Genomic DNA, 179,197 nt, shown 5'->3' with positions numbered 1-179,197 from the left:
GGACACCGAAGCCGCCCCCGAGACCGGCATCGCGCCCGGCGCGGATGCCGCGCCGGAGACCGGCATGGCGCCGGGCACGGACGCTGCGCCGGAGACCGGTGCTGCGCCCGAGACGGGCGCAGCGCCGGAGAAGGAGGCCGGGCCTGAGACGGGTACGCCTGAATACGGGACGCCGGAAGCGGGCGTGCCGGAGGTGGGGGTGGGGTCCACGGTGGGCCATTCGGCGGTGCGTTCGCCGCGGGTGGCGTCGGCACCGGACCAGTTGCCCGGCACCCCGGAAACCTGGATCGGCTCGGTGGAGTGGTTCGCCCAGGCGCCTGCGGGCGGCGGCGCGCCCCAGGCCGCAGTGGGCTCGTTCCCGGGCATCTGGTTGGCGACCGTCGTCTCCGACAGCGCGTTCGGCACCCGCATCGGCATCGTGGGCATGATCGACTCGGCCGCCACCAGGTCGGGCAGGTCCCGCCCGCCCCCGGGCCCACCCGGACCGTCGGGGTCCTTGTCGTTGCGCTTGTAGACCCACCACCCCAGCGCCCCGAGCCCACCGAGCGCCACCACGATGCCGAGCACGAGGATCACGGTGTCCCACGGGAACCCGTCGTCCTTCTTGATGGCCTGCGGCGGCGCACTGGGCGCGGGCGCCGCGCTGCTCGGCGCGACCGACGGCGTCGGGCTCGCGCTGGCCACCGACGGGTTGAGCGCGAGCTGCACGTTGCTGATCGTGCCGTTCTGCGGCTGCACGGTGGTGCGGCTGACCTGGTAGCCGGCCATCGTCGCTTCGATGGTGACCTGGCCTCCGGCCAGCGGCTGCGTGGGCGTGCAGTTGAACGCGCCGGCCGAGTCGGTGGTGGAGACGCACGTCGCGCCGTTGACGTCACGGGCGACAACGCTGGCCCCGACGATCGGCTGCGTGGACGAGCCGTCCGCGACCGTGCCGGTGATGTTCGTGACGGCCGGCGGCGCCCCGGTGAGGTTCAGCGTGAACTGGCTGCTGTCGTTGGCGCCGTTCGGGTCGTCGCCCCCGGCGTCGATGGTGATCGAACCGGGAGCGCTGATCGCCTCGGTCGGCTGCAGGGAACCGACCGGCGGGGCGCCGATCACGAGCGTGAACACCGTGGTCTGGCCGACTTCGAGCTCGTCGACCGGACAGGACAGCACGGTGGGCCCACCCGCCTGGTTGCACCCCGGGCTACTGCTCGCGAGAAAGACACCCCGGTCACCGAACGGAATGACGACGTTCGCGTTGAACGCGTCGGCGGTGGACGGACCGTCGTTGGTGACCGCGAACACGAGAGTCGCCGGCTGACCACCGGACTGGCTGGCCAGGTTGCCCTGCCGGACCTCGAGGCGGAGGTCGGCGGGGTCGCCGGCGAGGGCCGGTGCCGCGGGGAGGAACACCAGGCTCGCCATCGCTGTAGCAGCTAACAGCCTTGCGTACCGCACCACTGTCTCCCGCTGTTCGGGTTCTTCGACGGACCACTATGCCTTGCTGACGTATCCGATACCTAACGTCTCGCCGTTTTGCCCGACTCCGGCGCGTAACGTTCGACCGCTCGGACCTGGCTACCTCGGCCGTCCGGGCCGTGAGCCGATACCGTTCTGACGTGGCGAAGGTGGTCGAGGATCCGGACGCCGTGGCAGCAGCCGCCGCGTCGCTGGACGCGGGTGAGAAGGTGGCGCCGCTGGTGCTCCGCAACGCGGTGCGTCATCTGCTGGGGGTACTGGTGAAACGGGCCCCCGGCCGGACGGTGGAGGTCCGCGTACCACCGTACGGGGCCGTGCAGGTCATCGAAGGGCCCCGTCACACCCGGGGGACGCCGCCGAATGTCGTCGAGACCGACCCGGAGACGTGGGTCGCGCTCGGCACCGGCCGCAAGACGTGGGACGAAGTGGTCGCAGAAGGAAAGGTGTCGGCGAGCGGCTCCCGCGCGGACCTCAGCGCACTGCTGCCACTGGTGTAGCGGCCACGATCCGCGGCGCGGACCGCTTCGGCGGCGACGCCAGGTAGACAGCCACTGCACCGTCGCCCTCGACGGTCAGGCGGTGCGTGTCACCGGGCCGGGTCGCGACCATCTCACCCGCGGTGACCACGCGCTCGTCGAGCCCGTCGGCCGTGGCCCGGGTCTCCCGCAGCGCCCCGGTCACGACGGCCACCACGCCGAACCCGCTCTCGTGCGCGTGCAGGTCGCTGGCAGCGTCCGAGCCGAGCCGGACCAGCCAGGCGTCGTACAGGAAGTTGCCGCGCAACTCGACCGCATCACCGGGAGCGAGAACTGTGGGAGACGTAACAGCAAGTAGCGCTTCGGCCCGCTCCTGCAGTGCGGTCGGGGTCAGCGACGAGGGTGCGAGCAGGTAGGGCTCAGGGAAGTCGAGCATGACGAGTCCGTCTCAAGAAGAGTTGAGATGCCTCGCGGCGTCCTACAGCGGACTGCGCGCGGGCCGGGCGGTCGTCAGCGACAACACTCGTCGTACACGTGACCACGCGAGGACACACCGCAGCGACCGGCGGTCGCCGGCAGCGGAGCGGGGTACGAGTTCGCGGTCACGACAGAGAGTGAACCACATCGCGCAACCCCACCAACCCCACAGGTCGCCCAGCGGCGGCGGGCGTTTCGGTGAACAGGGCCTAGACTGGGCTCCGTGCTCCGTGGTGACGGCAAACTGACGCACGAACTCGATCCCTCAGATTCCGGCCCCCAGGACGCCTGCGGGGTCTTCGGTGTGTGGGCTCCCGGAGAGGACGTCGCGAAGCTGACGTACTACGGGCTCTACGCACTGCAACACCGTGGCCAGGAGGCCGCCGGTATCGCGGTGAGCGCCGGAACCGGCGTCGTCGTCTACAAGGAACTGGGGCTCGTCTCCCAGGTCTTCGACGAGTCGACGCTGGCCAGCCTCCAGGGCCACCTCGCGATCGGGCATGCCCGCTACTCGACGACCGGCGGATCGACCTGGGAGAACGCCCAGCCGACGCTGCGCTCGACGAGTGCCGGCACGTCGGTGGCGCTGGCCCACAACGGCAACCTCGTGAACACGGGTGAGCTGGCCAGGGCGGTCGCCGCGAGCGGTATCGGCGCGCAGGGCCCGGTGAGCACGAACGACACCTCGCTGGTGACGTCGCTGCTCGCGTCGGACCCCGACCGGTCGCTGATGCAGGCTGCGCTGGAGGTCCTGCCGACGCTGCGCGGCGCGTTCAGCTTCGTCTTCATGGACGAGCACACGCTCTACGCCGCTCGTGACCCGCAGGGCGTCCGGCCGCTGGTGCTGGGCCGGCTCGAGCGGGGCTGGGTCGTGGCCAGCGAGACCGCCGCGCTGGACATCTGCGGCGCCAGCATGGTCCGCGAGGTCGAGCCCGGTGAGCTGATCGCGATCGACGAGGACGGCCTGCGCTCCGAGCGGTTCGCGATGCCGGAGCCGAAGGGCTGCATCTTCGAGTACGTCTACCTGGCCCGGCCCGACACGACGATCTCCGGCCGCGGCGTACACGCCACCCGCGTCGAGATCGGTCGCCGGCTGGCCGCCCAGAGCCCGGTGGACGCCGACCTGGTGATCCCGGTGCCCGAGTCCGGCACCCCGGCCGCTGTCGGTTACGCCCAGGCCAGCGGTATCCCGTACGGGATCGGCCTGGTCAAGAACTCCTACGTCGGACGCACGTTCATCCAGCCGTCCCAGACGATCCGTCAGCTCGGTATCCGGCTGAAGCTCAACCCGCTGCGTGACGTCATCCGCGGCAAGCGTCTGGTCGTGGTCGACGACTCGATCGTGCGGGGCAACACCCAGCGTGCGCTGGTCCGGATGCTGCGCGAGGCCGGTGCGGTGGAGGTGCACGTGCGCATCTCGTCGCCGCCGGTGAAGTGGCCTTGTTTCTACGGTATCGACTTCGCGAGCAAGGCCGAGCTCATCGCCAACGGTCTCGACACCGAAGGTGTCCGGGCCTCGATCGGCGCCGACTCGCTCGGGTACGTGTCGCTGGACGAGCTCGTGGCCGCGACCGAGCAGCCCCGCAAGCGCCTGTGCATGGCATGTTTCGATGGGAAGTACCCGATCCCATTGCCTGCGGACGACGTGATCGGTAAGCACATGCTCGAGGGCATCGAGCGTGGCGTCGGCGCGCCGCTGCCCTTGGTGGCTTCGCCAGGCGGTGCCGGCGCTCTCAGCCGGCCCTAACTTCAGCACGGGGCCGAAAAACATGGAGGCAGAGTGAAGGACGTGGTGACGTCCGGGGCGCCGACGCAGAGTGGTGCCCGAGTGACGCGTACGTCACGCGATGCCACGGAGGGCGGCGGTTCCTCCTACCGAGCGGCTGGCGTCGACATCGAAGCCGGTGACCGCGCGGTCGAGCTGATGCGCTCGAAGGTCAAGAAGACGTTCCGGCCGGAGGTCGTCGGCAACATCGGCGGGTTCGCCGGGCTGTTCGCGTTCGATACCGCGAAGTACTCGAAGCCGGTGCTCGCCTCGTCCACGGACGGGGTGGGGACGAAGCTCGCGATCGCGCAGGCGATGGACATCCACGACACGGTGGGGGTCGACCTGGTCGCGATGGTCGTGGACGACCTGGTCGTCTGTGGCGCCGAGCCGCTGTTCCTGCAGGACTACATCGCGATCGGCAAGGTCGTGCCGGAGAAGGTCGCCGACATCGTCGGTGGCATCGCCGACGGGTGCCGATGGGCGGGCTGTGCGCTGCTCGGCGGCGAGACCGCGGAGCACCCCGGGCTGCTCTCGCCGGGTGAGTACGACATCGCGGGCACCGGGATCGGCGTCGTGGACGCGGACAAGATCCTCGGGGTCGAGCGGATCAAGGCCGGTGACCAGATCATCGCGCTGCCGTCGTCGGGTCTGCACTCCAACGGGTACTCGCTGGTGCGGCACGCGCTGCTGACCGACGGGAAGATGCGGCTGGACCAGGTCGTGCCGGAGCTGGGCAACCAGCGGACGCTCGGCGAGGACCTGCTGACGCCCACCACGATCTACGCGCAGGCCTGCCTCGCGGTGATCGAGGAGTGCGAGGTTCACGCGCTCGCGCACATCACCGGTGGTGGGCTACCGGGCAACGTGGTCCGCGTGATCGGCGAGGACGTCGACGCGATGATCGACCGGGCCACCTGGAAGCCGCAGCCGATCTTCGACCTGGTCAGCGCCATTGGGCGGGTCACTCGGCCGGAGATGGAGCGGACGTTCAACATGGGCGTCGGCATGGTCGTCGTGGTGCCGCCCTCGGACGTCGACCGCGCGATCGCGTCGTTCGACACCCGCGGCGTCAGCGCCTGGGTCGCCGGCGAGATCGTCACCGGCACCGGCATGGTTCGCCTGGTCGACGAGCATCCGGCCTGAGGCGTGAACGGTTTGGGGGGCTATAACCCCCCGAACCGTTCAGTCCCCGGTCAGCGCCCCGGCGATCGCCGCGCAGATCGGGAGGCCGGTTTCGTGTTCGATCCAGGCCCACTGGCCGTTCGGGTTGAGGTCGAGGAAGTACCACTCGCCGGCAGGGGTCACCGCGAAGTCCGCGGCGGCGAACCGCAGGCTGAGCATGCGCATCATGCGCAGCAGCCCCGTGCGCACGAACTCGGGCACTGTCGTGACCGTGTACTCGATCGCGTCGTAGTCGCTGCGCCAGTCGATCTGCCCGGCCGCTGAGCGGGCCGTCAGGGCAGCCGCGAAGAACTGCTCGTCGACGACGGTCAGCCGTACCTCGTACTCCTTCTCCAGATGCTCCTGGAACAGGTGTGCGGTGTGCCGGATCGACTCGTCGGCCAGCTCCCTGGCGTCCACCGGAGAGGTGTAGACGAACATCCGGCGCCCGTCGCGCTCCACCGGCGACGAGAACGGCTTGTAGACGACGGGGCCGACCTCCCGCGCGAAGCGCTGGGCGTCGTCCGGATCGTTGGTGATCAACGTGCGGGGGACCGAGAGGCCCGCCTTACCGGCCGTCGCCAGCTGGACGGGCTTGTATTCGGCGTAGCCGATCCGGCTGGGATGGTTGAGCCAGTTCGGCACCACGGCCAGCAGCCCGCCGAAGCCGACCCGCGCCTCCAGCTCGGCCCACTGCCGGTCGGCGGAGTTCATCGTCGGGAACGCGAACGCCGACGGACGCCGGTAGTAGGCCCCGCAGACGTCGGCGATGCCGAGCGACCGGAACGGCGAGCGCAGCTCCGTCCGCCAGCCGCCGCCGCCCAGTTCGGCGGTGACGGTGAGCAGGGCGGGGAAGTCCGCGGTGTCGGCGCGGAAGACCGCCACGCCGCGGTCGGCGAGTGCGGTCACGACCAGGTCGGCGGTGGGATCGAGCCGTTCGGTGAGGATCAGAACGGTTGGCCGCACGATCAGGAAGACTTGTCGTGGATCTCGTCCTCGCGCGGGATCTGGCCGGTGGTGCGCAGCGTCAGCCCCATCGAGTGGTTGGCCAGCGGCGCCCAGCCGGCACCGTCTCTGGCCAGTGCCACCTGGGAGTCGTCGTCGTAGGCGATCGTGTCCAGCGGCAGGTCGACGGCTCGCTCCGGCGGCGTGGCGAAACGCAATCCGAACGGGCGTACGCCGCCCAGCTCCGGACCCGTCGGATGCTCGTCGGGATCGTGCCCGGTTTTCACGCCGTCGCTGCCGAGCACCTCGCCCGACCGCAGCGCCATGCTCGCGAGATCGGCGGTGATCCGACCCAGCGGAAGCTGGTCGCTGATCGGGAAAACCGCTCCGTACGCCGCGTGCTGGCTGGTCACGACTGTCTCCTTCTCGGGTGCCGCGCGTGTGCGCGGACTCGCGTCAAGCGCGATGAAACGGCGCAAACCAGGCTTGCGCCGTTCATAGCTCCGCGGTTCAGCATCCCAGAAGCAGGCGGGTGGGCTCCCGAAGATCCCGCACTCAGTCACCGCGAGGTGACTCTCCCCACCCTGTCGGGCCCATGCTTGCGCATGAGTCCAGCACGCGTGAGCACTTGCTCCCGCGACCTTCGCTCTCGTTCGGCCCGGACCTGCCCCACAGAAAGCCGCGCCGAAAAGATCCGGCGCGGCGACGGAGCAGGCGACGTCGCGACTAGGAGTTCCCCGGCTCAGCGCCGGGGTGCCCAGTCGTCTTCGTCGTAACGATCGGAGTACTCGTCTTCGTACTCGTCGTCATCCGTGGAGGCGGAACTAGGGGAACTCGAAAGCTCCCGTTGTAGAGCGCTCAGGTCGGTGTTGGGAGAGCTGTACTTCAGCTCACGCGCGACCTTTGTCTGCTTAGCCTTAGCACGGCCGCGCCCCATTGGCTCGACCCCCTCGCACAGGTGTATCGGGGCGTCATGCGAGAGGCCCCGGATGATGGCATGTCTCGTAGTGACACCGTACCGTCCCCGCCCAACGTTCGGCACCTCGCGGGTCGGGCCGATCGTCTCCCGGATGACGCGACAGGACGATAGCCCCACTGCGACGGCCGTCGTCGACTCCGCACGCCGGTCGGCGCGGCGCGTTTTCGTGACGCGTATCACACAGCAGAATCGCAACGGTTGCACGCTTGACCGGAAAGAGGAACAAGCCTCGACCGATCGACAGGTGCTTCCGGCAAAGGGACCGTTACTCAATGAAGGGTGGACAGCCGGACCAGTCGGGACAGCGGTATCCGTATTGGCCGAACGGTTGAGAAGCCCTAAAACCACCGTCGAATGCGGGCCTACCTGCGGATACAGTGCCCCTACCGACCCTTCGGACTACCGTCAGTAAACGGCCGGTATGCGCACTGTTCCCCTATTAGGCCGGATCGGTACGCAGGATCATCCTTTCGGACCATGTCGGGCAAGGCGGACACCCGGGAGTATGGAGGGCAATGCGACGCCCTCCCCGTCGCATACCCCTCTGAAGGAGAAATCGATGGCTACGCGTACCCCCGAATCGGAGCCGCTGCTCACGCCGGCCGAGGTGGCGACCATGTTCCGGGTCGACCCGAAGACCGTCACCCGCTGGGCGAAGGCCGGCAAGCTGAGCGCGATCCGGACGCTCGGCGGCCACCGTCGCTACCGCGAGTCGGAGGTTCGGGCTCTCCTGGCCGGCATCCCGCAGCAGCGGACCGGCGACTGAAACTTCGGGTGCGCGACCTGCTGCCCCCACAGCCCTTCCGGTCGCAACAGACACCGAGAGCGCGGCTCACGACACCTCCGTCGTGGGTCGCGCTTCGTCGTCTGCGGATATGGACCGGCGAACGGGCGTTGACGGTATACGCGAGGCTATAGTCCGAGCACGAGCGTGACCGCCACCGCCGCTCGTCCCGGCGGTGGTCCGACGATGGCCGCGCCCGGGAGGCGCAAGAACAGCGGAGGTCGCGCAGTGGGCAGCCCCGGCCCCAACGGGCCGACCGGCCCTCTCGCCCCTGACGGTGACCACCACGCGCTCCTCGGTTTGGACCGCGACGCCGACGAGGCCACGATTCGCCAGCGCATCACCGCTGAACGCCGTAAGTGGCGGCGACGCACGACCGCGCCCGACATCGACGCCCGCCAGGAGGCGGAGCGCTGGATGCAGGCGCTGGACGCCGCCGAGCGCGTGCTGCTCTCCGGTCTGCCGTCCAAGACCGCGCACGGAGCCTCCAGCGCCCCGCACGCGGCCGAGGCCACCGAGCCGCCCGAGACACCCCCGCCCGGCGACCGGCCGGGTCCGCCGCCGGTCGCACCGGCCGCGCGCGAATGGCTCGTCCGGGCCGTCGAGCAGCTCAAGAGCGGCCAGTCCGATCTGGCCATCTTCACCGCCCGGCGTGCCGTCGACGAGGACCCGCAGAACGCGTACGCCTGGTCGGTGCTCGCGGACGCTGCGGCTCGCTCCGACGACAACGAGGGGGCCCAGGCCGCGATCGAGCGGGCGCTGGCGCTCGAGCCCGAGTCGGCCCACCTGCACGCGGAGCGTGGCTGGATCCTCGACCGTGGTGGCCGGCCCGACCGCGCCGTCGCCGCCTACCGCACCGCCGCCGAACTCGACCCGACCCGGATCGACTACCGGGTCCGGATCGTCACCGCGCTCCTGCGTGCCGGCCGCGTCGACGAGGCCGTCCGGGAGGCCGAGGAGGCCTACCGGGCACGCCCCGACGACGGTGACGTCCGCACCGCGCTGGGTACCTCGCTCGCCGAGCGCGCGGTCGCCGCACAGCACGAGCTCGACGACGGGCGCCTGGTCATCGCCAGCGAGGCCCAGGCGAACTACGTCCTCGCGCTGGCCAACCGGGGAATCTCGGTGCGCCCCGCAGACCCGGCCGTGCTCGAGGACCTGGAGCAGCAGAAGGAGTACGCCCGCCGCGCACAGCGTCGCCGGTTCTCGCGCAACGCGTTCCGGCGCAACTGGCGGTGGCCGATCGGGCTGGGCCTGCTGCTCGTCGCGGGCTGCTGCTGTGCCCCCAACATCTACCGCGCGAGCCAGGGCGGGGATCTGGTCCAGCGGTCGTTCGCTGTCGGTGTCCTGATCGTCCTGCTGACGTTTGTCGGTGCGCTGCTGTACACCTGCTATGAGCCGGTCTACAAGCGCAACGCCGCGCTGATCGCCGAAACGGTGCCGCGTCGCGTGGGTCGCGGCCCCGGCGATCGTGGCAGCGGTGGCAAAGCGGACGGTCGGGCCGGTGGCGGTTCCTTCGCGCTGGAGCCGGGCAATCCGTCCTCCGGGACCGACGAGGACGCCGAGCCCGGACGTCGGCGTGGGCCGCGACGCAAGAGGAACGGGGGTTCTGCATGACCGCTATCGGCATCGACTTGGGCACCACGTTCTCCGCGGCGGCGAGCGTCGCGAAGAACGGCGAGCCGTACATCCTGCACAACCGGGAGGGGCACTCCACGACGCCGTCCGTCGTCTGCTTCCGCGACAACAAGCCGGTCGTGGGCATGGCGGCGCGTCGATCGGTCACCGCGGCGCCCACGGACTGCGTCGAGTTCGTCAAGCGCTACATGGGCGATCCCACCTGGCGCTTCCCGACGTCCACCGGCGAGGAGTTCAGCGCCGAGCAGATCAGCGCGATGATCCTCAAGCGAGTCGCCGAGGACGCGTCCGCGGCGCTCGGCGAGCCGGCGTCGGAAGCCGTGATCACCGTTCCCGCCTACTTCGACGACGCCCGCCGCAAGGCCACGGCCGACGCCGGGGAGATCGCGGGGCTGGACGTCCTGCGGGTGCTCAACGAGCCCACCGCGGCGGCGCTGGCGTTCGGCTACAACGCCGACCGCGAGGAGACGCTGCTCGTCTACGACCTCGGCGGCGGAACGTTCGACTGCACGGTCATGCGGATGGGCCACGGCCGGTTCGACGTGTTGGCCACCGCCGGTGACCGCAATCTCGGCGGGTTCGACTTCGACAACGCGCTGATGATCCACGTCTCCGAGCTGATCCAGAAGGCCACCGGACTGTGGCTGCTCTCGCCGGGCCTCGACGACGGCGAGACCGAGGCGATCCTGCGTGAACACTGCGAACAGGCCAAGCGGCAGCTCTCCACGCTGCCGGAGGCCCGGATCAGCATGGAGGTCGACGGCGGCGACCACATGGTGACTGTCACCAGGCCCACGTTCGAGGCCCTCACGCGGCCGCTGCTGCGCCGCACGGAGGAGATCGTCCAGGAGGTCATGGAGGAGGCCGGGGTCGGCTTCGGCCGGCTCGGCAGCGTCCTCATGGTGGGCGGGTCGACGCGGATGCCGATGGTCACCGCGATGGTCGAGAAGGTCACCGGCGTGCGGGCCGACCGGTCGGTGCACCCCGACGAGGCCGTCGCGCTCGGCGCCGCAGTGCTGGCCGACGTGCTGTCCAACGCCCGGCGGCACCCGGAAAGCCGTCCCCGCCGGACCGTGACCGTCAACGACGTCACGTCGCAGGGCGTCGGTGTGGTGGCCCGGGCCCGCGACAGCGGCGAGCAGGTGAACTCGATCGTCATCCCACGCAACACACCGATCCCTTGTCAGGGCCGACGCCGGTTCCGCACGCTCGCGGAAAATCAGCGCGAAGTGTTACTCGTGGTTACCGAGGGCGACGACACGGATCTTCGCTTCGCGACCGTCGTCGGTTCGGCGCGGCTGGGGATCCCGCAGGCGCTCGGCGCGGTCGAGTTCGACATCGTCATCTCGTACGACGAAGACGGCATCATCCACGTTTCCCTGACCCAACCGGACGACGACGACAGGCAGATCGCCGAGTTCGAAATCGACCGGCAGGCCAATCTGGACGCTGCGGACATCCATCGGATGCGGGCGGCGCTCCGGAGCCTGGAGGTCGGCTGAGGACCCGCGACGACCGGTCGTTACTCTCGGTCGTCGTCGTGACGCGTCCCACCGTGCGGAACGCGGAGCACGCAGGGTTGGCGCCCCGAAGGAGCGGCTACCCTACTTCACGGGGGGTTCGCCCCAGGACACTGAAAGTGAGGATCGAGTTCGGTGTCGAGCCAGTCGAGTCTCGTCCAGTTGCGACAGCGGCTCTCCGCGTTGTCCGATCGGTCCACGCGGACGGCCCAGCAACTGTTGGCGATGAAGCAGAGCTTCTCGGACGTCATTCCCGCGGTTCAGGGAGCGATCGGTGGCTCGGCGAGGCGTACCGACCAGAACATGGTGGCTGCCCTCCAAGCCGCGGAGAAGAGGTTGGAGGAGGCTTCGGCCGCCCTCCAGCACGCGGCCAACGAGGGAAAAAAGTTCGCGAACACCCTGTAGGGCCGAGGCGACCAGGAGACGACGCGTCGGATGATGCCTCCTCGCACGAACCAATCCGGTGGCGGCCCGGGTACGCGCCGGGCCGGTGGACGTTGGTCCAAGACACGCCGGGAAGCCAGCGAGAACACCCGCGTCCGGCCGCCCGGCGCATCTCCGCTCGGTGAACCCGATAACGGCGCCGAGGTACTGCCCGACGAAGAACGGCAGATCCGGACGACGTTCCTGCGCCTGCGCGGGACGGTGGACGCGGTCCTCGCCGCTGCCGACGCCGGGCGCAGCGCCGCCACGGGCGCCTACGACATCGCCGAACGCGATGCGGCCCGCCGCACCCACCGGGCCATCCAGAGCGCCGGTGCCGACGCCGAGGCCGCCTACGAGCACGCCCGCGACACGCTGCTCAACCGCGCCGGGCGGGTCGCGCCGTTCGCCGCCGCGGCCGAGTGGAACGACCCCGGCTGGCGCTCGGACGACTGGCTGGGCAGCAAGCCCGCCCGCTACATCCGGATCGGCTCCCTGTCGGTGCCGGGCGCGTCGCCCAGCAGCGGCAACGCCAACCCCGAGCACCTGCCCGCGCTGATCCCGCTGCTCGACGTCGCCTCGATCGGGTTGCTCGCCGAGGGCGACGACAAGGAGTGGCCGCTCCAGACGATCAACACGCTGCTGTTGCGTGCGCTGGCGTCCGCGCCGCCCGGTCGCCTCGAGATCGTCACGTACGACCCGCGCATCCGGGGCGTCACGAGCCCGTTCGCCGCGCTGCGCAAGGCCGGCAACGACCTGCTCGCCGACCCGCTCGCGACGCCCACCGAGCTGATCACCCGGCTGACGCTGCTGCGCTCGGCGGTCATGCGGGTGGCGGAGCTGGCCGGCGCGCACGGCGTCCCGGACCTGGCCGCGTTGACCGAGGCCACCGGCGTGCAGCCCGAGCCCTACCGGCTGCTGGTGATCTGCGACTACCCGTACGGCATCGACAGCCGCGCCCAGACCGAGCTCATCCGGCTCGCCGAGGGCGGCCCGCGCCGGGGTGTGTCGCTGATCGTCCACCACGACAAGGCCGCGGAGGCCGACGACGGCGTCAACCCGCAGGACCTGCTGCGGCACCTGAACATGGCCCGCGGCCAGAACTCGGCGATCACGGTGAGCGCGCTGCCTGCGGTCACGGTGCGGCCGGACGCGCCGCCGCCGCGCGAGCTGATCGAGAACGTGTCGGCCCGGGTCGCGGAGGGCGCCCGCCGCGGCGCCGCGCCCGTCGTCGATTTCGAAGCGTTGTTGCCTGAACGGGACAAGATCTGGACGGAGGACGCGATCCGCGGGATGACCGCGAAGATCGGGCGCGCCGGCCTGGACACCGTCGAACTCGAGCTGCGCGGCTCCGACCCGTCGCTGCCGAACGTCCTGATCGGGGGCGCATCCGGGCAGGGCAAGTCGAACCTGCTGCTGGTGCTGCTCCACTCGATCGCGGCGTCGTACTCGCCCGACGAGGTCGCGATGTACCTGCTGGACTTCAAGGACGGGCTGGAGTTCGACCGGCTCGGCCCGCGTCCCGGGCGTCCGTGGCACCTCCCGCACGCGCGGGTGCTGGGGCTCGAGGGCGACCGTGCGTTCGGGCTGGCCACCCTGCGGTTCCTGGATGGCGAGTTCCGTCGACGCGCCGAGCAGTTCCGGTTGGCCGGCGCGAACGACCTGGCGACCTACCGCACGTTGCGTCCGAACGAGACCGTGCCGCGGCTGCTGCTGGTCATCGACGAGTTCCAGGTGCTGGTCGCGGAGGACGACGACATCGCCCGCGCGTCGATCGTCATCCTGGAGACGCTCGCCCGGCGCGGCCGGGCCGTCGGTGTCCACCTGGTGCTGGCGTCGCAGACGCTGAGTGGCATCGAGACGCTGGTGACCAAGGAGCGGTCGATCTTCGGCCAGTTCCCGTGGCGGCTGTCGCTCAAGACCGAGGCGAGTGAGTCCGAGGCGGTGCTGGGCCGGCAGAACACCGAGGCCGCCCAGCTGCGCTTCCGCGGCGAGATCGTGTTCAACCGCGAGTACGGCGACCCGACGCACAACCGCCGGGGTGTCGTCGCGTACGCCGACGAGCACGTGCTCGACGACCTGCGCCGCGACCTCTTCGAGAAGGCCGGACGCCCGGCGCCGCCGCGGGTGTTCTACGCCGCGCGCCCGTCCGACCCGAAACTGCTCACCCAGGCGCTGCAGCGGGTGCTCAGTGACGCCCCGCCCGGCGACGACACGAAGTTCGCGCTGCTCGGGCTGCCGGTCGACGTCGATCCCGCGCCGGTCGCGTTCGGCCTGACCGCCGACCCGGGGCGCACGCTCGCGGTCGTCGGCGACGGCCGGGACGACGCGTTCGGCACGCTCGGTGCGGTGGTGTGGTCGCTGGCCGCCCAGCACGTGCGCGGTGGCGCCGAGTTCGTGCTGCTCGACGCGTTGGGCGGTGACGCGGGGTCGCCGGAGACCGCGTTGCTCGCCGAAGCCGCCGGGGCGTACGACCACGGGGTGACGGTGCACACCGGCGCCTCGGTGGGTGCGGGCCTGTCGGAGCTGGCCGACATCGTCGACGAGCGCATCGCCATCGGCGGCAAGCACTCCGCCGGGCTGCTGGCCGAGCGCCGGCCGATCTACGTGCTCGGCATCGGGCTGCACCGCGCGGCGCGGCTGGAGCACTTCGACGAGGAGGGCCGCGCGCCCACCGACGCGCTGCGGACGCTCGTGCGGGAGGGTCCGCTGGTCGACGTCCACCTGATCGGCTGGTGGAACAGCCTGCGCGTGTTCAGCGAGCACGTGGGGTACGAGTTCGCGCCGCTGGTCGGCGGTTACGTGTTCCTGCGGGCACCGGAGTCCGACGTGCAGGGCGTCTTGGGGCCGTACCTGCGGTACCAGCCGCAGCTGCACCGCGGGTTGTTCTGCGACCTCTCGCACGGTGGCCGGCCGGTGCCGGTGGTTCCGTTCGGGCTTCCCGCGGGAGGGGGACGATGACGCGGCCGTCGCCGGATCCGGAGTGGATCGACTACCTGGAGTCCGTGAAGGGGCTGGCCGGGTTGCCGAACCTGGTCGACGAGCGCCGTCGCAGCGCGAAGGGCGACGAGGAAGCGGCGATCGCGCGGGCGAAGGCCGCTCAGGAGTTGGCGCTCGCGCGGTGCGAGGAGTGGCAGGTCTACGCGAAGCGGACGCTCGCGAACTCGGAGGCGCGGCTGGTCGCGGCGCACATCCTGGTGCCGGATCCGTCCGCGGCGCCGACGGTCTCCTACGACGCGCCCGAGCCGCTGCTGGAGGGGTTGGCCGAGCTCGACAAGAAGTTGTCGACCGAGGTGTCCGGGTTGCACGAGGCCCGCCGCGCCGGGCGGGCGCGGGCGATGGAGCGCGCTGCGGAGGCGGCTCGCAAAGCTGCCATGCGCCGCGAATTGATGCGCATCGGCGCCCTGATCGCGCTGATCATCGCGGGAGCATTGCTGCTGCGGGTGATCTTCTAGCGCGGCGTGGCGGGACGACGAGGCCACTGTGGCCCGTGGGAAGATCGTTCGATGCCGCGCCCCCCGAAGTTTCACGCGGATCTGCACATCCACTCGAAGTACAGCCGCGCCTGTAGCCGTGACTGCGACCTCGAACACCTCACCTGGTTCGCCAAGCGCAAGGGCCTGACGCTGGTCGGGACCGGCGACTTCACCCACCCGGCGTGGAACGCGCACCTGCATGAGACGCTGGTCGAGGCCGAGCCGGGCCTGTACCGCCTGAACGACGACCTCGCGAAGTCGGTCGACCGCACGCTGCCGGGGATCGTGGCGGCGAGCACTGTGCGGTTCATGCTCAGCGTCGAGATCTCGACGATCTACAAGCGCGACGACAAGACGCGCAAGGTGCATCACCTGGTTTATCTGCCCGATCTGGAAGCGGTGGGGCGCTTCAACGCGAAGCTCGCGCGGATCGGGAACATCGCGTCCGACGGGCGGCCGATTCTCGGGCTCGACTCGCGCGATCTGCTCGAGATCACGCTCGAGGCCAGCCCGGACGGATACCTGGTGCCCGCGCACATCTGGACGCCGTGGTTCGCCGCGTTGGGCTCGAAGTCGGGGTTCGACGCGATCGCCGACTGTTACGCCGACCTCGCCGATCACATTTTCGCGGTCGAGACCGGGCTGAGTTCCGATCCCGCGATGAACTGGCGGGTGTCGTCATTGGACCGGTACACGCTGGTCAGCAACTCCGACGCGCACTCGCCGCCGGCGCTGGCGAGGGAGGCGCACAGTTACGACTGCGAGTTGGACTACTTCGCCGTTCGCGACGCGTTGCGTACCGGTGACGGGTACGCCGGGTCGATCGAGTTCTTTCCCGAAGAGGGCAAGTACCACGCCGACGGGCACCGGGCCTGTGACCTGAGTTGGCAGCCCGCGGAGACGATCGCGCACGCCGGGAAGTGCGAGGTCTGTGGCAAACCGGTGACGGTTGGTGTGTTGTCGCGCATCGAGGCGCTGGCCGACCGCGCTGACGGTGACCGGCCGTCCGGGGCGGCCGACTTCCGTAACCTCGTTCCGCTGCCCGAAATCGTCGGGGAGATCCACTCGGTGGGGCCGCGTAGCAAGACCGTGACCCGTGAGGTGGATGGTCTCGTCGCCGCGCTCGGGCCCGAGCTCGACATTCTCACCGAGGTGCCGGTCGACCAGGTCACCGCTGTCGGTGGCGAGCTCCTCGGCGAGGCGATCGCCCGCCTGCGCCGCGGCGAGGTCATCCGCCAGCCCGGCTACGACGGTGAGTACGGCGTGATCCGGCTCTTCGAGCCGTCCGAACTCAAGGCGTCTACCGGTACGTCCGCGCTCTTCGACCTGCCGTCCCAAGAGGACTACGCCACCCGGCGAACCACCGCAGGCCGGTCATCCGCCCCCGCTGGCGCCGAAACCCCCAGAACGGCCGGCACCGCCGCAGCCGCGAACAGCGGCGCGGCCGCCGCGCTGGCCGGCGCCACCGCGGGGGCGCCCTCGGGGTCGGCCGCCGCTCGCGGTCGTACCACCGCACGGGGTAGGCGCGGCGGTTCTGCGGTGGGGCGGACCGCGGATCCCGCGGCGCTGCTCGAAACGGCGGCCATCCCGACACCGCGAGGCGTTTCGCCCGATGGCGGCCCGGCCGCCGCCCGGGGCGGGACCACCGCACGGGGGGAGCAGGATGTGGCGGGGCCCGCCACGCACGAGCGTGCCTCGTACGGCGGGGCAGCGGAGGACCGCGCTGACGAGTCAGCGGCGGCGAGCCATGCAGGCGTCGACATCTTGCCTTTTGAAGTGCCGGACTGGGGTGTGCTCGAGGGGCTCGACCCCGAGCAGCGCGCGGCTGCGGGGGCGGATGACGGCCCGCTGATCGTGGTCGCGGGGCCGGGCACGGGGAAGACGCGGACGCTGACGCATCGGGTGGCTTATCTGGTCGCGGAACGGGGTGTGGCGGCGGAGTCGTGCCTCGCCATCACGTTCACGCGGCGGGCGGCGGGGGAGCTGGGGTCGCGGCTGGAGGAACTGCTGCCGGCGGGGTCCGGGACACCGTTCGTGGCGACGTTCCACGCGCTGGCGCTGCACATCTGCCGCGAGCGGTTCGCCGAGCTGGGCTTCGACGCGCCGCCGTCGGTGGCGGACGAGGCGGACCGGTCCGCGGTGCTGCTCGAACTGGACCTGGCGCCGGGGTCTGTCGTGCCGGACTCCCTGCTGGAGGGTTACCGCAAACGGCTGCACGCCCGAGGGCTACTCGAGCTGGACGAACTCGTACCGCTGGCGGTGCCGTTCGCTGCGTCGTACCGGTCGCGGTGGTCCCACGTGCTGGTGGACGAGTACCAGGACGTGGACGTTGATCAGTACTCGCTGCTCCGGGAGTTGGTGCCGTCCGGCGGGAACCTGTTCGCGATCGGCGACCCGGACCAGTCGATCTACTCGTTCCGCGGTGCGGAGGTCGGGTTCTTCCTGCGGTTCGCATCGGACTACCCGACCGCGACGACAGTGACGCTGACCCGCAACTACCGGTCCGCGCCGCCGATCGTGGCGACAGCGGTGCAGGTGGTGCGCCCGGGAACGCTGGTGCCGGGGCGGGGACTGTCGGCGGAACGGCGGGACCTGGGTGCGGCGCGAATCGCGGTGCACGAGGTGTCCACCGAGGCTTCCGAGGCCGGTTGGGTCGCGGCGACGATCGACTCGCTGGTGGGCGGGGCGTCGTTCCACTCGCTGGATTCGGGGCGGGTGGACGGGGCCGAGGTCGAAGAGCACTACGACTTCGGGGACGTGGCGGTGCTGTACCGATCTGCCGGGCAGGCGCGGGCGTTGCAGTCGGCGTTCACGTCGGCGGGGCTGCCGTTCCAGAAGCGCGGTATCGACCGGCTCGCGGATCGACCGGCGGTGCCGGAGGTTTTGCGTGAGATGGCGCTGGTGCCCGGTGCCGTTGTCGACCGGCTGGTGGCGGCCGGGGCGGCGCTGGCTTCGCGGGCCACGGCACCGGATCTGTTCGCAGCGGAGGAGTTGACGCTGCGGTCGTCCGACGTGTGGGCGGCGGTGGAGTTGTTGCGACCGGTCGCTGCTGGGTTCGGTGGCGATTTGGACGGCTTCCTCGCGTACGTCGCCACCGGCGCCGAGGTGGACGCGTTGGACCCGCGGGCGGACGCGGTGTCGCTGTTGACGCTGCACGCGGCGAAGGGGCTGGAGTTTCCGGTGGTGTTCATCGTGGGGTGCGCGGACGGTGTGGTGCCCCTGCGGTTTCCGGGGGAGGACGATCCGGAGGAGCGGCTCGCCGAGGAGCGGCGGCTGTTCTTCGTCGGGGTGACGCGGGCGCAGCGCCGACTGTTCCTGTCGGCGCCCCGAACGGTGACGCGACGGGGGTCCACGTCCGCAGCAGCGTTGACGCCGTTCCTGGAGCCGGTCGACGAGGGCCTCCTGGATCGCACCGGCACCTCCGACGAACCCCGCCGCCCCGCCGCCCGCCAGATGCGCCTGATCTAACGTTTCGGCTGCAGTGCTGGCGGGGGTCGGGGGTGGGTGGCCTAAGCTCGACGCGATGAGCGTGACGACTGAAGCCGGGGCCCCGACGTGGGTCGTCATCGACGCCGAGACCACCGGGTTGAGCCCGAAAGAACACCGTGTCGTCGAGCTGGCCGTCGTGGTGCTCGACGAACGTGGCAACCCGATGGGTGAAGCGGCAACGCTGGTCAACCCCGGCGTGGACGTGGGACCGGCCGACGGGCACGGCATCCGCAACGAGGACGTGCTCGACGCTCCCCGCTTCGAGGAGCTCGCCGGCTGGCTGGTCGAGTGGTTGCGGGGCAAGGTGCTCGTCGGGCACAACCTGCTGTTCACGTCGGCCTTCCTCGACGAGGAGTTCCGGCGCGCCGGATTCGAGATGCCGCACGTCCCGGCGATCTGCACGATGACCAACGCGCCGCGCTACCTGCCGTCCCTGCCCGGGCGCACGCTCGAGCAGTGCTGTGCGGCGGCGGGCATCCCGCTCGACGGGCCACGCGCCGCGCTGACCAATGCGCGCGCCGCCGGGGGCCTGTTCGGCACGTTCCTCGCTCAGCGTCCGACCCTGCCCTCGCCGTGGGTGCAGTACATCGAGCGGGCGCGCCGGATGTCCTGGCCGCGCATCCCCATGCAGGACTTCCAGATGGCGCCGCGCGCCGAGGAGGACTGGGAAGCGCCCGATCCGGAGATGACGGCGATCGTCAGCCCCGAGATGGCGAAGATGGCGGCGGCGTACGCGGGCATGGCGGCCGACGTCGACGTGAAGGCCCCCAACCCCGAGGTCGACAGCGAGTTCGTCGCCGAGGTCGTCGAGGAGGCGCCGCGGTCGCCGGAGGAGTCCGGGCCGGTCAGCGCCTACCTGGGCGCGCTCGACAACGCGGTGAGCGACCGGGTGCTCTCGTTCACCGAGGCGATCCACCTCAAGGACCTCGCGGGTGCGCTCGCGATCTTCGAGGCCGAGCAGAACGATGCACACCGCCAGTACGTCCGCACGCTCGCCGCGACTGCGTGGGCCGACAAGCAGGTCACCGACGAGGAGCGCGACGACCTGGTGGCCGTCGGCAAGCTGCTCGACCTGACGGAGACCGAGGTCGACGTGCTCATCGAGGACACGAAGCCCGACGCGGTCGGCGGCTCGGCGCCGGCGGCCGGCACGTCGTCGTCCTCGTCCGAGTCGACGGAGTACGAGGCCGGTTGGTACCCCGATCCGTACGGTCAGCCGGGCCTGCGCTGGTTCGACGGGGAGAACTGGACGCACCACACCCACGCGTCCTAGAGCGCCTGCAACCGGGACAGGGCCCGGGAACCACGGGCCAGGCGCTGGGTGGTTCTCCGGCGTAGCCGGTCGTAGTTCTCCAGACCGTGGGTCGCCAGGCAGTCGGCGTCGACGAGGGCCTGGCACGCGCCCTGGCCCAACGACGGCGCCATCGCGTGGGCAGCGTCGCCGACCAGAACGACGTTGCCGTGGACGTAGGAGCGCGGTTTCGGCGCGAGATCGTGGACGTCGTGCCGGAGGAGGTCGTCGGCTTTATCCAGCAGTGCGGGGATCGGATCCGGGTAACCGGCGAACTTCTCGCGCAGGTCGGCGATGGTGAGCCGCGTGTGCGCGGGTGCCCGCAGCGCCGTGTACCAGTTCGTCCGACCGCGTTCGACCGGCGTGACCCCGACCAGCGCGCCCCGGCCCCATACCTCGCCGGTCGGCCCGAATTCGCCGTCGACCACACCGCGGATCGCGGTGATGCCCAGGTAGCGGGTGCGGACCTCGGGGAAGTATGCGGCGCGAACGGCGCTGCGGTACCCGTCGGCGCCGACGACCAGGTCGTACTCCCGGCGGAGGGCCTCCGGGTCGTCGACGGTGACGCCGGTGCGGACGATGTCCGCCGGGACGGCGTCGGCCAGGGTTCGGATCAGTGTCGTGCGCGGCACCATCAGCACCGGCGCACCACCGCGCTTCTCGATGCGCCGCAGGGGTAGTGCGGCGATCATGCGGCCGGACTTCGTTCGGACGAGGCCGCTCGTGTAGGGGATGCCTACGGCGCGGATCCGGTCGCCGACGCCCAGCCGGTCGAGCGCGCGCTGGGCGTCCGGCCAGAGGCCGATCGCGGTGCCCAGGTCGACGATCCGCGGCCAGCGTTCCAGCACCGTGACGTCCCAGCCCTCCCGGCGGAGGGCGATCGTGGTGGCGAGTCCGCCGATTCCGGCGCCTACTACAGCTGCAGTGCCCATGGATCGAAGGCTACTACGCTTGTAGTGTTACGGTCTGCGGATGGCTGGTCGTCGTTCGCAAGTTCTGGACGCTGCGGTGCGGGTGCTGGGGGAGCAGGGGGCCCGGGCGCTGACGCACCGGGCGGTGGACTCCGAGGGGGATCTGCCGGCCGGAACGACGTCGAACTACTTCCGGACGCGGGACGCCCTGCTCGCCGGGATCCTCGGCTGCCTGTTCGAGCGGGAGACCGCGGCGTTCTCGTCGCTGGCCGGTGAGCCTCGCCCGGTGTCCGTCGAGGAGTTGGCCGGTCGGTTCGGGGTGATGCTGCGACAGCTCGCCGGCCCGGCCCGGTCCCTGACGTTGGCGCGGCACGCGATCTTTCTGGAGGCAGCGCACTCCGACGCACTGCGGGCCGCCTTGCTCGAGTGGAGCCAGAAGATGTGGGCGTTCTCGGCAGACTGGCTGGGCGCCGTCGGGTCGCCGGAGCCGGTGCTGCACGCCCGGCAGCTGCTCGCGTTCGGGGACGGGCTGCTGATCGATCGGCTGGCGCGGGGTGGTGACGACGAGTTCGCTCCCGAGGCGGCCTTGGTCGCGCTGCTCCGCTCCTGGGTGGGCGTCGAAAAATCTGTGGAAGAAGCTGTGGATAACTAACCGCCTGTGCTCCGATGAATGCAGCGTGTTCGTTCGGGGAGGCTGGTTCATGAACTACGAGCAGGAGGCGATCGCGCTCTACGCGCTGCCGCCGGCGCAGTTCACGACCGCCCGCGACGTCCGGATCGCGGAGCTCAAAGGGGAGAAGCGGGCGGCGCTCGCCGGGCGCCTGAAGCTGTTACGCCGGCCGACGGTCGCGGCGTGGTGCGTGAACCTGCTGGCCGGGGCGCACCGGGGTGAGCTCCAGGCGCTGGCGGACCTCGGGGCACAGCTCGCCGACGCTCAGCGGCAGGGTGACGCGGGGGCAATCCGGTCTCTATCAGCCGAAAGGCGACGCCGGGTGGCCGCTCTGATCGGGGCGGCAGCGCGGTTGGCGGCGCAGTCGGTGCCGCCCCGCGCGGAGCCGGTGGGATTGGAGCCGACGGTTGTCGCCGACCTCGAAGCGACGTTGAACGCCGCGGTGGCGGATGCGGCCGTGGCTCGGCGGGTGTTGTCCGGGCGGTTGGTTCGGGGTGAGTCGTACGTGGGGTTTGGTCCGCTGCCGGAAGAGGATGGTGCGGGCTCGTCCACACGTGGGTCGGCGAGCGGCGCGTCGTCCACAGGCTTGTCGTCCACAGGTGGTTCGTCGTCCACAGGCGGCGGGCACACAGAGGCGGTCGCGGCTCGTGCGGGTGGCGCTTCGGACGGCAGCGCTCGGCAGCGGGAGGCGGCTGTGGCTGCACATGCGGTGGCTGATCAGGCGGTGGCGGGGGCGCGGGTCGAGCGTGACGGTGCGCGGCGTCGGCGGGACGTCGCCAGGCACGCCCGCGAGGAGGCCGCAGCGGTGCTGGCCGAGGCCGAACGGCGCCTGGTCGACGCGGAGCGCACGCTCGCCGGGTCGGAACGGACGCTCGAGCGTGCCGAGCGGCACCGGGCCGACACCGCGGCCCGGCTCGACGCGCTCACCGCGGAAGGCGAACCGTCCGCCCGTAGAACGTCTCGATCTGCTGCACGATCGACATGAACTGGTCGAGATCGACCGGCTTGGTGACGAACGCGTTGGCCCGCAGCTCGTAGCTGCGAATGACGTCCTCGTCGAGCGCCGACGTCGTCAGCACGACGACCGGGATCGATCGGAGCGCCTCGTCGGCCTTGACCTCGGCCAGCACCTCGCGGCCGTCCATGCGCGGCATGTTCAGGTCGAGCAGGATCAGCTGCGGCCGCGGCGCGTCGGTGTGCGGCGGCTCCTTCCGGAGAAACGCCACCGCTTCGACGCCGTCGGACACCACGTGCAGGTTGCTCGGCAGGTCGTTGGCGCTCAGCGCCTCTTCGATCATCAGGACGTCGCCTGCGTCGTCGTCGACAACCAGGACCTCGAGTGGGGTGGTGGGCATCGAGCTACTCTCCGGTGCTGGCGACATCGTCGGCGAACTTTACCGCTGGGGGCCGACCGGACCTGGCGTCCGGGCAGCGGCAGTGCGTCCGGTGGTCGCTCTGTGGCGCTGAGTGCTTTTTCAGTGAGGTGCGGGGGCCAGGGCGCGCCCCGCGGTACCGGCGAACGGCACGTCGACCTGCGTGAAGTCGAGCGCGGCGGCGTCGGGGTGCTCCCAGAGACCACGCCGGCGCAGGAGCGGAAGGACGCCCTCGGCGAACCAGTACGCCTCCTCCAGGTGCGGATACCCGGAGAGCACGAACTCGTCGATGCCGAGCTCGTTGAGCTCGACGAGCCGGTCGGCGACCTCGGAGTGGCTGCCGACCAGCGCCGTGCCCGCTCCGCCCCGGACCAGGCCGACGCCCGCCCAGAGGTTCGGCGAGATCTCCAGGTCACGCAGCGCGGTGCTGGCCCGGCCCCGGTCGTGCAGCTCGGCCATCCGACGCTGACCTTCGGACTCGCTCTGCGCCAGCCCCTGCTGAACGCGCTGGATCATCTCTGGGTCGAGGCCGGTGAGCAGCCGGTTGGCCTCGGCCCAGGCCTCCTCCGACGTGTCCCGGCTGATGACGTGCAGCCGGATGCCGTAGCGCAGCGCGCGGTTCCGGGCGGCTGCCAGCTCCTTGACCCAGTTGATCTTCGCCGCGACCTGCTCGGGCTTCTCGCCCCAGGTGAGGTAGACGTCGGCGTGCTTGGCGGCGACCAGGCCGGCCGCCGGCGACGAGCCGCCGAAGTACACGTCGGGTACCGGGTCGGGAAGCCGGTTGAGCCTCGAGTCCTCGACCTGGATGTGCTTGCCGTCCAGCGTCAGCGTCTCGCCGCGCCAGAGCCGGGTCACGACCTCGAGGAACTCGTCGGTGCGCTCGTAGCGGCCCTCCTTGTCGAGGAAGTCGCCGTAGAGCCGCTGCTCCTTGCTCTCACCGCCGGTGACGACGTTGAGCAGGAGGCGGTTGCCGGAGTGCCGCTGGAACGTCGCCGCCATCTGGGCCGCGAGCGTGGGGGAGAGCAGGCCCGGCCGGAACGCGACGAGGAACTTCAGCCGCTCGGACGTGCCGGCCAGCATCGCCGTGGTGAGCCAGGCGTCGTCGCACCAGGCACCGGTGGGGGTGAGCGCGCCGACGAACCCGAGCTGTTCGGCCGCCCGGGCGATCTGCGTCAGGTAGCCCAGCGACGCCGGTCGGTCGCCGGCCGCACGCCCGAGATCGACGCCGTGACCGCCGGCGACGAGATTCCGGCTGTCGCCCATCGTCGGGAGGAACCAGTGGAAGGTCAGGCTCATCGGGGTCCTTCCGGTGTCTGCGGGGGCACCGGCTAATCCTAGTTTTTAGATAGGAAAGGGCAACGGGTGAATGACGGTACTCACTGCCGCTCCACTCACTGCCGCTCGGCAAGGGCGGACGTGATCGCGCCGAGCACGTCGCTCCAGTGGGTGCGTTGACGTTCGCGCTCGTCGGCGTCGACGAGGTGCTCCTGGTGGAAGCGGACGGACGTGCCGGTGGCCGCCGGGCGGACGACGAGCTGGACGATGCTGTCGTGCGTCCAGACCGCTGGCCGCCAGGTGATGCGGATCCGGTCGCCGGGCCGGAAGCTGCGGACCTCGCCGGCCGTGCCGTCGTCGGCGGTGTACCGGGCACCCTTGGTGGGCTCGAGCAGCGCGCCCGGCCCGACCCACAGCGCCACGCCCTCCGGCGAGGTGAGGAAGCTCCACACCTCGGCCGAGCCATGGGACACAGTGCGCGAGACGCCGATCTCCCATCCGACGTCTCTCGTCTGACCTACCGGTCTCTCCATGGCTCCAGTCTCCCGGGTGGGTCCGACACTTCCGCTCGGAGCGGAACCGGACTCTTCCACCGCCCGGTGAATGATTGCGTGGGGCCATGAGGCTGATCTACGTGCACGGAGCATGCGTGCGTGACGGGGACTGGTGGTGGGAGCGGATGGTGACGCCGCTCGCCGCCGCAGGGGTGCGGAGCCGGGCGGTGGCGCTCCCCAGTTGCGTCGACGACGTGGGGGCCGGGCTCGAGCTCGGTGACCTGTACGACGACGCAGCCGCGGTGCGGGCGGTGCTCGACGAGGACGACGAGCCGGCGGTGCTGCTCGGTCACTCGTACGGGGGCACCGTGATCACCGACGCCGGCCACGATCACCCGGCCGTGCGGGGACTCGTGTACGTGGCTTCGCTGCTGCCGGACGTCGGTGACTCGCAGGCGAGCGTGACCGGCTCGGATCCGGCACCCTGGCTGGCCCCCGGCGCTGGCGGCACGATCGGCGTGCTGCCCGACGTCGTCCGTGAATTGTTCGTGCAGGACTGCGACGGCGCAGTGCAGGACGCGGCCGTAGGCCGCCTGACCAGGCAGGCGATGACCCCGTTCGGCCAGCCCGTGCGGGGTGCGGCCTGGCGGGAGGTGCCCGCGACCTACGTCGTCTGTACGGACGACCGCGCGATCCCGGCCGCCGTGCAGCGCGAGCGGGCAGCTCACGCGGAGAAGATCGTCGAATTCGAGGCGGGGCACCATCCGTTCCTGGCCCGCCCGGAGGACTTCGCGACCTTGCTGCTCGACGTGTTGCCGCCCGCCCGCTGACTGCTATCTCGGTTCGGCGGTCTCGATGGTGGCCCACTCCTCCAGGTAGGTCAGTACGTCGTGGACGGGGCGGTCGGTGGCCTGGGCCAACCGCTTCAGCAGTTCGTTCTCGATCTTCACGTGGGCGGCCAGCTGCTGGCTGACCAAGTCGGACGTCGGCGCGCTGATCGCATCGCCCATGGCCACCGCACCGGCCATGAACGCGTCCGGGATCGTGCGGGGCCGCCGCACCCGGAACTCACGCTGCAGATCGTCGAGGTCGGGCTCCACGGTCGCGGTGCCGTACACCGCGGACCACGACGCGACCGCCCCAGGCATCGACGCCTCGTCGGCGTGCAAGGACTGGAGCAGGGCTACCGCACCGTGGAGTGCGGAAGCCACCCCCTCGGTGTTCTCGTACATCCGTCGCCTCCCCTGGCTTCGTCGGTGGCACCGTAGCGGCGACCACCGACGGTTTTGGGTCCGCGATCAGCCGCGCTCGGCGGCGCTGCGTTCGACGCAGAATTCGTTGCCCTCCGGGTCGGCCAGGGTCACCCAGCCGGTGCCGTCGGGGCGCCGATGATCGGCGACGAGCGTGGCGCCCAGCGCCAGCACCCGAACGACCTCTTCGTCGCGGGTTCGCTCGACCGGCTGCAGGTCGAGGTGGATCCGGTTCTTTCCCGACTTGGTTTCGGGCACCGGGACGAACAGCAGGGCCGGGCCGCCGTCCGGGGCCACGAGCAGCGCCTCCGGGTCGTCGGGGTGGTTGCCGTCCTCCGGGTGCTCGCCGTAGCCGGTGACCGCGGCCCAGAACTGGGCCAGTTCGTAGGGGTTGGAACAGTCGATGGTGATGTTCCGAACACGGACGCTCATGCGATGTCCTTCGCAGGCGCGCGCCGCCGTGGCCGCAAGGGCGTCGGTCAGCTGACCCCGGGAGGCGCGGAAACAATGGATGTGATCATCGCCGCACCTCCTCCCGTGCCGTGGACGCCGCAGTCAGTGTCCCAGACGGGGCAAACAAAAAAGACGCCCTGATGAAGGGCGCCTCGAGGATTGTGGCCAGGGGCGGGGTCGAACCGCCGACCTTCCGCTTTTCAGGCGGACGCTCGTACCAACTGAGCTACCTGGCCGAGTGCGGCGACTGATGACGCCACTCTGCTGCCGCGCCGTAGCGCGGCAGCAAGAGCGGTCCCGACGGGATTTGAACCCGCGACCTCCGCCTTGACAGGGCGGCGAGCACTCCGAACTGCTCCACGGGACCTGGTCCGGGTAAGACCGGGTCTTGCCGTGCCCCCAACGGGATTCGAACCCGTGCTACCGCCTTGAAAGGGCGGCGTCCTGGGCCACTAGACGATGAGGGCGTGATCCCGAACGGCGTTCATGTTGTCACACATGATCGCCGGGCGGTGCACCCACCCCGTCCGCGTCGGGAGCGTCATCAGCATAAGCGACAACGAGGCCGGGTTGCAAAAGCGCCCCCGGCGCTGAACGAAATCCCAGGTCAGAGCCGGGCGAGACGGTACTTGGACTTGAGTTCGGGCAGCAGAACCTTGCACGCGGCCACGGTTCGGGACCGGTCTCCGCCGCCGTCGTGCATCAGCACGATCGTTCCGGGGCCCACGCCGGCCCGTACCCGCGTCACGATCGTGGAGCTCGGCGGCTTCGCCCAGTCACGCGGATCCACGACCCACCCGAGCAACGCCATGCCCTGCTGGCGCGCCACCGACACGATCGTGGCGGACCAGTTGCCGCCCGGCGCCCGGAAGTACGTCGGCCTCACGCCGCCGCTCGCTCGGGTGATCAGCCTGCTCGTCGCGCGCAGGTCGGCGTCGATCACGGAACGGGATTTGGTCTTGAGGTTCAGGTCGTGGCGCATCGTGTGGTTGCACAGGGTGTGACCGTCAACAGCGATCTTCCGGACGAGGTCCGGGTGGGCCTTCACGTTGACGCCGATCAGGCAGAACGTCGCCTTAATGTGGTTCTTGCGTAACAGGGCGAGCACCTGTGGTGTCCAGTGCGGGTCGGGGCCGTCGTCGAACGTGAGCGCGACGGCGGAGTTGCCCGTGTGGCGGTACGGCGCCGACGTCGGCCGGAGCAACGGCTTCGGTGTCGGTCGCGTGGTCGTCACCGCCACGGTGCGGATCGCGGCCCCGTCGCTGCCTAACGCAGCCTGCGACGGTCCCGGGCTCACACCGAGCGCCGCGACCAGCGCGACGATCGCGCTGACGCCGAGCAGCGTGCTCCTCATGGGTTCCTGCCTGTCGTTAAGTGCCGTATGTCTAGATGAGCACTGTGAACGACGGAGGGCTGCGACGCTCGTTTGTGTCGGAAACTCGGCACCTTGGGGGCGTTTGAGGCGGTCGCTCGTCCAAATCGGGCTCTACGGTTGATCTGGTTCGGGGGATGTTCTGTCGCTGTCGGCGTTCGGGTCTGAGACACTTACTCGGGGCGCGACGGAGGATGGTCGCGTCCTGTGTCGGGCCGTTAGCTCAACTGGCAGAGCAGCGGACTTTTAATCCGCGGGTTCTGGGTTCGATCCCCAGGCGGCCCACCCGCTGACCTGCGAGAACGTCCGATCCTGAGTGGTCGGTCGGGGAGTCGCAGGACACTTTACTGACATCTTTCGCTGCGGGCCGGGTTCAGCTCCGCTGCTGCGGGCGTCGCCGGCAACGCCCGCAGCCCGTCGCTCCTCAGGCTGCAGGCGGACGCTGGGCGCCCACAGCCAGCTGGGCCTTCGGCATGGCGAACTCCACGATCCAGCCCATGCCCTTCAGGGTGCGCACCGTCTTGTAGAGGGAGACGCGGGACAGCAGCGGCAGGGTGCGCGGCGACGGCACACCAGTCCAGCGTCCGAGGATCAGCAGGCACGCGGTCATGACCTCACGCTCTCGGTTTTCCACGCGGGCCAGCCGGGCGCACAGGGCCTCCGCGATGTCGGAGGTGGGGTGATGGGTGGTGGCGGTCATGACGCGGTCCAGCAAGGCGTCTCGGGCTCCGGCGAAGTTCTCGTACAACGTCGCGGCGGTGATGGCCTGAGTGCTCAGGTGACTGAACGACGAGGACGCGCCTTTGGGCTTGACGAAGACCAGGGTTCCGTCGTCGGTGACCAAATCGCATGGCTCAACAGCCGTCTGACCCGGCAGAACGATGTTGGTGCGGTCAAGCTTGGCCAGACGATGGCCGCTGACGTCGGGTGCGGTGTCGTTGTAGGTGCCTTCGGTGCCGCCCCGGTAGGGCGGGAACGGGAACTCCGAGATGTGGACGGCGGCAAGTGCCTGGTCGACGCGGTCGAGGTAGTCCCGGTCAACCCGGAACAGCGTTCCGTCGCTGAGCAGGTAGTGGTGGCCGGCGTGGCCGAACTCGGTGACCAGGCAGTCGAGAACGGCGACCTTGTGGATGGCCTCGGGCTTTCCTTCGAGCATGTAGCGGAGATTGATCCGCTGGAGGTCGAGGCTGGGCACGGATGTGGCCCGTGAGTGGAGCCACCGGCTGAGATCTTCCCAGCGCGGGTAAACACGGTAGGGGCTCGTGCGCTCGCCCGGAAAACTGACCAAGATGCGGCCGTCTCCGTCGCCGGAGATAGATGGCAGCACGAGATCGGTCTGCGGTTCGTCGCCGATCAGGGCCCGCCGGATGTACTCGCCGATCACGTCGTTGAACTCCGGGCCTTCCTCCACCGGGACGATGTAGTCCAGCCACTCCCACTTGGCCTTGTAGTCGTCACGTTGGCGGATTGCGACAAGGTACTCGGCCAGCTGCTCGAAGTTGTCGAGGCTATCGATCGGCGTCTCGAAGCGCAGGCTGCGACCGCCGTGGATATCCAGCATCAGATCGTCGTCGGTGCGGACGTGGATCCCGCGGAGGAGATCGACCTCGGTGTCCAGACGCAGTCCAGCGACCGGCGTCGGGCCGCTCGCGACCGCGTGAAGCCGGTGCCGGTAACCGCCCCGCGCGTCGGCGCTGACGCTTCGCACGGCGTGGGAAGGGTCCCCCGATGCTCGCGTGCGGCGCCGTGGGGCACTGTTCAGCTGACGCCACGGGGGAATCTCGTCGCCGGCGCAGTGCTTGTTCAACGCCACGACCATCCCGAATCGCGAGTCGGTGAGGCGGGACGGTACCGACCGGGAAAGGCCACTGAAACAGAACAGCACGTAGCGGCGGTCGTCATCGTCGAGGGCTACCCGTGCGATCACGACCGCGGTCGCGGCCGTCTCGTCAGCGTCTCCGGGCAGGGGTAAACCGAACGCCCGGAGCAGCGGCTTCCACGGCGCGCCCGGCCTGGGCGCGGTGCGCAGGCCGGCCTGGAGCCGCACTTCGGTGTCGACCTCGCCCGGGACGAAGAGCATGGAGCCGTCGGCCCGGACGTACCAGTCGAGCTCGTGCTCTTCGGCCAGCACGTCGTATACGGCCGAAGGTCCGACTCCCGGCGCCAGCAGTAGCGCGGTCAGCGACACGAACGCGTACGGGGTATCCGACAGATTCGACATCCCGATGGCAACCTCCCTATCTGCCCCTTTAGTAGATGGGGGCATGCCGAGTTCCTTACCGGTCACAACGACACCTTTCATCAATTCGATCGATGGCCTGAATCCCCACTCGGCACATCTGCAACATCCGAGCGTGAGTCGAGTGTGGCGGGGGACTGCCAGTTCTCCTCGCCGATCACTGATAAGTGGGCTTCTCATCAATGGATGCGGGATCACGATCGATCGATCGTTACGTTGCGATAGCTTCAGCAAATCACCAAAGTCCACAAGGGAGGTGTAAGTGATGCCCGACACCGGGCCGACGCTTACCCTCCGCGGTATCGCTCAACTGGCCGGCGTACAGCGCGCGGTGGTGAGCACGTGGCGCAGTCGTCCGCGGGCGCGCGGCCTCGACCTGCCGTTTCCCGCGCCGGTTTCGACAGCCGACTCCGTCGAGCGATTTCGTACGGATCAGATCGTTGATTGGCTAGAACGCACCGGACGCGGCAATCGTACGGACATCAGACTTGAAGCCCTGTCCCTGAGCGTCCCGATTGGTGCCGACCTGGAGGAATTAGTCACGCTACTTTGCCTGCGCGCCTACGCCGAGCACGGAATCGCCACCTTATCGCCGACAGGTCGCGCGGAACTAGCCGAACAGGCCGATCCGGATGATCGATTCCTCCGGACCGAAATCGGACGTGTTGCCGCAGCCGAGGGAACGCTCCGTTTCATTGATGATCTCTTCGACGCGTCATTCGGACTCCCCGATGCACTCGCGCGGCTGGAATCCGGACCGGCCGGTCACGCCGCACCGCGCAGAGAGCTGACCACCGACGCGGTCGCCGTGCTCACCGCTCTCGTGCAGAGCGCCGGCCTGCACCTCGATCCGGAAGGCGTCCCGATCGCCCCCGCCGGCATCCCGCCAAGGCTGGTGCTCGTCCTCGCCGAGGCCAGCGGCGCTCCGCACCTGCTGATTAACGGCGACGAACCACTGGAACGGGAGCTGCGTCGCTGGGCGGTCCTCGGCGGCCGGGACACGGCCACCGATGGGGGCGACGACGCATTGATCCGCGTCCTTTCGGTACTCGGGCTGCCGGACGGGGAAGCCCTGGATCGAGTCGATCGGCTGGTCCTCGATCTCCGTCCCCACGATGTGGCAGTAGTCGTCGGTGCCAGCAGCGTGCTCTGCGACGCTCTGCGGCCGGCAGCTGAACGACTGCGCGCAGGCACACTGCGGTTGGGTCGACTCAGCGTTGCTCTACGACTGCCCCGAGGGCTGTGGCGACATGCCCACCGCCAGGCCCTCGGCGTCTGGGTGTGCGAGGGCGGGCGCAACTTCCTCCATCCGCTGATCGCCGATCTCAGCGCGGACGCACCAGCCGAGATCGCCGTCGGTGACCTCGCCGCCGATGTCTCTGCGGCGTTGGTCGACGGTCGGGGCCGGGCATTCCGCTACCTCCGGCCCGTCGAGCTGGCGACCGTGCTCGCCGGTGGCCCGCTGGTCCCCGAGGGAGCGCGAGCACCCCGCCCACGGGAAGCGGTCGGGCATGACTACCTCGATCGTGCCCAGTCCGCAGCGCTGGTCGTTGCCGAGCCGCTTCCCGCGCTCCACGTATTCGTGACTGCGTCGCCCGGGGCGGTACTGCAACGGCGGCGATCCCTGGGGGAACTCCACGAAGGACCCGGGGTGACGGTGATCAACGGCCGGGTGATCGGGCCAGAGCACACGATGCCGGGCGGATCGGTCCGGGTGCTGAGCGCCGACGGCCCGGTCGACGGCCTCACGCTGGATCCGCTCGACGTCGACCGGCTCTATCCACGGGCATCGCGAACCGAGCCCAACGACGTCGTCTTCGTCGACGGCGCCCGGCCCCGTGCCTGGGTCGACGCGGACGGCGGAGCTCTGGTCGCCTCACCCGCTCGCATCCTGCGCCTTCGCCCACCCGTCAGCTGTGGACCCCACACCCTCGCCGCGATCATCAACACCCGGTCACGGCCAGGCGAGTGGCGAACCTGGGAGATCCCGCTGCTCGACTCCGGAGCCGCCGCTGCCCTGGATGCGGCCGTCGCCGAGATAGCCGTCCATGACATCCGCCTCCGGACCCGGCAGACAGCACTCCGCGAGCTGACCATCGCCCTCCTGGATGGCGTCACCGCAGGCGCGATCGACGTCGTCCCTCGTATTGCAGACCAGGAAGGACCCGCGACATGATCCCCCGTCCGAGGCAGGAGGCGCTGCTGCCTTCGACCATGAAGGAACTGAAGGACACCCTCTGGAAGGCCGCCGACCGGCTCCGTGGATCGCTGTCGGCCAGCCAGTACAAGGACGTCATTCTCGGTCTGGTCTTCCTCAAGTACGTATCGGACGCCTACGACGAACGGCGCGAACAGATCCGGGCTGAGTTGGCTGCCGACGGAATGGACGAGAGCCAGATCGAAGACCTGATCGACGACCCCGAGGAGTACCAGGGGTACGGCGTGTTCGTCGTTCCCCCGGCCGCGCAGTGGGATTACCTCGCCGAGAACGCCAAAGGCAAGCCGGCGATCGGAAGCGAGCCGGCTAAGACCATCGGTCAACTCGTCGATGAGGCGATGAGCGCGGTCATGAACACCAACCCCGCACTGATAGGCACGCTTCCGAGGCTTTTCAACAAAGACAACATTGACCAGCGACGCCTCGGTGAACTGATCGACCTGTTCAACAGCGCCAAGTTCAGCCGCCAAGGCGAGCACCAGGCCCGCGACCTGATGGGCGAGGTCTACGAGTACTTCCTCGGCAACTTCGCCCGCGCCGAGGGCAAACGGGGCGGGGAGTTCTTCACCCCACCGAGCGTGGTCAAGGTGATCGTCGAGGTCCTGGAACCCTCGCACGGCCGGGTCTACGACCCCTGCTGCGGTTCGGGGGGCATGTTCGTCCAGACTGAGAAGTTCATCTACGAGCACGAAGGCGACCCGAAAGACATCGCCGTATACGGCCAGGAAAGCATCGAGGAGACCTGGCGAATCGCGAAGATGAACCTCGCGATCCACGGCATCGACAACGCCGGCCTCGGGGCGCGCTGGGGTGACACCTTCGCCCGCGACCAGCATGCCGATGTCCAGATGGACTACGTGATGGCCAACCCGCCCTTCAACATCAAGCACTGGACGCGCCGGGAGGACGACCCGCGCTGGGTCTACGGAGTGCCGCCGGCCAACAACGCGAACTACGCCTGGATCCAACACATCCTCTCCAAGCTCAAGCACAACGGCAGTGCCGGTGTGGTGATGGCCAACGGCTCCATGTCGTCGAACACCAACGGTGAGGGGCAGATCCGGGCCCGGATCGTCGAAGCCGACCTGGTCTCGTGCATGGTGGCGTTGCCGACCCAGTTGTTCCGTAGTACCGGGATCCCGGTCTGCGTGTGGTTCTTCGCCAAGGACAAGAAGGCCGGCGAGTACGGCGCGATCGACCGTCGTGGCGAGGTGTTGTTCATCGATGCCCGCGAGATGGGCTACATGGTGGATCGGGCGGAGCGCGCTTTGTCCAACGACGACATCGTGAAGATCGGCGATGCGTTCCACGCCTGGCGCGGGACCTACTCCGCCGCGCGGAAGCAACTCACCTACGGGGACGTTCCGGGTTTCTGTAAGTCCGCCGGTTTAGCCGACATCAAAGACGCCGATTATGCGCTGACGCCGGGTCGTTACGTCGGTTCCGTTGCCGCCGCAGACGACGGGGAGCCGATTGACGAAAAGATTGCTCGACTTTCGAAAGACCTGCTTGCATCCTTTGAGGATTCTGCACGTATAGAGAGCCTGGTTCGCGATCAACTGGAGCGACTCAGTGACTGAGTGGCGGTTTACGCGTCTGGAAGACATAGCCTCGAACGAGAAAAGTGCAATTTCTAAACCCTACGGTTCTGCCATATTGAAGGATGACTATCGTTCGACTGGAGTGCCGGTCGTGCGAGGAGTTAACCTCGCCCGCGGACTGTTCCATGATGACGACTTCGTCTTCGTCTCCCCGAAGTTGGCGGATAAGATGCCAGGGGCGAATCTTGCCGCTGGAGATCTCGTCTTCACGCATCGTGGAACTATAGGCCAAGTATCGATGATTCCGCGATCTCCTCGATACGACCGTTACGTCGCGTCTACGAGCCACGTCAAAGTGCGCCTAGATCCAGCTCGGACTGCAGCCGAGTTTTACTACTACTGGTTTCAGTCTACGGCTGGTCGGGAATCCATACTCGTCCACTCATCCTCGGTAGGCGTCCCCGGGATTGCTCAACCCGTGTCCGCCATTAAGTCATTGTTGGTTCCCCTGCCTCCCCTTTCGGTTCAGCGTTCTGTTGCGCAAATTCTCGGTGCAATTGACAGCAAGATTGACGCCAACAATCGCTCAGTGGACCTGCTTGTAGAGCTAGCCGACAGTCGATTTACTCAGGCTTCGATACTCGCGCTTCGTGATGGACCGGTCATTTTCGACGAGGTAGCGTCGGTTGGTGGTGGCGGTACGCCGAAGACGTCTGTTCCGGATTACTGGGGAGGGCGGATTCAATGGGCAACACCCACAGATGTCACTAATCTTCGGGCGCCTTACCTATCTCGCACCGCACGTAACATTACCGACGGTGGACTTGTCGCGTGTTCCTCGCCGCTCTATCCGACGGGCTCGATCCTGATGACATCCCGTGCGACTATCGGCGCCTTTGCGATTAACCAGGTTCCGGTTGCAGTCAATCAAGGCTTTATCGTCGTCAATGCAAGGAATCCGGCTAATCAGTGGTGGCTATATCACGAGATGCGCGCGCGCGTCGATGAGTTTTTAAATCATGCAAACGGTGCAACATTCTTAGAGCTTCCGCGACGAAAGTTTAGATCAATGACCATGCAGACGCCGACAGGTGAGCACGCTAGGTCTTTCGCCGCGAGAGTAGGGCCACTTCATGAGATGGCGGCCCAGTTGATGAAAGAGTCTGAGATTTTGGCTAGCACGCGGGATGAACTGTTGCCGGCTCTGCTGTCGGGGCAAATTCGTGTGCGGGACGCGGAATTGGTCGTGGAGGAGGTGGTGTAGGTGTCCGAGCCGTCGGGGTTAAGTGAGGCGGACTGGGAGTCAATCGCGCTGGAAGCACTTGCCGGTCAAGAGTGGATGCCCATCCCGGGCGCGGAGATCGCCCCAGGCGCCGACCGTGGCCGTCCGTCGTGGGCGGACATCGTTCTGCCGGAACGCGCCTTGGCGAAGATGCGTGAGCTGAACCCGCTCGTGCCGGGTGACTACCTAGCCCAGGCGTTGGCCGAGATCATCCAGCCGAAATCCCAGGACGCGATCGCGGAGAACTTCCGGTTGCACCAGATCCTCACGCAAGGTTACCGAGGCATCAGCTATACCGACTCCGACGGCGTCGAGCAGAACCCGACGATCCGGTTGGTCAGCCACCGGCCGTGGGAGAACGAGCAGTTGGCCGTCAACCAGGTGACGGTCCGCTCGGCTGAGGTGGAGCGCCGGTTCGACATCGTGCTCTACCTCAATGGTCTGCCAGTCGCGATCATCGAGTTGAAGAACGCTGCCACCAAGAAAGCAGACCTGCCCGCAGCCCACGCGCAGCTCGCCACCTACCTCCGCGAGTTCCCGATGGCGTTCCGATTCACCGTCGTCACGGTGATCAGCGACGGGATCACCGCCCGGTATGGCACCCCGTTCACGCCGCTCAACCACTACTCGCCGTGGAACGTCGATGACGACGGCAAGCCGCTGAAGCCGGGCGAGATCGTGGACGATCTGAGTCTCGGCATCGAGCTCGAGTATCTCGTCGATGGCGTCTTCAACCCTGAGCGGTTCCTCCAGCTTCAGCGCAACTTCGTCGCGTTCGACGGCGGCGCCGACGGATATGCCAAGCGCATCGCCAAGCCGCACCAGTACTTCGCCGTCACCAAGGCCGTCGGCACGACCATCACCGCGGTGAACAAGGACGGCCGGGCCGGGGTGGTCTGGCATACCCAGGGCTCTGGCAAGTCGATGGAGATGGAGCTCTACGTCCATCTGGCTGCCCAGCGGCCCGAATTGCGCAACCCGACGTTCGTCGTCGTCACCGACCGCAAGGAACTCGACGGGCAGTTGTTCGAGGGTTTCGCTCGGTCCCTGCTGTTGGCTGAGCGGCCGATCGCGGTGACCCGCCGGGCTCAGCTGCGGGAACAGCTGACCAACCGCATCACTGGCGGAATCATCTTCACGACGCTGCAAAAGTTCAGCCGCACGCAGGAAGAACGGGAGGCCGGCGCCGACCATCCCCAATTGTCGGATCGACGGAACATCATCGTCATCGCCGATGAGGCGCACCGCAGTCACTACGACGACCTCGATGGCTACGCCGCCTGGCTCCGCGAGGCGCTGCCGAACGCCTCCTTCCTCGCCTTCACCGGCACGCCGTTGTCCTTCGCCGAACGCAACACCGAGGAGGTCTTCGGGAAGGTCATCGACACCTACGACCTGACCCGAGCGGTGCGGGACGGCGCGACGGTGCCGGTGTACTTCGAGGCACGCCTGGTGAAGGTCGGGCTCAAGGGCACTGTCAGCGACGAAGACCTCGACCAGGCCGCCGACGAGGCCACTGCCGGCCTCGACGACGTCGAACGAGCCCGGGTAGAGAGCTCGGTCGCCGTCATCAATGAGGTGTACGGCGCTCCGGAACGCCTACGCGCGCTCGCGGCGGACCTCGTCGACCACTGGGAAGCCCGATCGGCGCAGATGATCAAGTTCATCGAAGGCCCCGGCAAGGCGATGATCGTCGGCGGTACCCGCGAGATCTGCGCCAACTTGTACACCGAGATCACGGCACTCCGGCCGGAGTGGCACAACGATGCTCTCGACCGGGGAAAGATCAAGGTCGTCTACTCCGGTTCGGCACAGGACCAGCCTCCCGTCTCCCTTCACGTCCGGCGGTCCGGGGACAACAAGGTGATCCAGCAGCGGCTGCGCGATCCCGACGACGAACTGCAGCTGGTCATCGTCAAGGACATGATGCTGACCGGCTACGACTCGCCGCCGCTCCACACGCTCTACCTGGACCGGCCGCTGAAGGGTGCGTTGCTCATGCAGACGCTGGCCCGGGTCAACCGAACCTTCCGCGGCAAGCCTGACGGTCTTCTCGTCGCCTACGCGCCGCTGGTCGACAACCTGGCGAAGGCACTGGCGGAGTACACCATCGATGATCGAGCAAACAAGCCTGTCGGCAAGGACATCGACGAGGCCGTTGCCCTGACGGCGACACTGATGGCCGCGCTTGATCGCACCTGCGCGGGCTACGAGTGGCGGTCCCAGCTCACCGGAGGGCCGAAGAGCTGGGTCAAAGCCGCCGTCGGCCTGACCAATTACCTGCGTTCCCCGCTGACTCCCGGCAACAAGGTGGTCGACGGCGAGGAGAGCCTCGGCGATCGATACCGCAGGCTGGCCAATCAGCTCGCCCGCGCCTGGGCGCTCTGTTCCGGCAGCGACACCTTCGACGCTCTGCGGCGGCGGGACGCGAAGTTCTACGAAGAAGTCCGGGGCTGGATGGCCAAGTTCGACGCCCAGGAGCGTCAAGCGTCCGGCAAGCCGGTACCGGAGGAAATCCAGCGGATGCTCTCCGCGCTTGTAGCCTCGTCGACGGAATCCGGCGAAATTCTCGACATCTATCAAGCCGCCGGCATCCCGCGGCCGAGCCTTGCCGATCTCAGTACGGATTTCCAGGCCAAGGCGCGGGCCGCGAACAACCCGCACCTGGCGATCGAGGCGCTGCGGTCACTGCTGGTCGCGGAATCCGCGCAGGTGGCACGGCACAACCTGATCCGCCAGCGGGCCTTCTCCGAGCGCATCGCGGAGCTGATGCGGAAGTACACCAACCAGCAACTGACCTCGGCCGAGGTGATCGCCGAGCTGGTCGCGTTCGCCAGGGACATCGCTGCCGAAGGTAACCGAGGCGCGAACTTCGAGCCGCCGCTCTCGACTGACGAACTGGCCTTCTACGACGCGGTCCATACAAATGAATCGGCCGTGGAACTCCAAGGCGAGGACGTACTGGCGCAGATCGCTCGTGACCTGGTCGGGATCATGCAGCGGGACGTGAAGACCGACTGGACAGTGCGCGACGACGTCCGGGCCAAGCTCCGGTCGTCGATCAAGCGCCTCCTGGTGCGGCACCGGTATCCACCGGACAAGCAACCCGAGGCGATCCGCTTGGTGATTGAGCAGATGGAGGCCATGGCGCCCTACTACGCGGCGCAGCGAGCCTCGGCTTAGGGCGGTCCGTTCTGGAACAGATGGTCCCGGTTAGCCGTCCAAGACGGTGTTGCGGGCAGCGGCGGTGAGCAGTGCTTGCTTGCGAGCGGTTAGCCCGAGCCGGTTCCAGTGAAAGATGAACTGGTGGCCGAGGACGCGTCGTAGTCCGCGGGTGAGCTCGGCACGTTGGGAATGTCGTGTGAAGGCCTGACCCGCATCGGTGAAGGCGGCTAGCCAGGATGCGGTGTGCATGATCGATCCGGCGATTGTCTCGGCGAGCATGAGCTGTCGCATCTGCCTGACCAGGTGGTCTAGATGTTCCGGAGTCGGCGCCGGATCTAACGGACGGTCCTCATCAGCGACTCGTGCCCAGACGTCGCCCTGCTCGTACCAGTCGAGGCCCGCAGCCCGCAGCATGGCGGAGAGCAGCAGGATGGAGATCTCTCGACGTCGGTCGGGTTGTCCATCGGCGTTCAGGCCGGCCAGGTAGTTCACGATGTGGTGGCTGTCGGCGTGCCACAACCGATGGGTGTTCTCCATGCCGACCGGCCCGCCGAAGGCGTAGGTCTCTGGTTCGTAGGCGACGCCGCGAGCGTCGGCTACGTCGCCGGGACGCCGGAGGTCGGCCAATTCTCCGAGGACTGCAGCATGAGCCTGCTCGGCAACGCTCGGGGCGGTCGGCCGGAAGCGCACTCGCCACTGACCCTTGCGGATGAAGAACCAGGCATTGATCAAACCGTTGGCCCGGGCCTCCCCCATCACTGCGGCAAGGCGTGCGGCGCCGGTCTGCTCATCGGGAACGCGCACGTTGATCTGGTGCCACGGGGACGGCGGAGCGGGATGGATCGTCAGGTCGTCGAGATCTCGCATTGGGGTCAGCTCACCAGCAGGCAGGCGTCCCAGTCGGTGATCGGCCGACCTTGGGTAGCGGTCCGGGCAGCGAGAGCTTGGCCGGTGTCTCCGTCGAGGAAGCCACGGTCAGTGGCAGGTGAAAGGGCCGCGATACCGGCCGCGAGGGCGGGCAGTTGCGCGGCCAATTCGGGGGTCTCCGCGTTGAGGACCATGCGCCAAGTGGTTTGGACGAGGCCGGCGACGCCGTGGCAGAGTCCGCCGGTCGTCAGCTGATGACCATCCTTGATGCAGCGAAGAAGTGCATCTTCCGCTCGGTGACCTCGTTCATGGTCGGGAATGGCGAGTGCCGCGAGTTGCTGAGCGCGAGCGATTCCGGGCGTGCCGTAGCACCATGACGGCAGCAGAGGCCTCTGCTGGGCTGGTGCTCCGCGATCGAGGTCAGCGCGGCTGAGCGTCTGTGGCCACCAGATGGCGCCGTTGCTTTCCTGCTGCCAGTCGTCCAGCCATTGGCAGATCCGGGTGATTGCGCCAGTGTGCCCCTCGACGGTGGTGCCGTCGCGGTGGGTGAGGGCGAGCAGAGCGAGCGGACCGGTGACGCCGTGGGCCATGCCGTGGTTTGCGTGGCCGTCGGCTGGTGGCTGGGTGCGTTCGGGTTCGTTTCGGCACCACCAGCCGGGGAGATCGTCCAGCGGCTCGGTGAGGCGGACGAGGTAGTCGAGAACCAGGCGAAGTACGTCTTGGTCGCCGGTTCGGCGCAGGACGACCCCGAGGCCGGTGAGGCCGCAGATGAGGTCATACTCGGCGTAGTGCGGGTGCTGGCCCTGGTCGATGCGGCGGTGTGCGGCGTCGAGTCGATGGCGGGTGATCGTGGCAGTGGCTTCGGCGGTGAGCGCTCGTGCTGGTGCGAGGCCTGGGTGGTCGGTACTGGCGAGGACGAATGCAATGGCGGGCGCGCCGTAGAAGAGGCTCGCGCCGGGGCCGGTGCTGAGTCCGCTGGCGGTGGCGCGGCGTAAGGCGTCGAAGGCCGCTGGCATGTCGCCGGTTTCTAGGTGCAGGAGGGCGATGCCGGCGGCGCCGTCGGCGAGTGACTGTTCGTCAGTCATGGGGTGCGCCTGGCGGTGGCGGTGCGGGCGATGGTTCGCGCCAGTCGGAGACAGTGCTGTTCGGAGGTGGTGTCAACGCCGATCATGCGGGCGTGGTGCAGGTGCAGCAGGTCGGCGAGGACCTGGTCGAGATCGAGGCCTGCACGCTCGGCCAGTGATCGGTACGTCGTCAGCGCTGCGGCGAGCAGTTCGTCGCTAAAGGGCGTTCTGGCGAGGTCGAGTTGTGCCGGGTCGAGGCGAGGACCGGTGCGGCGCGGGACGTGGGCGGATAGCCAGTTCAGGCCGTCGCCGGTGAAGGCGCTGCAGATGGCGATCATGCTGGCCGCGGTGGCGGCCTGACGGTCGCCGGTCATCCGGTGCAGGCATGCGCGGGAGTCGGCCGCGAAGACTGCTTCGGCGGCGGCGAGCACCTCTCCGGTGTCGTGTCGGGTTTCGGGCCGGTAGGGGTGCAGGCTGTAGTCGTACGCGATGGCGTCGTCGTGGAGTTGTTGGATCCAGAGCGCGAGTTCGTGAGTGGTCGCCGCGAATTCGCCTGGATGCGGGAGGGGGATGCGGAGCCGCAGGTGAGGCTCCGGGTCGGGATAGCGGACGAACCACCAGCCTGTGGGTAGATAGTCGGCGAGGTCGGTCAGGATGTCGTCGACTCGGCCGTAGATGCGTGCTTCGATCCACCGCGACTGTCCCGGTAAGTGCTGGACCGTGCGCGCGGTTCGAGCTGGTCGGGGTGGCTGGACGTCGAGCTTTGCGCGAGTGAGGGTGAGCACGAGTTCGGCGGGGCGATCGTCGATCCATCCAGCCGGGCCGGGCCCTTCCGTGATGACGGTTCGGGCGTGGCGATTGGCCAGGTCGCGCAGCATTGCCAGGTTGGTGTTGTTGTCCAGGTCGAGTTGGAGTTGGACGTCGTCGGCGCCGACCTGGACCTGTTGCGGCAGCTGGCGTTGGTGGCGGAGCCGCTGCCAGGCGTCGCGCCAGTCCGACCATGCCGCGGTACGGGCGGGCAGCGCGGTGCGGTCGATGAGCCAGCGTGCGGGGTGCAGGATGGCGCGTCCTCGTCGGACGCGGGGCAGGAATGGCAGGTTGCTGGCGTGGCCCCAGTCGAATCGAGTGCATGGTGCTGACCAGGCGGTCCAGATCTCGGTCAGGAAGCGCACCACCGGTTGTTGCAGCGTCGGGAGCAGGACGCTGTTGAAGAGCAACGGTTCGATGGGCCGGCCGGTCGCGGTCGAGACCAGCCAGAGCCGCTCGCCGTCGCCTGTCACCGCGAGGTCGTCGAGCGAACATGGCGGCGCGCTGTGGAACTCTCCAAGGGGGAGTACGGGCAGCAGTTTGGGTACTCGGGCGACCGATGCGAGGCGCGCGTCGAGCGGTGGACCGGAGATCTGGACGGTGTCCGCGCCGGGCAGAGCGGTCGGGAGGTTCCCGTATACCTGCCGGAACGCGACAAGCTCGGCAGGGGTAAGTAGGTGCAGGAATCGAGCGGCGGAGACTCCGGCGTGGCGGGCGCCGCTGAGCACCGTGAGGGTGAACTGGCCGCGGTCGAGGTCCTGCACGGTCTCGGCAGCGAGAGAGAACCGCAGCTCGGTGTGCGGGATGGGCTTCCGGTTGTCATCGCCGCGGAGCTGGTTGATCAGGTCGTCGTCCAGGAGCACTTCGGTGCCGCCGTCGAGCGCGGACTGCTGCGCGAGTTCTCCGAGTAGGCGGTCCCTATCGGTGAACGATGTCGGGGCGCGACGGGTCGATCCTCGGTAGCCGGCCGGGAAATCAAGGACGTTCAGAACGTTTTGGATGGGGACGGCAGCTCCTGGGCCCCAACGTTCGATGTACGCATGGTGGTACTCAGCCCACCCAGTTAGCTGCGGTGATACGGCGGTTAGAACCGAGGCAGCGCGGCTGGCCTCGTGAAGCACCGCCGGAGGAAGCGTCACAGCGACGTCGGCGCGCAGATCGACCGCCACGTGGCTGTCGGCCTTTGCCGAGACGCCATGTCGTTCCAGATGCGCAGCGGGATCGGTGATCGTCAGCGCCGGGCGGATGTCGGACAGCAGCGCTCCGAGTTCGACCAACCCGGCCAGCAGCCGCTCCGCTGCGGCCTGGGCGGTGGAGGGGGCGATCTTGGCGGTGAGCTCGGTGAATCCGACGGGGCAACGGGCGACTTGGAGTGCCGTCTGGACCTGGGCGGTCAGGCCGACCTCGACGTCCCAGCGGCGGTCGCCGTCTTGGCGCGCGCACGGCAGCACCCACTTGCGGCCTCGCTGAAATCCGAGCGAGTTCGTCACCACCACGGCGGAGCGGAGCCTGGCGAGGTCCTGTTCCGCGCTCGCGGCGCGTTCGGCGATGAATTGGCCGTCGGGGCGAGCGATCGCACGGTGGTCGTCCCCGACGCGGACGGCGGCGTGCGGACCGAACTGCACGGGAGCGACGCCGGCGAACGTGCCGAACGGGGTCGCGCGCGTGGTCCACCTCAGCAGAAACCGGACTGCGGCTTCCACCAGGCGGCGCAGCCGATCCGTAGGGACGGGCTCGGCTTTCACGGCTCGGGCGATCTGTTCGGCCAACTCCGGCGATGCCGTGGTGACCGCTGGGGCGAAGTCGCGCAGAGCCCACACCTCGGTCAGCCAGGTCTTCCACGGGTCGGGCTGCTCGGAGGTCAGGTCGGGCCACGCCGGTAGGGCCAGGTTGGTCGGGTAGGCCGCGATGCGGATCAGCGCCGCGCCGGGTGCGGGAATCATCGTCACCGCCAGGGGCTCGGTGGGCCCGGCGTGCTCGACGCCGGGCCCAGTGCGCAGGTCAGTAGCCGCTGTCGGGCTTGGTGGTGCAGGCGTTCGAGCCGGTGTTGCCCGAGCCGCAGTTGTCGCTGGTGTTGGTGGCGTAGCCGCTGGCGGCGGGGCCGGCGTCGACGAGGGTGACGTCGAGGGTGAAGTCGTCGAGGTCGATGTCGTTCACGGGGTGGGTCCTTCCTGTTCGGGGGTGAAGGTGAGGACGACGCGGGTGTGCCGCTTGTCCAGCACCGTCCCGGTCGGCAGGTCGCCGTCGGGAGTTTCAGCGGGCGCGAGGTGCAGCGCCGGTGAGGGCTGGCCGGCGTTTAGCCACGCGCGCATGCGCTCGACCATCAGCCCTGCTGCGGAGCCAGCACTGGGTCCGTGTGCGCGGGCGCCCAGGTCGAACCGGTCGTCGGTCCAGCGCAGGGCCGAGCGGTAGGTGAACGTGCCGTCGTGGAGGACGGCGGGGGTGCCGAAGCGCCAGGCCGGGGCGATGGTCCCGGCGTCAACGGCTTCCTGCTGGGCGGTGAGGACGACGAACTGCTCCCCGGCCTCGGTGGCGCGGGCTGCGAGCCAAAGGTCGAGGTCGGCCAACTGCGTGATTGGAGGCAGGCTGACGTCGGCCCACGCCTCCGCTGGCGGTTGGGACAGCAGCGCTGCCACGGCATCCGCGTCGACCTGGTGGTCTTCGTCAAGCCGGAGATGGACGCCGTCGGCGATGTCGGTGTATCGGACTTGGTGGGCACCGTCGCCGCGCATGGACACGAAGCCGCACAAGCGCTGGCTGTGGCTGACCAGACGGTCGCCGGCGCGACGGAGCGCCCACGAGCGGGTCATCCCGAACGTGCGTAGCGGCACGACGAGCGCGCCGGTGTCGGTGAGCTGGGCGAGCCAGGCCGGGGCGATGTCCCAGGCGCCGACGGTCACGAGGATCAGGTCGTAGGGGCGTCCGTCAGCGATGGGATGGTCGGCGTCGGTGCAGACCACGCGGACGTCGCCGTAGCCTGCGGCGGCCAGGCAGGCGGTGGCCCGGTCGGTGACGTCGGAGTCGATGTCGACGGTCGTGACTGAGCCTTCCAGCCCGACCAGCTCGCGGAGCAGAGCGGCGTTGTAGCCGCCGGAGCCGATCTCCAGCACGTGCCGGCCGCGCAGACTGTCGTCGAGGGCGTCAGCGGCCTGGCCGAGCATCTCGGCGATCAACCAGGCGGCGGAGACCGAGCTGACAGCTTCGTCGTCGATCCGTTTGGTGACGACGGCGTGGTCGGACCGGTAGGCCTCCTCCAGCGGGGCGCCGGGCGTGAACAGGTGCCGTGGAACGGTCCGCAGCGCAGCTTCGATTTCGGGCCGCATCGTCAGGCCCTTGTCGGTGTGCTCAGCGATCAGCCGATCGACCATTGCAGCGCGCAGATCGACGCTGTTCACCGTCTCGACACTCATGGAGTGCGTTCTCCCTCGTTGTAGGAGTCGCCCGGCTGGACGACCTGCCGCTGGTGCGAAGTTTGCGGCGATCCGGTTGGCGGTTCGGTGCTCACGGTGACCTCTCGCCGGATGACACGCCAAGCGCGGCTAGCAGCGATTCGGCGTGCGATTCCGCCGTGCCGAACGACTCCGGCGTGATCGTCATCGACCGACCGGAGACTTCGAGTTGCTGGGCGACCGCCGCGACGACATCCGCGGCTGTCAGGTCCAGGTGCGGGTCTGTGGGCTCAGGATCCGGAATCGAGAGGTAACCGCGGTAAGTCATGGCCGGTCCTCCGGCTCGGTGACGACCCTGGCGAGCGCGTCGACCGCCTGGGTGTCACGGCCCAGGTGAAGGGCGTACTCGGCGCCGTAATAGATGGCCGTCCAGTAGGGGCTCTGCTCGTCGCTGGTGTCTCGGGCGCGGGCGATGACTGCTTCGCGCGGATCGGAATGCTCAGCCATGCGCGACCCCCGCGCCGATCGTCGTGATCTCGCCTCGTTCGTCGGCAGCGAGTACGGCCTCCGCCCACAGGTACCGGGAACACGGCCAGAGCGGCTCCTGAATCTGGTGGGCGCCCGATGCGCACCGCGGCGGATCGTTCCCGATTGCCGGGCCGGGCTGGTGGAGCTCGATGAGCAGCTGTGCGGTCTCGACGTCCTCTGCCGCGAGCGGCCGGCCGAGTACCAGGTTGCGCATCTCCACCTCCCTTGGCCTGAGCGGAGGTCCGGCGGCTTGCCGGGTGTTTGCCGCCGGACCTCCATGCCAGTCCACGGTGCTGGACTGTCCAGCCTGCGAGAACTCCGGTTTGCCGGGAGGGATGGGGAGAGTTTGGGGGAGACAAGCCTCTGACGTCAGCTGATCAGCCGTTGCTGCTCTTCAATGAGAGTTGTCCGCAACAGCGTGACAGTCCAGGTGATCGAGCGGAGGTGCACGTCGTGATCAGTCCGTACGTGCGCCGACGCAGGTTGGCGGCCGAGCTGATCGCACTGCGCGAGGAGTACGGGTACTCCTCCGCGAAGTTGGCCGCCACGATCGGCGTCGCCCGGCAACGCATCAGCCGCCTGGAGAACGGCCACGTGCGCCCGGACTTGGACGAGGTGATGCGGATCCTCGGCGCCCTGGGCGTCGGCGAGCGGCGTTGGAACCAGATCATGACGATCGCCAGGGAGGCGCAGGAGCGCGGCTGGTGGGAGAAGTACGCCACCGAGATGGGTCCGCGCCAGGCGCTCTACGCCAACCTCGAAGCCGGCGCCTGCAAGGTCCGCGAGTACCAGATGACGTTCCTGCCCGGCCTCCTGCAGATGCCCGCCTTCACCGAAGCACGGGCACAGGCCGACCAGCGAACCTACGCCGAGCACTACGACCCGATCCGGGCCCTGGAAGCGCGTGCCGCACGGCAACGCGTGATGCGCCGCCCGGGAGGACCGACGTATGCGGTGTTGCTCGATGAGCTGGCCATCCGCCGACACGCTGCGCCCCTTGATGTAGTAACGGCGCAATTGCGCCACCTCGTCGAGCTGATCGACACCAACGCGCGGGTCGACCTGCGGGTGCTGCCGATCGCGGCGGAGATCTTCGGGCACGCGATGCCCCGGTCCGCGTTCTCGATCTACGAGTACCCCGACCCGGACGACCCGATGGTGGTCGCGGTCGACACCGTTACCTCCGACCTAGTGCTCACCGACGGCGATGCCGTGAGCAAGTACCTGACCCTCTATCAGCGGCTCAAGGATGCGGCGCTCTCCGCGCAGGACAGCGCCGAGCTGATTCGAGCCGCAGCAGACCTGGCACTACCGAGATAGGAACCAATGATGGACATGGTGTTCGAGGGCTGGCGGAAGTCCAGCTACAGCAGCGGCTACGACAACTGCGTCGAATGGGTAGTCGCCGGCTCAGACGTGGTGGGCGTTCGTGATTCGAAGAACCCGGACGGACCGGTACTCGTGCTGACCCGGCGACAGTGGCAGTCGTTTATCGACGGGCTCAAGATCGGCATTGACGACGAGTGACCCGAGGCCCGGGAGCTGCGCGTGCGGCCTCGATTCCGGGCTCTACGCGGCTAGCATCTGACGCGACACGCAGCCGCAGCACGGTGAGCGGTGGGTCTCGAACCCGGCAACCGATCGAGAGGTGATTGCCGTGCGACAGCGCGGGCAGGCACCCAACGATCGGCTGCGCCAGGCACGCCTGCGGCGGTGCTCACCGACCGGATCCGGCCGCCCGATGTCTCGGCAGGAACTCGCCGACCAGGCGAACGAGTTCATCTTCGGTGAGATCGGCCGCGAAGTCGGCCTCGACGCCAACTACATCGGCAAGCTCGAACGCGGCGAACACCGCTGGCCCAATGATCTCTACCGGCGGGCCTTCCGGGCGGTCTTGACGGCCGAAGCCGATGCGGACCTGGGCTTCTTCATCGTCCGCGGGTCCGGCGCACTGGAACGTCAAGAGCCTGCGGCAGGCAACCAGGCGGGTGCCGTTGCGACTGGCACTGGCGCATGCTTGGACTATGGCTACCCGCCCGACGGACTCGCAGGAGCCGAGCACCGCGACGACGACGCGATGAAGCGCCGCGAGCTGCTGGGACTGCTGAGCGCGACCGCACCGGCGGTGTTCGCCTCCCGGGTGGAAGCCATCCGTGCAGTGGTTGCGACCGCCGCCGGGGATGACGTCACGGATCTCGATCGCGACGGCTGGGAGCGAGTGGCGTTCGACTACGCCCACGAGGTCGGATTCCAACCTGGTCAGCGCGTCCTCCCCAACCTGTTGAGCGACATCGAGGAACTCGCCCCTCTGATCGAGACGGCCACCGGCACCGCTGCCGTGCAGCTCCGCCACATCACCGCGAGGCTGTCAGCGCTGGCCGCGATCGCCTTCACCGGAGCGGGCGACGTCCCAAGCGCGCGCCGCTGGTGGCGGACTACCGCGCGACTCGCCGACCGCACCGGAGACGCCCCGCTGTCCTCGCTCGTGCGCGGTCGCCAGGCTGTCTACGGGCTCTACGAGGGACGGCCGCCGTCCTCCGTGCTCGGAGTCGCAGAGGAGGCCATCCGAATCGGTGGCGGCCGCCCCCATGCCGGGGTCGTCTCCGGGTACGCCGCGAAAGCGCAGGCCCTCGCCCATCTGGGCCACCAGCAGGCCGCCGAAGCCGCGCTCCGCCAACTTGAAGTCCTGTTCGAGCAACTGCCGGACGACGTCCGTGACGACCGTTCCTCGCAGTGGGGATGGTCGATCCAGCGCTATCACCACGTGGGCCGGCTTCGTTCACACCTTCAGCGGCGACGTCGACCGCGCGAATCGCGCGCACGAAGCTGCCTTGGCCAGCTACCCCGCTGCGAACTATCAGGGGCGAGGCCAGGTCGAGCTGTACCGGGCGGGCAGCCTGATCCGATCCGGTGACCTCCAGGAAGGCACCCGTCACCTGGTCACCGTGCTCACAGCCCTACCCGCAGAACGCCGCCACGATGGCATCCTGCACCGGACCGCGCTCACGGCACTCTCCCTCGCGCCCGCTGGCGCCGACCGGCATCCCGGCCTGATCGAAGCCCAGGACCTGCTCGCGCGACCTTCGGAAGGCCCATGATCGAATCCACCGCGATCACCTTTACCCGACACGACGGTGACGCCGCCACCGCGCTACTCGACGACCTTCTCGTCAGGATCTACGTCGAGACCCACGCCGACGTCAGCGACAAAGCCTTCTACAGCGAAGAACGCGCCGCCGAGCGCATCCGGGGCTATCTGCGCTCCCCGGGATTCGAGATCGTCATCGCCTACGCCGAGGGCCGACCGATCGGCCAAGCCTTCGGCTACGCCCTCCCGGCGACCTCGCGATGGTGGACGGGCCTGACGGGCGATGATCTGCCGGAGGGGTTCACGACCGAGACCGGGAGCCGCACGTTCGCTTTCAACGAGTTGATGGTGCTCCCGGAGTGGCAAGGCCGGCACATCGCGCACGCGCTCCACGACGAACTTCTCCGCGGACGCGCCGAAGAGCGCGCAACGATCCTCGTCCGCGAGGACAACGTGCCCGCCCGCACGGCGTACTTCCGCTGGGGCTGGCGGAAGGTCGGCAAGCTCCAGCCCTTCCCGGACTCTCCTCATTTCGATGCGCTGATCCTGCCGCTCCCGATCGAGGCCGAGAGCACCCGCTAACGGCGATGCTGAAGTTGATCGGCGGTAACGCTCGTGCGCTGAGCGCTCTTGCGGCCTACAGGCGAGGGCGTGGGCCGGAACCGGGCTGCGGCTGGTGGCGAGGTGGTTCGACCAGCGGCGTCGGGGCGCGACGCGTCTCCCGCTCGGTGGACTGCCGACGCACGGCCGGACGGCGCTCCGGTTCGTGCGAGCTCTGGCGGCGTCCTTGTCCTCTGGCGGTTCGATTCTGACGGCTGGGCCGTTCGAGGTGTCCGGCGTCAGTAAGCGTGCGTCGAAGGTGGGCGGCGTAGGCGGGCTGCGTGACGCCTTCGTCGAGAGCATTCAGGTGGCCATGCCAGAGATTTCCGAGGCGAGCGACCATGCCGGTGGCGATCTCCAGGCGCTGCTGGTCGGGCAGCGCGTTGTAGACGTCGACAGCGAGCTGATGCGTCTCCTCGGCGTCGGCGGGGCCTCGCGGCCGGAGACTTTGGTGGCGTTCGGCGAGTTGGCGGGCGCGAACCAGGGCATGGGCCGCTTCCCAGTAGGCGCGGTGATGCGGCTGCTCGGAGCGGGCATAGGGCCCGAGCGGGTGGGCAGGGTCGTCGTCTAGGACACGGTGCCGATCGCGGTATGCGGCGACTACGGCGAGCTGATTTCGCCACTGTAGGCGGTCGGCGCTGGCCATCGGGGCTTCGCCGAGCACAGTGGTCCACGCGGGCCGGGAATGGAGTGCGTCGTCGACGAGGGATGCGATGCGGCCCGCGATCTGTCGGCGCAGCTGGGCCATGTATTCGCGTACATGGCCGCCGTCGTCGGCGGCGCGCTCCGCGTACGCGAGGCGAGGAGCGAGGACGGCGAGCGATTCGGCCGTGTCATGGTTGCGGCGGATCGTCTCAGTGGCGGATAGCTCGGCATTTTCCCTTCCGAGGATGGTGTCGAGTACCTCGCGAGCGGCCCGCGCGTCGGGGTCGGTGACAGCACGGTCGACGCGGTCATCTTCGTCGAAGGGGAGCAGTACGTGTGTGGTGACGTAGAGATGGGTGCGGTGGCGGGCCCGGGTCGCGGCGACGTAGAGGTGTTCGAGGGCGAGGGAGTCGTCGGCGAGGACGTGGGCGGTGTCGACGGTGGAGCCTTGGGCGCGGTGCGCGGTGGTGGCGTAGAGAAGCTGGACGTGTTCGGCGACGTAGGCGGCGGGTAACCGGAGGACGCCGTGATGGCCGTGATGACCAACGGTCAGTGACCCGTCGGCGTGACTTTCGGTGACGGTCCACGCGTCGCCGTTGCGGACGAAGTCCCGGCCCCGGTGGGTGGAGAGACGCCGCTGGTTGCGGCGGGTGACGATCCAGTCTCCAACGCCCGCGCGGTTGCCATCCGCGAGTTGGGCGCCGTCGCGTTCGACGTGGCCGGCGCTGACCCGGTCGGCGCGGGCACGGGCGGCCAACGCGGTGACATCGCGGTTGGTGGCGGCGATCATGAGGCTCACGCGTCCGGCGGTCATGTCGGTGTGCCAGGCGGCGTAGGCGGCTTCGGTCATGGCGCTGCGGGAGCCGCCGGTGATGCGGCCACGGTCGGTGTAGTAGTCGAGGGCGTTGGTGTCGCCGGTGCGGAGGCCGAGGGTGGCGGTGGCTTCGGCGGCGTCTGCGAAGCGGTGCAGGGTGTCGAGTTCGACGGCTCCGGCGTCGGCGGCGATCAGCCGGAGTGCTCCGCCGGATTCGACGGCTGCGAGTTGCCGGTAGTCCCCGAGCAGCCGGACCGTCGCGCCGTGAGCGGTGGCGAGGGCGATGAGCCGGTCGAGATTGCCGGTGCCGGCCATCCCGGCCTCGTCGACGAGCACGACGTCGCCCGGCGCGATGGCGAAGACGGCATGGCTGGCCGGAACCGGGGCGCCTGCGGCGAGCCGGGCAGCGTGCGGGCCGTAGGTGTGCTCGTAGAGGAACTTGTGAATGTTCTCCCCCGGAATGCCGAGCTCGCCCGCGAGCACGGCGGCCGAGGCAGCGGACGTCGCCAGCGGCACCAGGCGGCGCCCGGCGGTGTGCAGGACGTGGAGGTAGGCGCGGGTGGCGGTGGTCTTCCCGGTTCCGGCCGCGCCGATGCCGACGGCCAGAAGGCGGGGGTCCGTGGCGAACGCGGTCACCAGTGCCCGCTGCCCGTCGTCCAACGGGTGCAGCGCTCGGGTCTCGAAGGCGGCGAGCGCGGCGGCGACGAGGCTAGGCGCGACGGCGCGGTCGGTGAGGGCGTGGGCGGCGGTGACGAGGCGTTCTTCGGCGTCGAGAACCGCGGTGCTGGTGTAGCGGGCGGCGGCGTGCTCGGTGAACACCGACTCCCCGTCTGCCCGGCGCAGGTCGGCTGGCTCGTCGCTGACGGCTGGGGCCTCCACCAGCACGGAATACGCCGGGGACACAGCCAACTTGACGACAGCGTCCGCCAGTTCGCGGACCTGATCAGGGCCGACGGCCAGGCGGTCGACGCGCAGCAGTCGCTCAGTCTCAGCGCGGAGATTCCACACCGTCCACGTCGACCGCTGCTCACCGACCGCGGCGACGACCCGTCGGGTCAGGTCCTCCACCAGCGGTTCGGTCGCGTCCCGAACCGCAACCGGATCGGACGGGGCGTCGGCCTCAGCCACCGGCGGCCGGTCAGGAACTGCGGCGGCGAGCCGCCGCACGCCCTCGGTGCCAAAGACCTCAGCCAGCTCGTGCCGCCACTGGTCGCGCATGCCGGTCAGCGACCGGGGCGGCTTCTTGCCCTGCCGGGTCTCGAGGTTGGCTTGCCGAGCCAGTTTGTATGCCGCACCTGCCGGCGGGTCGTGCCCGTGGGCAGCCCGGTATCCGGCGAGCAGCTGGGCGTACCGGGCTTCGATGGCGGCGCGGCGGCGGGAGAAGTGCTCGACGAACTCGGCCGGGACACCCGCGATCTCGTGGACGGGTTCTTTGCCGCCGGGCGGGGTGCGAGCCGACCAGGTGACGCCGAGCCGTTGAGTGAGGGCAGCTTGGAAGATCGTGTTGTAGTGCTCGGAGACCGCGACGGTCATCCGGTAGAGGGCGCGAGCGTCGAGGGATCGCCAGGCCCCGTCGACGCCGCAGACCTTGTTCGCGATCGCGACGTGGGTGTGCAGGTTCGGGTCGCCGTCGCGGGAGTCGTAGTGATCGAATGCGACAGCCACCAGGCCGTGCGTGTCGATCTGCGCGACGCTGCCGGCGCCGACCCGGGTGAACGCCGCGTGTTCTTCCAGCAGTTCCAGGGCTGAGTCTCGGGCTTGCTCGTGTGCTGCTCGGACGGCGTCGCGGACCCAGGCGCGGTCGTCGAGCGCCCAGAGCAGTGCCGCCGATTTCACCGGTGCGAACACCAGGTCGTATCCGGCAACCGCGGCACGCTGCCTGCATGCCTCCTTGGCCCGGATCCCGGAAACCTCGGCGCTGGTGGGCGCGCGGCCGGTCTCGGCGTGCAGGGCGGCTAACCGGTCGCGGACGCGTTCGTCGTAGGGCGTCAGCGCGGCAAACTCCGGGAACGGGCGACCGAGCGTCGCGGCACGCCGAGCGCGCTCTCCTACCCGGGAGACCTGTGCCTCGCTCATCCCGGGTTGGAGATGCGTGGCAAGGTACGCGGCGGTGATCCGGTCGGCGTCAGGGTGCATCCCGAGACCGAACAGGGCGCGCATCTGGGCTTCGGTCACCGGCTGCCCGGTCAGCCCGAGTAGCGGTGCTCCGTGGCCGATCCAGCGGCCCGGTGGGTTGCCCTCGGCGGTGTAGTACTCCGCGGCGGATTGCCCGCGCTGCTGGTCGACGTCGCCGCCCGCGACGTGGCGGGTGAGGTAGGTGTACCCGTCTCCGGCGGTCAGCTTGTGAATAGTCATCACCATCGACAGATCACCACCCCTATTGCGCACCGTCGACAAATATTGCGAGTTCGATTTCCGTTACTCGCTCGGCCGTAGCTTCACGGCCGCCGAATCCATAGTGGGTGGGGGTGTCGAATAGAGCAAGAGGTGTCTCGTTCTATCGGCTGAGTTAATGGGGATGGCGGTTACTTCTCGGGGTTGCCTTGGAATTCGAGGGATCTATTTAATGGGGGTTGGTGATTATTGAATGTCGTATTTGGGTGGAGGTCCGTGTCGTTGGCGGAATCAGCCGTCGTGGGGATCGCGGACGCCTGTGCCCGCAGGTTCACGACGAATGTGGGCGGGCGGGACCGCGGCGGCACTAGGCGATGCGGTCGAGTCATCTGCGGTCACGGCACCGGCGATGCCCGGTTGGCTCGCCGATTTCGGAGCCGGTGGGTTCCGCGAGGGCGGGCCGGGGCTGGGCGGTCCGGCGACATGGAGTCCGGCGCGGTGTCTGCCGGATCGGGTGTGGCATAGCTGGCGATCGGCTGACGCCGAAGTCGCGGCCGCCCACGTGCCGGAATCGGCAAACTCGAACGTTGCGCGGCATGCCACGTCGGCAAAAGCAGGCACACGCAGCGGGTATCTCCGTCGCGTTCGCGGTCTATACCGGGTTCGGCGTGTGCTGGGAACACGCGGCGGTGGGAGCAGCGCGCAGGGGCTTGCCGGTTGGACACTCAACGGCCAGAAGCAAATCCGCTCGCATCGCCGGAGCGGCGCACGGGACTACTTGCCGCGCTGGCGTGGACCCCACCAGGGCAGGAGCGGCGGTAGCGCGGCCAGCGGTCGTGCAGGTCGCTTCGGCGGCTCGGATCCGCCGTCGTCCTCGTCCCAGCGTCGCCCGTACTGATCGGGGAGGTCTCCCCAGCCGAAGTACGGCATCGGGACGGGCGGCACGGCTCCGATCTGGTCGAGCGGGTCGATCTTCGTGGTGTCGACGGTGCATAGGTGCGCCCAGTCGTCGCCGAAGTCGAACAGATAGGCGAACTGCTCGCCGGGTGTGAGCCGGCTCACCTTCGTCGTGGCGCTGTCCAGGCTGCCCTCGGGTTCGTCGCCGTCCCAGAGATCGAGCGTGGTGATCTCGGTGCTGTCGGCGAGGGTGAACGTGTGCATGTGGGCCAGGTCCCAGCGGGCGAACGCGGTGTCGATCGCATCAGCGAGCTGCTCAAAGGTGTGCGACCTGGCTGCTGCGAAGATCCGGCCGGGCCGCGGCCACGGCTCGACGCCGCGGCCGGAGACCAGCTCCACCCGGATCGACAACCAGGTACGGGCCACCGGCGCTCGCCTTTCGCTCAACCGTCAGCGACGGCTGAGAGCCTACAGACGACGGCCGGAACCCGGGGCCGACGGTATCGGGCCCGACTTCGCCGTTGAGATGGCCCCGAATTCAGCGACCTGCATTGTCGATCTTTCCCTGTCTTGCCCTATCTTTGCCTGTCTTCTTGATAGTTCTATGCTTGGCGATTCTCGCGAGTTACCGTCAACGGACCACCTCTTCACGACCGGAGGGAGGTGATTCCGTAATGCCAGAACGGGAACCGCTCTGGAACATCGATACCCTTTCCCAATTCCTCGATGTCCCAGTAGCGACGATCTACAAATGGCGGAAGACCGGTGACGGTCCAGCCGCCTTCCGCGTAGGACGCCACCTCCGCTGGCGAGACAGCGAGGTCCAGGCGTGGCTAGCCCGACAGCGCGACGAAGTGCTCGACGACCGCTGGCAGGTCCCGACCTCGGATTAGTGACGACCGAGCGCCGACGTGGCGGGCTCCTCTGAAAGAAGCCCGCCGCCCGGGCGCCAGTTCAAACCGACCGAAAACCGGCGGCGGTGTCGATCCGCACCGGCCCGGCACGTCGAGGTGTTGGCTCGGGGCCGCCCGGCTCGGCTGAAGGCTGGGTGGACCAGAGGACACCCCGACCAGGCTTCTTGGCAATCCGCCGATCGAGGATCTCGTACCTACCGTCGGACCTCGGCGCAGCGAACTAAGATGAGACAACTGGCGACAAGGGGGACGGAACATATGGCGCCGAGCGGCGGCCTGCCCCACTTGGCGGGCGCCAGTGAGCTTGAGCGCTGGGCTGATACGCGATCCGCGCAAGCTGACCTCCCCATCCTCGTGCGCCGGCTCGTGCGGGCTGAGAATGATCAGGTTCAGCGCGTCGAGATGCGCGGCGGGGAGGGCGTCGGGCTGCCCGGTTACGACGGGTTCGTTGAAGCCACACGATCAACTCCGTTCGTACCGGACGGGTTGAGCGTGTGGGAGATGGGCGTCGGCGGCGACCCTGAGAAAAAGGCCCAGAGCGACTACCGCGCGCGGACGGACAACCCGAGCGGCATCGACAGGGCCACCACGACCTTTGTATTTGTTACCCCCAGGCGCTGGGATAAGAAGAAGGACTGGGAGCAGCGGCGGCGCGATGAGCAGGTGTGGCGCGACGTCCGGGTACTCGACGCCGACGACCTTGAGCAAGCTCTGGAGGTCTCCCCGGCGGTTCAGATCTGGGTTTCCGAGTTGCTCGGCATGGATCCGCTCGGTGCAACCTCGATCGAGGACTGGTGGGATCGGTTCTCGCAGGGCTTCAGGCCGAAACTGACCAGCTCGGTCGTGCTTGCGGGACGTGAGGACCAAGCTGCAGCGCTCACACGTAGGCTGGCCGACGAGGTCGGACAAACCTTCATCCGCGCAGCTAGCGTCGACGACGGGCTCGCGTTCGCGGCGTGCTCAATGATGATGATGGGGCCGGAAAATTCCGAGCAGATGCTGGCGAAGTCGCTCCTCGTTCATGATGGCCTCACGTTCAGGCGATTGGAACGCACGTCAAGCCTGCTAATTCTCCTGCCGTATGAGGAACACCTCCAAAGAGACGCCCATCTAATCGGAAATCACCATGTCGTATTCGTGATCACCGATGGTGATGGGGACGTCGACGTCGATCTTCCGTCGCTGGATCACCTGGTTCTTCGCTCGGCCCTGAAAGATGCAGGAGTACCTGACACCGATCTTGACCGCTACATGAGAGCGGGGAACAAGAGTCTGGTCGCGTTGCGAAGGGTTTCTACTCAATCACGCGACCCCAAGGCGTGGAGCACCGACCTTGCGCGCCGGCCGATCCGCCGTGCTTGGCTCGCTGGAGCGTGGAGTGGGACGCGCAGCGGCGATGCCGAGACGATGCAAACTCTCACGGAGACTGACGGAGATGACTTTGAAGAGAGCCTGACGGCCGCAGTCCGGCAACCCGATCCTCTCTTCACGAAGGTTGGGGCCACCTGGGCCGTTGCATCGCCGGAAGATTCGTGGCGGGTGGCTCGGCAGTTCATCTCGGACCGCGACCTCCACGCGCTTGAGCGCGCGGTGCAGACAGTCTTGGGTGCGGTCGATCCTCGTCTGGAACTCCCGGCCGAGGATCGTTGGCTCGCGAACATACACGGCAAAAGTCGAATTCACTCCAGTGATCTCCGGAAGGGACTTGGCCGTTCGTTGGCGCTGCTAGGAGCCTACGGGGATGAGCTATGGCTGTCCTCCGGCAGAAGCGCTCGCCAATGGACTGAGCGTGTCGCGTGGAACCTGTTTGAGCGTGCAGTTAAGGACGACTCGGCCCAGCTATGGACGTCCATGGAGGATGTCCTGCCGCTGTTGGCCGAGGCTGCGCCCGATCACTTTTTGCGCGCTTTGTCGCAGAGCGCCACGGGCGCCGATCCACTTGCGGGAAAGCTCTTCCAGGACGGCGATGAGCATTGGAATTCGGGAAGTCCGCACACTGGATTCCTTTGGGCTCTAGAGGGCCTTGCATGGTCTGAGCAGTACATGGGCTATGCCGCGGAGGTGCTGGCTCAGCTCGCGGAAATCGACCCGGGGGGGAGGCTCAGTAATCGCCCTTCGGCCAGTCTCGAAGCGATTTTTAGGCCCTGGTATCCACAGACCTCAGCCCCGCTAGCAACACGCGTACAGACGCTTGACGCCCTCGCCCGGCGTCATACCGACGTCGCTTGGGATCTGTTGCTTGAGTTGATTCCTGATCATTCGGGAATCGCCCTTCAAAGCCATCGCCCTGAGTTTCGCGCATGGGGCGGCCCAAGCGAGCCGAGCGTCCCTCGCGCGGAATTTGTTGAAATGGTCAGGTCGGTTTGTGATCGGGTGTTTAGCCTTGCGATGGATCAGCCGAGTCGTTGGGTTTCTGTCCTGCCGAAGCTGGGCCGTATGCCGCCAGAGGCCCGGCAGGCGGCTCTGGACAACCTCCAGACTCTGGATCCTGCGAGCCTGGATAACGATGTCAGACTGGCTCTTTGGGCAGAGATCGATCGTCTCGTACGGCGGTACCGAGAGCATCCAGGGGCGGGAGGGCCCTTGGATGACCATGAACTCGCTGCTCTTGCTAACTTCCGGGAGCAGGTGAAGCCCGACCGGCCGAGCGACGTTCATCGGTGGCTGTTCGACGATTGGCGACCGAGCATAGGAGTTTCTCTTTCGAATAACCCAGAGGCGTATGAAGCCTCGCTGGAGGCTGCCCGCCGGCAGGCCATCCGGGAGGTTTACGACGCAGAAGGCTGGGATGCAGTCGTTGCATTGGCAGGAACCGTGGAACTGCCCTGGGCAGTGGGGTTCTCGCTAGCACACGTCAATGATGCCAACGATACTCTCGCGCTCAGTCTTCTTGAGAGTCCGGATCGATCACAGGCGCAGTTCGCTGAGGGATACGCTCGGGCTCGCCTTAGTGGTGATCTCGACCGAATTCGTGGGTGGGTCGAGCGATTCGCGGATCATCCGGTTCTTCAAGCTCGGCTCCTTCAATTGAGCGATGACGTTGAAGGGGCATGGCGTGAGCTGACGGAGTATGGACCTGAAGTCGACTCGGTTTACTGGTCGGAATTCGTACCTTATGGGCGAGGGTCGGATTTTCCGTTGGTCAATGAGGTCTCGCGTCGGTTGATAGAGCACGGTCGAGTTGCGATGGCTCTTCATGCGCTGAGCATGTATGTGGCAAACCGCGATGACGTTGATGTCGATCTGATCGTCGATGCCTTGGAAAAGTTCGCTTCAATCGATGAACCAGAATCTGCGCGCGTCTCTGACTACGAGATCTCGCAGCTCCTAGAATACCTAAAGGAAAGGGGTATGGAAGACGAAAGAATTGCGCTGTTGGAATGGAGATATCTTTCCCTGCTACGCGACGACTCTCGAACGTTGGCGCTTGAGCGCCTCCTTGCTCGGAGTCCAGCAACCTTTGTGGAGATGGTAAAACTCGTCTTCAGAGGCCGTAACGATGATGCAGACCGTGAACCACGGGACGCCGATCGGACACTCGCGTCGAACGCGTATCGGCTTCTTAGCAATTGGAGGATTGTCCCCGGCAGGCGCGAAGACGGGATTGTGGACGGCGACTTCCTCAGTGGATGGATCGAGGAGGCTCGACGACTGCTTGCTGACGCTGATCGCGTTGAGGTCGGAGAACTCCAAATCGGCGAAGTCTTGGCGCATGCGCCAGAGGATCCAGATGGGACCTTTCCCGCTCTTCCAGTCCGCGACGTTCTCGAATCAGCTCCGAGCGACCGCCTGGAGCGCGGTTTCAGTATCGGCCTCTTCAACCGGCGGGGCGTCACCTCGCGAGGTTTGACTGAAGGTGGCCAGCAGGAATACGACTTGGCCGCCAAGTACGAATCGTGGGCAAGCGCTGTGCAAGCCACGCATCCTCGGACCGCATCGGCGCTCCGGGACGTGGGCGAGCAGTATCAAGAAGAAGGTCGCCGCAACGATGACGAGGTGAGGCGCTACCTAGAGGGCCTCGACCTCTAGCGCGGCACCTATGCCCGTGAGTGCAAGGAAGATGCCGTCCTAGCGTTGGTAACCGTAGGGGAGGAAGGTCGCTAGCCCCATCGGCAGCCCTCGTTAGCACCGTCCAGATCGACCGACCGGGCAGGAAGCCGTCTCGCTTGTAACTTTTCCGCTTTGGGAGTCCGCCGACGCAATGCAGCGCCCTTACCCGCCCATATAGCGGTCCTGGGTCATGCTCGGGTTCTGCTGTCCTAGCTGATCGGCTGCGGCTCGCGCCGACAGCCCAGCCTTGTCCATCTCGGTCGCCACGGTCTTCCGCCCAACGAGGTGCGACGTTAGCCAGTCGAACCCCGCATCATCAAACGCCTGCCGCAGGTCTGCCTGCGTGTTCGACGGATCCCTTAGCCCACCCTTCGGTGCCGTGAACACCGGCCTCTGACCAGTCGGATCATCTGCATCCCGGTACCGGCGCTTGAGCATCTCCAGCGCCCAGCTCGGCAACGTCAGCGTCCGGTACCCAGCCTTGGTCTTCGGCTTCGGCTGGATCACCAGCCCTTGCCCCTTGACCCGGATCACCGTCCCGCGGACCTCGATCGTGCCGGCCGTCAGGTCCACCGCGTCCCACACGATCGCCGACGCCTCGCCGATCCGCAGGCCGGTCGCTAACAGGATGTCGATGACGTCCAGCAGGTCCCGCCGAATCGCCTTGTCGTCGTAGGTCAACCACGCCCGAAGCTGCCGCCCCTCGGCAACCGTTAGCGCCCGAGGCAACCGCTCCGGCTTGGTCGAGATCGCTGCAGCGTCCCGCACCGGGTTGCGATCAATCGCATCGTGTCGGGCCGCGAACCCGCACATCCCCGACAACACGGAGCGGCACATCTTCGCCGTCGATGCCCCGTGCTTGGACTCGATCGTGGTCAGGAACCGGTCGATGGTCGAGAGCCGGCCGAGTTCACGGATCGCCAGCCCACCCAGCCCGGGAATCACCTGGATGTCGAGCCGATCGCGGTAGGCGCGCTTGGTGTTCAGCGCCTTGTCGCTCTTCTCCACCACGGCGTACCAGCGCTCAGCGAGCACGGACACCTTCGTCTCGGCGGTCAGCTCCTCGTCCGAAGCGACGAACCGACCACGGTCCCGTAGAGCCTTGCCAAGGGCCTGCTCTGCGGCGCCCTTCGTCTTACCCTTCCGCGCCACCGACCGGGTCCGCCCGTCGTAATCCCGGTACAGCGTCCGGGCCTGCCAGCCGCCCTCGACCCGATACCAGCGGAACTTCCCGTGCGTCCCGACCTCTAACGACGGCCGCCCCATGACCACACCCCGGAATCGGCGGACACTTTAGTGACATCTTACGATGCCAAATCGTTCCCGACAGCGACTTAACACAACAATGTGGATAGAGTATCGGTGCAGCTAGAGGCCATCAACGCCCAACAATGACGAACCATGAATTCAGCGGACGACCTAATCCGCGGGTTCTGGGTTCGATCCCCAGGCGGCCCACCCGCTAGCAGGTCAGAGGGGTGTAGATCCCCGGACGACCTTGCCCCCTGGTTGTACCTCCTACTTACCCCCCGGAGAACTCGGTATCCAGGGGGTAGCCGCTCCCAAGGGCAAGGGGCTGATGATCATGCCTGAGCCGAAGTCAGAGGCCGGGTACCGGACGCGCTGGTTCTGCCTGGTTGGGCAGTCGCGATGCTAAAAGGCCGGCTGCGCGACGCAACGGACGCGGCTGGGAATGACGTGGCGTTCCCGGCGGTCATGGGCGGGCTCCGCGATCCGTCGAACACGGCGGCGGATCTGCGGGACGCGTTGAATGACGTGGGCTTCGACTGGGTGCCGTCGCACGTCTTCCGCAAGACGGTGGCGACGCTGATGGACCGTACGGGCCTCGGTGCGCGGGCGGCGGCTGATCAGCTCGGGCACGCGAAGGTGTCGATGACGCAGGACAACTACTACGGCCGGAACGTGGCGGACACGGATGCGGCTGCGGTGCTCGAAGCGCTGGCTCCTACGGCGGCGGCTGGCGCCCCGTCAACAGCGTAACGCCCTAATCGCGGTGGTCGGATTGAGCTCGGACCTGGGACAGTGAACCTTCACCGGTCGGCGTCCGTGCTTCTTCCGTTGCGGCATTGATCGCCGCTCGGGGTTGACGATCCCCCGACACTGAATAGCATTGTTGCTTCCGCGCTGGTCGCGTGCTCACACACCTTTCTTCGCTTTTGTGTGGTGGTCGCGGCCTGGTCGTGATCGCCGATTCGGCATCCGACTTCAGCGGGAGGTAAGTATCAAGGCAAATACGGAATGGCTCACGGTCGAGGATCGCGCGGCGGAATTGCGAGTCCCGAAAGCAACGGTATACAAGTGGCGGTCGATCAAGTACGGTCTGCGTGCTGCGCGGGTCGGAAAGTATCTGCGCTATCTGCGCTATCTGCGCTATCTACGCTATCGGCGTGACGACGTCGACACGTGGTTGGCGACCTGCCTAGACGACGCTGCCTGAGTCCGGCGGGGTACTCCTCGCGCGACGCCTACTCGTCGCCGGGCCTCATGGGCGCCGATGGTTGGGGCGGAGAAGGACTGTCAAGGCGCAGCGCAACGCCAACACGGCAAGCTCGTAGCACTTCGGCTACGAGCTTGCCGTGTTGGCGTTGTGACCGGCTTGACCGGCCTTCGGAGCCCCAGACACCCGGTCCCATGAGGTGCCTGGCGACCGGTCAGCCGACCTACGCGGCCACCCCTGACACCTCGTCACGTCGAAGTGGTGCCACGACAGTCCGCGTTGCGACGGTGCCGCCAGTACAGCCGATCTGCTGTAGATAATGCCCTTTGCAGTCTCGACTAATCGTCCGGGCTGCGTCTGCGTCGCCGCTTCGCACGCGCCGCCCGATTAATCGAACGGCTCGGACTGCCACCACGATCGTTCTCTACGAGATCAGCGAAGCCTGGAAGAAGCGCCTTCCGCTGAGCAGGCGTGGCGCCCTTGAAGACCATTTCCGCAATGCGTAGATCCCGACGACACTCGATCCATCTGATGAGGACGTGGCGGAGTCCAAGAGCCGCTAGCCCAGAGCCGAGCGCAGCGATAATGGGAACGCACGTCTGCGCTATTACAGCTATTCGATCCACCGGTCCGGAGCCCTTCTTGCTCTCGGACTGATCGAGCCGGGCACACGGAGCTCAGCTAGACCAGTCCAATTTCGACTGACCAAGCTGAGCCGGTCCAGCATCCGAACTCAGTTACTACCAATACTGCGATCCTGCAGTGCCTAGCCGGGGGCGAACCGGATCGGTTCCCTCAACCCGTATAAAGCGGGCACGACTCTTCGGTGGGCTCCGGCAGCCTGTCGCTCCCTCTGGTGCTGGCCAGAAGCTGACTGACGGTTGCTCAGAGCATATCGAATGCCTGCAAGGTTGATGGGCTTCTCGGCGGCAAAGGCGAAGCGGTGCGCGCCGCTGGCCGGGCCGAGGGTGCGGCGGCGGGACAGCCACGGCGGCCGTAGGGCGCCCTTGAGAGAACTGTAAGGAACGTTTCATCAATCCTCCGATTCCGGCGCTGGCCGGTCCGGGTGGCTGGTCGCGCGCTGCGCGGAAGGGACGCGGGTAGGAGATGAACGACGGTGAGGTAAGGGACTGGGCCGCGGAACTAGCGGCGGGTGGGTTGTCGTGGGACGTCCTCTCGTCCATCGTCGCCTGGGGCCGGTCCGGTGGTCTGCCGGACCTGATGGACCAGGTGTCTGCGGTCGGGGGCTGCGCGCGGCCGATCCGGCTGGCTGGAACAGTGCGGTCGTACTCGGCAGCGACCGGCGAACTGGTGAGCGAGTACGAGACGAGCGCTCGACCGGTCGGCGGTCTGCTGGCGGCGTGCGGGTCGCGGCACGCGAGCGTGTGTCCTCCGTGCGCCCGGCGGTGGCGCGGGGATACGTGGTGACTGGTGTACGCCGGAATGGCCGGCGGCAAGGGTCGGCCGGCGTCGGTGCGGACGCACCCTCGGGTGTTCCTGACGCTGACTGCTCCGTCCTTTGGTCCCGTGCACACTCAGCGGGTCGACGCGAGTGGACGGCCGCGTGCGTGTCGTCCTCGCCGGAGCTGGCCGGTCTGCAGTCACGGTGAACCGGCGCGGTGCGGTCTGCGGCACCCGGAGGGCGACCCGGCGCTCGGTGCGCCGCTCTGCGCGGGTTGCTACGACTGGCCGGGACTGGTCGTGTGGAACGCGCACGCGGGTGCGCTGTGGACGCGGTGGAGCGTTCAGGTCGGGCGGGAACTGGGACGGCTGACCGGTCTTCCGGCGTCGGCGGTGCGGGCGGCAGTCAAGGTGGAGTCCACGCGGGTGGCGGAGATGCAAGCGCGGGGCGCGGTCCATCTGCACGCGATCGTGGGTGCGGACTCCGGACGTGATCCGGACGCCTTACCCCCGGAGTGGCTGACGTCCGAGCTGCTGGCATTAGCCGTCACGGGTGCAGCACGGCGAATCGCGCTCGACGTCGACGTCTCCGGGGTTGGTGAATGGACGCTGCGGTTCGGTGAGCAACTCGACGCGCACCCGATCCCGGCCGGGGCCGGCGATGCCGAGGAACGGCGGCTGGCCTCGTATCTGGCCAAGTACGTCACGAAGTCCACGGCGCCTGGGCTGGACCGTCCGATCGGCGGACGGGGCGAGATTCGGCTTCTCGGGCTCCCAATGTATCTGCGGGCGCTCGTCGGGACGGCCTGGCGAATGGGCGGCATGCCGGAACCGGCGGACTGGAGGCTGCGGCGGTGGGCACACCAGTTCGGCTATCGGGGTCCGGTGGCGACTCGGTCACGGAGATACTCGGCGAGTCTGGCGGCGTTGCACGCTGACAGGGTGGAGTACCGGCGGGAGTATGCGCGGCGGCTGGGCCGTGAGGAGCAGGAGCACCACGAGTCGGACGGCGAGGGGTTCGACGCCGCGTGACGGGTGGAGGGCTGCCAGCGTCCGGGAGCGTTGATTCACGAACGCTGGCAGCCTCACGAGCGGACCGCCGTGCTGGGGGTACTGAGGGCGTCCGGGAACCTTCAGCCGGTAGGCGGTCCACCTTCCTGACGCCTCAGCGGGCGGTGGCGGCAGGAAGTTGGATGCGGGTCATTTGATCTCGCCTCGCTCGTGAGCGTCGTACTCGGCCGCGCCTGCTCTGTAGTAGGCGATTTGTTCGGCGAGGAGAGCCTTGTCGTTCATCTGTGTTCCTTGTCGGCGCTCGGTCGGCGGCGAGCTTTCGGCTCGTCGGCCCCGGTTGACGGGAACGATGCTCGCCCTTCACCGTAGGAGAGGGTCAAGCGCGCGTTGCTTCGTCGAGAAGAAGTCTGACCAGCGAGGAACGGTCGACCCCGAGTGGCCGATCGAGAGCTCGCCGGACGCTTCGCTCGTCCGAGGCCTACTTGGAGTCGAGGCGGCCGAGCGGGTGCGCGTCGCCGACTAGCGACTTCCGCACGGCGGCCCAGTCGTCCTCCGTTACCTCGAGCGCGTGCCGCAGATAGGCCAGCGTCACCCGCTGGACGAGGGCGACTCGCTCGGGGTTCTCGTCAGTCGTCTCGGTGACCTCGTACCCGGAGATCCCGCCCAGGAAGTGCTCGGCCCCGAACAGCGTCAGCAGGCTCTTGGGGCCAGGGCTTAGGTGGTACGGCTCGGTGGTCCACTCGGGGCCGAGCACGGTGAGCGGCGACTGGTCCTTGTCCCCGGCGACGACGAGCGCCGGGGCGCGCAGGTGCGCGAAGTCGGCGTCCAGGTACGGAAGGTGTTCGCGGGCGAAATCGCTCAGCGCGTCGCCGCCGCGCCCGGCGGTCGCGAGCAGCACTCCGGCGCTGATGCGTGGATCCGAGAGGTCGGCGTCCTCGCCGGCCGGGGGGCGCACCCGCAGCCCCAACAGGCTGCCGGACGTCTGGCCGCCGAACGAGTGCCCGGCCGCGGCGATCCGGCTGCGGTCCACGCGTCCGGGCAGGCCGGGTACGGCGTTCTCAAGCTCGTCGAGGTGGTCGAGCACGCGCTTCACGTCGTCGATCCGCTGTCGCCAGATCGTCGGCGTACGCGGGTCGTCGTGGGCCAGCCCGAGCGTCTTCGAGTCCAGGTACGTCGGTTGGACGACCACGAAGCCGCGCGCGGCCCAGTAGTCGGTCAGCGGGCCGTAGCCCTCCAGCGAGGAGCCGAAACCGTGTGAGAACACAACGATCGGCAGTTCGGTTCCCGCTGCGGGCGCGGAGATCTTCACCTGGAGGTCGTCGCCGCGCTCGGGAGCGGCCAGCACGACCGGCTTGACGGAGAGAACGGGTTCCATCAGGGGGTCTCCTTCGAGAGCTTGAGCAACCGCTCGGCGTTGGTGTGGCCGAGTTTCGTGCGGTCCGCGGCGGACAACGGAGCCGTCTCGACGAACTCCCGGGCGCCGCCCGCGCCGCCGAAGTGCCCCTTCATGCCGCGGTAGGGGTCGTCGTCGCCGAACATGACCCGGTCCGGCCCGAGGACGTCGACGGCGGCGGTGAGCATCCGATGGCTGAGCACGCCGCCCGCGGTTACGTGGACGTTGTTCGTGAGGTACTCGATCACCCGTCGCTGCAGCGTCGGGTTGTCCTCGCTGAGCAGGTCGGCGCGGTCGGCGAACGGCACGAGGAGCTCGCCCCACCGCCCCAGCACGATCTGCAGGGTGGGGTGCCGGTCGAACGTTCCGGCGATGATGAGGCGGAGCGCAGCCAGCCCGGCGTCAACGTGCCAGCCCCAGCCTCCGGTGCCGAGGTTCAGGTTCGTCCAGTCGTCGAAACCGCTGTAGGACGCGCGCCGAACCGCCTCGGGCGGCTGGCCGGGGTGGAGGTACAGCGGCACGCCGAGCTCCGAGGCGGCCTCGAACACCGGCCGGAACGACTCGTGGTCGAGGTACCGGACGTCCTGAGTCAGCGGTACGAGTTGGGCGCCGACCATCCCGAGCTGCCGGACGCAGCGCTCGAGTTCGGAAGCCGCGGCCTCCGGGTCGGGTGTGGGCAGCGTCGCGAAGGCCGCGAACCGGTCCGGGTGCCGGCGGACGGCGTCGGCGAGGAAGTCGTTCGCGTCGCGGGCCAGCGGCACGGCTTCCGCGGCGGCCAGCGGCTGGGTGCCGGGCGTGGTGATCGAGAGGATTTCCATGTCGACGCCGGCCGCGTCCATGCGCGCGAGCCGCTCGTCGCCGACTTCGCGCAGTTTGGAGTCGGTCTGCGGCCGGCTGCTGAGCAGGTTCACGGTGTCGTCGCCGCCGTACCGCAGGAGGGCGTCGCGCAGCTCAGCGGTCCAGGCGTGTTCTTCGACGCCGATGATTCGGGAAACGGTCATGCGCCGAGGCACTCCTCGACGGCTCTCGCCAGCACCGCCGGCGCGGTGCGGTAACCGAAATGGCCTTGCCCGGCCAGCACGACTCTGCGCAGCTCCGGAAGGACGCCACGCAGGGCGCCCTCCCGGTCGGCCGGGAGAACCGGACTCCGGTCTCCGACCAGCAGCCAGGTCGGGCCGGTGGTTCCGGCCAGGTCGCCGGGCCGCCAGGTGAGCTGATCCAAAAGCCGCAGTTCGTCGGGGAACGCGTCGACGGTCTGGATCATCCGCGTCCACAGCGGCGACTCCGCGAACGCGGTGACGGCGTCGTCGGGGAGGCCGATGACCTTCTCGAGGATCGTCCGCACCGCGGCCTCCCGATCGTCGGTCGCGAGCAGCCGCCGGATCTCGGGGATGTGGCCCCCGCTGACCGGCCCGTCGACCGAGTGCCGCGGTTCGTAGACGAGGATCGGGCCGGGGAAGCGGTCGCGCGCCGCGAAACTCAGGACGCAGCCACCGCCGAAGCTGTGCCCCAGGAGCGCTGCTCCCGGGCCCGCCAGTGCCACCACGGCGGCAAGGTCGTCGACCTCGGCGTCGATCGCGAACCCGGTCGACGCGTACGGGCTCGACGCGCGACCGCGCCGGTCGTAGACGTAGACGGTGCGAGTGCCGGCGAGTTCGTGAGCGACCGGCAGCCAGTCCACCGCCGCGGCGAACGAGCCGTGGCAGATGACGAGCGGCGGTCCGACGCCCACCCGCGTGTAGCCGATCGCCGTGCCGTCGAGTGACTCGACCGTTCCGGACTCGCTCACCTGACCGCTCCTTCGCTCTCGAATACGAGTTAAGAGAAGCACCCGCGACGCCGAGGTGTCAACGGTCGTGGCCGGTACGCGCTCGCTAGACTCCGGGGGCCATCTGGCCGAGTGAAGAGGGACCCGACGTTGCCGAGGAACCGCGCCCAGATCCCACGCGAGGAGCGCCGGGCCGATCTCATCGCCTCAGCTACCGAGGTACTGATCACCCGTGGTTACGAAGGCGCCACGATGGATGACATCAGCAAGGCCGCCGGGGTCACGCGGGCGAGCGTCTACTGGTACTTCAAGTCCAAGGACGACGTCTTCGCGGTGGTCATGCGTCAGCTGCTGGGCCGGCAATTCCGGGCCCTGGCCGAGGAGAATGCCGACCTCGACCCGCTCGACCGGCTGACCCGCGGCTTGGTCAACATGCGTTCCTACCGGTCGTTGCACCAGGCCATGCACGACCGGCTCATGCACCACGACGGTGTGCGCGAAGCCCACGACCTGTGGCTGGACTGGCTGCGTGACCAGGTACGTCAGGTGCTTGACGACCGCGGTGCCGACACGGACCGCGACCTGATCGCGCACCTGATCGAGGCGGTCTTCGAGGCGGTGCATCTCCCGATGGAACACCGCCGGCCGCCGCACGAAATGATCCGCTTCATCCTGGCTCTGCCGACCGAGCGGTCGTAGCTTTCTCAACCCTGGTTCTTGACGTCGATCTCTTGCGGTCTTTATCTTGACTGTGGTTTAAGAGCTTCCCCCGCTCGGTGTTCCCGAGTCGGACGTGCCGCCGCAGCAGTGATCGCCCTCGGCGATCCGCTCGTGCCCAGGAAGGCCATCGATGTCCACCAACGCAGCACGCACCGCCGCCGTCTCCGGCTTCTTCGGGACGACGCTGGAGTACTACGACTTCCTCATCTACGGAACGGCCGCGGCCCTGTACTTCGGCCCCGTCTTCTTCCCCGACAACTCCTACGACACCCTGTTAGCCCTCGGCAGCATCGGAGTCGCGTACGCCGCCCGCCCGTTCGGGGCCGTGATCTGGGGCCACCTCGGCGACCGGATCGGCCGCAAGAAGGTCTTGCTGGCGATCCTGCTGACGATGGGCGTCGCCACGTTCCTGGTGGGGTGCCTTCCCGGCGCCGACGTACTCGGCGCGGCGGCTCCGGTGCTGCTCATCGCGTTGCGGCTGGTGCAGGGCATCTCGGCGGGCGGCGAGCAGGCCGGGTCGGCGCTGCTCGCCCTGGAGCACTCCCCGGACGACCGCCGAGGGTTTTACACCAGCTGGACGCAGGCCGGTTCGCAGTTCGGCAACTTCCTGGCGTTCGTGATCTTCGTGCCGCTGGCCGGAGTTCTGAGCGACGACGCGATGACGAGCTGGGGGTGGCGGATCCCGTTCTGGGCGAGCGCGGTCGTCGTCCTGCTCACGTTCGTCCTGCGCCGCAGACTCACCGAACCGGAGACCTACCGGCAGCTGGAGCGCGAAGGGCTGGCCCGCAAAGCGCCGCTAGCGATCGTGCTGCGTGACCACCGCGCCGCGGTCGTGAGGATCGTCCTGGCGTCGATCTGCATCGCCCCGGCCGGTCTCGTCTACATCTTCGGTCTCGCCTACGGCACCAAGCAGGTCGGGCTGGACAAGTCCGGGCTGCTCAACCTGGTCGCGCTCGCGAGTCTGGCGATGATGGTGACCCAGCCGCTGTTCGGCCTTCTCTCGGACCGGATCGGTCGCAAACCGGTGTTCATCGCCGGCGTGATCGGGTCGGCGGTGACCGTCCCGGCCTATCTCCACGCGCTGCACGACGGCGACTGGGTGCAGATCTATCTGTTCGGCCTGCTGCTGATGGGCGTGTTCGCGTCGATGAGCGCGGGCGTCCTACTGGTCACGTTCCTGGAGATGTTCCCGGCTGAGATCCGGTTCAGCGGGATGGCCGTCAGCTTCACCACCGGCATCGTGGTGACCGGCTTCATCCCGGCGATCACCCAGTCGATGGTGCAGGGCGACGCCGACGCCTGGCCGTCGATCGCGTGGCTCTTCGCCGGGTTCATGCTGATCGCGGCGCTGGCCATGCTCACCGCCCAGGAGACATTCCGGACACCTACCGAGGAACTGGGCCGCGTGCGGACCGCCGAGTCGCTCCCGGCGATGGCCCGATGAACTCCGACTCCGACCTGGCGGCGCTCTACGCCGGGCTCGAGGCCGCCGACCTGCAGCCACTCTGGACGATCACCGACGAGTTGTTGACGCCCGAACCCCGGCCGGCGGCGGTGCCGTGGTTGTGGCCAGCGTCGACGATGAAGCCGTTGGCCCGCGAGGCGATCCGGCTCGTCCCGGTGGAACGCGGCGGCGAGCGACGGGTGCTGGCGCTCGCCAACCCGGGCCTCGGCGGCCGGCCGTACGCGGTCGGCACGCTGTGGGGTGCGCTCCAGTGCCTCGGGCCGCGTGAGGTCGCCCCGGCCCACCGGCACACCCCGAGCGCGATCCGCTTCGTACTCGAGGGCGCGGGCGTCTGGACCACGGTCGACGGCGACGCCTGCGACATGGGGCCGGGCGACCTGGTGCTCACGCCGTCGATGCAGTGGCACGACCACACCAACGCCGGGGACTCCGAGATGTTCTGGTTCGACGGCCTGGACCTGCCGATCGTGCAGGCGCTGGACGGCGTGTTCTTCGAGCCCTGGCCGGGGCCGGGTTCGTCGCAGTCGCCGGCCACCGAGCACAACCGCTCCGAAACGCGCTACCGCGCCCGCTACACCGACGGGTCGGTCACCGACGCGTTGAGCGCGCAGCCGTCCGACCTGCTGATCTACCGCTGGGCCGAGACCGACGCGCAACTGGAGCGCCTCGCCCGCGCGAGCGACGACGCACTGATCGCGGTCGAGTACACCGACCCGCGCACCGGGGCGAGCGTCCTTCCGACGCTGGGCTGCGCCGTGCATCGCGTCCGCGGTCGCAGCGCACCGGTGCGGCGGGCCGGCAACGCGGTCTACGTCGTCTTCCGCGGTGCGGGGGAGAGCGTCGTCGGCGGGCGGCGCTTCGCCTGGGAGCCGGGCGACATGTTCGCGGTCCCGTCGTGGGCCGCTGTCGAGCACGCCTCCGACGGTGCCGACCTGTTCGTGCTGTCCGACGAACCGGTGCTCCGTGCGCTGGGCCTGAACCGTCGGCAGATCGTCGTCGAAGGAGCCCTCCCGTGAAACTCGCCCTGTTCGACGACAACCGGCTCGGCGTGGTCGTTCCCGGGGACGCGATCATCGACGTGACCGGCGCGCTGCCGTGGCCGCACGACCCCGATCCGCTGACCGCCGGCTGGTGGCGGGCACTGTGCCGGGACTTCGCGCGCGTCCGGCCGGCGCTGGAGCGGGCTGCCCGGGACGGGGTCGGCCGGCCGCTGGGCGACGTCATGCTCCGCGCACCGGTGCTCGGGCCGTCGAAGATCCTGGCCGCCGCCTCCAACTACCGCGAGCACGTGACCGAGATGCACACCGTGCAGGAGCGGACGCTCGGCCGGGTCGAACCCTGGATGTTGGAGTTCGACGTGTTCCTCAAGGCGCCGTCGTCCGTCGTCGGGCCGGGTGCCGACGTCGTCCTGCCTCCCGCAGTCGTGACCGCCGGGCAGGAGATCCACCACGAGTCCGAGCTCGTGATCGTAATCGGGTCGGGCGGCAAAGACATTCCGGCCGACGCGGCGCTGGAGCACGTCCTCGGCTTCACCGCGGGCCTGGACGTCACCGTGCGGAGCCCCGCCGACCGCTCGCGCCGCAAAAGCTACGACTCGTTCAGCCCGGTCGGCCCCTGGATCGCCACCCGCGACGAGGTCGGCGACGGATCCGGTCTCGACATCGTGCTGACGTGCGACGGCGATGTACGGCAGTCGGTCTGCACTGATGACCTGCTGGTACCGGTCGCGGGGATCGTCGCGTACGCGTCGTCGGTGATGACGCTCGAGCCCGGTGACCTTCTGTTCACCGGCGCTCCGCCCGGTGTGGGGCCGGTCCGGAGCGGCGAAAAGCTCCACCTGGAGATCAGCCGGATCGGAGGCATGGATGTCGGCGTCGTCTGAAGCTACGAACACCGCGCGGAGGAGATCGACATGAAGCTCGCGAACGTCGCCGGCCGGGCCACCGTGCTCGTGTCGGACGTCGAGGGAATCGATGTGGAGAAGGCGAGCGACGGGGTGTTCGGGCCCGACCTGCCGTCGATCTACGCGGACTGGGAGGCGTTCCGCTCCTGGGCTAGCTCGGCGTCCACTCGTTCGACCGTGCCGGTGCCGCGCGACGAGCTGGCCGCTCCCTCGCCGGAACCGCGGCAGATCCTCGCGATCGGGTTGAACTACGCAGAGCACGCCGCCGAGTCCGGCTTCGACGTGCCCGACACGCTGCCGCCGACGTTCACGAAGTTCGTCAGCGCGCTGAGCGGCCCCGACACGACCGTCGCGCTTCCCGACGGCGGCCGGACCGACTGGGAGGTCGAGCTCGTCGTCGTGATCGGGCGCACCGCGCGCCGCATTCCGTCGGCCGACGCCTGGGCGCACGTCGCCGGAGTGACCGTGGGCCAGGACCTGTCGGAGCGGATCACGCAGACCTCCGGTCCGGCCGCCCAGTTCAGCCTCGGCAAGTCGTTCGCCGGCTTCGCTCCGACCGGGCCGTGGCTGGTGACGCCGGACGAACTGCCGAACCGCGACGACCTGGCGCTCGGCGGCCGTGTCAACGGGGAGACCGTGCAGGACGGGCGGACGCGCGACCTGATCTTCCCGGTGCCCGCGCTGATCTCGGCGCTGTCGCACGTCGTGACGTTGTACCCGGGCGACCTGATCTTCACCGGCACACCCGCCGGCGTCGGACACGGCCGGACGCCACCGCGCTACCTCGCGCTGGGCGACCGGCTCGACAGCTGGATCGAGGGCGTCGGCGAGCTGCACCAGAAGTTCACCGGGGCGGCCTGACATGGCGTTGCACGGACTGACGGGCGTCACGATCGGGGTGCCGAACGTGAACGCGACGGTCGGCTATTACGCCGAGTTCGGCCTGGAGCACCTCGGCGGCGGCGCGTTCGCGACCCGGGACGGCGGCGAGCAATTGCGGATCGTGGCCGCCCGCACCCGCCGTCTGGTGGAGCTGGGGATCGGCTGCGACGACGCGGACGACGTGGCGCGCATCGGGTCGCGGCTCGACCGGCTGGGCACGCCCTGGACCGTTGCCGGGACGGTGGTCTCGGCGGTCGAGCCGGTCACCGGCGTTCTTGCGCGGATCTCGGTCGCGCCCCGACTCGCGCCGGAGCGGGTGCCCGCGACGCCGTACAACGGACCCGGGCGAATCGACCGGCACGGCCGGGCGCCCGGTATCCGACGCGTGACACCGGTGCGGCCGAAGAAGCTCGGCCACGCGGTCGTGGGCACGGTCGATCTCCGGGCGACGACGGCGTTCTTCGTCGACGGGCTCGGCTTCCAGGTGAGCGACTACATCGGCGACAAGGGTGCGTTCCTGCGCTGCTCGAACGACCACCACAACGTGCTGGCGCTCGCCGCACCGGTCAACTTCCTGCACCACACTAGCTGGCAGGTCGACGACGTCGACGACGTCGGCCGCGGCGCGAAAGCGATGCTGGAGGCCGATCCGGCCCGCCACGTCTGGGGCCTCGGACGCCACCACGCCGGGTCCAACTTCTTTTGGTACCTGAAGGATCCGGCCGGAAATTTTTCCGAGTACTACGCCGACATGGACTGCATCCCCGAGGGCGAACTGTGGACCCCGGAGGTGTTCGAAGGAGCCCAGGGGCTCTTCAACTGGGGGCCGCCCCCTCCGCCGTCCTTCCTCGCGCCGGACGACCTCGCCGAACTCATGACCGGTCAGCACGCCTGACCGCTATTTCCGCTGGGAGAACACCATGAGCACTACCGTCAGCGACGTCTACCAGTCGATGGCCGTCGGCAGCGACGTACCGTCGACGCTCGACCCCGACCCGTTCGTTTTCGGCCTGCCGGCCCGCCCGGAAAGCTCGTCGGAGCGGGACCGGCTCGTCGCCGTCGCGGCCTCGTTGCGGCCGCTGCTCGCCGAGAACGCCGCGGTGGCCGACCGCGACCGGCGGGTACCCGAGCCCGTCATCACCGCGTTGGCCGACGCCGGCCTCTTCCGACTGACCGTGCCGAAACGCTACGGCGGCCACCAGGCCGACGTCCGGACGATCATCGACGTCGCCGCGACGCTGGCCGAGAGCTGCGGGTCGACGGCCTGGGTCGTCACCTTGATCAACACGGTCGGTATCGCCGTCGGGATGCTGCCCGAGCAGGCGCAGGACGAGGTGTTCGGGACGAACCCCGAGGCGCGCGTCGCCGGGGTCTTCGCTCCCCGGGGCCAATCGCGCCGCGAAGAGGGGGGCTTCCGGGTGAGCGGGGAGTGGTACTACGGCTCCGGATCGCTGCACGCGGACTGGGTGATGGTCGGGTTCCCCCTGGTCGACGACGCGGGTGAGACGGTCGACTTCGGACTCGGGCTGATTCCCCGGGCCGACTACGAGATCAAGGACACCTGGTTCGTCGTCGGTATGCGGGGGTCGGGGAGCAACGCGATCGTCGTCGACGACGTCTTCGTTCCCGATCACCGCATCCTGCCGGTCGGCGCGGCGATCGACGGCCGGTTCCCGACCGAGTTCGCGGACGAGGCGCTCTACCATTCGGCCTTCCACCCGGCCTTCACGCTCGTGCTGACCGGTGCGCAGCTGGGGATGGGCCGCGCCGCCCTCAAACTCGTGGCCGCGCTCGCCGACAAACGCACGATCGCCAACACGGTCTACACGCGGCAGCGCGACTCGGTCGGCTTCCAACTGCAGATCGCCGACGCGGCGGCGCTGATCGACACCGCGCACCTGCACGTCTACCGGGCCGCGCAGGACATCGACGACGCCGCGCGACGCGGCGAGAACCCGAGCTACCGCCTGCGGGCGCGCCTCCGCTCGGATGCCGCGCGGGCGGCGACGTGCATCAAAGACGCGCTGGACCTCCTGATCACCGCGCACGGCGCCGGGAGCTTCGCCGAGTCCAGCCCGATCCAGCGGATGTGGCGGGACTCGAACATCGCGCTGCGGCACGGCACGCTCGTCCCGCCCGCGACCCGGGAGATCTACGGCAAGGCGTTGCTCGGATTCTCGCTCGACGAGAACATCACGAAGCTGCTGTGATGGCTTCCCCAACCGTGCTGCCGAACGCCGGCCACTTCCGCCGCGTACTCGGCCACCACCCGACCGGAGTCTGCGTCGTCGCCGCGCTCGGTGCGGACGGGACGCCGCTCGGCATGACGGCGGGCTCGTTCACCTCGGTCTCGCTCGACCCACCGCTGGTGGCCTTCTTCCCGCAGGCCGGGTCGCGGGTCCTCGCGGCGATCACCGAGGTCGGCCGGTTCGCGGTGAACTTCCTGGCCGGCGATCAGCTGGAGTTGTGCCGCCGGTTCGCCTCGCGGGACGACGACAAGTTCCGCGCGGTCGAGTGGCGCACCTCGCCACTGGGATCGCCGGTGCTGGCCGACGCACCGGCCTGGATCGACTGCCGGCTCGACCGGGTGCTGGAGATCGGCGATCATCTGATGGTGGTCGGAGCGGTCGACACGCTCGACGTCGAGCGCTCGGTCGCGCCGCTGATTTTTCTGCAGGGCGCCTTCGGGAGTTTCACGGCGTTGTCGATGGTCGCCGAAGCCGACGACGATTTGGGCGTTCATCTGCGGCTGGCGGATCTCGCCCGGCCGAGACTGGAGGAGATCGCCGCGCGCTTCGGCGTGCACACGGCCGCGGGTGCGCTTGTCGACCAGCAGGTCATTCAGCTCGCCTGGGCCGGTGCCGAGCTCGACACCAATCTGGTCGGTCTGCGACTCCCGTTCATGGCACCGTTCGGGCCGGTGTTCGCCGCCTGGGGAACCGAGGAGGTCCGCGACGAATGGCTGCGGGTTCCAGGGGTGCAGGAGGTGCTTCGCCGGGAACTGGCCGCCGCGCGCGAGCGGGGGTGGGCGGCCGTTCCGGACCACCCCGCGGTCCGGGAGATCGAGGCGAGCATCGCCCGGGTCGCGGCGGACGGGCGTCGGTCCGCGTCGGTCCGCGAGCTCGAGACCCGGATCGCCGGGTTCGTCCGGCAGTACGCCGCCCTCTCCCGGGACCGCCCCCGCGGTGTCTCGGTACCGGTGTTCGACCGCGCCGGGCGGGTGGTGCTCGCATTGACCGCCCAGCGTCTGCCGGCGATGGAACCCGGGCGGCTGCACGACTGTCTGCACACGCTCGTCGCCGCCGGCGAGCAGCTCACCGGCGCCCTCCAAGCATCGGCCCGCTAGGCGTCACGATGACGTTGTCCGGCGATGTCTCTTCACGTCCGACTACGGGATCGCTCGCGTCGATCCGACGGGGCGGAAGGTCAGATCGTCCAGAGGGTCGGTTCTACCCCGCCCGCTGGCTGCTGCGCGATGTCCACGTCGAGGGGCAACAGATCGCTTGACGGCACGCCGCGAGTAAAAACCACACTGTCGGGTGTACTTTTGGCGCCATGTCATCGGAAAGGTGCGTGGGATGAACAGGACGGTGGACGCCGTCGTCGTCGGTGCCGGAATCGCCGGCCTGTACGCCTTGCACAAGCTTCGCGGAGCGGGCTTGGCCGTCCGAGTGTTCGAGACCGGTGATGGTGTCGGCGGCACCTGGTATTGGAACCGCTACCCCGGCGCCCGGTGCGACGTGCAGAGCATGGATTACAGCTTTTCCTTCGACCGGGACCTGGAGCAGGACTGGGAGTGGACCGAGAAGTACCCGACGCAGGAGGAACTTCGACGCTATCTCGACCACGTCGCCGACCGTTTCGACTTACGTCGCGACGTCCAGCTCGGAAGTCGCGTGACCGAGGCCGTCTACGTGGAGGATGCGCAGCGCTGGCTGGTGCGAACCGATCGTGGCGACGAGGTGACCGCGCAGTACGTCATCATGGCGACCGGCTGCCTTTCGGCGTCGAAGCTTCCCGAGGTGCCCGGCCTGGAGAGCTACACCGGCCGCTGGTACCACACGGCGCACTGGCCCGAGGAGGGCGTGGACTTCACCGGGCAGCGCGTCGGGGTGATCGGCACCGGCTCGTCCGGCGTACACGTGATTCCGCTGATCGCGCAGCAAGCCGCCGAGCTGACCGTCTTCCAGCGCACACCGAATTTCGTGATCCCGGCCAACAACCACCCGATCGATCCGGAGCACCAGCGGTCGGTGAAGGCAGACTACGAGCGTTTCCGCCAGGCCAACCGCGAGTCGGGATTCGGAGTCGTGTTTCCCCCGGCGACGAAGTCAGCGCTGGAGGTCGACGCGAAGGAACGCACCGCGCACTTCGATCGCAACTGGTACGGCCCCGACAATCATCCGGTCGGCCTGGTCGCCGGCTACACGGACCTGATGACGAACGAAGAAGCCAACGACACGGTGGCTCAATACGTGCGGGACCGAATCGCCGAGATCGTCGAAGATCCGGAGGTGGCCGCCACGCTGCAGCCCGTGGACCATCCGCTCGGCACCAAGCGGCCGTGCGTGGGCACCGGCTACTACGACACCTTCAATCTGCCGCACGTCAGTCTCGTCGACGTACGTAAGACCCCGATCGCCGCGATCACGACGTCCGGGGTACGCACGTCGGAACGGGAACACGCGTTCGACTCGATCGTCTTCGCCACCGGCTTCGATGCGATGACCGGTGCGCTGTCACGCATCGACATCCGCGGACGGGGTGGCCTGGCACTGACCGACAAGTGGGCCGACGGCCCGCGTACGTACCTCGGTGTCGCGGTTGCCGGCTTCCCGAATCTGTTCACGATCACCGGGCCCGGCAGCCCCTCGGTGCTGTCCAACATGGTTGTCTCGATCGAACAGCACGTCGAGTGGGTCGCCGACGTCATCACGGCGCTACTCGAGCGCGGCGCGTCGACGTTCGAGGCCACTCTGGAGGCCGAGGACGCCTGGACACAGCACGTCGCCGACGTCGGCCGCATGACGCTCTATCCCACCGCCGACTCCTACTACATGGGCTCGAACGTGCCCGGCAAGCCCCGCGTCTTCCTTCCCTACGCGGGCGGTGTCGGGCCATTCCGGAAAAAGTGTGAGGAGGTGGCCGCGAACGGCTACGAAGGATTCGCTATCTCCACGTAGAACCCCGAGCCGGTGATCACATCATCGGCGGCCAAGGCGTCGCGTAGTGCGCGCCGGAACGGCCAATCGTGCGGATTTCTTCGCGGTGCCGCCGGCGCTGGTTGCGGTGCTCAGGACCTGGAGCAAGAATTCGGCGCCCTGCCCGGCGCTGACCTTGACGTGAACGGCGTCGTGAACAACACCGGATAGATTCGATCCAGCGGTCTTTGAGAGCAGTCGGTCATCTCCCTGCGGAGTGGGCTTCGCGACATGGTGCTGTGGCGGCAGAGCGGTTGCTGCTACTTTCGATACGAAACGGCATCGTATCGAAACTAGCGGGATGGTGAGAGCCTTGGATTCTCCGAAGCCCGAAGGCACGAGTCGGTCCCCGGCCGTGGGACGGCCGCGAGACTCCAGCCGTGATCGGGTCATCCTTGATGCGACGCTGTCGTTGCTGATCGAGGCGGGGTACGACCAGCTCTCGATCGAGGAGGTTGCGAGCCGATCCGGCGCAGCTAAGACGACGATCTACCGCCGGTATCCCCACAAGGCTGCGCTGGTCGCCGCCGCGGTCGAGCACCGCGTGCCCGCCACACCCCCGCGACCCAGCGGAAGGAATCTCCGAGAGAGCCTGCTTTCCCAGGTGACGTGGCTCGCGCGGAGCATCGCAGAGCAGGAGACGGGGCTGCTCGGAGCCCTGTTCTCCGGCATGCGCAACGACGCGCGGCTCGCCCACGAGATGCGACGGATATTGCGGCGCGACCAAGCCGCAATGACGGACGGGTTCGTTCGCCACGCGGACGAGCAACTGGCGCCCGGCGCAGCGACGCTCTTCTCCGAGGTCGCCCCAGCGGTAATCGTGCACCGCATCGTGGTCGCGGGCGAGCCGTGCGACGCCGCCTTCATAGCGCACCTCGTCGACGACATCCTGATCCCGCTCCTGCGCCCGGCCTGACCACTTACAACACCGGAGAAGATCATGAAAGCAGTGCGCTACGACCGTTTCACGGGCATCAGCGGGATCTACCTCGCCGAGCTACCCGAACCCATGCCCGGCTCTGGCGAAGTAGTCGTGCGAGTCGAGGCCAGCGCGCTCAACCCTGGAGCGCTCTCGGCGCTGCACGGCAGCTCGTACACGCCGGGCCGCGACCTCGCCGGCGAAGTCGTCGCGATCGGCGCCGACGTGGACAGCTTCGCCGTCGGTGACGCAGTTCTCGGCTGGTTGCAGAGCTGGGACGCCCACGCCCAGCTCGTCGCCGTCCCCGCAGTTCAGCTCGTCAGCAAGCCCCGTGCCCTCCCCTGGGACGTGGCCGGCTCGCTTTATACGACGCCGATGGCCGGCCTCGGTGCCATCCGGGCGGTCGAACCCCAGCCGGGGGAGACTCTCGTAATCTCCGGCGCATCCGGTGGCGTCGGATTCACTGCCGCCCAGCTCGCCCTCCGTGCGGGCGCGAGGGTGATCGGCCTGACCAGCGCCACGCATTTCCCGCTACTGCAGCACCATGGCATCGAACCCGTCCAGTACGGCGACGGTGAGCGGGACCGGATTCGCGCCGCGGCCGACCGAGTCGATGCGTTCATCGATGCGGTCGGCGGTGGCTACCTCGACCTGGCCCTCGACCTCGGCGTTCCGACTGGCCGCATCGATACCGTCGTCGACTATCGCGGAGCGAAGGAGAAGGGCGTCAAAGCCCTCGGGACGACCGACGCCGGTGGCACCCCGGCGCTGGCCGAGCTGGCCTCCCTCGCTGCTGCCGGCGACCTGCACATCCCTATCGCCGCGGCCTACCCCTTGACCGCTGTACAAGACGCCTACCAGGCCTTGACCGACCGCAAAGCCCACGGGCGCATCGTGCTGCACCCCCAAGACCTCGATTGACCCACCCACCGCACACCCAGCTTTGGCTCGGCTGGGCGTGCATCTGATGGCATTCAGGACCGGCCGGCTTCCCGGTCGACCGGTGCCGGCGCGCTGGCCGGTCGGCGCGCCGCGGCCAGAGACCGTGTCGATCAGCAGCGCGGCGCCACCACGGCAGCACCGAGGACCGCGCTGGCCGGCACGTCGTGCGAGTAGTGGACGCTGGCCACGACGCGCGGCACCGCAGCGAGGGCGCTCAGCGGCAACATCACCGCCGCGAGCCGGGGCCGCGAGATCACCAGGCCGACCGCGAGCCGGGACAGAACCCGGCCCGATGGCCGTTGCCGGCATTCGGACGCTCGAACCGGCCTCGGAATCAGTTCTCCGGGCGGTCGAGGGGAGACGGGTCCGCACCTGAAGTGACCAGCCGGATGAGAGTCCGTGCGGCCGTCGTCGCCGCCCCGACGATCTCGTCGTCTGCGATGTCGGTGTCGGCGGCGGCCGCGACGGCGGCGTTGATGCTCAGGATCGACATGCGCACCAGCAGTGTGTCGGCGGGCGTCGGGGACGGCAGCAGGGCGACCAGCTCGTCGGCGAGCGCCGTCAGATTGGAGCCGACACTATCCTCCTCGGCGCCTTCCATCGTGCGCGCGATGAGGGGGTTGGCCGCCATGAAACGGATCCCGTGCAGCTTGTCGGTGGAGAGGGATTCCACCCAGCGCAGGACCGCAGTCTCGAGCAGCCGAGGGCTCCTCGGCTGTTCGCGAACCCACGCCACCAGGGCCTCCGCCTCCGTGGCGCGGTCGGAGAACAGCGACCGCAGGATCGCCTCTTTACTCGGGAAGTGGTAGTACAGCGACGATTTCGTGATGCCCAGTTCCTCCGCGATCTGGCGCAGAGAGGTCGCCTCGTACCCCTGCTTGGTGAACAACTCCAGGGCGACGCGCTGGGCTTGCCGCCGTGTGTGGTCGCCACCTCGTCGAACGATCACTCGCTCCTGGTTGTCCGTACCCATGCTCGTTAGCCTACCGGCCGGCCGGGTGGCTTGACGCTAACCGGCCGGCCGGTAGGCTAACGGCGGCAGACAGCGGGAGGAGCCGTCGTGAGCATGTACGAAATCGTCCGCGAGTACCCGTACCCGATCGAGGAGGTGTGGCAGGTACTGACCGATCCCGCCTACGTCGCGCGGTGGACCACTACCGGGCAGGGGGGACGTCCCGAGGGATTCGCCGCGGTGCCGGGCACCAAATTCCGGTTCGTCGGCAAGCCCGTGATGGGCTGGTCCGGCGTCGTCTACTGCGAGGTGATCGAGGTCGACGCGCCCCGATCCCTGCGCTACACCTGGAAAGGCGACGAGGACACCGACGACGTCACCGACGTCACCTACCGGCTGGAACCGACCGCCGCAGGCACGCGTTTCACCTGGACGCATACCGGCTTCACTGGCGTGGGCGGCTTCGCCATGTCCAGGCTGCTCGGAAGCGTGCGCCGGAAGATGCTCGACGACGGCGTGCCGGCAGTCCTGGCCGCGCACCACGCGGAACTCGCCCCGTGATCGATGTAGGGCCGGGCTCCAGCCGTCGGCGCGGCGTCAAGTGTTGGGCCGCCTCGTGGGGGCGTCCGGTATCACGACGAGGTTGACGACGCGGCGGGTCCGTCCGCCGTCGCGGATGTTGCCGGTCCGGCTGACCACCGCGTGTTCGATCTCGTCCACCATGGCGGTGAACTCTTCGTCGGTGAGCCATACGGCTGCTTGCCGGTAGACCACGCCGTCCCGGTTGGGGTCGGCGTCGTCAGAGGCGAGGTAACGGTCGAAGTCGCCGATCAGTGATGCCGCGAACGTGGTGTACGCACGCCGATGATCGTCGCGGGTCATCGTCGCCCGGGCGGTGGCGTCGACCACGGCCTGCTCCTTGCGCACCCGGTAGCTGCGTTCGATCGTGCCGCGTACGCGCCGTTCGTCGACGACCTCCAGCACGCCCGCGTCGACCAGTACGGCGACGTGCCGGTACATCGTCGCCGGCGGGATGTCCGGGAGGCGATCCCGCAGCTGGCCGGTGGTCAGCGGATCGGCGTCGAACAGCGCTTGCAGGATGCGCATCCGGACCGGGTGGAGGAGGACGTCCGCGGTTGCCACCACCCCAGGATCCCACATACGATAATGTTCTCAGAGTTGATAATGTTCTTAGGGATGAGAACGATGCGTGTGGTCGAGATGACTGCGGTGGCGGACGACGGCCTGCTCCTGGCCGGTGCACTGGCACTGCCCGACGGGACCGGCCCGCATCCGGCGGTCCTGCTGCTGCCCGGCTCCGGCCCGCTGGATCGAGACGCCAACACGCGTCGGCACCGCATGCAGCTCGGCCCGCCGCTCGCTGCCGCACTCGCCGCCAACGGGATCGCTTCGCTGCGGTACGACCGACGCGGCGTCGGTGCCACCCCGGGCAACTGGCGCGCCAGCGGCTTCACCGCCACCCGCCGAGACGCCGAGGCGGCCCTGTGCGCGCTGGCAGATCGACCCGAGGTCCGCGCCGACGCGATCGGCGTCATCGGACACAGCGAAGGCGCGGTGCACGCCATGGCGCTCGCCGCGCGCACCTCGGACGTACGGCCGACGGCGGTGGTGTTGCTGGCCGGGTTCGCCCGGCCGGGCGAGGACGCGCTGCGCCGGCAGGCCGAGATGATCGCCGACAGTCTTCCCGCTCCCGTGCGACCGCTGCTGCGCACAGTGGCCGACCGCTACCTGGCCCGAGCCACCGCGACCAGTAGTGACGTGGCACGTATCGCCGGGATACCGGTCAACGCCCGGTGGATGCGCGAACTGCTGGCCCATGACCCTCGGCCGGACCTGGCCAACGTCCGGGTACCTGTCCTGGCCATCACCGGTGACAGCGACATCCAGGTCGATCCCGCCGACCTCGACGAGATCCGCCGGTTGGTACCGGGCGAAACCGAGATCCACCGCATGCCCGGCCTCACCCACCTGCTGCGCCGTCTCGACGGTCGGCCGTCGCTACGCACCTACCCCCGGCAGCTCCGCGAACCGATCGACTCCGAGCTGCTCACTCGCATCACCGGCTGGCTCACCGCCCGACTTGCTGTAGGCACGAAAGGGACAACGCCGTGAAACTCGGCCTCTTCTTCACCGTCGCGTTCGGTACGACCTGGGCCTGCTGGCTCACGGCCATCGCGCTCGGCGGATCGCCGACGAGCCTTCCCACCGCCATCCCGTACCTGCTGGGCGGCTTCGGCCCGGTGTACGGCGCGATCGCGGTCCGGATACGCCGGGGGCGGCGGGGGGAACCGGTGCCCGCGCACACCGTGCCGTGGCGGCAAGGCCGGCGACTGCTGTGGGCGCTTCCGCTGCTCGTGTTGGCGTCGGGGACGGTGCTGGTCGCCGCGGTGCTGGCCGATCTGCTCGGCGGCCCTGCGGTCGACCTCACCGAGGGCCGCGAGCTGATCGCCACCGCCGGAGGCGTCGCGCCCTTCCTCGTCAGCATGATCGTTGCCGGTCCGTTGGCCGAGGAGCCCGGCTGGCGCGGAACCGCCTACCCGCGGTTACTCGACTCGATGAGTCGTCTCCGGGCCGGCCTGCTGCTCGGTGCCGTCTGGGCCGTGTGGCACCTGCCGCTGTTCTTCATCTCCGGCACGGTGCAGGCCGATCTCGGGCTGCTCAGCTGGAGCGGGCTGATGTTCACCCTCAGCGTGTTCCCGATGGCGCTGCTCACCGGGTACGCCTATGAGCGGGCCGGTGTCGTCGCGGCGATGGCGGTCCATTTCGGAGTGAATACCACGATCGCGGTGCTGACCCTCGCGTCGCCGGTCGCCCTGGCCGCTGTACTGACCGTCCAGATCGTCGCGGTGATCGCTCTCCTCGCCCGGCGAAAGGCGCGTCCGGTCTGCGGAGCACCCCGAACAACCCCCGTCGCTGCGGGCCAGCTCTGAGCCACGGGTGCCTCCGTCGACTGAAGGTGTACGATACTGTCTCGTACACTTACGGAAGAGGGTCTTCGTGAAACTGCCCGACGAGCTGATCACCCTGCTGGAAGCGCCCAGCATCTGCCTGATCGCTACGACGAACCCCGACGGCTCGCCCCAGCTCACCCAGACCTGGGTGGCCACCGACGGCGAGCACGTCCTCATCAACACGGTCGAGGGTTATCGCAAGACGCGAAACATCGAACGCGACCCGCGGGTCGCCGTCAGCATCCTGGATCGGGACGACCCCTCCTCGTACTACTCGGTCACGGGCGTCGTCGTCGACGCCGATACCGACCGTGGCGCAGAGAGCATCGAGGCGCTCTCGCAGAAGTACACCGGCGGTCCGTACCGCAACTACGCCGGACAGGAAGCGGTCCGGGTGCTCCTCACGATCGAGGTGGACCGCATCGTCCACCAGCCCTGGCGCTGATCGCGACGGCAGCTGGGAGGCGGGCATGGAGCGGGGACGGGCGCGGACCGACGCGATCCTGGCAGCGGCGCTGGAGCTGGTCGAGGAGGTCGGCTACAGCCGCGCGTCGGTGGACGCGATCGCCGCGCGGGCCAAGGCCTCGAAGATGACGCTGTACCGCCGGTGGCCCAACAAGGCCGAGCTCGTCGCCGAGGCGCTGCGCCGGCAGTCCGAGGGGCCGGCGGCCGAGGTGCCCGACACCGGCAGCCTGCGCGCTGATCTGGTGATAGCGGTCGAGGGGATCGTCGAGGCGCTGCGGGGCGGTACCCGTGCCTCGCTGCTGAGCCTCACCGAAGCGGTGCGCGAAGACGCGGTTCTGCGCGACTTGATCCGCGCGCAGATCGAGGATCGTTGTGCCGCCGATGCGGCAGTGATCTCCGGTAACGCGGCGGCCCGCGGTGAGCCGGTCGACGTCTCGCGCGGCGCGATGGCGCTGCGGGTGGCGGTGTCGCACCTGTTCACGAGCATGTTGCTGCACGGCCGTGAGCCGTCCGCCGCCGAGCGAACGGCACTGATCGACGGGGTGCTGCTGCCGGTGGTCGGCCACCCCGCGCAGTGATCCGCCTCACGACACTTGCCTCTGACGTCAACGTCAGGTTTTAGCGTCGTCGGTATGCAGATCAACGGCACAAAAGTTCTCGTCACCGGCGCCAACCGCGGACTCGGCAAGGCCTTCGCGGAGGCACTCCTCGCCCGCGGCGCCACCACCGTCTACGCCTCCGCGCGTCGCCCCGAGTCGATCGACATCCCCGGCGTCGTCCCGCTCCGACTCGACCTCACCGACCCGGCGTCGATCGACGCCGCGGCGGCCGAGATCGGCGACCTCGACATCCTCATCAACAACGCCGGCATCTCGACGGACGCCCCCTTGCTCGGCGCCTCCACGGACAACATCCGCCGCGAGTTCGAGACCAATTTCTGGGGCACGCTCGACGTCACCCGGGCGTTCGCGCCCCGCCTCGCCGGCGGCGCGATCCTCAACGTCATCTCGGCGCTGAGCTGGTACGCCTTCGCACCGACCAGCAACGGTTACGCCGCGTCGAAGGCGGCGGAATGGTCGCTCACCAACGGCGTCAGGCTCGAGCTGGCCGACCAGAAGACCCAGGTCACCGCGCTGGCCCTGGCGATCGCCGACACCGACATGATGGCCGGCTACGACATCCCGAAGCTTTCACCGCACGAGGTGGTCACCCAGGCGCTGGACGGTCTGGAAGCGGGCAAGCTCGAGGTGATCGCCGACGCTCCGACCGCGAACGTCAAGGCCTCCCTCTCGCGCGACCCCGCCCTCTTCTACGCCGACATCCACGCCGCGCTCTTCGGGTGACACTCGGCTTGAGTGTGTGGCCACAATGGCCGCCAGCCGCGGCCGCGGCTCGAGGCGTGCCGCGCCCTGGACTGCGGCTGGCTGTTCCTCGACAACTCGCGGAACGCGTCCCGTCGGTGGTGCGAGATGGATGACTGCGGCAACCGGGCAAGGGGGCGGCGTTCCGGGCTCGCGCCAAGCCGCACTAGTTGCACGAATGCGGAACGCTGACCGCCATGATGCAGCGCTTGGACAACATCGCCATCGTCGTCGACGACCTCGAAGCAGCGAAGGCGTTCTTCACCGAGCTCGGCCTCGAACTGGAGGGCGAGGCCACGGTCGAGGGCAGCGAAGTCGATCGGCTCGTCGGGCTCGAGGGGGTTCGGTCGGACATCGCGATGATGCGTACCCCGGACGGCCACGGGCGGCTCGAGCTGACCAAGTACCAGTCGCCGTCGATCCGGGCCAGCGACCCGCAGGCGCCGGCGAACACGCTGGGTGCGCATCGCGTCATGTTCGCGGTCTCGAACATGGACGACGTCCTCGAGCGGCTGCGGCCGCACGGTGCCGAGCTCCTCGGCGAGCTGGTGCAGTACGAGAACAGCTACCGACTTTGTTACCTCCGAGGCCCCGCAGGGATCCTGGTCGCGCTGGCCGAGCAGCTCACCTGACCGGCAGCCACCGCAGTGAGCACGGCGGACACGCGCGGAACCTCCGTAAGAGGTAGCGAACCTCGGGATAGGTTCCGCGCGTGGCCAACCCTTTTGTCACGATTCGCTCTGTTCCGCGACTGGTTTGGATGATCGTTGCGCTGCACGTGGCGATCGTGCTCTGCCAGACCGCCGTCTTCCCCAACTTCCGGGCGCCGGACGAGCGGCAGCACGCCGACCTCATCGTGATGGTCGAACAGGGAAAGGCGTGGCCCTGGCCGGGGCCCGGCGAGCTGGACGTGTCGAAGGGGAGCAGGGCCGGTGGCTTCACCACGTCCAGCCGGGCTCCGCGCCGGATGCACCTGCCCGACCGAACCCTGCCGCCCCGCGACGAACGGGCGTCGTATTCGGACGCGGGCGGCAGCGACAACGCCGGACAGTCGTTCAACCAGCTGATCCAGCACCCGCCGCTCTACTACGTCACTGGCGCCGCGTTCCTGTCCGCACTCCCGGGCTGGGAAGACGTTCCGTTCGACCGGGTCTACCTGCTGCTGCGGTGGTGGAACGCGCTGCTCGCAGCCGCGCTGCCGGTGCTGCTGTGGGCGACCGCGCGGCGACTGCGACTGCCACGGCCGCTACCGATCGCGGCAGCGCTCGTCCCACTCGCGATCCCGGAGCTGACGCGCAACGAGTCGGCGATCAACAACGACAACCTGCTCGTCGTGCTGATGGCCGCGGTGACGTTGCTGATGGCCAGGGTGCTGACCGGTGACACCTCCCGACGCACCGCCCTCGGGATCGGCGCGCTCACCACACTGGCGTTGCTGACCAAGGGCTTCGCGCTGTTGATCCCCGTGTGGATCGGACTGGGATACCTGGTCGCCGCGCGCCGGTACGGCAAAGGAACGTCACTGGCGATCGCCTGGGCCGCGTCGGTTCCCGGCATGCTGTGGTGGGCCCACAACAAGCTGGTGTACGGCGCGATCCAACCGGACGGCCGCACGTCCGAGGTGGCCGAGAAGGTCGCCCGCTACGGCTGGTCCGACGGTGGGGCCATCTGGCTGCAGAATCTCGTCGAGCGGATCGGCACTTTGTTCTTCGTGCAGGACCAGTCCGGCCAGCGGCTGCACGACTGGCCGTGGAGGGCCGCGTGGGTCGCCGTCGCTCTGGTGGTGCTGGCCGTCCTCGTGACGCTGGTCGTGCGGACCCTGCCGCGGTCCACGTCGCTGGTGCTGCTGGCGCCGGTCGTCGCGCTGTTCCTGATCGTCGCCAGCGGGACGTGGGCGAACTTCGTCACCGACCGCAACCTGTACAGCGGAATGCAGGGGCGCTACCTGTACGGCGGGATCGTCGGTCTGGGCGTGGTGGCGATCGCGGCGGCGGCCCGGCTGCGGGACCGGGTGCGCTGGTGGGTGCCGATGGCGGTGCTCGTTATCGCGACGATTTTGCAGCTCGTCTACCTGCACTCGGTGCTCGAGCTGTTCTGGGCGTCGCGTTCCGCGTCCGGGACGGCGGCGCTCGAGCGTGCCGTGGCGTCGATCTGTTCCTGGTACGCGTTGCCGCCGGGGATACTGCTGGTCGTCGTGGCCTCTACTGTCGTCGCCGGCGCCGCGGTCGCGTACGCGCTCGTGCGGATGGCCTGGCGGCATCGGGGAGCGGGTGCCCCGCCCGTGGTCGAGGTGCCGGCCGTCGCCCCGGAGGTGGGGATCCTCGCCCGCGCGACGCGCTGACCGCTTAACCTCCGGTGCGTGAACATCGGCATCAAGTCGTTGCTGAACCGGGGCGTGCTGGCGGGGTGGCGGTGGCTCGACCAGATCGGCAAGGTCACGCCGGGCACCCGGGCCGCAGCGGGGTTCGGCAGCTTCGGAGCGCACTCCAGCATCGGTTTCCCGTCGGCGACCCTGATGAACACGCGGTCGATCCACATCGGCTCGGGCGTGATCGTCGGACGCCAGGTGACGCTGTCGGTCGGCTACTGGCCGGACTTCCCCGGCATTCCGGACCGCGGCCTCGTGATCGGCGACCGGTGCGTGATCGGGGACCGGTCCGGGCTGGTCGCGCACGAGTTGATCGAGCTGGGCGACGACGTGTGGTTCGGGCAGGACGTGTTCGTCTGCGACGCCAGCCACGGCTACCAGGACCCGGACCTGCCGATCGGTAACCAGTTCGGTGACCACCTGCCCGTGCGGATCGGAGCGGGCTCGTGGGTCGGCCACGGCGCGATCATCCTGCCCGGCACCACGATCGGGCGGAACGCCGTGGTGGCGGCCGGGTCGGTGGTCCGCGGCGAGGTCGAGGACCACACCGTCGTCGGGGGAGCCCCGGCGAAGCTGATCCGACGGCTCGAGCCGGGCGTCGGCTGGGTGGGTCGCCGCGGTGACGTACGGCCGGTGCGGCGCGGCTACTTCGGCGAGGAAGAAGAGTCGGCCTAGCGTCGGCAGCGTGCTGGCGTACGCGTCGACCAGCGAACCAATTCGGCGCCATTGGCTCTGTCGCGGGCGCCCTGGTTCTGACGCCCTGTTTCCCGCCGGCCCTGGCCGTTCCGAAGAAGGCCGACGTCGTCGAGCTCTCGTTCGACGACGGCTACCGGCTACCGTCGATCGCGGCGGCGCTCACGCCGGAGACGCGTCTGGTCTCGCTCGCGTCCCCACAGAATCCGTCGGGTGTGCGGTTCACCGACGCGGAGCTGCGGACGCTCCTCGCGGAGGTCGCCGAGCACGCGCCGGATGCCGTCGTGCTGATCGACGAGACGTACCGCGCCTCCACGTACGACGGGCTCGTTCCGGCCTCGGCGGCGGGCCTTTCGCCGCGCGTCGTCACGTGTTCGTCGCTGTCGAAGGCCCACGGCGCACCGGGCCTGCGCATCGGCTGGCTGACCACCACCGACGCGGAACTGTACGCGCGGCTGCGCGAGGCGAAGTTCGTGTCGACGATCGCGTGCTCGACCGTGGACGAGTACTTCGCCGCGGGCTCGACGAGCTGCTGCGGTGGGGTCGGCTGGAGATCGTCGTGCCGGACGGTGGAGCGCTGTGCTGCCTGCGCCTCCCCGAGGGCGTGGAGCCCGGCTTCCACGATCGCCTGGCTGCGCTCGACACCCGGGTCGCGCCCGGTTCCTGGTTCGGTTCGGACGACCGGGTGTTCCGCGTCGGGTTCGGGCACCTGGAGATCGACGAGTTCCGATCGGCCTTGGACGCGGTGGCTAAAGCGGTCGGCTGACGCCGTTGCGGAGCGCGTCGAACAATTCCTCGACGCGTGCCCGGTGGTCGTCGGCGACAGCGCGCAGGGGCTCGTCCGCGATGAGGCGGCGAGCGGTCTCGACCAGGACCGCGCTGTAGCCGGCGATGAAGAACGCGCTCAGCAGCGTCGCGTCGCCCTCGATCTCGTCGGCCAGCGTGTGCTGGAGCTCGGCGGCGATCTCCCGCGTGCGCGCGATCAGCGCGGGGGACTCCGCGACGGTCCGGTAGAACGGGGCCGACCCGTCGGCGAGGCCGGAGAGCGAGTGCCGTTCGTCGACCAGGAGCAGTGTCGTTCTCCGCAGGGACGCGAGCGGGTCGGCGCTGCCGTGGACGGCAGCACGCAGGAGTTCGACGGCTTCGTCCGTGCGGTCCAGGAACAGGTCCTCCTTGCGCGGGAAGTGCTTGAACACGGTGACGCTCGACACCCCGGCCTCGCGGGCGACCTCGGCGACCGTGACCGTGTCGAACCCACGCGCGAGGAACAGCTGGGTCGCGACCTGTGAGATCCGCGCCCGTGTCTGCGGCCCCCCACGCTCTCCGGTCCTGGGCATGTGACCCCGATCTCTTGTGTGACTAAACTTAGTGACTTAACTTAGTTGCCATGGATACGGAGCAATCATCCCTGCGCGAGGCGTGGGTGGCCCTCGCGGGGCTCTCGGCGGTGTTCCTGTTCGAGATGCTCGACAACTCGATCCTGAATGTCGCCCTGCCCACGATCGGACGCGAACTGCACGCCTCGACGACCGCGCTGCAGTGGGTCACCGGCGCCTACGCGGTGGTGTTCGGCGGCCTGATGCTGGCGTTCGGTGCCGTCGCCGACCGGTACGGCAGGCGGCGGGTCATGCTGATCGGGCTCGTGCTGCTCGGCGTGGCGAGCCTGGCGACCGCGTTCGTCGGAACCGCCGAGGAGCTGATCGCCGTGCGGGTGGCGATGGGGGTCGCGGCCGCGATGACGACTCCCGGCTCGATGGCGCTGGCGTTCCGGCTGTTCGACGACGACGCGCTCCGCGTGCGTGCGACGACGCTGATCTCCACGGTGGGGTTGGTCGGGCTCGCGATCGGTCCGACGGCGGGTGGGTTCGTGCTCGCGGTCGCGCCGTGGCAGGCGTTGTTGCTGGTCAACGTGCCGATCGCGATGCTCGCTTTCGTCGGTGTGTCCCGCGGGATCCGCCCTGACCAGCCGAGCAAGACCGGGCTCGACGTGGCTGGTGCGCTGCTCGGCACGCTGACGATAGTGCTCGCGCTCGTCGCGCCGACGCTGTTCGTGCGCGGGGAGACGACCGCCTGGGTGGCCACGGCCGGGGCGGTCGTCGCTGCCGTGCTCTTCGTGTTCCGCGAGCGCACCGCACAGCACCCCCTTCTCGACCTCGAACTCGTCGCACGCCCGCTCGTGTCCAGCGGCCTGGCGTTCAAGGCCGCCGCAGGTCTCGCGACCGCGGGCCTCGGCTACCTGGTGACGCTGCAGCTCCAGCTCGACTGGGGCTGGTCACCCGGGCAGGCGGCGCTCGGGATGCTGCCGCAGGTCGTCGTGCTCGTCGCCGGTGGTGCGCTGGTGCGCCCGCTGATGGAGAAGCTCGGCCTCGACCGGGCCGCCTGGATCAGCGCGACAGCGGTCGTGGTCGGGCTCGCCGTCTACGGGGTGCTGGGACGGTTCGGCTACGGGTGGGTGGCGCTCGCGCTCGTGCTCGTGGCGGCCGGAATGCGCGTGGTCGGGGTCGTCGCCGGGGTGAACGTGCTCCGCGGGCTGCCGGAGGACCGGACGACGATCGGCGCGGCGCTCGTCGACACCGCCAGCGAGGTCACAACCGGGGTGGGCATCGCGGCCACCGGCACGATCCTCGCGGCGATGTTCACCGGCAGCATCGCCACCGCGGGGTGGAGCGTGCAGCAGACCGCGGAGTTCCGGAACGCCGTGACGGTCGCCGGCCTGACGCTCACGGTGGTGGCCGCGGCACTCGTCGGCTGGGGATTCCGCAGAACTACTCAGGTGCTCAGGAACGTCGGCAGCGACGCTTGAGGCATGTCGATCACAGAGATCCGCTGCCTCCTCGCCCGACGCGCCGACGTCTCGATCCGACCCACCGCCACCGTCCCCGGCCCGTTCCCGAAGCAGGTGGACGTCAGCGACCGGATGGTGTGCCGGTCGCTCGACCGTAGCTCGCGCGAAGTGCTCCGGGCGCAGAAGAAGCTCATGTAGGCCAGTTCCGCAGCAGCGCGTCGAGCGCGTCGTGGATGCGGTTCCACGACTCCTCCGAGTCGGGGGAGCTGTGCGCGAACCCCCCGGCCGACTCCAGGCTGGTGTAGCCGTGGAAGACGCTGCCCAGCAACCGCACCGCATGGGTCTGGTCCGGCTCCGACAGGTCGTATCCGCGCAGGACCGCCCGGATCATCTCCGCGTTCCGCGGCCCCGCACTGGCCGCCGCCGTCCGCGGATCGAGCCTCATCCGGGTCGCCTCGTACCTCCCCGGATGCTCCCGCGCGTAGTCGCGGTAGACGTTCGCCAGCGCGATCAGTGCATCCTTTTCGGCCCGCCCCGCCAGCGCGGCTTCGCCGCTGTCCGCCAGCTCCGCGAGGGCGAACAGGGCGATCCGCGTCTTCAGGTCCTGGGAGCTCTGCACGTGCGAATACAAAGTCGATTGCTGGACGCCCAAGCGCCGCGCCACCGCCGACACGGTCACCCGGTCGAACCCGACTTCGTCGGCGAGTTCGACCGCCGCGCCCACCACGCGCTCCGGGCTGAGCCTCACGCGTGCTGAGCGACGTTGACCACCGTGCCGTCCGGCGTCCGCACGAAAAAGCGGTAGATGCCCCACGGCTCCCTTGTCAGCGGGTGCACGATCTCGTAGCCCCGTGCCTGCGCGTCGGCGTAGGCCGCCTCCACGTCGTCGACCTGAACGGACATCGCCGGGTTCTCCGGCGCCGTCGCGTCCTGCGTCACGAGTTGGACGTTCGCCCCGGTCTCCGGGGACGTGAACCGGGCGACCCAGCCCAGGTTGAACTCCTCGGTGCTCAGCCCGAGGAAGTCCGTGTAGAAGGCTTTCGACGTCTCGATGTCGGCGACCGGAAGGTTGACCAGGACACGATTCACCCTCATGTGGTCAGTATGACGAGTCGCTGGGTCGCGCGGGTCATTGCGACGTAGCGGTCGACAGCGCCTTCGATGCCCTCGCCGAACGACTCGGGGTCGACCAGGACGACTAGGTCGAACTCGAGTCCCTTGGAGAGTTCGGGGGTGAGGGAGCGCACGCGCGCCGTCCCTTCGAACGCCGGGTGGCCGATCACGCACGCGATGCCGTCGTCGTTGTCCGCCAGCCACGATTCCAGGATCGAGTCCAGCTCGGAGACCGAGCCGTGCCCGACCGGAACACCACTGCTCCGGATCGACGTCGGCACGTTGGCGTCCGGCAGCGCCGCCCGGATGACCGGCTCGGCTTCGACCATGACCTCCTCCGGCGTCCGGTAGTTGATCGTCAGCGAGGCCAGGTCGATCCGGTTGAGTCCGATGCGCTTGAGCCGCTCCTCCCACGACTCGGTGAACCCGTGCCGCGCCTGCGCGCGGTCACCGACGATCGTGAAGCTCCGCGAGGGGCAGCGCAGCAGCAGCATCTGCCACTCCGCGTCGGTCAGCTCCTGCGCTTCGTCGACGACGACGTGCGCGAACGGCCCGGCGAGCGCGTCGGGCTCGGCGACGACCAGACCGCTCTGGTCGATCAGGACGTCTCCGAAGCTCCCGCGCACCATCGTCATCAGGCCGTAGCCGTACTCGTCGTCGGCGGCCTCGATCAGGTGGTCGACGACCTGGTCCATCTGCTCCTGCCTGGCCGCGACCTCGGCGTCCCGCTGGCGCTGCCGCGAGTCGAGCCCGGCGTCGCCGAGCCGTTGCCGGGCGGCGTCCAGGAGGGGCAGGTCGGAGGTCGTCCAGGCCTTCGAATCCTCCCGCTGGAGGGCCCGCACTTCGGCGGGGGACAGCCACGGAGCGCACTTCCGCAGGTACGCCGGCACCGACCACAGGTCGGAGACCAGGTCGGCGGCGTGCAGCACCGGCCACGCGCGGTTCAGCACGCCCCGGAGCTCGGTGTTGCGCTCCAGCGACTCCCGGCTGTCCTCCGACGACTTCGCGACCAGGATCTCGACCAGCTCGTTCCAGATCTGCTCGCGCGCCTCGTTGTGCGGTGTGGCGTGACCCACGGCGTCGAACGCCTCGGCCCAGTCCTCGGCGCTCAGCCAGACCTCGGACTGGTCGACAGCGACCCGCGCCCCCTTGCGGGGTGGTTCCTCATAGAACCGCACCGCTGTCTCGATCGCTCGTACCAAGTCGGCCGACGCTTTGAGGGCGGCCACGGCGGGATCGGTCTCCGCCGGTGCGGTCGCCCCCTCGGTGACCAGGTCGCGCAGCGTGCAGATCTGGACGTCGTCCTCGCCGAGGCTCGGCAGGACGTCGGACACGTACGCGAGGTACGGCTCGTGCGGGCCGACGAACAGCACCCCGCCGTGCCGGGAACCCAGCCGCGGGTCGGAGTAGAGCAGGTACGCGGTGCGGTGCAGGGCGACGACGGTCTTGCCGGTACCGGGACCACCGTCGACGACGAGCGCGCCGCGGGACCCCGCGCGGATGATCGCGTCCTGGTCGGCCTGGATCGTGCCGAGCACGTCGCGCATCCGGTCCGAGCGGTTGCCGCCCAGGCTGGCGATGAACGCGGACTGGTCGTCGAGTGCGGCGTGGCCCTCCAGGCCGTCGGGCGTGAAGACCTCGTCCCAGTAGTCGTTGATCCGGCCGCGCATCCACCGGTAGCGGCGGCGGCTCACCAGGCCCATCGGGTTGGCGTGCGTCGCTCCGAAGAACGGTTCGGCGGCGGGCGAACGCCAGTCGACCATCAGCCGGTGGCCCGCGCTGTCGGTTAGCCCGAGGCGGCCGATGTACACCGGCTGGGGGTCGCCGTCGCGCACGACCCGGCCCAGGCACAGGTCCAGGCCGTAGCGTCGCACCGTGCGCAGGCGCGCGCTGAGCCGGTGGACCTCCTGGTCCCGGTCCATCGCCTTCTGGCCGATACCACCGGGAGCTTTGAGAGCGACGTCGAGACGTTCGGTCAGGTCGGCGATCAGGTCCTCGAGGCTCGCCGCGATGGCGGCGAAGTGCTGGTCGTCGTCGGCGATCAGCGCAGGGTCGGCCTTCGCGACGAGGCGCTCGGGCAGGTCGAAAGCGCTGGTAGACACGGAATTCACGTCGTTAGCCTGAACCCTCACCGGGGGCTTGCCGCAAGTCCCCCTCTGCGCTATACGTTGAAGTGGGAAGAGAGGCGGCGCATCTCTTCCGGGGCGGCGATGCCGAGCAGGGACAGGCCCGTACGGAGCGTCCGGGCGGTCAGCTCGGACAGCCGGAGCCGGCTCGCCTTCAGCGCCGGTTCCGCTTTCAGCACCGGGCACTGCTCGTAGAAGCTCGAGAACGTGGCGGCCAGGTCGTACAGGTATCCGGCCAACCGGTGCGGGTCGCGCTGGGCGGCGGCCGCGGTCACGGTCGGTTCGAAGCCGAGAACCGCCAGCGCGAGCTTCCGCTCCTCCGGAGCCACCAGGCGCACCGGGCCCACCGGCGAACCGGCCAGCGCCAGCAGCGACCGGATCCGCGCGTGCGCGTACTGCAGGTACGGCCCGGTGTTGCCGGTGCGGGCCAGCATCCGATCGACGTCGAAGACGTAGTCAGTGCGCCGGTCACTGGACAGGTCGGCGTACTTGAGCGCTCCGATGCCGATCTCCGGTGCCGACGCCGAGCCCACGGCCTCGTCGAGCAGGTCCGCGAGCTTCGCCGCGTCACCGGACCTGGACTTGAGCATTTTGCCGTCGGACCCCAGCACCGGACCGAACCCGATGTGTTCCGCGGTGGCCTCGGTCAGCCAGCCGGCTTCCCGGGCCACGGCGAAGACCATCCGGAAGTGGTCCCGCTGCGGCGCACCGACGACGTAGAGCAGCTTCGTCGCTTCCAGGGTGACGACCCGGTGCCGGATCGCGGCGAGATCGGTGGCGCCGTAGGCGTACCCGCCGTCACCCTTCCGGACGATGAGTGGCACGTCGTAGCCCTCCGGGAACGCGCAGAGGGCGCCTTCGCTCTCGGCGAGCAGCCCTTTGGCCTCCAGTTCGGCCACCACGTCGTCGAGCGCATCCTGGTAGAAGCTCTCGCCGACGAAGTGGTCCGGGCCGAGCGTCACGTCGAGCCGCGCGTAGACGTCGAGGAGCGCCTCCTCGGACTGCCGGACCAGGTCCGTCCAGCGGGCCCTACTCTCCGGATCGCCGGACTGCAGCGCCACGACCCGCCGCCGGGCCCGGTCCCGGAAGTCCGGGTCGGCGTCGAAGCGCTGCCGAGCCTCCTGGTACGCGCCGCCGTGCTCGATCAGCATCCCGACCGGCGTGCCCCAGTCGCCGAGATGGTTCACCCGGACGACGTCGTGGCCCTGCCATTCGAAGATCCGGGCCAGCGCATCGCCGATGATCGTCGACCGCAGGTGGCCGACGTGCATCTGCTTGGCGACGTTCGGCCCGGAGTAGTCGAGCACGATCCGCTCGGGGTTCGTCTTCGCGATCGGTGCGTCCAGCGCCGACGTGATCAGCGCGTCGTCGAGCGTCAGGTTGAGAAAACCGGGTCCGGAGACGGTGACGGTCGCGATCCCGCTCAGATCCGTTGCTTCGGCAATGGCGGACGCCAGATCGCGCGGCGCCCGCCGCAGGGTGCGTGCCAGCGCGAGCGCGGCGCCGGACTGGAAGTCGGCGCCGCGCTGCGACGGGCGCACGGCGGGGTCGACGGGAACGCCGGCCAGGGCGTGCAACGCCGGGGCCAGCCGGGCGGCGAGAAGAGCTTCGAGATCCATGGGTAGCCAATCGAGGTCCGCAGGGAAAACGGGTCGATCGGCAGCGAGGCGGGTTCGACCCGCCGGGCATGCGAAAGCTAGCGGCGGTCTGGGGTCCGCCGGCGTCGCTCGCAGTAGCCGTACATGTCCCGGATCATATCGGCGTATCAAACCGCGTAACCGCGGCTCTGTACCCGTGACGACCACTGGGGGAGGAGCAGACGTGGACTACGCAGTGACGTTGGAAGTCGTGCGGCTGGCCGAACAGTTCCACGAGCGGTTCGACGAGGCCCGGCGGGCCGCGCGGTTCGACGGGCTGGCCGAGGCGCGCAGGCAGGCGGCCGCGGCATTACCGCAGGACGCGGAGCTGATGTTCCGACGGCTCACCAGCCTGCAGTGCCTGACCGCGCGCCCGGATCTCGCCGAGCACTTCCTTGATGGGAACTTCTTCGATTAGGCGCGAGCGCCGCCGTCGACGCGCAGCACGACACCGGTCACGAACGACGCCCGGTCGCTGAGCAGCCAGGCGGCGGCCTGGGCGATCTCGTCCGGGTCGGCGCCGCGCCCGAGCGGCGTCGCCGCGACGAGCCGTTCCTGCAGGCCGGGTGAGTCGGCCTCCCAGGCGCGGATCATCTCGGTCAGCGTGTTGCCGGGCGCGATCGCGTTGACCCGGATGCCTTCCGGCCCGTACGTGACGGCGGCGGACTCGGTGAGGCTGTTGACGGCTCGCTTCATCGCGCCGTACGCGGGGAGCGCCGGGTTGCCCATCAGGCTGCCGACGCTGGAGTTGTTGACGATCGCCCCGGTGCCGGCGGTGGCCCGGATCGCGGCAATCTCGGCGCTCATCGCGAGCCACTGGCCGCGGAGGTTCACGGTGTAGAGGCGGTCGAAGTCGGAGATGCTGACCTCGTCCAGCGGCCCGGGCGGGGCGATCGTCGCTCCGTTGTTGAACGCGACGTCGAGGCGTCCGTAATGCTCCAGCACGGCGTCGACGACGGCGCGCACCTCGTCGGCGTCGGCCAGATCGCAGCGGACGTAGTCCGCGGTGCCACCCGACGCACGGATCTCCTCCGTGACCGCCTTCAGCTGGTCTTCGCTGCGCGCCGCGAGCAGCACCCGCGCTCCTTCCACGGCGAACAGCCGCGCAGCGGCTGCTCCGATGCCCCGGCCGGCGCCGGTGACGAAAGCGACTTTGTTCTCGAGCAGGTTCATGGATCGAGCGTGTTGCGGTGGGCGGGAGCTATCCAGGCACGAGTGATACCTGGCTGCGGGGCGGCCCCGGGAGCACACTCGGATCCGTGGACAGACGCGAACTGGCGGACTTCCTGCGCAGCAGGCGCGAGCGGATCACGCCCGCTGACGTGGGCCTTCCCGCCGGGCAGCGGCGGCGCACACCGGGGTTGCGCCGCGAAGAGGTGGCGCGGCTCGCGTACATCTCGCCGGAGTACTACTCCCGGCTCGAGCAGGCGCGCGGTCCGCGGCCCTCGCGGGAGGTGCTCGCCGGACTGGCCCGGGCGCTCCGCCTGTCCGACGCCGAGCGCGCCCACCTCCACCACCTGGCCGGAGCGCCCGCGGCGGCACCGCCCGGGCCGCTGCGCGAGGTGCGGCAGAGCATCCTGGATCTGATCGAGCGGCTGCCGCTCTCCGCGGCGTTCGTGACGGCCGCGGACTACGAGGTGCTCGCGTGGAACGACCTCGCGGCGGCGCTGATGACGGACTTCTCCGCGTTGCCGAGGCGCGACCGGAACCTGCTCCGTCGGGCGTTCCTCGGGGGGTTGTTCGGGGTGTCGGATCGCGCGGAGTTCGAGCGGTCGTCGACCCGGCAGTTGCGGGCCGTCGTGGCGCGATATCCCGACGATCCGGGGCTGCAGGAGCTCGTTGACGAACTGCACGCCGGGAGCGAACGGTTCCGGACGCTCTGGGCGTCCCACGACGTCGACAGCGGGCCGACGCTGAGCAAGACGTTCCAGCACCCGGTCGTCGGGCCGGTCACCGTCAACTGCGACGCGCTCGACGTCGCCGACCGGGACCAGCGGGTGGTCATCTACACCGCGATCCCGGGCTCGGCGTCCGAGGAGGCCCTGCGCCTGCTCTCGGTGATCGGCACCCAGCGGATGGGGGACATCCATGTTTGACGGGTTCGTCACCGAGCGGGTCGACGTCGGCGAGGTGGTGCTGAACGTCCGCCACGGCGGCGACGGCCCGCCGCTGCTACTGCTGCACGGATACCCGGAGACCCACCGCATGTGGGAGGCGATCTCCGGCGAGCTCGCCGAGGAGTTCACGGTCGTGACGCCCGACCTGCGGGGCTACGGCGACAGCAGCGCGCCGCACACGGTCGCCGACCACACCACCTACGGCAAGCGGGCGATGGCACAGGACGCGGTCGCGCTCATGCGCCACCTGGGGTTCGGCAGCTTCGACGTCGCCGGGCACGACCGCGGCGGGCGGGTCGGCTACCGGCTCGCGCTGGACCACCCCGACGCGGTCCGTCGGCTGAGCGTGCTGGACATCGTGCCCACCGCCGAGGTGTGGGCACGCGCCGACGCGCGCTTCGCGCTCGGCTACTGGCACTGGCCCCTGCTGGCCCAGCCGGAGCCGATCCCGGAGACGCTGATCGCGGCCGACCCCGACTGGTTCTTCTTCGACGCCCAGTTCGGCGGCGCGCTGCGGTCGTTCGCGGCGATCGACGACTACTCCCGGCACGTTCGGGACCCGAAGGTGATCCACGCGGTCTGTGAGGACTACCGCGCCGGCGCCACGTGCGACCGTGCCGCCGACGAAGCGGACCGGGCAGCGGGGCGTCGGATCGGGTGCCCGGTGCAGGTGCTGTGGGGCTCCCGCGGGGCGGTCGGGGCGTGGTACGACCCGTTGGCGGTCTGGCGGGAGTGGGCCGACGACGTGACCGGTGAGGCGATCGAAAGCGGCCACTTCGTCCCGGAGGAGAATCCTGCGGCTACGGTCGCGGCGCTGCGACGGTTTCATCGCTGACGACGAGGGCGGTGCGGCGGCCCACTAGCCAGATCAAAAGGGCTACGACGCTCAGGGCGGCGCCGGCCGTCGAGACGGCTGACCAGCCGCCGATCGCCCACAGCACCGAGGCTCCGGCCGAGCCGATCGCGCCGCCGATGAAGTTGCTGGTCACGAACGCGGTGTTCAGGCGGCTGCGCGCCGAGGCCGAGACCGAGAACACCCGGGCCTGGTTGAGGATGAGCATCCCCTGAACGGAGACGTCCAGGAGCACGATCGCTATCAGGACGGCGACGACGGAGTGACCGCCGAACCCGGCCACCGCGAACGCGACGAGCGTCAGCACCCAGGCGGCGCCGGTGGCCGGGAGCGACCAGCCGCGGTCGTGCAGTCGACCGGCACGTTGGGCGGCGAGCGCCCCGGCCAGCCCGGCGAGCCCGAAGAGCCCGATCACCGACACCGGGTAGCCGTACGGCGGTGCGCTGAGCAGGAACGTCAACGACGTCCAGAACATCGTGAACAGCGCGAAGCCGATCGCGCCGAGAAGCAGGGTCCAACGCACCGCCCGCTCGCGGGCCACCGCCGTCGCGACCGAGGCGATCAGCGCCGGGTAGCGGAGCCGCTCCTTCGGCGGCAGCGTCGGGATCGACCGGTGGAGCACCCCGGCGAGCACCAGCGCGACGACCGCCGCGGCGGCGAAGATCGTGCGCCAACCGGCGACGTCGGCGACGAATCCGCTGATCGTCCGCGAGACCAGGATCCCGATCAGCAGGCCGGAGACGACAGTGCCGACGATCCGTCCACGGTTGGTGTCGTCGGCCAGATCGCCGGCCAGCGGCGTGAGGATCTGCCCGGAGACCGTCGTCACGCCGACCGCGGCGATCGCGACCAGCAGCGCGCCGAGTGACGGGGCGAGCGCACACGCGGTGAGTGCCGCGGCGGCGCACACCATCATGATCGGCACCAGCTTGCGCCGGTCGAGCACGTCGCCGAGCGGCACGACGAGCAGGATGCCGACTGCGTACCCGATCTGGGTAGCGGTCACCAGCCAGCCGGCCGTCGCGGGAGACGAGTGCAGGTCGCGTGCGATGAACTCGAGGAGCGGTTGGGCCCAGTAGAGGTTGCCGACCGCGGTGCCACCTGCCACCGCGAACAGCAGCGTCAATCTATTGCTCACTGCAACAATCCTACCGGTCCGGCTTCTTGCAATTACGTCCATCATGAAGAATTCATGAGGAAAGCAATTCTTTCCAATCTGGAGGGATCCACTTCCTCGCTCGCCGCAGCTGTGGTGGAATTGCGCCGCGCGACGTTGGGAGGCGTTGCGCGCTGCGGCACCCCCTAGCCATCGAGGTGCCGCTATTCGTTAGGAGTGAGATTCTGCAGAAGGCAGGCACGATGAAGATCCGTCCATTGAGCCGCAGGTTCGCCGGAGCTGTGGTGGCAGCACTGGTGCTTTCCGCCGCGGCCTGCGGGACGAGTGACGAGACCGAATCGTCGGACTCCGGTTCGGGCTTCAAGCCCCCGAAGCTGGAAGCTCTGAAGTCCCTCGGCAAGGCCGAGGGAACCGTCAACGTCCTGTCGTGGGCGGGGTACGCCGAGGACGGTTCGAACGACCCGAAGGTCGACTGGGTCACGCCGTTCGAGAAGGCGACCGGCTGCCAGGTCAACGCGAAGGTGTTCGGCACGTCGGACGAGGCCGTCAGCCTCATGAAGACCGGCCAGTACGACGTGGTGTCCGCGTCGGGTGACGCGTCGCTGCGGCTGATCGCCGCAGGTGACGTCGAGCCGGTGAACACCGACCTGGTGCCGAACTACGCCGACGTCTTCGACTTCTTGAAGAACCAGAAGTGGAACAGCGTCGACGAGGTCTCGTACGGGGTGCCGCACGGGTGGGGTGCGAACCTGCTCATGTACCGCAAGGACGTCGTCAAGCCTGCCCCGACGTCGTGGAGCGCGGTGTTCGAGGACAACGCCGCGACCAAGGGCAAGGTCACCGCGTACGACTCGCCGATCTACATCGCCGATGCTGCGCTGTACCTGATGAAGACCAAGCCCGAGCTGGGGATCAAGAACCCGTACGCGCTCGACGACAAGCAGTTCGACGCCTCCGTCGCCCTTTTGAAAAAGCAGAAGGCCAACGTGGGCGAGTACTGGTCGGACTACCTCAAGGAAGTCTCGGCGTTCAAGTCCGGCGACTCGGTGATCGGCACGTCCTGGCAGGTCATCGCGAACGTCGCGAAGGCCGAAGGGGCGCCGATCGAGGCGGTGCTGCCGAAGGAGGGTTCGACCGGCTGGTCGGACACCTGGATGGTCAGCGCGAAGTCCGAGCACAAGACGTGCGCCTACAAATGGCTGGACCACATCGTCTCGCCGAAGGCCAACGCGCAGGTCGCGGAGTACTTCGGGGAGTCGCCGGCCAACGAGAAGGCCTGCGCGTTCACCGCGGACAAGAACCACTGCACGACGTTCCACGCCGGTGACGCGTCCTACGCCAAGCAGATCTGGTACTGGTCGACGCCGATCACCCAGTGCCTCGACGGCCGTACGGACGTGAAGTGCAAGGACTACTCGGCCTGGACCCAGGCCTGGACGTCCATCAAGGGATGAGAGACGACACGGCCCGCCGGGAGTCCCCGACACTCCCGGCGGGCCGTGTGTACGAGCAGGTCAGATCGAAATACGAATACCGAGGAGGTTGACGTCGATGAGCTTGCCGCGGTCGTCGTCGGCGTCTTCGGACGAGCTGGATCCGGAGCTGGAACTGGAATCGGAGCTGGATTCGGACTGGGCGGGTTCGGGTTCCTCGGCCGGTGGAGCCGCGGCCGAGTCGTTGCCGGAACCGGTGTTTCCGGAACCGGTGTCCGCAGCGGGCGGTGACGCCGTGGCCTCGTTCGCCGGCTCGTCCGCGACGGGCGACGCAGAGGGAGCGCCCGCCTTGGCCGACGGGGTCGACGTCGCGGAGGGGGACGCCGACGACGAGCTCAGTGCCTCGTCCTCGGCCTGGACGTCGATCGGCCCGATCGTTCTGACCTGGCCGCCCTCGCCCGACTGCCGGGTCGGCAGTCCGAGCGCTTGGGAGTCCGTCGGTCTGTGCAGGCCGAGGACCATGACCGTGGCATAGGTCAGCCCCACGAGGCTGGCCAGACACAACGTCACCCGGAACGCACGACCAGCCGGTGACGACGAGAAAACCGGGCGCTCGCGCCGCGGTCGTGGACTCTCGGTCACCTTTTCGCGGGCCCGATGGCGGCCCGTTCTGGAAGTTTCGGTCGTTGTGGGTTCGGTCGTCTCGGTGGGTGGAGCGTTTTCAAGTACGCCCGGTAACGACACTCGAGCCATGATGGCATGGTAAACCGTGTGACCAGTTGTGCACAGATGGGCTGATGATTCCACCGTTGTGCAGTGGTGAGAACGCTGGTCAGACGCCTTCCGGCTGACGCACCTCGAGTACGTAACCCGCGCCGCGCACGGTGTGGATGAGTGCCGGGAAGCCGAGTTTGCGCCGGAGCTGCGCGATGACGACGTCGACCACGTTGGACATCGGCTCGGTACCCGAGTCCCAGCAGTGCTCGATCAACTGGGACCGACTCACCACTGTGGCGTCCGCCGCGGCAAGCGCCTCGAGCACCGCGAACTCCTTGGCGGTCATCGTCAGCAGGACACCGCTCCGCCGGATCTGGCGGCGCCGGACGTCGATCTCCAGATCGCCGACGCGGGCGATCGGCGGCGGCTGCCCACCGTCACGTGCCGTGCGCCGGCACAGGCTCCGTACCCGCGCGACGAGCTCCGCGGCCGCGAACGGCTTCACGAGGTAGTCGTCGCCGCCGTGGGCGAATCCGGCCACGCGGTCGGCGACGGTGTCGCGCGCGGTCAGGAACAGCACGGGAGTGGACCAGCCGCTGTGCCGCCGGGACTCCACGTAACCGATGCTGTCGCCCGCCGGGAGCATCCGATCGAAGACCACGCAGCTGTAGGGGTGCGTGGAGATCGCTTCGTCGGCTGGTGGGATGTCTCCGACGAGATCCACCGCCATGCCGGTTCCGCGTAAAGCGGCGGCGACCGCGTATCCCAGTTCGGCTTCGTCTTCGACCACGAGCACTCGCACCGGTTCATCCTGCCAGCCGATACCGCTTCCGTGTGTCCGTCAGATGTAATTGGTTATCCGATGCGCGCGGAGTATTGGTCGAATCCCGCTCGGTGACCACTCTCATGAGGATCTCATGAAGTCCATTCATGAGGAATTGATGAAGTGAATGGTGGGCGACATTAATTGCGTTCCGGCTTTCCTTTCGCCATTCCACTGTGGTGAAATTCCTCCGCGAAAGTGTTTCATCACAGGACGGAGGAGTCGTGTCCACGTCCCTTCTGGACCCCAGTCCGGTGCGGCCCGAGGAGGACTCGCCGGAGCGATTCCGAACGGTCGGCGCGCCGACCGACGAGAGAACCTCCACCGAGATCGGCGGCTCGGACCAACGCCCCCGCCTGCCAGGTAGCCGGTTCTTCGGGAACGCGTCGATCCGGACCAAGGTCATCTTGATCACCGTGGTCCCGCTGGTCGCGATGTTCGTGTTCTCCGGAGTGCTCGCGCGGTCGGTTCTCGACGAAGCGCAGGCCGCGAACCGCATCCAGGACTTCGCGCGGCTGGGCAACGAGTCGTCGTCGCTCGTCGACGTGCTGCAGACCGAGCGTTCGTCCGCGGCCGCGTACGTCACGAACCCCGGGCAGAGCGCCGACCATCCGACGCTGAAGAACTTCACCGAGCACGCCCGCACCACCGACGAGGACCTGCGTCTGTTCCTCGCTCAGTACGAGCAGCTCGACGACGACATCGCCGAGCCGATCAGCTCCGAATACGAGCAGGTGAAGCGCGGATTCAGCGCCCTGTCGCGCAACCGCGCCGCGGTCCTGTCGCAGGCCCGGCAGGGCAGCGGCGTGCGGGTCGGCGCCGCGGTGACCATCTACGGCCAGCTCATCACCAGCCTGCTGCAGATGAAGGAGCGGCTCGCTGCCGCGTCGGCCGGTGACGAGACGCTGTCCAACCAGCTCACCGCCGTCGCCGCATTCGCGAAGTACAAGGAAGCGGTCTGGCAGCAGCAGATCGTCGTCCGCACCGCGTTGGAGGACGGCCAGAGCCAGTTCACCAACGACACGTTCGGCGCGTTCCGCGCGGCGGTCTCGGACGAGAGCGCCTACCGCGCCCAGTTCGCGCTGAGCGGTACCCCGAAGCAGCAGGAGATCCGCAACAGCACGGTCACGCAGGAGCTGACCTACCAGCAGCTGCGGACCCGCGCGGCGAACGCCGGTCTCGGCAACAAGCTGTCGTTCACGCTGGACACCTGGCTCGAGACCAGCGACCGCGAGAACAAACTGCTCCGGTCGGTCGAGACGCAGATCAACGCGATCACCGTCGAAGCGGCAGGCGACTTCCGGTCCGACGCGATGCGCAAGGCGATCGGCGTGATTTCGGCCGCGCTGGCCGCACTGATCGTGGCGCTGCTCGTCTCGCTGGCCGTGGCCCGCTCGATGATCCGGCCGCTGGTGTCGCTGCGTTCCTCCGCACTGGAAGTCGCGTACCAGAGCCTGCCGGACGTCGTCCGCAAGCTGCAGGAAGCGGACTCCAAAACGGCGGAGCAGGCGTCCGCGGAGACCGTGGCCCGCACCCTCGAGGTGCGTTCCAGCGACGAGATCGGCCAGGTGGCGCAGGCGTTCAACGCCATCCACCTGGAGGCGGTCCGGGTTGCTTCCGAGCAGGCGCGGCTGCGGCAGAGCGTCTCGGCGATGTTCGTCAACCTCTCGCGTCGTTCGCAGCTGCTGGTCGACCGGCTGATCCGGTTGATCGACGGTCTGGAGCAGGGCGAGCGTGACCCGGACCGGCTGGCCGAGCTGTTCAAGCTCGACCACCTGGCCACCCGGATGCGGCGGAACGACGAGAACCTGCTGGTTCTCGGTGGCGCGGACTCCGGTCGTAGCTGGTCGAAGCCGGCCCCGCTGGTGGACGTGCTCCGTGCGGCCGCGGCCGAGGTGGAGCAGTACACGCGGGTCAAGCTCGGCACCGTGGACGACTCGGTGCAGATCGCGTCCGGTGCGGTGAACGACACCGTGCACCTGATCGCGGAGATCCTGGAGAACGCGACGTCGTTCTCCTCGCCGCGTACCGACGTGACGGTGGACGCGCGCCGCGAGGGCAACCAGGTCGTGGTCGAGGTGATCGACCAGGGCATCGGGATGTCGCGTCAGCAGCTCGCGGAGTTCAACGAGCGGCTCGCGAAGCCGCCGGTGTTCGACATCGCGGTCTCGCGGATGATGGGACTGTTCGTGGTCGGCCGGTTGGCGTCGCGTCACGGCGTCAAGGTCATGCTGCGGGACGCCACCGGTGGTGGCGTGCTGGTGATGATCACGTTGCCGTCCGGGGTGTTGCACGGAGCCCGGCCGAAGGAGCCGGATCTCGGGTTGCGTCCGGTGGAGCGGGTCGTGTCGGAGCGGGTGGACCGGCCGGAGCCGTTGTCGTACGTGCCGACCGGTGGGTTCGGTGGGCCGACTGCTTACCAGTACGACGAGCAGAGCGGGGCGCACTCGACGACGTTCCACGGGACGTCGGTGCCGACGCAGGCGCCTGTGCCCGCGCCCGCTGAGCAGCCGATTCCTCGGCGGCAGCCGGCGCCGGTGGTGCGGGCGGAGTCGTGGAACGGGTTCCAGACGGCCGCGGAGCGGCGGGCGTCGCACGCGGCACCAGACGCCGAGGTCGTCGAGACTCCGCCCTCGGCGACCTCGGCCCCGGCGACGTACGGCGCGTACGGGGCACGGTCGTACGGGACGAACGTGGTCGACGCGACGCCGGTCGAGCCGTTCGAGGCGAGCTGGGCCCAGCCCACGCAGCCCCTGCCGGTACGCCCCCTCCCGGAGCAGCCGCTCCCGACGCGGGCTTTGTCGGATCAGCCGCTCCCGACGCGCTCGCTGTCCGAGCAGCCGCTTCACCAGCGGTCCCTGCCGGAGCAGCCGCTTCCGGCGCGGCCGGTGGCGCAGCCGCCGGCGTTGCCGAGTCGGTCGGCGTTCGTGGATGGGCCGGCTCCGGCGTCGGCGTTGGCGCCGTTGCCGGTGCAGGCGTTGCCGGTGCAGCCTGCACCCGCGCCGCCGCAGCCGGTGGTGGCACCGGATCCGACGATCGAGATGCCGCTGCCGATCTTCGAGGCGACGGAGAACGACTGGTTCCGGGCACGGAACCTGCCGCGTGTCCCCGAGGCCGCCGGGGCGCAGCCGACACCCCCGGCCGCGCCCCCGGCTCCGCGGGTCCACGTCTCGATGAACGAGACGCCGCTGACCCATCACGCCAACGGCACGACCCTTGTCGCGCCCCCCGCGCCGGCCCCGGCCCGTCCCGCGGCACCTGCGGCGCCCGTCGCGCCGCCCGTGGCGTCGCAACCGAGTGAAAGCTGGAAGTCGGCGGCGGACGCCGGATGGCGTGCCGCGCAAGCGGCCGCCGAAAACCAGCCGACCAGCACGACGACGTCGGGACTCCCGAAGCGCGTCCCGATGGCGCACTACGTGCCCGGCAAGGTGGAGCGCTCCGAGGCTCCGCCCGCCACTCGCCGTTCACCCGAGGCGGTGCGAGGCGTTCTGTCCAGTTATCGCAGTGGTCTCGAGCAGGGCCGGCAGGCCGGCGGCCCCGCAGGGACCGGCTCCAAGGAGGAAATGTGAGCTCGCTGAGCCACGACGCGCAGAACCTCAACTGGCTGGTGGGCAACTTCGCCAACCGCGTTCCCGGCATCGCCCACGCCGTGGGCGTCTCGGCCGACGGCCTCTTGCTGGCCGTCTCCGACGCCTTACCGCGGGACCGAGCCGACCAACTCGCCGCTATCTCCTCGGGTCTGGTGAGCCTCACGCACGGTGCGGCGATGTGCTTCGAAGGCGGCGCCGTCAGCCAGACCGTCGTCGAGATGGACACCGGCTTCCTGCTCGTCATGTCGATCAGCGACGGTTCGTCGCTGGCCGTACTGGCGTCCCGCTCCTGCGACATCGGCCAGGTGGGCTACGAGATGGCGCTGCTCGTCGAGCGCGTCGGCCAGGTGCTGACCCCGGCGCTGCGGTCCGAGCTGCACACCGCGCTGGCGATGTGAGGGAGGGATCATCGTGGACATAACCAGCCCCCGTGCCACGTCCGCCAAGATCGTCGTCGCCGGCGGCTTCGGTGTCGGCAAGACCACAATGGTCGGCTCGGTGTCGGAGATCCGTCCGCTCACGACCGAAGCGATCATGACGATGGCGTCGGTCGACGTCGACGACATCTCGGCGGTGGCAGGCAAGAAGACCACCACTGTCGCGATGGACTTCGGTCGCATCACGATCGACCAGGAACTCATCCTTTACCTGTTCGGCACGCCCGGACAGAACCGCTTCTGGTTCATGTGGGACGAGCTCGTCCGGGGTGCGATCGGCGCGGTAGTGCTCGTCGATCCTCGCCGGCTCGCCGACTGCTTCTCCGCCGTCGACTTCTTCGAGCAGTGCGGCCTGCCGTACGTCGTCGGTGTGAACTGCTTCGACGGCGCGCAGCCGAACACGATCCGCGAGCTGCGCGAGGCTCTGACGATCCGGCCGGAGGTCCCGATCCTGACCTGCGACGCCCGCCGCCGGGAGTCCACTAAGCAGCTGCTCATCGCGCTCGTCGAGTACGTGCTACGGGCGCGCGGCAGCGCACCGCTGAGTGCGCGCACACCGGTTCCGCAGACGTGAGGGCCTTACGCGTGACGGCTGTCGCCATGGCTCTGGTGCTGGCCGCGGCCGCCTGCAACAGCCGCGACAAGCCGGACGACGCAGCTGCGGGCGGCGGCGAGTTCACCCCACCGAAGCTCCCGGCACTGGAGCAGGTCGGCGCGGGAGAGGGTGCGCTGAGCGTCCTGTCCTGGGCGGGCTACGCGGAGGACGGCTCGACCGATCCGACGATCGACTGGGTGACCCCGTTCGAGCAGGCGACCGGCTGCCAGGTGACGGTCAAGGTCTTCAACACGTCCGACGAAGCCGTGACGCTGATGAAGACCGGCAAGTACGACGTCATCTCGGCCTCCGGCGACGCGTCGCTGCGGCTGATCGCCGACGGTGACGTCGAGCCGGTGAACACCGACCTGGTGCCGAACTACAAGGACATTTACGGGTTCCTGAAGAAGCAGTCGTGGAACAGCGTGAAGGGCGTGCCCTACGGCATCCCGCACGGCTGGGGCGCGAACCTGCTGATGTACCACCAGGACAAGGTGAAGCCGGCGCCGACGTCGTGGGCCGCGGTCTTCGCACCGCCGCTCTCGGTGGTGGGCAAGGTGACCGCCTACGACTCGCCGATCTACATCGCGGACGCCGCGCTGTACCTGATGAGGCACCAGCCCGACCTCGGCATCAAGAACCCGTACGCGCTGGACGACACGCAGTTCGCCGCCGCGATCGCGCTGCTCGAACAGCAGAAGTCCAGCGTGAGCGAGTACTGGAGCGACTACTCCGAGGAGGTCGCGGCGTTCAAGGCGGGTGACGCGATCGTCGGCACGGCCTGGCAGGTGATCGCGAACCTCACCGAGGCCGAAGGCACGAACATCAAGGCCGTGCTGCCGTCCGAGGGGGCGACGGGCTGGTCGGACACCTGGATGGTCGGGTCGAAGTCGCCGCACAAGAACTGCGCGTACAAGTGGTTCGACCACATCGTCAGCCCGCAGGTGAACGCGCAGGTCGCGGAGTACTTCGGGGAGTCGCCCGGCAACTCGAAGTCCTGCGCGTACACGACCGATCAGAACCACTGCAAGACCTTCCACGCGGGCGACGCTTCGTACGCGCGGAAGATCTGGTACTGGACGACGCCGATCTCCTCGTGCCTCGACGGCCGGACGAACGTCAGGTGCAAGGACTACGAGGACTGGGCTCAGGCCTGGACCACGATCAAGGGCTGATCGACGATGGTTCGTTCCGCGCGCGACGCCGAAACCGTGGTGCTGGCACCGGTGCCCGGGCCAGCACCCGCCCCCGGATCCGCACCTACCCCCGGGGTGCGGCCCGGGGCCGGTGACGACCCGACCGTCCTGCAGCAGGTGCTGCCGACGGCCGGGCGTCACCGGCGTGGCGACGCGGGCACGAACCAGGAGCAGGCGATCTTCCTGGACCGCAGCGGACGTCGTAAGCGGCGGGTCACCTGGGCGCTGGCGCTCGCGGCGGTCGGTGGCCTGATCTACACCGTGATCTTGGTCGCCAGCATGCTCGGCGGCGTCGGCACGGACTCGGCGCTTCCCGTACCGGGAGAGTCGGCGGCACCCTCCAATCGCTCGCCGTCGGCTCTCCCCTCTCCGTCGCCGAGCCGGTCGCGATCCGTCTCTCCGGCTCCGCGCGGGCCGGCGCCGGAGGTGCAGGCTCCGGTTCGCCGGTCCGCGCGGCCGTCACGTTCGCCTTCATCGTCTTCGGCGCCCCCCCTCGGTGGCGCCCCCCTCGGTGGCTCCGACCACCGAGGATCCGGGCTCGTTCTGGTCGAGCCTGTTCCCCAGCCCCCGGGAGTGACGGCCCCGGGTCATGAGGCGTGCACGTTTTGGTGACGTGGAGCCCACCAAAGCGTGCACGCCTCTACTTACGCGTCGCGGTTTTTCAATGTGAGGGCGCCGGCGGTCAGGGCCAGTAGCGGGTAGGCGATCAACGCGCAGGCGGCCCACAGCGGGTGGTCGCCGGTCAACTGGCTCGGGAGGGACGACGGCAGTACGCCGAAGATCCGCTCGTCCCACGGGTCGGGCAGGTAGACGGCCACGACCGGAGCCACGAACAGCAGCCCCGCGATCGCCATCACCGCGCCGGCCGACGACCGCAGCGCCGCGCCCAGCCCTACGCCGACGAGGGCCGCGGCGATCCCGACCGCAACGTTCGCGGCACCCGAGGCCACCGCGTCGCCGACGGAGGTCCACGGCTCGATCGGTGCCGGCCGGTCACCGGCGACCTGCAGCGTCAGCAGCGTCGACGCCACGGTGACGGCGACCGCTGCCGTCGTCGCCAGCCCGGCGACGACGAGCGCCTTCGCGCCCAGCAGTCGCAGCCGGTTCGGCACCGCGGTCAGCGTCGTCGTGATCAAGCCGGTGCGGTATTCGCCGGTGACCGCCAGCGCGCCGAGGATTCCGAGCACCAACTGCATCAGCGGCCCGACGATCACGGTCATGTCGGCGCTCTCGAACCGCGCCTGGTCGGCGGCGGAGGCGGCGTCCCAGGCCGAGACCATCAGCGTGCCGGCTCCCCAGGTGCCGGCGAGCACCAGCACCAGCGAGCCCAGCAGCCACGACGTGGAGCGGACCGAGCGCACCACGAGCCACTGCGCGGCGACGACGTCAGACATGGGTTGCTCCCTCGGTGAGTCGTATGTAGGCCTCTTCCAGCGACGGGCCGAGCGCGTGGATCGCCTCCTCGGCCAGCAGCCGGCCGTGCCCGATGATGACGACGCGGTCGGCGGTGCGGGCCATCTCCGACATGAGGTGGCTGGAGATCAGCACGGCTTTGTTCTGCTCGGCCAGGCGCGCCGTCAGGGCGCGGAACCAGCGGATGCCCTCGGGGTCGAGGCCGTTGAGCGGCTCGTCGAAGAGCAGTGCCTCGGGGTCGCCGAGGAGCGCGGCGCCGATCGCGAGCCGCTGTTTCATGCCGAGCGAGAGGGCGCGGATCCTGCGCTGGGCCATTCCTTCCAACCCCACCTCGTCGAGGACCTCGTCGACGCGGTTCGGCGCGATGCCGTTGCTGCGTGCGAGTGCGAGCAGGTGGGTTCGGGCGGGGAGGCCGTCGTTCGCGGCTTGCGCGTCGAGCGCTGCGCCCACCACTCGTAGCGGGTGCCGGTAGGAGGAGTACGGGCGGTCGTGGACGAGCGCGCGCCCCGACGTCGGCCGGTCCAGGCCGAGGATCGCGCGGAGGGTCGTCGACTTGCCGGCGCCGTTCGCGCCGAGGAAGCCGGTCACCTGCCCCGTGGGCACGGTGAACGAGAGGCGGTCGACGGCGAGCGTGGCGCCGTACCGCTTCGTGAGTGCGTCGATGCGGATCATGACGTCCACGGTGGAGCTTTTCGGGGTTTCCGGGATCGGACCGCGGTCGGGACGTGGCGGTCGGCATCCGACCTGGGGATGACGTGCCGCGGTCGGATGTTTTCGTCGGGGGTGGCGGTTACGGTCGGCCGGTGACTTCGGCGTTGCGCAGAGCGGTGCGCTCTCCACGGGTGAACGACGCGGTGCTCGGCGCCGTCGACGTCGCCGTTGCGGTGTTCTACGTCGTTCTGTACATCGCCTTCGGCACGTTCGATCCGGCCGACTTCCCGCCGGAGCAGGTGCACTTCGGTGGCCCCACGTGGTTGGCCGTACTGGTCGCGGTCCTGATCGGCGCTCCGGTCGCGGTGCGTCGCCGGTGGCCCGAGGTGGCCTGGGTGGTCACGACGGTCGGCCTGGTCGCGGCCACGCTGCTCAACATCACGCTCGAGCCGTGGTTCCCGGCGGCGTTCGTGCTGTACATCATCGCGTTGCGGGCTACGTGGCGGGTCGCGGTCGGGGCGCTCGTGGCGACGTTGGTGCTCAGCCTGGTCACGTTGACGGTGGCCGGTGCCGAGGGCGGCGACCTGGCGTCGTCGGTCGGGGTGATGACGTACGTGTGGTTCGTCAACGGTGCGTTCTGGGTCGCCGGGGTGATCATGCGGGAGCGCCGGGCGGCAGCTGCGGAGTCCCGGCGGCGGGATGCGGAGCAGGCGCTCGCCGAGGAGCGGTTGCAGATCGCCCGTGAGCTGCACGACGTGGTCGCGCATAGCATGAGTCTCATCGCCGTGCAGGCCGGGGTGGCGAATCACGTCGTCACGCAGCGGCCGGAGGCGGCGCGGGATGCTCTCCGGGTGATCGAGTCGACGAGCCGTGGGGCGCTCACCGACATCCGTCGGTTGCTCGGCGTCTTGCGCACGCCTGACGCGGAGTTCGCCCCGACGCCCGGGTTCGAGTCGCTGCCCGCGCTCGTCGAGCAGTCCGTCGCCGGTGGGGTTCGCGTCTCGTCCGACGTGCGGGTGGATCCACGTTCCTATTCGGACGCCCTGCAGCTGGCTGCTTATCGCGTGGTGCAGGAGGGGCTGACGAACGTGGTCAAGCACGCGGGGCCCACCGCGTGCCGGGTCGAGCTGTCGGAAGCCGGGGGTGTGCTCCGCATCCTCGTCGAGGACGAGGGCCCCACCTCGCCGCAGCCCCCACCCGATCCCGGCGGCCACGGCCTCATCGGCCTCAACGAACGAGTAGCCCTCTTCGGCGGCACCCTGGAGGCGGCGCCCCGCCTCACCCACCCCGGCTTCCGCCTGGAGGCAACGCTCCCGCCCACCAGCACCGCGCCTGCGCCCTGGGCGTCCGAGCCCGCGCCTGCGGCGCCTGCGCCTGCGCCTGCGGCTTCTGCGCCTGCGCCTGCGCCCGCGCCTGCGGCGCCTGCGCCTGCGGCTTCTGCGCCTGCGCCTGCGGCGCCCGCGGCTTCCGCGCCCGCGCCCTTGGGGGAGGGGGAGGACGGGTGAGTGTTCGGGTGCTCGTGGTGGATGACCAGGCTTTGGTTCGGGGGAGTTTTCGGTTGTTGGTGGAGACCGCGGAGGGGCTGACGGTCGTGGGGGAGGCGGGGGACGGGCGGCAGGCAGTGGAGCTCGCCGTGCAGCTGCGGCCCGACGTCGTGCTGATGGACGTGCGGATGCCGGAGCTCGACGGCGTCGCAGCGACCCGGCGCATCTGCGAACGCGTCCCGGGCGTCCACGTGCTCATCCTGACGACCTTCGACGACGACGAATATGTCTACGGCGCACTCCGCGCCGGAGCCAGCGGCTTCCTGCTCAAGGACGCACCCCCGGCCGACCTGCTCGCCGCGATCCGCGTCGTCGCAGCCGGCGACGCGCTCCTCGCCCCGACGATCACCCGGCGCATGATCGCCCGCTTCACCGAGACCGAGCGCCCGCTCCCCGCCCCCGCCCTCAACGGCGTCACCCCGAGGGAGCGCGAGGTGCTGCTCCTCGTCGCCCGCGGCCTCTCGAACACCGAGATCGCCGACCGCCTGCACCTGAGCGCCGCCACCGTGAAAACCCACATCGGCCGCCTGCTCGACAAACTCGCCGCCCGCGACCGGGCCCAACTAGTGATCGCCGCCTACGAGAGCGGCCTGGTGACCGCCCAGAACACCTAGCGCGGTGGGTCGCCGCGCCAACGGCAGGGGGCCGGTGGCAGGGGGCTGCTGCGCGGATTGACAGGAAGCTGCTCGTCGACGGGCGGGATGCTCGACGATTTCCTGGCAGTCCGCGCGCTGGGGCCGCGTCGCTCGCGCTGGTGGCGCGACCGCGGTGCCCCCCGGGTGGTCAGGCTCGGAGCAGGGACTGGGGGAAGCTGAACACGCCGTCGGGGTCGAAGTGGCGGACGGTCGTGCGCAGACGCGGCAGGTTGGCGCCGTAGTAGGCGCTGGCCCAGTCGGTCTGCTGCGGATCGAGATAGTTGACGTACGCGCCACTGCCCACCAGCGGCCGCAACGTCGACTGCACGCTGTTGATCGCCGCCTGGCTGTTGGCCCGCCCGCTGTAGATCTGCACGGTGGCGTGCGCCTTCCGGTGCACGAACGCGGTGTCACCGGGCGCCAACGACCCCACCTTGCCCCCGAGCGAGTCGAACAGCAGCACCATCCCGGACTGCCGCCCGACGAGTTGGACGACGGAGTTGGCTGTCGACGCGTCGATCTGCCTCCCCACGACCCTCGACGCCGCGCGGAACGTCTCCCGGCCCAGGACGCCTCCCGCGGACACCGGCCGGCACTGCGCCGCGGTCTTGCTCAGGCACCCACCGAACGACTTCATCGCGTCGAGAAAGCTGTAGGTGTGCGTGGTGCGCGACGTCGGAGCCGCACGGACCTCGGAGATCAGCGCGTTCAGCTGGGTGGAGAGCCCGGCGACCGCCCCGGTCCAGGTGCCGGTGACCCGGTTGGTCGGCGTACCCGCTGCGGTGATGGCGCAGAGTGACGTCAACCGCTCGGGGGCGGTGGCCATCCACGCCGCCCACGCCGCCAGCACGCGGACGCTGGACGCGGCCGGGAACCGCAGCGTGAAGATCGTGACGCTCGGCGCGGGAACGGTGCTGAACGTGAAGTCGGTGACGATGCCGCTGTTGCCGCCCCCACCGCCGCGCAGTGACCAGAACAGGTCCGCGTCGTGGTTCGCGTCGACCGTGCGGACCTCGCCGTCGGCCGTGACGATCGTCGCCGCGCGCATGTGGTCGCAGGTGAGACCGAACGGCCGGGCGACGACGCCCAACCCGCCGCCGAGCGTGCTGCCGCCGACGCCGACAGTGGGGCACGAACCGGCGGGCAGCGCCCGGCCCCGGGCCGCCAGCGCGGTGTACACGTCCATCAGCCGGGCTCCGGCGCCGACGACCGCCGTGCCGTCGTCGGCCACCGTGATCTTGTTGAACGCGCCGAGATCGACGACGACACCACGGTCGGGCGTCGAATAACCCGGGTAGCTGTGGCCGCCGGAGCGGGCGGCGAGCGGCACCCCACGGCCACCGGCCCGCTTCACGCAGGTGCGCACGTCGTCGACGTTCGCCACCTTCGCGATCGCTGCCGGCTTCCTGGTGCCGAGGGCGACGTTGAACGGCTGGGCGGCGGTGGCGTACCCGGCGTCGCCCGGGATGAGCAGTTGGCCTTTCAGTGCTTTTCGCAGGCCGGGGAGGTCGAGGGCGGCCGGGGACGGGCTCGCGGTGCTGGCGGCCGGTGCCGCACCGGCTGGAGCGCCGCTGGCCGTCGCAGCGGTGTGCACCGAGGTTCGCTCGGTGCAGGCGGCTACGGCGGCCAGGCCGCCCAGCGCGAGGAATCCGCGTCGCGATACGGGCTTCACGACTCGACCGTACTCACCTCAGCGAGCGATGAAGCCGCCGTCCACATAGACCTTTGCGCCGGTGATGAACGCGGCTTCGTCGCTCGCGAGGAACACGATCGCGGCCGCGACCTCCTCGGCTTGCCGAGGCGCCCCACCGGGGTGACAGCAACCAGGCCGGCCTGGTCGGTCTCGCCCAGGATCGGCGTGTCAGACAGCCTCGTCACGATTCCCGGTCGAGCCGATCCCCATGGGGCTGAGGCCGTTGTGCATGCCCTGATCGGGTATGTCGTATATCGCATCGGTTTTATCCAAGATGAGGTCAACGACGCTGATTTGAACGTGCTAGTTCAACGGCTGAATCACGGTCCGTAATAGTACTGACGCGTAGCCGAGCAATAACTCGGTGAAGTGTTGTAACGCACCTCCCGGGAACGCGAATTCTCCTGAAAGCGCTCACCGGATGGTGTTTCATCGAGAGATCAAGTAGTTGAAGTAGATACCGTTCGACGTGATGGGAACCATCGAATGCTTTTCGACCGGGCCCAGCTCACGGCCGCGCTACCCCAGTACGAAGTGGGAGCCGAGCTGGGTCGCGGGGGCTTCGGGCTGGTCATCGAGGGCCGACATCGGCGTCTCGGACGACCGGTCGCAATCAAAATTCTGACGATTTCCGGACCGGATGTCGAACGGCGATTTCTTGCCGAAGCGCAAGTGATGGCCGTATTCGACCACCCGCATGTCGTGCGCGTGCACGACTACGCGGAAAGTGACGGTCTCTGTCTGATAGTCATGGAACACCTTCCGGGCGGCACACTCACCCAGCGGATCGCGGAAGGCTTACGGCCGGAAACCGCGTGCGCGATCGGTCTCGCGATCGCCGACGCACTGCACGCAGCTCATCAGCGCGGCATCGTGCATCGCGACATCAAGCCGGACAACGTCCTGTTCGCGGGGGATGGGGCAGTCAAGGTCACGGATTTCGGGATCGCGAAGCTGTTCGAGGGCTCGTCGATCACGACTGGGACGCTGGTCGGGACACCGGCCTACGCGGCGCCGGAGCAGATCGTCGGGTCGCGGGTCGGGCCCGCGACCGACGTGTACGCCGTCGGCGGGCTGGTCTACCACATGCTCACCGGCCGGACGCCGTTCTCGCTGGACCTACCGTTCTCGGCGATGCTGCACCACCACCTGAACATGCGGCCCGAACTGCCGGCCGGGATGCCGCCGCAGATCGCAGCGGTTGTGGGTCAGGCGCTGGAGAAGGAACCGTCGGCGCGGCCGGAGTCCGCCAAGGCGTTCGCGTTGGCGCTCGCTACTGCGGCGGTGGCTGATTTCGGTTCGAGCTGGTCCGCTCATGCGGACACGCCACTGCGGGTGGACGACGACGTCCGCGCGGTGATGGTGATGACTACGCGTGGGGCGCAGGCCCAGTTGGCTACTCGGGTTCGGTCGGTGCCTCGGCGGTCCCAGGGAGACGCGGCGTCGTTGCAGTTGCGGACGCCGCCGCCCGGGCATCTCGCGGTGCCGGAGGCTTACGAGGGGAACACGCCCAATCCGTTGTCGTCGTTCGGGCACGGGGTGCCGCCCGGGGGGTTGACCACGCCGGGATTCGGGGGTCCCGGGGACTCGTCGTTTTCTGCTGATGGGTTGCTCGGGACGCCGTCGCCGGGTGCGCCGGTCGCGCCGCCGGTTACGCCGCCGCCCGGGCGGTCGGGGCGGCATTCGGCGGAGCCGGGAAGTGGGTCGGTTTCCGGGTCGACGCCGGTTGCCGGATCGATTTCCGGTGCGCCGTCGATCTCCGGGTTCTCCGCGCCACCCGTGTCGGTTCCGCCGGTCGGTGGGCCGCCGGTCGGGGGTCCGCCCGTGGGTGCTCCGCCCGTCGGGGGTCCTCCCGGCGGTGGCGCGCCCGTGCGAGCGCCCTTGGTCGGCGGTTCGCGCGGGGGTAACCCACCGGTGGGAGGGCCTCCTGGCCGCGGGGCGGCCGGGGCCCATTCGGTTTCCGGGTCGCATCCGGTGGTGGGGGCGCAGCCGCCGGGGGTGCGTTCGCCGTCGGGGGCCTATCCCGTGTACGACGAGCCGTCCGCGCCGCTCTACCCGTCCTACGACGATCGAGCGAGCGCTGGGCTCGACCTCCGCCCCGTCGCCGGCGCCACCCCCGGCAGCCCACCGGCTACCGGCATGCCCGCCGCATCGGCCTTCGGCGGCACGCCTCCCGAGTCGGCCCCGCCGTTCGGCGGCGCAGCCCCGGGCTCGCCGTTCGGCGGTGCGGCCCCCGGTTCGCCCTCGTCGTTCGGCGGCGCACCTGCCGGTTCGGCTTCGTCGTTCGGCGGCGCACCTGCCGGTTCGGCTTCGTCGTTCGGCGGGGAAGCCCCGAGTTCGGGTTCGCCTTTCGGGGGCGCGCACGGTTCGGGTTCGTCGTTCGGGGATGACGCCCCTGGTTCGGGATCGTCATATGGCGCGGCCTCTGGTGCGAGATCGCCGTACGGGGCGGAGCCCGGGGCCGGTTCGTCGCAGGGGAGCGGGGCGGGGCGGGATTCCGGCGCCCAGTCGGATGGGCCTCGGCGGGGGCGGGCCGAGCGGCGGAAGGCCCTGCGGTCGCAGCCGCGGGTCTCTCGCTCGCAGGCGCACCCCGACGACGTCACCGAGGACGAAGGCGTCCCGCGCCGAGTCCTGATCATCCTCGCCGTCGTGGTGCTCGTCGTGGCCGCGATCAGCATCGGCCTCGGCGCCGCCCTCGGCTCGCTCACAAAATAGGACTCCCTCGCCGCACAGGGCCCTCACCGCACAGGGCCCTCGCCGCACAGGGCCCTCGCCGTACAGGGCCCTCCGCGCATAGGGCGCTTATGAAATAGCTAGTACCAGCTTGCCTGCTGGGTGGCCCCCGGCGAGGTCTCGCATGCAGTCCGGCGCCTCGACGAGCGAGTACGTCCGCGTGATCGCGGGCGTCAGCTCGCCGGCGGCGATCATCCGGCCGAGCTCGACCAGATCCTCCCCACCCTCCTTACCGATCACACTGCGAACCCGGCGCCGCACGAACACCCCGGCCAGCGGCCGCAACATCTGCCACTGGAAGCCCTGCGTGAGCCGCCCGGGGTGGTCCTCCCCACCCACCGACACCAGCGCACCACCAGGCTTCAGCGCCCTGCGCAGCAACGACAGCGGCCGGTTCCCCGCACAGTCGACGATCACGTCGTATCGCTGCCCGCGCGCGTCCACCTCCTCCTCGGCGTAGTCGACGACGTCCTCCGCGCCGAGCGAGGTCACCAGCTCGCGCTTCGACGCGCTGCACACCGCGGTGACGCTCGCCCCCCGCTGCGCGGCGAGCGAAACCACGAACGACCCCACGCCGCCCCCGGCGCCGATCACCATCATCCGCTGCCCGGAGCGCACGTCACCGACGCGGACCGCCTGCAACGCGGAGGTGCCCGAGCACCCGAGGCTCGCGCCCTGCTCGAAGGAGACCGCGGAGGGCAGTGGAGCGATCAGCCGTTCGGGCGCCACCGTGTACTCGGCCCAGCTCCCGGCGTTCGTGGTGCCGAACACCTCGTCACCGGGCCCGTACTTCGTCACCCGGGACCCCACGGCGGTCACGACGCCGGCGAACGCGCGCCCCAACACCTGGACCTTCGGCGCCCGTAAGCCGATGACCGGCCGCATGACCAGCGGAAGTCCGGTCATCATGTGCCACACGCCGCGGTCGTTGCTGGCAGCCCGGACCTGGACGAGAACCTGGTCGTCAGCCGGGGTGGGCAACTCGATGTCGCGAACTTGCAGCACGTCGGCGGAACCGTAGGCGGAGCGGGTGCACGCTTTCATGGCGCTTCCTCCGGATAGTGGAAAACGTCGTCGAGGGGAACCGAGAACACACGGGCGATGCGGAAGGCCATTTCGAGGGACGGCGAGTAGCGGCCCTGCTCGATGGCGATGACGGTCTGACGGGTCACGCCGATGCGCATCGCCAGGTCAGCCTGGGTCATCTCGCTGTTCGCGAAACGCAGGGCGCGGATCGAGTTCGTGACCCGGGTCGGCTTCACCATTCGGGACTCGTGTTCATAGGGAAGGGAAGGGGCGGTGATAGATGACGACCTTCGCGACCGCGCCCAGCACAGCGGCCAGGGCGAAGCACAGGTAGATGACGTTGGCGATCCAGAACCAGTCCCACTCCGCGATCGCCATCAGCAGCCCCGCGACGCCACCGATCGCGACGAACGACTGGCCGACGTACTCGCCGAGCCGACCGATCTCCCGGTCGCGGACGTCGGTCGCACGTGACGCGTTCGGCGTGAACATCGAGACCACGATCTCGAGCACGATGGCCGCGATCATCGCGACGCCGATCGTCGTGAGCAACGGGCCCGCGTAGTGCACGTCGGGCAGCGGCTGCCCGTCCGCACGCCTCAGCACCGTGATCGCGTACCCCGCATAAGCGACGACGGTGACGACCAGGGTGATCCACGCCCGTTTCTCGGTGAGCGTCACGACCTACCTCCTGTGTAAAGCATTCTTGACATCTCCAATGTCAGGCAGAGCCGACACGATGTCAAGTCTTCTTTACACGCTGTCGGAACGCCGACCAGCAGGGGCCGCGGTGCCGAACAGCTGCTGTACAACCCGCGAACTCCGCTGCTCAGAGCAGAGATCGGGCGCAGATTTGCCTAGCGTTCCGAACCGATGAAGACGATGGCGCGGTCCCTCCGCAACGCTCTGCCGGTGTCGGGTTGGCTCGTGCTGGGCGCGCTCTGCGTCCTGGCGGTGGCGCTGGCGCTCGTGACGAACGCCCAGTACGGCCCGGACTCCCGGATCTACCTGGCGTGGACCTACTGGTACCTCGGCCACCCCCAGGCCGAGGCCGCTCAGATGTCGTTCGACTACCTGCGCGACAACCCGGGGTTGGCCACCTGCATCACCTGCTGGCCGCCCGACTTCCACGAGAGCTTTTTCACCGGCCCGTACGCGGCCGTGGTCGGGCCGCGCGTGCTGCTTCCGGTGCTCTCCGCGCCGTTCGTGGCGCTGTTCGGTCCGGCGGGGATGCTCGTCGTCCCGATCGTCGGGTACGCGTTGGCGATCCTGGCGACCGTCCTGCTCGCCTCGCGGCTGTGGGGGCCGCGGTGGGCGCTGGTCGCCGGTGCGATGCTGCTGCTGCCGGTCTACGTGTCGCGCTGGAGCGTCGTCGCGCACACGGAGGGGCCCGCGTTCGCACTGCTCGCGCTCCCACTGCTCGTGCTTCCGCTGGCGCGGAAAGTCGGCCGGAAACAGCTGATCAGCTACGTCGCGCTGATCGCTCTCGGCATGCTCAACCGTCAGTTCGCGATCGCGCTGCCGGTGGCGGTCGCGGGCGTGTGGCTGCTGGTCGCGATCCGGGACCGGGCGTTCCGGAACCCCTGGCTGTCGTTCGCGGTGTGGGGAAACGTCGTCGCGTTCGTCGTGCTCGCCGCGCAGATGTTGATCACGCCGCTGATCTTCGGCGGCGAGGACTTGTCGCTCGCCCAGCGGTTCGACGAGCTCACGATCAAGTACTTCGGCACCAGCGGGATCGCGGCGATCCCGGAGGTCACCGAGAACATCATCCGGTCCGACCTGCTGGCCGTGCGGTACGACCTCGCGCTGGTCGCGCTGCTCGTAGCGTCGACAGTGGCGGTTGTCTGGCGTTTCCGCAGTGAAATCTCAGGCCTGGCCGCCGGAGCGTTCTTCGTGGTCAGCGCATTCAACGTGATCGAGTTCTGGCCGGCGGCGTTCCGCTACCACGCGCCGGTCGTGCCGCTGCTGGTGCTGGCCGTCGTCGCGCTGATGGTCGACCTGTGGGGACCGATCCGACGGCTGCCGTCGCGCTCCACGGAGGCCGAGCCGCGGGAGCCGGTGCCGCTGGAACACCGCGCCCGGCGCTGGCTGCCGAAGACTTGGCTCGGGCGGATGCCGGCGCACGCGTGGGTGACCGTCGCGAGCCTCGCGGTGCTGGTCCCGGCAGTGCTCTCCTACCGGATCTGGCACTTCTACTCGAGCAGCATGTACCACCTGGCCTGGTCGTACCGGATCCTCGGCTTCACGCCCGGTGAGGCCGCCGAGCGCACCTATGCGGAGCTCTACGACAAGCCGTTCGCCGCGACGAACTGCGGCCGGGACTCCTGCTTCGGCCAGGGCTCCGACTGGCTGTTCGCGCACGCCAGCTCCGCGGACCCGAACCTGGTGTACCCGGTGCTGTCGGCGCCGTTCGTCGGAGCACTGGGGGACCGCGGCCTGATCGTCGTCCCGCTGCTGTCGTTCTTCGCCGCGGTCGGCATGCTGACGTACTTCGCGGCCAAGCGGTGGGGCGCGCTGGCCGGCACGGTCACCGCTGTCGTGTTCGGAATCTGCGACCGGATCGTCGCCACGTCGCTGACCGGTACGGCCGACATGTTCGCGCTGGCGCTCTGCTGCGCGCTCCTGTTCACGCTGCCGCTCGGCAGCCGTCGCGGACGCCGGACGCTCGTCGTCTTCGCGGTGCTCACCGCGCTGCTGCTGGCGAGCCGGGCGCCGGCCACCGCGTTCGTGGCCGCCGTGGCGTCCGCCTGGGTGTTCACGGCCTGGCGGGAGCGGACGCTGCGCAACGCCTGGCTGCCGTACGTGGCGGTCGCGTCCGGGCTCGCCGTGGCGCTGGTCGCGCTCGGGCAGGTCGCTCCGATCGCTGACGCGCGGTACCTCGGAAGTCTCGGGGAACTGGTACGCGGCGGGGTCGACGTGGGTGCGCTGCTCCGGACCGACGGGGCCTACCTCGCCGAGGACGCCGTGCTCTGCTCGGTGCTCGTGCTGGCCCTGGTCGCGGCGCCGCTCCGGGCGCTGCGTGATCCCCTCGCCGCTCTCGCGCTCGGTGGCATCGTGGGCTGCGTCGTCCTGGAAGTGCTCGGCGGGACGCCCTCCGGGGCGCGCGCGTTCAGCACTGTCTTCCCGCTGATCCTGCTCGCCGCGATGGGAATGCTCGCTCGGCTCTTCGACCAGCTGAGCCCGTGGGAAGTGCCAGCCACCCTCGACGAAAAGGACGAAGAGGAAGCCGAGGAGCCGGAGCCCGTTCCCGCCGCCTAACCGGCGCAAAGGGACGGAAATGCCGTTAATGCTGTTATCGTTTCTGCGCGTTGATCTACTCCCTCTGTCAAAGCGCGCAAATGGACGATAACGGCGAGCTCTACGACGAAAGACGGCTCGCGGCGGTGGATCGCGCAACGGCGATCCTCTCCGGAGTCCCGCTCTCCATGGACGCGATCGCCGGTGCGGCGGCCAGCGTCACGGCTGCACCGATCGGCGTCATCTCTCTGGTCGACGGCGAATGGGACCGACTCATCGGTCTGCACGGCATCGGCGGTGTGTTCGCGCTGACCCGGCGGATCGCGGTCGCGGACTCGCTGTGCCGCACCGTGGTGGCCTCCGGCGAACCGGCGTGGCTCGCCGACACCGCCGCCGACCCGACGGCTGCGCGCGCCGCCGTCGTCTCCTACCTCGGCATCGGTGCGTTCGCCGCGGTGCCGCTGATCGGGTCGGACGGGGCCGTCGTCGGAAGTGTCTGCGCGCTCGACCACGCACCCCGGGAGTGGACGGTCGCCCAGCGTGCCGCGCTGACCGGTGTCGCGACGACAGCCGGCCTGCTGCCCGGCGTCGCCGGCATGGCCGCTGAGCTGACCGTCAACCTGCTCGACCTCGTCCCGTTGCTGGACGCGTTGGCCGAGTCGTTCCTGGTGGTCGACGGCGACGGCGCGATCCTCGCCTGGAACGCGGCGGCGGCCACGACGTTCGGCTGGACCCGCGAGGAAGTCCTCGGCACCCCGCTGCACACGCTGCTGTTCCCGGACCGCGACGCGGTGACGATCCGCGCGATCCTGGCGACGTTGTCCGCGCTGCCGGCCGAGCGGCGCGGCGCAGTGCGCCGCCGGACGATGTGGGCGACGACGAAGGATGGCCGCCGGATGCCGGTGGACGCGTCGATCCGCGCGGTGTCCGGCGCGGGCGGCACCCGGATCTGCGTGTCACTGCTCGACGCGTCGGGCCGGTTCGACGCGGAAGCCGACGCCAGCCGCCGCGAGGGCCTGCTCCAAGCGGTGCTCAACAGCCTCGGCACCCCGGTCTACGCCTGCGATGCGAAGGGCATCCCGCTGTTCGGCAACCCGGCGCTCCTCGACGTCATGGAGGCGAAGCCGGGGTCGCTGGTCGAGGCCGCGCTGCGGCTGCACGAATACCTCTTCGGTCCCGACGGCGAGCCGGTGCACCCGGCGGACTACCCGAGCGCGCGGGCCCTGGCGGGCGAGATCGTCCGGGACGCCCCGCTCACCTTCCGGGTCCCGGGCCGCCCGGTGCGTCGCTTCCTCGCCAACGCCGAGCGGATCGTCGTGGGGAGCGGCGCGGAGGGTGCGGTGGTGGCGCTGCGTGACGTCACCAGCGCGAGCCAGGACCGGGGCCGGCGCGCCTGCGAGCTGGCCGTCGCCCGTCTGCTGCTGCGCTGCGGCTACTCCGTCGAGGTCGCGCAGCGTCTGGTCGGTGCGATCGCGGACTCGCAGCCCGGCGCGCGGGTCCGGCTCTGGCTGGCCGAGGGCACCGAGCTCCGGTTGACCGCGGACTCCCGCGGCACGTCCGAGCAGGTCAGTGGTGAAGGCCGGGTGGACACGACCTTCACCACTGCCGCCGTGACGTTCGGCCCCGGCACCGGAATCGCCGTTCCGGTGCGGGGTGCCGACGAGGTCTACGGAGTGCTCGACGCCGAGCTACCCGACGCCGACGCCGAGCCGGACGTGCTCGCCGCGCACCTGTCGCGGATCGCCGCCGACCTCGGGTACCACATCTACGTGCACCGGCTCGGTTAGCCCAGCTGCTCGCGCACGAACTTCAGCGTCCGCTCCTGGTCGACCGGGCCGCCGCCCTCGTGGCCGTTGTAGTCCCAGGTCAGCACCTCGTGCGGCCCGGCGTAGGCGTTGATCGCCGCGTACACCGACGACGGCGGGCAGATCGCGTCCATCAGCGCCACCGAGATCAGCGCCGGTGCATTCGCAGTGGCCACCATGTTGACCGCGTCGAAGTACGAGAGCGTGCGGTGGGCCTGCGCGACGTTCTCGCGGTGCGTCGCCAGGTAGTCGGCCACCTCGCGGTACGGGTGCGCGTCGGTGATCCGGGTCGACCGCGGGAAGTCGGAGAGGAACGGCACCATCGCCGCCGCAGCGCGGACGTCGTCGCGCAGCCCGGCGACGGCCAGCGTCAGCGCGCCGCCCTGGCTCCTGCCGTAGACAGCGATCCGATCGACGTCGACCTGCGGCAGCGCCCGGGCGGCGTCGACGGCGCGCACCGCGTCGGTGAAGAGCCGCCGGTAGTAGTACGTCGACGGGTCCTCGATGCCGCGGGTGACGAACCCCGGGATCTGCGGCCCGGACGCGGCCGAGTCCGGCGTGTGCCCGACGCTCCACTTCGAGCCCTGGCCGCGGGTGTCCATGTGGAGATGGGCGAAACCGGCGGAGGCCCAGGTCAGGTTCTCCAGCACGTGGCCGCGTCCGCCGCCGTAGCCGATGTACTCGACGACGGTGGGCAGCGGCTCGCGCGCGCCGGCCGGTACGCGCAGCCACGCCCGGATCCGCTCGCCGTCATACCCGGCGAACGAGACGTCGTATGTGTCGATCGTGGTCAAACCGGTGGAGACCAGATCTGCGGTCACGTCGATGTCGTAACCACGGGCCGCCAGCAGGGTCTTGTCCCAGAACTCGACGAAGTCGTCCGGGCGGGTCTGGGCGCTGCGGTACGTGAGCAGCTGGTCGAGGGGAAGATCGGTCAGCACGGACGCTCCTCGCGGGGGTAACGGGTTTCGATGCCGTCCAACATGATGTCGATCGTCAGCGCGAACAGCGCCGATGAGGTCTGCGGTTCGGTGAGCTCGGCCAGCGCGGTCACCGTCGGGTACTCGTCGGCGGGCAGCTCGGCGTAGACCTCGGGACGCAACGGGCCGGGCCGCTCGGTGGCACCGGCGAAGGCGGCGTGACCCAGTGCGGTGGTCACGATGACCGTGTAGATCGGCTGCACGTCCGCCGGGCGGAACCCGTGCGCGAGCATCCGGTGCAGGCTCGCTTCGCGTCCGGCGACGGCGTTCGGTCCGAGCAGCGGGGTCCGCAGCACGACCGGCAACAGGTGCGGGTGCGCGATGAGCGTCGACCACAGCAGGTGGGCCTGGTTGGCGAAGTCCTCGCGCCACGTCGGTTTCGGCGTTCCGAACTCCACCTCGCCGAGGACGTGGTCGACGGCCTCGATCAGCAGCTCCTCGCGGTTCGCGACGTGCCGGTAGAGCGACGCCGCACCCGTGCCCAGCTCGTCGGCGAGCCGGCGCATCGTCAGCGCGTTCAGCCCCTCGCTGTCGACGATGACCAGCGCGGTCTTCGTGATCTGCTCGATCGTGAGCCCGCCCTGCCGGTGGCGTCGGCGGTCCCGCGCGGCGCGGCGGTCACGCCACCACGCAGCACCACCGAGCCGGGTGACGTCGATCGAGGAGCTCATCGGCCCATCTTGACGCATCGAGCAATCGACCTATTATTACGCGAACGTTGTTCGCATAGGAGCGCTCGATCACATGGCACGCCACCTCTCGGAACCCGCTACGCACGAGGGCACGCTGGCCGGCTGGCAATTGGCCATCGTCGCGACGATGAGCCACGCGCCACTGCTGGTGGCGTGGGTGGCCATTCCCGGTGCGTTCCAGTTCGGGCACGTGGTCGCGATGCCGCTGGTCTACGTGCTGGGCGGCATCGCGCTGCTGTGCGCGGCGCTGGCGTTCACCAGCATGGCCCGCCGTGTCCGCCACCCCGGAGGCCTCTACGCGCTGGTCTCCGCCGGTCTGGGGCCGTCGATCGGGCTCGGCGTCGCCGCCGTGGTGCTGGTGTCGTACCTGGGATCGCTGGTCTCGCTCTACGCGGTGTTCGCGCTGACGCTATCGGGGCTGTCGGTCGACCTGATCGGCGTCGATCTGCCGGGTGAAGTCGCGGCGCTGATCGGCGTCGTCCTGGTCTCGCTGCTGAGCATGGTGCGGCTGCGCCGGGTCATCTGGCTGCTGGGTGGGCTGCTCGCCGCGCAGGCCGTCATCCTGATCTGGTTCGACGTCCGGGCTCTGCAGTTGCCGATGCGCGACGGTGACTTCACCGCGCCGCTCGACCCCGGCTGGCTGTTCAGCGGCTCGTTCGGGATCGCGCTGTGCTTCGCGGTCACGGCGTTCATCGGCCTGGACACCAGCCTCAACTTCATCCGCGACGTCCGGACGCCCGGCCGGAACGTCCCGCGCGCGGCCTATCTGGCCGGACTGATCATGACGACGGCGTCCGCGTTCAGCGCGTGGGCGGTCAGCGCGGCCACCAGCGGCCAGGCCCGTGCCGCGGTTGCGCCGGACGACGTCGCGTCCACCACCGGCACCACCGGGCAATCGCTGTTCACGCTGATCGGTCGCATCGTGGGGCCGGAGGCGGCGCCGAACGTCGCCCGGCTGATCATGTTCACGCTCGTGCTCGCTGTCGTCGGGTGCGCCGTCGTGCTGCACAAGGCCGTGAACCGCCAGCTGTCCGGGCTCGCGCTCGACCGGGTGCTGCCGCCGGTGTTCCTGCTCGGTGCGCGGGACGCCTGGCTCGTGCGGGCCGGGGTGCCGGCGCTCGCCGCGATCGGCGCGGTGGCGGTCATCGCGACCGGCGACCGCATCTACGCGCTCTGGCTCGGCCTGGCCAGCGGGCTCGGCATCACCGGTGCGCTCGCTCTCACGTCGATCAGTGCGTTGTTCTGGTTCCTCCGCAGTGACGAGGAGGAGACCGAGGTCGGTGGCTGGGAGTTGCGTGCGGTGGCCGGCGCCGTTGCCGCGGTGGTGACCGGCTTCGTGTTCGTGTTCGGCCTGCTGCGCCTGTCGTCGGTGTTCCCGCCGGCGGGTGGCCGACCGTCATGGTTGCTCGGTGCGCTGATCGGGACGGCGTTCGTCGCCGGGGTGACGTGGGCGGCGGTGCTGCGGGCCCGTCGGCCCGCGGTGCTCGCCGGCGTCGGTCGGCCCTGGTCAGAACCCGCCGTGGACCTGAACGTCGGACTTCCCGGCGCTCGCTGACGCCACGTACGCGTCCTTGCCGGTGCTCCGGCCCCCGTGGTTGTACTGGCCGGCGAACACGTAGCTGCCCGGCGCCATCGTGGCGCCGTCCCGCAGCCGGAACCGGTAGTACAGCCACCCGGCGTCCTCACGCACTTCCGACTCGAGCTTGTCGTTCGGGACGCTGCTCCAGTTGCCGGTCGTCTTCAGGCCGGACGTCACCGCGACGCGGATCGTCACGTCGAGCGCGGTGATCTCGGACTTGTTCTTGAGCGTCACGGTGCTCTGCGACCAATTGGCATTGGAGTTCGGGTCCAGCGCCCCGTTCGACCAGAGCCACCCGCGTTCGCGGGCGTTCCCGTCCGGGATCGGTGCCTGGCTCGTCCGGGGTGACGTCGAAGACTTGCTCGGTGACGTCGACCGCGCGGACGGCGACGCGGCGGACGGCGTCGGCGAGGACGTGGTCGGTGCCGGCTCGGGGGTGGTGGCCGCCGTGGTGGGCGTGACCGCGGCCACGGGCGGCGGCGGTGGTGCACTCGCCGCGTCGGGCTGCTCCGACTGCCCGAAGCCGACGAAGAGCCAGGTGCCACCGACGCCGAGCGTCACGACCCCGGCCAGTGCCGCAGCTGCCGCGATTGGCCGGAACCCGCCGATTCCGCCCGCCCGGCGTCGGCCGCCGCTTCTTTCGGCGCGGAACGCGCTGCGACCCGCGGTGCCTTCGGCGCGGCGGCGGTCGATCCGGGCCAGCATTGCCTCGCGGTCGGGCCGGTGCTCGTCGGCTGCCGCTCGGAGGCGGATGCGCAGTTCCTCCTCGCGTGGGGTGGGCGTCATCTGACACCGCCCCGACGCGCGCCGGCGCCGCTGCGGACCAGCGCGGCCCGCGGGTCCTCGGTCGCGGCGATCAACGCGGCCAACTGGGTGGCTCCGCGCGACGTCTGGCTCTTCACGGTGCCGACGGAGATGCCGAGGACGTCGGCCACCTCCCGCTCGGAGAGGTCGAAGGCGTACCGCAGCACGACGCACGCGCGTCGGCGGTACGGCAGCCGGGCCAGCGCGGCGCGGACGTCGAGCGCGGCGGGAACGTCGGCCTCCGCCGTACGCTCGTCGCGGTGGAACAGGCCGGCCAGCCGAGCGCTGTGCTCTTCCAGCCCGTGGCGTCGGTTCCAACTGCGGGCGACGTTGACCAGGACTCCGCGTGCGTAGGCCAGCGGATCGTCAGCGGCGGTGACACGGTCCCAGTAACGCCAGATCTCCGCGAAGGCATCGGCGGCCAGGTCGTCGGCCACGCTGCTGTCACCGGTGATCAGCGACGCCATGCGGGCCAGCTCTCCGTGGTGGGCCTCGAAAAAATTGTGGAAGGCGTGCTCGCGGGGCCGATCGAACACGCCTTCCACCTCCCACAGCGCTGCCGGGTGCGTAGTCAGCGCCTGGAAACAATTGAAACGATAGCTCCGAAAAAAATGCCGTCAATTCAATGGTGAGAATACAAAAAAAGGTTGCCGTGATGGTATTTAAATGGGCCTCAAGTCCGGCGAAGGTCCAGCTAAGACAAATGCGGGCCGCCCCAGGTGGGACGGCCCGCGGACTGCTTTTCGCTCGTCAGTCGTAACTACTCCCGAATGACGTGGATCGCCTGCTCTTCGGCCGACGTACCGCCGAATCCACGCTCGTCCGCGATTGCGTCTTTTTCGTCGTCGACGTGGGCGCCCTCGTCCGGCTCGACGAGGCGGCCGGCCACGTTGTCAAGGTCGCGGTCGTAGACCGACACCGGAGATTCCGTGCGCGGGTCGATCCCGTCGAGGGCCGCGGCCGTCTCGGGATCCTCCGCCTCCGGCGTCACGCCGTCGATCTCGATGGCGACGTCACTCGCGTCGAGTGGGCGGCCGTGTACCTCCGGGTAGTCGTCGCGCGGGGTGCCGCCGACGTCCAAGTCGGTCTCGTCCGTGTTCTCGGATTCCCACTCGGCCTCGGCCTCGGCGACGGGGTCGGCGACAGTCGGGGCGTCGATCTCCTCGATGACGTCGGGGACCTCGCGGCGGAGCCGGTCGTCGAGCGGTTCGCCCTCGCGTTGTTCCTCGGCGGTCGTGCCGAACTCGGTCGACGCGATCGGCCGGTCGGCGGGGAGCGCCGAGGACGGGCCGTCGGCGGCACGCGCGGCGTCACGCTCCGGGTCCGCGAACGAATCGTCGTCGGCGGTGCCAGGGAGACCCTCCGCCTCCGGGTCAGTGACAGGTTCGGTGCTCATGGACACTGGGCTACCCACCACGGACCGGGTCATACGTGCGATTCCGTCAGGTAGGGGAGCGGCTCGGCACGATCAGCGTGACGAAGCGGTTGAGGGCCGCGGGGTTGAGCCTCAGGTCGGGATGGCGCAACGTGAGGTCGTAGACCGACGTGTACGGCCCGCGCACGGTGCGGTCGGCGATGATGCGGCCGGCCTGCTCCAGCGTCATGCCGGGGAGCTGCGCCAGGACGTACTCCGGCACCCCGTTCACGTCGATCAGGCCGCCGTCACCGAACCAGCGGGGGAGGTCGGGGCGACCGATCCGCAGTTCACGGGCCATCTCCGGGTGGTGCGTCACCATCTGCAGCGCCCGCTCGCGGTCCATCCGGTTGGTGATCTCGGCGGCGTTGTCGTCCTGCTTCATGCGGTTGAGGTTGAACATCTCCAGCGCGAAGATGTGCACCGCTCCGACCAGCGGCGAGACCACCAGCGACGGAAGTAGCAGCCAGTCCCAGGGGGTGAGGGGCACCTCGGTCTCGGGGTCGGTCGGCAGGATCGCCGCCCACACCCACAACCCCAGGGTGCCCAGGAGATAGGCGACAGCCGCGATGATGTTCCACGTGTTGCGTCGGCGGAGGCCGTAGTAGCCGACGACGAGGAACGTCGCGTGGCCGAGCGTGCACACCGCCAATGTCGTGAAGAACACCGCTCTGATCCAGCCGATCAGAGCGCGGTGGTCCGTAGCCGGGGGGTTGATCGAGGCCGGCGGGGAGACCGGGTACGACGGAGGGCCGGGGAGGAGGGGTGCCGGGCTCGGGTGTGCCAAGCCGTAGGGCGGTGGCGGAGGTAGTACGGGGCGGGCCGACGACGACGGGGGGAGCGTCGGCTCCGGGGCTGCGTCGGGCGGCCCGTCCGGTGCGGAGGGTTTCGCCCTGGACGGGAGCGCGAGCGTCGGGTCCGAGGACAGGATGCGCTGGTGCAGTTCGCGGAGATGGTCGCCGGGGTCGACGCCGAACTCTTCGCGGAGGTGCTCCTGGGCGTCCCGGTAGGCCGCCAGTGCCTCCACCTGCCGCCCAGAGCGGTAGAGCGCGAGCATCAACGCGGCACGTAGCCCTTCGCGCCCCGGGTACTCACCGACCAGGCGCCCCAACTCCGTGGTGAGCCCGGAGTGCCGACCGAGCTCCAGCTCGAGCTCGGCGAGCGACTCCCACGCCGCGGCGTACTGGTCGGCCAGCTGCTGCCGACGGGCGTCGAACCACCGACCCGAGAGCCCGGCCAGCGGCTGCCCGCGCCAGAGCTCGAGCCCGCGACGTAACTCGGCAGCCGCTGCGGCCGTGTCGTTGCCGCGCCGCAACGCCTCGGCCTTGCGCACCCGGATCTGGAACGTCTGGACGTCGAACTCGCCGACGTGGAGTCGGTACCCGCCGTCGCTGAGCGTCAGTACCTGTGACGGTGCCCGGGGCGAGCGCTCGGGCTCGAGGACCCGGCGTAAACCGGCGACGTACTTCTGGACGACGTTCGCCCCGTTCTCCGGCGGATCGTCGTCCCAGACCGCTTCGACGATGCGCTGCGCCGGTACCACGCGGTTGGCGTCGAGGAGCAGTACGGCGAGTACTGCCCGCTGCTTTCCCGGCCCGAGATCGAGTGCCTGGCCACCCCGCCAGCTCCGGAGTGGACCGAGGACGGCGAAACGCAGCGCCGGTTCGGCGCCGTCGACTTCCACCCGTACCTCCTCGACCGACGATGCGCGCGGAGGCGACCTTAGCAACCTCATCGGAATTCCTTATCGGACCTTTAGGTAAGGGCAGGTCAGCGAGGTGGGGAAGTCGTTCGGCAGTGAACGGCAGCGGGTCCGCAGCACTTCGGCAGCGAGCCTCGACACGCTGCCGAAGTGCGACCACTCGCACCCCGGCCGTCACAGCGGCCCCTGCTTTACACGGCTCCCCGCGTTACCGCGGCCCCATTCGAATTGGAAGTAGAGAAGTCATGCGTTCTGCAGTGAAGACCAGCCGTCGAGTCCGTGTGCTGGGAGCCGGTCTGGCTCTCGCCGCCTCCGTGCTGGCCACCACCGGTTGCGGTGCGGCGGACACCGTCTCCGAGTCCGTGAAGACGGCCGTCCAGACGCCGCAGCAGAAGCTGGTCGCGGCCGCGCCGACGACGAGCACCGAACCCTTCACCTACAAGATCACTCAGGTGGGCGCGCCGGAGGGCGAGGCCACCGACGCGTTCGGCGCGGTCAACCCGCCGGCCAAGGCCTACGAGCTGACGACCGTCATGAACAGCGCCGAACCGAAGTACACGCTGACGACGGCGTTCCGGATCGTCGACCAGAAGTCGTGGATCAAGATGAAGATCGACAGCGAGCAGGACCTCGGCCTGCCCGAGATCCCGGACAAGTGGATGCCGGTCGACCCGGCGGTGCTCAAGTCCCCCGACACGCCGACCGGCTTCAAGGACCAGGACGAGGACCCGGCCCGGCTGGGCGCGCTGTTCACGTCAACCGTCGACGTGACCGAGTCGTCCGAGGGCAAGTTCAGCGGCACGATCGACTACACCAAGCAGCCGAACGTGGAGATCGTCTCGGCGGCGATCGTGAAGGCGCTGGGTGAAAAGGCCAAGGCCATCCCGTTCACCGCCACTGTCGTCGACGGCAAGGTGACCGAGTTCGTGCTCTCGATCCCGGCGACGGGTGCGACGAAGGCACAGACCTACAAGTCGGTGTACGAGTACGGCGCCGGCACTCCGGTCGCCGCGCCGCCGGCGGAGGAGACCGCGCCGATGCCGGACGACGTCGTCCAGCTGCTCAACGGCTGATCTGTCTGACCCGATCTTCTGATCGGACGCCGGGCGACCGTCACCACGGGGGGCGGTCACCCGGCGTCGTACTGTGACCGTCCTGTCGCGACTGAGTGGGCGTCGTCACGGTTCTGCCGCGAAGGCTGTGAGCAGGCTGGATGGCAGCCTAACGCTGCCTTAAGTCCCGTCGTCGGCGGTAACGGATCGTTGTACTGGACCGATATTGTTGACGACTGAAACAACCGCCACCTCTGGAGCAGCGTTCCCCGTGCATCATTCGAGAAAGAGTGCCGGGGGTGCTCACCGTCGCCGAACGCCTCGACGTCTCCTGATCTCGATCGGCCTCGTCGTCGCGTTCGTGATGACGACCGCCGGTGCCTACGCCGCGGTCGGGCCGACCATCCACCACACCGGCTCGCCGCTCGCCGCGGGATGCAGCGCCGAGGAGTGCGAGGACGAGGAGACCCCGTCGGCCGAGCCGGCACCCTCGCACGATTCGAAGCGGCCCCGCGCGCGTCGGTCGCACCTCCCGCCGGCCGGCGGGAAGGTCTCGCCGACGCCGAAGCAGCCGGTCTCCAACGGCACCGAGTTCTCGCCCTACGTCGACGTGCTGCAGTACTCGGAGTCGGACCTGAAAGAGGTCCGCAACGCCGGCATCAAGCACCTGAACCTGGCGTTCATCATCTCCGGCAACGGCTGCACCCCCGCGTGGGACGGCCAGGTGGGCGTCGATGACGCGTCGGTCAAGAGCAAGGTGGCGGCCTACCGGGCCGCCGGCGGCCAGGTGCGGGTCTCGTTCGGTGGGGAATCCGGCACCGAGCTCGCGGCGAGCTGCTCGTCGGCCGAGGAACTGGCCGCCGCCTACCAGAGCGTGATCGACGCGTACGACCTCACCCGGGTCGACTTCGACGTCGAGGGCGGGGTGCTCAGCGACAGTGCGTCGGTCGACCGGCGGTCCCAGGCGATCGCGATCATCGAGCGGACCGCCTCGTCGGCCGGCAAGACGCTGGACGTGTCGGTGACGCTCCCGGTGAACCCGACCGGCCTCACCGGCGACGGCGTCAGCCTGCTCAACAGCGCGGCCGGCAACGGCGCCACGATCCACGCCGTGAACGTGATGGCGATGGACTTCGGCGAGTCCGCGGCGCCCGACCCCGACGGTCGGATGGGCTACTACGCGATCGAGTCGATGAAGGGCACGCAGAAGCAGGTCAAGAGCGCGTTCGGGCTCTCCGAGTCGGCCGCGTGGTCCCGGGTGGCGGTCACGACGCTGATCGGCGTCAACGAGCCGTCGACCGAGGTGTTCACCGCCTCCGACGCGGCGCAGCTGAGCGCGTTCGCCCGCTCGCGGGGCGCGGCGTGGACGTCGTTCTGGCAGCTCGCGCGGGACCAGCCCTGCTCGGACGGCGCCGAGGCCAACGCGAGCTCGGACTCCTGCTCCGGAGCCAGCGACAGCAAGTACCACCTCGCCCGCTCGTTCCTCGGGTAGCAGATCGGGAGCCTGAGCGCCCGTTCGTTCATTCCGCAACTTTCGACGCCGAATCGAGGAGCGTCTGCGGGCGGGGGGCCCGCATTTCACTCGATGCGGGGGCGTTCGGAGCATGCGGCTGGAAGCAGCGTGGGTACTGGGCTGGGTCGCGACGGTCCTGGCGATCGGGTTCAACCTCCCGCAGGCACACCGCAGCTGCGTGCGTGGGAAGGTCAGCGGGATTCCGCCCGCGCGGCTCTGGTTGAGCCTGCAGAACTCCATGCTGTGGCTGTTCTACGGGCTGTCCGGCGCGGGGGCGATCCAGGTCGTCTGCAACGCGGTGAACAGCACGATCGGCATCCTGATCCTGGTGACTGTCTACCGGCTCACGCCGGCGGCGCGTCGGACCGCGCCGCGGTGGGCGCTCGGCATGGCCGGTGTGCTGCTGGTCGCGGTGGGGTTGAACGAGGTCGGAGGACCCGCCGCGGTGGGGACGGTCGCCGCGCTGGCAACGGTGCTGCCGGGCATTCCGCAGCTGGCGTCGCTGCTGCGGAATCCGGACGTGTCGGGGCTCTCACCGGTGTCGTGTGTGCTCGGGTTGGTCTGCACGCTGGCGTGGCTGGGGCACGGGGTGCTGCGTGGGGACGCGGCGGTCTGGGTGCCGAACGTGTGGCAGCTGTTCATGGCCACCACCGTCCTGTACTTCGTCGCCCGCTCCCACCGCCGCTCCCGCGCTATCACCCCGATCGAGCGACGGGCCCTCGCCCACGGTCGTGCCCCGGAGCTCGTGGCTGCCTGAGTCGTCAGAAGGTGAAGACGGTCTGGATGGTCGAGCGGGTGCGGTCGGACAGGGCTCGGAGGTGCTCCGGGGCGTCGTCGAACGGGATCAGGTCGGTGATCAGGTGTTCGCGGATCGCGGCGCCGTCGGCGCGGAGCAGATCGATCGTCTCCCCCGAGAGCCGGTCCCGGTCCCAGGCGTGCGCGGTGCCACGCGGCACCCGCCCGATCTGCGCGCACCGCACGGTGAGCCCGTTGTGGTGGAACTCCTCACCGAGCCGGACGGCATCCGCGCCACCCTGGTAGAACGCCAGATCGATCACCGTGCCCTGCGGCCGCAGCACACGCAGCGCGAGCGCCAGCGCCTCCGAGCGCCCCCGGCACTGGAACACCACGTCCGCGCCGTGGTCGGCAGCAGCGTGCCGCCACCGCGTCTTGAGCACCGGCGCCACGTCGACGTCGTCCGGATCGAGCGTTTCGAGCCCCAGCCGTTCCGCGACGGAGCGCCGCGCGGGCGTCGGATCCACCACGACGACGGAGGCGGCGCCGTAGCGCCGGGCGAACAGAGCAGTGAGCAGCCCGACCATGCCCGCACCGATGACGACCACTCGCCGCCCGCGGACACCGTCACCGAGCGTGCGGACCTCGCCGTAGAGATCGGCGGCGGCGTGCAGCAGTCCGTTCGCGCAGATCGGTCCGGCGTGCGCCACGTAAACGCCGAGCACCGGATCGAGGTCGGGCGGGAGCGGCACGATCCGGTCGACGAGCGGGTCCGCGGTGTAGCCGGTGCGATGCCCGTAGGCCATCGCTACCAGCGCTCCGGTCTCGACGACCCGGCCGACCTCCATGTACCCGAGCCGCTCGATCGGGTAGCCGGTCGCGGTGCCGGGCCGGAACAGGCCGAGCTCGGCGTCCCAGACCGACGTGGCGAACGGCGTCGTGCCCTTCACGGCAGCCAGTTCGGTGCCGGCGGAGAGGCCGCTGTACTCGGTCCTGATCCGCAGGGTGCCCTCCGCCGGAGGCTCCTCGCGGATCGTGGGCTGCCCGGGCTTCTCGACGATCAGCGCGCGCTCAGACATCGATCGGCCGCCGCTCGGCCGCGGACCGCGCCAGCGCGCACGCCAACTGGTGGCTGCGGAGCGCGTCGGGGTAGTCGACGAGTAAGCCGTCCCGGTCCCCTCCGACGGCGTCCAGGAACGCGCGGTCGACAGCGCGTTTGGCGTCCATCGGGTCCACCGGGTGCCACTGGTGCCCGTCGGCGGTCCGCACCTCGCAGCCCTCCTCCGAGATCGCCACCGCGATCCCGTCCGCGTACACCTCCAGCGCGGCGCGGTGCTTCCAGCCCAGGCGGCACGTCGTCGACAGCGTTCCGACCGCCCCCGACGCGAAGCGCAGCGTCGCCGCCGCGGAACCGTCGACGTCGGCGTCGGGCACGTCCGGGGGAGTGGCGTCGGCGACCGCGTAGACCTCGGTCACGTCACCGACCAGAACCCGAGCCAGATCGACGACGTGCACCGACTGTTCGATCAGCTGACCGCCGGAGCCGTCGCGCCGCGGCCACCACCCGACCGGCGGCACCTTGTCGAGCCAGGCGCCGGCGACGAGGCTCACCCGGTGGCCCTCGAGCGCCTCCCGCGCCCGTGCCACCGCGGCCGAATAGCGCCAGTGGAAGCCCACGCCGGTCACGATGTCGGCCGCGACGGCACGCGCCGCGAGTTGCGTCGGTAGTTCCTCGTCGAGGCCGAGCGGCTTCTCCACGAACAGCGGCACACCGGCGGCGAGCACCGTGGTCTCGGCCGCGCCGTGCGCGAACGGGGGCACGCACACGTAGACCGCGTCGGGCTCCAGCGCGAGCAGGTCGTCGACGTTTTCCTCGACGGTCGCGCCGTAGCTCTCGGACAGTGCCCGGGCCGTATCGGGGTTCGGATCGACGACGCCGACGATGGCGACGTCCGGGAATTCGGCCAGAACCGAGGCGTGCCGGGTGGCGACGCCGCCGGCTCCGACGAAACCGACGCGGTACCGCGTTGCGCGCATGGAGTCCTCCGGGTGGGTTCGGGCGATCGGTTCCCGTTGCGGGTCCGCCAAAACGCGACCGGTTTATCCAGCTGAAAACCGGTGATGTTCATGTGGCCGTGGGAGGTATCGATGTCGACGCTTACCGTTCTGATGAATGCGGGTCCCTGGTTACCTGTGCCGCCGAACGGTTACGGCGGGATTGAAAACGTCGTTGCGGCACTGGTGCCCGAACTCCGTCGTCGCGGCGTCCGCGTCGTGCTCGCGACCGTGGGCACGAGCACGCTCGACGTGGAAGACCGGATCGTGACGTTCGACGACGGGCAGTTCGCCCACCTGCAGCAGCCGTACAACCGGGCAGCCGGGATCGCGGCCGCGCACATGCACCAGGTGGTGGTGGAGCTGCGGCGGCGTCCGGAGATCGACGTCGTGCACGACAACGTGGAGGCGTGGGGGCCGGTGGTGCTGGCGGCCGGCTCCCACGTGCCGGTGCTGCACACGCTGCACTGGGACCTGGCCAAGCACCCGGCCCTCTATGGCCGCTTCGACGGCGGTGGCCGGGTGTTCGTCAACGGGGTCTCGGCGTCGCAGATGGATCGGGCTCCGGCGGCGCTGCGCGCGCACAGCGTCGGGCACGTGTACCTCGCGACGCCGCTCGCCACGGACGCCGACCGGCGCCCCCGGCCGCTCAAGGGTGACCACAGCGTGGTGCTGGGGCGGATCAGCGCGCTGAAGGGCCAGCACCTGGCCGCGCGGGTCGCGCACCGGCTCGGGAAGAAGCTGGTGCTGGCCGGCCCGATCGGTGCGTACCGGAACCCGGCGGAGCTGGCTGCGGCCTCGGATGACGCGTTGTCCAACCCGGACGTCCGGTACTGGGTGGAGGAGGTGGCTCCGCACGTGGACGGCGAGCTGGTGCGCTGGGTCGGAACCGTCGCCGGTGCGGAGCGGGACGAGTTGGTGGCCACCGCGTGCGCCATGCTGTTCCCGCTGCAGTGGGAGGAGCCCGGCGGCACCGCCGTGGTGGAGTCGCTGGCACTCGGTACGCCGGTGATCGGCCTGCGCCGGGGGTGCCTGCCCGAGCTGATCGAGCTGGGCGTCACCGGGCTGCTCGCCGACGACGAGGACGGGTTCGCCGAGGCGTGGCGCCGAGCCGACACGTTGAGCCCGGAGGCCTGTGCGGCATCGGCGGCGCGAAGATTCACCCCGGCCCGCGCCGCGGACGAGTACCTGGCGCTGTACCAGCGCATCCGCGGCCAGGAGCCGGAGAGCCGGCCGCTCGAGGCGGCCGGCCCGGGTGGGGTCAGCAGTCGCGGAGTTCCGGCGACTGGTTGAGCAGCTGGCCCCGGGTGGAGACGAAGGCGCGGTGCTCCGGGCCGCCGACGGCGGCCGGGCGGAACGCCGCTACCCGGTGGCAGTTCTGGAACGCCAGGGCCACCCCGAAGTGACGCTCGAGGCCGCCGCGGATCGCGTCGCTGGCCAGGGCGCGCAGCAGCTGCCCGCGCTCGGCTTCGCTCGGCGGGGGCGTGGAGTCGTCGGCGAACGCGTCGGAGCCGGACTCCAGGTCGGCGATGACGCGGGTGATCGTCGACCAGGCGTAGGGCAGTGACTCGCGGACGCAGTCGACGAACTCGGCGTCGCTGATGTCGCCGTGCTCGGCACGCTCGAGCAGGGCGGTGGGAACGTTCAGGGACATGGTCTTCTCCTTCGATCAGTGGATGAGTGCGTCCGGGCCCAGGACGAAGTCCGGATCGATCTGGGCGGCCAGGTCGGTGCCGGTGCGCTCGTCGCCCCAGGTCGCCGCGTTCCGCAGGTGGAAGTCGACCGCCTGGCGGGTGTAGCGGGGCCAGTCGCGGGGCGTCGTGTCGAGTGCGTCCCGGACCGCGGCCAGCGTCGAGCGGTCCGACGGCGCCAGGTCGTCCAGGTGCAGCGGCTCCCCGCGCTCGGCCGCCCGAATCGCGGGGGAGAGCCCCACGCAGCCGACCAGGTCGTCGCCGACCTGCTCGCGCAGGAACGCGACGTCGCCGTCGTCGAGCACCTTGTTGCCGACGACCGACACCGCCACGCCGTGCTCGGCGGCGTAACCGCAGTACTGGTGGTAGACGCTGACGCTCTTACGGGTGGGTTCGACGACCAGCACCGTGCGGTCGAACCGCGTGAACAGTCCGGAGGCGAACGCGTCGGCGCCGGCCGTCATGTCGACGACGACGTACTCGTCCGCTCCGTCGACGAGGTGGTTGAGCAGCAGCTCCACCGCGCCGACCTTGCTGTGGTAGCAGGCCACGCCGAGATCGGACTCGGCGAACGGCCCGGTGACGAGCAGCCGCGCGCCGGCGGCCGGGTGGCCGTACCGCTCCCAGAGCGGCTCGTCGTCGCTGACGCGCAGGAGCCGGGAGCCGCTCCCCGGCGGCGTCGTCTTGATCATCTCCGCCGCCGACGCGATCCGCGGGTTGTCGCCGCGCAGGTAGTCCTTGAGTGCGTCGAGGTGCTGGCCCAGGGGGACCAGGTTGACGTCTTCCGGTAGCCCGAGTGCAGCGCCGAGGTGCTGGTTGATGTCGGCGTCGAAGGCGAGTACCGGCCGCCCCTCTGCTGCGAGATGACGGATGAACAGCGCGCTCAGCGTCGTCTTGCCGCTCCCTCCCTTTCCGACGAACGCGATCTTCACGGGGGAACTCCTCGGTCGGTGATTGGCCCGGACCTGAAAATGAATATCATGAAGATCTAGTTTGGTGGGAGCGGTTGTCGGTGTGTCGCGGCGCCGCCGATGCCGGCGAGGAGGAGCACCATCGCGGGGAGCAGGGGCTCTTCGCCGGGTTGCGGAGGGTGGATTGATTGCCACGGCGGGGCATCGGGGTGGTCGAGCAGATCGGCGACGCGGAGCGCGCGGCGGCCGTGTTCGGCGCCCAGTCGCTCGGTGATCCAGTGGATGGCGGGGGCCGGGTCGGCTCGGACGTTGTAGCGCAGGTCGAGCAGCATGCTCACGGCCACCATCTCGGCGATGAGCACGCCGTCGCCGGGGCAGACGTTGTAGCGGGGGTCGCGTTCACGCTGGGTGAGGTGCGGGACGGTGTCGTAGGCCGGTTGGGGTGTGTGGGTGGTGACGATGCGGCGGATCGCCGCGAGGATCGTGCGGTGGGCTTCCGGTTCGAAGTCCTGCGGCGGCTCTTCGTCTTCGTCTTCGTCGTGCTCGTCTTCGTCCCAGTCGTCCTCGTCGTCGTCGGCTGCCGTGCCGCGCTCACGGATGAGGGCGCGGGCGAACGCCTCCACGCCCGCGAGGAACTGGGCGCGATCGGCGGCCGTGCGCTCGGACTCAGCCGCGCGGGGCGTCTGCTGCCGACGCCGGCCGCGACGAGCCTGGCGCCGCTTCCGGCGGATCGATTTCTTGGGCATGGGGCGGCGCTCCAATCAACGGACGCGACGTGGTCGTCAGCGACCGTAAGGAGCCCAACCCCCACTCGCCCGTTGCTCCACAGCCCGCGCCGAAAGCAGCTTCCCCTGTGGACGAGGTGCTGCTGATCAGGCGACGGTGAGGGCGCCGGCGGAGAGCCGGCTCAGGCGGCGCTCGGCCCAGCGGGTGAGGGCCTGATCGGTCATCGCGCGCTGGTAGAGGCCCAGGCTCGCGACACCGGTGACCGCGACCGTGATCGCGGCGAGAAGGCTGAATCCGGCCAGGCCGGCGAGCTGCTGCGGCATCCCGACGAGCGAGTCGGTGGCCAGGCGGGTCATGCCGTAGAGCTCGGACGCGGTGGCCGCGGCGCCGAGCGATGCGATGACCGACCAGTGCATGCGCTCCACGCGGGAACGAACCCAACGCACCCAGCGCCAGGCCGAGTAACCCGACAGTGCACCGGTGAGACCGAGGAACGTGACGGCGACGCCGCCGAGGCCGGCACCGATCGGTAAGAGCGTCGTGACCAGGGCGATCGTGAGGAACACCGCAACCGCAGCGATGGCTAACGAGAAGCCGAAGTCCAGCACGCCCAAGCACCCGCCCTACTTCAGAAACGACACGCGTCTTACATTCTTGTCGTTCGACCGTCCCGAAGCAACAGTCGATCCACACTGGACGTTATTTGCGAGCGATCGAGTACAGGTCGCGCGCCGGACCGGACAGTTGTTGCCCGGTGGGCCACACCGCACGGAGCTCCCGACGCAACCGGAGCGGCGGATCGGACTCCACCGACACCTCGACGAGCACCCCGCTGCTCAGCTCACCGGCGATCGCGAGCGAACTGAGCACCGCCGGGCCGCTCCCGGCCGCCACCGCGTACTTGATCGCAGTCGTCGAGGAGAGCTCGAGCAGCGGCGGCGCGATCGACGTCACGCCGGCCGCGTGCAGGGCGCTCTCCAGTGCGCGGCGCGTACCGGAATTCGCCTCGCGGGCGACGAGCGGCGTCGCGGCCAACTCGCTCACCGGTATACCGCGGCGGGCCCACGGGTGGGTCGGGGCGACGATCACCGTGAGCCGGTCGTCGTGCACGGTCTCGGCGTGCAGGCCCGACGGCAGGTCCGGGCCCTCGACGAACCCGAGGTCCACCTCGCCGGCGAGAACGCGCCGGGCGACGTCGGCGGAATTCATCGCGTCCAGGGTGACGCCGAGCGAGGGGTTGGCGGCTCGCACCGAGACGAGCCAGCGCGGGAACAGGTACTCCGCGACGGTCTGGCTCGCAGCCACGCGCAGCGTGCTGTCGTGGGCGGCTCGGAGCGCGCCGACACCGGCCGCGAGCGCGTCGGCGGCGTCGATCGCGGTGCGGGCCCAGTCGGCGACAAGCGCACCCTCGCTGGTGAGGGTGGAGCCGCGCGGGGTGCGGTGGAGCAGCGCGATGCCGAGGCGGCGTTCGAGTTGACGCAGGCGGGCGCTCACCGCGGGTTGGGAGACGCCGTGTTCGCGCGCTGCCTGCCCGACGCTGCCGAGCCGGGCGACCGAGAGCAGCAGGTCGAAGCTGCCGAGGTCGGCGAAGAGCGGCGCGAGGGGCATAACCGCAGTTTATGAGCCCAGCTCGTTTCGCTCCCTACCGGGCCGAACCGGCACGGCCGAGGCTGGAGCCGTGAATACGCTCACCGGACCCGGCGCGGGGCTTGCGAATGGCGGCGGGGTCACGCCGAACTGGTTTGCCGCGGTGATGGGAACCGGGATCGTCGCGGTCGGTGCGGCCGGGCTACCCGTGCAGCTCCCCGGGCTCCGCGTGCTCGCCACGCTCACCTGGCTCGCGGCCGCCGCGCTGCTCGTCGCCCTGCTCGTGGCGTCGGCGAAGCAGTGGAGGCGAGCAGCCACGCACGCGGCGGACCCGATCATGCTGCACTTCTACGGAGCGCCGCCGATGGCGCTGATGACCGTCGGCGGGGGCGCGCTCGTACTCAGTGGGGCCGCGCCGGCGGCGGTCGCGCTGGACGCCGTCCTCTGGACGATCGGCACGGTCGGCGGCCTCGCAACGGCGGTATACATCCCCTACCGCATGATCACCCGCCAGCAGCGGGACCTCCCGTTCGGCGGCTGGCTCATGCCGGTCGTACCGCCGATGGTGTCGGCCGCGAACGGCGCGCTCCTCGCGCCCCACGTCCCGTTCAGCGCGGACATCGAAGTCGTGTCGACGGCGCTCTTCGGCGCCAGCCTCCTCGCCGCCCTCCTCGTGCTCGCGCAGCTCTGGAACCGACTCCTCACCGGCCCGCCGCTCCCGGCGAAACTCGTCCCCACGCTGTGGATCGTGCTCGGGCCGCTGGGCCAGTCGATCACCGCGGCGCACCTGCTGTGGGACGACCCGCTCGCGTACACGCTGCCGGTGTGGGGTTTTGCGATGCTCTGGCTCGTTCTGGTCACCGCGGTCACGATCAAAACGAAACCGCCGTTCGGCCCCACCTGGTGGGGCTTCACGTTCCCGACCGGGACGCTCGTCACCGGAACGACGGCGGCGGCCGCCGACACCGGTTCCCCGATGCTGACGGCCGCCGCCGTTGCACTCTTCCTGCTACTGCTCACCCTGTGGGCGACGGTCTCAGTGCTGACGCTCCGGCACGCGGTACACCGGCGTGAAGGTCAGCCGGTCGCTGTCCACCACCTCACGCCCGAACGGAACCAGTGAGATCGGGATCAGCTTCAGGTTCGCCCACGCCATCGGTATACCGATGATCGTGACGGCCAGCGCGGCCGCGGTGAACAGGTGGCCCAGCGCGAGCCACCACCCGGCCACGACGAACCAGATGACGTTGAGGAGCCCGGCCCCGGCACCGGCGCCGGGCTTGCGGATCATTTCCCGCCCGAACGGCCAGAAGACGTACCCCGCGATGCGGAACGACGCGATCCCGAACGGGATCGTCACGATCAGCAGGCAGCAGATCAGGCCGGCGATCACGTAGCCGACGGCGAGCCAGAAGCCGGCGACGAATACCCAAATGACGTTGAGCAGAAGGCGAATGGCGCTCATGACTTGAGTGTCCCTCGCGGGCGCAATGTGCCAGCCGTCACAAATGCCCGAAGTATCAGTTCGGTCGTAACCCTCTCTTCCCTGGTGAGAGCCACGAGAGCAGGGGAGTACGGCGATGAGCACCACGATGAACCGCACCGTCAGCGTCGTCATCCCGACGATGAACGAGGCCCGGAACATCCCGGTCGTTCTCGCCGCCCTGCCGGACTACGTCGACGAGGTCGTGCTGGTCGACGCGAACTCCATCGACGGCACCGTGGCGGCCGCAAGAAATGCTCGCCCGGACATCAAGGTCATCAGCCAGACCCGCCGCGGCAAGGGCAACGCGCTCGCCGCCGGCTTCGAGGCCGCCACCAGCGACTACGTCGTCATGATCGACGCCGACGGCTCGATGGACCCGGCCGAGATCGACGCGTTCGTCCGCGAGCTCGACAACGGCGCCGACTACGTCAAGGGCAGCCGTTTCGTCGACGGCGGCGGCAGCGACGACATCAGCCCACTGCGCCGCGCCGGCAACTGGGGCCTGAACACGCTCACGAACCTGCTGTTCCTGACCAGCTACACCGACCTCTGCTACGGCTACAACGCCTTCCGCAAGAGCGCGATCCCGTCGTTCGGCTTAGCCCCGGCGCACACGCCCGCCCAGAAGTGGGGCGACGGCTTCGAGGTCGAGACGCTGATCAACATCCGGGTCGCCCGGGCGAACATGGTCGTCTCCGAGGTGCCGAGCTTCGAGTACGACCGCCTGCACGGTGAGAGCAACCTGCGCACGTTCCGCGACGGGTGGCGCGTCCTGGTCACGATCGTGCGCGAGCGGTTCAGCCCGCAGCTCCCGGCCATGACGCGTGCCGCACGTCTCAGTGCCGCACTCGGATCTCAGGTTCCGGTGCGCGCGGTCGATGCCGCAGGTATGACCCCCACCCGCGTGAACAGCGCTGTCTGATGACGGTGACCGTCGGCATCACGTGCCACACCGAACAGCGCTGGAGCCAGCTCGTCGAGGCGATCGCCTCGGTCCGCAGCCAGGATCACCCGCACCGGCTCGTCGTGTCCGTCGACCACAACCGGCCGCTCTTCGAGCGGTTGACAGACCACTACGGCGACGAGATCGACGTCGTCGAGAACCAGTACCAGCAGGGCGTCTCCGGCTCCCGGAACACGATCGCGCTCGCGGCGACCACGCCGCTGGTCGTCTTCCTCGAGGACGACGCGTTCGCCGAGCCGGGCTGGCTCACGGCCCTCGTCGCCGCGATGGACGACGAGAACGTCCTCGGCGCCGGCTCCCGCATCCTGCCGGTCTGGCACACGAGTGAGCCCCGCTGGTTCCCCCGCGAGTTCGGCTGGGTGATCGGCGCGACGCTGCCCGAGGCCTCCGCCGAGCCGACAGCGGTCCGCAACGTCTGGACCGGCGGCATGATCGTCCGCCGCGACGTATTCGCCGAGGTCGGCGGCTTCCGCGCGGACTTCGGCAAGGTGGGCGACGTTTCCGAACCCGAGGACACCGAGCTCTGCCTGCGCATGTCCCGCAGCCGCCCGGGCGCCGTCTGGCTGCGCGTGCCGGCCGCGGTGATCCGCCACCACGTTCCCGCCGAGCGCTCCAGCGTCGCGTTCTTCCTGCGCCGCTGCTGGCTGGAAGGCCGCGGTAAGGCCGGTCTCGCCAAGCTCACCCGGAACCGCACCGCGCTCTCCGAGGAGAGCAGTTACCTGCGTCGGGTGCTGCCCCGCGGCCTGCGCGCCTACCTGCTCCAGGGCGACGTCACCAAGGCCGGCATGGTGCTCGCGGGCGTGGCGTCGACCGGGGTGGGGTTCGCGCTGCAGCTGGCCAGGACCGGGCTGGCACGATGACCACGCTGCCGATCCTGATGTACCACGGCGTCCCGGCCGAACCGGACTCCGTGCCCGACCGGCTGCAGGTTCCCGCGGCCGATTTCCGCATGCACGTCTCGACGCTCACCGCCGACGGCTGGGAGCTGCTCGGGCTCACCGAAGCGCTGTCCGCGAAGGCCGCCGACCCCGACCGCCCGGTCGTCGCGCTGACGTTCGACGACGCCTACGACGACTTCCTGAACGCCGCGGTCGTGATGGCCGAGTTCGGCGCGCGGTCGACGCTCTACGTCCCGACCGGCTCGGTGGGTCACCACGGGTACCTCGACTGGGACCAGCTCGGCGCGCTCGCGGCGTCCGGCGTCGAGATCGGCAGTCACTCCCGGCGGCACCGTCCGATGGACACGCTGGCCCCGATCGCGCTCGGCGACGAGCTCGTGCGCAGCCGCGCCGAACTCACCGCGCGGCTCGGCGTCGAGGTGCGTTCGTTCTGCTATCCGCACGGCTACAGCAACCGGCAGTCCCGGCAGGCCGTCGCGGACGCCGGCTACCTGAACGCGTGCGTGATCGGACGCCGGATCGCGCGGTCGGGCGACGACCGGTTCGGGCTGCCCCGGCTGCAGCCGCTGCCCGGCATGAGCCGCGCCGAACTGCGGAATCTCGTCACGTCCGGGGAACCGGGCTTCGCGCCGATCGTCAAGCGCGCTCTTCAACCCGCCTGGCGTCTGACCCGCCTGGCGAGCACCCGTCTGCTGGCGCACGAGCTGACGTAGAGGACCACGATGAGTCGCATCCCCGGCGTCGTGCTGGACGTCGAGCTGTCCGCTCCGCTGCCGTCGGTCCACGTCTTCGACACGCTCGGGCACCGGCGTGAGGCGGCCTGGGTGATCGTCCGGCTGTTCACCGAGCCGCTCGCGATGGTGCGGCTGGACCTGCCGTCGGACGACGAGTTGAGCCCGGCCGCGCTGCTCGACGGCATCCTGGCGGAGTGCCGGAATGCGATCGCGGCGCGGATCGACGTCGCCATGCTGACGCCGGACGGCATTCCGCTCTCGGCGCTGGCCGCGACCCCGCCGTTCCTGGCCGGGCGGGCCCGCGCGCTGGAGCTGGCCCCGCCGGTCACCGTCGTCATCTGCACCCGGGAGCACCCCGACGAGCTGCGTGACTGCCTGATCAGCCTCACCGACCAGGAGTTCGACCGCTTCGACGTCCTGGTGGTCGACAACGCGCCGGTCGGCGACCGCACGCGTCACGTGGTCGAGGAGTTCCGCGGTCGGTTGACGATCGAGTACGTCGCCGAGGCGCGACCCGGGCTGTCGCGGGCCCGGAACGCCGCGATCGCCGCGCTGAGCCGCGAACCCGGTGAGCGGATCGTCGCCTGGACCGACGACGACGTCCGCGCCGACCCGCACTGGGTCGCCGAGATCGTCCGTGCTTTCGGGGACAACCCGGCCGCTGTCGCGGTGTCCGGTGTCGTCGTCCCGGCCGAGCTCCGCACCGACGCCCAGGCCTGGTTCGAGCAGTTCGGCGGCCACAGCAAGGGCCGCGGGTTCCTTCCCGACGAGTTCGGGCCGCACACCGCCCAGAGCCCGCTCTACCCGCTGCCGGCGTTCGGCGTCGGGGCCAACATGGCGTTCCGTCTGCACGCCCTGCGCACGTTGAAAGGGTTCGACGAGGCACTCGGTGCCGGTACACCCGCGCAGAGCGGCGAGGACACGCTGATCTTCAGCCGGCTGCTCGACCTCGGGGCGACCACGCTTTACCACCCGGCGGCGCTGGTGCGTCACGTGCACCGTGCCGACCTCGACGGGCTCCGCACGCAGATGGCCGGGTACGGCGCCGGGCTCACCGCGTTCTACGCCGCGCTGATCCGGGACGACCCGCGTCGGCTCGTGCGGCTGCTCCGGCTGGTGCCGACCGCGGTGAAGGACCTGACGAGCAACGACAGCGTCCGGGTCGGCACGGTCCGGAAGGACTTCCCGACCGAGCTGTTCGCCGCGAACCGGCGAGGCATGCTCGCCGGCCCGTGGCGTTACCTCCGAGGACTGCGGGCCTCCGCGCCGGCTGGTGCGGCCACGAAGACCCCGGTCGGTCTCCGGTGACGATCGCCCCTCCCGTAGCTCGGAGTGCGGTGTCCAGGTGGAGGTCGTCCACGGTGCTGCGTCAAGCGTCGGCGCTGATGTCGTCGACAGTGCTGGCGTCGGCGTTGAACATGCTTTTCTGGGTCGCCGCCGCACACCTGTACCCGACCGACGAGGTCGGGCACGGCAACGCGACCGTCTCGGCGATCGCACTGGTCAGCGGGATCGCGCAGCTCAACCTCTCGTCGGTGTTCGTGCGGTTCCTGCCCCAGGCGGGGCACCGCACAGGTGCGTTCCTGGGCTCCGGCTTCGCCGGGATCCTCGCCGGCTCGGTGCTGTTCGGCGGCACCTACCTGCTGCTCGGCCCGGGCCACGGCTTCGGCCTCGGACGCTGGGACTGGCTCGGCTTCGTGCTCGGCGTGACCGTCTACGCGCTCTTCTACGTGCAGGACGGCGTGCTCACCGCGTTCGGCCGGGCCGGCACGGTCGTGGCCAAGCAGGTGGCGACCTCCAGCGCCAAGCTCGTACTGCTCGTGGCGCTGGTCGCCACCGGCTCCGAGCTGGGCATCGAGGCCGCCTGGTGCATTCCCGCGGCGGTCGCGGCCGTCGTGCTCACGTTCGTGATCTTCGCTCGCCTCGCCCCGGCGCGCAGCGTCGGCGAATCGCAGTTGCCCGGCCCGCGGCAGCTGGGCAACTTCGTGGCCGCGGAGTACGTCAACAACCTGGTCGGCAACGTCGTCACGCTGATCCCGCCGGTGCTGGTCGTGCACGTGGCCGGCTCGGTGGCCAACGCCTACTTCGCGGTGCCGTGGCTGATCGTCATCACGCTGCAGACGCTGGTCTGGAACATCATGATGTCGTTCATCGCCCAGGTCGGCCGCGACCCGGACGGCCTGGCCCACCACCTGCGCCGGATCCTCGGCCTGGTGACGGCGGTCGCGGTCGCCGGCACGCTCGGCCTGGTGGTGCTCGGCCCGACGCTGCTGCTCGTGCAGGGCACGGCATTCGCGGACGGCGGCGGCACGCTGCTGCGGGTGGCGGCGCTGAGCTTTCCGTTCACCGCTGTTGTCATCGTCTACTGCGCGCTGGCGATCCTGGTGAACCGGCTCTGGCCGGCCGTGTTCGTCCAGGCCGTCACCGCTGTCGTGTTCCTCGGTGGTGCGGTGGTGCTCCTGCCACGGCTGGGGCTGCCGGGCGTCGGACTGGCGTATGTCGGCGCACAGGCGCTGACGGCGGCGGTCCTGCTGCCCGGGCTGGTGATCCGAATCCGGACTTTGTTGCAGTAATAGGTACAGAATGACTGGGTGACCGTCCGTCTGCTCTCGTCGGTGCCCCGCGGCAGCACCGCACTCGGCACCCCGACGTCCGAAACCGGGCTGGCGGCGGTCGCCGTGGCAACAGTGGTGGCCGGGACCGTCGCGCTGCTGATCCCGGACGGGCCGATCCGGCTGGTGCTGCTGCTGGCGTTCTTCACGGCCGGCCCCGGCGCCGCGATCGTCAGCCACCTGCGGATCGCCGACCAGGTAGTGGCGAGCGCGCTCACGATCACGTTCAGCCTGGCGCTCACCGGGCTGAGCGCGGCGTCGATGGTGTGGTTCCGGGCGTGGCACCCGTTCGCGGCGACCGCCGCACTGCTGGCTTTGACGGCAGCTGTCGCGCTGGCCCGGCTACGCAGGCCGGACGTGATGGGCCGGACCGACGTCCTCGACCGGGTCGGCACGGACGCGCCGCCCACGGGGGTGGCTCCCGTGCTCACCCCGACGCTGTTCGTCGTCGCGCTGGGGCTGTGGCTGGTCACCGTGCTGCGGGCCGACCCGAACGGGATCACCGAGTTCGGTCTGACGTGGGGCCTGGGAGTTCCGTTCGTCGCCGCGATCGGAATGGTGGGGGTCGGGTTCGGCATCGAGCTGTTCGGGCGGGCCCGCACGCTCGTGCTGCTCGCCGGCATCGGGGCGATGGGACTGCTGGTGTGGGCGACCGCGCCGCTGCTCGTGCCGGTGCCCGAGTACCCGTGGGTGTACAAGCACGTCGGCGTCGTCGAGCTCGTCCAGCGCTACGGCCAGGTCGTCGACCCGGACGACATCTACCAGCGCTGGCCGGCGCTGTTCGCCGCCACCGCGCAGCTCTCCAGTGTCGCCGGGGTGGCGTCGATCCGGTTCGTGGGCTGGTCGACGCCGTACTTCGGGCTGATCGACGCGCTGTTGATCGCCGCGATCGTGCGGGGACTGAACCGGGACGTCCGGGCCGTGTACCTCGCGGTGTTCCTGTTCGTCTGCTCGCTCTGGGTCGACCAGAACTACTTCTCCCCGCAGGCCTACGCGTACGCCCTGAGCCTGGGGTTCTTCGCGCTGCTGATGCACGGCTGCCGGGGGCTGCCCGGGTCGCGGGCCGCCGGACGGCTCAACCGGCTGCGTCAGCTGCTCGTGCGCGACGCCCCGCCGGTACGGGACCGGCCGCGGTGGCCGGTGCTCGTCGTCGTGGCGCTGGTGTTCGCGGCGATCACCGCGGCGCACCAGCTCACCCCGTACCTGCTGCTGTTCGGCGTCGGCGTACTGACGATCGTCGGTCTGATCCGACCGAACTGGCTGGTGATCGCGCTGGCCGCGATCGCGGGTGGGTATTTCCTGCCGCGGATGGGCGGGGTCGAAAGTCAGTACAACCTGTTCGACGGGTTCGACCTGTTCAAGAACGCGTCCGGCACGACGAGCGGGTGGGGGACCCGGGCGCAGGAGTTCTCGGCGCTCGTCGCCCGGGGGCTGTCGGTGGCGGTCTGGCTCGCGGCGCTGGTCGTCGGGTGGCGGCACCGCCGTGGGCTCGGGCGGATCGTCATCCCGTTCGCGCTCGGGTTCACGCCGTTCCTGCTGCTGTTCCTGCAGAGCTACGGCGGTGAGGCGATCTACCGGGTGTACCTGTTCTCGGTGCCGTGGTGCGCGATGCTCGCCGCGTCGTGGTGGGCGGGGTCGCGGCGCTGGGGTATTGCTTCCGGCGTGGTGTTCGCGCTGCTCGCGATAGCGGCGCTGCAGGGGTTGCAGGGACAGTACGCGCTGCACGTCGTCCCGCCGGCCGACATCCGGGCGGCGCGCTACCTCGAGACGCAGGCCCCCGCCGGGTCGACGATGACGATGCTCGCGCCCGCGTTCCCGGCGCGGCTCACGGCGGACTACGGCGACCTCAACCCGGGCCGCAGCGTCGACCCGTCGATCACCGACGAGCCGTCGTTCAAACACCTCGTGCTCGACGCCGACCAGCTCCCGGCGATCGAGAGCTGGGCGGCGTCGTACGGCGGCACGGAGACGTTCCTGGTGATCACACCGCTGATGCAGCGAACCGCCGAGTACTTCGGCAACCTGCCCCGCGGCTCGGTCGAGGCGCTGCGCGCGGCCCTCGACGCCTCACCCCACTGGTCGGTCTACTACCGCGCCGGCCAGATCACCATCTACCGCCTCGAGCCCGCCTAGCGTTCCAGGCGTTCGGCCAGCCATTTGAGGGCCTGGGGGTAGCGGTAGTCGATGCCGCCGTGGGTGGCGTCGAAGAGCTCGAAGTGGATGCGGTCGTCGGGGACGCCGATCCGCTTGAGGCCCGCGTGGAACGCTTGGGCGCCGAGGTCGAGGTACCACTCGTCGCGGGTGCCGGCGTCGATCCAGATCGAGCGTTGCGACAGCAGCGCGTCGGCGTACGTGTCGATCATCCGCACCGGGTCCCAGTCCAGCCATCGCTGCCAGCGCTCCGGGATCAGCACGCCGGTGATCGGGTCGAACGGCAGCTGCGGGGTGCCGTCCTCGTCGGCGGAGAAGCAGGCGGTGCAGCCGAGCAGGATCAGCAATTCGCCGTCGGCCTCCTTCGTGAACGACGTCCGCGACTGGAAATCGGCCCACCACCGCTGGATGTCCCCGTCGTACTCACGGAGGAGCCGCACCGCCTTCGCGAATCCGCTCACGTAGCAGTACTCGTAGAGGGCGTCGCCCGCGTGCGTGGCGAGCGCGCCGAACAGGTCCGGGCGCAGCATCGGCGTGATCATCGCCCCGAACCCGCCCGACGACTTGCCGCTGATCGCCCGCGACTCCGGGCGCGCCAGCGTCGCGTACCGGGCGTCGACCCACGGCACGACCTCGTCGCAGAGGTACGAGTGGTACGGCCCGGTGCCGGGGGAGTCCACGAACTGGGAGCCGCCGTACGTGGTCCACGCGTCCACGAAGACGACGATGCACCCGGGCGTCTCACCCGAGGCGAACAGTGCGTCGACGTTCTCCGGGAACGTCTGCCGGTACGGCGAGCGGTTGTTCCACATGTCGATCTGGCCGGTGTAGCCCTGAATCACGTACACGACCGGCAAGGGCGTGTCCGACGAGTAGCCCGGCGGCGTGTAGACCCACAGTGGACGCTCGTGGGGATCACCCAGGGGATTACCCCTGAGCAGGTTCGATTCGATCGTGTCGCGATGCAGCTGACCAGCCATTTCGGTGTTCCAGGGACGCATGCTCCCAGCCAATCACGAGTGCCGGAAGCCAGGGGCGTTCCCTGACGAAAGTGCATTAATTCGCTGCGAGGCTCAGCCGTAGTGTCCGGCTCCGAGCCGAAGGAGCACGCATGGTCACCGACATCCTGGACTGGCTTCAATCGTTGCCGCCGCTCGCGGTCATCGCCGTGGCGGGGCTGCTCGTGCTGGGCGAGTGCACGCTCGGGCTCGGGCTGATCGTGCCCGGTGAGTCGAGTCTGCTCGTCGCCGCGACGACGGTGAACGGACCCGGGCGGTTCGTCGCGCTGTGGGCGGTGGTCACGGTGTGCGCGATCCTCGGTGATGCGATCGGGTACACGATCGGGCGTCGGTACGGGCCGCGCCTGCGAGAGACGCGGTTGATCCGCCGGTACGGGGCGGTGCTCTGGGACCGCGCCGCGGCGACCCTGCAGCGGCGCGGCCCGCTGGCGGTGTTCTTCATCCGCTTCCTGCCCGCGGTGCGTGCGTTGGGACCCGCCGCGGCGGGCAGCGCGGGCCTTCCGCTCCCGCGCTTCCTCCCCGCCGCTGCCCTCGGTGCGGCGAGCTGGTCCGCGCTGCACGTCGGCATCGGCGCCGCGCTCGGCTCCGCCGCCCGCCAGTTCGAGAAGACGTTCACGCTCGGCGGCTACGTGATCGTCGGCCTGCTCGCCGTCGTCCTGCTCCTGTTGGGCATTCGGACGCTACGAGCGCGGACCAAGTCGGACGATGGCCTGCTCGACCTCCCGGACCCGATCCGCGAGTAGGCCCACGGCGCCGACCGCCCGGCCCAGGGGGTCGTCGGAGCCGCCCAGCGCCCGCTCGCGGAGGAACCCTTCCTTCACGGCGGACCAGCGGGCGGATGCCTCCGGAGTGAGCACACCCCGCAGCTCCGCCAGCTTCAGCAGGTTCGCCTCGGCGTCCGCCGCGAGCGTCTGGGCCTCCCCGACGTAGTGGTCGTCGATCACGGCCTCGAGCTCGGCGTCGTTCATCACCGGCAGCACCCGCTGCGCCATCTTGTTCATGTTCCGGTACGAACCCTGCAGCCGGTACGGCGGCTCGGTACGCGACGAATCCGCCTGCGCCGCCGACGCGATGTACGCCTCGTTGTTCCGTAGAACCACATGTTGCACGCGCAGCAGGTGACGCAGCACGGCCAGGATCTGCTCCAGCTCCACGGACGAGTACGTCTTCTCCAACTGGTCCGGCCGCACCGTGGCGTCCCCGCGCGCCAGCCGCACCAGCAGCTCGACGTCGGCCGGCGCACCGGTCGAGAGCGGCGCGAGCACCGGGTTCGACGTCAGCGTGTTCTCCAGGAAGCTCAGCGCGAACAGCTCCTCGCGCCCGGACAGCACGTCACCGAGGTTCCAGACGTCGGCTCGGTTGGCCAGCATGTCCGGCACCTGGAACCGCTGCCCCGACTCGGTGTACGGGTTGCCGGCCATGCACACCGCGAAGCGCTTACCACGCAGGTCGTACGTCTTGCTGGCCCCGTCCATCCGGCGGGTCGCGTCACACAGGGAAATGAACTTCTGGAGCAGCTCGGGCGACGTGTGCTGGATGTCGTCCAGATAGAGCAGTGTGTTGTTCCCCAGCTCCAACGCGAACGTGATCTTCTCGACCTCGCGCCGCGCGGCCGCGTTCGGTGCCTGCTCCGGGTCGAGCGACGTCACGTCGTGGCCCAGCGCCGGGCCGTTGACCTTGACGAAGACCAGGCCGAGCCGGGACGCGACGTACTCCATCAGCGTCGTCTTGCCATAGCCGGGTGGGGACAGCAGGAGCAGCAACCCCATCTGGTCGGTGCGTGAGTCCGGGCCCACGGTGCCGAGCTGCTTGGCGAGGTTGTCGCCGATCAGCGGGAGGTAGACCTGGTCGATGAGGCGGTTGCGGACGAACGAGCTGAGCACCCCTGCTTCGAGCTCGTTGAGGCGGAGCCGGGCGCGTTCTTCCGCGATCACGGTGCCGCGCTGCTTCTGGTAGGCGCGGAACGCCGGGACGCGGACGTCCTGGAATCGGCGGACGCGGGCCAGTACGTCGTCGAGGCGCACGGTCAGCGTCCGGCCGGTGATGCGGGGGTGTGCCGACAGGAGGCCGTCGACGGTGGCTTCGAGCTGCGCGGCGGAGTCGCGGCGGGGGACGTCGTCGCCGATGAGCAGGTACGCGACGGCCTCGTCGCGGTCCTCGGTGGCTTCGGGCGAGTAGGCCGACATCCACGCGTTGATCAGCCGGTGCCGGGCGGTGACGTCGTCGCCGAGCTCCTTGAGGTCGTCTTCCAGAGTGGACGCGTTGGGGCCGAGGGCTCGTTCGAAGCCGGCCACCAGTTCCGCCGCCCGGGGGCCGGTGACGAACCCGAACGGTTCGTGCGCGAGCTCGGCGATGAGGTATTCCGCTGCGAGCAGCGGCTGCTCGGCCTCGGTCATCTCGGCCGCGAGCTCGGCGGTCAGCGCTTCGAGCCCGTCGCCCGCCCCGAAGATCTCGTTCGCGCGGGTCAGCGACCGGGCGCGCACCTCCCACTGTTTCCGGTCCTCGACGCCGTACGCCCAGAACAGCTGCGCCGCCGCCCGCGCCCCGGGCGAGTACCGGAGCAGCCCGGCCTCGTCGTACAGCTCGACCAGCGCGCCGAGAACCACCGCCGCATCCGCATCGTGGACGCCGCGCTCGTACCCCTCCTCGTACCGCTCGGCAGCAGCGGTCTGCACCTGTGCAGGGTCACGAACACCCGAGAGGAGGAGGGTGCCGGCCAGGTACTCCACGCGGCTGAGGGTGGCGTCTTCGGAGACCAGGGGCTGGTCCCAGAACTCGGCGGTGGACGCGAACGTCGGGTCGGTGACCGGGGCGCGGTAGTCGGTGCCGGTGATCGCGAACACCGGTTTGCCCTCGTGCGGCACGAGCGTCAGCTCAGCTGCCTGCGTGTTCACCGCGAACCGGTGCCGTCCGAGCCGGATCGTGTCGCCGTCGTACAGGTCGGTGCGGTCCCGCAGCGCCCGCCCGGCCTCCTGACGCGCGGTCGACAGCCGCCGCTCGAACTCCTCCGCGCGGATCGCGTCGCCGAGCGTCCGCAGCTCGCCGATCAGGCCGCGCAGCGTGCCGACCATCGGGTCGGTCGCGAAGTACGTGTTGACGTCCTCGAGTGTGGCCAGCTGAACGGCCCGGCGCTGCACGCTGCCGAGGATCCGGTCGGCACTCGCAGCCAACCGGTTCGCCCGCCGCTGCCGGTCGTCGAGCAGCGCCTGCTTCCGCGCCGAGAACGCCTCGTAGACGTCCTCGCGCTTCTCCGCGAGCGACGCGAGGAACTCGTCGAACTGCCCGAACCGGGACTCGAGCCCTTCGACCTGAGCCATCAGCTTCGCGAGCTGCTCGTCGCACGCCTCGGGGGAGTCGGCGACCGCCAGTCCACCGGTCACTGCCTGCCCGAGCAGCGCGAACTCCGCCGCGAACTGGGCACGTCCCTCCACCGCGAGCAGCTCGCGGCGCCGCGCGTCGAGCGTCGCCCGGGCGCGGTTGATGCTGCCGAGCACACCGCCGATGCGGGCGAGCAGCTCGGTGCGGACGGTCGCGTCCTCGATGTCCAGCGACGTGAGGACCTCGGTGACGACGGCCAGCCCGTCGGACTGCTGGTCGAGCCGTTCGGCCAGCGGTGCCGCCTCCGCCACGGACGCGATCGCGTCGGCGTCGGCAGTGAGCAGTTCGGCTTGTTGTTCGTAGCTGTCGAAAGCACCCTCGCCGCGGAGGAACTCGACCGCCCGGCGGCCGGCGGCCGCGAGCTCGTCGGTCAGTTCCGCGGCGAGTGCGTCGACGGCGGTCTGGTCGACGTACCGGACCTCGCGCAGCCCGACCAGCCGACCCTGCGCCCGGCGCAGCGCGGCGAGCTGGGCGGCCCACTCCTCTGCCGTGGTCGGCGAACCCGTCCGCGCGTCCCGGATCAGCGTGCCGACCTCGGCGACAGCGGCGGCGAGCGCGTCCGCGGCCTGCGCGGTGAGGCTCTGGACCTTCTCGAACTCCTCGCGGACCTGCTCGGCGGTGCGCCGCAGCTGCGCGAGCGGGGTACCCAGGCCGTTCTCGTCGAGCCAGTGGTACTGGTCGACGGCGCGGCGGCAGGCGCCGATCAGCGCGTCGAACGCCGCTTCGGTGGGCGTCGTGTCCTCGGCCATCCGGGCGACCGACAGCAGGTCGGAGATCCCGCGGACCAGATCGGCGTTGCCGATCCGCTCCAGCGGTCCGGTGCCCACCGGCTGCGCTGCTGCGTACGTGTCCGACACGTACGGCGTCTGCCACACCTGCATCTGGTGGACGCGAGTCGGCTCGGCGTTCGTGGCGCGCAGCACGACCAGCGTGCCGTCGTCGTAGAACGCGTAACCGTGGCAGGGGATCGGGTTCGCGATCTCCTTGCGGATGACGTTGTACGGGAGCAGCAGGTAGCGGCCGTCGGTCCGGCTGTGGAAGACGTAGAGGACGTCCTCGCCGTTCGTCGAGCGGATGACACGCTCGAACTCCAGGCCGGAAGTGTCCTGGTCGAAAACGCGGTGGACGCCTGTCGACAGGTAGTAGCCGCCGGGCACGACGATGCCCTGGTCCTCGGGCAGGCGCTGGCAGGCCTGCCCGATGCCGTCCAGCCGCAGGACGTCGCGGGTGAGCGTGTTGAAGATCAGGTAGCGCCAGGCGTCCTCTTTGTACGGACGGATCCGGAGCAGGATCAGGGGGCCGATGCGGGCGTAGCTGACGTCGGCGTCGGCGAGGCTCTGCAGCGGTTCCTTGACCGGCTCGGTGTAGATGCCCTCGCCGGACTCGGTGTTGTTCTCGACCTTGATCGTGAGGTCGCCGCCGATCGTCTCGACGAACACCACGCCGAGGATCGAGATGTGCGGGTGCCGGCCGAGGACGTGGTCGGTGCGGGTGGTCTCGACCCAGTCGAAGTCCTGCTTGGCGGGGAACGTGTGGTCCCGTTCGCCCTTGTTGTCGACGTAGTTCGCCGTGCCGTCCAGGTTGAGGCGCCAGCGGAGCACGCGGTTGTCGTCGGCGTTCGGGCTGGTGCGGAACACCGCGAGCAGCAGCGGGTCGAGCCGGCGCAGCTGCAGCAGCGAGCTCTCCCGGAAATACCGGTACTGCTCGCCGAGGTCCTTGGTGAACTGCTCGTCGGTGAGGAGCGGGTCGTGCTCGAGTTGCTCGAAGCTGAGCCGGTCGTTGTCGCGTACCAGGCGGTGCACGGAGAACACGTCGTCGACCGTCGTCTCCGGCTTCATGCCCAGGTAGGCGTTGTAGCCGAAGAGCAGCCGGTCGCCGACCGACGTGATGTCGCGCGGGACGCAGTTGTGCTCGGTGCGGATCTGCGCGGTGCCGGTGAGGCGTAGTTCGGTGCCGCCGAAGACGTCGAGCCGCTGCGTGTTGAGCGCCTCGACGTGCTGCGCCAGCTCCGTTGCCTGCGTCTTCAGGCGGCTCCGGAGGACGTCGTAGGTGCCCGCATCGAGCCCGGGCGTGGCCGGGCCGGCTGGTACGTCAGCCGGCCCGCCGCCCACGCCCGCCGGGCCGGCGGCGGTCGTGCCGGCGGCGCTGGCCTCCGCGCCGCCGGCGGTCAGGGGGCCGGTCACGCCTTCGTGACGCCGTTCAGGGCGGTCAGCTGGGACAGCGGGGTGTCGGCGATGCCGAGCTGGCGGGCCGAGCCGAGCAGCTCACCGAGCTTCGCGGAGTCCGGGCCGCCGCCCTTGATCATCTTCATCAACAGTGCGGAGATCGTCAGGTTGCGGATGTCGGCGGAGTCCACCGACCCGAGGATCCGGCTCAGGTCGTCGGTAAAGCTCGCCGACCCGTCCAGCCAGGGCTTGGTCAGCGTGCCGGCCACCTCGGAGTGCTCCACGAACTTGTCGACGCCCTTGCCGAACGCGATCGAGCTCATCAGCCGGTCGAAGAACACGGTGTCGCCACCGACGATGTCGATGTCGGCGTTCTGCAGGCCGGTGGAGAGCACCGAGGCCTGCGCCTCGGCGATCTGCCGCTGGACGTCGATGTTCGCCAGCTGGATCTCCTTCTGGGCCTCGAGGCGCAGTCGGTACTCCTCGTGCTGGCGGGTGGCGTCGTCGAGGGCGGCCATCGCGGCGGCCTTGTCGGTGAGACCTTCGGCCTCGCCCTTCAGCTTCTCGCGCAGCGCCTCGGCCTCGGCGAGGCCCTTCTCCTTCGCGATGGCGGCCTCCGCGAGGCCCTTCTCCTTCGCGACGAGCGCCTGGGCCAGGCCCTTCTCGCGGTCGGCGACCGCCTCGGCGAGACCGCTCTTCTCGATCGCGTCGGCCTCGGCCTCGCGGACCTGCACCGCGGCCAGGCCCGGCGCGGCGGCCTCGGCCTTGATCGCCTCGGCGAGCCGGATCTTCGCGGCGGCGTCGAGCTCGGCGGCCCGCTGGCGCGACTCGGCCAGCGTCAGCGCCTCGCGGGCCAGGTGCTGCGCGGCCTGCTCGGCGGCCTCGGCTGCCTTGATGTCCTTGACCAGCTTCTCCTGCGCCTCGGCCTCGGCCTGGATGATCAGCGTCTGGCGCATCCGCTCGGCCTCTTCGACCGCGCGCAGCTTCTTGATGTTCTCTTCCTGCTCGGCGACGGTCTTCTCGACCGCGATGCGCTCCCGGACGATGTCGGCGATCGCGCGCTTCTCGACCTCGACCTCTTTGTCCTTGTTGATCGTGGAGAGCTGCGTCTCCCGGTCCCGGGCGATGACCTCGAGCAGGCGGTCCTTCTCGATCCGCTCGGTCTCGATCGCCAGGACACGCTCACGGTTCTTCTCCGCGACCGCGATCTCCCGGTCCTTGTTCTGGTTCTGGATGCCGAGCGCTTCGTCGGTGATCAGGTGCGCCTTCTGCGCCTTGAGCCGCTCCTCCGCCTGGACGCGGGAGATCTCGGCCTCTTCGCGGGCGCGGTTGGTCTCGATGTCACGCCGCTGCTTGATCTCGGCGTCGGCCTGCCGGCGCTGCAGCTCGAGAACTGCTTCCTTGGCGTCGACGTTCTGGCGCGTGATCTCTTTTTCTTCGGTGCGCTGGAATTCGTTCGTGCGCACGTGCTCGATCGCGGTCAGCTCGGTGATCTTGCGAATACCCTGCGCGTCGAGAATGTTCGCCGGGTCGAGTTGGCTCAGCGGCGTTTGCTCGAGGTAGTCGATCGCGGCGTCTTCGAGGCTGTAACCGTTGAGGTCGGTACCGATGACCGCGATGATCTGATCGCGGAATTCATTCCGCTTCGTGTAGAGGTCGACGAAATCGAGCTGCTTACCCACGGTTTTGAGCGCTTCGGAGAACTTCGCGTTGAACAGTTCCTGGAGCGTGTCCTGGTTGCTCGCGCGTGCCGTACCGATCGCCTGGGCCACCTTGATGACGTCCTCGACGGTCTTGTTGACCCGGACGAAGAACGTGATCCGGATGTCCGCCCGGATGTTGTCGCGGCAGATCAGGCCCTCGCGGCCGGTACGGGCGATCTCGATCGTCTTCACCGAGATGTCCATGACCTCGGCGCGGTGGAGCACCGGGATGACCGTCGCGCCGGTGAAGGTCACGTCGACCTTTTTGACCTTCGAGACGATCAGGGCCTTGCCCTGTTCAACTTTCTTGAACAGTCGGCTCACCATTATCGCGAGGCCGAGAACAACGATCAAGGCGACGGCGATCAGCACGCCGGCACCGAGGGCCACAGCATCCATAGATTTACCTAGCTCCGGGGGTGGGCAGCATTGAACGGCATGACGAAGAAGAATTCGCCGTCCGTGTCGTAGTCGTAGATCAGCGCTGTTTCGCCGGCGCTGAGTTCGTACTCGCCAGTTTGGCGCACCTGCACAAGTGCCGACGATCCATCGTCAGCTGTCACTTCCGCCTGGCCGAATTTCGCGTCGACGCGGCCGGTGCGGATCACGCACGTCGAGCCGAGGAAATCCGATCGGGACGGCAGTTTCTCGTCGGGGAACAATCGACGCAACGGGCGGGTCACCAGCCGGGTCGCTAACCATGCGACGACGAGCGCGCCGGCCAGCAGACCGACGTCGATGAGGAATCCGTCGTTGCCGAGCACCGCGCTCCCCACGAACGTGCCGAACCAGGCGACCCCGATCAGCGCCGACAGCGAGACGCTGACCGGCACCCCGCCGAGGCCGATGGCGCTGAGAGCACCGTGCGCGCCACCTGCCTCCGCGCCGCCGTCACCGTCGAGCGCGTCGACGCCGAGGCCGCCGACGATCACCAGGACCCAGTACCCGACCACGACGACGAGCGCGAAAGTGAACAGCACCGCCGGGAATCCGAAGGCCGCATCTAACAGACCACCCACCGGGCCGCTGTCCTCTCCTCGCCGTCGTTCTCGGGAGCAGAGTGGCAGTCCGTTTCAAGAAACGCCAGGTAGTCGTCTTATGTACGACTCAGCGTCAGAGGTACGGGAGCGGGTCGAAACGGTCGATATTGATGATGCGGACGCGCGGCAGGCGGGCGTTGAAGCAGCGGACGTCGTCCTCGAGGTCGTAGATCTCCAGGCCCTCGGCGGTCAGCTCGGTGAACCGGGAGTTGACGAACTCGCGGAACCCGAGCAGCCCCACGCGCCGGTTGCCGTCGAGGAGACGCTCGATCTGGTCGAAGAAGTCGCCGTCGTGGCTGGCGAGGAGCACGTCGCCGGGGCGGTCGACCAGTGCGTCGAGCGTCCGCTGGATACCGATGTCGACGACCTTTTCACCGGTGCTGCCGGAGAGCGGGATCGGCTGGTAGTCCAGCGCGAGCAACGCCTGGATGAACGGCAGCGGCAACTGGCCGGAGCTCGCGTTCAGGAAGAACAGGGCCTTGACGGGGCGGTCCCAGGTCTCGCTCGCGAAGTCGCGGACGCGCTCCCAGCGCGGGCGCTCCTGCGGGCTGGGTCGGCGCCCGCCGAAGATGTTGCTGCCCAGCGTGGCGTCGATGTTCTCGCCGTCGACCAGTAGATAAGTGGTCTGCGCAGAGGCCCGGTCCATGCCGACACGGTAGTCGCCTCACTAATTCGCCGAGTTATCGGCCTCATCAACCGCCTGCTCGTGCCGATGAGCCCCGCAGGAGGTGGCGCCTGATGACCGACCCGTACGGCGGCGGACGCCACCGGGGTGCGGCGCTGGACGACGACGACGCACCGACGGCGGCGTTCTGGGTGGATCCGGATCCGTATACCGAGGACGACACCCCGACGGCGCGGTTCGCGCTGAACTCGTACCGCGGGTTCTTCGACTACGCGGACGACGACGACGCTCCGACTACGCGGTTCGTGCTCGACCCGTACCGCGAGGCGCACGACCCGTTCGGTGACCGGCCGCCCGCGGTGATCGAGGGTGAGGTCGTCTGGCGTGGAGAGGTGCCGCCTCGTCCGGCGGGTCGGGAGTACCGCGCAACCGGGTACGGCACGCCGTCGTACTGGGATGACCAAACTCCGGACGACGAGACTTCCGACGTCGAGGAGGAGCTCTACGAGCCGGTCGACGAGGAAACGCCGCACACGACCGACGAGCCCGCCCCCTCGGACGACCTCGGGGACCTTCCGGCCGACGAGCCGGTGGAGCTGCGCTGGGAGGACCTCGGGCCGCACACGGTCGCCGGGGCCGCCGAGATGATCGTCCAGGAGCTGGCCCCGGCCGAGATGCCCCGCTTCCCGGTCGTCGTCCAGCGCTTCTTCGACGACGAGATCCTCCAGCGGCGGGTGATCCGCTGGGCGCTGTCCGGAGCGCGCCGCGACGACCCGGTCGCGCTGCAGCTCGGGGGGCCGAAGGCCGAGCTCGTCACCGTGCTCTCGCTCGCGATGCTCACCTGCGCGGCGACCGGCGTCCTCGGGCACGTCGGAACCCGCCACCACGGGGGCGTCACCCGCTGGCGGCGGAACCGCGGTGCGGCGCGCAGGCGCCTGCCCGAGGGGCCGGCCACGAACCTGCCGCACCTGAGCAGCCTCGGTACGGCCACCGTCGGCCAGATCGTGGAGGAGGCGGCCGAGGACGCCGGCTTCACGCCCGACCGTGCCCGTCGCCTGAGCATCCTGATCTTGTCGGCCCTCACGCGGCCCGTGCACTAGGGCACGATTGCCCCGTGGACGTGACCTACCGCAGCACCGACGACGGATGGGAGCCGGTGCTGGCCACCGGCGAGCGGCTCGCACCGGTTCCGGACCTGGCGGCCGCGCGGGCCGCGGTGCACGAGCGGTTCGGCGCCGGGACGAACGAGACGGTCCAGGTGCCGCTCGAAGGGCACGGCGTCGTCTGGGACGGCATCCGGTTCGAGCTGTTACCGCCGCTCTACGGAGCGAATGATCCGTCGACCGAGCAGAACGCGAGGCTGGTGGCCTGCGCGGAGTACTACCGGGCGCGGGTACCCGCCGGCATGCGCGTGGAGTGCGCCGGCAACCGCGTCCGCATCGACCCGGCCCCGTTCGGCCTGGCCGCCGACCTCTTCTCCGCCCTCGATGGCACCGAAACCACAGCGACCGCCGACGACGCCCGCGCGCAACTGCTCGCGGCGGTGGCGGTCGCGGTGCCGGAGGGGTTCGTGCGGGTCGTGCACGACTTCGCCGGGCTCGAGGAGGTGGGCGAGGCCGGGCACGTGCACCTCGTGCTCGCCGAGCGCTGGCCGGGCGACGCTCCCTGTCTTTAGAGCATCAGCCCGATCGGGAAGTCCCCGCAGCGCACGAGGCGGGTTCCCGCCGTCGAACCGTTCGCCCACAGCGCGGCCACGTCCACGTCGCGGACCAGCGAGCCACCTCGGCGCTGCGGTGAGTTCGACGCGATCACCCGCCCGTGGGCGTTGATCAGCGTCGCCGTGCACGGCACCGCGCGCAGCGACGGGAGTGCGATCGCCTCGAACAGGCCCACGTCCAGGTCACTGCCGACGACCCCCAGGAACGCGTCCCCGTCGCGCACCGCCGCGGTGAACGTGAGCGTGTAGTCGTCGGTGCAGAGGTAGTCGACGTACGGGCCGGTGACGGTCCGCTGCCCGGTGCGCTGCGGATCCCGGTACCAGGGCAGCGTCGTGTAGTCGTAGAAGTTCTCGCCGTCCGGATCGACGTCGACGACCAGGCGGCTCGGCTCTCCGGACGGCTCCCGCGTCCACCACTCCAGCCACCACGGCGCGTCGACGAGAAGGTGCGGCGCCGCGACGAAGCCCGCACCCTTCGCGAGCCCGCCCGGCGTCCGCAGTGGGGCGGTGAGCGTGGGGTACAGCTCGGCGAGATCGTCCCGGCCGACCGCGGTACCACCGGCGGCGGTGCTCCCCGAAAACATGCTCTCGACGTCCCGGCGTAACGCGGCCACACCGTCGAACGCTTCCTCGATCGTTCTGCGCACCACCGACACCACCGCCGCTGTTGCGGTCGGGTCTGCGGTTCGCGTGCGATCCATTCCCGGATCATCCCGCAACCCGGGACCTTTACCCCCGTGGCTGACGAACCAATTCCAGATGACGTTCGGTCAGGCTGTTGACGGCGTCGGCAATCCGTTCCTGGGCGGCGGCACGCGCTCGCTGACCGTCACCCAGCACCACGGCAGCCGTCAGCGCACGGCACCGCTCGACGGCCAGCGCGTGCGCCGCATCGTCCTCGAGCACGAGCCAGAACAGCGGCCCGACCTCGGTCTGCAGAGCCATCTCCGCCCTGGTCAGCCGGGCCGACTGTGCGGCGGCCGCCACCTCGATCGAGAAGTGGCCGTCGGCGCGGCGGCGATCTCCCGGGCGGGCCGCCGTCTCCACTGTGACCACCGCACTCCGCAGCCGCGCCACGTCCTCGCTGTCGGCCCGCTCGGCCGCGAGCTCGGCCGCCGCTCCGCTGATCGCCGCGTAATGGTCACCGATGTCACGCAACGTGCCGGGGCTGTACTGACGCAGCCGCTCGCGCAGCACCGCGGTCGGGTCGTCGGCCGGCGACCGGACAAAACTCCCCCCACCCCGCCCGCGCCGGGTCTCGATCAACCCTCGCTGTCTCAGCGCGGTCAACGCCTCACGCACTGTCACTGTGGACACACCGAAACCGGTGGCGAGGGCGGTCTCGCTCGGCAGTTGCTCGGCATCAATGAGCAGGCCGAGCATGATCGCGTCGGCCAGCCGATGGGTCACCAACTCCGTGCGGCTCAAGCTCTCCAGCGGCGCGAACAGCGCGGATCGCGGCCCACGGTCGAACCGTCGCGTGCCCATCGACCCTCCCGTGTGGAGCGTTGAGGTTACTCCACGATAAATTCCAACGTAGCCAGGTTGTGCTGTGAACTATGACGTCATAGGTTTCGGCGCGTAGTCAGTACCGATCGTTCCGCCCAACGTCGTCGTCTTCCCAGGAGTTCCGTTGAACCCCACCAGGGACAATGCCCCGGCCATCGAACTGCGCGGGCTGCGCAAGACGTTCGGTGACGTCGAAGCCGTCGCCGGCATCGACCTGGAGATCCCCGACGGTGAGTTCTTCTCCCTGCTCGGACCGTCCGGCTCGGGCAAGACGACGCTGCTGCGGATGATCGCCGGCTTCGAGCTACCCACCGCGGGTCAGGTACTGCTGCAGGGCACGGACGTCACCACCCGGCCGCCGTACGACCGGGACGTCAACACCGTCTTCCAGGACTACGCGCTGTTCCCGCACCTCTCCGTCCTCGGCAACGTCGAGTACGGGCTGCGCGTCAAGGGTGTGGGCAAGAAGGAGCGCCGTCAGCGCGCGCTCGAAGCGCTGGAGTCCGTGCGCCTCACCGGCTTCGGCGATCGCCGCCCCGGCCAGCTCTCCGGCGGTCAGCGGCAGCGGGTCGCGCTCGCCCGCGCGCTGGTGAACCGTCCCAAAGTGCTCCTGCTCGACGAACCGCTCGGCGCGCTCGACCGGGCCCTGCGACTCGAAATGCAAGTCGAACTGAAAGCCCTGCAGCGAAACGTCGGCATCACGTTCGTGCTGGTCACCCACGACCAGGACGAGGCGCTGACGATGAGCGACCGCGTAGCGGTCGTCCGAGATGGACGGATCGAGCAGATCGCGTCCCCGGCCGGGCTGTACGAGCACCCCGAGACCGACTTCGTCGCCGGGTTCGTCGGTGTCACCAACCTGTTGTCGGGTGCCACCGCGACCGCGCTGCTCGGATCGCCCGACATGGTGAGCATCCGGCCGGAGAAGATCCGGATCTCCCCGATGTCGGAGTCCGGGGAAGGGCCCGAGGGCACGGTCCTCGAAGAGATCTACCTCGGCGCGTCCACCCGGTACGTCGTCGATCTCGACGCCGGCGGGCAGCTGGTCGTGCAACGGCAGAACGAAGGCGAGAGCGGCATCAACCGCGGTGACCGCGTTCGACTGCGCTGGCAGAGCGCCCACGCGCTGCCGGTGAGCGGCGAGTTGGCCGCTACCTCCTCCTGACTCCTCCCACCCCCCTGTACGGAGAAAGCAGGTATTTCATGAACCGGTTGAGTCGTGTCTTTGCCGGAGCAGCAGCCGTCGTGCTGGTGGCGGCAGCCGCGGCATGCGGTACCAGTGACGACTCCGGCAGTAGCTCGGAGTCCGAGGCGGGGTTCACTCCGCCGAAGCTGGAAGCTCTGAAGCAGCTCGGAAAGCCCGAAGGCGCGTTGAACGTACTGGCCTGGGCGGGATACGCAGAGGACGGCTCCAACGACCCGAAGGTCGACTGGGTATCGCCGTACGAGAAGGCCACCGGCTGCCAGGTCAACGTCAAGGTGTTCGGCACCTCCGACGAGGCCGTGACGCTGATGAAGACCGGCCAGTACGACGTGGTCTCGGCGTCGGGTGACGCGTCGCTGCGGCTGATCGCCGGCGGTGACGTCGAGCCGGTGAACACCGACCTCGTGCCGAACTACGCCGACATCTTCCCGTTCCTCAAGAACCAGAAGTGGAACAGCGTCAACGGCGTCTCGTACGGCGTGCCGCACGGGTGGGGCGCGAACCTGCTGATGTACAACACCGACGCGGTGAAGCCCGCCCCGACGTCGTGGAGCTCGGTGTTCGAGGACAACGCGGCCACCAAGGGCAAGGTCACCGCGTACGACTCGCCGATCTACATCGCCGACGCGGCGCTGTACCTGATGAACACGAAGCCCGACCTGGGGATCAAGAACCCGTACGCGCTCGACGACAAGCAGTTCGCGGCTGCCGTCGATCTGCTCAAGAAGCAGAAGCTGAACGTGGGCGAGTACTGGTCGGACTACCTGAAGGAAGTTTCGGCGTTCAAGTCCGGCGACTCGGTGATCGGGACGTCGTGGCAGGTCATCGCGAACGTGGCGAAGTCCGAGGGCGCGAAGATCGAGGCGGTGCTGCCGGAGGAGGGTTCGACCGGGTGGTCGGACACCTGGATGGTCGGCGCGAAGTCCGAGCACAAGACGTGCGCGTACAAGTGGCTGGACCACATCGTGTCGCCGAAGGCGAACGCGCAGGTCGCGGAGTACTTCGGCGAGTCGCCGGCCAACCCCAAGGCCTGTGAGTTCACCGCCGACAAGAAGCACTGCGACACCTACCACGCCGGTGACGCCGAGTACGCGAAGAAGATCTGGTACTGGTCGACGCCGATCACCCAGTGCCTCGACGGCCGCACCGACGTGAAGTGCAAGGACTACTCCGCCTGGACCCAAGCCTGGACCTCTATCAAGGGGTAGTGGGCGGCCCGCTCAGGGCGACCCTGCCAGGCGAGCGCGAACCCTTGAGTATTCACCTATACGCGGCGGATTCGCGCTCGACTGGCAGCGTCGCCCTGAGCGGGCTCCGGGTTTCAAGCAAAGACAAGCGCGCCTTCGGCGCTTTGAGGAGAACGATGACGGCGACGTTGGAGCGGCGCCCTTCGGTGGTGCGGCGGGTGTCTACGGCGCTGTACCGGCGGCCCCGGGCTCGGCTCGGGATCATGCTGTCGGTTCCGCTGTTGTGGTTGGGGCTGGCTTATCTGGGGTCGTTGGCGGCGCTGTTCGTCGCCGCGTTCTGGTCGGTGAACGACTTCACCGGCCAGATCGTGCGGGCCTGGACGCTCGACAACTTCACGACGCTGTTCACCGGCGAGGTCTACCGCACGATCACGCTCCGGACGATCGGCGTCGCGGTCGGCGTAACGGTGATCGACGCGCTGATCGCGCTGCCGGTCGCGTTCTACATGGCCAAGGTGGCGTCGCCACGCGCCCAGCGACTGCTCGTCGTCGCGATCCTCACCCCGCTCTGGGCGAGCTACCTGGTGAAGGTCTACGCGTGGCGGCTGATGTTCTCCGGCGACGGCATCCTGTCCTGGCTCGGCGGCACCCCCGGCTACGGAATCACCGCAACCACTGTGACCCTCGCCTACCTCTGGCTGCCGTACATGATCCTGCCGGTGTACGCCGGCCTCGAACGGCTGCCGAACTCCCTGCTCGACGCCGCCGGCGACCTCGGCGCGCGCCCGCTGCGGACGTTCCGCACGGTCGTGCTGCCCACGGTCTTCCCGGCCGTGGTCGCGGGTTCGATCTTCACGTTCTCGCTGTCGCTCGGCGACTACATCGCGGTCCGCATCGTCGGCGGCACGAAGCAGCTGCTCGGCAACGTCGTCTACGACAACATCGGCGCGGCCAACAACCTGCCGTTCGCCGCGGCCGTCGCCACGGTGCCGGTCGCGATCATGCTCGTCTACCTGGCCGCCGTCCGCCGCACGGGTGCACTGGAGAACCTATGACTCTCTCGCGCTCCGCCCGGATCGCACTGCGCACGTTCACGTTCCTCGCGCTCGGCGTCGTCTACGTGCCGTTGATCGTCGTTCTGATCAACTCGTTCAACCGCGACCGGACGTTCGGCTGGCCGCCTTCGGGCTTCACGCTCGAGTGGTGGGAGCGCACCGCGCAGAACAAGGGCGCGCTCGACGCGTTCCTCACCAGCGTCCAGGTCGGACTCGTCGCGACAGTCGTCGCGCTGGTGCTGGGCACGCTGGCGAGCTTCGCGCTGCAGCGGCACAAGTTCTTCGGGCAGAACTCGATCTCGCTGCTGATCGTGCTGCCGATCGCGCTGCCGGGCATCGTCACCGGCATCGCGCTGAACAACGCGTTCCGCACCGTGCTCGGCGTCAACCTCGGGTTCCTCACGCTGGTCGTCGCCCACGCGACGTTCTGCGTGGTGATCGTCTTCAACAACGTGATCGCCCGGCTGCGCCGGCTCGGCGGCAACCTGGAGGAGGCGTCGATGGACCTCGGCGCCGATCTGTTCACCACGTTCCGGCTGGTGACGTTCCCGATGCTGCGTTCCGCGCTCTTCGCCGGTGGTCTGCTCGCGTTCGCGCTCTCGTTCGACGAGATCATCGTGACGACGTTCACCGCGGGAGCCGGTACGCAGACATTGCCGATCTGGATCCTGAACAACCTGTTCCGGCCGAACCAGGCGCCGGTGGTCAACGTCGTCGCGGCGGTGCTGATCGTGCTGTCGGTCGTGCCGATCTACCTGGCGCAGCGGCTGTCCGGCGACAGCAAGGGTGGCGGTCGCTTCTAGGTTCGGGATTTACGGAAGTTCCCGGGGGACACACCGTATTCGCGGCGGAAGGCTGCACCGAACGCGAACTCGGTCGAGTAGCCGACCCGGCGGGCGATGGCCGCCAGCGTGAGGTCGGACTCGTGCAGCAGGTGGGCGCCGAGAGCGAGGCGGGATTCGGTGAGGTAGGCCCGTAACGGCCGGCCGGTGACCTCCGCGAACCGGCGCGAGAACTCGCGCCGGGGCAGACCGGCCCGGTCGCTGAGTTCCTGCGCGGTCCACGGCTTCTCCGGATCGGTCCGGATCTGCCGGACGACGGCCGCGATGGCCGGGTCGTCGACGCCGTCCTCCGGCGGGTGCTGGGCCAGCAACTCCCGGAGTACGTGGGTGAGCACCAGGTCGAGCAGTGCGGGCCGGGAGATCGAGCCGCCCGGTGCGGCGGTGGCGACCTCCGCGTCCAGGAGGTCGACCAGCGCGCGCAGGTGGCGGTCGGTCGGGGTCACCGCCAGAGCGCCGGGCAGCGAACGAAGGTACGGATGCGTGCTGGCATCCGTGAGCCAGTACGCGCCGCAGAGGAACACGCTGTCCGCGTCCTCGACCCGCGGCGCGGCGCCCAGCACCGCCTGGGGCAGCGACTCCATCGTGGTCGGTGCGTGGCTGAGGCCGTGCGGCGCACCCGCCGCCGTGAACACCACGTCGCCCGGCGCCACCGCGCGCGGCGCGTCGGTGGGCGTGATCAGCCAGCCCTCACCGCGGATCAGGATGTGGAAGCCACTGACCGGATAGCCGGGATACCGCAGGCCCCATGCGCCGGCGCCGGTGACCCAGCACGCCTCGGCCCGGCCGACCCGCACGCTGCTGATCGCCTCGCTCACGACGTCCACGTCACTGATCGTATGTTTCCGTCGCGCCGGAGCATGGGCGGGCCGCCCGGCAGTCGATGGAATCGAATCATGGTTTCCGAATCGATCGACCTCGTCAGCCACACCGATCTGATGCTGCCGCAGGCGGTGCGGTGGATCGAGCCCACCACCAGCGAGATCGCAGCTCGGCTGCTGGATTCCGCCGGGCTCCCGGACAGCGCCCGCGTGCTGGATGTCGGCGCCGGCACCGGCCCGCTCGTCGTCGCGGCGGCCGAGCGCGGGTACGAAGTGGTCGGTGTCGACAACGCGCCGCTGACCGCGACGTACCTGAAGGGCCGCGTGGCGCCGTACCCGCACGCGTCGGCGGATCTCGCGGACGCGAACGCGCTGCCCTACCCGACGGATTCGTTCGACGCGGCCTTCTCCGTCCTCGCCGCGATGTACGCCGGTCCGCACGCGCTCGCCGAGATGCGCCGGGTGGTCCGCCCCGGCGGAACGGTGGCGATCGTGCACTGGGCGAAGCCCCACATGTCCCCCTACACCGAGATCATCTGGGGCACGAGCAGGGAACTCGCGGTCGATCTGCCGCACCTGGGCCGGGACGAGTTCGGGGTGGCGCTCGCCGACGCCGGTTTCAGCGACGTGCGGGTCGAGTCGATCGAGGCCGCCTACGCACTGCCGCCTGCGGACGACTTCCTGCTCGAGTTCGCGCCGTTCGTCGTCACCTCACCGGCGTTCCACGCCCTGGGCCCGCTGGGGCGCGCCCGGCTGGACTCCGCGCTGGCCGACCGAGTGCGACGGATCGAAACCGGGCAGGATCCGCGTCCGGCGTTCGAAGCGCACGTGGCCTGGGGCCGCGCCTAGGCCTGGGGCTTCGGCATCGCGGTCGTGCGGCCGAGGCGGCGGACGACGTCGGTCAGCCGCAGTAACCCGGCCTGCTGATGGACGCGGAGCGCGCGCAGTTCCGAGCGACCCGCCGACGCGGCGAGCACCTCGGCGGCCGGGCCCTCGATCACGGTGCCGCCGGGGCGGCGCCGGTCGAGCGTGGTGACCGTCCAGCCCTCCTCGCCGCAGGCGAACGCCCAGCCGCCGGACGGCGGTGTGAACACTGCGGCCCCGCCGGTGATGCCGTCCTCGCACGCCAGGCCGCCGAGCAGGTCGACGAACGCGGCGAGCCCGGAGTCCAGCAGGAAGTCCGGTGGCGGCGGAGCGCCGCAGTCGACCAGGTCCAGCGCGTGCACGGCCAGCGGATACACCTGCCCGAGCAGCGTGGTGAGCAGCGGCAGCCGTCCGAACGGTGAGACGGTCGGGTCGAGGTCGAGCCACTCGTCGAAGCTGTTGAAGTAGATCGAGACCGCGTCCCGGTGCCGGCGCAGCGCGGCGAGGATCTCGTCGCGCCCGGCGCTGCGGTGGGTCTCCACGACGGCGTCGAGATCCGGCGGCGGGCCGACGGCGCCGCTGCGGGCGGAACTCACCAGGTCGTGCAGGGCCGCGTACTCGGTCCACAGCCCGAGCCGGATGCAGACGTCGGCGCCCGTGCTGCCCGCTGTGGAGCACCCACGTTCCAAATCGGCCGATTCCGCCGAGGCGAGAAACGCGTCCCAGGCCGCCAGAACCCGGGGCGCCACTTCGGTGCGCCCTGCGTCGGCCAGACCGTGCGTGCCCACCACCCTGCCCATGGTGCCCACGAACCGCCGAACCCGAAAGACCCGACCGGCCTTGCCTCCGAAGCCGAACCGACGCGCGGTGTTATTCAAGGGCAAAAGGGGCGGACATCTGTAAGGGGCGGGCATGGGAGTACTGAGCACGATCATGGCGGTCGGCACGTCGATGGCAGTGGCGCACGCGGCCTACATCGTCGGGCCGGCGCCGGACACCGCGTCGCAGCCGGGCGTTCCGGCCGACCGGCCGCTGACGGCATCGTCCGACGGATTCGGAGGCCGCGCCGGCGACTTCGACGGCGACGGCCGGGACGACGTCGTCGCGTTCACCCGGGGGCAGGGCGGTGACGTGTACGTCGCCCGTTCCACCGGAACGCGGTTCGACGGCATCGGCGACCTCTGGTCCGACCAGTTCGCGTTCTGGAGCCAGACACCCCTCACCGGCGACTTCGACGGTGACGGCCGCAGCGACGTCGTCGCGTTCTCCCGCGGCAACAAGCCGACGGTGTCGGTCGCGTTGTCCACCGGCCGTTCCTTCGGTCCGACGTCGGTCTGGTCGACGTCGTTCGCGCCGGAGAGCGCCATCCCGGCGGTGGGCGACCTGAACGGCGACGGCAAGGACGACGTCGTCGCGTTCCATCGGGGGAGCGCCCCGACGGTCACGGTGGCGCTGTCGACCGGCCGGGCGTTCGGCGCGGCCACACCCTGGCACGGCTGGTTCGCGCCCGGCGCCTCGATTCCGGCGGTCGCGGACGTGAACGGTGACGGGAAGGCGGACCTGGTGGCGTTCGCGCGGGGACGGACGGCGTCGGTGTGGGTGGCGCTCTCGGCGGGGAACGCGTTCCGCGGGGCTACCCAGTGGAACGGGTGGTTCGGGGAGGGTGGGGCGCGGCCCGGGGTGGGGGACGTCAATGGGGACGGGAAGGCGGACGTGGTGGCTTTTGGCCGGGGTGTGGTGAGTGTGGCTCTGTCCACCGGCCGGTCCTTCGCCAGGACCTCGGCGCCGTGGGCCCGGTCGTGGGCGGAGGGGGAGGCAGTTCCCGGTGTCGGTGACTTCGACGGTGACGGGAAGGACGACATCGCCGCGTTCACCCGGGGCGGGCTCGCGGACGTGTTCGTCGCCCGCTCCACCGGCTCGGCGTTCGTTCCGTCCGCCGAGCGGTGGCACGAGTACTTCGCGGCGGCCACGGAGATCCCGCAGCCGGGCCTGCTCTGGTAAGACGTCTTACAGGAACGCGACAACGTTGCGCAGGATCACGATCGCGAAGAACACCAGGATGATCGACAGGTCGATCGAGACACCGCCGACGCGAAGCGGCGGCACGACCTTGCGCACCGGAGCCAGCACCGGCTCGGTGATGCGGGTGACGACGTTGATGGCCTTGGCCCGGAAGCCGCCCCAGGCGGGTGGGCCGGCCAGCACCACGGACCAGTCCAGGACGATCCGGGCGATCAGAATCCACCAGAAAACCGTGAGGACGAGCCCGAGCAGCGTTCCGATGATGGTCAAGGGTTCCTCCCCGAAGGTTCCAACTGTCTCAACAGTGCGTCGGCGACCTGAGGGCAGACTGAGAGGTCAATGAGGAGACACTGCGCACAAACGTAGTGCTCAGCTGCGATGACGTGGTGGTTTTCGCTCCCGGTAGAAGCGCGCGCCGACCGGCGCCGGCGCTGGTTCGGGCAGGTCCACGAGGATCGGTAGGTCCTGGGTGATCGCGCGGCTGATCGCGCGCTGCTCCTCGACGGCGGCCTCCGCGGCCCGCGTCCACTGCTCCGCGAGGCGCGCCGCCACCATCGTCTCGTCCATGATTTCTGCGGCGCGCTGCGCGGCGATGCACGGAAGCGGCCGTCCGCAGGTGCAGACGTCCTTCTCGGCGCGGTGCGCTTCGGCGATCAGATAGGCGTCCATCCACCGGCCGGGATCGGAGCAACCTGCCGGTGGTCTCGTCGCCGGGCCCGAACCAGTCACGGCCGCATGGTGCCAGTCCGAAATGGAACGGGGAACGTTACTCATTGGTAGCTAACCTGCCGGAAATGATGGTCATCCGATCCGACGAGGTGCAGGGTCGGCCGTTAAGGGGGCATCGACTGCTACCGGCCCGCAACCGAGGTGCACCCGGGATGGCACCCGGGCGGCGAATCCTGAAGGCATGACCGAGAGCGGGGGCTTTCCGGATTTTCGGCGTCGAGTGCTGATCCTCGAGGACCAGCCCGATCTCGCGGCGCTGTTCACGCTGCAGTTGCAGGCTCTGGGTTGGTGCGTCGACCAGGTCGGCACCGACGCCGAGGCGGTCGAAGCGGCGAGTTCACAACCGCCGGACGCCATCATCATCGACACCCTGATACCGGCGTCGGAAGGTCAGCCGTTGGTGGACCGGATTCGGGCCGGTCTGGCAGGTCGACCCTGCCGGTTGATCATTTCGACGATTTACGAGCCGAGCGACTTCGCCGGGATCGACGTCGATGCGGTTCTGGCGCTGCCGCATCACCGTGCGGCACTGGAATACGCCCTGCTGACGAGCTGAGTGCCTGCCCCGCCCCATCTGGGGCGATGGGGCCAGGCGGGCGACACGCCGGACGAAAAGCCGGCTCGATCGAGCAAAACGGACTGATCGGGTTCGTTAGGCCGTTAGCCGGTTAACGGTGATGACAGTCAGTGCTCGGAGTTGTACTGGTCGATCACTTCCTGCGGGATGCGTCCGCGATCACTTACCTGCAGACCCTTCCCCTTGGCCCATTCACGGATGGCCTGGTTCTGTTCGCGACCGGAGCGCTGACTAGTCGCTGCGGGGCGACGATTCGTGCGGGTTCCGCCGCGTCCGGCCTTGCGGGCCGCAGCCACATACTTCTCGACCGAATCCCGGAGTGCGGCCGCATTGTCGCTCGACAGGTCGATCTCATAAGAGGTTCCGTCGATCGCGAAGGCGACGGTCTCTTCGGCGGTGCCGCCGTCGAGGTCGTCCACCAACATGACCTGTACTTTCCGCGCCACAGAAGTTCTCCTCGTCGTGCTATCGGTGGCCACACCCTACTAGTCGCGCGGAACGAATCCCGCATGCACCCTGGTGTGTTCAGGGTGATTCACGACGCCCGGAACCAGTAGCCGATCGATAACGAATCGAGGGTTGCCGGAGTTCCGCCGCGAGCAAATGTGTGTGGGCTGTGGCCGTAGTGCCCGGTGATCGGCTGCGGATTGCAGGATATCCGTTCGTGGCTACCGGGTGGGGTTAATAGAGGGGCTGCCAGTCAACCGAGGTGATACTCGCCACCACCAATACTGGCCGTGACCGGTCGATCATTCAAGAGTGGTCACGCAACCCTTCTCGACTAACGGCGAGTGCGGAAGTGAATTGCGTGACCGGGGCCGCGCTCTTCGCGGCGGGGTTGCAAATAGTCCGTTCTGCCACCAAAGTTCCCTCCGTCGAGCGGTGCTGTCGCGACTGCTCGTCGGTCTCGTGGCCGTGGGGGAGCTGCGGGTTGAGGCGTACGAGAGTTGGGATGTTTCGTGTACTGCCGGACCGGCGCGTTGCGCGCGCCGCGCGGTAGTACCGGATCGCTCACTCTGACGACGATCGCCGCGGTGTTCCCGCCGCCTATCGTCCGGCCGACAACGGTCCATTGTGGGGACGAAGTCGGCTACTGACCAGAACCGTTCTGACGATGGTTCTCCCACGCGCAGTCGCGCGTTCGTTCGACGCCTGATCACGGCCCGAGGGCTGCGACAGGACTTTTACTCAGATTCCACGTACCTCAGGAGAGGTCTCCATTCGATGAACAACTGGATTCGTCGTTCGCTGCAGGTCGGAACCGTGTCGGCGGGCATCGTCCTGGCCGGCGCGGCCGCTGCCCAGGCGCAGACGGTAAACGTCAACCCCACCGTTGAGGCGACTAGCGTCGTCGCGGGTGGGAACACCGCCGACGACAACAATGACAACAGCGCGCAGCAGCCGGTGAATGGCGGTATCCCGGTCGGCGCGAAGGTTTACGACAAGGACGACACCGCCCCCGCCGGGCAGGCCCAGGCGCCCGACGAGCAGCCGGCCGCTGCTCCGGCGACCAACACCCCGGCGCAGCCCGCGCCCGCGGAGAACACCGCTGCTCCGGCGACCCCGGCGACCGCTCCGGCGACCGGTGCCGCACCGGTCGACGGTGCCGCGCCCGTCGGTGGTGCCGCGCCCGTCGGTGGCGCGGCGCCCGTCGGTGGCGCGGCGCCCGTCGGTGGCGTCGCCCCGATCGGTGGCGCGACGGTCGTCAACGCCGGTGGACCGATCGTCATCGTCGACGACGAGGACGACGACCTCGACTTCATCGGTCGGGCCCCGTTCTTCCGCGGCGGGTTCTGGTGGGAGGGCGGCCGTCGTTACCACCACCGCTGGGACTGCCCGTCGTTCAGCCACCACCGTCACCACTGGGGACGCGACTGCGACAGTCGCTGCTTCTGACGGCCGGTAAGACCCGCACCATCGGTTGAGGCCTCTGGTTTCAGGCAAACGCCCGTCCCCGGCACGCCGGGGGCGGGCGTTCCACTGCGGCCCCTCTACCGGCCCCCGTCGGCCTCGCGGCGGCGGGCGTTCCGGCGCGCGCGAGCAGCCACCCGCCGGGCCTCCGGCGTCCGCTTCGGCTGCAGCGAGCGGCGCTGCCAGAACAGCCGTTGGACGAGGAGCGTCAGCACCCCGCCGACGACGATCGCGGCGAGGTTCACGACGAGCTGGACCGTCGAGCCCCATGCCTCGTCGAACACCCCGAAGGCGAGCGCCACCGCCACGTTCGCGGCGGCGGGAACCGTCGTGACCGAGATCAGCACGCCGACGAGCGCACCGGACTTCGCCGAGGTCAGCGACGTGATGCCGGCGATGCCCGCGAGGAAGCCCACGACCCAGGAGAGCGCGTCGGGACGCCAGATGAAGTCGGTCAGCGGCCGGTCGTCCAAAAGCATGGACCGGTCGACGAGGTCGAGCGCGGCGAGCAGCCACGTCGTGGCCAGCGTCGCGGCCATCGCGACCGGGAAGCCGACCAGCAACGCGATCGCAGCACGGACGGCCATGGCGCGTTTGCGCTGCACCAGACCGACGCAGAACGCGGCCAGCGGTCCGAAGTCCGGCCCGACCACCATCGCGCCCACGATCAGGATCGGCTGATCGAGCAGTACGCCGATCCCGGCGATGATCGTCGCGACGACGAGGAACGTGAGGTACGTCGCCGACAATTGGATCTCGTCGCTGACGCGGTGCTCGATCTCCTCCCAGATGACGGCGTCGGTGCCCAGCCCAGGAGCTTCCTCCTCCGCTCTCCGGCCCGACTCGGACAGGACGAGGTCGACGTTCTCGGCCGTGATCGCGCCGTGTTCCGCGATGTCCAGGTCGCGGAGGGCGCCGAGCACCGCGCTCGCGCCCTCCCTGGCGACGTCGCAGAGCACGACGTCGCCGACCGGATCCCGGGCCGCACCGGTCAGTACCGCCAGGTGGGTGACCGAGGCGTCGCCCTCGAGCAGGTCCATCACCGCCGGCATCCGGTCCGGCGGGACGATCAAGCGCAGATGGAGCACCGGCCCACTGTAGGGGTAGCTCAGAACAGGGAGAGTGGCTCCGCGGCGCGGTCCGGTGCCGTCCGGTCGGCCGGCGGAACCGACCAGTCGCGTTCGGTGGAGACGACGATCAGGCGGTGCGTCGCCCGGCTGAGCGACACGTACAGCACCCGGTGACCCGCGCTGGACTCGGCGATGATCTCCGCCGGTTCCATCACCACGACACCGTCGTACTCCAAGCCCTTGGCCTCGATGCTGTCCACGATTTGGAGCCGGCCGGTGCCCAGACCGTTCAACTGCGCGGCGACCTCGTCCTGCCGGTCCGCCGGGGTGACCACCCCGACCGTGCCCTCGACGTCGGCCAAGAGCTCTTCGACGCACGCCCGCAGCTCGTCGGCCAGCCGGTCGGGGGACACCAGCCGATCCTCCGGCTTCGCGCCGGTCCTGCGGACCGCGGTCGGCAGCTCGAGCCCGGGCTCCCACCGGCGCAGCACGGACGCCGCCAGCTCGAAGATCTCCGCCGAGTTCCGGTAGTTGGTGGTGAGCAGATAACGGCGCCGCACCCGGGTGCCCACGGCCGCGTCCATGGCCGCGGTGGCCTCGTCCGGATCCTCCCAGGCGCTCTGGGCCGGGTCGCCGACCAGCGTCCAGGACGCGTACTTGCCGCGGCGGCCGAGCATCCGCCACTGCATCGGCGAGAGGTCCTGGGCCTCGTCGACGACGATCAGCGAGAACTCGTCGTCGTCCTCGTCCGAGGCGGGTGTCGGAGCCGGAGCACGGTCGGAGGAGAGCCGGATCTCCTGCATCTCCCACTCCTCCGGACGACGACGCCGGACCTGCGGCTTCGGCGGCTTGCCGAGCAGCGCACGCAGTTCGTCGAGCAGCGCCACGTCCGCCACCGACCAGCCGTCCCGGTTCCACGACGCCGCGAGCGGTGCGACGTCGTCGCGGTGGAGGTCGGGCCCGGCGCAGCGGGCCAGCCGCGCGCGGTCGGCAGCCCAGCGCAGCACGTGCTCGGGCTCGACGATCGGCCACCAGGCCGCGAGGAAGTCGCGGAACTCGTCGCGGTCGCGGATCGTGGCGTCGAACGCGTCCCGCTCCCAGTTCTCCGGAGCACCGGTCCAGCCCCGGGAGACGTTCCAGAGCGCGTCGAGCAGCGCGGTGGCCGCCTGACCGCGGGCCGAGTTCGGGGTGTTGCCTCGCCGCCGGGCCGCCTTGCGCGCGGCGGCCAGCTGCCGGACGTCCAACGAAAGCACTTCACCGGCGTAGACGACGCGGAACCGGTCCGGTGCCGTAGGCGCCGGCAGCCAGGCGAGCCGGGACAGGACCCGGCGGATGCTCGCCGCACCCTTCACCGCGGAGAGCGCGGCATTGTCGCGACGGGTGGCCTTGACGCTGGAGAGCATCGTCGCGAGCGACCGCAGCACGACCCCCTCCTCGCCGAGCGAGGGCAGGACCTGGTCGATGTACCGGACGAACGTCGGCGAGGGCCCCACGACCAGCACACCGCCCCCGGCGTACCGGTTGCGGTCGGAGTACAGCAGGTAGGCGACGCGGTGCAGCGCCACGGCAGTCTTCCCGGTGCCCGGCCCGCCCTCGATGATCGTGGTGCCGCTCGCGGGCGCGCGGATCGCCTCGTCCTGCTCGCGCTGGATCGTCGAGACGATGTCGCGCATGGCCTTGCCGCGGGCGCGGGCCAGCGTCGCCATCAGCGCGCCCTCGCCGACCACGGCCATGCCCTCCGGAGCGGCAGCCGGGTCGAGCAGGTCGTCGGACAGCCCGATCACGCGGGTGCCGGAGGAGTGGATCACCCGACGCCGGATGACGTCGAGCGGGTCCTCGGCGGTGGCGCGGTAGAACGGCGCGGCGGCCGGGGCACGCCAGTCGACGACGAGCGGCTCGTAACGCTCGTCGAGCACACCGAGCCGGCCGATGTGCCGGGCCTCACCGGTGCGCAGGTCGAGGCGGCCGAACACCAGGCCGTCGTACCCGCTGTCGAGCGCCGCCCGCCGCCGCGCGGCCTGGTGGACCAGCACGTCTCTCTCGTACAGCGAACCCTCGGTGCCCAGCTGGGCCCGTCGGTGACCTTCGGCCTCGACCTCGGTGGCGCCGGATCGCACCTCCTCCAGCCGGGCGTACACATCGTCGACGTGACGCTGCTCGGCGGCGATCTCGGTGGTGAGGACGGTCGGACGGTCGGTCAACGCGGTGCTCCGGGCTTCGGGGGGCGGTTCGGCTAGGAAGCCTAGACAGAGCATGGCGGGAGCGGGGTCGTGCCGCGAGCCGATATTTCGGGCCGCCGCGACCGCTAAGATCGAAACTGGGGTCAGGCGCGGACCGCGGCCACCGTCGTCGGCGGGTCGAGCAGCACTCCCCGGGCGGTGGAGCCGAGCCGCGAGCGCGCTCCCGCCGGGCGCCCGTTGACGCCGACGACCAGCAGGTCTGCTCCCCGGGACAGCCTCGCCAGCACCGCCAGCGGACGGCCCCGGTGCACCGCGGTGGTCGCGCGTACCCGGTAACGATCGGCGAACGCGCTCACTTCCTCGTCGACCAGCGCGTTCGCGGCCGGGTCGTCGGTGACCGCGGTGTCGAGCAGGCTGTCGTCGATCCAGTAGTCGGCGGCCGAACCCGTCGTCACGAAGACCGCCACCAGCGGACGGCGGTGGGCGGCCGCGTGCGCGAACGCGTACTCCAGCGCCGCGCGGGACGCGGGTGAGCCGTCGACACCGACGACGACGTGACCGGGGAAGGGGCCCTGCTGCGGCTGAGCACCGCCGGCCGGAGGCCGGGCGACGACGGCGGCGGACCGGCCCTCGGTGGCCAGCCGCACCGCGATCGTGCCGACGAGCTGGGTGCCGGAACCGGCGCCCGCGGCGGTGCCGACCACCACGATGCCTGCCTGGTCGGCCGCGGCCGCGAGGACCGTGAGCGGACGGCCGTCACCGCGGACGGTGCGGACGTGCCCGGCCGGAACCGCCCGGCGGGCCAGCGCACCGGCCTCGGCGAGGACGGCGTCGGCGCGCTCGTCGTTGCCGGCGTGGGCCACCACGAGCGGGGCGTGCAGGGCACGGGCTTCTCGGGCCGCCCAGGTGAGGACGCCGGTGGGGTCGTCGCCGCGGGACACCCCGACCACGATGCCGGCAGCTGCCGGGGCCCAGCGGGGGGTGCCGGTGACCCGACGCTGGACCTGCTCTCTGGGGCGCAGCGACGCAGTGGGTGCTGTCGATCTACTCGTGTCGAAAACCGTCACGGCGCTTCCCCTCCTGCGACGGCCGGCACCCCGTCGTTCGTGCTGATTGCTGGCGGTGGGCTTTCCGCGGCCCCGCGTTCAGCGTGCCTAATCCGACGGGCCCGTACCAGCGAATCTCTGTAATCGGGACGGATACGCGGACCGTCCCTCTGGGGGCACAGCCTGAGGACCAGCGGGTATTACGGGGCGTCTGGATATGTCTACCCAGAGTAGATGAAGGTTCGAGTATCAGTCCGTGGGCGGAGTGCCGTAAATGCGCACGCCCGCGCGACTCGCCATCCCTCCCCAGAGGGGGTGGCGAGTCGCGCGCAGCGAGACGTACTCCCGCCTGCCATCCCTCCCCAGAGGGGCGGGCAGGCGGGAAGAATCACCCGGCTCCGGTGCATGGCGGACCGGAACCGGGGAGCTTTCAGTTGCGGACCAGCTCCAGCGCCGGGCGCGTCGCGCCCAGGGGAAGCATCAGCCGCACCGTCGTCCCGACGCCGGGAGTGCTCTCCAGCCGCACCAGCCCGCCGTGCGCGGCGGCGATCGCCTCGGTCACCGCGAGGCCGAGCCCGGCGCCGGGCGCCTCGGTCCGCTGGGCGTGCGCCCCGCGGTAGAAACGCTCGAACACCAGCGGCTGCTCGTCGGCCGGGATGCCGACGCCGGTGTCGGTGATCGTGATCTCGGTCGCGTCGCGCAGGTCGGTGGAGCCCTGGGAGACCCGCACCGAGATGCGGCCACCCGCCTGGGTGAAGAGCAGGGCGTTGGACAGCAGGTTGTCGATAGCGGTGCGCAGCATCGTGCTGTCGCCCGGTACGCGCAGCGGCTGCTCGATGTGCAGGTCGAGGGCGACGCCGGCCTGCTTGGCCTTCGCCTCTGCCGCGCGGACGGCGTCGGTGACCAGGCCGGACAAGTCGAGCGGTGAGCGGTGCACGGTCGCCTTGAGGGCGTCGCCCGCCCGGGCGGTGACCAGGAGGTGGTCGATCAGCCGGACGAGGCGGTCGGCGTTGCGGCGGATCGCGCTGACCATGCGCTCGCGGTACTGGTCGGGCACGTCGTCGAGCTCGTCGAGGAGCTCGAGGTTGCCGGTGATGACCGCGACCGGCGTCCGCACCTCGTGGGTGATGAGCGAGATGAAGTCGCTGCCGAAACGGCCCAGGGCGGCGGCCTCGGTCGCCGACTGCTCGACGGCGGCGCCGAGCGTCAGGATCGCTGTCGCCTGGTCGGCGAGGAGGCCGAGGAGCTGGGCGCGCTCCGGGCCGAGCGCGCCCGGCTTGCGGTCGAGCACGGAGAGCGCACCGACGACGTTGCCGGTGGTGTCGAGCAGCGGGACGCCGGCGTAGGAGCGGGCGCCCGGGTCGACGGCGGTGAGAGGTCCCACCGCGTAACGGGGGTCCTCGAGCAGGTCCGGGATCTGCAGCGGGGCCCGGTCGCCGACGACGCGGGCACAGGGCGACGCAGCGCGTGGCAGCTGCGTGACGCCGATGTTGTGGCGGACGACCGCGCGGACGCGCTCGGCCTCGACCAGCGTGAGCATGGCCATCGGTGCCCGCACTGCCTCTGCGGCGATCCGGACGATGTTCGCCAGCACCGGTTCGACCGACGTGCTGAACTCGCGCATCATCCGTACTGCGGCGAGCCGCGAAGGCTCGTCGGCCCAGCGGGCCGGAAGTTCGACGTCCATGTCAGTGTCCCCGTATGTCCGGTGCGGCATCCGTGCCGCCTCGTGGCGTACACCCCGAACATCGGGCCCGAGTCCGCGTCCGCGAGCCATTCCGAGGTGCGCTACGGGTGCAGCCCCCCCGCGCGCCGTGCTGCGCGCGGGGGGCTGCACCCGTGGCGTGCTGCGCGCGCCGTGCCCGCGTGCCGGCTCCGCGCGCCGTGCCCGCGTGCCGGCTCCGCGCGCCGTGCCCGCGTGCCGGCTCCGCGCGCCGTGCCCGCGTGCCGGCTCCGCGCGCCGTGCCCGCG

General features: G+C 69.5%; 161 protein-coding genes, 4 tRNA genes and 2 pseudogenes. 88 read left to right on the top strand and 79 right to left on the bottom strand.

The window, feature by feature from the left end:
- A partial coding sequence (locus ACGFY5_RS42570) for a carboxypeptidase regulatory-like domain-containing protein (protein WP_392730390.1) occupies window positions 1-1,407 on the bottom strand: 1,407 nt, incomplete at its 3' end.
- A 194-nt stretch (window positions 1,408-1,601) separates the two neighbouring features.
- Here ACGFY5_RS42570 and ACGFY5_RS42565 point away from each other — a divergent pair.
- Window positions 1,602-1,958: a sterol carrier family protein gene (locus tag ACGFY5_RS42565; protein WP_392730387.1), complete on the top strand. Its 357-nt coding sequence runs from the start codon at window positions 1,602-1,604 to the stop codon at window positions 1,956-1,958.
- Here the strand turns inward: ACGFY5_RS42565 and ACGFY5_RS42560 are convergent.
- Entirely contained in the window at window positions 1,933-2,373 is a 441-nt protein-coding gene (locus ACGFY5_RS42560) for a hypothetical protein (RefSeq protein ID WP_392730384.1), read from the bottom strand. The two genes, ACGFY5_RS42565 and ACGFY5_RS42560, sit on opposite strands and share 26 nt — an antisense overlap.
- A 264-nt stretch (window positions 2,374-2,637) precedes the next feature.
- Here ACGFY5_RS42560 and purF point away from each other — a divergent pair, with 264 nt between their 5' ends.
- Both purF and purM read left to right on the top strand, forming a co-directional pair.
- Window positions 2,638-4,161, top strand: a complete 1,524-nt coding sequence (gene purF, locus ACGFY5_RS42555; RefSeq protein WP_392730381.1) for an amidophosphoribosyltransferase — start codon at window positions 2,638-2,640, stop codon at window positions 4,159-4,161.
- Between the two features lie 81 nt (window positions 4,162-4,242).
- Window positions 4,243-5,325: a phosphoribosylformylglycinamidine cyclo-ligase gene (gene purM / locus ACGFY5_RS42550; protein WP_392730416.1), complete on the top strand. Its 1,083-nt coding sequence runs from the start codon at window positions 4,243-4,245 to the stop codon at window positions 5,323-5,325.
- Window positions 5,326-5,364: 39 nt separating this feature from the next.
- Here purM and tgmB read toward each other — a convergent pair whose 3' ends face one another.
- The 3 genes from tgmB to ACGFY5_RS42535 form a co-directional block, all read right to left on the bottom strand.
- The gene (gene tgmB / locus ACGFY5_RS42545) at window positions 5,365-6,309 is read right to left on the bottom strand and encodes an ATP-grasp ribosomal peptide maturase (protein ID WP_392730378.1); all 945 of its coding nucleotides are present in this window, start codon (window positions 6,307-6,309) and stop codon (window positions 5,365-5,367) included.
- 2 nt (window positions 6,310-6,311) lie between these two features.
- On the bottom strand, window positions 6,312-6,701 hold the full coding sequence (gene tgmA, locus ACGFY5_RS42540) for a putative ATP-grasp-modified RiPP (protein WP_392730376.1): 390 nt from the start codon (window positions 6,699-6,701) through the stop codon (window positions 6,312-6,314).
- 329 nt (window positions 6,702-7,030) lie between these two features.
- Window positions 7,031-7,225, bottom strand: coding sequence for a DUF3073 domain-containing protein (locus ACGFY5_RS42535; RefSeq protein WP_392730414.1), 195 nt, complete (start codon window positions 7,223-7,225; stop codon window positions 7,031-7,033).
- A 601-nt stretch (window positions 7,226-7,826) separates the two neighbouring features.
- Between ACGFY5_RS42535 and bldC the strand changes: the two genes are divergently transcribed.
- The 8 genes from bldC (at window position 7,827) to ACGFY5_RS42495 (ending at window position 19,870) form a co-directional block, all read left to right on the top strand.
- Entirely contained in the window at window positions 7,827-8,033 is a 207-nt protein-coding gene (bldC, locus tag ACGFY5_RS42530; protein ID WP_035858691.1) for a developmental transcriptional regulator BldC, read from the top strand.
- Window positions 8,034-8,198: 165 nt separating this feature from the next.
- Window positions 8,199-9,668 (top strand): tetratricopeptide repeat protein, encoded by a 1,470-nt coding sequence (locus ACGFY5_RS42525; RefSeq protein WP_392730374.1) that lies wholly within the window; start codon window positions 8,199-8,201, stop codon window positions 9,666-9,668.
- Window positions 9,665-11,191, top strand: coding sequence for an Hsp70 family protein (locus ACGFY5_RS42520; RefSeq protein WP_392730371.1), 1,527 nt, complete (start codon window positions 9,665-9,667; stop codon window positions 11,189-11,191). The genes ACGFY5_RS42525 and ACGFY5_RS42520 overlap by 4 nt, the downstream gene beginning before the upstream one ends.
- A 153-nt stretch (window positions 11,192-11,344) precedes the next feature.
- On the top strand, window positions 11,345-11,614 hold the full coding sequence (locus ACGFY5_RS42515) for a hypothetical protein (protein WP_392730368.1): 270 nt from the start codon (window positions 11,345-11,347) through the stop codon (window positions 11,612-11,614).
- Window positions 11,615-11,644: 30 nt separating this feature from the next.
- Complete coding sequence (locus ACGFY5_RS42510; RefSeq protein WP_392730366.1) at window positions 11,645-14,593, top strand: FtsK/SpoIIIE domain-containing protein; 2,949 nt, start codon at window positions 11,645-11,647, stop codon at window positions 14,591-14,593.
- Entirely contained in the window at window positions 14,590-15,087 is a 498-nt protein-coding gene (locus tag ACGFY5_RS42505; protein ID WP_392730363.1) for a hypothetical protein, read from the top strand. The genes ACGFY5_RS42510 and ACGFY5_RS42505 overlap by 4 nt, the downstream gene beginning before the upstream one ends.
- A gap of 51 nt (window positions 15,088-15,138) precedes the next feature.
- Window positions 15,139-18,576: a UvrD-helicase domain-containing protein gene (locus ACGFY5_RS42500; protein ID WP_392730361.1), complete on the top strand. Its 3,438-nt coding sequence runs from the start codon at window positions 15,139-15,141 to the stop codon at window positions 18,574-18,576.
- A 55-nt stretch (window positions 18,577-18,631) separates the two neighbouring features.
- Window positions 18,632-19,870, top strand: coding sequence for an exonuclease domain-containing protein (locus ACGFY5_RS42495; RefSeq protein WP_392730358.1), 1,239 nt, complete (start codon window positions 18,632-18,634; stop codon window positions 19,868-19,870).
- Here ACGFY5_RS42495 and ACGFY5_RS42490 read toward each other — a convergent pair.
- Entirely contained in the window at window positions 19,867-20,820 is a 954-nt protein-coding gene (locus ACGFY5_RS42490; protein ID WP_392730355.1) for an FAD-dependent monooxygenase, read from the bottom strand. The genes ACGFY5_RS42495 and ACGFY5_RS42490 overlap by 4 nt on opposite strands.
- 40 nt (window positions 20,821-20,860) lie before the next feature.
- Between ACGFY5_RS42490 and ACGFY5_RS42485 the strand changes: the two genes are divergently transcribed.
- A complete protein-coding gene (locus ACGFY5_RS42485; RefSeq protein WP_392730353.1) occupies window positions 20,861-21,451 on the top strand; it encodes a TetR/AcrR family transcriptional regulator in 591 nt (196 codons plus the stop codon).
- A gap of 49 nt (window positions 21,452-21,500) precedes the next feature.
- A complete protein-coding gene (locus ACGFY5_RS42480; RefSeq protein ID WP_392730351.1) occupies window positions 21,501-22,454 on the top strand; it encodes a hypothetical protein in 954 nt (317 codons plus the stop codon).
- Here ACGFY5_RS42480 and ACGFY5_RS42475 read toward each other — a convergent pair.
- From ACGFY5_RS42475 to ACGFY5_RS42465, 3 genes are all read right to left on the bottom strand, one after another.
- The gene (locus tag ACGFY5_RS42475) at window positions 22,393-22,824 is read right to left on the bottom strand and encodes a response regulator (protein ID WP_392730348.1); all 432 of its coding nucleotides are present in this window, start codon (window positions 22,822-22,824) and stop codon (window positions 22,393-22,395) included. The two genes, ACGFY5_RS42480 and ACGFY5_RS42475, sit on opposite strands and share 62 nt — an antisense overlap.
- 120 nt (window positions 22,825-22,944) lie before the next feature.
- Entirely contained in the window at window positions 22,945-24,138 is a 1,194-nt protein-coding gene (locus ACGFY5_RS42470; protein WP_392730346.1) for an LLM class flavin-dependent oxidoreductase, read from the bottom strand.
- A 95-nt stretch (window positions 24,139-24,233) separates the two neighbouring features.
- A complete protein-coding gene (locus ACGFY5_RS42465) occupies window positions 24,234-24,650 on the bottom strand; it encodes an SRPBCC domain-containing protein (RefSeq protein WP_392730344.1) in 417 nt (138 codons plus the stop codon).
- 86 nt (window positions 24,651-24,736) lie between these two features.
- Here ACGFY5_RS42465 and ACGFY5_RS42460 point away from each other — a divergent pair, with 86 nt between their 5' ends.
- A complete protein-coding gene (locus ACGFY5_RS42460; RefSeq protein ID WP_392730343.1) occupies window positions 24,737-25,441 on the top strand; it encodes an alpha/beta fold hydrolase in 705 nt (234 codons plus the stop codon).
- A 3-nt stretch (window positions 25,442-25,444) separates the two neighbouring features.
- Here ACGFY5_RS42460 and ACGFY5_RS42455 read toward each other — a convergent pair whose 3' ends face one another.
- From ACGFY5_RS42455 to ACGFY5_RS42430, 6 genes are all read right to left on the bottom strand, one after another.
- Window positions 25,445-25,843, bottom strand: a complete 399-nt coding sequence (locus ACGFY5_RS42455) for a hypothetical protein (protein WP_392730342.1) — start codon at window positions 25,841-25,843, stop codon at window positions 25,445-25,447.
- A gap of 66 nt (window positions 25,844-25,909) precedes the next feature.
- Entirely contained in the window at window positions 25,910-26,293 is a 384-nt protein-coding gene (locus tag ACGFY5_RS42450; protein WP_392730340.1) for a VOC family protein, read from the bottom strand.
- Between the two features lie 183 nt (window positions 26,294-26,476).
- Window positions 26,477-26,550: transfer RNA gene (locus ACGFY5_RS42445), tRNA-Phe, on the bottom strand.
- A 56-nt stretch (window positions 26,551-26,606) separates the two neighbouring features.
- Window positions 26,607-26,681: transfer RNA gene (locus tag ACGFY5_RS42440), tRNA-Asp, on the bottom strand.
- 27 nt (window positions 26,682-26,708) lie between these two features.
- Window positions 26,709-26,781 (bottom strand) — tRNA-Glu (locus ACGFY5_RS42435).
- 140 nt (window positions 26,782-26,921) lie between these two features.
- Window positions 26,922-27,668: a polysaccharide deacetylase family protein gene (locus ACGFY5_RS42430; RefSeq protein ID WP_392730338.1), complete on the bottom strand. Its 747-nt coding sequence runs from the start codon at window positions 27,666-27,668 to the stop codon at window positions 26,922-26,924.
- A 230-nt stretch (window positions 27,669-27,898) separates the two neighbouring features.
- Here ACGFY5_RS42430 and ACGFY5_RS42425 point away from each other — a divergent pair.
- Window positions 27,899-27,971: transfer RNA gene (locus ACGFY5_RS42425), tRNA-Lys, on the top strand.
- 139 nt (window positions 27,972-28,110) lie between these two features.
- Here ACGFY5_RS42425 and ACGFY5_RS42420 read toward each other — a convergent pair.
- Window positions 28,111-30,201 carry a DUF6119 family protein gene (locus tag ACGFY5_RS42420; protein WP_392730337.1) on the bottom strand — a complete coding sequence of 697 codons (2,091 nt, stop codon included), beginning with the start codon at window positions 30,199-30,201 and terminating at the stop codon, window positions 28,111-28,113.
- 532 nt (window positions 30,202-30,733) lie between these two features.
- Between ACGFY5_RS42420 and ACGFY5_RS42415 the strand changes: the two genes are divergently transcribed.
- Genes ACGFY5_RS42415 through ACGFY5_RS42400 form a run of 4 tightly spaced genes read left to right on the top strand, consistent with a single transcriptional unit; the run spans window position 30,734 to window position 38,149 of the window.
- Window positions 30,734-32,101, top strand: a complete 1,368-nt coding sequence (locus ACGFY5_RS42415; RefSeq protein ID WP_392730336.1) for a hypothetical protein — start codon at window positions 30,734-30,736, stop codon at window positions 32,099-32,101.
- On the top strand, window positions 32,098-33,723 hold the full coding sequence (locus ACGFY5_RS42410; protein ID WP_392730335.1) for a type I restriction-modification system subunit M: 1,626 nt from the start codon (window positions 32,098-32,100) through the stop codon (window positions 33,721-33,723). The genes ACGFY5_RS42415 and ACGFY5_RS42410 overlap by 4 nt, the downstream gene beginning before the upstream one ends.
- Entirely contained in the window at window positions 33,716-34,948 is a 1,233-nt protein-coding gene (locus ACGFY5_RS42405) for a restriction endonuclease subunit S (protein WP_392730333.1), read from the top strand. The genes ACGFY5_RS42410 and ACGFY5_RS42405 overlap by 8 nt, the downstream gene beginning before the upstream one ends.
- Window positions 34,949-38,149, top strand: coding sequence for a type I restriction endonuclease subunit R (locus ACGFY5_RS42400; RefSeq protein WP_392730330.1), 3,201 nt, complete (start codon window positions 34,949-34,951; stop codon window positions 38,147-38,149).
- Window positions 38,150-38,179: 30 nt separating this feature from the next.
- Here the strand turns inward: ACGFY5_RS42400 and ACGFY5_RS42395 are convergent, their stop codons facing one another.
- From ACGFY5_RS42395 to ACGFY5_RS42360, 8 genes are all read right to left on the bottom strand, one after another.
- Window positions 38,180-38,998: a thiopeptide-type bacteriocin biosynthesis protein gene (locus ACGFY5_RS42395; protein ID WP_392730327.1), complete on the bottom strand. Its 819-nt coding sequence runs from the start codon at window positions 38,996-38,998 to the stop codon at window positions 38,180-38,182.
- Between the two features lie 5 nt (window positions 38,999-39,003).
- Entirely contained in the window at window positions 39,004-40,083 is a 1,080-nt protein-coding gene (locus ACGFY5_RS42390; RefSeq protein ID WP_392730326.1) for a lanthionine synthetase C family protein, read from the bottom strand.
- Window positions 40,080-42,812 carry a lantibiotic dehydratase gene (locus ACGFY5_RS42385; RefSeq protein WP_392730411.1) on the bottom strand — a complete coding sequence of 911 codons (2,733 nt, stop codon included), beginning with the start codon at window positions 42,810-42,812 and terminating at the stop codon, window positions 40,080-40,082. The genes ACGFY5_RS42390 and ACGFY5_RS42385 overlap by 4 nt, the downstream gene beginning before the upstream one ends.
- 58 nt (window positions 42,813-42,870) lie before the next feature.
- A complete protein-coding gene (locus ACGFY5_RS42380) occupies window positions 42,871-43,017 on the bottom strand; it encodes an FxLD family lanthipeptide (RefSeq protein WP_392730410.1) in 147 nt (48 codons plus the stop codon).
- Between the two features lie 5 nt (window positions 43,018-43,022).
- A complete protein-coding gene (gene fxlM, locus ACGFY5_RS42375; RefSeq protein ID WP_392730324.1) occupies window positions 43,023-44,279 on the bottom strand; it encodes a methyltransferase, FxLD system in 1,257 nt (418 codons plus the stop codon).
- Window positions 44,280-44,370: 91 nt separating this feature from the next.
- Window positions 44,371-44,586 (bottom strand): hypothetical protein, encoded by a 216-nt coding sequence (locus ACGFY5_RS42370; RefSeq protein WP_392730322.1) that lies wholly within the window; start codon window positions 44,584-44,586, stop codon window positions 44,371-44,373.
- Complete coding sequence (locus tag ACGFY5_RS42365) at window positions 44,583-44,765, bottom strand: hypothetical protein (RefSeq protein ID WP_392730320.1); 183 nt, start codon at window positions 44,763-44,765, stop codon at window positions 44,583-44,585. The genes ACGFY5_RS42370 and ACGFY5_RS42365 overlap by 4 nt, the downstream gene beginning before the upstream one ends.
- Window positions 44,758-45,000 carry a hypothetical protein gene (locus tag ACGFY5_RS42360; protein ID WP_392730319.1) on the bottom strand — a complete coding sequence of 81 codons (243 nt, stop codon included), beginning with the start codon at window positions 44,998-45,000 and terminating at the stop codon, window positions 44,758-44,760. The genes ACGFY5_RS42365 and ACGFY5_RS42360 overlap by 8 nt, the downstream gene beginning before the upstream one ends.
- Before the next feature lie 239 nt (window positions 45,001-45,239).
- Between ACGFY5_RS42360 and ACGFY5_RS42355 the strand changes: the two genes are divergently transcribed.
- The 4 genes from ACGFY5_RS42355 to ACGFY5_RS42340 all read left to right on the top strand — a co-directional run bounded on the left by ACGFY5_RS42355 (window position 45,240) and on the right by ACGFY5_RS42340 (window position 48,456).
- Window positions 45,240-46,106, top strand: a complete 867-nt coding sequence (locus tag ACGFY5_RS42355) for a Scr1 family TA system antitoxin-like transcriptional regulator (protein WP_392730317.1) — start codon at window positions 45,240-45,242, stop codon at window positions 46,104-46,106.
- Window positions 46,107-46,112: 6 nt separating this feature from the next.
- Entirely contained in the window at window positions 46,113-46,313 is a 201-nt protein-coding gene (locus ACGFY5_RS42350; RefSeq protein WP_392730315.1) for a DUF397 domain-containing protein, read from the top strand.
- 130 nt (window positions 46,314-46,443) lie between these two features.
- Window positions 46,444-47,700: a multiprotein-bridging factor 1 family protein gene (locus tag ACGFY5_RS42345; protein ID WP_392730313.1), complete on the top strand. Its 1,257-nt coding sequence runs from the start codon at window positions 46,444-46,446 to the stop codon at window positions 47,698-47,700.
- A 180-nt stretch (window positions 47,701-47,880) separates the two neighbouring features.
- The gene (locus ACGFY5_RS42340; RefSeq protein ID WP_392730310.1) at window positions 47,881-48,456 is read left to right on the top strand and encodes a GNAT family N-acetyltransferase; all 576 of its coding nucleotides are present in this window, start codon (window positions 47,881-47,883) and stop codon (window positions 48,454-48,456) included.
- A gap of 55 nt (window positions 48,457-48,511) precedes the next feature.
- On the opposite strand, the gene mobF is transcribed toward ACGFY5_RS42340, so the two are convergent.
- Both mobF and ACGFY5_RS42330 read right to left on the bottom strand, forming a co-directional pair.
- On the bottom strand, window positions 48,512-52,294 hold the full coding sequence (gene mobF, locus ACGFY5_RS42335) for a MobF family relaxase (RefSeq protein ID WP_392730307.1): 3,783 nt from the start codon (window positions 52,292-52,294) through the stop codon (window positions 48,512-48,514).
- Window positions 52,295-53,041: 747 nt separating this feature from the next.
- Window positions 53,042-53,590 (bottom strand): hypothetical protein, encoded by a 549-nt coding sequence (locus tag ACGFY5_RS42330; RefSeq protein WP_392730304.1) that lies wholly within the window; start codon window positions 53,588-53,590, stop codon window positions 53,042-53,044.
- A 248-nt stretch (window positions 53,591-53,838) separates the two neighbouring features.
- Here ACGFY5_RS42330 and ACGFY5_RS42325 point away from each other — a divergent pair, with 248 nt between their 5' ends.
- Both ACGFY5_RS42325 and ACGFY5_RS42320 read left to right on the top strand, forming a co-directional pair.
- Window positions 53,839-54,057 carry a helix-turn-helix transcriptional regulator gene (locus tag ACGFY5_RS42325; protein WP_392730301.1) on the top strand — a complete coding sequence of 73 codons (219 nt, stop codon included), beginning with the start codon at window positions 53,839-53,841 and terminating at the stop codon, window positions 54,055-54,057.
- Window positions 54,058-54,363: 306 nt separating this feature from the next.
- Window positions 54,364-58,107 (top strand): hypothetical protein, encoded by a 3,744-nt coding sequence (locus tag ACGFY5_RS42320; protein WP_392730300.1) that lies wholly within the window; start codon window positions 54,364-54,366, stop codon window positions 58,105-58,107.
- Between the two features lie 183 nt (window positions 58,108-58,290).
- Here ACGFY5_RS42320 and xerC read toward each other — a convergent pair whose 3' ends face one another.
- A complete protein-coding gene (xerC, locus tag ACGFY5_RS42315) occupies window positions 58,291-59,394 on the bottom strand; it encodes a tyrosine recombinase XerC (RefSeq protein ID WP_392730298.1) in 1,104 nt (367 codons plus the stop codon).
- A 384-nt stretch (window positions 59,395-59,778) separates the two neighbouring features.
- Here xerC and ACGFY5_RS42310 point away from each other — a divergent pair, with 384 nt between their 5' ends.
- The 3 genes and pseudogenes from ACGFY5_RS42310 to ACGFY5_RS42300 all read left to right on the top strand — a co-directional run bounded on the left by ACGFY5_RS42310 (window position 59,779) and on the right by ACGFY5_RS42300 (window position 63,019).
- Complete coding sequence (locus ACGFY5_RS42310) at window positions 59,779-60,129, top strand: tyrosine-type recombinase/integrase (RefSeq protein WP_392730296.1); 351 nt, start codon at window positions 59,779-59,781, stop codon at window positions 60,127-60,129.
- A 178-nt stretch (window positions 60,130-60,307) separates the two neighbouring features.
- Complete coding sequence (locus ACGFY5_RS42305) at window positions 60,308-60,586, top strand: helix-turn-helix domain-containing protein (RefSeq protein WP_392730408.1); 279 nt, start codon at window positions 60,308-60,310, stop codon at window positions 60,584-60,586.
- Window positions 60,587-61,693: 1,107 nt separating this feature from the next.
- Window positions 61,694-63,019, top strand: a pseudogene (locus ACGFY5_RS42300) (replication initiator).
- Window positions 63,020-63,476: 457 nt separating this feature from the next.
- Here ACGFY5_RS42300 and ACGFY5_RS42295 read toward each other — a convergent pair.
- The 3 genes from ACGFY5_RS42295 to ACGFY5_RS42285 are packed head-to-tail and all read right to left on the bottom strand — an operon-like array spanning window position 63,477 to window position 66,180.
- Window positions 63,477-64,373 carry an alpha/beta hydrolase family protein gene (locus tag ACGFY5_RS42295; protein WP_392730294.1) on the bottom strand — a complete coding sequence of 299 codons (897 nt, stop codon included), beginning with the start codon at window positions 64,371-64,373 and terminating at the stop codon, window positions 63,477-63,479.
- A complete protein-coding gene (locus ACGFY5_RS42290; protein WP_392730291.1) occupies window positions 64,373-65,392 on the bottom strand; it encodes an amidohydrolase family protein in 1,020 nt (339 codons plus the stop codon). Before ACGFY5_RS42290 ends, ACGFY5_RS42295 begins: the two co-directional genes overlap by 1 nt.
- Complete coding sequence (locus tag ACGFY5_RS42285) at window positions 65,389-66,180, bottom strand: alpha/beta fold hydrolase (protein ID WP_392730289.1); 792 nt, start codon at window positions 66,178-66,180, stop codon at window positions 65,389-65,391. Before ACGFY5_RS42285 ends, ACGFY5_RS42290 begins: the two co-directional genes overlap by 4 nt.
- A gap of 111 nt (window positions 66,181-66,291) precedes the next feature.
- Between ACGFY5_RS42285 and ACGFY5_RS42280 the strand changes: the two genes are divergently transcribed.
- The 11 genes from ACGFY5_RS42280 to ACGFY5_RS42230 all read left to right on the top strand — a co-directional run bounded on the left by ACGFY5_RS42280 (window position 66,292) and on the right by ACGFY5_RS42230 (window position 78,170).
- The gene (locus tag ACGFY5_RS42280) at window positions 66,292-66,858 is read left to right on the top strand and encodes a TetR/AcrR family transcriptional regulator (RefSeq protein WP_392730288.1); all 567 of its coding nucleotides are present in this window, start codon (window positions 66,292-66,294) and stop codon (window positions 66,856-66,858) included.
- A gap of 151 nt (window positions 66,859-67,009) precedes the next feature.
- The gene (locus ACGFY5_RS42275; RefSeq protein ID WP_392730287.1) at window positions 67,010-68,323 is read left to right on the top strand and encodes an MFS transporter; all 1,314 of its coding nucleotides are present in this window, start codon (window positions 67,010-67,012) and stop codon (window positions 68,321-68,323) included.
- On the top strand, window positions 68,320-69,360 hold the full coding sequence (locus ACGFY5_RS42270) for a cupin domain-containing protein (RefSeq protein WP_392730285.1): 1,041 nt from the start codon (window positions 68,320-68,322) through the stop codon (window positions 69,358-69,360). Before ACGFY5_RS42275 ends, ACGFY5_RS42270 begins: the two co-directional genes overlap by 4 nt.
- Window positions 69,357-70,226, top strand: a complete 870-nt coding sequence (locus ACGFY5_RS42265) for a fumarylacetoacetate hydrolase family protein (protein WP_392730283.1) — start codon at window positions 69,357-69,359, stop codon at window positions 70,224-70,226. Before ACGFY5_RS42270 ends, ACGFY5_RS42265 begins: the two co-directional genes overlap by 4 nt.
- A gap of 30 nt (window positions 70,227-70,256) precedes the next feature.
- Complete coding sequence (locus ACGFY5_RS42260) at window positions 70,257-71,108, top strand: fumarylacetoacetate hydrolase family protein (RefSeq protein ID WP_392730280.1); 852 nt, start codon at window positions 70,257-70,259, stop codon at window positions 71,106-71,108.
- A gap of 1 nt (window position 71,109) precedes the next feature.
- The gene (locus ACGFY5_RS42255) at window positions 71,110-72,024 is read left to right on the top strand and encodes a VOC family protein (RefSeq protein ID WP_392730277.1); all 915 of its coding nucleotides are present in this window, start codon (window positions 71,110-71,112) and stop codon (window positions 72,022-72,024) included.
- A gap of 25 nt (window positions 72,025-72,049) precedes the next feature.
- The gene (locus tag ACGFY5_RS42250; RefSeq protein ID WP_392730276.1) at window positions 72,050-73,339 is read left to right on the top strand and encodes an acyl-CoA dehydrogenase family protein; all 1,290 of its coding nucleotides are present in this window, start codon (window positions 72,050-72,052) and stop codon (window positions 73,337-73,339) included.
- Window positions 73,339-74,475 (top strand): flavin reductase, encoded by a 1,137-nt coding sequence (locus tag ACGFY5_RS42245; protein WP_392730273.1) that lies wholly within the window; start codon window positions 73,339-73,341, stop codon window positions 74,473-74,475. Before ACGFY5_RS42250 ends, ACGFY5_RS42245 begins: the two co-directional genes overlap by 1 nt.
- 232 nt (window positions 74,476-74,707) lie before the next feature.
- Complete coding sequence (locus tag ACGFY5_RS42240; RefSeq protein ID WP_392730271.1) at window positions 74,708-76,312, top strand: flavin-containing monooxygenase; 1,605 nt, start codon at window positions 74,708-74,710, stop codon at window positions 76,310-76,312.
- Window positions 76,313-76,685: 373 nt separating this feature from the next.
- A complete protein-coding gene (locus ACGFY5_RS42235) occupies window positions 76,686-77,246 on the top strand; it encodes a TetR/AcrR family transcriptional regulator (protein ID WP_392730269.1) in 561 nt (186 codons plus the stop codon).
- A 24-nt stretch (window positions 77,247-77,270) separates the two neighbouring features.
- Window positions 77,271-78,170 carry an NADP-dependent oxidoreductase gene (locus tag ACGFY5_RS42230; protein WP_392730268.1) on the top strand — a complete coding sequence of 300 codons (900 nt, stop codon included), beginning with the start codon at window positions 77,271-77,273 and terminating at the stop codon, window positions 78,168-78,170.
- Window positions 78,171-78,301: 131 nt separating this feature from the next.
- On the opposite strand, the gene ACGFY5_RS42225 is transcribed toward ACGFY5_RS42230, so the two are convergent.
- Both ACGFY5_RS42225 and ACGFY5_RS42220 read right to left on the bottom strand, forming a co-directional pair.
- Window positions 78,302-78,448 (bottom strand): hypothetical protein, encoded by a 147-nt coding sequence (locus tag ACGFY5_RS42225; RefSeq protein ID WP_392730266.1) that lies wholly within the window; start codon window positions 78,446-78,448, stop codon window positions 78,302-78,304.
- A 77-nt stretch (window positions 78,449-78,525) separates the two neighbouring features.
- Entirely contained in the window at window positions 78,526-79,164 is a 639-nt protein-coding gene (locus tag ACGFY5_RS42220; RefSeq protein WP_392730265.1) for a TetR/AcrR family transcriptional regulator, read from the bottom strand.
- A gap of 93 nt (window positions 79,165-79,257) precedes the next feature.
- Here ACGFY5_RS42220 and ACGFY5_RS42215 point away from each other — a divergent pair, with 93 nt between their 5' ends.
- Window positions 79,258-79,704, top strand: a complete 447-nt coding sequence (locus ACGFY5_RS42215) for an SRPBCC domain-containing protein (protein ID WP_392730407.1) — start codon at window positions 79,258-79,260, stop codon at window positions 79,702-79,704.
- Between the two features lie 36 nt (window positions 79,705-79,740).
- Here the strand turns inward: ACGFY5_RS42215 and ACGFY5_RS42210 are convergent, their stop codons facing one another.
- A complete protein-coding gene (locus tag ACGFY5_RS42210; RefSeq protein ID WP_392730263.1) occupies window positions 79,741-80,286 on the bottom strand; it encodes a helix-turn-helix domain-containing protein in 546 nt (181 codons plus the stop codon).
- A 63-nt stretch (window positions 80,287-80,349) separates the two neighbouring features.
- On the opposite strand from ACGFY5_RS42210, the gene ACGFY5_RS42205 reads away from it, so the two are divergent.
- The 10 genes and pseudogenes from ACGFY5_RS42205 to ACGFY5_RS42160 all read left to right on the top strand — a co-directional run.
- A complete protein-coding gene (locus tag ACGFY5_RS42205) occupies window positions 80,350-81,276 on the top strand; it encodes an alpha/beta hydrolase (RefSeq protein WP_392730404.1) in 927 nt (308 codons plus the stop codon).
- Window positions 81,273-82,094 carry a CPBP family intramembrane glutamic endopeptidase gene (locus tag ACGFY5_RS42200; RefSeq protein ID WP_392730260.1) on the top strand — a complete coding sequence of 274 codons (822 nt, stop codon included), beginning with the start codon at window positions 81,273-81,275 and terminating at the stop codon, window positions 82,092-82,094. The genes ACGFY5_RS42205 and ACGFY5_RS42200 overlap by 4 nt, the downstream gene beginning before the upstream one ends.
- A 67-nt stretch (window positions 82,095-82,161) precedes the next feature.
- On the top strand, window positions 82,162-82,560 hold the full coding sequence (locus ACGFY5_RS42195; protein ID WP_392730258.1) for a PPOX class F420-dependent oxidoreductase: 399 nt from the start codon (window positions 82,162-82,164) through the stop codon (window positions 82,558-82,560).
- A gap of 25 nt (window positions 82,561-82,585) precedes the next feature.
- On the top strand, window positions 82,586-83,158 hold the full coding sequence (locus ACGFY5_RS42190) for a TetR/AcrR family transcriptional regulator (RefSeq protein ID WP_392730256.1): 573 nt from the start codon (window positions 82,586-82,588) through the stop codon (window positions 83,156-83,158).
- A 54-nt stretch (window positions 83,159-83,212) separates the two neighbouring features.
- The gene (locus ACGFY5_RS42185) at window positions 83,213-83,923 is read left to right on the top strand and encodes an SDR family oxidoreductase (protein WP_392730253.1); all 711 of its coding nucleotides are present in this window, start codon (window positions 83,213-83,215) and stop codon (window positions 83,921-83,923) included.
- 12 nt (window positions 83,924-83,935) lie between these two features.
- Window positions 83,936-84,133 (top strand): CGNR zinc finger domain-containing protein, encoded by a 198-nt coding sequence (locus ACGFY5_RS42180; RefSeq protein ID WP_392730250.1) that lies wholly within the window; start codon window positions 83,936-83,938, stop codon window positions 84,131-84,133.
- Window positions 84,134-84,138: 5 nt separating this feature from the next.
- Complete coding sequence (locus ACGFY5_RS42175) at window positions 84,139-84,573, top strand: VOC family protein (RefSeq protein WP_392730247.1); 435 nt, start codon at window positions 84,139-84,141, stop codon at window positions 84,571-84,573.
- A gap of 128 nt (window positions 84,574-84,701) precedes the next feature.
- Window positions 84,702-86,282 (top strand): DUF2142 domain-containing protein, encoded by a 1,581-nt coding sequence (locus ACGFY5_RS42170; RefSeq protein ID WP_392730246.1) that lies wholly within the window; start codon window positions 84,702-84,704, stop codon window positions 86,280-86,282.
- Between the two features lie 18 nt (window positions 86,283-86,300).
- Complete coding sequence (locus ACGFY5_RS42165) at window positions 86,301-86,984, top strand: acyltransferase (protein ID WP_392730243.1); 684 nt, start codon at window positions 86,301-86,303, stop codon at window positions 86,982-86,984.
- A 50-nt stretch (window positions 86,985-87,034) separates the two neighbouring features.
- A pseudogene (locus ACGFY5_RS42160) lies at window positions 87,035-87,412 on the top strand (aminotransferase class I/II-fold pyridoxal phosphate-dependent enzyme); the annotation flags it as partial.
- A 339-nt stretch (window positions 87,413-87,751) separates the two neighbouring features.
- Here ACGFY5_RS42160 and ACGFY5_RS42155 read toward each other — a convergent pair.
- Complete coding sequence (locus ACGFY5_RS42155; protein WP_392730241.1) at window positions 87,752-88,339, bottom strand: TetR/AcrR family transcriptional regulator; 588 nt, start codon at window positions 88,337-88,339, stop codon at window positions 87,752-87,754.
- 50 nt (window positions 88,340-88,389) lie between these two features.
- Here ACGFY5_RS42155 and ACGFY5_RS42150 point away from each other — a divergent pair, with 50 nt between their 5' ends.
- Both ACGFY5_RS42150 and ACGFY5_RS42145 read left to right on the top strand, forming a co-directional pair.
- Window positions 88,390-89,805 (top strand): MFS transporter, encoded by a 1,416-nt coding sequence (locus ACGFY5_RS42150; protein WP_392730238.1) that lies wholly within the window; start codon window positions 88,390-88,392, stop codon window positions 89,803-89,805.
- Between the two features lie 3 nt (window positions 89,806-89,808).
- Window positions 89,809-89,985, top strand: a complete 177-nt coding sequence (locus tag ACGFY5_RS42145) for a hypothetical protein (protein ID WP_392730236.1) — start codon at window positions 89,809-89,811, stop codon at window positions 89,983-89,985.
- On the opposite strand, the gene ACGFY5_RS42140 is transcribed toward ACGFY5_RS42145, so the two are convergent.
- Genes ACGFY5_RS42140 through argS form a run of 4 tightly spaced genes read right to left on the bottom strand, consistent with a single transcriptional unit; the run spans window position 89,978 to window position 94,645 of the window.
- On the bottom strand, window positions 89,978-90,535 hold the full coding sequence (locus tag ACGFY5_RS42140; protein WP_392730233.1) for a TetR/AcrR family transcriptional regulator: 558 nt from the start codon (window positions 90,533-90,535) through the stop codon (window positions 89,978-89,980). The two genes, ACGFY5_RS42145 and ACGFY5_RS42140, sit on opposite strands and share 8 nt — an antisense overlap.
- On the bottom strand, window positions 90,532-90,882 hold the full coding sequence (locus ACGFY5_RS42135) for a VOC family protein (protein ID WP_392730232.1): 351 nt from the start codon (window positions 90,880-90,882) through the stop codon (window positions 90,532-90,534). The genes ACGFY5_RS42140 and ACGFY5_RS42135 overlap by 4 nt, the downstream gene beginning before the upstream one ends.
- The gene (gene helR / locus ACGFY5_RS42130) at window positions 90,879-93,011 is read right to left on the bottom strand and encodes an RNA polymerase recycling motor ATPase HelR (protein ID WP_392730229.1); all 2,133 of its coding nucleotides are present in this window, start codon (window positions 93,009-93,011) and stop codon (window positions 90,879-90,881) included. Before helR ends, ACGFY5_RS42135 begins: the two co-directional genes overlap by 4 nt.
- 50 nt (window positions 93,012-93,061) lie before the next feature.
- On the bottom strand, window positions 93,062-94,645 hold the full coding sequence (gene argS, locus ACGFY5_RS42125) for an arginine--tRNA ligase (protein ID WP_392730226.1): 1,584 nt from the start codon (window positions 94,643-94,645) through the stop codon (window positions 93,062-93,064).
- A gap of 202 nt (window positions 94,646-94,847) precedes the next feature.
- Between argS and ACGFY5_RS42120 the strand changes: the two genes are divergently transcribed.
- A complete protein-coding gene (locus tag ACGFY5_RS42120) occupies window positions 94,848-95,081 on the top strand; it encodes a hypothetical protein (protein ID WP_392730225.1) in 234 nt (77 codons plus the stop codon).
- Here ACGFY5_RS42120 and ACGFY5_RS42115 read toward each other — a convergent pair.
- Window positions 95,078-95,836: an SDR family NAD(P)-dependent oxidoreductase gene (locus ACGFY5_RS42115; protein ID WP_392730222.1), complete on the bottom strand. Its 759-nt coding sequence runs from the start codon at window positions 95,834-95,836 to the stop codon at window positions 95,078-95,080. The genes ACGFY5_RS42120 and ACGFY5_RS42115 overlap by 4 nt on opposite strands.
- An 86-nt stretch (window positions 95,837-95,922) precedes the next feature.
- Here ACGFY5_RS42115 and ACGFY5_RS42110 point away from each other — a divergent pair, with 86 nt between their 5' ends.
- Both ACGFY5_RS42110 and ACGFY5_RS42105 read left to right on the top strand, forming a co-directional pair.
- A complete protein-coding gene (locus tag ACGFY5_RS42110; protein WP_392730220.1) occupies window positions 95,923-96,759 on the top strand; it encodes a helix-turn-helix transcriptional regulator in 837 nt (278 codons plus the stop codon).
- Entirely contained in the window at window positions 96,752-97,615 is an 864-nt protein-coding gene (locus tag ACGFY5_RS42105; protein ID WP_392730218.1) for an alpha/beta fold hydrolase, read from the top strand. Before ACGFY5_RS42110 ends, ACGFY5_RS42105 begins: the two co-directional genes overlap by 8 nt.
- On the opposite strand, the gene ACGFY5_RS42100 is transcribed toward ACGFY5_RS42105, so the two are convergent.
- Entirely contained in the window at window positions 97,581-98,771 is a 1,191-nt protein-coding gene (locus ACGFY5_RS42100) for an MFS transporter (RefSeq protein WP_392730216.1), read from the bottom strand. The genes ACGFY5_RS42105 and ACGFY5_RS42100 overlap by 35 nt on opposite strands.
- Window positions 98,772-98,992: 221 nt before the next feature.
- Between ACGFY5_RS42100 and ACGFY5_RS42095 the strand changes: the two genes are divergently transcribed.
- Window positions 98,993-100,204 (top strand): ABC transporter substrate-binding protein, encoded by a 1,212-nt coding sequence (locus ACGFY5_RS42095; protein ID WP_392730214.1) that lies wholly within the window; start codon window positions 98,993-98,995, stop codon window positions 100,202-100,204.
- A 60-nt stretch (window positions 100,205-100,264) separates the two neighbouring features.
- Here the strand turns inward: ACGFY5_RS42095 and ACGFY5_RS42090 are convergent, their stop codons facing one another.
- Entirely contained in the window at window positions 100,265-100,753 is a 489-nt protein-coding gene (locus tag ACGFY5_RS42090) for a hypothetical protein (protein ID WP_392730211.1), read from the bottom strand.
- Window positions 100,754-101,015: 262 nt separating this feature from the next.
- Window positions 101,016-101,696 (bottom strand): response regulator transcription factor, encoded by a 681-nt coding sequence (locus ACGFY5_RS42085; RefSeq protein ID WP_392730402.1) that lies wholly within the window; start codon window positions 101,694-101,696, stop codon window positions 101,016-101,018.
- A 251-nt stretch (window positions 101,697-101,947) separates the two neighbouring features.
- Here ACGFY5_RS42085 and ACGFY5_RS42080 point away from each other — a divergent pair, with 251 nt between their 5' ends.
- The 4 genes from ACGFY5_RS42080 to ACGFY5_RS42065 are packed head-to-tail and all read left to right on the top strand — an operon-like array spanning window position 101,948 to window position 107,520.
- Window positions 101,948-105,292 (top strand): nitrate- and nitrite sensing domain-containing protein, encoded by a 3,345-nt coding sequence (locus ACGFY5_RS42080; RefSeq protein WP_392730210.1) that lies wholly within the window; start codon window positions 101,948-101,950, stop codon window positions 105,290-105,292.
- On the top strand, window positions 105,289-105,711 hold the full coding sequence (locus ACGFY5_RS42075) for a roadblock/LC7 domain-containing protein (protein WP_392730208.1): 423 nt from the start codon (window positions 105,289-105,291) through the stop codon (window positions 105,709-105,711). Before ACGFY5_RS42080 ends, ACGFY5_RS42075 begins: the two co-directional genes overlap by 4 nt.
- A gap of 7 nt (window positions 105,712-105,718) precedes the next feature.
- On the top strand, window positions 105,719-106,324 hold the full coding sequence (locus ACGFY5_RS42070; protein WP_392730399.1) for an ATP/GTP-binding protein: 606 nt from the start codon (window positions 105,719-105,721) through the stop codon (window positions 106,322-106,324).
- A gap of 26 nt (window positions 106,325-106,350) precedes the next feature.
- Window positions 106,351-107,520: an ABC transporter substrate-binding protein gene (locus ACGFY5_RS42065; RefSeq protein ID WP_392730397.1), complete on the top strand. Its 1,170-nt coding sequence runs from the start codon at window positions 106,351-106,353 to the stop codon at window positions 107,518-107,520.
- A 665-nt stretch (window positions 107,521-108,185) separates the two neighbouring features.
- Here ACGFY5_RS42065 and ACGFY5_RS42060 read toward each other — a convergent pair.
- Window positions 108,186-108,935, bottom strand: coding sequence for an ABC transporter permease (locus tag ACGFY5_RS42060; RefSeq protein WP_392730207.1), 750 nt, complete (start codon window positions 108,933-108,935; stop codon window positions 108,186-108,188).
- The gene (locus ACGFY5_RS42055; protein WP_392730205.1) at window positions 108,928-109,626 is read right to left on the bottom strand and encodes an ABC transporter ATP-binding protein; all 699 of its coding nucleotides are present in this window, start codon (window positions 109,624-109,626) and stop codon (window positions 108,928-108,930) included. Before ACGFY5_RS42055 ends, ACGFY5_RS42060 begins: the two co-directional genes overlap by 8 nt.
- 131 nt (window positions 109,627-109,757) lie before the next feature.
- On the opposite strand from ACGFY5_RS42055, the gene ACGFY5_RS42050 reads away from it, so the two are divergent.
- Both ACGFY5_RS42050 and ACGFY5_RS42045 read left to right on the top strand, forming a co-directional pair.
- Window positions 109,758-111,110 carry a sensor histidine kinase gene (locus ACGFY5_RS42050; RefSeq protein WP_392730203.1) on the top strand — a complete coding sequence of 451 codons (1,353 nt, stop codon included), beginning with the start codon at window positions 109,758-109,760 and terminating at the stop codon, window positions 111,108-111,110.
- Complete coding sequence (locus ACGFY5_RS42045; RefSeq protein WP_392730200.1) at window positions 111,107-111,763, top strand: response regulator; 657 nt, start codon at window positions 111,107-111,109, stop codon at window positions 111,761-111,763. Before ACGFY5_RS42050 ends, ACGFY5_RS42045 begins: the two co-directional genes overlap by 4 nt.
- Before the next feature lie 169 nt (window positions 111,764-111,932).
- Here the strand turns inward: ACGFY5_RS42045 and ACGFY5_RS42040 are convergent, their stop codons facing one another.
- Window positions 111,933-113,456 (bottom strand): FAD-dependent oxidoreductase, encoded by a 1,524-nt coding sequence (locus ACGFY5_RS42040; protein WP_392730199.1) that lies wholly within the window; start codon window positions 113,454-113,456, stop codon window positions 111,933-111,935.
- Between the two features lie 18 nt (window positions 113,457-113,474).
- Window positions 113,475-113,552, bottom strand: a complete 78-nt coding sequence (locus tag ACGFY5_RS42035) for an SDR family oxidoreductase (RefSeq protein WP_392730394.1) — start codon at window positions 113,550-113,552, stop codon at window positions 113,475-113,477.
- Window positions 113,553-113,963: 411 nt separating this feature from the next.
- Between ACGFY5_RS42035 and ACGFY5_RS42030 the strand changes: the two genes are divergently transcribed.
- Window positions 113,964-116,192 carry a protein kinase gene (locus ACGFY5_RS42030; RefSeq protein WP_392730197.1) on the top strand — a complete coding sequence of 743 codons (2,229 nt, stop codon included), beginning with the start codon at window positions 113,964-113,966 and terminating at the stop codon, window positions 116,190-116,192.
- 87 nt (window positions 116,193-116,279) lie between these two features.
- On the opposite strand, the gene ACGFY5_RS42025 is transcribed toward ACGFY5_RS42030, so the two are convergent.
- The 3 genes from ACGFY5_RS42025 to ACGFY5_RS42015 are packed head-to-tail and all read right to left on the bottom strand — an operon-like array spanning window position 116,280 to window position 117,917.
- Complete coding sequence (locus tag ACGFY5_RS42025; RefSeq protein WP_392730195.1) at window positions 116,280-117,254, bottom strand: NAD(P)-dependent alcohol dehydrogenase; 975 nt, start codon at window positions 117,252-117,254, stop codon at window positions 116,280-116,282.
- Window positions 117,251-117,475 (bottom strand): helix-turn-helix transcriptional regulator, encoded by a 225-nt coding sequence (locus tag ACGFY5_RS42020; protein ID WP_392730193.1) that lies wholly within the window; start codon window positions 117,473-117,475, stop codon window positions 117,251-117,253. Before ACGFY5_RS42020 ends, ACGFY5_RS42025 begins: the two co-directional genes overlap by 4 nt.
- 13 nt (window positions 117,476-117,488) lie before the next feature.
- Window positions 117,489-117,917 carry a hypothetical protein gene (locus ACGFY5_RS42015; protein ID WP_392730191.1) on the bottom strand — a complete coding sequence of 143 codons (429 nt, stop codon included), beginning with the start codon at window positions 117,915-117,917 and terminating at the stop codon, window positions 117,489-117,491.
- A 192-nt stretch (window positions 117,918-118,109) separates the two neighbouring features.
- Here ACGFY5_RS42015 and ACGFY5_RS42010 point away from each other — a divergent pair, with 192 nt between their 5' ends.
- Both ACGFY5_RS42010 and ACGFY5_RS42005 read left to right on the top strand, forming a co-directional pair.
- Window positions 118,110-120,494, top strand: coding sequence for a glycosyltransferase family 39 protein (locus tag ACGFY5_RS42010; protein WP_392730189.1), 2,385 nt, complete (start codon window positions 118,110-118,112; stop codon window positions 120,492-120,494).
- Window positions 120,495-120,574: 80 nt separating this feature from the next.
- On the top strand, window positions 120,575-122,260 hold the full coding sequence (locus ACGFY5_RS42005; RefSeq protein ID WP_392730187.1) for a PAS domain-containing protein: 1,686 nt from the start codon (window positions 120,575-120,577) through the stop codon (window positions 122,258-122,260).
- On the opposite strand, the gene ACGFY5_RS42000 is transcribed toward ACGFY5_RS42005, so the two are convergent.
- Together ACGFY5_RS42000 and ACGFY5_RS41995 are read right to left on the bottom strand one after the other, a co-directional pair.
- On the bottom strand, window positions 122,257-123,219 hold the full coding sequence (locus ACGFY5_RS42000; protein WP_392730186.1) for an acetylxylan esterase: 963 nt from the start codon (window positions 123,217-123,219) through the stop codon (window positions 122,257-122,259). The two genes, ACGFY5_RS42005 and ACGFY5_RS42000, sit on opposite strands and share 4 nt — an antisense overlap.
- On the bottom strand, window positions 123,213-123,929 hold the full coding sequence (locus tag ACGFY5_RS41995; RefSeq protein WP_392730185.1) for a TetR/AcrR family transcriptional regulator: 717 nt from the start codon (window positions 123,927-123,929) through the stop codon (window positions 123,213-123,215). Before ACGFY5_RS41995 ends, ACGFY5_RS42000 begins: the two co-directional genes overlap by 7 nt.
- Before the next feature lie 73 nt (window positions 123,930-124,002).
- On the opposite strand from ACGFY5_RS41995, the gene ACGFY5_RS41990 reads away from it, so the two are divergent.
- On the top strand, window positions 124,003-125,505 hold the full coding sequence (locus ACGFY5_RS41990; protein WP_392730182.1) for an APC family permease: 1,503 nt from the start codon (window positions 124,003-124,005) through the stop codon (window positions 125,503-125,505).
- Here ACGFY5_RS41990 and ACGFY5_RS41985 read toward each other — a convergent pair.
- From ACGFY5_RS41985 to ACGFY5_RS41970, 4 genes are all read right to left on the bottom strand, one after another.
- Window positions 125,458-126,315, bottom strand: a complete 858-nt coding sequence (locus ACGFY5_RS41985) for a hypothetical protein (protein WP_392730180.1) — start codon at window positions 126,313-126,315, stop codon at window positions 125,458-125,460. The genes ACGFY5_RS41990 and ACGFY5_RS41985 overlap by 48 nt on opposite strands.
- Window positions 126,312-126,878 (bottom strand): SigE family RNA polymerase sigma factor, encoded by a 567-nt coding sequence (locus ACGFY5_RS41980; protein ID WP_392730178.1) that lies wholly within the window; start codon window positions 126,876-126,878, stop codon window positions 126,312-126,314. Before ACGFY5_RS41980 ends, ACGFY5_RS41985 begins: the two co-directional genes overlap by 4 nt.
- Before the next feature lie 215 nt (window positions 126,879-127,093).
- Window positions 127,094-127,729, bottom strand: a complete 636-nt coding sequence (locus tag ACGFY5_RS41975; protein WP_392730176.1) for a DUF5709 domain-containing protein — start codon at window positions 127,727-127,729, stop codon at window positions 127,094-127,096.
- A 46-nt stretch (window positions 127,730-127,775) separates the two neighbouring features.
- Window positions 127,776-129,431: a BTAD domain-containing putative transcriptional regulator gene (locus tag ACGFY5_RS41970; protein WP_392730174.1), complete on the bottom strand. Its 1,656-nt coding sequence runs from the start codon at window positions 129,429-129,431 to the stop codon at window positions 127,776-127,778.
- Between the two features lie 263 nt (window positions 129,432-129,694).
- Here ACGFY5_RS41970 and ACGFY5_RS41965 point away from each other — a divergent pair, with 263 nt between their 5' ends.
- The 3 genes from ACGFY5_RS41965 to ACGFY5_RS41955 all read left to right on the top strand — a co-directional run bounded on the left by ACGFY5_RS41965 (window position 129,695) and on the right by ACGFY5_RS41955 (window position 132,771).
- The gene (locus ACGFY5_RS41965) at window positions 129,695-130,522 is read left to right on the top strand and encodes a hypothetical protein (protein ID WP_392730172.1); all 828 of its coding nucleotides are present in this window, start codon (window positions 129,695-129,697) and stop codon (window positions 130,520-130,522) included.
- Window positions 130,523-130,772: 250 nt separating this feature from the next.
- Window positions 130,773-131,993 carry a chitinase gene (locus ACGFY5_RS41960; protein ID WP_392730171.1) on the top strand — a complete coding sequence of 407 codons (1,221 nt, stop codon included), beginning with the start codon at window positions 130,773-130,775 and terminating at the stop codon, window positions 131,991-131,993.
- Window positions 131,994-132,105: 112 nt separating this feature from the next.
- Window positions 132,106-132,771 (top strand): SemiSWEET family transporter, encoded by a 666-nt coding sequence (locus ACGFY5_RS41955; protein ID WP_392730168.1) that lies wholly within the window; start codon window positions 132,106-132,108, stop codon window positions 132,769-132,771.
- A gap of 4 nt (window positions 132,772-132,775) precedes the next feature.
- Here ACGFY5_RS41955 and ACGFY5_RS41950 read toward each other — a convergent pair whose 3' ends face one another.
- Both ACGFY5_RS41950 and ACGFY5_RS41945 read right to left on the bottom strand, forming a co-directional pair.
- Window positions 132,776-133,828, bottom strand: coding sequence for a zinc-binding alcohol dehydrogenase (locus tag ACGFY5_RS41950; protein ID WP_392730166.1), 1,053 nt, complete (start codon window positions 133,826-133,828; stop codon window positions 132,776-132,778).
- Complete coding sequence (locus ACGFY5_RS41945; protein WP_392730164.1) at window positions 133,821-134,786, bottom strand: Gfo/Idh/MocA family protein; 966 nt, start codon at window positions 134,784-134,786, stop codon at window positions 133,821-133,823. Before ACGFY5_RS41945 ends, ACGFY5_RS41950 begins: the two co-directional genes overlap by 8 nt.
- Before the next feature lie 111 nt (window positions 134,787-134,897).
- On the opposite strand from ACGFY5_RS41945, the gene ACGFY5_RS41940 reads away from it, so the two are divergent.
- Window positions 134,898-136,097 (top strand): glycosyltransferase, encoded by a 1,200-nt coding sequence (locus ACGFY5_RS41940; protein ID WP_392730161.1) that lies wholly within the window; start codon window positions 134,898-134,900, stop codon window positions 136,095-136,097.
- Here ACGFY5_RS41940 and ACGFY5_RS41935 read toward each other — a convergent pair.
- The 5 genes from ACGFY5_RS41935 to ACGFY5_RS41915 all read right to left on the bottom strand — a co-directional run bounded on the left by ACGFY5_RS41935 (window position 136,066) and on the right by ACGFY5_RS41915 (window position 139,740).
- On the bottom strand, window positions 136,066-136,458 hold the full coding sequence (locus ACGFY5_RS41935; RefSeq protein WP_392730160.1) for an SCO5389 family protein: 393 nt from the start codon (window positions 136,456-136,458) through the stop codon (window positions 136,066-136,068). The two genes, ACGFY5_RS41940 and ACGFY5_RS41935, sit on opposite strands and share 32 nt — an antisense overlap.
- 15 nt (window positions 136,459-136,473) lie before the next feature.
- Window positions 136,474-137,427: an ATP-binding protein gene (locus ACGFY5_RS41930; protein ID WP_392730157.1), complete on the bottom strand. Its 954-nt coding sequence runs from the start codon at window positions 137,425-137,427 to the stop codon at window positions 136,474-136,476.
- A gap of 56 nt (window positions 137,428-137,483) precedes the next feature.
- On the bottom strand, window positions 137,484-138,152 hold the full coding sequence (locus ACGFY5_RS41925) for a hypothetical protein (RefSeq protein ID WP_392730155.1): 669 nt from the start codon (window positions 138,150-138,152) through the stop codon (window positions 137,484-137,486).
- A 126-nt stretch (window positions 138,153-138,278) separates the two neighbouring features.
- Entirely contained in the window at window positions 138,279-138,746 is a 468-nt protein-coding gene (locus tag ACGFY5_RS41920; protein WP_392730152.1) for a hypothetical protein, read from the bottom strand.
- Between the two features lie 85 nt (window positions 138,747-138,831).
- Complete coding sequence (locus ACGFY5_RS41915; protein ID WP_392730151.1) at window positions 138,832-139,740, bottom strand: LysR family transcriptional regulator; 909 nt, start codon at window positions 139,738-139,740, stop codon at window positions 138,832-138,834.
- Between the two features lie 70 nt (window positions 139,741-139,810).
- On the opposite strand from ACGFY5_RS41915, the gene ACGFY5_RS41910 reads away from it, so the two are divergent.
- Window positions 139,811-140,842: a C4-dicarboxylate ABC transporter gene (locus ACGFY5_RS41910; RefSeq protein ID WP_392730149.1), complete on the top strand. Its 1,032-nt coding sequence runs from the start codon at window positions 139,811-139,813 to the stop codon at window positions 140,840-140,842.
- On the opposite strand, the gene ACGFY5_RS41905 is transcribed toward ACGFY5_RS41910, so the two are convergent.
- On the bottom strand, window positions 140,756-141,184 hold the full coding sequence (locus ACGFY5_RS41905; protein ID WP_392730147.1) for a YccF domain-containing protein: 429 nt from the start codon (window positions 141,182-141,184) through the stop codon (window positions 140,756-140,758). The two genes, ACGFY5_RS41910 and ACGFY5_RS41905, sit on opposite strands and share 87 nt — an antisense overlap.
- Window positions 141,185-141,299: 115 nt before the next feature.
- On the opposite strand from ACGFY5_RS41905, the gene ACGFY5_RS41900 reads away from it, so the two are divergent.
- Genes ACGFY5_RS41900 through ACGFY5_RS41875 form a run of 6 tightly spaced genes read left to right on the top strand, consistent with a single transcriptional unit; the run spans window position 141,300 to window position 148,547 of the window.
- Complete coding sequence (locus ACGFY5_RS41900) at window positions 141,300-142,127, top strand: glycosyltransferase family 2 protein (RefSeq protein ID WP_392730144.1); 828 nt, start codon at window positions 141,300-141,302, stop codon at window positions 142,125-142,127.
- Entirely contained in the window at window positions 142,127-143,029 is a 903-nt protein-coding gene (locus tag ACGFY5_RS41895; protein ID WP_392730142.1) for a glycosyltransferase family 2 protein, read from the top strand. The genes ACGFY5_RS41900 and ACGFY5_RS41895 overlap by 1 nt, the downstream gene beginning before the upstream one ends.
- Entirely contained in the window at window positions 143,026-143,781 is a 756-nt protein-coding gene (locus ACGFY5_RS41890; protein ID WP_392730139.1) for a polysaccharide deacetylase family protein, read from the top strand. Before ACGFY5_RS41895 ends, ACGFY5_RS41890 begins: the two co-directional genes overlap by 4 nt.
- A 9-nt stretch (window positions 143,782-143,790) precedes the next feature.
- Window positions 143,791-145,110: a glycosyltransferase family 2 protein gene (locus ACGFY5_RS41885; protein ID WP_392730136.1), complete on the top strand. Its 1,320-nt coding sequence runs from the start codon at window positions 143,791-143,793 to the stop codon at window positions 145,108-145,110.
- 29 nt (window positions 145,111-145,139) lie between these two features.
- Window positions 145,140-146,375: a lipopolysaccharide biosynthesis protein gene (locus ACGFY5_RS41880; protein ID WP_392730135.1), complete on the top strand. Its 1,236-nt coding sequence runs from the start codon at window positions 145,140-145,142 to the stop codon at window positions 146,373-146,375.
- Window positions 146,376-146,393: 18 nt separating this feature from the next.
- On the top strand, window positions 146,394-148,547 hold the full coding sequence (locus ACGFY5_RS41875) for a hypothetical protein (RefSeq protein ID WP_392730132.1): 2,154 nt from the start codon (window positions 146,394-146,396) through the stop codon (window positions 148,545-148,547).
- Here the strand turns inward: ACGFY5_RS41875 and ACGFY5_RS41870 are convergent.
- Window positions 148,544-149,566, bottom strand: a complete 1,023-nt coding sequence (locus tag ACGFY5_RS41870) for an alpha/beta hydrolase (RefSeq protein WP_392730129.1) — start codon at window positions 149,564-149,566, stop codon at window positions 148,544-148,546. The genes ACGFY5_RS41875 and ACGFY5_RS41870 overlap by 4 nt on opposite strands.
- A gap of 110 nt (window positions 149,567-149,676) precedes the next feature.
- Between ACGFY5_RS41870 and ACGFY5_RS41865 the strand changes: the two genes are divergently transcribed.
- On the top strand, window positions 149,677-150,327 hold the full coding sequence (locus ACGFY5_RS41865; RefSeq protein WP_392730126.1) for a DedA family protein: 651 nt from the start codon (window positions 149,677-149,679) through the stop codon (window positions 150,325-150,327).
- Here the strand turns inward: ACGFY5_RS41865 and ACGFY5_RS41860 are convergent.
- The 4 genes from ACGFY5_RS41860 to ACGFY5_RS41845 all read right to left on the bottom strand — a co-directional run bounded on the left by ACGFY5_RS41860 (window position 150,265) and on the right by ACGFY5_RS41845 (window position 158,516).
- Window positions 150,265-155,073, bottom strand: a complete 4,809-nt coding sequence (locus ACGFY5_RS41860) for a DNA repair ATPase (RefSeq protein ID WP_392730391.1) — start codon at window positions 155,071-155,073, stop codon at window positions 150,265-150,267. The two genes, ACGFY5_RS41865 and ACGFY5_RS41860, sit on opposite strands and share 63 nt — an antisense overlap.
- Window positions 155,074-155,141: 68 nt before the next feature.
- On the bottom strand, window positions 155,142-157,229 hold the full coding sequence (locus ACGFY5_RS41855) for an SPFH domain-containing protein (RefSeq protein WP_392730124.1): 2,088 nt from the start codon (window positions 157,227-157,229) through the stop codon (window positions 155,142-155,144).
- 8 nt (window positions 157,230-157,237) lie between these two features.
- Window positions 157,238-157,849, bottom strand: a complete 612-nt coding sequence (locus ACGFY5_RS41850; protein ID WP_392730121.1) for a hypothetical protein — start codon at window positions 157,847-157,849, stop codon at window positions 157,238-157,240.
- Between the two features lie 94 nt (window positions 157,850-157,943).
- Window positions 157,944-158,516 (bottom strand): NYN domain-containing protein, encoded by a 573-nt coding sequence (locus ACGFY5_RS41845; RefSeq protein ID WP_392730118.1) that lies wholly within the window; start codon window positions 158,514-158,516, stop codon window positions 157,944-157,946.
- Between the two features lie 92 nt (window positions 158,517-158,608).
- Between ACGFY5_RS41845 and ACGFY5_RS41840 the strand changes: the two genes are divergently transcribed.
- Together ACGFY5_RS41840 and ACGFY5_RS41835 are read left to right on the top strand one after the other, a co-directional pair.
- On the top strand, window positions 158,609-159,595 hold the full coding sequence (locus ACGFY5_RS41840) for a hypothetical protein (protein WP_392730116.1): 987 nt from the start codon (window positions 158,609-158,611) through the stop codon (window positions 159,593-159,595).
- A 14-nt stretch (window positions 159,596-159,609) separates the two neighbouring features.
- Window positions 159,610-160,170, top strand: a complete 561-nt coding sequence (locus ACGFY5_RS41835) for a hypothetical protein (protein WP_392730114.1) — start codon at window positions 159,610-159,612, stop codon at window positions 160,168-160,170.
- Here ACGFY5_RS41835 and ACGFY5_RS41830 read toward each other — a convergent pair.
- Window positions 160,167-160,913, bottom strand: coding sequence for a cache domain-containing protein (locus ACGFY5_RS41830; protein ID WP_392730112.1), 747 nt, complete (start codon window positions 160,911-160,913; stop codon window positions 160,167-160,169). The two genes, ACGFY5_RS41835 and ACGFY5_RS41830, sit on opposite strands and share 4 nt — an antisense overlap.
- Window positions 160,914-160,941: 28 nt before the next feature.
- Complete coding sequence (locus ACGFY5_RS41825; RefSeq protein ID WP_392730109.1) at window positions 160,942-161,700, bottom strand: FadR/GntR family transcriptional regulator; 759 nt, start codon at window positions 161,698-161,700, stop codon at window positions 160,942-160,944.
- A gap of 145 nt (window positions 161,701-161,845) precedes the next feature.
- Between ACGFY5_RS41825 and ACGFY5_RS41820 the strand changes: the two genes are divergently transcribed.
- From ACGFY5_RS41820 to ACGFY5_RS41805, 4 genes are all read left to right on the top strand, one after another.
- On the top strand, window positions 161,846-162,886 hold the full coding sequence (locus ACGFY5_RS41820; protein WP_392730106.1) for an ABC transporter ATP-binding protein: 1,041 nt from the start codon (window positions 161,846-161,848) through the stop codon (window positions 162,884-162,886).
- A 38-nt stretch (window positions 162,887-162,924) separates the two neighbouring features.
- On the top strand, window positions 162,925-164,133 hold the full coding sequence (locus ACGFY5_RS41815) for an ABC transporter substrate-binding protein (RefSeq protein WP_392730103.1): 1,209 nt from the start codon (window positions 162,925-162,927) through the stop codon (window positions 164,131-164,133).
- 155 nt (window positions 164,134-164,288) lie between these two features.
- Complete coding sequence (locus ACGFY5_RS41810) at window positions 164,289-165,167, top strand: ABC transporter permease (protein ID WP_392730101.1); 879 nt, start codon at window positions 164,289-164,291, stop codon at window positions 165,165-165,167.
- Entirely contained in the window at window positions 165,164-165,970 is an 807-nt protein-coding gene (locus ACGFY5_RS41805) for an ABC transporter permease (protein ID WP_392730099.1), read from the top strand. Before ACGFY5_RS41810 ends, ACGFY5_RS41805 begins: the two co-directional genes overlap by 4 nt.
- On the opposite strand, the gene ACGFY5_RS41800 is transcribed toward ACGFY5_RS41805, so the two are convergent.
- On the bottom strand, window positions 165,967-166,833 hold the full coding sequence (locus ACGFY5_RS41800) for an AraC family transcriptional regulator (RefSeq protein WP_392730098.1): 867 nt from the start codon (window positions 166,831-166,833) through the stop codon (window positions 165,967-165,969). The genes ACGFY5_RS41805 and ACGFY5_RS41800 overlap by 4 nt on opposite strands.
- 69 nt (window positions 166,834-166,902) lie before the next feature.
- Between ACGFY5_RS41800 and ACGFY5_RS41795 the strand changes: the two genes are divergently transcribed.
- Window positions 166,903-167,676 (top strand): class I SAM-dependent methyltransferase, encoded by a 774-nt coding sequence (locus ACGFY5_RS41795; protein ID WP_392730095.1) that lies wholly within the window; start codon window positions 166,903-166,905, stop codon window positions 167,674-167,676.
- On the opposite strand, the gene ACGFY5_RS41790 is transcribed toward ACGFY5_RS41795, so the two are convergent.
- Complete coding sequence (locus ACGFY5_RS41790) at window positions 167,673-168,491, bottom strand: hypothetical protein (protein ID WP_392730093.1); 819 nt, start codon at window positions 168,489-168,491, stop codon at window positions 167,673-167,675. The genes ACGFY5_RS41795 and ACGFY5_RS41790 overlap by 4 nt on opposite strands.
- A gap of 112 nt (window positions 168,492-168,603) precedes the next feature.
- On the opposite strand from ACGFY5_RS41790, the gene ACGFY5_RS41785 reads away from it, so the two are divergent.
- On the top strand, window positions 168,604-169,692 hold the full coding sequence (locus ACGFY5_RS41785) for an FG-GAP repeat domain-containing protein (protein ID WP_392730091.1): 1,089 nt from the start codon (window positions 168,604-168,606) through the stop codon (window positions 169,690-169,692).
- 6 nt (window positions 169,693-169,698) lie between these two features.
- On the opposite strand, the gene ACGFY5_RS41780 is transcribed toward ACGFY5_RS41785, so the two are convergent.
- Together ACGFY5_RS41780 and ACGFY5_RS41775 are read right to left on the bottom strand one after the other, a co-directional pair.
- Window positions 169,699-169,983, bottom strand: a complete 285-nt coding sequence (locus ACGFY5_RS41780) for a YggT family protein (RefSeq protein ID WP_392730088.1) — start codon at window positions 169,981-169,983, stop codon at window positions 169,699-169,701.
- Window positions 169,984-170,082: 99 nt separating this feature from the next.
- Window positions 170,083-170,382: a hypothetical protein gene (locus ACGFY5_RS41775; RefSeq protein ID WP_392730086.1), complete on the bottom strand. Its 300-nt coding sequence runs from the start codon at window positions 170,380-170,382 to the stop codon at window positions 170,083-170,085.
- 280 nt (window positions 170,383-170,662) lie between these two features.
- On the opposite strand from ACGFY5_RS41775, the gene ACGFY5_RS41770 reads away from it, so the two are divergent.
- Window positions 170,663-170,998 carry a response regulator gene (locus tag ACGFY5_RS41770; protein WP_392730084.1) on the top strand — a complete coding sequence of 112 codons (336 nt, stop codon included), beginning with the start codon at window positions 170,663-170,665 and terminating at the stop codon, window positions 170,996-170,998.
- A 128-nt stretch (window positions 170,999-171,126) separates the two neighbouring features.
- Here ACGFY5_RS41770 and ACGFY5_RS41765 read toward each other — a convergent pair whose 3' ends face one another.
- Entirely contained in the window at window positions 171,127-171,465 is a 339-nt protein-coding gene (locus ACGFY5_RS41765; protein WP_392730082.1) for an Lsr2 family protein, read from the bottom strand.
- 778 nt (window positions 171,466-172,243) lie between these two features.
- Here ACGFY5_RS41765 and ACGFY5_RS41760 point away from each other — a divergent pair.
- Window positions 172,244-172,915, top strand: a complete 672-nt coding sequence (locus ACGFY5_RS41760) for a hypothetical protein (RefSeq protein ID WP_392730081.1) — start codon at window positions 172,244-172,246, stop codon at window positions 172,913-172,915.
- A gap of 95 nt (window positions 172,916-173,010) precedes the next feature.
- On the opposite strand, the gene ACGFY5_RS41755 is transcribed toward ACGFY5_RS41760, so the two are convergent.
- The 4 genes from ACGFY5_RS41755 to ACGFY5_RS41740 form a co-directional block, all read right to left on the bottom strand.
- Window positions 173,011-174,018 carry a DUF389 domain-containing protein gene (locus ACGFY5_RS41755; RefSeq protein ID WP_392730079.1) on the bottom strand — a complete coding sequence of 336 codons (1,008 nt, stop codon included), beginning with the start codon at window positions 174,016-174,018 and terminating at the stop codon, window positions 173,011-173,013.
- A gap of 20 nt (window positions 174,019-174,038) precedes the next feature.
- Window positions 174,039-176,201, bottom strand: a complete 2,163-nt coding sequence (locus ACGFY5_RS41750; RefSeq protein WP_392730077.1) for a HelD family protein — start codon at window positions 176,199-176,201, stop codon at window positions 174,039-174,041.
- Between the two features lie 122 nt (window positions 176,202-176,323).
- Window positions 176,324-177,247: a universal stress protein gene (locus ACGFY5_RS41745; RefSeq protein WP_392730076.1), complete on the bottom strand. Its 924-nt coding sequence runs from the start codon at window positions 177,245-177,247 to the stop codon at window positions 176,324-176,326.
- 409 nt (window positions 177,248-177,656) lie between these two features.
- Window positions 177,657-178,913, bottom strand: coding sequence for a sensor histidine kinase (locus ACGFY5_RS41740; protein WP_392730074.1), 1,257 nt, complete (start codon window positions 178,911-178,913; stop codon window positions 177,657-177,659).
- Between the last annotated feature and the right edge of the window lie 284 nt (window positions 178,914-179,197).

It is taken from the genome of Cryptosporangium sp. NPDC048952 (assembly GCF_043197895.1).
Taxonomy (GTDB): domain Bacteria; phylum Actinomycetota; class Actinomycetes; order Mycobacteriales; family Cryptosporangiaceae; genus Cryptosporangium.
The sequence above is the reverse complement of the archived record's forward strand: the minus strand, read 5'-3'. Positions and strand labels throughout refer to the sequence as shown.

Coding starts and splice junctions, on each gene's coding strand:
- ACGFY5_RS41885 (WP_392730136.1), top strand. CDS start 143,791: ATGAGTCGCATCCCCGGCGTCGTGCTGGACGTCGAGCTGTCCGCTCCG.
- ACGFY5_RS42385 (WP_392730411.1), bottom strand. CDS start 42,812: ATGATTCCCGCACCCGGCGCGGCGCTGATCCGCATCGCGGCCTACCCG.
- ACGFY5_RS42505 (WP_392730363.1), top strand. CDS start 14,590: ATGACGCGGCCGTCGCCGGATCCGGAGTGGATCGACTACCTGGAGTCC.
- ACGFY5_RS42055 (WP_392730205.1), bottom strand. CDS start 109,626: ATGATCCGCATCGACGCACTCACGAAGCGGTACGGCGCCACGCTCGCC.
- ACGFY5_RS42390 (WP_392730326.1), bottom strand. CDS start 40,083: ATGACTGACGAACAGTCACTCGCCGACGGCGCCGCCGGCATCGCCCTC.
- ACGFY5_RS41900 (WP_392730144.1), top strand. CDS start 141,300: ATGAGCACCACGATGAACCGCACCGTCAGCGTCGTCATCCCGACGATG.
- ACGFY5_RS42190 (WP_392730256.1), top strand. CDS start 82,586: ATGGAGCGGGGACGGGCGCGGACCGACGCGATCCTGGCAGCGGCGCTG.
- ACGFY5_RS42480 (WP_392730351.1), top strand. CDS start 21,501: ATGAACTACGAGCAGGAGGCGATCGCGCTCTACGCGCTGCCGCCGGCG.
- ACGFY5_RS42310 (WP_392730296.1), top strand. CDS start 59,779: ATGCTAAAAGGCCGGCTGCGCGACGCAACGGACGCGGCTGGGAATGAC.
- ACGFY5_RS42340 (WP_392730310.1), top strand. CDS start 47,881: ATGATCGAATCCACCGCGATCACCTTTACCCGACACGACGGTGACGCC.
- ACGFY5_RS42175 (WP_392730247.1), top strand. CDS start 84,139: ATGATGCAGCGCTTGGACAACATCGCCATCGTCGTCGACGACCTCGAA.
- ACGFY5_RS42475 (WP_392730348.1), bottom strand. CDS start 22,824: ATGCCCACCACCCCACTCGAGGTCCTGGTTGTCGACGACGACGCAGGC.
- ACGFY5_RS42535 (WP_392730414.1), bottom strand. CDS start 7,225: ATGGGGCGCGGCCGTGCTAAGGCTAAGCAGACAAAGGTCGCGCGTGAG.
- ACGFY5_RS41790 (WP_392730093.1), bottom strand. CDS start 168,491: ATGGGCAGGGTGGTGGGCACGCACGGTCTGGCCGACGCAGGGCGCACC.
- ACGFY5_RS42020 (WP_392730193.1), bottom strand. CDS start 117,475: ATGGTGAAGCCGACCCGGGTCACGAACTCGATCCGCGCCCTGCGTTTC.
- ACGFY5_RS42135 (WP_392730232.1), bottom strand. CDS start 90,882: ATGAGGGTGAATCGTGTCCTGGTCAACCTTCCGGTCGCCGACATCGAG.
- ACGFY5_RS42005 (WP_392730187.1), top strand. CDS start 120,575: ATGGACGATAACGGCGAGCTCTACGACGAAAGACGGCTCGCGGCGGTG.
- ACGFY5_RS42295 (WP_392730294.1), bottom strand. CDS start 64,373: ATGGAACCCGTTCTCTCCGTCAAGCCGGTCGTGCTGGCCGCTCCCGAG.
- ACGFY5_RS42230 (WP_392730268.1), top strand. CDS start 77,271: ATGAAAGCAGTGCGCTACGACCGTTTCACGGGCATCAGCGGGATCTAC.
- ACGFY5_RS41945 (WP_392730164.1), bottom strand. CDS start 134,786: ATGCGCGCAACGCGGTACCGCGTCGGTTTCGTCGGAGCCGGCGGCGTC.
- ACGFY5_RS42560 (WP_392730384.1), bottom strand. CDS start 2,373: ATGCTCGACTTCCCTGAGCCCTACCTGCTCGCACCCTCGTCGCTGACC.
- ACGFY5_RS42470 (WP_392730346.1), bottom strand. CDS start 24,138: ATGAGCCTGACCTTCCACTGGTTCCTCCCGACGATGGGCGACAGCCGG.
- ACGFY5_RS42170 (WP_392730246.1), top strand. CDS start 84,702: ATGATCGTTGCGCTGCACGTGGCGATCGTGCTCTGCCAGACCGCCGTC.
- argS (WP_392730226.1), bottom strand. CDS start 94,645: ATGGATCTCGAAGCTCTTCTCGCCGCCCGGCTGGCCCCGGCGTTGCAC.
- ACGFY5_RS42150 (WP_392730238.1), top strand. CDS start 88,390: ATGGATACGGAGCAATCATCCCTGCGCGAGGCGTGGGTGGCCCTCGCG.
- ACGFY5_RS41845 (WP_392730118.1), bottom strand. CDS start 158,516: ATGGACCGGGCCTCTGCGCAGACCACTTATCTACTGGTCGACGGCGAG.
- ACGFY5_RS41985 (WP_392730180.1), bottom strand. CDS start 126,315: ATGACGCCCACCCCACGCGAGGAGGAACTGCGCATCCGCCTCCGAGCG.
- ACGFY5_RS41940 (WP_392730161.1), top strand. CDS start 134,898: ATGTCGACGCTTACCGTTCTGATGAATGCGGGTCCCTGGTTACCTGTG.
- ACGFY5_RS41990 (WP_392730182.1), top strand. CDS start 124,003: ATGGCACGCCACCTCTCGGAACCCGCTACGCACGAGGGCACGCTGGCC.
- ACGFY5_RS42220 (WP_392730265.1), bottom strand. CDS start 79,164: ATGGGTACGGACAACCAGGAGCGAGTGATCGTTCGACGAGGTGGCGAC.
- ACGFY5_RS42460 (WP_392730343.1), top strand. CDS start 24,737: ATGAGGCTGATCTACGTGCACGGAGCATGCGTGCGTGACGGGGACTGG.
- ACGFY5_RS42485 (WP_392730353.1), top strand. CDS start 20,861: ATGGCTGGTCGTCGTTCGCAAGTTCTGGACGCTGCGGTGCGGGTGCTG.
- ACGFY5_RS42325 (WP_392730301.1), top strand. CDS start 53,839: ATGCCAGAACGGGAACCGCTCTGGAACATCGATACCCTTTCCCAATTC.
- ACGFY5_RS42270 (WP_392730285.1), top strand. CDS start 68,320: ATGAACTCCGACTCCGACCTGGCGGCGCTCTACGCCGGGCTCGAGGCC.
- ACGFY5_RS42155 (WP_392730241.1), bottom strand. CDS start 88,339: ATGCCCAGGACCGGAGAGCGTGGGGGGCCGCAGACACGGGCGCGGATC.
- ACGFY5_RS42510 (WP_392730366.1), top strand. CDS start 11,645: ATGATGCCTCCTCGCACGAACCAATCCGGTGGCGGCCCGGGTACGCGC.
- ACGFY5_RS42185 (WP_392730253.1), top strand. CDS start 83,213: ATGCAGATCAACGGCACAAAAGTTCTCGTCACCGGCGCCAACCGCGGA.
- ACGFY5_RS42250 (WP_392730276.1), top strand. CDS start 72,050: ATGAGCACTACCGTCAGCGACGTCTACCAGTCGATGGCCGTCGGCAGC.
- ACGFY5_RS41950 (WP_392730166.1), bottom strand. CDS start 133,828: ATGTCTGAGCGCGCGCTGATCGTCGAGAAGCCCGGGCAGCCCACGATC.
- ACGFY5_RS42465 (WP_392730344.1), bottom strand. CDS start 24,650: ATGGAGAGACCGGTAGGTCAGACGAGAGACGTCGGATGGGAGATCGGC.
- ACGFY5_RS41825 (WP_392730109.1), bottom strand. CDS start 161,700: ATGGGCACGCGACGGTTCGACCGTGGGCCGCGATCCGCGCTGTTCGCG.
- ACGFY5_RS41810 (WP_392730101.1), top strand. CDS start 164,289: ATGACGGCGACGTTGGAGCGGCGCCCTTCGGTGGTGCGGCGGGTGTCT.
- ACGFY5_RS42025 (WP_392730195.1), bottom strand. CDS start 117,254: ATGAAAGCGTGCACCCGCTCCGCCTACGGTTCCGCCGACGTGCTGCAA.
- ACGFY5_RS41870 (WP_392730129.1), bottom strand. CDS start 149,566: ATGCGTCCCTGGAACACCGAAATGGCTGGTCAGCTGCATCGCGACACG.
- ACGFY5_RS41805 (WP_392730099.1), top strand. CDS start 165,164: ATGACTCTCTCGCGCTCCGCCCGGATCGCACTGCGCACGTTCACGTTC.
- ACGFY5_RS42275 (WP_392730287.1), top strand. CDS start 67,010: ATGTCCACCAACGCAGCACGCACCGCCGCCGTCTCCGGCTTCTTCGGG.
- ACGFY5_RS42240 (WP_392730271.1), top strand. CDS start 74,708: ATGAACAGGACGGTGGACGCCGTCGTCGTCGGTGCCGGAATCGCCGGC.
- ACGFY5_RS42455 (WP_392730342.1), bottom strand. CDS start 25,843: ATGTACGAGAACACCGAGGGGGTGGCTTCCGCACTCCACGGTGCGGTA.
- ACGFY5_RS42255 (WP_392730277.1), top strand. CDS start 71,110: ATGGCGTTGCACGGACTGACGGGCGTCACGATCGGGGTGCCGAACGTG.
- ACGFY5_RS42500 (WP_392730361.1), top strand. CDS start 15,139: ATGCCGCGCCCCCCGAAGTTTCACGCGGATCTGCACATCCACTCGAAG.
- ACGFY5_RS41905 (WP_392730147.1), bottom strand. CDS start 141,184: ATGAGCGCCATTCGCCTTCTGCTCAACGTCATTTGGGTATTCGTCGCC.
- mobF (WP_392730307.1), bottom strand. CDS start 52,294: ATGGTGATGACTATTCACAAGCTGACCGCCGGAGACGGGTACACCTAC.
- ACGFY5_RS42290 (WP_392730291.1), bottom strand. CDS start 65,392: ATGACCGTTTCCCGAATCATCGGCGTCGAAGAACACGCCTGGACCGCT.
- ACGFY5_RS42205 (WP_392730404.1), top strand. CDS start 80,350: ATGCGTGTGGTCGAGATGACTGCGGTGGCGGACGACGGCCTGCTCCTG.
- ACGFY5_RS42260 (WP_392730280.1), top strand. CDS start 70,257: ATGAAGCTCGCGAACGTCGCCGGCCGGGCCACCGTGCTCGTGTCGGAC.
- ACGFY5_RS42105 (WP_392730218.1), top strand. CDS start 96,752: ATGTTTGACGGGTTCGTCACCGAGCGGGTCGACGTCGGCGAGGTGGTG.
- ACGFY5_RS41775 (WP_392730086.1), bottom strand. CDS start 170,382: ATGGACGCCTATCTGATCGCCGAAGCGCACCGCGCCGAGAAGGACGTC.
- ACGFY5_RS41925 (WP_392730155.1), bottom strand. CDS start 138,152: ATGCCCAAGAAATCGATCCGCCGGAAGCGGCGCCAGGCTCGTCGCGGC.
- ACGFY5_RS42365 (WP_392730320.1), bottom strand. CDS start 44,765: ATGGCTGAGCATTCCGATCCGCGCGAAGCAGTCATCGCCCGCGCCCGA.
- ACGFY5_RS41740 (WP_392730074.1), bottom strand. CDS start 178,913: ATGGACGTCGAACTTCCGGCCCGCTGGGCCGACGAGCCTTCGCGGCTC.
- ACGFY5_RS42490 (WP_392730355.1), bottom strand. CDS start 20,820: ATGGGCACTGCAGCTGTAGTAGGCGCCGGAATCGGCGGACTCGCCACC.
- ACGFY5_RS41785 (WP_392730091.1), top strand. CDS start 168,604: ATGGGAGTACTGAGCACGATCATGGCGGTCGGCACGTCGATGGCAGTG.
- ACGFY5_RS42350 (WP_392730315.1), top strand. CDS start 46,113: ATGATGGACATGGTGTTCGAGGGCTGGCGGAAGTCCAGCTACAGCAGC.
- fxlM (WP_392730324.1), bottom strand. CDS start 44,279: ATGAGTGTCGAGACGGTGAACAGCGTCGATCTGCGCGCTGCAATGGTC.
- ACGFY5_RS41760 (WP_392730081.1), top strand. CDS start 172,244: ATGAACAACTGGATTCGTCGTTCGCTGCAGGTCGGAACCGTGTCGGCG.
- ACGFY5_RS42095 (WP_392730214.1), top strand. CDS start 98,993: ATGAAGATCCGTCCATTGAGCCGCAGGTTCGCCGGAGCTGTGGTGGCA.
- ACGFY5_RS41995 (WP_392730185.1), bottom strand. CDS start 123,929: ATGAGCTCCTCGATCGACGTCACCCGGCTCGGTGGTGCTGCGTGGTGG.
- ACGFY5_RS42010 (WP_392730189.1), top strand. CDS start 118,110: ATGAAGACGATGGCGCGGTCCCTCCGCAACGCTCTGCCGGTGTCGGGT.
- ACGFY5_RS41830 (WP_392730112.1), bottom strand. CDS start 160,913: ATGGATCGCACGCGAACCGCAGACCCGACCGCAACAGCGGCGGTGGTG.
- ACGFY5_RS41840 (WP_392730116.1), top strand. CDS start 158,609: ATGACCGACCCGTACGGCGGCGGACGCCACCGGGGTGCGGCGCTGGAC.
- ACGFY5_RS42450 (WP_392730340.1), bottom strand. CDS start 26,293: ATGAGCGTCCGTGTTCGGAACATCACCATCGACTGTTCCAACCCCTAC.
- ACGFY5_RS41795 (WP_392730095.1), top strand. CDS start 166,903: ATGGTTTCCGAATCGATCGACCTCGTCAGCCACACCGATCTGATGCTG.
- ACGFY5_RS41855 (WP_392730124.1), bottom strand. CDS start 157,229: ATGGATGCTGTGGCCCTCGGTGCCGGCGTGCTGATCGCCGTCGCCTTG.
- ACGFY5_RS42360 (WP_392730319.1), bottom strand. CDS start 45,000: ATGCGCAACCTGGTACTCGGCCGGCCGCTCGCGGCAGAGGACGTCGAG.
- ACGFY5_RS42520 (WP_392730371.1), top strand. CDS start 9,665: ATGACCGCTATCGGCATCGACTTGGGCACCACGTTCTCCGCGGCGGCG.
- ACGFY5_RS41965 (WP_392730172.1), top strand. CDS start 129,695: ATGCGTTCTGCAGTGAAGACCAGCCGTCGAGTCCGTGTGCTGGGAGCC.
- ACGFY5_RS41895 (WP_392730142.1), top strand. CDS start 142,127: ATGACGGTGACCGTCGGCATCACGTGCCACACCGAACAGCGCTGGAGC.
- ACGFY5_RS42495 (WP_392730358.1), top strand. CDS start 18,632: ATGAGCGTGACGACTGAAGCCGGGGCCCCGACGTGGGTCGTCATCGAC.
- ACGFY5_RS42215 (WP_392730407.1), top strand. CDS start 79,258: ATGTACGAAATCGTCCGCGAGTACCCGTACCCGATCGAGGAGGTGTGG.
- ACGFY5_RS42145 (WP_392730236.1), top strand. CDS start 89,809: ATGTCGATCACAGAGATCCGCTGCCTCCTCGCCCGACGCGCCGACGTC.
- ACGFY5_RS41935 (WP_392730160.1), bottom strand. CDS start 136,458: ATGTCCCTGAACGTTCCCACCGCCCTGCTCGAGCGTGCCGAGCACGGC.
- ACGFY5_RS42245 (WP_392730273.1), top strand. CDS start 73,339: ATGGCTTCCCCAACCGTGCTGCCGAACGCCGGCCACTTCCGCCGCGTA.
- xerC (WP_392730298.1), bottom strand. CDS start 59,394: ATGGGGCGGCCGTCGTTAGAGGTCGGGACGCACGGGAAGTTCCGCTGG.
- ACGFY5_RS42115 (WP_392730222.1), bottom strand. CDS start 95,836: ATGAACCTGCTCGAGAACAAAGTCGCTTTCGTCACCGGCGCCGGCCGG.
- ACGFY5_RS42395 (WP_392730327.1), bottom strand. CDS start 38,998: ATGCGAGATCTCGACGACCTGACGATCCATCCCGCTCCGCCGTCCCCG.
- ACGFY5_RS41915 (WP_392730151.1), bottom strand. CDS start 139,740: ATGCCCCTCGCGCCGCTCTTCGCCGACCTCGGCAGCTTCGACCTGCTG.
- ACGFY5_RS41865 (WP_392730126.1), top strand. CDS start 149,677: ATGGTCACCGACATCCTGGACTGGCTTCAATCGTTGCCGCCGCTCGCG.
- bldC (WP_035858691.1), top strand. CDS start 7,827: ATGGCTACGCGTACCCCCGAATCGGAGCCGCTGCTCACGCCGGCCGAG.
- ACGFY5_RS42060 (WP_392730207.1), bottom strand. CDS start 108,935: ATGTCTGACGTCGTCGCCGCGCAGTGGCTCGTGGTGCGCTCGGTCCGC.
- ACGFY5_RS41815 (WP_392730103.1), top strand. CDS start 162,925: ATGAACCGGTTGAGTCGTGTCTTTGCCGGAGCAGCAGCCGTCGTGCTG.
- ACGFY5_RS42430 (WP_392730338.1), bottom strand. CDS start 27,668: ATGAGGAGCACGCTGCTCGGCGTCAGCGCGATCGTCGCGCTGGTCGCG.
- ACGFY5_RS41890 (WP_392730139.1), top strand. CDS start 143,026: ATGACCACGCTGCCGATCCTGATGTACCACGGCGTCCCGGCCGAACCG.
- ACGFY5_RS41955 (WP_392730168.1), top strand. CDS start 132,106: ATGCGGCTGGAAGCAGCGTGGGTACTGGGCTGGGTCGCGACGGTCCTG.
- ACGFY5_RS42410 (WP_392730335.1), top strand. CDS start 32,098: ATGATCCCCCGTCCGAGGCAGGAGGCGCTGCTGCCTTCGACCATGAAG.
- ACGFY5_RS42370 (WP_392730322.1), bottom strand. CDS start 44,586: ATGACTTACCGCGGTTACCTCTCGATTCCGGATCCTGAGCCCACAGAC.
- ACGFY5_RS42065 (WP_392730397.1), top strand. CDS start 106,351: ATGGCTCTGGTGCTGGCCGCGGCCGCCTGCAACAGCCGCGACAAGCCG.
- ACGFY5_RS42030 (WP_392730197.1), top strand. CDS start 113,964: ATGCTTTTCGACCGGGCCCAGCTCACGGCCGCGCTACCCCAGTACGAA.
- ACGFY5_RS41975 (WP_392730176.1), bottom strand. CDS start 127,729: ATGAGCACCGAACCTGTCACTGACCCGGAGGCGGAGGGTCTCCCTGGC.